The organism is Polynucleobacter sp. HIN9 (assembly GCF_030297635.1).
GTDB lineage: Bacteria > Pseudomonadota > Gammaproteobacteria > Burkholderiales > Burkholderiaceae > Polynucleobacter.
In genome coordinates this window covers 738,780-964,828 of sequence record NZ_AP028140.1, presented here as the reverse complement: position 1 = coordinate 964,828, position 226,049 = coordinate 738,780, and the positions used below count along the sequence as shown (strand labels likewise).

Genomic DNA, 226,049 nt, shown 5'->3' with positions numbered 1-226,049 from the left:
TTCTGCTCCACGGTGATGCAATGAGCATGCCCTTGCTCATGCAATGCTGTGTATGCATCCATGATCTCATGCGTAATCCAGGTACCATCTTGGCCTTGGCGCTCGGTGGTGGCGCAGGCGCGCATTACCCCCGGAAAATCATGATCGACTTGCAATGTCATACTTGGATCATCCAAGCATGCGCGGATTGTTTTGCGTAATGACTGACTAATTTTGAGATTCGCGGGCCTGAGAGTCATGCGCGGGTCAGGTGACCACCACAAGACGGGCTGATGATCGGAGTACCAGGGGAAAATACCGCTGCGGTAAGCACGCTCTAACTGTCCAGGATAGATTCGTTCACTCACTGCGAGCAATCCCGGCACCTCTGGGTCAGGATCAGGCTGGGTGAGTGGGTTAGGGAATGGATCGCTTGGGCCAAGCCACGGGATGGTACTCATGATCAGTGATGCAATTTACTCAATGCGCTCACCAGGCAAAATATCACGCGAGCGCGTTCGGCCTTGCAAGATCCCACCGCTACGGAGATCCTCAAAATACCATTGCAAGGTCTGCTTCACGGTCGGAAAGGCAAGCTCCGACCAGGGGATTTGTGCTTCGGTAAATAAGCCGACCTCTAAACTCTCGATACCCGCTTCAAAGTGGGGTGTGCGCATCTGCGCTAAATAAAAGAAGTGGACTTGCTCAACATGTGCCACATTTAGAAGTGAGAAGAGGGGGCCAATATCAACATGCGCACCTGCCTCCTCGAGGGTCTCGCGGGCAGCGCCGTGTTCAGTACTCTCACCAACCTCTAGAAAGCCTGCTGGCAGAGTCCAGTAACCATGTCGTGGTGCAATCGCACGTCGACATAGAAGGACTTGATTCTCCCAAATGGGAATGGTGCCAACTACATTGCGCGGATTACGATAATGGATCTCTCCGCATTGCGCGCAGACATGACGCATGCGAGTATCGTCAGGCGGTATTTGCAGGCGGACATTGGAGCCGCAGGAGGAGCAGTAGTTCATAAATGAGCCGGGATCATTCCGCGCAAAGCATTGCATAGCATTATTTCATTAGCATTAGCCACCTGGGTAATAGTCAGGTTGGCCTCGCGGGCATTCATACTAGGATCAGCCAAGATGACCGATCGCATCACACCCGGCAACACACCTGCCGATAGCGGTGGTGTGAGCCATGGACCATTGACATCTTCACGGATCAATACGCTAGTACGACCACCTTCGGTGACGTGCCCATGCTCATTGATAAATAGGGCATCAAAGCCACCCAGCTCAACTGCCTTGTGCCAGGCGGCATCGTAGATCACACGTTCACTAACCTTGTGACGCAATAAGGGGTTATGCGACTGCATGGTGAGTTGCTGTGGTGTGTAATCGCCTTGCAAAATCTCATGGGCCCAAAATAATTGAACAGGACCGGGGAGCTTCTCAATGATGGAATGCGACAGTGATAGTTGGCCTGTTGAACTTAAATCAATCCGTACCCGATGAATAGAATCGTGCGCCAAATCTGCTGCAGCTGCTTGCACCATATTCTGCAAGACTTCGTCATCAAATTGAATTCCTAAATTACGAGCTGAGCTCGATAGGCGCTCGAGATGCTTTGACCAATTTGCAATTCGGTTGAGATCGCAACCGCGATCAAAGCGGATGGTTTCAAAAATCCCTACACCGCTTGGCAGGCTCGTTAAGAATGATGCCTTGAGTTGACATTCTTGGTATTCCGTATCAGCATCAGAGTCTATGGTAATTCCGGCGCCAACACCCAAGACAAACGACGATGAGTCGGATTCTGAGTCGTGATCCATCTGCAGCGTGCGGATTGGCACACTCATCGCAAAGTCACCGTTGGGATCAAACCAGCCTAATGCCCCACAATACCAGCCGCGTGGTTGATCTTCTAGCGCTTGAATAATCTCCATACTGCGTTTTTTGGGAGCCCCAGTTACCGAGCCGCATGGGAATACAGCTCGCAACACATCCTCAATCCGAAGATTAGCTCGCGGCTTTGCTTGTACGGTTGAGGTCATTTGCAAGACCTGACCGTGTTGCTTGACCTCAAAGAGTGCGGGAACATGAACCGATCCGGTTTGTGCAATGCGCCCCAGATCATTACGCAGGAGATCCACAATCATGACGTTCTCCGCTTGATTCTTGGGATCATTGGCTAGCTCACTGGCCTGTGCCAAAGTTGCATCGGCCGTGCCCTTCATCGGTTCTGCTATTAAGGTGTCACCAGAGCGTCGAATAAATAGTTCGGGGGATTGCGATAAGACTACTTGATGGCCATCTTCAATGAACGCACCATAACGCCCCGGTTGCCGCTCTCGCAAGCGCGCATAGAGAGCAAGGGGTGAGCCATAGGCTTGGCCATACACCCGGTAGGAGTGATTAATTTGATAGGTATCGCCCGCTGCAATCCATGCTTGAATACGCTCAATATCCTCGGTAAAACGTGCGTGATTGATTGAGTCATGCCGATTGAGGATGCCACTGGGAGTTGACTCAATGACTAGGCGATCGTGTAAAAACGCATCGACCGCCTCTTTGGAGAGTTTACTGACCTCAGCAAAGGACCACGCTCTGAGTAAAGGCAGTGGTTCAGGGTGCTTACACGCAATGCCTTGCCAGTAATAACCAAGCTCATAGGCAAAGAGTGCAACCACATATTGACCCTGACCGAGAGCGGTCTCGATACTATCAAAACAAGTATCTAACTCATTAAATCGATTGACACACCACTCGTGTTGGACGTGTTGATAGAGTCGACTGGTGGGTTGCTCCCGACTACTCTCAACATCGTCTAACAATAGCATTGGCTTATTTGAGGATGGTGACTGACTCAATCACGACGGGCGTATTAGGCACATCGGCCATGCGACCGCGTGGGGTTGAAGCAACCCCGGTTGGGACTTGCTTAATCTTATCAATGGTTTGTGTCCCTGAAATCACTTTTCCGAAGACGGTATAACCGCTTCCCATCGCATTCGGAAAATCCAAGCCTGGATTATCTTTGACGTTGATGTAAAACTGCGCAGTTGCTGAATCGGGATCCGAGGTTCTTGCCATGGCAATGGTGTAGATCTGGTTCTTTAAACCATTTTGTGCTTCAGAGACCACCGGTGGCTGCGTTGGTTTTTGTACCAGCTCGGTGGTAAAGCCACCACCTTGCACCATAAAACCATTAATTACGCGATGGAACACGGTGCCGTTATAGAAACCGCTCTTTACATAGGTCAAAAAATTATTGACGGTCTTGGGGGCTTTATCGGAGTCAAGATCGACAACGAAGTTACCGAGATTGGTCTTAAATTCTACTTTGGGTCCTGCGTATGAGAACCCAGAGAGGGTAGCGATACCAATCGCGAGACCAAGCGAGAGCCAAAATTTGCGCATCATATTTCCTTTAATTGCAATGGTTATGGATGCTTCATTGTATTAGCGATTTGCGCATGCCTGCGCAAGTTCATGCCAGGCCGTGGTGTAGTTGGGGCTGCGCTGTGAAGAGCGCATGGTCCACTGCGGACGCAAACCAGCGGCTGCTAGGCGCAGGGTGTTGGAGCCGTACTCTTGATTGAGTCGATCCATCACTTGCATGAGTTGCGATGAGCGCTCACGTTGTGGCAGATTGCAAAAAAGATCGCCAAGATCCTGACCCGCTGGGTGCAGACCTAACAACATCACACCTGCTTTCTTATATGCAAAGCCAGGACGATAAATACGCTCAATACCTGCGCTAGCGTATTTGGCCAAGACGCGTGTGTCATCCGTGCCTACCAATAGGGGGATGGTCATGCTCTTGGCGTATTGGGGATCATGGGGTGCAAATGGATTCGTGCGCAGATAAACCAGAAGATGGGAGCACCACGAACCTTGTTGGCGCAATTTCTCGGCGGCGCGCGTGACATAACTCACTACTGCTTGGCGTAGCTCATCGAGTTGATGCACGGGCTTACCAAAACTTTTGCTCGAGATAATTTGGTGCTTACGCACTGCCTGATGGTCTTCGGTATCCTCTAAATCAAGGCAACTAATCCCATTGAGCTCATGCACGGTGCGCTCAAGCACTACACCAAAGCGTTTACGAATCAAACTAGTTGGGGCATATTTCAGGTCGCATACGCTCCGTATACCGCATTGCTCGAGTTTGATCTTTAGGCGTCGACCCACCCCCCATACTTCACCAATCTCAATATCGGCCATTAAGGCATCGGCCTCCAGGCGATTGCAATGCGACCAACTAAATACGCCTTGATAGCGCAAGCGTTTCTTGGCAATGTGGTTTGCTAATTTAGCTAAGGTCTTGCTCTGCCCAATCCCAACGCAGGTTGGTAGTCCTAGGTACTGCTTAATGCGCTTACGTATTTGGTGGGCATGGGCTACCAAGTCATTTGGGATACCAGTTAGATCTAAAAAGCATTCATCAATGGAGTAGATTTCTTGGTGAGGTGCAAACTCCCCTAACAAAGCCATCAGGCGAGCGCTCATATCGCCATAGAGGGTGTAGTTGGAGCTGAGCCAAATGAGGCCGTGTGAGCGAATCAGATGTTTGGCTTCAAAGAAGGGGGCTCCCATCCGAATGCCGAGTGCGCGTGCTTCTTGGCTGCGGGCAACGATGCAGCCATCATTATTGGATAACACCACAACGGGTTTGCCTTCGAGACGAGGGTTAAAGACCCGCTCACACGAGACATAAAAATTATTGCCATCCACCAGAGCAAAGACAGGGCGCATGGATAACTACACCTTATGGATCACGTGCGCGACCACCCCCCAAATTTGTAGCTCTTGCCCCTGACGAATCTCAATCGCAGGGTAATCGGGGTTATCAGCGCAGAGCAAAATCTTGCCGCGTTGTTGATGTAAGCGTTTCACGGTGAGCTCCCCATCGAGCGCGGCAATCACGACGCGACCGTGACTGGGTTCAAGCGAGCGATCCACCACCAATAAGTCCCCATCATGAATCCCCGCCCCAATCATTGAGTTGCCTTTCACTCGCAAGAAGAAGGTAGCCTCCGGATGCAAGACCAAGTGTTCGTTGAGATCAAGGCGCTTGTCGTAATGATCAGCGGCGGGTGACGGAAACCCGGCAGGTGCGCGCCCAGCAATCAGGGGTCGATAGCAAGATCCACGCCGGATGGGGGCGAAGCACGAAGACAGCAGAGGGTTTAAATCAGGGGATTTCATATACTGTATATTTATACAGTATATAGTAATTTTGTTAGTTCAGAAACGGGCCATACCTTACGTTTTATTGGCCTGCTCATCCAAACTGCGCAAGAAGGCCATGCGTTCTGCAATCTTACTTTCAAGGCCACGCTCAACCGGCTCATACCAGCGCGGCTCTGCCATCCCTTCGGGTAAATACGATTCTCCTGCAGCGTAGGCATGGGGTTCATCATGCGCATAGCGATAGGCATGACCATGCCCGAGGTCTTTCATGAGTTGGGTTGGGGCATTACGCAAATGCACCGGCACTTCACGACTGCGATCGGTGGCAACAAAAGCGCGAGCCGCATTAAATGCGTGATAGCTCGCATTACTCTTGGGCGCCACTGCTAAATAAACCACAGCTTGCCCTAAGGCTAGCTCGCCCTCGGGCGATCCCAAACGCTCATAAGTCTGCGCAGCATCATTGGCAAGTTGCATCGCCCGTGGATCGGCTAGACCAATGTCTTCCCACGCCATCCGAATAATCCGACGTGCGAGGTAACGCGGATCAGCACCGCCATCGAGCATGCGGCATAACCAATAGAGTGCAGCATCGGGGTGTGAGCCGCGCACCGATTTATGCAAGGCTGAGATCTGGTCATAAAACTGATCACCACCTTTATCAAAGCGTCGTGCATTGAGATTGAGGGTGTTCTCAATCAGAGTCCGATCCACAGAAGTAATACCCTGAGTGCGGACGGTTTGTTGCAATTGCTCGACCAAGTTCATTAAGCGCCGTGCATCTCCATCGGCATAGGCCACGATGGTTGTTCTCGCATCGTCACTAAGCGTAACGCTTGGCAAAGCATGGTCGCAGGCACGCACTAAGAGTTGTCTTAACTCATCCCCAGTGAGCGATTTGAGAACATAGACCTGAGCGCGCGAGAGAAGGGCAGCATTGACCTCAAAGGAAGGATTTTCGGTAGTTGCGCCAATCACGGTGAAGAGACCCGATTCCATATGCGGTAGCAACGCATCTTGCTGACTCTTATTAAACCGATGGATCTCATCAACAAATAAAATTGTTTGTCGACCAAACTGAGCCATGTCATGGTGCGCCTGTTCAATCGCTTCTCGGATTTCTTTAACACCTGCTAAGACAGCGGAGATCGCGATGAAGGAATGATGAAAGGCTTGCGCGGATAATCGAGCAATCGTAGTTTTACCGACTCCAGGCGGTCCCCACAAAATCATCGAATGCGGTTGACCACTTTCAAAGGCTAAGCGTAATGGTTTACCGGGCCCCAATAAGTGCGCTTGACCAATCACTTCATCGATGGTCTTGGGGCGCAAGGCCTCAGCCAATGGCGCAATCGGTTTGGAGTCAAATAGGCTAGGCATGGCCTTGATATTCTCACACTTTTAAGGAAGCCCCTGGCGTCATGGCCATGACACAAACTTCGTTAAAATCCTCGCCATGAGTGAAAACAAAGAATTTGTGTTCGAGAAAAAATTGCGCCCCTTGCCGCGCTGGATCTTTATGTCCCGCTGGTTGCAGGCCCCGCTTTATATTGGTCTCATCATTGCCCAAGGCGTCTACGTTTGGCAGTTCTGGTTAGAGTTGATTCATCTCATCACGATGATGGGTGCCAATGAGATGACCGAGACCGCACTGATGCTAATCGTCTTGGGACTGATTGATGTCGTGATGATCTCCAATCTCTTGGTGATGGTGATCGTGGGCGGTTGGGAGACCTTTGTGTCGCGTCTTGATTTGCAAGATCACCCCGATCAGCCCGAGTGGCTCTCACATGTCAATGCTGGGGTATTAAAGGTCAAGCTGGCTACCGCGATTATTGGGATCTCTTCGATTCATTTGCTAAAGACATTTATCAATGCCGCATCCTATGATGAGAAGACCTTGCTCTGGCAGACCCTAATTCATGTGACGTTTGTGTTGTCGGCATTAGCAATTGCGTATACCGAGAAAATTATTTCTGCTGCCCACCAGAAGCACTAGCATCAGAAAAACTCGATTAGTAATTACGAATCAAGCTAGCTAGACCCGCCCAGATCAAGCACACTGAAGCCACCACTGTTAAGTGAGTGCGCATGCGTAAGAACGCATTGGCCATTTGAGTGTTCTCAAAATAGTACGCGTAAGTGCGTTGATCAATCGCACGTTGTACGATCAAAGTGGCTGCGAGTAAGAGTAGTGCCAATGGTATAAAGATATGAATCGCCAACCACGCAATCAGTGCTGGCATGATGCCCCAAATCCAAACGCTATGATCAAGCCAGCGATTTTGGGTTGACTCGCCGATGGTCTTAAAGCAAGCGCCCCAGTGCAAGGCGCCCAAAAACGAGACAATCACTGCACCATAGGCAACCAATGACTCAAGAGCGATGAGGTCGTTGGGGCTATCCGCTAACTGGACCATGAACGCCAGCCCAATAAATGGGATGAGCCCCGCGTAACCGAGGATCCGCACAATCGTTGGCAACTCACTTTTTGTCGTAGACATACACTCCGCGTCCAGTCTTGCGTCCTAGATGACCCTTGGCAACTAAATCAATCAGTAAGGGTGATGGACGATATTTATCGTCCTTAAATTCTTGGTGATACACCTCCATGATTGCAAGGCAAGTATCAAGACCAATCAGGTCGGCCAATGCTAAGGGGCCAATGGGGTGGTTGCAACCAAGTTTCATACCGGTATCAATGTCTTCGGGGCTAGCAATTCCTTCATGTAAGACAAAGAAGGCTTCATTAATCATTGGCAAAAGGATGCGATTGACGACAAAGCCAGGTGAGCTTTGTACAGTGATAGGCTCTTTGCCCATACGAGCGGCCATCGCCAGGACTGCCTTTAGGGTCTCAGGACTGGTTTGCTTACCCATGATGACCTCGATGAGAGCCATGAGGGGTGGAGGATTGAAAAAATGAATCCCAATAAAACGCTCGGGCCTTGAGTTGAGTGAACCCAGATGCGTAATCGAGATGGACGAGGTATTGCTCGCAATAATCGTATCTTGACTAACCACCCGATCCACTTGCTGCAAGATCGATTCTTTAATGGTTTGGTTCTCAGTAGCTGCTTCAATCACCAAAGAAACTGATGCAAGCTCAGCGTATTGCGTAGTAGTTTTAATCCGCGCCAAGGTTTGAGACTTTTGCTCAGCACTGATGACCTCTTTTTTGATGAGGCGATCAAGGCTATTATTTAGTGCTGCTAAGCCTTTCTCGAGTGCTGCATCGCTAACATCCAGTAATACAACATCGTATCCAGCACTTGCGGCCACTTGCGCAATCCCATTGCCCATCGTGCCAGCGCCAATGATTCCAATCGAAGTGATGGTCATTTTGTTTGCTTCCTGCGTTGATATTGAGTTGCACCAAACAACTGTTCCTTTTCCTTTGGATCCATCTCGGGCTTACGCAGATTTGTTAGTACTTCAACACCGCGTTGCACTGCTGGTCTTGCACTAATCATTTCAAACCAGCGTTTGAAGTTTGGGTAGTCCTTGAGATCCATCCCTTGTTTATCCCAACGTCGTGTCCATGGATAGATTGCAATATCAGCAATCGTGTATTCATTACCAACGATGAACTGATGTTTCTTTAGGCGTTCATCCAACACACCATATAAGCGTTTTGCTTCATTGGTATAGCGCTCAATCGCGTAATCAATTTTTTGAGGTGCGTATAAGCGGAAATGATGATTCTGACCCAGCATCGGTCCTAAGCCACCCATCTGAAACATGAGCCATTCCATGGTCTCGTATTTACCCCGAATCGATTTCGGTAGGAAGCGCCCCGTTTTATTAGCAAGATAGAGCAAGATGGCGCCAGATTCAAATAGATGAATCGGTTTGCCATCAGGTCCATTGGGGTCTACGATCGCTGGGATCTTATTGTTAGGACTGATTTTCAGAAAAGCAGGTTTAAATTGATCCCCTTTGCCAATATCAATCGGAATGGCACGCCAATCGCGATCTAGGCGATAGCCGCATTCTTCCATCATGATATGGATCTTATGGCCATTGGGAGTAGCCCAGCTATATACATCGATCATCGATTTTTTCATCATGGTTCTCTTGTCGGTATTGATTAGGGTACTAAGGCTTGTAAACGAAGCAGTGCGGTTTTCAGTGTTGACTCTTGTTTGGCAAAACAAAAACGGATGACACCCGATTCCGTTTGATTGGCATAGAAGGCCGAGTTTGGAATGGCTGCAACGCCCAACTCCGTGGTTAACCAACGACAGAACTCTGCCTCTGGAAGACTGGCCTCTTTGCGTGGTAGAGCGGTGTAATCAACGCATTGAAAATAACTACCTGCACACGGTAATAACTTCAGTGGGGTGCTGGCAAGCCCCGCCCGGAAATAATCGCGCTTGGCTTGATAAAACGCTGGAAGTGCAAGATAAGGTTCGGGGTTTTTCATATATTGAGCAATGGCGTATTGCATGGGTGTATTCACTGAGAACACATTAAATTGGTGTACCTTGCGATATTCATGCATGAGTGCAGCGGGGGCAGCAATGAAGGCCAGTTTCCAGCCCGTGACATGAAAGGTCTTGCCAAAACTAGAAACCAAGAAGCTGCGCTCTGCGAGTGCCGCATGGCGCGCGATACTCTCGTGAGGTTTGCCATCAAACACCATGTGTTCATAGACCTCATCGCTAAGGATCAAGATCGAGGTATCTTTGACCAAGCTATATAAGCGTTCCAAATCGGCGGCTTCCCAAATGCTGGCCGTAGGATTATGTGGCGTATTGGTAATAATTAAACGGGTCTTTGAAGTAATGGCATTCGCTAGTGCTTCCCATGGCAAGGCATAGGCATCGACGAGTCCATTGTGATCGCGCACAATCTCCATCGCCACAGGAACCGCTTTGCCGCCAGCCAATTGAATGGCTGGTAAGTAACTATCAAAGGCGGGTTCAATCACAATCACTTCATCATTGGGGCCAACGCAAGCGGCAATTGCAGTAAAGATTGCTTGGGTTGCCCCAGCGGTCACCGTAATTTCAGAGTACGGATCGTAGTGATGGCCATACAAGCTTGCAATCTTCTGCCTAAGTGCCTCACGCAGTTCAAGAATGCCTGGCATGGGGGCATATTGGTTATGACCCAAACGCATGGCGTGGTTGACGGCATCGAGTAGGGCCGGATCGCAAGGAAAGTCCGGAAATCCTTGCCCTAAGTTGATGGCTTGGTGCTCAGCGGCCAAAGCCGACATGGTGGTGAAAATCGTGGTGCCAACTTGCGGTAGTTTGGAGGTAAACCAGCCCTCGGGCGCAAGACTATCGCTAGAATGTGGAGTTTGGAGAAGCGGTGATGGCATAACTAAATTGTGCCACGCTAACTCTAAGTACTTAGGATCATTCATAAATTGCGGTTCTCTTTGCCCTTTACCCGTTGGTTACCTGAATATCAGAAGCCGGGAGTGGTGCGTGCGGATCTTCTTGCTGGATTAACGGGTGCCATCGTGGTGTTGCCTCAAGGGATTGCATTTGCTCTGTTAGCAGGCATGCCCCCGCACTATGGTTTGTATGCTGCGATGGTCCCATGCATCATTGCTGCACTCTTTGGGTCAAGCCGTTTGATGGTGACCGGACCGGCCAATGCAATTTCGCTAACCACCATGGCATTGATTGCGCCGCTCGCGATTCCAGAGAGCGAGCATTACGTAGTGCTGGTACTCACGCTTAGTTTTCTAATTGGTGTAATTCAGATTGCATTGGGTTTGGGTGGGGCAGGAAAGTGGGTTGAGAAAGTGCCGCATTCGGTAATCGTGGGCTTTACTGCTGGCGCTGCTGTACTCATTATCAATAGTCAGGTCGGAACCTTATTGGGTATTGAGATCGCGCGTGGCACGAGTGTGCTCGATACCATCTTCCAAACCATGACTGCAATTTACCAAGGCCAGTGGCGACCACAGGTATTGGCTCTAGTACTGATTACTTTGGTGACCATGCGTTTGTGGAAACCGCTCAATCGTTGGATCCCCGCGATGCTGATTGCGGTGATTACGGGTAGTGTTGCCCTGCTGGTTCTGGAACAGTACTTCACCGAATTTTCTGGGATCCGCAAGGTGAGCGCGATTCCTGGGGCATTGCCACCACTCTCGTATCCAGCCCTCACGTTAGAGCATCTGCAACTCCTATTTGGGCCCGTCTTAGTAATGACTCTGTTGGCATCGACCGAGGCAATGGCAATTGCACGTGCTCTAGCCCTGAAACGCAATGACTCGTTTGATGCAAACCAAGAGTTCATTGGTCAGGGACTTGCGAATGTGGGCGGATCCTTCTTCTCTGCCTATCCTTCGAGCGGCTCTTTTAATCGCTCTGGCGTAAACCTAGCAGCTAATGCGCAAACGCCGCTGGCCGCGATTTGTGCCGCGGTCTTCTTAATAGTGATCTTGATTTTTGTTTCGCCTTTGGCAGAACATCTACCGTATGCCGTAATTGCTGCCTTACTCTTGGCGGTGGCTTGGAACCTGATTGATCTTAGGCAGATTCGCCATGAATTTCGCTCGGGGGCACAAGAATGGATTCCGATGGTCATTACTGGCGTTGGTACCGTAACCATCTCTTTGGAATGGGCCGTTCTGGCTGGTATTTGCAGCGCCGCGATTGCCAAGCGGATTAGCGTGTCTGCAAAATAATTGAAGGTGACTAGAATAGGGTACTAAGCACTATTAAACGAGCCATCATTTATGTTAATTGTTTTATCGCCCGCCAAATCCCTCGATTACGAATCACCGCTGAAAGTTAAAAAACACACCCTGCCTGATTTTGTGGGGGAGTCCGCTAAGCTGATAGCGGATCTCAAAAAACTTTCCCCCCAGCAAGTTGGAAAACTAATGGGAATCTCAGACCCATTAGCAGCACTGAATGTGGGACGTTATCGCGATTGGTCCAAAACATTCACGACCGAGAACAGTCGGCCAGCACTCCTCGCTTTTAATGGAGATGTGTACGAGGGCTTTGATGCAAAATCCTTGGATGCGAAGGCCCTAGACTTTGCGCAAGAGCATGTGCGGATTTTGTCTGGTCTGTACGGTGTGTTACGACCCTTGGACTTAATGCAACCCTATCGCCTGGAAATGGGTACTGCTTTGAAAAATGCCCGTGGTAAAGATTTGTATGCCTTTTGGGGTGATCGCATTACTAAAGCCCTTGAGAAAACACTGTCTCAACAGAAAAAACCATTTTTACTGAACTTAGCATCGGAAGAATATTTCAAAGTATTGCAAGCTGATGCCTTGGGGTGTCCAGTGATCTCACCGGTTTTTCAGGATGAGAAGGATGGCAAGTACAAAATCATCTCTTTTTATGCCAAGCGAGCACGAGGACTCATGGCGCGCTTTGTGGTGGAGAATCGCATCACCGATCCTGCAGAGCTCAAGCACTTTAAATCCGAAGGCTATCGCTACAGTGCTGCCCAATCGAAGCCGGATAAACCCGTATTTCGTCGTGCGGAACAAGCGAAGTAAATTCTGAAGTAAATTCATTTAGCAGGAGTGCTCATTCATTATGGCGGTTCATCGTTCCAAAACATCTCAACGGACCTCGCCCGAGACCGAGCGCTTAGTAGCCGATTCCATCTCGTTGGCGGCATCGGGTAGTCAGGTTGAAGATCGATTTTGGGAAGAGCGGTTACGAACCCGTCTTCTTAAGCTTTTGAAGAATCATCATCAATCAGTGATTGACGCGGCACTTGATCAAACCTTTCGGATCAATACGGTTGCCTTTGAGGTATTGGCCGATACCGCCGAGACCTTGGCCGAGTCCATGAGTTTTGAGCATGAGGGAACGCATTGGGATGCATTATTGATTGCCATGCCCATTGTGGCTCATACTCGTTATCAAATTCCTTCAGGACCCTTGCCCGTTTCCTTAATTGAAGCATCGGCGGGCGCATTACAACGAGCTGTAGCTGCCGAGGGCACCCAGTTTGCCATCGTGCCCTGGCTCTATAGCATTGATCAAATGCCCCATTCGCATACCCAAACTCGTACCTTACTTGAAACCCTAGCGAATGCCGCCGTATCCGGTGGCGAAATGAAACTCGAGCTGCGTGATATGTCAGAGACCATTGCTGTTCTGGCCGATCCTCGTTTCATTTTGGCGGTCATCATTGCGCCACATCAGCAACCGATCTTTCGGTGGCAAATGGATGGTCCTCAACGCCAAGAGCGCGGCGTGGCTTTAGCAGAATGGCAAAGCGCCATGTACGATCCCTTATGTCAGCTCTTGCCCGGTTGTGAGTTTGAACTCCTCTTGCCGGAGGCGTATTTCACGAACTGCCGCTTAGCAGATAAGCATGTGAGACCCTTGAGTATTCGTGCGGCAGTCAATTTCCTTGAATCTACCTTGGGCGTGCTACCTGCTGGCTTGTCATGTGTGGTTGGAGCCTTTGGTGAAGACCAGGCTGATGAGTACCGCATCTCATTTAGTCTCAAGGGTTCTTCAGAGATTATCTATGGCGTGATTTGGCCCCTATACGATCGTGAGAGTGTGGCAAGTGATGCACTCAATGATGTCTCGGACGAGGAAAGTCCGATAAAACGGATCTGCGATGCTTTGCATGACGCTGGTGTGGAAGACGTATTTCGACACGCCGTCTTATTTACACCCGAGTTATGTGATGATTGTGGAGTGCCGCTATTTCCCGATCGGCAGGGTGAGGTGGTTCACGCCGAGATGCCCGAAGATAGTCCTTCGCAGCAACCCTTATTTCATTGATAGGTATTGAATCAATTACTTCTCGAAGGCGAGAAGGTGGGCCTCTCGACCCTCTTTCATCGCCACGGTCTTGCACTCGTCTGCCAACCGAATTCCCGATTTGATATTAAATAGCATTGCTTTAGGACCAATCACCACTAAATCAAGACCACTGTCGTAGTTCTTAAATCGCATGCTACCTGGCAAGGACTGCTCTTTCTGCATAGCATAGGACTTAGAGCGCCATTGAACTTCAAGCTTCTCAACTGGACCGCTTGTAATGAAGCGTTCATTGTTACTACAGGTCCAGACATGGGGCACAGTCAATGCACTTTCTTGCGCACGAACTTCATGCGCAACACCAAGCGCCATACTCACGAGCAGTGCTGCAAGTAATGAGCTTGGTAATTTACGCATGCTATCTCCAAGAGTGAACTTCTTCAATAAATCAATCTTAACCCAAAAGATGCTTGACGCCTGCTTGTTCCTCGAGCAACTCATTTAAGGTTGCGGTCATGCGCTCGCGGGAGAACGCATCAATTTCTAAGCCCTTAACGAGGGTGTATTCACCGTTGGTGCAGGTCACGGGGAAGCCATAAATGATCTCAGCGGGGATCTCGTAATCACCAGCGGAGGGAATGCCCATCGTGACCCATTTACCATTGGTACCCAAGACCCAATCGCGCACATGATCAATCGCCGCATTCGCTGCAGAGGCGGCTGACGATAAGCCACGCGCTTCAATGATGGCAGCACCGCGCTTACCCACCGTTGGAATAAAGACATCTTTGTTCCAAGCAGGATCATTAATTAGATCTTTAACCGACTGACCATTGACCGTTGCAAAGCGATAGTCGGGGTACATGGTTGGGCTGTGATTGCCCCACACAATGAGCTTCTCAATATCTGCTACTGCCTTGTTGGTCTTGCTTGCCAATTGGGAGAGGGCGCGGTTGTGATCAAGGCGCAACATCGCAGTGAAGTTCTTGGCCGGTAGGCTAGGTGCAGACTTCATCGCAATGTAGGCATTGGTATTGGCAGGGTTGCCAACCACCAATACCTTGACGGTACGCTTGGCTACTTGATCGAGTGCTTTGCCTTGTGCTGTAAAAATTTGCGCGTTAGCGGAGAGCAAATCTTTGCGCTCCATACCTGGGCCACGTGGACGAGCGCCAACGAGCAGGGCTACATCAATGTCTTTAAAGGCGGTCATTGGATCGCTATGCGCACTCATCCCGGCTAATAGTGGGAATGCGCAGTCTTCCAGTTCCATCATGACCCCTTTGAGGGCCTTTTGTGGCTTTTCATCCGGGATTTCGAGTAACTGCAAAATGACGGGCTGATCTTTGCCCAACATATCGCCATTGGCAATACGAAACAGTAGGGAATAACCAATTTGACCTGCTGCACCAGTGACAGCGACACGCATAGGGGCTTTTGCCATTACAAACTCCGGATAAAGGGTTAATGATGAACTTGCTTACAAACCACTAGTTTACATTTACACTAGAGCCAAGTCTTTTATAAGATAAAAGAATCACGATTAGTCACGATGCGATCCATAGAGCAATCTGCCAACTTTAGCCCTCTGTATCAACAGATTAAAGAGCTCTTATTGAAGAGCTTACAAGCCGGTGAATGGCAACCTGGACAACCAATCCCCAGTGAAATGGACCTCGCCGAGCGCTACAAGGTCAGTCAAGGAACCGTGCGCAAGGCCATCGACGCGCTTGCAGCCGAGAATGTGGTGGTGCGACATCAGGGGAAGGGTACTTTTGTCGCCAGTCATCGCGAAGATGCCGTGCAATTTCGGTTTTTGCGTCTCGTTCCAGATGATGGCAAAGAGCTGATTCTAAAGAGTAGTTTTCTGAGCTGCGCGTCACGCCAGGCCGACGCACATATCGCTTCGCTTTTGGAGCTCAGGCCAAGCGACTCAGTGATCGAAGTCAAACGAATTCAGCGCTTTGGTGGGCAACCAACCGTATTTGAGACCATTTACCTTTTGCCAAAGCGTTTTGAGGGAATCAGCCTTGAGCGCTTGAGTACTTGGCATGGACCCTTATACGGCTTTTATGAAAGCGAATTCAATACTCATATGGTCTGGGCCGAGGAGCAAATCAAGGCTGTGAATGCGAGTGCCGAGTTAGCCAAATATCTCAATCTTGACCCTGGTGCTGCGCTTTTATCGGTTGAACGCCGCAGCTTCACGTACGGCAATAAGCCGGTTGAGGTCCGTATGGCGTATTACGAGACCACGAAGTTGCACTATGTGAACGAATTAAGCTAACCCATTAAGGATAAACACCTAAAGATAAATTAATAAAACTGCTTAAAATCAACAAGTTAGACCGGTTGATGTAAAAAAGTGTCCACTAAGTCTGACGTTTCTAATAGAATATGTTGCAATACAACAATTTAACAATTTGGCCCTTCATTACTCAGGATTACAACCAGCTATGAGTGACTCACACCAGGACTCAAATCCAGCCCAGCAGCGGCCAGTGTTCCGGAACATCGGGATTGCGCAACTTGCTCAATATCGACTTCCTTGGCCCGGTAAAGTTTCTATCCTCCACCGTATTTCTGGCGCCGCCTTATTTCTGTTTCTTCCCTTTATTCTCTTTTTGTTTGATAAAAGCCTAGCGTCTGAGGTCAGCTTTGCTTACTTCTCGAACTTGCTGGGTAACACGCTCGTCAAATTAATTTGCCTGGGCTTAATTTGGGGCTATTTGCACCATTTCTGCGCCGGAATTCGTTATCTATTTCTTGATCTCGAGATCGGGGTCGACAAGGCGGCCGCAAATCGTTCAGCAGTATCGGTCATGGTGATTAGTCTCACGCTGACAGCGATTTTGGGTCTGCGTTTATTTGGTCTCTTCTAGGTCACGCGCTATGTCAAAAAATAATATTGGTCCTAAGCGTCTGGTGGTTGGCGCCCATTATGGGCTTAAAGAATGGATTATTCAGCGCGTCACCGCGATTGTGATGGTCGCATTCACCATTGTTCTATTGATTGCTTATCTTCTGAATGGCAATCCCAGCTATGACGGTTGGGCAGGATTGTTTGCCAACCCTTTGATGAAGGTGCTGACCCTTCTCGCATTGTTAAGCCTTTTCTATCACGCCTGGATTGGTGTGCGTGATATTTGGATGGATTACGTCAAGCCCGTTGGCATTCGCTTGGGTTTACAAGTTATTACCGTTTTATGGCTCGTCGGCTGTGCTGCGTATGCCATTCAGATCTTATGGAAAGTCTAAGAAATGACAGCCATTAAAAAATCACTTCCCCGCAGGCGTTTTGATGCTGTGATCGTGGGGGCCGGCGGCTCTGGGATGCGTGCAGCCTTGCAGCTTTCAGAAGCAGGACTTAGCGTTGCAGTCTTATCAAAAGTATTCCCAACCCGATCGCATACCGTTGCTGCCCAAGGTGGTATTGGTGCATCGCTTGGCAATATGAGCGAGGACAACTGGCACTATCACTTCTACGATACGGTGAAGGGTTCTGATTGGTTGGGTGACCAAGACGCGATTGAGTTCATGTGCCGCGAGGCACCCAAGGTGGTCTATGAGCTTGAGCATTTCGGTATGCCATTTGATCGCAATGCCGATGGCACGATTTACCAACGCCCCTTTGGTGGCCACACCGCAAACTATGGCGAGAAGCCTGTGCAACGCGCTTGTGCAGCAGCTGACCGCACTGGACATGCCATGTTGCATACTTTGTATCAACGCAACGTCAGAGCAAAGACCCATTTCTTTGTTGAGTGGCTTGCGCTTGATTTAATTCGGGACGCAGAGGGTGATGTAGTTGGTGTTACCGCACTAGAAATGGAAACGGGCGAGGTTTATATCCTCGAAGCCAAGATTACTTTGATGGCTACAGGTGGAGCAGGGCGCATTTGGGCCGCCTCAACCAACGCATACATCAATACCGGTGACGGTATGGGTATGGCGGCGCGTGCCGGCTTGCCTCTAGAGGATATGGAGTTCTGGCAGTTCCATCCAACCGGTGTGGCAGGCGCAGGTGTTTTGCTGACCGAGGGCTGTCGTGGGGAAGGCGGGATTCTGCGTAACAAAAATGGTGAGCGTTTTATGGAACGCTATGCACCCACACTGAAAGATTTGGCCCCACGTGATTTTGTATCACGTTCGATGGATCAAGAAATCAAAGAAGGCCGCGGTTGTGGTCCAGATGGTGATTACGTGGTGTTGGATCTCACGCACATTGGTGCAGAGACCATCATGAAGCGCTTACCATCGGTCTACGAAATTGGTATGAACTTTGCGAACGTGGATGTGACCAAAGAACCCATTCCTGTGGTGCCAACGATTCATTATCAGATGGGCGGTATTCCCACGAATATTCATGGTCAAGTGGTGGTTCCCAAGAATGGCAATCCCAACACGATTGTGAACGGTCTCTACGCGATTGGTGAGTGCTCGTGTGTATCAGTACACGGCGCAAATCGTCTGGGTACCAACTCGCTCTTAGATCTACTGGTCTTTGGTCGCGCCGCAGGTAATCATGTCGTGCAGGCCAATCTGAAAGCGCGTGAGCACAAACCATTGCCTGCAGACGCAGGTGAGTTCACGCTTGAGCGCATTGCTAAGCTTGATAACAGCAGTTCGGGTGAATATGCGCAAGATCTTGCCAACGATATTCGTAAGACCATGCAAACCTACGCCGGCGTGTTCCGCAATCAAGAGTTGCTCGATGAGGGTGTGCGCAAAATGGCAGAGCTCACTGAGCGTGCTAAACACCTGTGGGTCAAAGATAAATCAAAGATCTTCAATACTGCGCGGATTGAGGCGCTAGAAATTGATAACTTAATTCAGACGGCAAACTCCACGATGATCTCGGCAGCCGCTCGCAAGGAGAGTCGTGGTGCTCATGCCCATGATGACTTCCCTAAACGGGATGATGCCAACTGGATGAAACATACCCTGTGGTACGAAGGCAATCAATTGGATTACAAGCCGGTGCAACTTAAACCCCTGACGGTGGAATCAGTTCCACCCAAAGAGCGTACGTTCTAATACTTGGATAAAGACTATGAGTGATACCCGTATCTTTGAAATTTATCGCTACGATCCAGACGTTGATAAAGCTCCTCGGATGCAACGCTATGAGTTAGAGCTCAAGGGTGAGCGTATGCTCTTAGATGCCCTGATCTCGCTGAAGAAACAAGATGAAAGTATTTCTTATCGTCGTTCCTGTCGTGAGGGCGTATGTGGCTCTGATGCGATGAACATCAATGGTAAGAATGGCCTTGCATGTCTGACCAATATGCGTTCCTTACCGCAGAAGATTACTTTGCGTCCATTACCAGGACTACCGGTGGTTCGCGATCTGATCGTCGACATGACTTTGTTCTTTAAGCAATACCTCTCGATCAAGCCTTACTTGATTAACGACATGCCGCCACCCGAGAAAGAGCGTTTGCAAAGTCCAGCAGAGCGTGAGGAGCTCGATGGTTTGTATGAGTGTATTCTGTGTGCGTCGTGCTCAACCTCATGCCCATCGTTTTGGTGGAATCCCGATAAGTTTGTTGGTCCGGCAGGCCTGCTTCAAGCCTATCGATTTATTGCCGATAGCCGTGATCAAGCAACCGCTGAGCGCTTAGATAATTTGGAAGATCCGTATCGCTTGTTCCGTTGCCATACCATCATGAACTGCGTTGATGTTTGTCCAAAGCATCTCAACCCAACTAAAGCGATTGGCAAGATTAAAGAATTGATGGTGCGTCGGGCAGTATGAGCCTTGACGCTAAGAAGATTTATCAGCTTCGCAGTGCAGCGCGACGCGGATTGTTGGAAAACGATTTAATTCTGGAGCGTTTCTTTCATCGATACGCTCATGAACTAAATGATGAGCAGGGCAGGGCGTTATCCACGCTCTTGGAATTGGATGACAATGATTTGCTGGATTTGTTGTTGGCTCGCAAAGAGTTAAATCCAGCGATGGATTCTGAGCCTGCTCGAGCGGTATTGGGTATGTTGCGTCAACGATAATGAATTGCATTGACTGATTGGGAATAAACCATGATTGAATCGAACATCAAAGCCAAACTTTCTTTCTCAGACGGTACGCCCGACATCGAGCTGCCAATCTATAAGGGTACCCAAGGTCCCGATGTGATTGATATTCGTAAGCTCTACGGTCAAACTGGAAAGTTCACTTACGACCCTGGTTTTTTATCGACCGCCTCATGTAGTTCAAAGATCACCTTCATTGATGGGGATAAAGGCGAATTACTCTATCGCGGTTATCCCATTGAAGATCTAGCCAAGAATTGTGACTTCCTAGAAGTTTGCCAACTCTTGATTAATGGTGAGTTACCGAATCAGAAGCAAAATCGTGAGTTTCAGGACATGGTGATGCATCACACCATGGTGCATGAGCAAATGCAGTTCTTCTTGCGGGGATTCCGGCGCGATGCGCATCCGATGGCCGTATTAACTGGCTTGGTCGGTGCCATGGCGGCCTTCTACCATGATGAGATTGATTATGGTGATGCGAAGGCGCGGGAGATTGCCCAAATTCGCTTGATTGCCAAGATGCCAACCTTGGTGGCCATGTCGTATAAGTACTCGATTGGCCAGCCGTTCATGTACCCAGACAACAGCCTGTCGTACACGGCAAATTTCATGCGCATGATGTTTGCAACGCCATGCGAGCCTTATAAAGTCAATCCGGTCTTAGTTCGTGCGCTCGATCGCATTTTCATCTTGCACGCCGATCATGAGCAAAATGCATCGACCTCCACCGTTCGCTTGGCTGGATCCTCAGGGACTAATCCGTTTGCCGCCATCTCTGCCGGTATTGCATGCCTTTGGGGCCCAGCCCACGGCGGTGCTAATGAAGCTTGCCTTGAAATGTTGAATGATATTCAAGCAAGTGGTGGTGTCGAGAAAATTGGTGAGTTTATTGCCCAAGTGAAAGATAAAAACTCCAATGTTCGCTTGATGGGCTTTGGCCATCGCGTCTACAAGAACTTTGATCCGCGCGCTAAGCTCATGCGTGAGACCTGTCATGAGGTTCTCAAAGAGCTTGGATTGGAGAACGATCCGCTCTTTAAGCTCGCGATGACCCTTGAGAAGATTGCGCTTGAGGACGATTACTTTGTAGGTCGCAAACTCTATCCAAACGTGGATTTCTACTCCGGCATCGTTCAACGAGCACTCGGCATCCCAACCGAGATGTTCACCTGCATCTTTGCGCTGGCCCGAACCGTTGGTTGGATTGCCCAGTGGGAAGAAATGATTACCGATCCTGAATACAAGATTGGTCGTCCACGTCAGTTGTTCATCGGCGCAACCCCACGAGCCATACCTCCTGTTTCTGAGCGAAAATAAGCGTTATATTGCTTCTTTTGCTTTAAAGGGAATTATGCGTACGCTTTATGACAAGTTGTGGGATGAACACGTCGTTCATTCGGAGGAAGATGGCACAGCAACCATCTATATCGATCGACAGTTACTTCATGAGGTGACCAGCCCGCAAGCTTTTGAGGGCCTAAGTCTCGCTGCACGCCCAGTCTGGCGTGTGTCAGCCAACCTCGCGGTCTCGGATCACAATGTCCCAACTACGGATCGTTCCGAAGGAATTGCCGATCCGGTATCGAAGTTGCAAGTGGATACCTTAGATCAAAATTGCGATCGCTTTGGTATTACCCAATACAAGATGAATGACCAACGGCAAGGCATCGTACACGTGATTGGCCCTGAGCAGGGCGCTACCTTGCCTGGGATGACCGTAGTGTGCGGGGATTCGCATACGAGCACGCATGGTGCATTTGGAGCATTGGCCTTTGGGATTGGTACATCCGAGGTTGAGCATGTGCTTGCAACCCAAACCTTGCTCATGAAAAAGAGCAAAAACATGTTGGTGCGGGTTGAGGGTCGCCTGCAACCAGGAAGCACTGCAAAAGACATTATCTTGGCTGTGATTGGCAAGATTGGTACCGCTGGTGGTACCGGTTACACCATTGAGTTTGCAGGTGAAGCCATTCGTCAGCTATCGATGGAAGGGCGCATGACCATTTGCAACATGGCCATTGAAGCCGGTGCGCGTGCTGGCCTCGTGGCGGTCGATGAAACTACCATTGAGTACATCCAAGGTCGCCCCTATGCCCCCAAAGGCGAGGCTTTACGCCAAGCCTTGCAATATTGGCGTACCTTGCATTCAGATCCTGGCGCCCATTTTGATCGCGTGGTTGAGTTGCGGGCTGAAGAGATCGCCCCCCAAGTCAGTTGGGGCACCTCCCCAGAAATGGTTCTGCCGATTGGTAGTCGCGTGCCTGATCCAGAGCGCGAGCGTGACCCTGTCAAGCGTCAAGCAATGGAGCGCGCCTTGCAATACATGGGGCTTGAACCCAATTTGCCGCTTGATACGATCTATGTCGATAAAGTATTCATTGGCTCATGCACTAATAGCCGTATTGAGGACTTGCGGGCTGCCGCAAAAGTAGTTGAGCGTTTAGGTAAGAAGGTAGCGGTCAATGTCAAGCAAGCCTTGGTCGTTCCCGGCTCTGGCTTAGTGAAAGCACAAGCAGAGCGCGAAGGTCTTGATCGCGTCTTTAAGGCCGCGGGCTTTGAGTGGCGCGAGCCTGGTTGCTCGATGTGTCTGGCCATGAATGCTGATCGTCTGGAACCTGAGGAGCGCTGTGCCTCAACCTCCAACCGTAATTTTGAGGGGCGTCAGGGGGCGGGTGGCCGAACCCATTTGGTGAGTCCTGCCATGGCAGCCGCAGCAGCAATTGAGGGGCATTTTGTGGATGTGCGCAAGATTGCCTGATCTTTTCTAGAATATGAATATGAACTCTTTGATGCGCTCTGGATTAATGTTTCTATCAGTGATCACGCTAGTGGCCTGCTCCAACACTTGGACAGGCGTTGGCAAGGATTTGCAGGAGATGGGCAAGAAAATGGATCCTCAGGCGAAGCCCGCTGAGACAGCACCTAATCCAGCAAGTACTCCAAGCACAAGTACCAATAACAAAGACGTTACAGTCACACCGGTCAAATAATCATGGATGCATTTACGGTTTACCAGGGACTAGTTGCCCCATTGGATCGCGAGAACGTCGATACCGACGCGATTATTCCTAAGCAGTTTCTGAAGTCAATTAAGAAGACCGGTTTTGGTCAGAACCTCTTTGATGAGTGGCGCTATTTGGATCAGGGTGAGCCTGGTCAAGACTGTTCGAAGCGCCCCCTAAATCCTGACTTTGTCCTAAATCAACCGCGCTACCAAGGTGCTGGAATTTTGCTGGCTCGTAAGAACTTTGGTTGCGGAAGCTCCCGTGAGCATGCGCCATGGGCCTTAGCGCAATACGGATTTCGAGCCATTATTGCCCCAAGTTTTGCCGATATCTTCTTCAATAACTGCTTTAAGAATGGCCTCTTACCCGTCGTTTTATCGGAGCAAGAGGTCGATCATCTATTTAATGAGACCAAGGCGTTCTCAGGCTATCAGCTCACCATTGACCTTGAGAGCCAAGAAGTGATTGCCCCAGATGGGCGTCGCTATCGCTTTGAGGTCACTCCATTTCGGAAGTATTGTTTGCTCAACGGTCTAGACGATATTGGTCTGACCTTACGGCATGCCGATAAAATAAAAGCTTTTGAGGCAGAACGCATATTGCGCATGCCATGGCTTGCGACCCAGCTCCCGTAGACTGACGCATTCCTGGCGCTCAATGGGCTAGCGCCATTACATAAAGGTTCATCATGAAAATTGCTGTTCTCCCGGGCGATGGCATTGGTCCGGAAATTGTTGCGCAAGCCGTAAAAGTTCTAGAAGCGCTCAAGTTGCCTCTCGAGATGGAAACTGCTCCAGTTGGCGGGGCCGCCTATGACGTGGCGGGACATCCCTTACCCCCAGCCACTCTCGATTTAGCCAAAGCAGCCGACGCCATCTTATTTGGAGCGGTGGGCGACTGGAAATACGACACTCTAGCGCGCGAGTTAAGACCCGAGCAAGCGATCTTGGGTTTGCGTAAGCATTTGAGCCTCTTTGCAAACTTCCGCCCAGCGATTTGCTACAAGGAGTTAACCGCCGCCTCGAGCCTAAAACCTGAAATTGTGGGTGGCCTCGATATCTTGATCGTGCGCGAACTCAACGGCGATATCTATTTTGGTTCCCCCAAGGGTATTCGTAATTCCCCTGATGGCCTCTTTACTGGGGCGCGCGAAGGTTTTGACACCATGCGCTATAGCGAACCCGAAATTGAGCGTATTGCACATGTAGCATTTGCAGCGGCACGCAAGCGCAATCGCAAAGTGTGTAGTGTGGATAAATCGAATGTGTTGGAGACCTCGCAATTATGGCGCGAGGTCATGATCCGCATTGCGAAGGAATACAGCGATATAGAGTTAAGTCACATGTATGTGGATAACGCTGCCATGCAATTAGTGCGAGCCCCCAAATCCTTCGACGTGATCGTAACCGGTAACTTGTTTGGAGACATTCTCTCCGATGAAGCTGCCATGCTCACGGGTTCGATTGGGATGTTGCCCTCGGCATCGCTCGATAAGAACAATAAAGGTTTGTATGAGCCCAGCCATGGTTCAGCCCCTGACATTGCTGGAAAGAATATTGCCAATCCCTTGGCAACCATTTTGTCAGCAGCGATGATGTTGCGCTTTTCTCTTAACTTAGCAAATGAAGCCGAGCGTATTGAGAAGGCTGTACAAACCGTTCTGGCTCAAGGCTATCGTACGGCTGATATTGATACCGCTGGAATGAAACGTGTATCTACCTCAGAGATGGGTGATGCCGTGGTTGCAGCTCTTAGTTAATAAATTCTTTAAAAGAACTTGAATATGGCATATACCCCTTTAATTAATCCTGTAGTTGGTTTGGTCGGCTGGCGTGGCATGGTTGGCAGTGTGCTGATGCAACGCATGCAAGACGAGAACGACTTTACTCATATCGAACCTGTCTTCTTTAGCACTAGTAATGCCGGTGGCGAGGTGCCATTGATCAATGGTCAACGCGTTACTAAAAGTGAGACTCGTTTGCAAGACGCCAATGATGTAAAGGCCTTAGCTCGCTGCGATGTGATTTTGACCTGTCAGGGCGGTGATTACACCAAAGCGATCTACCCCCAACTGCGCGCAGCGGGTTGGCAGGGGCATTGGATTGATGCAGCGAGTGCACTGCGGATGGAAAACGACGCAGTGATTGTGTTGGATCCCATTAATCGGCCTGTGATTAATAAGGCGCTGGACTCGGGCGGTAAGAACTGGATCGGTGGTAATTGCACGGTTAGCTTGATGATGCTGGCGATGGGCGGACTTCTCAAAAGCGGTCATGTGGAATGGATCAGTGCCATGACCTATCAAGCAGCATCTGGTGCTGGAGCTGCCAATATGCGCGAGCTTCTCGAACAAATGGGCACTTTGCATCATAGCGTTGCCAGCGAACTCGCTAATCCAGCCTCATGGATCTTGGATATTGATCGCAAGGTAGCGCAGACCATTCGTTCGGCAGAGTTCCCCAAAACCAACTTTCGGAACACTGCATTAGCTGGGAGCCTGATTCCTTGGATTGATGTGCCGGTTGAACACGGTCAGACCAAAGAAGAATGGAAAGCGGGAGCCGAGTGCAACAAGATTATGGGTAATCCGCCATTTCGGTCACCAGGCAGCATTCCCATTGATGGCATTTGTGTGCGTGTTGGCGCGATGCGTTGCCACTCACAGGGCTTAACCGTCAAGTTAAAGAAAGATATTCCGCTCGCTGAGATCGAGAAGATGTTGGCGGCCGATAATCAGTGGGTGAAAGTCGTTCCTAATGAGCGGGAGATCACCGAGCGTGAGCTATCGCCAGCAGCAGTCAGTGGCACCATGACGATTCCAATTGGGCGCTTGCATAAATTAGCCATGGGTCCCGAGTATCTCGGTGCATTCACGGTCGGCGATCAGTTGCTATGGGGTGCCGCTGAACCTCTGCGTCGCATGCTACGCATTCTGCTTGATACCTAAGACAAGATCTATGATGCCTTGGCGTTGCGTTCTGCAAACCCTTTTTAACTGGCTCGTACTGGCCATCGTGATCTTTTTCATGTGGCCGACCGCGCAGGCGGTGACCTTGGGATCGCCCATTATTTTGTCCAAACCTAAGGAGCCATTGCGTGCGGAGATTCCAGTGCGAACCGGTATTGAGGATCGACCCTATCTCGAGTCGCTAGCGATTGATCCGGTTGCCAAGGCTGACTATGAGCGCTTGGGGATCTCTACACGCGTTTTGGATTACAAGCCATCCATTACCCTCAAGCGCAATCAGCCCGAGCAATTTCTGATCGTGGTGCAAACCGAGAACCCCATTGAAACCGGGAAGGATCCATTTGTTGACATCATTTTGGGGCTCAAATGGACGAACGGTGGTATTGCCAAGACCTATAGCTTGATGGTCGGCGACGTTAGCCAGGTCACGGTGCGACCGGGCCAAAGTTTGAGTGAGATCGCTTCGCAGATCAGACCGCAATTGGGTAGCGCCGATATGGACGAAGCCTTGCTTGCTTTATACAAAGCCAATCCCGATGCATTTATTGGGGGTAGTATTCATCGCCTAAAAGCTGGCGCACAACTCAATAAGCCCGATGCCACCTTGTTGGGTTCCATTACTCCCGCACAAGCAAAAGAGTTTGCACAAGAGGCAAACCGCGCATGGCTGGAACAGGAGGGCGGATCAGGTCAAAGCGCTGCCTCAAGTCGTGTAGCGAATCAGGCCTTGAACCCGACACCGGGTGTTGGCGAGGATCGCTTGCGCATTGGCCCAGGCGCAGGTAGCGAGGCTGATACACGGCGTTATGCGGAGGAAATGGTTGCCCAAGAAAAGGCCTTGGCACAAAGCAAGGCACGCGTGGCAGAGCTTGAGAAAAATATTGCTGACCTCCAAAAGCTCTTAGAGGCTCGCAAAGAGGGCGTGAGCCCGAGTGATTCTGCTACACCGAAGTCAGGCATGGATCAATGGGGACCAGCCGTAGTAGGGGTTGGGTTCATTGGTATCACAGCTTTGCTGCTTTGGTCTCTAGCCCGCTACACCCGCCGTGCTGAATCGCATTCTCATGAATCATCCGTTGATGCCAAAGAGACCAAGCTAGCTTCGAGCCCCACAGCGATTCCACCCAAAGCGGCCGCTATTTTGTCGAGTCTTGACCTCAACTTAGACTCACCTAAGCAGCATGAGGCTGATGCCTTGCGGGTAAAGCTCAATTTGGTGAAGGCTTACATCACGATTGAAGACTTTGTCGCAGCGCGCAAAGCCTTGGAAGAGATTTTGCTGGTGAGTAGTCAGGTTGATCCGCAGATTACCATCGCCGCTCGTGGCATGATGGCACAGATTAATCAACGCAACGATCGTTAAATGACGCGGATTGCTCTAGGCGTGCAATATGACGGCCGCGCCTACTGCGGATGGCAAGTTCAGCCCAATCAACCGACCGTTCAAGCCACCCTTGAATCAGCGATTTGTCAGTTCGTTGGGGACGGACAAGCAGTGCGAGTCACCGCGGCAGGGCGAACCGATACGGGGGTGCATGCCCTTGGGCAAGTGGTGCACTTTGATGCGAAGGTAGAGCGTGAGGATTGGTCATGGGTGAGAGGCATCAATACTTTCTTGCCGCCCGATGTGGTGGTGAACTGGGCAAAGCCTGTCGCCGATGATTTCGATGCACGTTTTAGTGCACAAGAGCGCACCTATATTTATGCCTTACTGGCTGGACCAACACGCTCGCCCGTTTTGCATCAGCGCTACGGCTACCAGATGCTGCCAGCCGGTCAATGGTTTGATATTAAGCAAATGCAAACTGCTTCACAGCACTTAGTGGGTGAACATGATTTCTCATCATTTCGGGCGTCGGAGTGTCAGAGTAAAACCCCTGTGAAGCATCTTTATGAATGTGCTATCTTGGATCAACAACCCTTTGTGTATTTCAAGTTTAGGGCCAATGCCTTTTTACATCACATGGTGCGCAATATTGTTGGTAGTCTTTTGCATGTTGGCCAAGGGCGGCAACCCAGTCACTGGATGAAAACCATCCTTGATGGCAGAAATCGGGACTTAGCAGCGCCAACCTTTGCTCCGGATGGGCTGTACTTGGTAAGGGTGGCCTATCCAGACGAATTTGCCATCCCAGCACCGCATCTGCAAAATGCCAGTTTTCCAAAAGAGCTTATGCTCCAATCTTAACGATGGGCTTACTCACTTTTACCCCTAACCGAACTCGGATCAAGATCTGTGGCTTGCGCACACCCGCCGATATTGAGGCGGCGGTGGCGGCTCAGGTCGATGCGGTGGGTTTTGTCTTTTATCCCCAAAGCCCTAGAGCGATTAGCCCAGAAGATGCTGGCACCCTCATTACCCAATTACCTGCCTCAATGGATGCTGTAGGGTTGGTGGTTAATCCCACCCCCAATCAGATGGAGGAGATTCGGGCGAATGCTGCTATTACTCTATGGCAATTTCATGGGGACGAGACCCCTGAGCAGTGTCGGCGGCTTTCAGGGGGTCTACCCTGGATCAAAGCCGCCCGAATTGGCCAGTCCTTCAATTTCCCAGAATTTTCCCTACAATATGGGGATGCCGCCGGCTTTTTGCTAGATGCACTCGTCGATGGCTACGGCGGTAGTGGTACCGCCTTCAATTGGAACCTAATACCGGACACATGGGCAAACGTAAACGCGCATCGGGTCGTTTTGAGTGGTGGATTGAGCTCGCACAACGTTGGCGAGGCGATCGCTCGTCTGCGCCCCTGCGCGGTTGATATCTCGAGCGGAGTCGAGGTTCATAAAGGGGTAAAAGACCCGGTATTAATCAGGCAGTTTGCGGATGCAGTACGAAGCGCCGATCAAACAAATCCAAGCAGTTATTCCTAACGCTCAGGCGTTAAACCAAGTCGAGGTACCTATGTACGACAAACCAGATGAACGTGGTCACTTTGGCCCCTATGGTGGCATCTTTGTCTCTGAGACATTGATGTATGCCTTAAACGAGCTCAAAGAAGCCTACGCAAAATACCAACATGACCCAGCATTTATTGAGGAGTTTCATTACGAACTCAAACACTTTGTGGGTCGTCCGTCCCCGGTCTACCACGCTAAACGCTTAAGTGAGCAATTGGGTGGGGCGCAGATTTATCTCAAGCGCGAAGATCTGAACCATACCGGAGCTCATAAGATTAACAATGTGATTGGCCAAGCGATGTTGGCTAAGCGCATGGGTAAGCCTCGCATCATTGCCGAAACTGGTGCGGGTCAACACGGCGTGGCAACCGCTACCATTTGTGCTCGCTTTGGTCTGGACTGCACGGTTTATCAAGGCTCTGTCGATGTTGCGCGCCAAGCCCAAAATGTATATCGCATGAAGTTGCTCGGCGCCAAAGTGGTGCCAGTCGAGTCAGGTAGTAAAACGCTCAAAGATGCGCTCAATGAAGCCATGCGCGATTGGGTTACCAATGTGGAAAACACCTTCTACATCATTGGTACAGTCGCCGGCCCTCATCCTTATCCTATGATGGTGCGGGATTTTCAGAGTGTGATTGGAGAAGAGTGCAAAGTCCAAATGCCAGAGATGATTGGTCGCCAGCCCGACTATGTATTAGCGTGCGTGGGTGGTGGATCAAATGCCATGGGCATCTTCTATCCGTATATTGATGTGCCTAACGTACGTTTGGTTGGCGTTGAGGCTGCAGGTCGCGGCATGAATACCGGTGATCACTCCGCGGCACTGTGCGCCGGCAAACCGGGCGTACTTCATGGCAATCGTACCTATCTCTTGCAAGATGAGAACGGTCAGATTGCCGAGACCCATTCAGTGTCAGCTGGTATGGACTACCCCGGTGTTGGACCAGAGCATGCGTGGTTAAAAGATTCGGGTCGAGCAGAGTATGTGGCGATTTCGGATGAGGATGCGTTAAAGGCCTTCCATGACTGCTGCCGCATTGAGGGCATTATTCCTGCACTTGAGTCTTCTCATGCAGTGGCGTATGCCTGCAAATTGGCACCGACCTTAAGTAAAGATAAAGTGATCTTGATTAATCTCTCGGGTCGGGGCGATAAAGACATGCATACCGTTGCTCAAGCAACCGGTTCGGAAGGCTAATTCATGTCAAAGATTGCTGGCGTATTTGCAGATCTCAAGGCCAAAAATAAAAAAGGGCTGATCCCCTTTGTTACAGCGGGCGACCCGCATCCTGATTTAACCGTGGACGTCATGCATGCCTTGGTGAAGGGCGGGGCTGATGTCATTGAGTTGGGCGTTCCTTTCTCAGACCCAATGGCTGATGGCCCTGTGATTCAGCGTTCGTCCGAGCGCGCCCTTGCACAAGGCGTAACACTCAAGCAATGCTTAGCCAATGTGCAGCAGTTTCGACAAAAGAATCAAAACACTCCCGTGGTGTTAATGGGTTACGCCAATCCAGTTGAGCAGATGGGTCACGCGGTATTTGCAAAAGCTGCTAAAGCAGCTGGCGTTGATGGTGTATTGATTGTGGATTATCCACCTGAAGAATGCGAAGAGTTTGCTAAACAAATGCGCAGTGAGAGTATTGATCCAATCTTCTTGTTGGCACCCACCTCAAGTCAAGAACGTATTCATCATGCCGCACAAATTGCAGCGGGTTACATCTATTACGTATCGCTGCGTGGCGTCACCGGTGCAAGTAACTTAAATACGCAAGATGTAGCGAGTGTATTGCCCCTGATTCGGCAAGCGACCTCGATTCCGGTTGCCGTTGGGTTTGGGATTCGGGATGCGGCGAGTGCCAAAGCGGTTTCTAAAACAGCTGATGCAGTCGTGATTGGTAGTCGGATTGTTCAATTACTTGAAGAGGCAAAAAAGGGTGAAGAGTTGGTGGTGCTTGAGCGCTTTATCCACGAAATCCGCCAGGCTTTAGACCAGGATTGAAGGTCGTTACAATACCGCTATGAGCTGGATTGACAAAATACTTCCGCCCCAGATCCAACAAAGCGATCCGGCCAGTCGGAAGACCGTCCCCGAGGGTTTATGGGTCAAATGTGGCGGGTGCGATGCGGTTCTTTACAGCAGCGATATTGAAGCCAATCTTTCGGTTTGCCCAAAGTGCTCCCACCATATGCGCATCAATGCGCGCAAACGCCTTGATCATTTATTAGATCCTAAGCCTCGCGTTGAAATTGGTGAATCAGTGTATCCGGTTGATGCTCTCAAGTTCAAAGATAGTAAAAAATACCCAGATCGTTTAAAGCAAGCCAGTGACGCATCGGGTGAATCAGAAGCTTTGGTGGTAATTGCTGGCAAGATTGAATCCATTCCTGCAGTGGTGGCGTGCTTTGAGTTTGAGTACATGGGTGGCTCGATGGGCTCGGTAGTGGGTGAGCGCTTTGTGCGGGGTGTTCAAGAGGCCATCCAGAAAAAATGCGCCTTCATTTGTATTACTGCAACTGGCGGCGCACGCATGCAGGAGAGCTTGTTATCACTCTTGCAAATGGCCAAAACAAACTCGATGCTAACCAAGCTCTCGCAAGCAGGGTTGCCCTACATTAGCGTATTGACCGATCCCACGATGGGCGGCATCTCAGCCAGTTTTGCATTCATGGGCGATGTGGTGATGGCTGAACCAAAGGCCTTGATTGGCTTTGCCGGTCCGCGCGTGATTGAGCAAACCGTGCGCGAGAAATTGCCCGAAGGATTTCAGCGTTCCGAGTTTCTGATGCAAAAAGGCGGCATCGACATGATTGTTGACCGTCGTCAGATGCGCGCCGAACTCGCAAAATTACTCGCCTTATTGCAAAAGATCCCGGCTGAGAAGCTACCAAAGCAATTGCTGCAAACTAATAGTTTGAGCTAAGTCGTGCTTGAACCCCAGCAGAGCCAACCAATTCTATTTTCAAACCTAGACGAGTGGTTATCCCACTTGGAGACTGCACATCCAGTAGGAATCGATATGGGACTTGGCCGTATTACCCGGGTCAAGGAATCGCTGGGACTGAAGTTTCCATGCCCCGTGATTACGGTGGGCGGAACGAATGGCAAAGGCTCGACCTGTGCATTTCTAGAAAGTATCTTACTGGCGGCCGGATATAAGGTAGCTTGTCATACATCCCCACATCTCTTGCGATTTAACGAGCGCGCCAGAATTAATGGGGCTGATGTCGGTGATGCTGATTTACTAAACGCCTTTGAGCGAGTTGAACAGGCGCGTTGTCGATTGAGTGATCCACCAACCCTCACATATTTTGAGTTCACCACTTTAGCAATCATGGATCTATTTGCCAATGCGAAGGTTGATGCTGCGATCTTAGAGGTCGGGATGGGCGGGCGACTCGATGCGGTCAATATTGTCGATGCGGATTGCGCGATTGTGACCAGTATTGATTTAGATCACATGGCTTATTTAGGTAATACCCGTGAGGCGATCGCTTTTGAGAAAGCAGGTATCTTCCGACCCAAGGCGATTGCAATCTGCGGTGATCCGATGCCCCCCACGTCTTTGATCAATCACGCTAAGGAGATTGGTGCTGACCTCTACCTGATGGGCAAGGATTATTCATTTACGGGTGATCAACAGCAATGGGGTTGGTCGGGACGGGGTAAGCGCTTTAGTGGTCTTGGCTATCCTGCATTACGGGGCGCTAATCAACTTCTCAATGCTTCAGCAGTAATTGCTGCATTGATAGCCTTGCATGATCGATTACCGGTTAGCGCTCAAGATATTCGGAATGGCTTAGCACTGGTGGAGTTACCTGGACGCTTTCAGGTTCTGCCAGGCAGGCCCACCGTGGTATTGGATGTTGCCCATAATCCGCATGCGGCAGCCACCTTGGCTCAAAGTATTGAAGCTATGGCATATCACCCATACACCTATGCCGTGTTCGGGGCAATGGCCGATAAAGACATTGAAGGCGTACTCAAACCAATGTTAGATATCGTTGATTATTGGTATTGCACCGATTTACCAACGCCAAGAGCTGCCTCAGCGCACGATCTTGTAAAACGCTTGCAGGCTCTCAACAAAGAAGCCTTAGTGTTCCCAAATCCAGGAGCTGCCTATCAAGCGGCGTTGGATAAAGCAGGTGAGGGTGATAGAATTACAGTCTTCGGATCCTTCTATACCGTTGCAGGCGTAATGGCTTATCGAAATAACCAGGCACATTGATCCATGACCTTCTTATCGAATCTGTTTCGACGCAAGCCTGCCCCCCAAAAAATTGAGCCCCTGGCTCGTCGTACCCTCGCAAAGCGCGCAAAGTCTGCTGAAGATAATGGAGAAGACCTTGCGCTGACAGAGGATCCTGAAAAGCAACGTGCTCGTCACCGCTTAATCGGTGCGGCTACGCTGGTATTAATTGCAGTGATTGGCTTGCCGCAGATTTTGGATCAACAACCCAAACCAGTCGCTAATGACATCACGGTGCAAATTGTGAGTAACTTGCCTAATCCTGCAGCTGGTGTGCTCAATGCCGAACCTGATAAAAAACCACCAGTGGAAGTGAAAGCAGAACCAAAACCTGAACTTGCATCACCTGCTCCCGCGAGCCCTCTGGTGGCAGTGCCAAAACCAGCTAGCCCAGCCCCAGCAACTTCGAATGCCCCAAATAAAAGTTTAGGTTTAGCACCGGGTGAAGAATTGGTGAGCACCAGCAAAGAGCCTGCTGGCGCAGCTGATGTCAAGGTAGCAGCCAATGGCAAGTTTGTGATTCAGATTGGGGCCTTTGCTTCTGAGGAGCGTGCCAATGGTTGGGTTGCTAAGTTAAAAGAGAACAAGATTCCGTATTACGTTCTGACTCGCAATAACGCGGATGGCGTCAAGCTCTATTTGCTAAGAGCTGGCCCGTTTACTGAGCGCGAGGCGGCAGAGTCGGCCGAGAAACGAATCCGCTCCCTTGGCTTAAGCCCTCGCATCGTTGAGCTGAATAAGAGTTAATCATGCAGTCACTCGGCGCCATCCAACTAACAACCTTAGATTACTTTGCGATTGGCATCTTGATAGTTTCAGCAGTGATTGGCTTGTGGCGCGGATTTTTTCGGGAAATCATTGCGCTCGCATCTTGGTTTGCTGCTGCGTGGCTCGCTTATCATTTCTGTAATTATTTGGCGACCGAATGGCTCTCGGCATTTATCCCCAATGAGACCGCGCGCTTAGCTGCTGCTTTCCTACTCATCTTTGTTGCTGTCCTCATTGCCGCTGGGTTATTGGCTCGCGCCTTTCAGTCCTTACTCTCGAGCGCTGGGCTTACCTTGGTTGATCGTTTCTTTGGATTATTGTTTGGTTTTGTACGGGGCGCCTTAGTACTTGTTGTATTAAGCACGCTGGGGGCGCTCACTGGTGCACAGGACACCCAGGCATGGCAAGCTTCTGCGATTCGGCCAGTGCTTGAACGGGGAACGGGCCTAATCCGTTCATGGTTGCCTGAAAACTGGGCAAAGCAGTTAAATGCAATTTCAATGACCGATCGTTCCCGATCGGCAGGGGGCTAACTATGTGTGGTGTTGTCGGAACGATTTCGCATCGACCTGTAAATCAACTCTTATATGACGCCTTGCTCCTGCTGCAACATCGCGGCCAGGACGCAGCCGGGATTGCCACCATGAACGGTAATTCGTTTGCGATGCATAAGGCCAATGGCTTGGTGCGCGATGTATTCCGCACTCGCAATATGCGCAGTCTCGTAGGCAATGCAGGCATCGGCCAAGTGCGCTATCCCACTGCTGGTTCGGCTAGCAGTGAAGAGGAGGCACAACCGTTTTATGTCAGCGCACCCTTTGGCATTATCTTGGCGCACAACGGCAACCTAACCAATGCCCCTATGCTGCGGAGTGAAATGGCTTATCGTGATCGCCGCCATATTAATACTAGCTCCGATACCGAGGTCTTACTCAATGTCCTCGCTGATGAGTTACAAAAAGAGACCAACAGTGCTGCCTTGGATGATGACTCGATCTTTAAAGCCGTCGCAGGCCTTAACAAACGGGTGAAGGGATCCTACGCAGTGGTGTCTCTCATTGCTGGATTTGGTTTGTTAGCATTTCGGGATCCTTTTGGGATTCGTCCTTTATGCATCGGTAAGGTCGATACACCCGATGGGCCGGAATGGATGTTGGCTTCCGAGTCGGTTGCGCTGGAAGGATTGGGCTACACCTTCGTGCGGGATGTGGCGCCGGGTGAGGCGATCTACATTGATCTCGATGGAAACTTTCATACGCGGCAGTGCGCACCCAATGCTAGTCTTAATCCATGTATTTTTGAGTATGTCTACTTGGCTCGTCCCGATTCAACCATTGATGGCGTGACCGTGTACAACGTTCGCATGCGCATGGGTGACTACTTGGCCGAGAAGATTCGGGCGGAGACCGACGTTAGTAAGATCGATGTGGTGATGCCAATCCCTGACTCGAGTCGACCGGCTGCACTTCAAGTGGCAAAGCGCTTAGGCATCTCCTATCGTGAAGGATTTTTTAAGAATCGCTACATCGGTCGTACCTTCATCATGCCTGGTCAAGCGGTACGCAAAAAATCTGTGCGTCAGAAGTTAAATGCGATGCGGATTGAGTTTAAGGATAAGACCGTCTTAATTGTCGATGATTCGATTGTGCGCGGCACCACCTCGTATGAGATCGTGCAGATGGCGCGTGAGTCAGGAGCCAAGAAGGTGATCTTTGCATCTGCTGCACCGCCAGTGCGCTTTCCCAATGTCTACGGCATTGATATGCCAACCCGCAGTGAGCTGGTTGCGTATGGCCGCACCCATGACGAAATCAATGATCTCATCGGAGCCGATCAGCTGATTTATCAAAGCGTTGAGGATATGAAAAAAGCGGTTCAAGACATTAATCCCAATATCAAAAATTTTGAGGCATCGTGCTTTGATGGCCATTACATTACGGGCGATATCACCGAGGCTTATTTGGATGCACTCGAGGCAGCACGCAATATTGCAAACAAGGAAGAGGATCGTAAGAGCGACCCTAGTGACTTTGCGCGCTCACAACTGCATTTGCATCTAGCTAACGGAGACTAAACAACAGTCGTGGCATTTGCAGCATGCTCTGCGTGACAGCCCGTCATTTACCTGTCAAACTTGATCTGTTATGAAAAAATCCATACGGCCTAAACCTAATCTCAAAACCTTGGCACCTGAGACCCTAGCGGTTCGAGCTGGTACTCGTCGTTCAAGCGATTATCAGGAGCACTCGGAGGCGATGTTCTTGACCTCCAGCTTTTGTTTTAACTCAGCCGAAGAGGCAGAGCATGGCTTTGCCCATGCCGATCAAGGATTTATCTATTCACGGTTTACTAATCCAACGGTCAGCATGTTTCAGGACCGTCTCGCGGCACTCGAAGGTGGCGAGGCATGCATTGCCACATCCTCTGGAATGGCCGCCATTTTGACCACGGCGATGGCGCATCTGCAAGCAGGTGATCATGTCGTGTGCTCAAAATCCGTGTTTGGTGCAACCACCCAGCTGTTCTCATCAATTCTGAGTCGCTTTGGCATTACGACAAGCTATGTGGCAATTGCTGACCTGAAGGCTTGGCAAGCAGCGGTACAAAGCAATACCAAGCTCTTTTATCTAGAGACTCCCTCCAATCCCTTAACGGAGATTGCGGATATTGCGGGAATTGCGAAGATTGCTAAGAAAGCCAAGGCACTATTAGTGGTGGATAACTGTTTTTGTACCCCGGCCTTACAAAAACCTTTGGCGCTCGGTGCAGATGTGGTGATTCATTCGGCGACCAAGTATCTTGATGGGCAAGGGCGGGTCGTCGGCGGGGCAATTGTGGGCAGTCGTGATTTCGTCATGGGTAAAGTATTTCCTTTTGTTCGTACCGCGGGCCCCACACTCTCCGCGTTTAATGCCTGGATCTTTTTGAAAGGGCTCGAGACCTTAGAGCTGAGAATGCAAGCGCAAAGTGCGAATGCTCTAGCATTGGCGCAGTGGTTAGAGAAACAAATTGGAGTCGAGCGCGTGTATCACCCAGGTCTGAAGAGCCATCCGCAGCATGCCTTGGCAAAGCGCCAGCAAAAAGCAGGTGGCCCGATTGTGTCATTTGTTCTGAAGGGTGGCAAGAAAGCGGCGTATAAGCTCATTAATCAAACACGTTTATGCTCCATCACAGCAAACCTTGGCGATACGCGTACTACGATTACGCATCCAGCCAGTACGACCCATGCTCGTATTACACCGCAAGCACGTAAAGACGCCGGCATTGTTGATGGTCTAGTCCGGATTGCCGTTGGCCTTGAGAACATTGACGATCTCAAGCGCGACCTATCGGCTGGATTAAAGAAGTAATTAAGTAACACCAACAAAACGTCGCGGGTCGTTAATTGGGCGCAGCGGCATGATATGAATCAGCTTGCAATCGAGCTCGAGATACACCTGCGCATCTCGTTCCAAACCTAAACGCTTCACTTCTGCAGCAGAAGCTTCCCATGTTAAGAGTTCATTCAAACCATCGATCGAGAACTCAATGAGCGCAATCTGACCCAAAGCACTGATGGCGTTAACGCGACACGGAATGCGATGGCTGTCTGGGTTGATGTGAACACTGAGCCCCTCTTGAGGAATCACCCATGCTACTTGAGCATTGGGTGGAATGCGACCTTTATCAATCACTTGAAAGGTCCAGGGGCTTGAACCCCACGACAGAGTGCCACCATTAAACACCCCATGAAAGAGATTGGGGATGCCAACGAGCTGGGCAACACGTGCATTACGGGGCTTAGTAAATAAGGATTGTGGGTTCGCGGTTTGTAAACCCACACCGTGATCGAGCACGGTGATGCGGTCGGCTAATAAATGGGCCTCACGCAGATCGTGCGTGACCAAGATGATGGGGATGTTGAGTTGCTTGCGAAGCTCAGCCAGCGTTTGATACAGTTTCTGGCGAGTCGGTATATCGATTGCTGAGAAAGGCTCATCGAGCAAAAGCATCTTGGGTGAACGTGCTAAGGCGCGCGCCAGAGCAACACGTTGTTGCTGCCCACCCGATAACTGTTTGGGTAAGCGCTCTCCAAGTTCGCCAATATTGAGTTCATCGAGCCAACGCTGAGCTTCAGCCCTACGCTTTTGTGGATCGCTGATGGCGTTGTAAAGCGCCATACATACGTTATCGAGGGCGCTGAGATGGGGAAAAAGAGCGTATTGTTGGAATAAGAATCCGCATGAGCGTTGATTGGGTGGCAAGATGATCATAGGCCCACGGGCCGTATCACGATTAAGCCAGACCTGATGATCGCATTCAATGTAAGCAAACTCCGGATGGTGAAGGCCGGCAATGGAACGCAAGATACTGGTCTTGCCGCTGCCCGAGGGGCCCACTAAGGCATGAACTTCACCGGCATCAATCTCTAGCTGAATCGACAGGGGGTTGGGAAGCGTTTGCTGAAGATGAACCTTAAGCACGGCGCGCCCCAGCAGTATTGCGACCAAAGACTCCATAGGAAATAGCAATGGCAACAAGCGAGATCAACAACAGGATCACAGAAAGAGCACCGGCTCCTGCGCTATCAAACGTCTGCACCTTGTCGTAAATTGCGATCGATGCAGTTTTGGTTTCTCCAGGAATGGCGCCCCCCACCATAAGGACCACTCCAAACTCACCCAAGGTATGGGCAAAGGTCATCGCCGCACCACTAAGGATGCCTCGCCAGGCCAAGGGCAGCTCAATGAAGCGAAAGCGCTGCCAAGTACTAAGTCCACTGACCTTGGCTGCTTCCTTAATCTCTGTGGGGATCGCTTCGTAGGCCCGTTGGATGGGTTGGATTGCAAACGGTAGATTGACGATGATGGAGGCAATTAAGAGACCAGTGAATGAGAACACCAGGGGTTCCCCAAAGAGACTTTTGCCAGCAAACGCCACGATAAAGTAGTAACCCAAGACCGTGGGCGGCAAGACCAAGGGTAGGGCGAGTGCGGCTTCGGCCCAGGATTTCCAGGGGCCAGCTTGGGCTAACTGATAGCCAAGCCAGATCCCAATGGGGATTAAGACCACCAAGGTCCAAAAGGCTAACTGTAAGGACAGGAAAATTGCTTGGGTATCTAACAATTAATTATTTAAATCAGTTACTTATAAAATGTTTCTAGAATGAATCTGGGTATTGATGTCTACCAAGTCTCTATTCTAGTCGGATCGAATCAGGGTATCTCTGTATATTTATTTAGACAAATATTCGGTGTAATATGCGCAATTACGCATATTTATGTCAAGTCCATTACCTCAAACTAAAAACTCTGTAGCCCAGGGCTTTGCGGATGGCTTGTCTAAAAAACATTTATCCCCGGAACAAATGGAAACCCTTTTTAAAGAGGTCTCTGCGTTCTTTGCGGTTCTTGCTGAGCCATCCCGTCTGCGCATCATGTATGCATTATGCGAGGGTGAAAAATCCGTTAGTGAGGTGATTGAGTACTCGAAATCGAGTCAAGCGAATGTATCGCGACATTTAGGCACCCTCCATCAGGCTGGAATATTGGCGCGTCGTAAGGTTGGCACCACGGTTTATTACTCGATCTGCGACGACGCCACGCTTGAAATCTGTCAACGCGTTTGTGGCCGCGTCATGAATGAATTGTCTTGATTAAGTCTGATGAATTTTTGTTTAACCATCTAATCCTTAATGAATATGAGTGAACGAACCAAAACCATGCAATCCTTAGGTACCCCGAATCTCATTCGGAAGGCACCCGAGAACTTTCTGTCGCAAGAGACAATCGCTGAAATCAACCAACATGGCGCTGATGAGACCCGCCGCGGATTTCTGCGCAAGAGTTTCATGGCGGCCCTTGGTGGTGTAGGCGCTGCAGGAAGCGGCTTGGCCCTTGCTAATCCCCAGGGCGACCCAGCGATTCTGGAGAAGCAAATTTGGCAAACGACTCTCGGTAAGAATGTAGCTACCGAGCCCTATGGCACCCCATCCATTTATGAAAAGAACTTAATCCGTCGCGAGTCACCAGGATTAACCCGCGTATCGGCGGCATCCGTGGCGTTTACTCCACTGCAAGGGTTGTTTGGCATCATTACGCCCAACGGCTTGCACTTCGAGCGCCACCATCAGGGTTGGTACAACATTGATCCCAATAAGCATCGGTTGATGATTAATGGCCTCGTGAAGAATGAAAAAGTGTTCACGATGAACGACCTCTTACGATTGCCATCGGTATCACGCATTCACTTTATCGAGTGCGGTGCCAACACCGGTTTAGAGTGGGGCAATGTGGCTGTACCAACCGTGCAATATACCCATGGCATGCTCTCATGCTGCGAGTTCACGGGCGTACCACTATCAACGCTTCTGGATATCTGTGGCGCTGATCTAAAGAAGGGCAAGTACATTTTGGCCGAAGGTGGCGATGGCTCAGGTATGACCCGCACCATCTCCATGGAAATGGCGTTGGACGATGTCATCGTTGCTTGGGGCATGAATGGTGAGATGTTGCGCCCAGAAAATGGCTTCCCACTCCGCTTGGTCGTGCCAGGTGTGCAGGGCGTCAGTTGGGTGAAGTGGTTACGACGTCTTGAGGTGGGTGATATGAAATACGCCACCAAGGATGAGGCAATTCACTATATTGATTTGATGCCAGATGGCTTGCATCGTCAATACACTTCAATTCAGGAATGCAAATCCGTCATCACTACACCATCAGGTGGTCAGCAACTCTTTGATAAGGGTTACTACAACGTAAGTGGTTTGGCGTGGTCGGGTCGTGGCAAGATCAAGCGCGTGGATGTCTCGTTTGATGGTGGCAATAATTGGCGCACTGCACGACTTGAGACCCCTATCTTAACGAAGGCTCTTACGCGCTTTAACATCGATTGGGTTTGGGATGGCTCGCCCACCATCATGCAATCGCGTGCGATCGATGACACGGGTTATGTGCAACCCACGATTCGTCAATTACGAGCCGTGCGTGGTACGCGCTCCATCTATCACAACAATGCAATTCAATCGTGGAAGGTTGATACCAATGGCGAGGTCAGCAATGTTCAAGTCGGCTAATGTTTTAATGAAACCCATTTTTGCAAGCGCCCTAGTTGCTACTGTTATTTTCTCCAGCGGTGCAGCGCATGCGCAAACGGCTCAAGCCACTCCAGCAGTAAGCAAACCAAAGCCCTATATGAATATGGGCCGTAATGCGACCCCTGCAGAAGTAGCAGCCTGGGACATTGATGTGCGCCCTGACTTTAAGGGCTTACCACCTGGATCTGGCTCAGTATCCAAGGGGCAGGGTATTTGGGAGCAAAAATGTGCGAGCTGCCATGGCACATTCGGCGAATCCAACGAGGTCTTTACGCCAATTGCCGGTGGAACCACAAAGGATGATGTTAAAACCGGCCGTGTTGCTTCATTAACGAGTGAGAAGCAACCGCAGCGAACCACGATTATGAAGGTGGCCACGATTTCAACTTTGTGGGATTATGTTTATCGTGCCATGCCATGGAATGCGCCGCGCACACTGACGGTTGACGAGACCTATGCGCTAGTTGCTTTCATGCTCAACTTGAGTGAAGTGGTTCCGGATGACTTTGTACTATCGAACAAAAATATTGCGCAAGTGCAAGGCATGATGCCTAATCGCAATGGCATGACCCAGAAACACGGTTTATGGACCGTGAAGGGTACACCCGATGTGAAGAATACAGCTTGTATGAGCAATTGCGCCCAACACGTTGCGATTGGATCGGTCTTACCTGACTATGCTCGCAATGCGCACAATAACCTGGCAGAGCAAAACCGAGAGTATGGTCCGTATCGCGGAGTTGATACCACCAAACCACCTTTATCTGCTTTGCCAGCAGCCGGCATGATGATGGTATCGACTGCAAGTGCTGCGGCACCGAAAGCGGCGGGTCCTGCGGATTTATTCAAGAAAGAAAATTGCTCGGCTTGCCACGCACCTGCAGCGAAATTAGTAGGCCCATCGATTGCGGATGTTGCCAATAAGTACAAAGGCGTTGCGAATGCGCAAGCGATACTTGAGAAGAAGGTGAAGGCGGGTGGTGCGGGAGTCTGGGGTGCAATTCCAATGCCCGCTCAACCACAACTCTCGGATGCCGACAATAAGACTTTGGTGCAGTGGATGTTAAACGGCGGCAAATAAGATTAGTTAACACTTGAAATAAAGGAACAATATGAAAGTTCGTAATTTAGTTGGAAAAATGGCAGTGCTTAGTTCGGCGGCTCTATTCGCAGGTGCGGTCTATGCCTCCCCAGGAGAGCTCTTTAAAAAGAATGGCTGCGCCGCATGCCATGCTCCAGCTGCCAAAATGGTTGGCCCCTCATTGGCAGATATTGCTAATAAATACAAAGGTCAAGCCGACGCCCAAGCGAAGTTAGAGAAGAAGGTCAAGGCCGGAGGATCAGGTGTTTGGGGTCCAATTCCAATGCCTGCTCAAGCACAGTTATCGGATGCTGATAACAAAGCGATCGTGCAGTGGATCTTGAGTGGAGCAAAATAAGTATTTCGTAAGAAATTAGGGGTTATTACTAACGAAGGTAACACCCCATCGGCTTTATAGTTTTAGGTAAGCAACAACGAATGAGTAGCAGTTGATAACAAGGAGTTTTTATGGATATGCAACGACGTGATGTACTGAAATACTCAGCCATCTTTGGTTTGATGGCTTCAGCCGGTTTGATTACTCCCGCACAAGCGCAAGAGTGGAACAAAGCCGCCTTTGAAGGTAAAACTTTGGATGATGTGTTCAAAGTGCTAGGTGCTGGTAAGCCAGAGACCTCGGCAGCAATTACCATGATCGCACCCGATATTGCCGAGAACGGCGCCGTGGTTCCTGTTGGCATTAACACCACCCTCAAGGCCCAGCAAATGGCAATTTTGGTGGATAAGAACCCCAGCGCGCTTGCTGCTCAGTTCTTCATTCCAGCCGGTACCGAGCCATTTGTTACAACTCGTATCAAGATGGGTCAAACCTCCAATGTCTACGCTTTAGTAAAAGCCGATAACAAGTGGAGTGTGGCCGTGAAAGAAGTGAAAGTAACCCTCGGTGGTTGCGGCGGTTAATGATTAAGCCGAATAGTCGATTACTTATTTAACGAATTAGAGAGGAAGCAAAATGTCAGATCCGATGCGCGTACGAGCAACTGAGAGCGGCGGTGTGGTGGATGTCAAAATCCTAATGAAACATGATATGGAAACTGGTCAGCGCAAAGATGCGTCTGGCAAGGCGATTCCAGCATGGTTTATTAGCACCGTAACTGCCAAAGCCAATGGTAAAGATGTCTTTGTGGGCGAATTTGGCCCAGCAGTATCCAAAGACCCATTCTTGAACTTCAAGTACAAAGGCGCCAAAGGCGACAAAGTCACCGTTAGCTGGGTTGATAACAAAGGTGGTAAGCGCACCGATGAGGCAACCGTTTCGTAATTGATAGTTTGTACTTCACTGATTAATAACAAGAAGAGGGATATCATGAGACAACACTGGACTCGCGGGGCGCTTATTGTGTCATCGCTATTTGTTCTGCAAGCATGTACTACACCTGAGCCACCTAAGAAAGCGGCGGCTCCTGCTCCGGCGCCTCAAGCAGCCGCACCGGCTGGCGCACCAACGGCTGAGATTGAGAAGTACCGTGCAATGATTGCTGATGGTAATCCCTCTGATTTGTATGAAATGGCTGGCGAAGAGCTTTGGAAGAAAGCCATGGGCCCCAAGAATGCCACTCTAGAAAAGTGTGATCTTGGTTTGGGACCTGGTGTGGTGAAAGGCGTTTATGCCGTGTTACCCAAGTACTTCAAAGATACCAATAAAGTCCAAGACCTTGAGTCACGCATTGTGACCTGCATGGAACGCCTACAAGGTTTTGATGCAAAAGAAATCATTGCCGGTAGTTTTGGAAAAGGTAAGCGCAAAGACGTTGAGGCGATTGTGGCTTATGTGGTTGCTAACTCCAAAGGTGCAACCATTAATGTTTCCATGAAGCACCCCAAAGAGAAAGAAATGTACGAGCTTGGTAAGAAGTCATTCTTCTATCAAGCCGGTCCGATGGATTTCTCATGCGCTTCCTGCCATGCTGATCCTGGTAAGCGGATTCGCTTGCAAGATTTGCCTGATTTAACCCAACAAAAGGGCGCCGCGCTCGGTTGGGGTGCTTGGCCAGCGTATCGCGTATCAAGCGGTACCTTCTGGACCATGCAATACCGTTTGAACGATTGTTATCGTCAGCAACGTTTCCCAGAGCCGATCTATATATCCGATGACACGATTGCGGTATCGATGTATATGGCCGTCACGGCAAATGGCGGCAAGATGGCCGCTCCTGGTTTGAAACGCTAATCGCTGGAGAACAACATGAAGAATAAATATCTAATTACAGCAGCAACATTATTGGCGTTACCCATGGGGTCTGCCTTCGCCGATGCAAAGTTTGACAAGATGATGAAGGATAGTTTTCAAACGAAAGGCATTGCCTCGATTGATCGTCTGAAGCAAGACGCAGCACAAAAGTATTGCTCGGACCCTGCGGTATTAGCAGGTAAGGGCAACCCTAAGCAGGCTGAGTCGATTCAGAAGGCCAATATGGCAAGTATTAAGCAACCCGCTGATGGCAAATACATCGGCGACTGGAAGGCCGGTGAGCGAGTTGCGCAGAGTGGTCGCGGCGCGACCTGGAGTGATAAAGCGGATGCGGTGAATGGTGGTGGTTGCTATAACTGTCATCAAATTAATAAAGCAGAACTTTCCTACGGAAACATCGGCCCAAGCCTCTGGAACTACGGCAAGCTACGCGGTTACAGCAAAGAAGTTGTGACCTATACCTGGAATCGAATCTATAACTCCAAGGCTTATAACGTGTGCAGCAATATGCCGCGCTTTGGTCACTTCAATTTGTTGACCGAGAAACAAATGCAAGACGTGATGGCCTTGTTATTAGATCCGAACTCCCCCGTTAATCAGTAAACCAATTTCAAAGGAGTTGTATGTCTTTTAGTAGACGGGAGTTTCTGCAAGCCCTTGCAGTGGCATCGGCTGGTGGAATGAGCTTGCAGTCCAATTTTTCTCATGCTCAAAGTGCTGCACAGAAGTTTTATGACCTGCCAAAGTTTGGCAATGTGCACTTCTTGCATTTCACGGATTGCCATGCGCAATTGCTCCCAATCTACTTTCGTGAACCCAATGTCAATTTAGGCATTGGCGCACAAGAAGGCAAGCCACCCCATTTGGTGGGCGAGTATCTATTGAAGTTTTATGGAGTGAAGCCTGGCACGCGTGATGCCCATGCGTTTACCTATTTAGACTTCGCTTCTGCAGCGAAGACTTATGGCAAGGTCGGCGGCTTTGCTCATCTTGCTACTTTGGTAAAACAAATTAAGGCGAGCCGACCTGGCGCTTTATTGCTTGATGGGGGCGATACCTGGCAAGGCTCAGGAACGGCATTATGGACCAATGGTCAGGATATGGTAGATGCCTGTCTAGCGATGGGTGTCGATGTGATGACCCCCCATTGGGAAATGACCTTGGGTGAGAAACGCGTCATGGAGATTGTGGAGAAGGATTTCCGGGGCAAGGTCTCATTTGTCGCTCAAAACATTAAGACTGCCGACTTTGGTGATGCGGTCTTTGCACCCTATGCGATGAAGACCATGAATGGTATTCAGGTTGCCGTGGTTGGCCAGGCATTCCCATACACACCGATTGCGAACCCGCGTTATTTCACGCCCAACTGGACCTTTGGTATTCAAGAAGAGAATATGCAAAAGGTAGTGGATGAAGCCCGTGCGAAGGGCGCAAAAGTAGTTGTGGTGCTCTCACACAATGGTATGGATGTGGATTTAAAGATGGCCTCCCGCGTACGGGGCATTGATGCCATCATGGGTGGACACACGCACGATGGCGTTCCAGCCCCCGTGAAGGTGAAAAATCCAGGTGGCGTCACCTTAGTTACGAATGCTGGATCGAACGGTAAGTTCTTGGGCGTTTTGGATTTTGATGTGAAGGGGGGCAAAGTAAGCGACTTCCGCTACAAACTTCTACCGGTATTCTCCAACTTATTGCCCGCAGACGCAGGGATGAGTGCTTTGATTAAGAAGATTCGGGCACCGTATGAGTCTAAGCTTGCTGAGAAGCTCGCAGTGACCGATGGCCTCTTGTATCGCCGTGGTAACTTCAATGGTAGTTTTGATCAAGTGATCTTAGATGGTCTCTTAAAGCAAAAGAATGCGGAGATTTCATTCTCGCCCGGCTTCCGTTGGGGCACCTCCTTATTGCCTGGTGAGTCGATCACGATGGAGCATCTACTCGATCAGACCGCGATTACTTATCCCTACACCACGGTCACCAATATGAGTGGTGAGATGATCAAAACCGTATTGGAAGACGTCGCTGATAATTTATTCAACCCCGATCCCTACTACCAACAGGGTGGTGATATGGTGCGGGTCGGTGGCTTGCAATATACGATTGATCCAGCGGGTGGTGCTGGCAAACGCATTTCTGAGATGCGCTTAAATGGCAATCTGATTGAGGCAGGTAAGACCTATAAAGTAGCTGGCTGGGCGCCGGTTTCGGAAGAGGCAAAGAATGCCGGCGGCGAACCCATTTGGGATCTAATGGCACGTCACTTACGGGAGGTGAAGACCATTAAGGCCGTGAAGCTTAATGAGCCTGTCATTAAAGGTGTTAAAGGTAACCCTGGGATGGCCCCTATTTAGTCGTTCCTTTTTTAATTGGAGGATGGTATGAAAGCATTCGTTCGTGCAGTATTGATGGGCTTTCTAGCCATCGCTTTAACGATTGGCGCTAATTTAGCAAAAGCCGAATCAACCCGGGTGGTTTATCACATCGATGATGCGGCTACCCAAGGCTTAAAAGGCTTACGCAATATACGCAATCACCTCGATGTCTCACCACAGACCAAAATTATTGTGGTGACCCATGCCAACGGGGTCGATATTCTGATGGAGGGTGGCAAAGACAAGAATGGAACCGAATACGCTCCACTGGTTGCCGCCTTAAAGTCTCGTGGGGTACGTTTTGAAGTCTGCGAGATTACCCTGCGCAACCGCAACCTCAAGCGCGATCAATTTATCCTAGATGCTGAGTTCACCCCCTCTGGCGTGGTTCGGATTGCTGACCTGCAATTTAAGGATAAATACGCCTATATCCGGCCCTGATTACTCATTGCTTTATAACTTTTGCTTATATCAGCATTACGGAATAATCTTGATTTTAGCTTCTAAAACACTGATTTTGCTGTAGTTTTTTAATTCAGTCCGATAGAATCACATCTTCAGAAATTGATACATACAAATACTATGAAGACTTTATCGACCTTAGCAATTTTCATCGGTGTTTTAGGTGGATTAGCCGCGCAGCCTGTCGTGGCTGCGCCCAACCTTGCCAATGGCAAGAAGATTGAAGATACCAAGTGCTATCAATGCCATGCTGAGAAGTCTGGCTTGGGTGATGGCACTTTGATTTACACCCGTAAGGATCGTCGGGTGAAGGGCTTAGATCGCTTGAAAGTGATGGTCGCACGCTGTAATACCGAATTACGCCTAGATCTATTCCCAGAGGATGAAGCAGACGTCGTTGCTTACCTAAACCAACAATACTACAAATTTAAACCCTAGGAATCATTATGACTGATTTATCACCAGAGCAGATTCGCTCTCTGGGTAGTCAGGCTTTGCTGATTACCTTTGCGATTACCGCAGTGTTGGGCGCCATCATGCAGCGCACGAACTTTTGCACACTGGGTGCCGTATCCGATGGCCTCCTAATGGAAGATTGGTCTCGTATGCGCCAATGGTGCTTAGCGATTGGCATCGCAATACTCGGGGTTGCTACGATGTCCCACCTTGGATGGATTGATGTCACCAAATCCCTCTATACCGGTAACCGCGTGCTTTATCTATCGACCCTAATCGGTAGCGTTCTATTTGGGATCGGGATGGTTCTGGCATCCGGATGCGGTAGCAAAACCCTAGTTCGGATCGGCAGCGGCAATCTGAAATCCATCGTGGTATTTATTGTGTTGGGACTCGTTGCCTATATGACCATGCGTGGATTTTTAGGAGTTTTACGAACCAATTCGATCGACCAAGTGGCATTGAATCTCAAAACTTCACAAGATTTGCCAAGCGTTCTCTCAGCGAGTGTTGGTATGGGTAAAGAGCAATTGCGTTGGATTCTGTCCCTTGTGATTGGTGGCGCCTTTATTGCATACGCACTTTTAAAGAAATCGTTTTGGACTATTGATAATCTCTTAGCAGGAGTCGGGGTTGGCTTGGCGATCACCGCTATTTGGTGGGTATCCGGGCACTTTGCGCATCTTGAAGAGGACCCCAATACTTTGCAAGAAGCATTCTTGGTGACAAACTCGGGTCGGATGGAAAGCCTCTCATTTGTGGCGCCGTATGCCTATTCCTTGGATTGGTTAATGTTCACGAGTGATAAGTCTAAAGTGCTCACCATTGGAATTGTGGCGGTCTTGGGCATGATTGTTGGCTCGGCGATTAGCGCCATCATCAGTAAACGTTTTCGTTGGGAAGCATTTCGGGGAGTGGAGGATACCGCCAATCATCTCGTGGGTGCCGCGCTGATGGGATTTGGTGGAGTCACTGCGATGGGGTGTACGGTCGGGCAGGGCTTGAGTGGAATATCAACTTTAGCACTCAATGCATTTATTGCACTCCCTGGATTTTTCTTGGGAGGCTATTTGGGGCTTCAATACTTACAGTGGCGCATGAGTCCAAAACCCTGTTAAGTATTAAAATGATGTCATGACAATTGATTGGACATCCTTTACCCCGGGGCCCGCTCTAGTAGGCGGTATTTTGCTGGGAATTGCGGCTGCGCTATACGTTCTCATCAACGGTCGTATTCTCGGAATCAGTGGCATTTTGGGCGGCTTAATTGGCCCCAAGAAAAGCGATTGGTTATGGCGCGCCAGTTTCATATTGGGATTGTTAACCGCCCCTTTGTGGGGAAAGTATGTGTTTCAGATGAGTACAACCGCAGTCATTGATGCGGATTACATCACGCTCATCGTAGCTGGTTTATTAGTAGGCTTTGGTGCTCGCTATGGATCGGGCTGCACCAGTGGTCACGGCATTTGTGGTTTATCGCGCCTGTCTCCACGTTCCTTGCTGGCGACCCTCACATTTATGGGTTGTGGATTTTTAGTGGTGTATCTCGTGCGGCATTGGATCTAAGTCGATGAATCAAAATCAATCCTTCTTTTCAAACGGTAGCGAGTATCTCATCGGCGTTTTGTTTGGTCTTGGTTTAATGATTTCAGGTATGACCAATCCTGCCAAAATCTTGGCCTTCCTTGATCTGGCTGGCAACTGGGATCCATCTCTCATTTTTGTGATGGGCGGTGCTGTGCTTGTAGGGCTCATTGCTTTCTACTTAGCCAAGAAACGCACCCAGAGTTTTTTGGGTGGCGCAATGCATATCCCAACTCGGCGCGACATTGATCGTCCCTTAATTATTGGTAGTGCAATGTTTGGTGTGGGTTGGGGACTTGCTGGTTTTTGTCCGGGGCCTGCGCTGGTCTCTCTTGGTTCCGGTGAAACCAAAGCCTTAGTTTTTGTCGTCGCCATGGTTGCGGGTATGTGGTTGTTCGAGCGAACCCAGAAAAAGTCTGTTTAAATTCTTGATGAGATATTTGTAAGGATCCTATGAGCGTTCATATTTCATGTCACAACCCCAATTTTGGAACCGCTGGTCAAATTGAGCCGACCGATGTTGCTCAAATTGCACAGCAGGGTTACAAGAGCATTATTAATAATCGCCCAGATGGTGAAGAGGGCCCAGAGCAACCTAGCAATGCTTCCATCGCTGCCATGGCCAAAGAGCATGGCCTTGAATATGCCTACTTACCCGTGGTGAGCGGTGCAATTACTCCCGAGCAAGTGGTGGAGATGGCCAAGCTCCTTAAGGCAATGCCGCAACCGATCTTAGCCTTTTGCCGCTCGGGCGCGCGCTCAACCTTTTTGTATCAACTGGCCTTACAAAACTCTTAAGTATTGCCATGGCAAGCCTTCTCAGTGCAGACGAGCGCTTGGCCATTGCTACTGATCTAGCGCATTGGGCAATGGTTGCTAATCGAGATGCCATTACCCGTTCGTACCAGTTTAAGGATTTCAAGGAAGCTTTTGCATTCATGACACAGTGCGCACTCATGGCTGAGCAAATGAATCATCATCCCGAGTGGTTTAATGTCTGGAATCGGGTTGAAGTTACGCTCTCGACCCATGATGCTGGCGGTCTCACAAAACTTGATCTGGATTTGGCGCGATCCATGGATCAATACGCCAATGCTCTCTTAGCAAAATAATCCCCATGCGTACGTGGCACACGAAACGAAATTGTTCGTTCACGCCACGCCAGGTTGGTTATTTCTATTTATCGATGTTTCTGTTTTCATCGTTTATTGCCACGTACTTTTTGCTTCATGGCGTTTGGATGATTCTGATCTTCACCGTGATTGAGTTAACCGTATTAGGTATTGCGCTGATCGTCTACGCACGTCATGCGCTCGACTACGAATCAATTGCCATCGATGGCACGGCCCTAAAGATTGAGAAGAATATTGGCGGAAAGATTGAACGTCACGTATTTAATACCCGTTGGCTAACGCTCACACAAGAGGAGAGCGGTAAGCGTTTAATTCGGGTGGAGGAGAGAAGCAAGGAAATGCCGATCGGTATCTTCGTGCCTCTTGATGCAAGGCCTCAGTTCTACCGGGATCTGCGCGCCCAAATACGGATGGAAGCATAAGCCTAGAGGTAAACTAGCGCTTTGCTTTGTCATTTAGAACTCCTCAATCATGCGCATTGAAATTCCTGCCGATAAGAAATTTGTTCATGAAACGATCATCCCATTACGTTGGGGTGATATGGATGCATTTGGTCACGTGAACAATACACTTTACTTTCGGTACATGGAGCAAGGCCGTATTCATTGGATTGAGTCTTTTGGATTCGGTGCGCATCACGATGAAGGTGGTGCCTTAATTGCAAACGCATTTTGTAATTTCTATGCCCAAGTAAGTTACCCTGCTGATATTGTGGTGCGTACCTATATTGGTAAAGTGGGGCGTACCAGCGTGGATACCTATAACCTCATGTCGCTTGCTAGCAATCCAGAAGAACTATGTGCAGCCGGTGGCGCAACCTTGGTGTGGGTTAACCTCAAGACCAATCGTCCTGCACCGTGGCCAGAGCCAATTAAGCAAAATTTAGGGCTGCGTTGAGTTCCGCTTTACTCCCTCCTGAATTGTTGGGTCAGGATTTAGATCAGTTTGATTGCATCATTGATGCGCGTTCACCTGCTGAATATGCCTTAGATCATATTCCAGGCGCGATCAATTGCCCGGTATTAAACAATGAAGAGCGTGCTACTGTTGGCACACTGTATAAGCAAGAGTCTCCCTTTGCAGCCAAGAAATTAGGTGCTGCTCTGGTTGCTAAAAATATTGCCAGTCATTTGCAAGAACACTTTATTCAAAAGCCGCGTGAGTGGCGACCTTTGGTGTATTGCTGGCGGGGCGGGGAGCGAAGTGGTGCCTTTGCTCATATTCTGCAACGAATTGGTTGGAAGGCCCAGCAGCTGCAAGGTGGCTATCAAGGGTATCGGCGTCAGGTGGTTGCTGATCTTGAGCGATGGGCGCCACATGCAAAGTTCACCGTTATTTGTGGCATGACTGGCACCGGCAAAACTCGTTTATTACAAGCCTTAAATAGTCACGCTCAAGTTTTGGATCTCGAGGGTCTCGCGGCCCATCGTGGCTCAGTGCTGGGTGGCTTGCCTAATGAAGTGCAGCCCAGTCAGAAAATGTTTGAGAGTCGCCTATGGAATGCGTTACGGCAATTTACATTTGATCAAACCATTTATGTCGAGTCGGAGAGCAAGAAGGTGGGTTGCCTGCATATTCCAGATGCTCTGATGGATCAAATTCGGCAGGGGGATTGTGTTGAAATCAAAGCGGATCGCTCGGTGCGGGTCGATGTACTGATGGAAGAGTACGTCCATCTCTTAAGTGATCATGATGGGCTGCGGCATTTGCTGAGTCTGTTGACGCAACGTTATGGTAAGGAACAAATTACCAAATGGCAGCAACTGGCCGCTGAGGGGCGCTACCCAGTATTGGTTGAAGAATTACTGATTAAGCACTACGATCCAGCGTATCAAGATTCAATTGCTCGTAACTTCAGCCAATTTCAAAATGCTCGCACTCTCACGGTTCAAAGTGCGCAGCAGGCAAGCTATCTTGAATTAGCGCAGCAACTTTTGTAATCTAGCTAAACGCCTGAATTCCCGTTTGGGCTCGACCCAGAATGAGGGCATGAATATCGTGCGTGCCTTCATAGGTATTAACCACCTCAAGATTGAGCATGTGACGGATCACACCGTACTCATCCGAGATACCATTCCCGCCCAACATATCGCGTGCCATCCGTGCAATATCAAGCGATTTGCCACAGGAGTTGCGCTTCATGATGGAGGTGATCTCAGGGGCAGCGCTTCCTTCATCCTTCATGCGCCCCAATCGCAGAACGCCTTGCAGTGCCAAGGTAATCTCGGTTTGCATATCGGCTAATTTTTTCTGGATGAGTTGATTGGCTGCGAGGGGTCTGCCAAACTGTTTGCGATCTAAAGTGTATTGGCGCGCTGCGTGCCAACAAAATTCCGCGGCACCGAGTACTCCCCACGAGATGCCATAACGCGCTGAGTTTAGACAAGTGAAGGGGCCTTTCAGACCCGTAATTTCTGGGAACTCATTTTCAGCGGGCACAAATACTTCATCCATTACGATTTCACCGGTAATCGAGGTGCGCAGTCCTTGTTTGCCAGTGATTTTGGGGGCGCTTAAACCCTTCATGCCCTTTTCAAGGATGAAGCCCCGAATCTGATCATCATCGTTCTTTGCCCACACCACAAATACATCAGCAATCGGGGAGTTGGAGATCCACATCTTGGAGCCTGTGAGCGAGTATCCACCAGGAACTTTCTTAGCCCGCGTGATCATGCCACCGGCATCTGAGCCGTAATTGGGTTCTGTGAGACCAAAGCATCCGATCCATTCTCCAGTAGCTAATTTAGGAAGGTACTTTTGCTTTTGAGCCTCGCTACCGAATTCGTAAATGGGTACCATCACTAATGAGGATTGCACACTCATCATGGAGCGGTAGCCAGAGTCAACTCGTTCAATTTCACGGGCAATGAGGCCATAGGAGACGTAATTGAGGTTAGCGCCACCGTATTCCTCGGGAATGGTAATGCCAAGCAGGCCCAATTCACCCATTTCTCGAAAGATGGTGGGATCGGTTGTTTCAGAGCGATAGGCCTCATGCACCCGCGGGGCCAGCCTCCCCTGAGCATACTCACGGGCCGCGTCGGCAATCATGCGCTCCTCGGTGGTCAATTGGTCTTGTAAGAGGAGGGGGTCTTCCCAATGAAACTGCGGCTTACTCATTATTTACCTATTCTGTGAATTCATGCCAATACCGCTATTCTATGAAATATTTCCCCTTTTAACCGCCTCACCGAACCTATAAGGCCCTAACACCCCATGCGTCGCCAGTATCGCTATTACGACCTAATCCTGGGGGCATTCGTCGCGGTGCTGCTTTGCTCAAACTTCATTGGAGCCGGTAAGGCGGCGACGGTTGAGCTGCCATATTTTGGTTACGTCATCTTTGGCGCCGGGATTTTATTTTTCCCCATCTCATACTTCTTTAGCGACATTCTGACCGAGGTCTATGGCTATGCCTATGATCGTCGCGCGGTGTGGGCTGGATTTACGGCCCTTGGCTTTGCTGCCATCATGGCCTTGATCGTGATCGCGCTACCTGTAGCACCGGGATCCTATATGGCGAACTATCAGCATGGTCTAGAAACGGTCTTTGGTAATTCTTGGCGGATCGCATTGGCTTCCATGCTGGCATTTTGGTGCGGCAGTTTTACGAATAGTTATGTGCTGGCCAAGATGAAGATCTGGACCCAAGGGAAGTATTTATGGACACGCACAATCGGCTCAACGGCGGTTGGTGAGCTGGTGGATTCTTCATTATTCTATTTCTTGGCCTTTTATGCGATTTGGCCCACGAATGAGATTATTCAGGTAGCGATTGCACAATATATTCTCAAAACCTCGTGGGAGATTTTGGCAACCCCGCTGACCTATGCGGTGGTGGGATACTTGAAACGTAAAGAGAACGAGGATTATTACGACACCAATACTAATTTCACACCATTTCAATTAAAGGTAGATCGATGATATTTAAAGACCCAAGAATTCATCCCAGTCAAATCACTCCACGTGCGATTGTTGAGAACCGTCGTCAATGGTTAAAAACCATTGCCCTGGGAAGCGCAGCAGTGGGCATGGGATCCTGGCTTGAGCGCGATGCCTTTGCTAAAACAGCAGCGCCCCGCGAGAAGCTTCCAGCAAAGTTTAATGAACAGTACTCCACCCGCGAGACCCAAACCTCGTATGAGGATGCAACCACCTACAATAATTTCTATGAGTTTGGAATGGATAAGGATGATCCTGCCAAGTTTGCCGATCGTTTACAAACTAGACCCTGGACCGTATCAATCGAGGGGATGGTAAAAAAACCGGTCACACTCGATATTGATGCACTACTGAAGTTGGCACCCATGGAAGAGCGCGTTTATCGACTACGCTGCGTGGAAGGTTGGTCGATGGTGATTCCATGGAATGGCTATGCCTTATCGCACCTTCTCAATCGAGTGGAGCCCCTGGGCTCTGCCAAGTATGTCGAGTTTATTAGTCTGGCTGACCCTAAACAGATGCCTGGATTAAAGCGACCCGTACTCAATTGGCCTTATCGTGAGGGTCTGCGGATGGATGAGGCCATGAACCCATTAACTCTGCTCACATTTGGGATGTACGGTGAGTTATTACCCAAACAAAATGGCGCTCCCATTCGTTTGATCGTACCCTGGAAGTATGGCTTTAAGAGCTCCAAATCCTTAGTAACGATTCGCTTGACCGAGAAACAACCGCTCACGAGCTGGAGCGCATCCGCACCACGCGAATATGGTTTTTATTCAAACGTCAATCCAGCGGTGAGTCATCCACGTTGGAGTCAAGCCACGGAGCGTCGCATTGATGGTCGGGGGATCTTTGCACCCAAGATTAAAACTGAGCCCTTTAATGGCTATGGCGAGTATGTTGCCAAGCTCTATGCAGGGATGGATTTGCGTAAGTTTTACTAAAGCATGCTTGCAATTACGCAGATCAAGCGCTGGCTCTTTGTTGTAGCGCTGATTCCGCTTGCCCGTTTATTTGTTCTTGCCTATGCTGGACAGCTGGGTGCTAATCCTGTCGAGTTCATTACTCGTTCAACTGGTACCTGGACCATTACCATTTTGTGCATCACCTTGGCCATGAGTCCAATGCATTGGATAACGGCATGGTCTGGCTGGATCCAAATGCGTCGGATGATGGGGCTATTTACATTCTTCTATGCATTCTTACACTTCACGATTTGGTATTGGCTGGATCACAATCTTGATTTCCAAGAGATGTTTGCAGACGTGATTGAACGCCCATTCATTACAGTAGGGTTTGTTGCCTTTGTTTGTATGAGTCTATTAGCAATCACTTCGAACCGAGCAGCAATGCACTGGTTGGGGCGAAGCTGGAGGAGTCTGCATCGTCTCATTTATTTGATTGCCATTCTTGGAGTGCTGCATTACTTTTGGCATAAGGCCGGCAAAAACGATTTTCAGACCGTTTACATCTATGCTGGGATAATCTTGATATTGTTAGTAGTGCGGATTCCCGTTATCCGTGAACAACTTCGAAGAATAAAGACACGATCATGAGCTCACCGTTTAATTGGCACAACCCATATCCCACTGTACGGATGCCCGTTTTTGGCCGCAATATTTGCTCAACCTCCCATCCCTATGCCGCTCAAGCAGGATTAAAGATGATGCAGCAGGGGGGTAACGCAATTGACGCTGCCATTGCTGCCGCAGCGGCCTTAATGATCGTTGAGCCAGTTTCTAATGGCTTGGGCAGCGATTGTTTTGCTATCGTTTGGGATGGGCATGAACTACATGGTTTAAATGCCTCAGGGGTCTCACCAGCCGACTGGAGTCTTGACTACTTTGCCAAGAAGTATGGTCGTGATACACACGGCATGACCAATCGCCCCATGCGAGGGTGGGATAGTGTGACCGTGCCAGGCGCCATTGCTGGCTGGGAGGCGCTTCATCAGCGCTTTGGATCCTTGTCTTTGGCTGATATCCTGCAGCCCGCCATTGAGATTGCAGAGCGCGGGCATGCGGTTGCACCAATCGTGGCGCATAAGTGGGCTGCCGCTTTGAAGGAGCTTAGCCCCCAGCCAGGTTTTGCTAAGGCATTCATGCCAAATGGTCGAGCACCACTCACGGGTGAGATCTTTCATTTTCCAGCAGCTGCACGAGCGTTAAGGCAAATTGCTAACAAGGGTATCCGGGATTTTTATGAAGGTGAGATTGCCAAATCAATCGTTGAATTTGCTCAGGAGCACCAAGCGGCATTGAAGGCCAGTGATTTAGCCAACTATCAGCCAGACTGGGTTGGCACCATCTCCACTCGGGTGCAGGGCTATGACGTCCATGAGATACCCCCAAATGGCCAGGGGATTGGCGCCCTAATGGCGATGGGGATCTTAGAGAACCATAATCTATCAAAGTATCCAGTAGACGGTGTCGATAGCCAGCATTTGCAAATCGAGGCCATGAAATTAGCCTTTGCAGATATTTATCGCTATGTAGCGGATCCACGCTCGATGGAAGTCAGCTCCGAACAAATGCTTAATCCCAAATACCTTGCCAAGCGAGCAGGGGAAATTAATTTACAACGCGCCACCCAATTTACCTTTGGCATGCCCAATACGGGGGGTACTATCTATTTAAGTGCGGCTGATGAAAAGGGGCGCATGATCTCGTTTATTCAGAGTAATTACATGGGTTTTGGCTCTGGTGTAGTGGAACCGAATTGGGGAATTAGTTTTCAGAATCGGGGATATGGATTTTCATCAGACCCTCAATCACCCAATGTGGTGGCAGGCAATAAGCGACCATTTCATACGATCATTCCGGCATTCTTAACTAAAGAAGTGAATGGCAAAACCGTTCCCCAAATGAGTTTTGGAGTGATGGGAGGTGATATGCAACCGCAAGGGCATTTACAAACCCTCTTGCGCATGTTGGTCTATCAACAGCAGCCCCAAGCTGCGTGTGATGCACCGCGTTGGAAGATCAATCGAGATTTCAGTCTCGATGTCGAGGCCAATATGGATCCTCAAACGGTTAAGGGCCTCATCGAACGGGGGCATGTTCTGAAAAAGGTGGATGATCCCTATATGGATTTTGGTTCTGGCCAATTTATCTGGCGCCTATCTGATCAAATTGACGATGGCTATGTTGCAGCAAGCGATAGTCGCCGAGATGGGCTTGCTGCTGCGTATTAAGCATCACTGGCATGGAAGACCGTTAAAATAACGAGCTTTGCCAGCACGGCATCATTATTTAGAAAGTTCTTGTGTTAAACGCGTCTAATATCACCATGCAGTTTGGGGCAAAACCCCTGTTTGAAAACATCTCAGTCAAGTTTGGTGGCGGCAATCGCTACGGCTTAATTGGCGCCAATGGTTGTGGCAAATCAACCTTTATGAAAATCCTTGGCGGAGAGTTGGAGCCATCGGCTGGCAATGTCAGCCTTGAACCCAATATTCGTTTAGGAAAGTTGCGTCAAGATCAATTTGCGTACGAAGATATTCGGGTGCTCGATGTAGTGATGATGGGCCATGCCGAAATGTGGCAAGCGGCGGCAGAGCGCGATGCGATTTATGCCAACCCCGATGCCACTGACGAAGAATATATGCGTGCGGCTGAGCTCGAAGCCAAGTATGCCGAGTTTGGTGGCTATACCGCTGAAGCACGTGCTGGCGAGTTGCTGCTTGGGATTGGCATTCCACTAGAGCAACACAATGGCCCGATGAGCAATATTGCACCGGGCTGGAAATTGCGTGTCTTGCTTGCTCAGGCATTATTCTCGGATCCAGATGTGTTGCTGCTTGATGAGCCAACCAATAACTTAGATATTCATTCGATTCATTGGCTCGAAGAAATTCTGAATCAACGCAATAGCACCATGATCATCATCTCGCATGATCGCCACTTCCTAAATGAAGTGTGCACGCATATGGCCGATATGGATTACGGTACGCTGAAGGTCTATCCTGGCAACTACGATTCCTATATGTTGGCATCCACCCAGGCACGGGCCCAGCAAATGGCGGCTAATGCCAAGGCCAAAGAGAAGATGGCTGAACTTCAGGCATTCGTGAGTCGCTTCTCGGCCAATGCCTCAAAGGCTAGACAGGCGACCTCACGCCAGCGCCAACTCGAGAAGATTGAGCTGATTGATATTAAGCCCTCATCGCGCCAGAACCCATTTATACGGTTTGAAACTGAGAAGAAGTTACACAATATGGCAGTGGAGTGTAATGCGCTCACCAAACAGTTTGATCGGGTGATCTTTAAGAACTTCAAGATTGCGATTCGTCCGGGTGAGAAGATCGCGATTATTGGTCAGAATGGCGCAGGGAAGACCACCTTACTGAAAACCATTCTGAGTAAACGCTTTGATGGCATTGCTGCTGATACTGGGGATGTGAAGTGGGCTGAGAATGCCAATGTGGGTGTCATGCCGCAAGATACTAGCGAATGCTTTCCTAAAGATGAGAACCTCATTGAGTGGATGACCCAATGGCGCAAACCAGGTGATGACGATCAGGTCGTGCGCGGGATTCTGGGGCGCCTCTTATTCTCAGGCGATGAGATCAGTAAATCGGTGAAGGTGGTTTCGGGTGGCGAGAAGGGGCGCATGATTTGGGGTAAGTTGATGCTTCAAAAGCATAACGTGCTCGCAATGGATGAGCCAACCAATCATATGGATATGGAGTCAATTGAGAGTTTACAAATCGCCCTTGAGAAATTCGATGGCACTCTGATTTTTGTCTCCCATGACCGCGAGTTTGTTTCAGCCTTAGCAAATAGGATTCTGGAGATCAAACCTGATGGCACGATTAATGACTACTCCGGCACCTATGAGGAGTATTTGCGAAGCCAGGAACTTGCGGGTTAAGATTTTTGCTCGCGGGTAAAGCGCATGGCAGTACCTTCTGCCTGAATACGAACCCAGACCGATTGCTTCTCTTCGGGGCTCATGAAGACCCAGTTGCTGACTTCTAGGGCGGTGCGACCACAACCCTTGCAGATCTCGTCAAAGAGGGTGGAGCAGATCCCAATGCATGGGGAATCAGAATCGCTATCGCCGATTCCCAAAGAATTAGCACCGTTATTGATTGAGCTCATGCCTTACTTTAATGCATCAAGTTCAATCCTGCCGAGGCTGCTTGAATTAGAGTCTTGGCGCAAGGGGCTATGTTCAGCTAATTCATCAAGATATAGGCCAATCCCTTGACGTTCACGCTCCAGAAATCGTGCCACTGCAGCAGCAAAGCGTGGATCACTCAGATGGTGGTATGAGAAGACGCTGGTTGGCATAAACCCTCGCGCCATCTTATGCTCACCTTGCGCACCACCTTCCAGGGTTTGGATTCCCTCGCGGATGCAATACTCAATTGCTTGATAGAAGGCGGTATCAAAATGCAGACAGGGATGTTGCTCCACGCACCCCCAATACCGCCCATAGGCTTTACTTTGTTCACGATCAACGACCAATAGAGCGCTGGCAATTGCGCAGCCTTCACGCTTGGCCACGATCAAATGAAGATTACGGGGCATCTGCTGCGCCCACTCCTGAAAAAAGAGTTGATTTAGATAGGGAGTGGAGTAGTGGTTCTGATAGGTATTGCGATAACAGCGATAGAAGAACAGCACATCCTCCTCGGTGACTAACTCTCCGGGAAGGTGTTCAAAGGTAATCCCTGCACTTTGTACCTGCTTACGTTCACGCTTGATATTCTTGCGACGCTTCATGGTGAGGGTAGATAAAAAGGACTCAAAATCATGATAGCCATGGTTATGCCAATGAAACTGCACCGACTCCCGCTTTAAGAATCCCGCCTCACTAAGAAGCTTTGCCTCCTCTTCGACAGGAAAAAGAAGGTGGGCAGATGATAGATTTAGCTCGCCAACCAATTGTTTTAAACCGGTAATTAGGGCTTCTTGATGCTCAGTTGATCGGGCTAATAATCTCGAAGAGGTAACCGGAGTAAATGGGATGGCGCTCAGTGCTTTTGGAAAGTAGGGAAGCCCTGCTTGGGTATAGGCCTCTGCCCAGGACCAATCAAAGACATATTCTCCATAGGAGTGAGTTTTGAGATAGAGAGGCAATACGCCAAGAAGCGCGTCACTATCAGCTTCATAGAGCGCCAGATGCGATGGCTGCCATCCCGTTTCTGCAATCACGCAACCGGTTTTCTCTAAAAGACTCAGAAATGAATACTGCATGAAGGGGCCGGCAGTGGGCGGGAGGATTGAATCCCATGCCTGCTGTGGGACATCCGAAATTTGATTTAGAACCCGAACCTCATACTTAGCTTGCATATAAATCAGCCAAGTGCATCCAATCAGCGTTGAATCAGTTCGATCTTGTATCCATCGGGGTCGGTGATGAAGGCAATTAAGGTTTTGCCACCCTGAACTGGGCCGGCAGGACGAGTAATCGTGCCTCCAGCAGCAGCAATATCCTCACATGCCTTGTAAACATCGGGGAAAGCAATTGCGATATGACCGTATGCGCTACCGTGGTCATACGTACTCACGCCGTAGTTGTAGGTGAGCTCAATTTCTGCCTGCCCATCCTCATTACCACGCCCAAATCCCACAAAGGCTAGGGAGTACTTTTGCTCCTCGCGATTGGTCGTGCGCAATAAGTTCATACCTAATACCCGGGTGTAGAAATCAACCGAGCGGGCAATGTCGCCCACGCGCAGCATGGTGTGCAAAATCATCTTACTCAATCCGGGCTCTCTCGCGAATCTTCTTCATCATTTCAGAGAACTTAGCCTTTTGCCAGGCCTGATCTTGCATCAGCATTGTCTTTAACTGTTCCTTGATTTCAGCCATTGGGGGTATCTTCACATCACGTACGTCTTCGAGCTGAATAATATGCCAGCCAAATTGGGACTTCACTGGCTTATCGGTCATCTGACCTTTTTGTAAAGAGGTCATTGCCTTAGAAAACTCAGGAACGAGTGCCTTATCGCTTACCCAACCAAGCTCTCCACCCTCAGGAGCAGAGCCGGGATCTTTGGAGTTAGCCTTGGCCAGATCGCCAAACTTTGCACCGGCCTTGATCTTGGCAATAAGAGCTTTGGCATCCGCTTCTTTTTCTACCAAGATGTGTCGTACTTTGTATTCTTTGCCGCCAAATTGACTCTTAATGGAATCATATGCCGTTTTGTAATCTTCTTCGGTAATGCCGCCTTTATCAATGTAATCATCAAACAGGGCTGCTACTAATACTCCCAAACGAGCCTGCTCAATTTGATCTTTGACATCGTCCTTTTGACTCACGCCGCGCTTATCCGATTCTTGAATAATCAGTTCACGGGTAATGAGAAGTTCACGGCCTTGCTCACGAATTTTTGGATCGCTTGCAGATTGCCCTGAATTTTTAATGAGGCGATCAAGCTGCGCCTTGGGAATGGGCTTGCCGTTCACAATCGCTGCATTTTGAGCCATTACAGCGGTACTCATGAAGCCGATAGAGCAGACGAAGATGATTTTTTTGGTCAGACGCATATAGAGAATAAAGAGGCTAAAAGAGGAATTATGACTCATTTGGTGCAAGTGCATGGATGGCCAGTGCGTGGATCTCGTGCGGCATGAACCCTTTCAATGCACCATATACTAAGCGGTGACGTGCCACGCTGTTAAGACCCGTAAATGCCTGCGCAGTAATCCTGATCCGAAAGTGACCTGCGCCCCCAGCAGCACCCGCATGACCAGCATGCAAATGACTCTCGTCTTCAATGACTAGATGAGATGGCTGGAGTTGCTTTTGCAAACTAGACTGAAATGCGGCAATACGCTCTTGATTGGTCATCATGCTTCGTCCGTCTCCATATGACGACTTAACCACAGTCCTTGGGCAATGATGAAGAGAATAAGCAAACCAATGCCACCAAAGAGTTTGAAGTTCACCCACACATCCTCAGAAAAGGTATAGGCCACATAAAGGTTCAGAACACCCATGAAGAAGAAAAATGCCGCCCAGGCATGATTGAGCTTAATCCAGACTGAGCGTGGACTACCGGGTTTCAAGGTCACTTGCTTTCCCATGAGGCTCTCAATCCAATTTTTCTTAAAGAACTGGGCGCTAAAGAAGAGCACTGCTGCAAATAACCAATATAAGACGGTGGGCTTCCACTGGATAAAGGTTTTATCTTTTAAGAGTATGGTGAGACCACCAAAGACAACAATGAGCACTAAGCTCGCCCACTGCATGCCCTCAATTTTTTGCCGACGCAGATAAAGCCACACGATTTGGGCAATAGTTGCAATGATCGCCACGATGGTTGCTACATAGATATCGGCAAGCTTGAATGCAGCAAAAAAGAGAATGACCGGGAATAGGTCAAAGAGAAATTTTTTCATGAGGATTGCTTGAGGGTGGCGTTTTGACTTGGCTCAAAGCGCAATGACGCAGAATTAATGCAATAGCGCAGTCCAGTAGGCTCTGGACCGTCTTCAAAGACGTGTCCAAGATGGGCATCGCAGTTTGAGCAACGGACCTCGGTTCGGATCATGCCATGCGTCAAATCACGATGTTCGCTAATAACCTGAGGATTGGCGGGGCTGTGATAACTTGGCCAACCGCATCCGGCATCAAATTTGGTGCTTGATACAAATAATGGCGTGCCACAGCAGACACAACGGTAGAGACCATTTTCCCAATGATCCCAGTACCGACCTGAGAAGGGTGGTTCGGTTGCCGCTTGGCGCGTTACCCGATACTCAATCTCCGATAGCTCTTGACGGTATTGCTCATCACTTTTAGTCATAGATTGGATTGTAAAGAAGGATTAAGAGGAGCAGCTAAGGACAACATCCTCGAGCTCTTTGGGGGGAGGGGTAGCGTAAGCTTCATGCTCTGGCTGTTCTGCAAACGGATTTTCAAGGATCTGGAGGAGTTTTTGGACTTCCGAAAAATCATCCTGCTGGGCGAGTTCGATGGCGCGCTGTGCCATGTAATTACGCAAAATAAATTTCGGATTAGTATTGAGAATAGCACTCTGTCGATCAATATCAGACAGCCGTTCAAGTTTTAGTCGATCCAAGTAAGATTGCATCCATTGATCGAACCCTTGGCGGTCAATGAAGTGATCGCGCAATGGATTGGTTTGATCATCGGCTTGCGATTGAACCTGAGCAAAAAGACGGAATGTGTTTGTGAAATCCGCTCGATTCTGATGCATTAATTCCAGCAAGTTCTCAATTAATGCGAAATCATTGGCGTGCTCATTCATTAAACCCAGCTTTGCACGAAAGCACCGTAACCAAGCCTCACGGTATTGATTCGGAAATTGCTCGAGGGCGGTTTGTAATTTCTGCTGAGCCTCTTCGGTTGAATACCTCTTCTCCAATAAAGGCAATATGCCGCCTGCCAAACACGCCATATTCCAATGCATGATTTGTGGTTGGCGATGATAGGCATACCTTCCTTGCGAATCACTGTGGTTGCAGATGTGATCCATTTGAAAGCGATCCATCATTCCAAAGGGGCCGTAATCGATCGTAAGTCCCAAAACGCTGATGTTGTCACTATTGAGAACCCCATGGCAAAAGCCCAAGGATTGCCAATGTGCCACAAGCTCAGCAGTGCGACGACTAATCGCTGAGAATAATGAAAGATAAGGATCATCACCATCTCTGCACTCTTGGTAATGGCTATCGAGAAGATACTCGGCCAATTGCTGGAGATGCTCGGTTTGGCGCGCAGCCGCATAGTGCTCAAAATGACCTACGCGCAGAAAGCTGGGGGCTAAGCGCGTACAGACCGCTGCAGTTTCAAGGGTCTCACGCATGACTGGTTTTTTGGATCCCGTCACCGCTAAAGCTCGACTAGTTGGTACGCCAAGAGCATGCATGGCCTCACTAGCCAAAAACTCACGGATGGATGAACGCAATACGGCTCGGCCGTCCCCCATGCGCGAATAGCGGGTGATGCCCGAACCTTTTAATTGAATCTCATAAGGACCAATATCGCCCAAAAGGATAGCGCGACCATCGCCCAGTTGCCCAGCCCAGATACCAAATTGGTGACCGCTGTACGCTGTGGCGATTGGGTTAGAAAAAGCATGTTCTTTGGTAGCTAATGTATTACCACTTAAGACATCCAACCAAAGTGGGTCGGCAGGAAGACCAGATTCATTAAGGGCAATACCGAGCTCTTGTCCGAGTAAAGATGAGAATCCGACCCAATAGGGCTCTGGTAGGGGAGTGGGTGCAATTGATTGACAGGTATCGTCACCCTGTAAGGGAAAAGCCATTGCTACACCGAGTAATTAGCCCAAGCAGAGCCAATTAAATTTCCGGTAATTACATCGTGCGCAATCACGCCCTTGGCATCAAAGCGCCGCTCCACCATCTCATAGTTACCGTCGTTACGAACTCGCAATACTGTGCTTGAACGCGTGCCGTAATGTTCGGTCCGAATAAAAGCCGAGGAAAGCGCTTTCTCCCATTCCAAACTAACACCGGTGCTTGGAAGTTCACGTTCAGGTGCCTGATTGTCATCGGCTAATACATGGAGATAGGCATCGGCATTTTTTAAGCCGCCAGCATCCATGGCTAGAGTTTGAGCAAACGCAGCAATCCGGTGATTCACTTTGGGCCATGGAGTATCGAGCATGGCATTCGATAGCCCATAGACGCCTGGAGTTAGTGGCTGACTTGGAAATGTTTTGCGGGGGCGCACGGATTTACCCATCACCACGCGATTGCTCACCCAGTGCATTTGAGCATCGCTCGGATCACTCAGATCAGCCATCAATAGATTAAAACCGTTGTACTGATCAAAGCGCTTGCTGTGCTTCTCAATAAAGTGGCTGGGTTTATCTGGGTTCGTAAGATATAAAAAGGGTAGCTCACCTCGGGTTCTCGCATCAGGTTTTTTCTCACTGGGTGAGCGCACGTTCGTAAGTGCAGAAAAACGCCCCTGCCGATTGAGCCCTAACCAGGTGCCTGGACTACCAATCACATCAGCATGATCTCGACCGGCCAATACATCTGGATGCTCAGGCCACCAAGCAATGCCAGTGGTATTGCGCTCGTAGAACTCATCCCGATTGGCAGCTACCACCAATGGGTATTTTGGGTGCGATTTCCAGGCAAATAAAATGAGGCACATATCAATACTATGCCTGATTAAATCTCGATTAGGGAATAGGGTAGTTTTCCAAGCTCCAGACTGGGGCCGCTAGCGTCACCAAGATGAAGTTTGCCGCTTTGCGCAAGTTCTGATTTGCATTCAATTTGAAGATCCACCCAATCAGGGTTATTCGAATTAGGTGCTGAGAGCACGATCATTCCGGCCGGCTGACCTGGATCCTCTTCATGAAAAATCTCGGTCGCTGGCGGGCAGAACTCAGAAGGAATTTGTGCTTTAGCCAAATAGAGGCGACGCTTAATCGCCCCTCGATATTGGCTGCGAGCAACGACTTCTTGGCCTGGGTAGCACCCTTTCTTGAAATCGACCCCACCCACGGATTCCAGGTTCACCATTTGAGGAACAAATTGGTCCTGCGTAGCCGCCACAATTCGGGGAATGCCACTGGCTACTTCAGTTGTATTCCATTCACGTGAATTGAGTTGGGCGTCGACTGTCATTTGGGAGGCAAACACAATCCGCTTTATAGGATTTGTGTCACTGGGGGATTGCATCGCTAAGGCAATTGCATCGGCCGGAAGGCGAGGGAGAAGCCCCTCAATAGTCTCAAGAGAGCCATATACGAGCCAATCATCACTGACGTCACGAATCACGACCTTGGAACGCAAAACGAACATGCTCAGTCGTTTTGCAAATGCCGCAGCAAGATCGCGTGAGACAAATAAAGCATATTGCGTTACTGCTTGGGATGAATGCAAACTAATCCATGCAGAGGCGAGTAAGCGACCCTTTGCCGTGCAATATCCAGTCAATCGGGCGGCTGAACTTCCATGAGCAATTGCTCCGGTGGGGGTGGTGGTTAACCCGAGCACTGAATTCGTTAACTGACCTTGTAAAAATGAACTTGCATCAGATCCCTCAACCAGAATCAAGCCCCAGTCTGGTAAGCGGCAAATAGCAAGTGAGTTCATAGTGTTGCTTGATCGATGATGGTCATGTCAGTTCCTTAGCCTTTTATCATAGTGCTATGTGCAAAAACTTTCTAAATCATCGAATTCCTTATTTCTTGCCATGGCTCTAAGTAAACGGTTACTGGGCATTGGTCTTGTATCGCTCATGGGCATTATTTGCCTGTATTACCTTGCTTTATTCACATGGGGCGTGGTGCCACCCAAATCTGCTTTGTCCAGCCAGGCCAAGGTAGAAGATGCTGCCGTGCGGTTTAAGGTGTTACCGAAATCCGGGGTCTCAAAGATCGCAAGCCAGCTGCAAGACCAGGGAATTGAGGTGCCTGTTTTGGTCTTCCAAATTGGCGCCCGATCCCTTGGAGTCGCTTCATCATTAAAGCCCGGCACTTATGAGTTTCCGGCCAATGCAAGCTTGGGCAGCATACTGCTGCAAATGGCTCGGGGCGATCGAGTTCGGGAGGTTGTGAAGCTTATTCCTGGCATGACCATATGGCAGGTTCGGGCAGCAATTGATGCGCACCCAGCACTAACTCATCAAACGAATTCGCTCAGTGATGCAGAGCTCGCTAAGCTCTTAGGGCTAACACAGCCGAGTGCAGAAGGGTGGTTATTTCCAGACACCTATGTATTTGATCCCGATGATTTGGATTCGAGTATTTATCAACGTGCGTATGTGGGTATGCAAAAGCAATTAGCGAATGCATGGGATCTTTATCTGCAGGGCCAGCCGAATGATCGGGTCTTAAAGAGTCCGTATCAATTACTGATCCTCGCCTCGATTATTGAGAAGGAAACTGGCCAAGCGTCTGAGCGTGGATTAATTTCTGGGGTATTTCATAATCGGCTCAGAAAGGGCATGATGTTGCAAACTGATCCAACGGTCATCTATGGAATCGGCCCACGATTTGATGGCAATATCCGAAAAACCGATTTACGCCGCGATACTCCCTACAATACCTATATGCGCTATGGCTTACCTCCAACCCCAATTGCAATACCCTCTAAAGAATCGCTAATTGCCGCTGCGCAACCCGCCCCCACGAATGCACTGTATTTTGTTGCCAAGGGCAATGGCAGTAGTCATTTTTCCGCATCCTTGAAAGAACACGAGGCTGCGGTTGATCGCTATCAGCGCTTACCTGCGCAATCGTCAACCAAGTCGGTGAAGTAACTCCATGAATATCAATCGCCCCGGTTTTTTTATTAGCTTCGAGGGCATCGATGGTGCCGGGAAGAGTACGCACCTTGAAGCCTTTGCCAAGCATTTAGGGCACTGCTATCCCAATCATGAGGTTGTGCTCACCCGTGAGCCAGGCGGCACCCCTTTGGGTGAAAAACTCAGGCAGCTCTTATTGCAAGAGCCGATGCATATTGAGACTGAAGCCTTGCTCATGTTTGCTGCGAGGCGTGAGCACCTAGCTCAGGTCATCGAGCCCGCCTTACATGCTGGAAAGATTGTGATCTCCGACCGGTTTACCGATGCCAGCTTTGCGTACCAGGGTGGTGGAAGGGGCTTAAGTCTTGACACCTTGAACACGCTTGAGACTCTGGTGCAGGGTAGGGGAGTCGGATTGATACAGCCGGACCTCACGCTCTTATTTGATCTGCCTGGCGAGGTTGCGCAAGATCGCCGGTCCAAGGCCAGAACCCCCGATAAGTTTGAACGCTTGGACCTCCATTTTTTTGAGAACGTTCGCAATGAGTACTTGCGACGTGCTAAGGCCGATCCCGGCCGCTTTATGGTGATTGATGCACGGCAATCGCAAGAGCTGATCTGGAAGCAATTATCAGAAATTCAATTGAATTACTGATGCAAATTACTGATTTATATGAATAATTTCATGATAAGTTTTTTCTAAAATCCATGCCAATAGAAAATATTCATCATGAATCAGTGAAGCTATTGCCATGGTTTGATGCGCTTGGTAAAGCATTCAATTTGGAGGCAACCCCCCAGGCAATTTTGTTTCATGGGCAGCCGGGCATAGGTAAATTTGATTTTGCCCGCTGGCTTTCTAAGGCACTGCTGTGTGAGGCTGATTTGTTCTCAACAGGGCATAAGCCTTGCAATTCTTGCGAGGCATGCCGTTGGTTTGATACTGGAAATCATCCAGACTTTATTGCTTTACTACCGCAAAGCTTAAAAGGGCGCTTGGTCCAAGCTGAACTGGAAGGAAGCCCAAAAATCGACCCTGCGGCCTCTGAGAACCAAGACGATAGCGATGGAAAGAAAGAGAGTGCTTTCATCAAAATTGACGAGGTGAGAGGGGCGTTTGGGGGCATCAATATTGGTTCGCACCGGGGTGGCAAACGAATTATTTTAATTTATCCCTTAGAAAGTTTGCGAGAGGATGCATCCAACACCTTGCTCAAATCATTGGAGGAGCCCAATCCCGACACAATTTTTATTCTGGTGAGCGACCGCATTGATCGAGTGCTACCAACCATACGGTCACGTTGCCAACTGATTGCCTTACCAAAACCAAGTCGGGATGTGGCGCTTGATTGGTTGCAATCTGAGCTGAAATTATTGTTGACTGATACGGTTCGAACCGAGGAACTGGAAGCTACGATCGATGAGCATGCGGGTGCACCGCTAAGCGCAAAGGATCAGATTTTGGTAAGGCATCTCGGCGATGATAAGGATGGCATTGGTCTTGCCATCCATGCCACGAGAGTGTTGTTAGAGGCTTTAAGCAAAGGGCCTCAGATTGCTTACTTGGAATGCGCAGAGAAGGTTCAAAAAGCCCCGTATTCCGCTTTATTAATGTGTATGCAACGCTGGCTGTTTGATTTGCAATTATCTCGCCAGTTAGGGGACGTGCGCTACTACCGCCGGCACGCCCAACTCATCGGGCAACTAGCGTCCCAACTGCAATTGGCAAAAGCTCAGCGATTGTGGTCAACCCTAACGCTAGCTCGTCGTCACGAGAATCACCCCTTGTCCACACGGGTTCAAATGGAATCGATGCTCTTGCAATATCAACAGCTCTTTGCAGACTAAAATTAGCTGTTATGTTTATTGATTCGCACTGCCATCTCGACTTCCCAGAATACCAAGATCGCCTTCCCGAGGTTTTGGGGAATATGATGCGCGCCAATGTGAGTCATGCGCTTTGCATCTCCGTAGACATTCCAGATTTTCCCAAGGTGAAGCAACTCGCCCACACTTATCCAAATTTATTTGCTTCGGTTGGCGTTCACCCGGATTACGAGGAAACCCCGGAGCCAACGCTTGAGTTTTTAGTTGAGGAAGCCAAAGACGATAAAGTCATTGCGATTGGTGAGACCGGGCTTGATTACTACCGAATGGGTGATCGATCCTATGACTCAATGGAGTGGCAGCGCGAACGCTTTCGGACTCATATTCGCGCTGCCTTAGTAGCTAAAAAGCCTTTGATTATTCATACGCGTTCGGCCTCAGAAGATACCTTGCGAATCATGCGAGAGGAGGGCGCTGATGCGATTGGTGGTGTGATGCATTGCTTCACAGAGTCTTATGAAGTGGCCAAGGCAGCAATTGAACTTGGTTTTTATATCTCGTTTTCTGGAATCGTGACCTTCAAGAATGCCAAGGATCTTCAGGCAACCTGTAAGGCCTTGCCTTTAGACCGATTGCTCATTGAGACCGATTCACCCTATTTGGCTCCCGTACCGCACCGCGGCCAAACCAATGAACCTGCCTGGGTAGCGCATGTGGCGAGCTATATTGCTCAATTGCGTGGTGAATCAGTTGAGCGCATTGCCAAGCAAACTACAGATAATTTTTTTCAATGTTTTCAATTAAATAGAAGTTATTCATGATGCTACGTCGCAGTTTTATTGCTCTTACCGCCCTAAGCTTTATCTCAGGTTTTGCTATTGCCCAATCTCAAGAGCAGGCCGATCGAATGGCGCGCGCTGTCCAATTTGACGACCTTGCGCAAGTGAAAAGGCTCCTACAAGACGGCGTAAGCCCCAATTTGCTCGTTCGCGGCGGCAATCCGATCTCGGTTTACGCAGTGCGAGAGAACTCGCGTACCACCCTCGATTACCTTCTTACTCTTAAGAATTTGGATGTCGACCAACCGAACCTCTCGGGTGAAAACGTTCTAATGATGGCTTCGCTTTATGGGCTGCTACCTGAGGTTAAGACCCTGGTCGATAAGCGGGCCGCTACGATTAATAAATCGGGTTGGACGCCACTGCATTACGCCTGTACTAACGGTCATTTGCAAGTTGCGGAGTTTCTGTTGGATAAAGGTGCTCAAGTAAACGCCTTGTCTGATAGTGATACATCGCCACTGATGATGGCTGTGCGATCTGGAAATATTCAGCTAGTAAGACTATTGCTTGATCGTGGCGCCGATTTGCAAATCCGCAATCACCAAGGCTTTAGTGCCATTGATGTTGCAGACTTATTCAATCAAGAGGAGATTTCGAGAGGCCTGCGTTCGCGCTGGGAAAAGCTCTATAAAACCAAATATGAAGGGGGTCCAAAGCCAGTAGCCGTGGAATCCCAGCCTAAGGGCTAAATATCATATTTGCGTATAATCATTATTATGTCAAATAACATATAACATTCAATGGCGATGTCATCCCTTCCAAACTTCTTTACTCTGGCGCGGCAAGTTGGTGAAAGCTTCCCAGACCAGCTAACCGTAGTCTTTATGACCGCGATCGGTATGCTAGTTGCTCATGCACTACTGATTCTATTAATTGGCAAGATTTACCAAGTGCTGATTGATTGGGCGGATAAGCGCAATATCTTTTGGCTGTCGATCCCGTTTTATATGATTGCTGTTGGCCTGGTGTTAATGACCCATTTGGTCGATATTGTGGTGTGGTCCTACGCACTAATTGCACTGAAGATTTTTGAGGTCGATACCAACGCCTTTTACTTTGCTGGCGAGATGTACACCACGGTTGGGTATGGAAGCTTTCCATTACCGGATAACTGGAAAATTCTACCGATCGTTGTTGCCTTTAGCGGAATATTTGCTGCCTCGATGTCTGGGGCGGTCCTCTTTAATATGATTGGTCAGATTATCCGCAAGAAAACAGTCAAATAAGTTTTACTTGGGCAAATCTGCAATTGGGTCGACTTGCTTTAGAAATAGTTCAAAGGTTCGACCCTTTTCATTTTCCAGGCGCACCCTACCCGGTATCCAGCCAAAATCTTTCACTAACCATATGTCATTTCTGCGCTTGTGGTCCATCTCCTTGACAGGTAAGCGCTTGTAGTGCCGCAGGACCGTGGGTCCTAGAGTCGATACTGCATCCGATAATTCTTCACCTTGGCTTTGAAAGCGCCAGGTCTCCACTGTATCCAAATTAGCAATTGGAACTTCTCGCACGGTACCTTTTTCATCAATCTGATCATTGCCCGCTAGTAGTGATGCAAGCTGCATCATGAGACTGAAACGATCTTGGGTGCCAGGTGGAATATCTTTTAATTGATCTGGCTTTTGAGAGAAGAATAACTTCCCTCCCCCCTTATCATCGCGATCAAATCGGGTAAATCGTGCTGGCCGGCTCCCAAGGTGCTCCACATAAAAATCAGGGGCCAATCCGTAGGCATCAATCTTTCCTCGGGATTCAAAGATAAATGGCCCAACAAATGCATAGGGAATATTGATGAATAATCGATAGCCAAGTTTTGGATCAAATTGCCACTCGATTGAAGCCGTTTGCAAGTATTGGCCATCGAGATAGGCATCGTAGTAATAAATACCAGGATCGGGAACTCGAAAAGCCTGACCTTCTTGCTCCACTTGCCCTGCACCGTTCCCGCCATCGGACTCAATGATCGCGCCATCGCCCACTGCGTTTGAGCTTTGATCCCGCACGGTTGGCTCAGGTGCGGCCGGTTTACTTAACTGAACTTTTTTAACAGGCTCGACACGCAGCTCGGCGACGGTCACATCTTCTAATGGAGCCGCCTTAGAGAATAAAAAACTGGGAAACCCAACAAATATGTAAAGATGGACCAATACCGATATGGTGATTGCAAACAGCACAATCGTACGCGGTTTGAGTAAGCGCAAACCATTCATAAAAAGACTCAACGAACGATTGCTACTGCAATCAATTAGACCCAAAATGGGTCTTGCAAGATGCGGCTATCCTTCGGCAGATTGGCAGCCAGAAAATCCATCTGATCTGCCAAAATATTTCTGCCCTTCAAAATCATATCTTCGTACAAACTAGGCGTATAAGGGGCGTAGAGAAGGCTCATCCCCGCTCTCTCGGGCGTACGATTACCTTTGCGTTGATTGCAAGGACGGCATGAGACAACTAGGTTCATCCAGGTGTAGCTACCGCCTTTACTGTTGGGAACAATATGCTCTGCTTCAGCATCGTGCTCTGAGATTCGGCAGCCACAATAGGCGCATAGGCCGCGGTCACGTCGATAGAGCTTGCGTTTCGTGATGGCTGGAACCACATCAAACAAATTTATTTTTGCAGAGCCCTTAACAGCAATGATGGAGTGCAGCTCAATGATCGATTGTTGGCCGGTTAAACGAGAGATGCCACCACGCATGATGGCGACAGGTTCACCCAGCGTCCATGAAACGCTGTCATCCGCATAATGTCGGGTTGCATCCTCAGCATCTATCCAGCACTGGGGGATACCGCCCGCATCCAACTTCAAAATGCTGAGCACCACTCCTCCTCTCTGTCATGGTCTTAGCGCCATGGCACGCCTGATAACTCTTAATATAGTCTAAGTTTCCTATAAAAAGATGACGTTTTTCAAGCCCCCAGAGGATTTATGAGTAATTGCTGGAAAGAGCTTGGTTTCTACTCAAATCGTTTACAAACCCATTCTTTACGACCCCACTCCCCAGGACGCTCTGCGAATACCAACCAAACGATCCATTCCGATAGTTTTTTCATGACACTCTCCTTGTTTTGAGAGATCATTGTGGTTCATTAAAGGCTCATAAAATGAGCTTTACGGTAACTATCCAAGAATATCTTCAAATCATTGATTTCAATCATGAATTTATAAAACAAATGGTGCTGTAATACCTGTGAATTCACTGAAATGTCGCTACAATTCAGAGATAACTATAAGTCGCTGCATGTTCAAATTCCTATCCTCCCAACCAGTTCACGATCCGATTCATTCGCAAAACCCGGCGACTGAGGTAAAAACCACGACCTGCTATATGTGCGCTTGCCGCTGTGGCATCCGAGCGCATTTGCGGGATGGCGAACTGGTCTATATTGATGGCAATCCAAATCATCCGCTGAATCAGGGGGTCATTTGTGCCAAGGGTGCATCGGGCATCATGAAGCAGAAGTCCCCTGCGCGGATCACGAAGCCACTCTTACGTAAGCCAGGTTCAGAGCGCGGCCAATCGGAGTTTGAAGAAATCTCTTGGGAACGAGCCTTTAGTATTTTGGAAGATCGTTTACGAGGTATCCGAGAAACCGATCCCAAAAAATTTGCACTATTTACTGGACGCGATCAAATGCAAGCTCTTACAGGCTTATTTGCTCGTCAATTTGGCACTCCTAACTACGCAGCCCACGGAGGTTTTTGTTCGGTCAATATGGCCGCGGGCATGATTTACACCATTGGCGGTAGCTTTTGGGAGTTTGGCGGTCCTGATTTAGAGCGGGCCAAATTATTTGTGATGATTGGCACTGCGGAGGATCATCATAGCAATCCAATGAAGATTGCGTTGTCGAAGTTCAAGCGCAATGGTGGGCGATTCATTTCAATTAATCCCGTACGAACTGGTTATTCAGCGATCGCCGATGAATGGATTCCAATTAAACCGGGTACTGATGGCGCGCTATTCATGGCTTTGATGCATGAGTTAATTGCATCCAATCAAGTCGATCATCCATTCTTAAAGCGGTATACCAACTCATCGCAGTTGGTTTGTCTTGATGCGGGTCCTGAAGAAGGATTATTTTTATTTGATCCTGAGTCGGATCCAATTAATACCGACATTCCTCATAACAAATACATTTGGGACATCAAAAGCAATGCTGCAAAAGCCTGTTTTGCAAATGATGTCGACCCTGCCCTATCAGGCGAGTATGTCATGGGTCCCGGCCCCCATCAGGGCAAGCGGGTTGCGCCTGCATTTGAATTATTGCGTCGTCAAGTTAAGACTTGCACGCCCGAGTGGGCCGAGAAAATTACCTCGATTCCAGCGGCACGCATTCGCTTACTGGCCAAGGAAATGGCGCACACCGCATTTAAGCAATCATTTGAATTACCAATTGCTTGGACCGATTCCTTTGGTCAGCAGCATACATCGGTGACCGGACGGCCTGTGGCATTTCATGCGATGCGTGGCTTATCTGCACACTCCAACGGCTTTCAAACCACGCGTGCCTTAGCTGTATTAATGACTCTACTCGGCACCATTGATCGTCCAGGTGGGTTTCGTCATAAAGCCCCCTACCCTCGCCAGATTCCTCCGAACATCAAACCGCCCTCTTCTGAAAACGATATTCAAGCCAATACCCCATTAGCAAAAGCACCGCTTGGTTGGCCAACTCGCCCAGAAGATCTGGCACTTGATCAGGATGGTAAGCCTTTACGTATTGACAAGGCTTATACCTGGGAGCACCCTTTAGCCGCTCATGGATTGATGCATAACGTTATTACTAATGCTGTCAAAGGCGATCCCTATTCGATTGATACCTTAATGATTTTCATGGCCAATATGTCATGGAACTCCACGATGAACACCATGGAAGTTAGACAGCATCTCAATGCTAAAGATGAAAATGGACAGTTCAAGATTCCATTTCTTGTGATTTGTGATGCATTTCAATCGGAGATGGTGGCCTTTGCTGATCTCGTGCTTCCTGACACGACCTATCTTGAGCGCCACGATGCAATGAGTATGTTGGATCGCCCTATCTCTGAATTTGACGGGCCATGCGATTCAGTACGTATCCCAGTTTTGCCGCCGACCGGACAATGCAAACCTTTTCAAGATGTCTTAATTGAGCTTGCCTCCCGCTTAAAGTTCCCTGCGTTCACAACCGCGGATGGACAAAGAAAGTTCAAGGATTATCCCGACTTCATTACCAACTTCCAGACGGCACCCGATTCAGGTATTGGGTTCTTAATGGGTTGGCGCGGCAAGGATGGTGATAAAAGTATTCGTGGTGAACCGAATCCCAACCAATGGGAGCGGTACCAAGAAAATAATTGTGTTTTTCACTACAGCATGCCCCCCGAACATCAATACATGCGTAACTGGAACCAAGGCTATTTAGACTTTGCCAAAGCCAACGCCTTACGCCAAAAGAACGATCCGATTATTTTGGCGGTGTATTCAGATATCGTTCAACAGTTTCGACTGGCTGCCAAAGGCCAACGCCCCGGTCGCGTACCGCCGGATCACCTCAAAGAACGGATCATCCAATTTTTTGATCCGCTGCCCTTTTGGTATCCACCTTTGGAGGATGCGGTTACTAATTTAGACGAGTACTCCATCAACGCCATTACGCAACGGCCGATGGCGATGTATCACTCGTGGGACTCACAAAATGCCTGGTTACGACAAATCCACAGTCATAACTTCCTGTTTATTAATGCAGCTACGGCCATTGATCATGGTATTGAGGACGGCGCTTGGATTTGGGTGGAATCCCAATGGGGCAAAGTACGCTGCATGGCCCGTCATACCCAGGCTGTTGAAATGGGGACTGTTTGGACTTGGAATGCCATTGGTAAAGCAGAATCCGCATGGCATCTTGATCCTAATGCGGATGAGTCTAAGAAGGGCTTCCTGCTTAATCATTTAATTACCGAAGAGCTGCCCATGGGCACACGCGAGGGCAGCTTCCGTGTCAGCAATTCAGATCCGATTACTGGTCAAGCGGGATGGTACGATGTGCGCGTCAAGATATCCCCTGCTGGATCAAGTGAAAATTTAGACACTTGGCCAGCGGCACAAGCCAAAGAAGTTCCTGGCATGCTCAAACTATCATCGTACGAAATTAAGAAGCCGAATGAGTAAACAGTTAGCACTCGTAATTGATTTAAATGTGTGCGTGGGCTGCCATGCATGCGTTACCTCATGCAAAGAATGGAATACGCAGGGATCAGCTGGCCCGATGACCGATCAAGATCCTTACGGCGCTCATCCCAGCGGCACCTTTTTTAATCGGGTCCAAACGTATGAGGCTGGTGTATTTCCAAAAATGGAGACCGTGCATTTCCCGAAATCCTGTTTACATTGTGAGGATCCACCATGCGTGCCCGTTTGCCCAACCGGAGCTAGCTATAAGCGCAAAGAAGATGGCATTGTGCTGGTTGATTATGACAAGTGCATCGGTTGTAAGTATTGTGCTTGGGCTTGCCCGTATGGAGCTCGTGAGCTCGACGAGGACCGGCAGGTGATGACCAAATGCACCTTATGTGTCGATCGCATCTATAGCGAGACCCTACCAGAGTCAGAGCGTAAGCCAGCTTGCGTTTTAGCCTGTCCAACCAGCGCTCGGATCTTTGGTGATGTACATGATCCAGAGTCAGATGCCAGTAAGGTGATTGCCCAACGAGGCGGATACGGTTTAATGCCTGAATGGCAGACCCAACCAGCAAATCACTACTTGCCCCGTTCGATTACTGAAACCATTGCGGCTGTAAAGGCAGAAAACTAATGCATCCCGCTTTCTCACTCATCTTCTTTACCGGTATGGCCGGTATGGCTCAGGGTATGGTGATGAGTCTTCTCGTTTTGCATCTAGCAGGTGATCCATTACCCAGTCACTTCATGAACTACCTGGCTTTTCCAATCGTGCTATTGCTATTGGCTGGTGGATTGCTCGCCTCATTTTTTCATCTGGGGCACCCAGAGCGTGCATGGCGCGCCATTTTGATGTGGAGAACTTCCTGGCTCTCGCGTGAGGTGTTAGTTTTGCCAAGTTTCATCGCCCTCACAGTTCTAGCCTATATTTACTCCTGGCAAATGGGTGCGATTCCCAATTGGCTGTGGTTGTTACTCGGTATTTTTGCAGTTCTTCTATGGGTGTGCACTGCCATGATTTACCAATGCATTCGGTTTATTCAAGAGTGGGCCCATCCGATGACCATGGTTAATTTCATTGCACTTGGGTTTGCTTCAGGATGGTTTTTGCTAATGACCCTATTTACCATTTGGTCAGCATGGCTCCCTGAACAAGCTATCGTCACCTCTCAAAACATTGCTGGTGTGACTGGTTTTACCGGATTCTTATTGTTGCTATCACTCACTCTGAAACTTTGGATCTGGAAACGAAATCGCAGCCTTAAGCCAAAATCAACCTTGCAGTCGGCGACCGGAATCCAGCAAGGCCCCGTTCGACAAATTTCAATGGGGATGATGGGTGGTAGTTTTAATACGCGTGAGTTCTTTCATCAGCAATCGAATTTCTTTGTTGCCAATGTTCGCAAGCTGGCATTTTTTGGGGCTTATCTGCTTCCTGTCACCCTACTGGTATTTGCGGCAAGTCAAGCTAGCTTAAATTTAATTATCGTAGCGTTTTTAGTGCATCTGCTTGGTCTAATTGCAGAGCGCTGGCTATTTTTTGCTGAATCCAACCACCCACAAAATCTGTATTACCAGCGTATTGCTTAAGTCCCTAGTTCGCTGAAGTACTCGTAATGCTGGGTATTTAGGGTTGAGACTCGCCACTCAATCGGCTCGTCTTGCATTCCAATCGCTAGACGACGAATCACAATTACGGGGTCACCAGCCTTTAAGTGAAGCCATTCAGCATCTTGTTTACTTGCTGCACCGGCTCGTAATCGCTCACTGGTTCGCGCAACCACTTGTCCATATTGGGCCTGATATAACTGATAAATACTGCCCTCACGATGCTGAAAAGCACTTCGAGTCAAGGTTGGAAATCGCTCTTTGCTAAGCGTAAGTCGATCGACAATGACGCATTGACCATCTAGTGAGAGGCGATTAATAATCCGCCATACTGGCGAACCCTCTTTTAGTTGAAGCTTTTTTGCTTCTTCGCTATTTGCGCTTGCACTTTGGAACGAGACTAATTCAACCGTTGGATATTTTTTGTGGTCAGCGTCATGCTTAATCACATGAAAGAAGTAATACAGCAAGCGCTGTTCGTCATGCTCGGCAATAAAGGTGCCCTTCCCTTGCCGTCGAATCACAATACCTTCTGAGACAAGCTCATCCACTGCTTTGCGGAGCGTGCCAATTGATACCTTCAGCTCTTTTGCCAACTCCTTTTCAGCAGGCAGGGCCTCGCCCATAAAGTAACGACCACGGACGATATCGCCCGTGATCTTCTGTTTCACTTCTTGATACGCAGTAATTGCTTTCATACCAATCCGGGCCAGTCAGACGTCTGAATGGCCCATGGGACAAATTAGGCCGATTCGTATAAGCGAGTGAGAACAAACTCGCGATGACCCAAAATCTCAGCAGCGGTTAGCTCGCCATTCGCGGTTCGCAAGAGGCAATCTAATAATTTCTCTCCGGCGGTATCCATGTTTTCCTCGCGGCGCAAGATTCCAGAAACATCGACGTCAATGTGCTCAGACATCGTACGCACTGTTTTTGGATTCGCGCATAGCTTAATCACTGGAAGAATGGGGTTACCAATCACATTGCCCTGTCCGGTTGGGAAAAAATGGGCTGCATACCCGGCGGCTGCACATAGGGTCACCATCTCAGCAGCCGCTGATGAGGAGTCCATAAAGTACAAACCTTTACCAGTCGGGGTTTCGGCTTTATCCAATACGCCATCAATCATGCACTTTTTACCAATCTTTTGAATATTGCCTAGTGCTTTCTCTTCAATCGTCGTTAAACCACCGGCAATATTTCCTTTGGTTGGTTGTGAGTCAGAAAGGTCACTGGTTTTGTGACGCTCAATCACGTCCTGATAACGATCAAAGACTTGCTTGAACTTCGCTTTGATTTCAGGGGTACGGCAACGCGCTTCTACTAGATGCTCACCGCCGGTTAACTCAGTGGTTTCACCAAACACCAAAGTAGAGCCAATGTCATAGAGCTTATCGAAGGCATTGCCAACGGTCGGATTGGCACCGCAACCTGAGGTGGTGTCGGATTCACCGCATTTGGTAGAGACCCAGAGCTCAGACAAGGGTGCAGAGACACGCTGTAACTTCGATGCGTGCTTCATCATCTTGTAGGCAGCTTTACTTGCAGCAGCAATGGTCGCTGTATCACCATTGCCTTCAATCCAGAATCCTTCAACAGGCTTACCTGATTTCTTGATCCCCTCAACTACGGTATTGGTCCACTGTGGCTCAATTCCAATCACCACAACTGCAGCCACATTGGGATTGCAGCCAGTGCCGATCAGGGTACGGAAATGGAGTTCCAGATCAGCACCAAACTGCAAACGCCCATAAGGATGTGGGATTGCCATGGTGCCTTTGATATTGTTTGCTACCGCCTCACAGGCTGCATTCGACAAATCATCAAGGGGCAAAATAATTACGTGATTACGAATACCCATCCGTCCATTTTCACGACGATATCCCATAAAGGTCGCTTTTTTCAAATCAATCATTTGTTCTTTCTCTCAATCAAAAAATTAGTTAATCAGTTGGCTAATCGATTACCAGCGCTTTGTCTTAACGTTTTGAACGTGCAAATGTTCACCCTTTTTAATTGGGGCGACTACTTTGCCAATGTCAATTCCGTACTTGATCACGGTATCACCGACCTTTAAATCTTTTAATGAGATCTTGTGACCAATCGGAATATCGCTCTCGGATTTGATGTTCAGAGTGGTATCGCCGTCCATCACCCAACCTGTTAGGTCATTACCAGCTTTCACGCCCTCCACTACTACGACACCCACCACATCTCCGGGTTCATGTACGACAAAGTGAATCATGCTTTCTCTCCTTTAAAGATTGACTTATTAACTATTCCAACGGCTTTGAATGCCATTCTGAATCTCTTGCAATACTGCTTCATTGACCATAACCCCAGACTTCATTGCCTTTTGGCGTACGGCAAAGCGACGCTGTCCAGGTAATCGCACACCCATATCACTTGCAAAGGTGTTTAGTAAGTCAAGCATACGATTACGGTAGACACCCTTACCTGGCAGACCAGGATCAATCGTGATGATGAGCTGACCTAATCGTGGCTTATTACCCTTCATTGAAAAGAAGCTATCAGCTTCATACGAGTACTGACTTCCCGACAAACCAACTGCAAGTAGTTCGATGATGAGTGCCAATAACGCACCTTTATCACCACCGAGCGGAACCATTAAACCCTTAAGACCTTCATTCGGATCGGTGGTGGGCTGGCCGTCAGCAGTTAGAGCCCAACCCAATGGAATTGACTCCCCTTTTTTGGATGCCACTAATAATTTGCCTCGCGCCACTGCAGAGAGTGACATATCAATGACCAAAGGATCCTTGCCCTGAACTGGAAAGGCAGCAGCCAGTGGATTGGTTCCGAAGACCGCTTTGGTGCCGCCAGCCATCGGCATTGCCGCAGGGGTGTTACCGAGCAAAATCGAGATGTATCCAGCTCTAGCTGCGGCTTCTGTATAGTGACCCGCGACACCAAAATGATGGGTGTTCTTAATTGCCACCAAGCCAACGCCATGGCGATGTGCAAGATTGACTGAAAGATCTGTTGCGTACTTCAGCGCAGGAAATGCAAGACCATCTTGACCGTCAACTAATGCTGCCGCAGATTTATAGGGATGCGTCTTAATGACTGCTTGAGTATTAATTCGCTGATGTTTAGCATGCCCCGAATACTGTGCAACCCGTGCTAGGCCATGAGAGGCTAATCCATCAATCTCTGCTAAGGCTAAAAATAAGGCGGTATCTGCTGCTGCCTCATGTTTAACTCCAGCGGCACACAAGCCCTGATAAGCAAGTTGTACTAGCTCCTGAAATGAATGACTCACGTATTCTTCTCCAAAAATAGATTCACTTCTCGGGCAATCATGGTGCTCACACGATCATTGCTTTCTTCGGTGACGCCTGCTACATGTGGCGTAAGAATTAAATTCGGCACGCCAATAAAATGACTAAGGTCCTTTGCTGGCTCAAGCGCAAACACATCTAGCGCTGCTCCACCGAGCTTGCCGGATTTCAAAGACTGTGCGAGCGCAAGCTCATCTACAATGCCGCCACGAGCTGTATTAATTAGATAAGCGCCTTCTTGAATCTGGTTGAGCAAATCCTGATTGAATAGACCCTTAGTCTCAGGGAGTAATGGCAGATGCAGACTAACAATTTGGCTATTTGCAAGTACTTCCGATAGCGAGCGCATTACGACATCCCCACCCTTTATGGCAATAGAGGATTGTTTAATGAAAGGATCGTAGGCAATGCAGCGCATTCCCAGCGCGAGTGCTTTTTCAGCAACGACACGACCAATACTCCCAAATCCGACGATGCCAATTGTTTTACCAGCAATTTCGTGGCATTTGGAGTAAGTCGGTCTGGGCCATTTTCCTGCGAGAGTTTCTAACGTGGCCTCGCGATACGAGCGCATGAGTGCCATCGCAGTACCAAGCACATACTCGGCTACCGACTCAGCATTCGCACCGGTTGCCGGAATCACCCGAACCCCTCGCTCAGCACAGGCATGTAAATCAATATTCTCTAGACCAACGCCCAAGCGACCAACCACCTTCAATTGCTTGGCCCCATCGACCAAGTCCTTGGATACTTTGCTTAGATTTCGGACAATCCAGGCATCGGCGCTGACCAAGGAATCAGCCATTTGCTTTGGGTCTTGATAGGCATCTGGCTGATAAATAACTGTATGCCGAGCCTTAAGGGTTTCTAGGGCTTGACTCGTAATGAATTCCGAGATGAAAATATTAGACATATCCATATCATATAGATGACTTAGATCTCTTGCAAGAGGCGGCCGATCGAATATGTGATTAAATGGATCAGAAGATAGATAACCAAGGAGATCAGTATGTATAAAACCGTACTTAGTCGTATGAAGTTTGCCTTGGGTCTTGTGGCGGCCAGTTCGATCGCGTTCACAAGCCCTTCGATTCAGGCGCAAAGCTGGCCTGATAAGCCTGTAAAGCTTGTGATTCCCTTTGCTGCTGGTGGTACCACCGATATTTTGGGTCGTTTGTTGGCCCAGCAATTAAGCACCGAGTGGAAACAAAACGTGATTGTGGAGAACAAAGGCGGTGCGGGAGGCAATATCGCTGCGGATTTAGTAGCTAAGTCCCCTGCCGATGGATACACCATCATGCTGGCTTCAGGCAGTATGTTGACCGTAAATCCCTACCTTTATAAGAAGTTGCCAATCGATTACGACAAGGATTTCAAGGTTATAACCAATGTCGCAAGCGGCCCAATGCTTCTATCGGTGAACCCAAAGGTGCCTGTGAAGAACGTTAAGGAATTAATTGCATTGGCGAAAACCAAGAACCTCAACTTTGGTTCTGCAGGTATTGGTAGCCAAGTGCATATGGCGGGTGAAAACTTTACCTATGCTGCTGGCATCAATGCCACCCATGTTCCTTACAAGGGTGAATCTGCAGCATTAAACGACTTGGTTGCTGGTCAAATTGATTTTATGGTGGGTAACTTAACTGCTGCGACTGGCTTTGCAAAATCGGGGCAGATTCGTCCTCTAGGCGTTACCAGTGCGAAACGCGTTCCACAATTACCAGACGTACCTACCATTGCAGAAACAATTCCTGGTTTTGAAAACACGGGTTGGTTTGGTTTAGTGGTTCCTTCTGGCACACCCAACGCGATTGTCGACAAAATTTATCGATCAACTCTAGAAGCCTTTAAGAACCCTGAGTTCAAGGCACGCGTTGAAGGTGCTGGCTTAACCCCGGTTCTTAATACACCACAAGAATTCGCAGCTCAGATTAAAAAAGAAGGTGCAAACTGGGAAAAGATTGTGAAGGCTCGCAATTTAAGTCAATAACAATAAAACCCTTCATATCTCTTAAGCCCAGTTGATCTGGGCTTTTTTTATGCCTCCACCAAAATAGTTTCGCCTGGTTTGACCATGCTAAATATCACAGGTTTTTTATCGATCGTTAATTGATCGCCAACCATTTGCACAGTCGTATAGTAGGAAGTCTCCAGGTCGCCTTCTTCAGGGTAGTCCTCACGATAATGCGCCCCCCGAGAGTTCTCGCGAGCGATGGCAGCCCCTACAACTGTTTTGCTAACTAGCAATAGATTACGTAAATTCATCCAATCCTGCCATGTAAGATTAAATGCAGGGTTGGTATCACCCACACCCATGGTTTGCAACATTTGATCTAAGCGATCTAAGCGTTCCCGGGCCGCTTCTAAATCCTTGCGATTACGTAAGATACCCACCTGATCCCACATGCAATCAGCCAACTCATCGCGAATGAACTCAATATCCCCTTGGGCTTGTATTAGTGGTTTGCGATGTATCGCAATACTTTGTTCGATCATTACGGGATCAAATTCCAAGAACTCTCGATCGGATACATAGCGCGCCATCGTATCGCCGGCAATCCCACCAAATACTGTGGAGTTTGCAACACCATTGCCGCCCAATCGGTTCGCACCATGAACGCCACCGGTATCTTCACCAGCAGCAAATAGGCCAGGCAGATCCGTACTAGTGTCCGCGTGGAACACCACTCCACCCATCATGTAATGGGCGGTGGGAACAACTTCAACCAATCCTCCTGCCAAATCAAATCCCGAGTCGGCACAACGCTCGACCATTCCTTTGAACAGTTTACGAACATTGTCGGGCCCCAGATGATGCATCTGAATATAAACCCCACCATTTGGGCTAACCCGCCCAGCGCGCATTTCGGAGTAAATCGAGCGCGAGACAATATCACGTGTGGCGCGCTCATTGCGTGGGTCGTAGTTACCCATAAAGCGCTCTTGATTACCGTTTAGTAGGTAACCACCCGCTCCTCGCAAGCCCTCCTCCAAAACCGTTCCGGTCATACGCGTATCGGGGCCAGCCAACATTCCAGTTGGATGAAACTGCACCATTTCCATATCGCGCAGCGTCAATCCTGCTCGAAGGGCCATGGCCAATCCATCACAGCTTTTATCACCCGATGGGGTATGGTATTTATACATCGTGGGGCCGCCACCGGTTCCCAATAAGACTGCCTTTGCACGCACCATCACAAATTGACCAGTGCGCATATTGAGCATTAATACTCCAGCAATTGCTTTACCGTCGGTGCTTTTAATTAATTCGATCGCACGATGTTCCTCTAAGCGATGAATTCCACGAGCCCAAACTTGCTCTGCTAGGCGATTAATGATTTCAATTCCAGTGAGATCGCCCTTATGAACCGTACGATCGAAGGTTTGTCCAGCAAATGCTTTTTGATGAATCGTGCCATCAGGGTTGCGATCAAAGAAACAGCCCAATTCATTCTCGAGCTCATGAATTCGTTCAACCGATTTAGTCACCAAGGTCCAAGCGAGCTCTTGATCAGATAGCCATTTGCCACCCTCGATGGTGTCCATAAAGTGGCGTTCAACCGAATCACCCTCGGCCAGCGCAACGTTATAGCCGCCTTGAACCATGCGAGTGCAACCGCATTTGCCCAAAAGACCTTTTACTGCAATCGTAATATGCAAATTTGGGTTGGCTTGATGCGCATGCAAAGCTGCAAAGAGACCTGCCCCGCCGGAGCCTAGGACCAAGATATCAGTTTGAATGGTTTCAATCGATGGCATACCAACCTTCTCTTTCTTTAGACAATGCCTAAGCTTTTAAGTACCGCTTCTTTGTTACTTGCAACATCGGATTTCACTTCTTGATAGATGCTGCCCCCGTGGCTGTCCATCGCCACTAACAAAGGACCAAATTGATTAATTTTGAACTTCCAGAGTGATTCAGGATTTAGGTCATCGAGATCCACGTCCTCAATTTGGTCAATCCAGGTAGTCTCAAGAGCCGCAGTACCACCAATAATGGCAAGATAGACGCCACCGAACTGCTCAAACGCTTTTGCGGATGATTCTCGTAAGCCACCTTTACCCACAATCATGCGAACCCCGTATTCCCGCATGAGAGGTTCTGTAAACCGCTCCATTCGATCCGATGTGGTTGTGCCAATGCAAATCGGCTCATAACCCGCTGGGAACTCAGAACTAATAGGCACTTTACGAACATTGGGTGCTGTATGAATCACAGCATGCCCCTGAAGATCAAATTTAGTTTTTCGTCCCCGATCAAATAAATGAATTTGCGTTGCATCGCGGATACCAAATAAGGTCTGTTGTAAGGTAACGGTGTCATTAATCCTCAACTTGCGGATATCACCCTCACTGACTGGTGTTGCTAGGTTGTAGTGCGCCATGATCTTCCTTAAAAGCCGTATTCAATACCGTGTGATCCAATCGATGCCCGCGCGCGTCGCGCCGAGTGGCATTGCATATTGACTGCAACAGGGTTCATGGTGATATGCGTAGCCGCCAATTCCACATGCACTGCAAACGCTGTACCATCACCACCAAGTCCCTGGGGACCAATTCCGAGTTGATTGACTGCGGTACTTAGCTCCTTCTCCAACTTGGCGCCTTCCGCATCACTGCAAATAGTGCCAAGCGGCCGAGTAGCAGCGCGCTTTGCAAGTGCCACGCATTGGTCGGATGTGCCGCCCACCCCAACACCAACAATGGTCGGTGGACAGGTCTTACCGCCAGCGTTGACAACGCTCTCAATGACAAATGCTTTAACTCCTAAGATTCCTTCAGCTGGAATGGCCATCTTCAGAAACGAATTATTCTCCGAGCCACTACCCTTGGGAATCATTTCAATCTCAATCACGCCGGGCTTATCCATAAAATCAATATGAATTGCTGGCATGTCAATACCAGTGGAGGTGTGATTATTTTTTCGGGTGATGGGGTGCACAACGGATGAGCGTAAGGGGTATTCCGTTGTGGCCCGCTCACAGCCCTTTCGAATCGCCTGCTTCAGCTGGACTCCATCAAATTGAACATCTCGACCAATCCAAACGTTATAGATTGGCAATCCCGTATCTTGACAAAGCAGATTATCTTCACGTTCTGCCACGGCAATATTCGTGACCATCGTCCCCAGCACCACTTGAGCGCGAGCATCGCGCTCTTTCTGTTTGAGATCGTTAATTCCCTCTTTAATATCGTCAGGTAATAATTTCAGGGCCCGGATGTAAAGCTCTTTACATGCATCTTCAACGTGTTGCAGGTTCAGTTCCATAAATGATTCGCCTTAGCGAGAAAGAATTAAAAACAAGGCTCCACTAATTAAGGAGCCAATTAAGGTCACCTGCACCCAGGCCTTACGAAGGCCTTTCCAGATTCCAAACTCGATCACCAATAAACGGGTGCCGCCAATTAGATGAAGGGCTAACAAAGTCACCAGTCCCCATTCACCAAACTTGACCATGGGATGGTCGGTAAACTGCAGATACCGTCCCAGTTCCGCTTCTCCGTACAGGGAGCGCGAGAGGAAAAAAAAGTGCAGTGGCAAAAAGCACGCTAGCAAGAGTCCAGAGACGCGATGCAGGTAATAGGCAAAGTAAGACCAATGCGCCTTGGTTCGAAAGTCGAGTCGACGCCCCGCCTTGCTCATGGCGCACCCCACACTACGCCAATAACAGCAGCCGTTCCCAAGATCAGGATGAATGCCGCAAGCAATATTGGGAGCGCTCTAATCAGAAATGCGCTTTGGATGTTCTCACGCAGAATATTCGCTAAGCCAATGGGCGCATGAACAAAGCAAGCCAGAACAAAGATCTCATAGAAAAGAGCAAAGGCAAGATTACCTCGCGTACGCGCCAAGATTTCTCCAGCAGTCAGGCCATCCTGTATTGCGTAGTAGATGATCACCAGATGAATTGCAACGCATAGTGTAAGTACCATGGCGCTGATCCGTTGGTAGTACCAAAGTTTGGCTTGAAGAATCGCGCCGCTAGTCATTACAGTTTGCCCCATTTGCTACCCCTAACTGCTGCACGACCAACCATCTTTTTCAATCCTGCAATACCAGCGGTTGGCTCAATCTGTTTAGGGCAGCGCTCTGAGCAGGTACCTTGCGTATGGCATGAATGACATCCTGCATCCCCAGCGACCGCACGCAAGCGATCCAGTTGCTGGGTATCGCGTTCATCGTTCACTAGGGTCCAGGCACGATTGAGGGCGGCTGGACCTAAATAACTATCACGTGCGGAGACCACCTCACACGAGGCGTAGCAAACCCCACAACCAATGCACTCAATACCAGCATTCGCCAATTGACGCTCCTCTGAATCTGGTTTGACTTGCGCAAAATCATCAAATCGGGTTTTATCACCTTTAAAGTAACCCACCGCCTTACTCATCTTGTCAAAGAACTCGCGCATATCGGTGGCCAGGTCTTTGATGATGGGTAGATTATCGAGAGGCGCAATCTCAAGCGTATTTTGATCTGCAATTTTGGCAACATGAGTTCGGCAGGTCCAACGTGCTTTACCGTTGACGGTCATCGCACAGGAGCCGCACATTCCTACACGACATGCAAAACGATAGCTTAGAGTTGGGTCAATTTTGCGTTGGATGTAGGTAACTACGTCCAATACTGTTTGATTGGCGGCACGTGGCACGTCGTACTCTACGAACTCACCGTCATCGGTGCCCCGCCAGACTTTTACTTTGAGGATGCTTGGATTCATGTAAACATTATAGGGATAGACAATAAAAAATAAATCGAATAGTATTTTAATTGAGATAAAAAAATTATTTACTATTGAATCAATGACCAGCATCCGGGTACTTAAAAATTTCATTGCCATCACGCGTCACAACAGCGTGGCTGCTGCGGCCCGTGAAATTGGCTTGACCCCCGCTGCTGCAGGACAACAGCTTGCACAGCTCGAGGCCGAATTGGGTGTGACGCTATTTGATCGCAATAAACGCTCACTAATCCTCAATAATCAAGGCCGCGCTCTGATTGAGCCCATCCAAGATATTCTCTCCCGCTATGAATCCCTCGGAAGTCAATTTCGGACGGGACTTTCTGGCTCTCTTACCGTGGGCGCTTTGGTCTCAAGCCTAATGGGTCAGTTTGGTAAAACATTGGACCATTTGAAAGATGAGTATCCAGGTCTGGAATTAAAAATTAGTACCGGCCTATCGAGCGATTTTTTGCAACAAGTGATTGATGGCATGCTCGATGCAGCCATCGTTACTGAATCCCCTTACGCATTACCCAAAAGTGTTCGCTGGACCTTGCTGTATGAAGAGCCCATGATCTTGATATACCCCAAAGGCAAGGACCCTGCCAATCTCCCCTTCATTCGGTTTGAACCCAAAACCTGGACTGGGGAGCTAGTCGATCGCTTTATTCGGGTCAATGGTTTAGAGATACGCAACAGCATGGTGGTTAACTCGGTTGAGGCCATTATTGAATTAGTTCGCCAAGGCTTCGGCTATGCCGTAGTACCAAAATTAGCCAATGTTGAGTGGGATAAAGACAAACGAATTGTGATTGCAAATCCGCCCCGTAAAACGATTTATCGTCGGGTGGGCCTACTTGAACGAAAAAATCATGCCCGCACCAAAATCACCAAAGCGATTGAAGAACAATTTAGAACTGGGATTAATTCTAGTTCTTAGTCGAGATAACTGGCAAAGTGAACTACACGATCTAAATACAGAGGATACTCTGTGATGCCATGATCGCTCCCCTCAATTACGACATGGTTCGCATTGGGGTAAAAGTCAACCATCTCATGCCAGTCGAGTAACTCATCGCCTGTTGCTGCAACCAGTAAATAGCGCTCGGGATGGGTGATCGCTTCGACTTGCTGGGCACGCAACTGTTCGACATACTCGGCGCGCCAATCAAAAGGCTCATCGCTGTCATAGGCAGTCAGTTGCCCAACATAAGGTGCCAACTCTCGAGCAGCTCGCACTGCTGGATTCAGTAACACAGCACGCGCATTAGGAAATTGCTCGGCTAAATGAGTTGCATAGAAGCCACCAAGCGATGAGCCAATAAAACTAATCCGTTTGGGATTTACTGTTTCAATTTTTGCCTTGATCATCGCGATCGCCTCTGCGGGTGATGGGGGCAATTGAGGGCAATACCAGTCAATGGATTTGCCTTTTTCAACGAGGGATGCAATTGCATCCCTGGTCAGTTGTGCTTTGGAGGAGTTCGGTGAGGACCGAAATCCGTGCAAATAGACAATTAGCAGATCAGGATGATCGGGCATAGTGTCTTAGTTTGCTTTTTGTCCAATCTCAAAGTTGGCTAAGGTCTCGAGCGCCTTTACCATGGCTGAATGGTCCCAGGCCTTGCCACCGTGAGCTGCGCAGGAGTTAAATAACTCTTGGGCAGTCGCCGTATTGGGTAATGAAACGCCGAGTGCTTTGGCACTGCTAAGCGCCAAGTTCAAATCCTTTTGATGCAACTCAATCCGAAAGCCTGGATTAAAGGTGCGATTGACCATGCGCTCACCATGCACTTCCAAAATTTTCGAGCTTGCAAAGCCGCCCATCAAGGCTTGACGAACCTTAGCTGGATCAGCACCTGCTTTAGCAGCAAATAAGAGAGCCTCACCAACCGCCTCAATATTGAGAGCCACAATGATTTGATTAGCCACTTTTGCGGTTTGCCCCGCTCCATTACCGCCCACTAGGTTAATGTTTTTACCCATGAGCTCAAAGAGCGGCTTGACTTGATTAAATACCGCTACGTCTCCTCCAACCATAATCGAGAGCGTGGCGTTTTGTGCGCCTACTTGACCACCCGATACCGGGGCGTCGACATAGTTACACCCAAGATCGTTGAGCTTTTTAGCAAACTCTTTGGTCGCAATCGGTGAGATGGAACTCATATCCACCACAATCTTGCCTTTACTAATTCCGGACGCGATACCGTTCTCCCCAAACAGAACTTTTTCAACATCGGGTGTATCAGGAACCATTGTGAAGATGATGTCGGCATGTTGAGCCACTTCGGCAGGGGTCTTACAGGCAATCCCGCCGGCCTTGATGAGTTCCTCGGGTACTTGGCTACGGGTTGCTAAATAGACCGAATGACCACCCTTAATCAAATGACCAGCCATTGGTGAACCCATAATGCCTAATCCAACAAAACCCAATTTCTTTGCACTCATAGCAATCCCTTTGAAGAAAAATAACGAACTAAATTGATTTTAGGAGATCGACTTCAACCAACCCAAGCCGGCTTCCGTGGTGGTGGCTGGCTTATATTCGCAGCCGATCCAACCTTGATATCCCAATTGATCAATGAACTTGAACAAATAGGCGTAGTTAATTTCACCAGTCCCGGGCTCATTACGACCAGGGTTGTCTGCTAACTGCAGATGCGCAATACGACTGAGGTACTTCTTCATGGAATTGGCTAACTCCCCTTCCATGCGTTGGGCATGATAGATGTCGTATTGCAAGAAAGCGTTATCGGCACCCACCTCATCCAAGATTGCAATTCCTTGGGCGGTGGTAGACAAGAAGAAACCAGGGATATCAAATGTATTGATAGGTTCAATCAGTAATTTGAGCTGATGTTTTTTCAGTTCAGCCGCTGCGTACCGCAAATTACTCACAAATGTTGCGTGCAAGGTCTTATGATCAACGCCGTCTGGAACTTTGCCGGCCAAGCAATTGAGCTGACCAACCCCGAGAGCCTTGGCATATTCAATCGCCTTAGCAACACCAGACTTAAACTCCTCGACTCGATCGGGCAGGCACGCAATGCCACGTTCACCCGCCTCCCAATTACCAGCAGGCAAATTATGCAACACCAGTTTGAGTTGATTACGATCTAACGCTGCTTTAATCTCGCTCGCTGCAAACGGATATGGAAAGAGGAACTCGACTGCCTGAAAACCACAAGCGGCTGCACGATCAAAGCGCTCCATAAAGGGCACTTCATTAAACAACATGGTTAGATTTGCAGCAAACTTTGGCATTCCAGTTCCTCTATGTGAGTTTAAAAAAGATTTATTCTAAAAGACCGGCCGTTACCAAACCTTCAGTACCGGCTGGGTGACGGCAATCAATGTCCTCAAACTCGTTGACATTATTGATCTCGGTACCCATGGCGATATTGGTGACCTTCTCCAAAATGATTTCAACAACTACGGGGACTCGATACTCTTTGGCCATCTTCTGGGCCTCAATCAAAGCCTCCTGAATCTTGCCTGGATGGGTAACGCGCAAGGTTTTACAACCTAAGCCTTCAACCACCTTACCGTGATCAACGCCATAGCCCTTCAGGTTGTCATCGTGTACGTTGATATTGTCAAACGCGAGCTGTACACAGTAATCCATATCGAAGCCACGCTGCGCCTGACGGATGAGGCCAAGGTAGCTGTTGTTCACGAGAACCATGACGAGTGGCAACTTAAACTGAGCACCAACGGCCAATTCCTCAATCAAGAACTGGAAGTCATAATCACCTGCAAGACCAACGACGGTGCGAGTTGGGTCAGCAGCCAACACACCAAGTGCAGCTGGCACAGTCCAACCTAAGGGGCCTGCTTGACCGCAATTAATCCATTGACGTGCGCCATAGACATGCAAGAACTGGCCGCCAGCGATTTGTGAAAGACCAATGGTTGATACATAAACCGTATCGCGTTTAAACGCTTGGTTCATCTCTTGATAAACACGCTGAGGCTTGATGGGCACATTATCAAAGTTTGTTTTGCGTAACATGAGGCGCTTACGCTCTTGGCAACGCGAGACCCAATCGCTGTAATTTTTGAGCTTGCCTTTCGCCTTCCACTCTTTGGCTACTTCAACGAAGAGTTCGAGGGCAGCCTTCGCATCAGACACAATGCCGTAGTCAGGATTAAATACGCGACCAATCTGAGTTGGTTCAATATCGACGTGTACAAACTTACGGCCTTTGGTGTAGACCTCTAACGAACCAGTATGGCGATTGGCCCAACGATTACCGATTCCTAATACAAAGTCGCTGGCCAACATCGTGGCATTGCCATAACGATGCGAGGTTTGTAAACCCACCATGCCAGCCATCAAGGGATGATCATCTGGAATTGCACCCCAACCCATTAATGTTGGGATCACAGGAACACCAGTAATCTCGGCAAACTCCACTAAAAGATCTGCGGCATCTGCATTAATGATTCCGCCGCCCGCCACGATCAATGGCTTCTCGGCTGACATCAACATCTCCATGGCCTTCTCAATTTGCTTCTTATTGGCAAATGGTTTGTAAACCGGCAATGGCTCGTAGGTATCGATATCAAACTCGATCTCGGCTAACTGCACATCGATGGGCAAATCAATCAGTACAGGGCCAGGACGTCCTGAGCGCATTACATGAAAGGCTTGCTGAAATACGCGAGGTACCAAACCAGGCTCGCGCACGGTTACGGCCATTTTGGTCACTGGCTTGGCAATACTCTCGATATCAACCGCCTGGAAATCTTCTTTATAGAGACGGGCACGTGGTGCTTGGCCTGTAATACAAAGGATTGGAATTGAATCTGCGCTTGCTGAATACAAGCCAGTAATCATGTCCGTTCCAGCGGGGCCGGAGGTACCGATACAAACACCGATATTGCCAGCCTTGGCACGGGTGTAGCCCTCAGCCATGTGAGATGCGCCCTCGACGTGACGTGCAAGAATATGGGTGATGGATTGACGCTCGCGTAATTGTGCGTACAGGGGATTAATCGCGGCACCAGGAACGCCAAACGCGGTGGTGATGCCCTCTTTTTCCATTACCAAAACAGCTGCCATTGCGGCTTTCATGAGTGCCATTGTTGCCTCCTTTTGAATAAGATGAATGAATCATCCTTAAATTGAGGTATTCTGAGAAGTGTGATACCTTAATATCATCTATTCTATTTTGGAATATATTAGTTTTAATTCATTTAAATCAATAATTTATGGATCGAATTCAAGGCATTTCCTTATTCATACGAGTGGTCGAAACGGGATCATTTAGCAAAGCGGCGAGCAGTTTGGGAATAACTCAACCCACCGCCACCAAGCATGTCGCCGCCCTTGAAAAGCGCCTGGGATCCCTTCTGCTCCATCGCAGTACCCGCGGGGTAACGCCCACCGAAATCGGCAAGATTTATTATGAGAAGTGCAAAACAATTATTCATGAAGTTGAGGATGCCGAGAATCTAGCCGGCCTCTTACAAACCGAAGTACAAGGCAAACTCAATATCAGTAGCTCGGTCGCCTTCGGTCGTCGTGTACTGACTCCGCTGGTCCTAGAGTTCATGAGGGATCATCCACAGTTACAGGTAAGCCTCAACTTAGATGACCGCTACATTAATTTGGTTGAGGAAGGTGTTGATCTAGCGATTCGGATGGGGCGTCTATCCGATTCCAGTTTGGGTGCACGCTTTTTGGGTCTCAATCCCTGGGTCCTAGTCGCTACCCCTGAATACCTCATGCAAGCTGGCACGCCCTCCATACCCAGTGATTTAAGTCGTCATACCGCACTGATCTACAGCTCCGTTCAAGGAGACCATCGTTGGCAATTTACTGGTCGTGACGGCTCCAACAAATCAATTCAGGTGCAAGGACCCCTCTACTCTAATAATCTCTCAGCACTTCTATCTGCAACCAGGCAACATCTCGGAATTGCGGCCCTTCCCTGGTATGTAGCCTATACCTCCGTTCAAAGCCGACACCTTAAGCCCTTGTTAGAAGATTGGACCATGCCCGCTCAAGAGATCCATGCGGTCTATAGCTCACCACGACTGCTAACGAGTAAAGTTAGTAAATTAATCGATTGGCTCGCAGGTCAATTTAAGGGAAACTGGTGGGCCAGAGAAATCGGGTCATAATCATTTGGTGTTCAATCAACTATTGCTGAAAATCATGAATTCATCGTTATACATCTCAAAAAATCTTGCAATCCTCGCTATAGGCATTGGCCTCTCTTCTACTGGCTTTGCCCAAAACAAGCCGGCAATGGTTGACCCCAATAAGGCTCCGATCGCGGCTGCTGGGATTGATGAGGTCTATCAATTAGTCGATGCAGTAGTAACAAAGGTCGATAGCAAAACGCGCACGGTTACCCTAAAAGATAAAGACGGCACAGTGACCAATTTTGTTGCAGGGCCTGAGATCAAGAACTTCCCCCAAATTAAAGTGGGCGATCGTCTTACCGTCACGCATGAGTTAGCAGTTGTAATTGAATTGGCTAAGGTCAACAACCAGGGTATTCGCAGCGAAGTACAAACCACCAGCCAAACCTCTGCTCCACTTGGCAGCAAGCCCGCTTCAGTCATTTCTAATACCACCACGATTATTGCCACCGTGATTGGTATTGATCGCCAGAAGATGACCATCTCGGTTAAGGGTCCCAAAGGTAAGCCCGATACCTACCGCATCAAGAATGCGGCCCTACTTAAGGATATTGCCGTCAACGACGAGGTCAAGATTGTTTTATACGATGCAATGGCTGCATCCTTTACGGCTCCTACTGCTGCTACCCAGAAAAAATAAGAACGTCTAATTAAAATAAAGCAATTATTAAGGAGCAATCATGGCAGAACGGCTTGGTGCGCATTCATTGGTGGATGCCTTTAAGGCACAGGGTGTGAATTCAATATTTACCCTTTCTGGTAATCACATCATGCCCATTTTTGATGCGGTGATTGATCACCCGATTAAATTAATTCATACGCGTCATGAAGCGGCAACCGTTCATATGGCTGATGCATATGCTCGCTTGAGTGGCAAAGTGGGTATTGCAATGGTCACAGGTGGGCCAGGCCATGCCAATGCGGTATCCGCTTTATATACCGCGGCAATGGCCGAAGCTCCGGTGGTGCTGTTATCTGGTCATGCCCCCCTCAACCAATTGGGCAAAGGCGCCTTCCAAGAAATGTCCCAAGCTGATATTGCCGCGCCTTTATGCAAAGCATCCTGGACCTGTGCGGGCCCCCAATATTTAGCAGCCGATTTTGAGTTAGCCTGTGCAATTGCTCAATCGGGTCGGCCGGGCCCCGTTCATTTGAGCCTGCCATCCGATGCGCTTGAGAATCCATTAACAGCTGCATCTGCAACACCGAGTCCTAGTGCGCCCAAACTTGCATCAAACCCTCCCTTAAGTTCGGAGAATGCACAGTTGATCGTAAAGCAGTTACGTGCTGCGCAAAAGCCGGTGGTTTTAGTGGGTCCGCGTGGTTGCTACCAATACGCTAAGGAACTTCACCAATTAAGCGAAGCGCTTGGCGTGCCAGTGATTGCCACAGAAAGTCCTCGTGGCGTAGGCGATCCCAGTTTAGGCGCCTTTGCTGAGGTGCTAGCACAAAGTGATTGTGTCTTATTGCTTGAGAAACGACTGGACTTCACGCTCAAGTTTGGTAACTCACCAACTTTCAAAGCCGATGCGCGCTTTATGCAAATTGACTCAGAGGCGGATGAACTGCAGCGCTCTCAGAATGCACTCGGCTCGCGGTTGGAGTTGGCAGTACAAGCTGATTTACTTCCATCTATTGAGACCTTATTGCAAACTGCTAAGAGTGATCAAGCTAAATCTCAAGATACTAGTTGGTTGCCATGGGTCAAGGAGGCAATCGCTTATCGCCCCAATACTTGGTCAACCGCTACATCTAAGACACCCAAGCATGCGCACCCAGGCAGAGCAATGCTTGCCTTACAAGCCATCCTCGACTCCCATCCAGATTCAGTACTAGTAGCAGATGGTGGTGAAATTGGCCAATGGGCACAGGCTTGCCTGCATGCACCCAACCGAGTGATTAATGGTGTTGCTGGTTCGATAGGTGCAGCACTGCCCTTTGCGACTGCAGCTGCGTACACCAAGCCAGGCGTGCCAGTTGTTGCTGTGATGGGAGATGGCACCTTTGGCTTTCATTCGTCCGAGCTCGATACTGCCGTTCGCTATCAACTGCCATTCATTGGGGTCGTGGGCAATGATGCCTGCTGGAATGCCGAATATCAGATTCAGATACGGGAATATGGTCAAGAACGGGCGAAGGGATGTGAGCTTTTACCTTCCCGCTATGATCAGGTTGCAGAGGCGTTTGGTGGTGCTGGAGAGTTAGTAACTGATGCGGTTGATGTCTTAGCTGCTGCGCAGCGCTTACAGGCCAAAGGCTTACCAGCGATCTTGAACATCTTGATCGAGGGCTTACCTGCCCCCAATCTCAAGCGCAGTTAGTTAGGGTCATCCCCTGTTACGTATCAGGCGTTTAACGACCATGCACCTGATGTATCGCCCGCGTTTTATTCAAGCAGTTGTTGGTATTTTGGTAGCAAGCTGCCTTTTGGTAGCGTGCGCCAATACTAGCCGTCCTGGGGTTGTAGGCGTGCAACGCTCGCAGTTCATGATGATCTCCGCAGCGCAAATTGATCGGATGTCGGCGATTAGTTTTGAACAACAGGCGAAGGCGGCGCAGAAGAAAAAAATCCTCATTACCAGTGGCCCAGAATATGAGCGCCTCAAGACCATCGCCAATCGACTGATTCCACAGACCGCGGTATTTCGGGACGATACCCGCAATTGGAACTGGGGTCTACAGTTGATTGATTCCCCCATTGTGAATGCCACCTGCGCACCTGGTGGTCGGATTACTTTTTATACCGGGATCATTAATAAACTTAACCTCAATGATGATGAAATTGCAGCCATCATGGGTCATGAGATTGCTCATGCCGTACGAGAACATGGACGGGAGCAAGTTTCCCAGGCATTAGCCCAAAACATTATTAGTAATGTTGCGCTTGCTGCTGCTGGGGCGGGCTCGGCACAATCGATTGATGCAGCCAATCAAATCATGCAATACGTGATGGTACTTCCTAACTCTCGCCAGAATGAGCGCGAAGCTGATGCGATTGGCTTAGAGCTTGCGGCGCGTGGTGGCTATGATCCTCGCGCTGCGATAACGCTGTGGCAAAAGATGAGTAAAGAAAGTCAGGGCAAGAACCCACCTGAGTTTTTATCGACCCACCCCTCCAATGAGAATCGTATTAAAGAGCTTTCTGCATTGATACCGAAGGTCATGCCCTTATACGAGGCGGCAAAGCGAGAGAATGTGACCAAATAAAAACGGCCCCAGATTTTGGGGCCGTAGTTTTTAAGATATTTTGTTTATTTCTTAAGGTTCAGTTGTGTTCCAAGTTTGCTATAGAGCTCAAATTGCTCTCGGGCAAATTTCTCGGTATCTTGGGGTGACCGAATCGCTGGGATTGCACCAACGGTATCGTTTCCACGTAACCAAGCTGGGTCTTTGGCGACTTCCTTCAAAACAGCTTGCCATTTGTTCACAACCTCAGCAGGTAATCCTGGGGGCCCATACAAACCACTCCATCCCATGACTTGCTCTAGGTTGCCGATGCCCATTTCTTTGGCAGTTGGCACATCTGGGAAGTCCTTTAGGCGATTAGGGGTTGATGTAACCAGTGCGCGCATGGCACCGCCCTTAATTTGACCAACCATAGTGGTGAGATTGTTGCAGATGAATTGCACTTGACCACCTAATAATGCGGTAGTTGCCTCGCCGCCTCCTTTATACGGGATCATCATGGCAGCAGTAGATGGCAATCCAAGCTGACTGAGCATGACTTCCACTGCTAAATGTTGTGTTGTTCCAGGGCCAGCAGTTGCGTAATTGAGCTTACCGGGATTAGCGCGGATCGCATCAATTAAATCTTTCATGGTCTTATAGGGTGCGTCATTTTTGACCACACACACCACTGGATTGAAATCCAACAAGGAAATCATTGTGAAATCATTCCACTTATAAGGCGCCTTACTATCGAGAGCTGGCACAATGGCTTGCGAACCACCGCGCGACACCAATAAGGTATATCCATCGGGTGGCGCAGCGCTCACCTTTTGTGAGCCGATTGTGCCAGAGGCACCAACCACGTTCTGTACCACGATGGGCTGCCCAATCAATTTGCTTGCAACAGCGGCTAAATTGCGGCCTGAGAAATCACTATCACCCCCAGCTGCGTATGGGGCAATTAAGGTAATGGGTTTATTGGGATAGTTTTGCGCGATTGCTGGGCTGATACCAAGCGCACTTGCAACTAATCCCGCAAGAATCGATTTGCCGATTAGGCGTTTACTAGACTTCAACATAGTAGGTCTCCTCCACAATGGGATGTTTTTATAGGCACAACAACCCATACTACAAGTCGATTTTTGGGAAACCAATCAGGGTTAAAACTAGGTTTTTACTCTTTTAGGAGCTAAATACTCAATTCCACTGAGAGTTTGGTGCCCGGCACAATAATGCCGCCCCGATCCCCAGGGGTCGTATTGCCCCAACGAGATGCAAAGTAATCGGGCAAAGGTCGTCCAGATGGCGGGGCAATCCAGAGTCTTAGCAAATGACGATGACGCTCAGGTTCAGGCCAGTTCTCAAAATCATTTCTGGAATGCAGAATTTGATGATTATGCAAAAGCTGAATATCGCCAGGTTCAAATGCCATCTGCAGAGCAAATCCGGGCTCTTGCAAGATTGCATCGATCAAGTCCATGACCTCCACTTGTTCTTTGGTGAGGCGTGGCGCATTGGGAAAGCGTCGTTGCGCCTCTTCAATGTAATGGCGTAGATAAACGCACGATAGTTCACCGTGATACCAGTTAAAGATGGGGATCTCAAACCAAGGGTCACGTCCTTCGGGAACTTCGCCACGGCGATCGGTGGGATACGGAGTAAACATCGCAGGAATGAGATCGGGGCGGCGCCTCACAAGTTCGTTGTAAACAGCCATTGAGCTGGCGATGAAGGACTCACCACCCTGCTTTGCCTTTTGTAGACACAAGAGGCCCACAATGTCCGCGGAGTCAGTGTGGTAGTCCAGCTTCTTGTTGGTTTGGTAAAAACGCGCACCCGCCTCCACTTTGGCGCCTTGATCGCGCACATGACCCAAGAGATGTCCTTTGCCATTGGAGCTGCGCAAACTCCCCATGTGACGACCGATCCCCATGTAAATGGTGGCGGCTTTCTCAATCGACCAGTTTGCAATTGGCAACCCTCGTAGCATCACAAAGCCACGGCCATGCAAGAGCTCTTGCAGCTGCCCCTGAATAAATGGCTCTAGATTGTGAAGAGGAAAACTCGCGGGTGTGATGTTCTCAAGAGCAAGTCCGGTGCTAGCAAAGTGCTCCGCAGCGCGCTCGAGTTCGGCGACTTGTTCGGGAGTCCAGTGCACGATCCAATCCGATTTTTGAGCAAGGTCGGCGCCTAGCCATGCGCACGGTCCATCAATCGATTTGGGGATACTACCCACGGCATTAACTGCTTGACTTGTTCTCATCGTACGCCCCCGTTCGGATCTTTGCTTGGTAATCACTTCCTTATGAACTGAAATTAGTCTATTACAAAAATAGCCCAAATTTAAGCAAAAATAGAGCAAATCAGATCAATTAGTTTGGATGTGAATACTCTTTATATCTAAATTGAGTAGATGACTCTACATGACTTCGGGCTAATACTAATTTAGCGCTTGGGGTCGTCTTGTTTGGATTTGCGCAAAATTGACTGCAATAGAGGTGCAGGTTTGGCGTTTGATTTTGACTTTGTTTGCTTGTTTTGCAAATCAGCCTTGCTGGCATTTTTCAGGCGCAGCGCGATCTGAAGACCTTGGCGTTTTGCTAAATCGGTTTTCTTGAGGGTCATGATGAAAAAACCCGCCTAGTTCACACTAGACGGGTCTTCAATACGATATAAATTACTTCTTGGGAGCAGTTACTTCAATCGCAATGATTTCGGTAACAGTTGCTTCAACTTGTGTACCCACTTTAACGCCCTTGAGTACTTTTGGATCCTTCACTTTTAGATCCAATGTACGGGTAGCACCACGCAGAGTGATAGTACCTTTCTTTTCATCTACAGCGGTTACGTCAGCAACTACAGTGACTTGACGCTCGATCGCAGCAGCAGGCTTATCACCCAACTTTGCACGCGCTGCCTTTTCGGTTTCAACACGCTCACGGATTTCAACTTTGCTTGGCTTTTTAATGTCAGCCACGAGGATCTCAACATGAGTGAGCGTAACAATATCGCCCACTTTTATTTGATTAAAGTTTCTGACCTCATCACCCAACACGGTTTTGTACTCATTACCATTTGGGCCAACAATCACCACTTCACGGGTTTTTGGATCTACTGATTTGAATTTGCCTTGGAACTGAACACCTTCAGCTACTTTTAAGACGCCTGGAGCAGTTTCAACAGCAACCACTGCCTGTGGTTTATTTTGGGCCATGACAGCGGATGTGCCCATCATTAATACGGCTGCGCTTACAAGTGCAATTTTCTTCATGAAATTCCTCTATGGTTAATTAACAAAAATACCTCAAACGAGAATATTGTTGTAATGATAGTGGTTTTCATGACCAGGAAATGAAAAAACCACCCGAAGGTGGCTTTTGGAAATTGGCGGAGCGGACGGGACTCGAACCCGCGACCCTCGGCGTGACAGGCCGATATTCTAACCAACTGAACTACCGCTCCAGATACTGCATCATGCGCGTCACTGCATGACTGGCGTCCCCAGGGGGATTCGAACCCCCGTACTCACCGTGAAAGGGTGATGTCCTAGGCCTCTAGACGATGGGGACCTTGGACTACTTGTTTTGTTGGTGGAGATAAGCGGGATCGAACCGCTGACCTCTTGCATGCCATGCAAGCGCTCTCCCAGCTGAGCTATACCCCCTTATATTGGTGCACTTTCAAAACAATCCAAGATTTTAGCCTATTTTTGAGAGACGCTCGACAACTTCGTCCTTACCCATCACCGCAATCACCGCATCAAGCGCTGGCGTTTGGGTGGTGGCAAATAGCGCATACCGGATTGGCATTGCCAAGGCGGGCATCTTGAGTTGAAACTGAGTGAGCGTCGCTTTCAGCTGAGTGGCGACCTCTTCCTTAGTTTTGGGATTTGATGCTATTAGTCGCTCTCTAAAATCAGTAATGGCTGGGATCACAGCATTTGGAATATTTTGTGAAATTTGCTCATTACTGAGATTGGGTCGGCCCTGATAGAGAAGCTTGGCACCTTCGACGATCTCTAACAAAGTGTTCGCACGATCTTTAAGTAAGTTAACCACGGACTCAAAATCAGGGCCTTGCGAGAGATCAATTCCCTGCTGATGGATAAACGGCATGCACAACTGCGCAAGTCGTTTTGCATCGCCCTGCTGAATATAGTGGTGATTGAGCCAGAGTAGTTTCTCGGGATTATGTTGTGCGGGTGAGCGACCCAAGTGCTCCAAATCAAACCATTTCACAAACTGCTCTTGCGTAAAGATTTCAGCGTCGCCGTGCGACCAGCCTAAGCGCGCGAGATAGTTTAGGACCGCTTCAGGTAGATAGCCCATTTTTTGATAGTCGCGCACACTCAGAGCACCATTGCGCTTACTCATCTTCTCGCCACTCTCATCCAAGACCGTTGGTAGGTGCGCGTAGACCGGCGGCGTACCACCAAGCGCTTTCATAATATTGATTTGCCGTGGGGTATTGTTCACATGATCATCGCCCCGAATCACATGGGTAATTTGCATGTCGAGATCATCCACTACCACACAGAAGTTATAGGTAGGAGTGCCATCGGGACGGGCGATGATGAGATCATCTAACTCATCGTTACTAATTTCAATCATCCCCTTAACGGCATCTTTCCAAATGACTGAGCCGCCAATTGGGTTTTTAAAACGAATTACGGGTAAAGCATCTTTGGGGGGTTCTGGCAATGTCTTCCCAGGTTCGGGACGCCAAAAGCCGTTGTAGCGAGGCTTCTCTTTATTAGCCATTTGCTGGTCACGCAAACGATTGAGCTCATCTTCGCTCATATAACAATAGTATGCCGAGCCATCCGCTAGCATTTGCTTGAGAACTTCACGATAGCGGTCCATGCGTTGCATTTGATAGATGGGACCCTCATCGGGATCTAAGCCCAGCCAATGCATTCCCTCCAAGATCACCTCAACGGCCTCGAGGGAGGAGCGTTCTTGATCGGTATCTTCAATCCGCAAGATGAAGTCCCCGCCCTTGCTTCTCGCAAAGGCCCAGGGGTACAAGGCACTACGCAGATTACCTAAATGAATAAAGCCGGTTGGGCTTGGGGCAAAACGAGTTCGAATACGCATGGGCAGTATTATCTCAGGTCAGAACTGCTTAGGATATTTTTAGGATGAATCAGCTTTTGGTCTTTGTGTGTGACGGCGCCCCCGTGCGGGGTGAATTTGTTTCGATTGGTAGTGCGTGGCAGAACATCTTGGCCCTGCGCAATGACCCACCGGCGGTGCAAAAGGTGATGGGCGAGTTTATTGCAGCAGCTACGCTCTTAACGGCTAGCATCAAGCTCGATGGCACTTTAATTATTCAAGCCCAGAGTAAGGGGCCAATTCAGCTCTTGGTAGTTGAATGCACATCCCAACTTGAGATTCGGGCGAGTGTCACCCTCAATCCCGATTTTGGTCAAATTCCTGACAATGCCACTCTCGCTGAATTACTTGATGCAGAGGGCTCAGGGCGCTTAGCCATCACCCTCGATCCGATCGATCGCAAGCCATCCCAAACACCCTATCAAGGAATCGTGGCATTAAAACGACCATCCTCCACCCACCCCGGTTTGGACGAGCCGATTGAAACAGTCGCAGAGGCCATCATGCAATATATGCAACGCTCCGAACAAATTGATACCCGTATCTGGCTCGCCTCAAGTTCAAAATCCTTGGGCGGTTTTTTATTGCAACGCATGCCCGATGCCGGTGGCGCCTCTCAATATGACCCCAAGATGATGGCCGAGGGTTGGGAGCGCATTCAGATGCTAGGAAGCACCATTACCAATGAAGAGCTCTTAGACGTTGCGCCTGAAACCTTATTGCGTCGCTTATTTCTTGAAGAATCTGAGCGCTTTGGTGTGCGCAGCTTTCCAATACGCCTCGTTCGGTTTGCCTGCCGTTGCTCGCGTGAGCGAGTCGCAGATGTCATTCGAATGTTGGGTCAAGAAGAGGTCGATAGCATATTGGGCGAACTCGGTGCCGTAGAGACTCGCTGCGACTTTTGTGGAATGCAATATCGTTTTGATGCCGTTGATTGCAAACAAGCCTTTGCAAGCACGACGCTCAGCGATGCTGTGCGACCGCCATCCAAGGGGCATTAATTATTGCTTGGGTGCGGGCACCTGGGTAGTATTTGGGCTCTGAGGCGCGCCGTCTTTTGGTACGATCTGCACAAAATATTCGCCCTCTTTGAGCATCCCATGCTCTGATCGGGCCCGTTCTTCAATTGCACGTGTGCCCTCTTTTAAATCCTTTACATCGCCAGCCAGTTTATTATTCCGAATTTCTAAGGCTTTATTTTTCTGGATTTGCGCATCGAGCTGACGCTCTAGCTCATAGGCCTTGAGCCATCCGCCCTGACCAAACCAGAGCGGATACTGAATCACGATCAGCAACCCCAACATCGAGTAGATAATCAGGCGCATTACGCAAGCAGGCTTACTTTAAATTGTGCAGGTTGTAGAACGCAGCCTTACCGGGATAGCTCGCCACATCACCCAGATCCTCTTCAATACGCAGGAGCTGGTTGTACTTCGCGATCCGATCAGAGCGAGACAGGGAACCGGTTTTAATTTGACCAGCATTGGTACCCACTGCAATATCCGCAATGGTGCTATCTTCGGTCTCACCAGAGCGATGAGAGATCACTGCAGTGTAATTGGCGCGTTTAGCCATCTCGATCGCCGCAAAGGTCTCAGTGAGTGTGCCAATTTGGTTGATCTTGATCAGAATCGAGTTCGCAATGCCTTTGTCGATCCCCTCTTTGAGAATGCGAGTGTTGGTGACAAATAGATCGTCCCCAACCAACTGGATAGTTTGACCAAGCTTTTGAGTTAAGGTCGCCCAGCCATCCCAATCACTCTCATGCATCCCGTCTTCAATTGATACGATCGGGAACTGATTGGCTAAATTGCCGAGGTAATCCGCAAACTCGGTGGAACTCAGTTGCAAACCCTCGCCTAATAAATGGTACTTGCCATCTTTATAGAACTCACTCGCCGCACAATCTAAGGCCAGCAACACATCATCACCGGCGTGATAGCCCGCTTTCTCAATCGCACTCAGAATGGTTTCTAGGCACTCTTGATTGCTCTTGAAGTTGGGCGCAAAGCCACCTTCATCACCCACCGAGGTTGGCATATTTTTATCGTGCAATATTTTTTTGAGGGCATGAAAGATCTCGGCACCACAGCGCAACGCCTCCCGAAAACTATCCACACCCACTGGCATGATCATGAACTCTTGAATATCCAAGCTATTGTTAGCGTGGGCACCGCCATTGACGATGTTCATCATCGGTACTGGCAATTGCATGGCGCCCGAGCCACCAAAATAGCGATAGAGTGGCAAGCCGGCCTCTTCTGCAGCGGCGCGTGCTACGGCCATCGATACCGCTAAGGTAGCGTTTGCGCCAAGACCGGCTTTATTGTGGGTGCCGTCAAGATCATTCAAGGTGCGATCCAGAAATGCTTGCTCACTCGCATCTAGACCTAATACCGTTTCAGCAATTTTGGTATTGATGTTCTCAACGGCTTTTAGTACGCCTTTGCCAAGATAACGAGAGGCATCACCATCACGCAACTCCATCGCCTCGCGCGAGCCAGTCGATGCACCCGATGGAACCGCAGCGCGGGCCATGACACCCGATTCCAACAGAACGTCGCACTCGACGGTGGGATTACCACGCGAGTCCAGGATCTCACGACCAATAATGTCAACAATTGCGCTCATGCTCTCTCCTAAATATCTGTTCGGTGATGAAGGTCGATGATTGACTAAGGGTCAACCCACAAATCGGTCTTCTAAATACATATTGGCTTGTTTCACAACACGATCCAACTGTTGCAGCGTTGCTAATAGCTCTTTTAAGTGATTGAGCGGCACTGCATTGGGGCCATCCGATAAAGCCTTAGCTGGATCCGGATGGGTTTCCATGAAGAGACCGCTGATGCCGACTGCTACCGCTGCGCGCGCTAGCACCGGCACAAACTCACGCTGCCCACCACTACTGCTGCCTTGACCACCGGGCAATTGCACAGAATGGGTTGCATCAAACACTACGGGGGCTTGCGTCGCGCGCATGATGGCGAGGCTACGCATATCCGAGACTAAGTTGTTATAGCCAAAGCTGGCACCACGTTCGCACACCATAAACTGATCGGGAAGGTTTTTCTCACGCGCAGCAGCCCGCGCTTTATCGACTACATTACCCATCTCATACGGGGATAAGAATTGCCCCTTCTTAATATTGACTGGTTTGCCACTTTGAGCAACAGCAGCAATGAAGTCTGTCTGGCGACAGAGAAACGCTGGGGTTTGCAAGACATCAACTACGGAGGCTACCGCTGCCACATCGCTGATTTCATGTACGTCGGTCAGGACTGGTACGCCAATTTGTTTCTTGACCTTTTCTAAGATTGCCAAGCCCTTTTCCATTCCCAGTCCCCGAAACGAGGATCCTGAGGAACGATTGGCTTTATCAAAGGAGGACTTGTAAATGAAGGGGATGTTGAGATCGGCACAAATTGCTTTGATCTGACCAGCCGTGTCAATGGAAAACTGCTCCGACTCAATCACGCATGGGCCCGCAATCAAGAAGAAAGGTTTGTTTAAACCAATCTCGAAGCCACACAAATGATTAAACATAAAGATCCAATTACGCAGCGACTGCTGTTTTAGCAGTTTGACGCGCGAGCGCTGCGCGGATGTACGCCAAGAACAAGGGGTGCCCGGCTCTTGGGGTTGAGGTGAACTCGGGGTGGAACTGCACACCGAAGAACCATGGATGCATCGATTTAGGCAACTCCATCATCTCCGGCAGATCTTCATTGGGGGTACGCGCAGAAATAATCATGCCGGCCCTCTCAAGCTTTGGAGCGTAGATATTATTCACCTCATAGCGATGGCGGTGACGCTCATTTACTTCAGCACCATAAATGCTATGAGCAAGTGTATTGGGCTTCACTGGGCATTTTTGTGAACCCAAGCGCATTGTTCCGCCCATATCGGAGTCGGCTGCACGTTTTTCAATCTTGCCCTCACGATCGAGCCACTCGGTAATGAGTGCCACAACTGGATTGGGGGTCTCTGGATCAAACTCGGTGCTGTTAGCCGCCTCAATCTTAGCAACATGCCTAGCAAACTCGATCACAGCAAGTTGCATTCCCAAACAGATACCTAAATATGGCACGTCGTTCTCACGCGCATACTGAATGGCTTTGATTTTTCCTTCAGTGCCGCGCTTACCAAATCCACCGGGTACCAAAATAGCATCGAGATCATAGAGGCACTCGAGATTGCCCTGCTCAAGGCGCTCGGAGTCAATGTAGCGAATATTAATTTTGGTGTGATTGTGAATGCCAGCATGGCGTAGTGCTTCAATCAATGATTTATACGATTCGGTGAGGTCCACATATTTACCCACCATACCAATCGTGACCTCATATTGAGGATGTTCAAGCTCGTACACCAAGGAATCCCACATCGAGAGATCGGCAGGTTTGGCTTGAATATTGAGCTCCTTGCATAAGAGCTCATCCATCCCCTGCTCATGCAGCATCTTCGGAATCTTATAAATCGTATCGACATCCCACACTGAGATCACTGCTTCTTCACGCACATTCGAGAACAAAGAGATCTTGGCGCGCTCGTCATCGGGGATCTCGCGATCGGCACGGCACAATAAGACCGTTGGCAAAATCCCGATCTCGCGCAGTTTTTGCACCGAGTGTTGGGTGGGTTTGGTCTTCAACTCACCCGCACTCTGAATCCAGGGCACTAGGGTGAGATGGACAAATGCGCAATCACCTTTAGGAAGTCGCAAGCTCATTTGGCGGGCTGCTTCCAAGAACGGGAGTGATTCAATATCGCCGACGGTACCGCCAATCTCGCAAATGGCAATATCGGCATGGCCATCATGACTGGCTTTAGCACCCTTCTCCACAAAGGCCTGAATCTCATTGGTAATGTGGGGAATCACTTGAACTGTCTTGCCGAGATACTCACCACGGCGCTCTTTGCGAATCACCGACTCATAAATTTGGCCGGTGGTGAAATTATTGCTCTTGCGCATCTTGGCGCTGACAAAACGCTCATAATGACCCAAATCGAGATCGGTCTCAGCCCCGTCTTCGGTCACGAATACTTCTCCGTGCTGAAACGGACTCATCGTTCCGGGATCAACGTTGATGTAAGGGTCTAATTTTAGGAGGGTGACTTTCAGGCCGCGTGATTCAAGAATCGCGGCAAGCGAGGCGGCTGCAATTCCTTTTCCGAGAGAAGAAACTACACCACCAGTGACAAAAACGTATTTGGTCATCGCTTAACGTCTATTGGTAATACGTAATTATAACGATAGCTGGAGCGGATTGAAAAAAAGAGACTTCGGACTTGCCCTAAGTAAAATTAGGAATGCGTTTATTGTTCGCCATCCTCATCACCCTTCTATCCCTGTTTTACTTCCTCCCAGTAGCGATTGCGTTTTACCGCAAACGCGCCAATACCGGGGCTATTTTTGCCCTGAACCTCTTTTTAGGTTGGTCCTTAATTGGCTGGGTGATTGCCCTGGTTTGGGCTCTGAAGGACGAAGAGATCCTGTAAATATCAGGCGGATTAGGGGTATTTTCACTAGATCCGCTGTCAGTAAAGTTTTACAATATAGCCTGTTCTTTTGGCCCACTTCTGATCAGGAATCTTATGTTAGACGCATACCAATCCCATGTAGCCGAACGTGCTGCGCAAGGCATCCCCGCCCTCCCATTAACCAAGGATCAAACCGCTGAATTGGTCAAAATGCTGCAAAACCCTCCCAAGGGTTTAGAGGCACAACTCCTTGATTTAATTACCTATCGTGTGCCTGCTGGGGTGGATGAAGCCGCTAAGGTGAAAGCTGAGTTTTTGGATGCAGTTGCTAAAGGTAAGCTGCAGTCCCCCGTGATTTCTCGTGTCAAAGCGACCGAACTCTTGGGCACCATGCTTGGGGGCTACAACATCAAGCCATTAGTTGAATTGCTTGAGGATAAGGAGTGCGGGGCTGCCGCGACCGAAGCCCTCAAGAAAACCTTACTCATGTTTGATTACTTTAATGACGTCAATGACTTAGCAGAGAAAGGTAATGCAAATGCTAAGGCTGTTATTCAGAGCTGGGCGAATGCCGAGTGGTTTACCAGCCGCCCCGCCGTCCCTGAGTCCATGACCCTCACGGTTTTCAAGGTAACTGGTGAGACCAATACTGATGACCTCTCCCCGGCCCCCGATGCTTGGAGCCGTCCAGATATTCCGCTCCATGCGACCGTCATGCTCAAGAACCCCCGTCCGGGTATTGAGCCTGATGAGGCTGGAGTGCGTGGCCCCATGAAACAAATTGAGGCTCTTAAACAAAAGGGTCATCAAATTGCCTATGTGGGCGATGTCGTAGGTACCGGATCGTCTCGTAAATCGGCTACCAACTCTGTGCTTTGGTGGACTGGCCAAGACATTCCCTTCGTTCCCAATAAACGTTTTGGCGGCGTTTGCTTAGGTGGCAAGATTGCACCGATCTTCTTTAACACCATGGAAGATGCGGGTGCCCTGCCAATTGAGCTCGATGTCAATCAAATGAATATGGGCGATGTCATTGAACTTCGCCCCTATGAAGGCAAAGTGCTCAAAGATGGCAAAGTGATTGCGGAGTTCACCCTGAAGTCACCGGTGATTCTCGATGAGGTCCGCGCCGGTGGTCGCATCCCTCTCATCATTGGTCGCGGCTTAACTGCCAAGGCGCGTGCCTCACTGGGCTTACCTGCATCGACCGAGTTCCGAGTACCGATTAGCCCACCTGATAACAAGAAGGGCTTTAGCTTGGCGCAGAAGATGGTCGGTCGTGCCTGTGGCTTGCCCGAAGGTCAAGGCGTTCGTCCAGGAACCTATTGCGAGCCCCATATGACCACCGTTGGTTCGCAAGATACAACTGGCCCCATGACCCGCGATGAACTCAAAGATCTCGCCTGCCTTGGATTCTCAGCAGACTTAGTGATGCAGTCGTTCTGCCACACCTCGGCCTATCCAAAGCCAGTGGATATTCGTACCCATCATGAACTGCCATCATTTATGACCAATCGCGGTGGCGTCTCACTGCGCCCAGGCGATGGCGTGATCCACAGTTGGTTAAACCGTTTGTTACTGCCCGATACCTGTGGCACGGGTGGTGATAGCCATACTCGTTTCCCGATTGGCATCTCCTTCCCCGCTGGCTCGGGTCTGGTCGCATTCGCGGCTGCCACCGGTGTCATGCCTCTGGATATGCCCGAGTCTGTCTTAGTTCGCTTTAAAGGTCAAATGCAACCTGGCATTACCTTGCGCGACTTAGTGAATGCCATTCCCCTCTTTGCGATTAAGCGCGGCTTACTCACCGTTGAGAAAAAAGGCAAGAAGAATGTGTTCTCGGGTCGCATCCTCGAGATTGAGGGCCTGCCTGATCTTAAGGTTGAGCAAGCCTTTGAACTTTCCGATGCATCGGCCGAGCGCTCAGCCGGTGGTTGCACTGTGCATCTCAACAAAGAGCCCATCATTGAGTACATGCGCTCCAACATTACGCTCATGAAGTGGATGATCGCGAATGGCTATGAAGATAAGCGTACGCTCGCGCGTCGCATTAAGGCGATGGAGAACTGGATTGCCAATCCACAATTGCTTAAGGCCGATGAGAATGCAGATTACGCCGAGATCATTGAGATCGATATGAACGAGATCAAGGAACCCATCTTAGCTTGCCCCAACGATCCCGATGATGTCAAATATCTCTCGGAGGTTCAAGGTGACAAGATCGATGAGGTATTTATTGGTTCGTGCATGACCAATATCGGTCACTTCCGTGCCGCCGGCAAGATCCTCGAAGGTAAAACGGATATTCCAACGCGCTTATGGATTGCGCCACCCACCAAGATGGATGCAATGATTCTTACCGAGGAAGGTTATTACGGCATTTTGGGTCGCACGGGTGCACGCATGGAGTCGCCAGGTTGCTCGCTCTGCATGGGTAATCAAGCGCAGATGCGCAAGGGTGCCTCAGCGGTTTCTACATCGACACGTAACTTCCCTAATCGCTTAGGAATTGATACACGGGTGTATTTAGCCTCTGCGGAGCTGGCTGCGGTTGCCGCCCTCTTGGGTCGCATACCCACCATGGCGGAGTACTTGGAACAGTTCCAAGCGGTCAATGCCAAAGCCAATGATGTGTATCGCTACATGAACTTTGACAAGATCAAAGACTTTAGTGAAGTTGCGGATACCGTCAGCGTTTAAGTCTTTCCTTAAACGATTAAGCCCAAGGTTTTAGCCTTGGGCTTTTTTGTTTCAGTTTTCACTCTTCGGTGATGATTTAAATCTCAATGTAAGGCGACTGGCTTCGCTTGCTTTCTGCGTTTATGCATGATCCAAGCGCTGTGGACTCTGGTAACGACCATGATTGGCCAGAGTAATGCGCATAGCAGGACCCAAAAGGTGCGGGTCTCAAATGGGCTGTCATCCGAGCCCTTTGCCTTATGAGGACCCTCACTAAATAAGTGACGGTGTTCATAGGTGATAAACCCAAAACACGCGCCAAAGAGGATGAAAAGGCTAATAAAAGTAGTGTCGGTCATCGCTAATACCCCACAAAGGTTGTGTAAAGCGAATATTACACCTAAACATGTAAAAGAAAAGTGTTATTTAAATAACCAGTCGCTCTTCTTGGTGGGCATTCACAGCCCGTAAGCCATTTGCCCAAGACTTGGTTGGCAATCCCGTCGTTTTCTCAATGATTTTGGCGCGCTGCACAATACGCTCCCAATCAATTTTGATCATTGGTCCTTTGAAAGCGATCGCGACGGCATTGCAATCGTGCGATTCCGGGAATATCAGCACCCTACCCTGAAAGGCTTTACACATATGATTGAGATTAATGTCAAAGCTTTTGTGTTGTGAGAACAGATTAACGGTCATCACCCCAACTGTCTTTAAGGTTCGGTAACAGCCTTGATAAAACTCGAGCGAACTTAAGACGGGACCTTTGGCATCCGCATCATATAAATCCACTTGCAAGACGTCGAACTGCTGCTGATGCCGTTTGTTATTCACAAAGGCTAAGGCATCCTCCTGTAGAACTCGTAGCTTCGTATGGTCGTCGGGTAAAGTAAACATCGTTCTCGCCGCCAGGATGACTGCGGGGTTTAGCTCGACAACCGTATTCACAATATCGGGACAATGCTCTAAGGTGAACTTCGCGAGTGAGCCAGTACCCAAGCCCAATTGCGCGACCTGCATCTTGGGCTTACTCTGCAAAAAGAGTAACCATGCCATCATTTGCTGCGAGTACTCGAGATAGATCTCATTTGGATCGCGAATGCGCATCGCGCCTTGGATCCATGGAGTACCAAGATGGAGATAACGAATTCCGCCCGACTCCGAGAATGTCACAGGGGGAAATTTAGTTTTGTTACTGACCACCTAGTTCACCCAAACACGGGCATTACGGAACATGCGTAACCAAGGGCTTGCGCCATCGGCGTTTTGGTTCCATTCTTTGGGATACCAACTCATTTGCACATTTCTGAACACGCGCTCGGGGTGGGGCATCATCACGGTAAAGCGACCGTCAGCAGTCGTTACGCTGGTGAGCCCATGGGGTGAGCCATTGGGATTAAAGGGATAGCGTTCAGTTGGATTACCGTAGTGATCAATAAAACGCATGGCTGCTAAGTGATTGGATTCAATCTGCTGATAATTACCTTGGTGTTTAAAGTTGGCATACCCTTCACCATGCGCTACTGCGATGGGTAAATGACTGCCTTTCATCCCTTGAAAGAATAGCGATGGTGAATCCAATACTTCCACCATCACCAAACGCGCTTCGTATTGCTCCGATTGATTACGCGTGAACTTCGGCCACGCATCCGCCCCCGGAATGAGTTTCGATAAATTACTCATCATCTGACAGCCATTGCAAACACCCAAGGCAAAGCTGTCCGAGCGATTGAAAAATGCCTTGAACTGATCACTGAGCATCTGGTTAAACAAAATGGTCTTTGCCCAACCCTCACCCGCTCCCAATACATCGCCGTAGCTAAATCCACCGCAGGCTACTAAGCCTTGAAAGTCCTTCAGATGGGCTCTGCCAGCCAGTAAATCGCTCATATGTACATCATGCGTGGCAAAGCCCGCGAGATCCATCGCATACGCCATCTCCAGATGCGAGTTCACGCCTTGCTCGCGCAAGATTGCGATCTTTGGACGACTTACTTGTTGGAGATATGGCGCACTGATATTTTTACTGGGATCAAACGTGAGTTTCGGGCTCATACCCGGGTCCTTGGCGTCATCTAAGGCATTTAACTCACTATCGACGCATTCGGGGTTATCGCGCAGGCGAGCAATTTGATAGCTGGTGTTTTGCCAAAGTTTTTGCAAGGTGATGCGGCTCTCTGTATAGATACATTTGGCATCCCGCCAGATCTCTAGGGTGTCGTTTTGATTGGCTTTGCCAATCACATGGCTATAGGCACTGATGCCCTGCTCACGCAAGATAGCAAATACCTGATCGCGCTGGGACCGTTCAATCTGAATGACCACTCCAAGCTCTTCATTAAAGAGTGCCCGTATGGTTTGCTCGTGGCGTCGACCACTCACTTGGCTAGCCCAGTTCTTCGCATCACCATAATCTTGTTCGGTCCGCGCATCAATGCAAAGTAGATCAACATTGATCGAAATACCGCGGTGAGTAGCAAAGGCCATCTCGGCAATACAGGCGAGGAGTCCTCCGTCCGAACGGTCGTGATAGGCCAAGACCATTTGTTTGGAACGCAGTTGTGTAATCGCGTTGGCAAATCCTTTGAGGACCTCAGGTCTGTCAACGGAGGGTGCCTCAGAATCGGTTTGATCAAACACTTGGGTAAGAATGCTACCTGCCATGCGATTTTGATTGCACCCTAGATCAATCAGAATCAGCTCGGTATCTGCGATCTCGGTGTTGAGCTGCGGTGTGAGTGTTTTACGAACATCTTGCACTGGGGCAAACGCTGAGATGATTAGTGAGACCGGTGCAATCACTTGTTTGGTTTGATTCTGATCCTGCCAGGTCGTGGCCATTGATAAAGAATCTTTCCCCACTGGGATCGAGATTCCTAAGGCCGGACAAAGTTCCATACCGACCGCCTCGACTGAGGCAAAGAGTTTGGCATCCTCGCCCGCTTGACCACAGGCAGCCATCCAGTTCGCTGAGAGCTTAATGTCTTCAATTCCTCGGACATCTGCTGCCAGAATATTCGTGATGGCTTCACCTACTGCCATCTTGGCTGCTGCTGGCGCATTAAAGAGAGCCACGGGGGTGCGCTCACCCATACTCATCGCTTCTCCACGATAGCCCTGATAGTCCATGGTGGTGACCGCGCAATCAGCCACCGGTACTTGCCATGGACCCACAAATGGGTCCCGCGAGTTCAAGCCACCCACGGTGCGATCCCCGATCGTGATTAAGAATGATTTACTAGCTACCGTTGGTTGTTGTAATACCGCCTCAATCGCAGTTTTTAGATCAATCTCATTGCAATTGATGGGTGCAAACTGCTCATGCGTACTTTCTACATCACGGTGCATTTTGGGAGGCTTACCTAGGAGCACCTCCATGGGCATATCAATTGGATATTGTTGATCTGGGTTGGCGCTTTGCTGCTGATCGTGCAATTGCAGTTGACGCTCTTGCGTGGTGTGGCCCACGACGGCATAAGGGCAACGCTCCCGCTCGCAAAGACCGGCAAAGCGCTCAAGGTCTTTAGCGTGGATCGCAATCACATAGCGCTCTTGCGATTCATTGCACCAGATCTCGGCAGGACTCATACCACTCTCTTCCAGCGGAATCTTGCGTAGCTCAAATTGCGCACCGAGCTTGGCGCTATCGGCGAGCTCAGGAAATGCATTTGATAAGCCACCCGCCCCCACATCATGAATGGAAACAATGGGGTTGTTCTCCCCTAACGCTCGGCACTGATTAATCACCTCTTGCGCACGACGCTCAATCTCCGGGTTACCACGCTGCACGGAGTCAAAGTCAAGATCGGCGGTATTGGTACCGGTTGCCATGGAGCTTGCTGTCCCACCACCCATACCAATGCGCATGCCAGGACCACCCAACTGAATTAGTAGATCGCCATCTAGAATGGTTTTCTTATGGGTGTGAATGTCTTCAATCGCACCAATCCCGCCCGCGATCATGATGGGCTTGTGATAACCGCGGCGCTTGCCTGCAATCGTTTGCTCAAAGACCCTGAAATACCCTCCCAGATTAGGGCGACCAAACTCGTTATTAAAGGCGGCGCCACCCAATGGGCCATCGATCATGATTTGTAAGGGGGTCGCAATCCGCTCTGGTTTGCCATAGGGCTTTTGCTCCCAGGGCAAGTTCGTTCCAGGAATATGCAAGTTCGATACCGAAAACCCAGTAAGACCTGCTTTGGGTTTGCCACCAATCCCCGTTGCGCCCTCATCACGGATCTCTCCACCCGATCCTGTAGCCGCCCCCTGGAATGGAGCAATCGCAGTGGGATGGTTGTGGGTCTCAACCTTCATTAAGGTGTGTACTAAGGCTCGCTTTGTGCGGTATTGCCCTGCGGGGCCCGAGGAGCTCCATACATCCGCTTCGCACCCTTCCATAATGGCCGAGTTATCCGAGTAAGCCACTACTGTCCCTTTGGGTTGCAAGCGGTGCGTGTTCCGAATCATGGCAAAGAGTGAGTGTTCTTGCGCCTTTCCATCGATTGTCCAACTCGCATTAAAGATTTTGTGGCGGCAGTGTTCACTATTTGCCTGGGCAAACATGATCAACTCAACATCGCTAGGATTGCGACCTAAGCGCTTGAAGTTCTCTTCGAGATAAGCGATCTCATCGGTAGAGAGTGCTAAGCCGAGCGATTGGTTTGCATCATCCAGTGCCTTTTGACCCAAACCAATGACATCAATACGGGTGAATGGGCGATCGGGTAAGGTTTGATAGAGGGCGTTCGCCTCATCTGGGGAAGCAATGATGACCTCGGTCATGCGATCAAACAGGCTGGCGTGGAGAATACGTTCTTGTTCTGGGTTGAGCGTGCGTTTTGCGCTCCATTGGTAACGAATACCGCGTTCAATTCGAAGGACTTTTAATCCGCACTGATGGGCGATATCCGTCGCCTTACTTGCCCACGGAGAAACCGTGCCAAAACGTGGAATCACGATCGCACGATTAGGCGCTGCTTTTGCTTCAAATGGTTCACCATACTGCAGTAGTGCCTCGAGGGTCGCGAGCTCATCGCTTGTTAACTCATTGGTGGACCAAACAAAGTGGAGATACTGAGCCTGAATCGACTGAAGTTCAATCCCTTCCTGATGGAGGTGACTCAGAAGCCGTTGTTGACGGAATACAGAGAGGGCATCGGCCCCGGGCAGACAACGGAAAAAGGACATCATGTAATTATAAGATCCCAGCGACCCCAGTCCTTGTTTTAGACCAGACGACCACCTTGCAGCGTTAACTGACGGCTGCAGCGCCTTGCGAGTTGAGGGTCATGGGTTACTAGGATTAAGGTGGAGCCGTTCTCGCGGTTGAGCTCAAAAAGGAGTTCAATGACTTTGGAACCGCTAGCCTCATCCAAACTACCAGTGGGCTCATCGGCAAACAGAATGGATGGCTCGCTCACAAATGCACGGGCTAAGGCTACGCGTTGTTGTTCACCACCGGATAAGGTTTTTGGGTAATGCATTAAGCGTTGCGATAAACCGACGCGTGCGAGGCAATCGGCTGCGAGCTCACGTGCTTGAGAGAGGGGCGTACCGCGGATCTCCAAAGGCAGCATGACGTTCTCGAGGGCATTGAGATGCGGTACTAGCTGAAAGGACTGAAACACAAAGCCCACGAACTGACCCCTGAGCTTTGCTCGACCGTCTTCATCTAATCGACCAAGATCCTGTTGCATAAGCTCAATCGAGCCGCTCGTGGGTAGATCTAGGCCAGCCATCAATCCCAACAGTGTGCTCTTACCAGATCCCGATGCTCCCACGATGGCAACCGACTCTCCTGATCGAATCGTGAAATTAATGTCTTGCAAAATGGCAAGCAGCCCATCGCTGGTCTGAACCGTTTTACCCACACCTTTGGCCTGCAAGACTGGGGTAGATTCATGCACAATAGTCAATGTGAATCCTTTGTTTAAACAATTTATTGTTGGATTGGCCTCCATCTTACTCGTCAGTGCTGCACCCGTGCAGGCACAAACTGCTAAGACCCCAAGCGCGACTCCACAACTCCTCGTTCTGGGCGATAGCCTTTCTGCAGAGTACGGACTGCCACGCGGCACCGGTTGGGTGGGATTGCTCCAAAATCAATTACGTAAGGATGGCAGTATTTGGCAAGTTGCCAATGCCAGCATTAGCGGTGAGACCACCGCAGGTGGCTTAAGTCGTCTGCCAGATCTCTTAAAACGCATCAAACCTCGTTTAGTGATTATTGAGCTGGGCGCCAACGATGCCTTGCGAGGACTCTCGCTCGCGGCTACCCAGAAAAACCTCAAAGAGATGATCGTCATGAGTAAGAAAAGTGGTGCTGAGGTCTTGCTCGTGGGGATGCAAATCCCTCCCAACTATGGTCAGGAATACACCAAACAGTTTGCGCGGCTGTTTGTGACCCTATCGCAGTCGGAGCAAGTTCCCCTGCTGCCATTTTTTCTGGAGGGTGTCGCTACCCGGCCTGAGTTATTTCAGGCGGATCGGATCCATCCAAATGAACAGGCACAACCAATCTTATTTAACAACGTTTGGAAGGCTCTCGAACCATACCGAGAACTTCTCAAAACCAATTGATTATTACTTCAGAGGATTGATAACCTTCACATCTGCCAAGATGCGCATGTGATTGAGGAAGGCTGCAAACTCAGCTTGGGCTGCAAGAGCTTCCATTTGCTGTGCTTGTGCAGCTCTCATTTTAGGGTCTGCAGCTGGTGGTTGGCGCACTTGATCAATGCGATACAAAGTGATTCCGCCATCCGAGCCTTGAGCAGATACCACGACAGGTAGTTTGGCTGGATCAACCGCCATGACCGCATCGAGTTGTGGGCCAATCAGATCGATTGGCTTATTACGCGAGACCCATACTGGCTTACCAAAACCATTGGTGTCATTCGGGTTCTTTTGTAGGGCCTCAAAGCGCGTGCCCGCTGCTTCGGCTGCTAGTTTTTGGGCAGCCTTCAGACTGTATTGGCGGCGCACTTCAGCACTCACCTCTTTGTAGGGTAAAACTTTAGAGGGGTTGAACGTTACTACGCGCGCCGATACAAAGGTGCCAGGGGCAATTTGTACTGCTTCGATATTACGTTTGTTCTTGAGTGCTTCATCATTAAATAGCGCTTGCACCACGCGTCGGTCATTCATGGGATGATCTTTGGAAAGACTCGCTTGACCATTACGCCCCACCCCTTTGGCCGACTGAATGGAGAGCTTTAATTTATCCGCTGCTGGTTTAAGACTGTCTGCTTGATCATAGGTGATGTTGGCGAACTGATCAGCCTTGTCATTAAATACTTTAGCGTCTTCTTTCGGATCAGCTTTGAGAACCAGGAACTCCACATCAATGGTCTCAGGAGACTCAAAGAGTTTGGTATTAGCTTGGTAATACTCCTGCAGTTGAGCATCGGTTGGGTTCACTTTGTTTACAAACTCATTGGCTGTAAATCGTAAAGATTGAACCTGACGTTCGGTCTCATACATGGTTGAGATCATGCTCGCTAATTTTGGATTTGGTAACTCGGTACGCGCCACTGCGGTAACCAGTTGCTGAATCATGAGATCAAAGCGTTGAGCGTTCTCAAATTGATCAACGGTCATGCCCACATTGGCTAATAGTTGACGATAGCGGGCAGAGTCAAAACTACCATCGGGTTTGTACATGGCTTTGATCTCTGGGATCTGCGCTAAGCTTTGACTGAGGTAGGCATTGCTAATACTGAGTTTGAGGTCGCGCACGGCAAATGCCAAGAGACGCTGCTGGATCAACTCATCCAATACGGCTTGTCGGAAGGGCAAACTCTGCGCAATCTGAGTAGTCCCACCAAAACGCTCAGCTTGGCGCTTAGCATTGTTATCCACCTCTTGGGTGGTAATGGGTTTGCCATCGATCTTGACAAGATCTGTATCTTTGTCAAAGAAATCTGTATAGCTCGAGATACCAAAGAGCGCAAATGATGGGACGATAAAGATCAACAGAATGATCTGCGCTAGTTTTTGGTGTTTACGAACGGAGTCGAGCATGGATTAAAAAGAATGGTGGGTGCTAACGGGATCGAACCGCTGACATTCTGCGTGTAAGGCAGACGCTCTACCAGCTGAGCTAAGCACCCTTAAAACTGACAACCGAGATTGTAACTTAATGTTTGATGACGTCTCCACTCGCAGGGCTGCTGGTTTGCTTAGCAGCCTCGGCGGCCTTTTTAGCTAACTCCTCAGGGCTGGGATCGGGTAGAGGCTCGGCCTTGCGCTCTAAGGCAAGTTCCAAGACCTTATCAATCCAGCGAACTGGGACAATCTCGATCGCATTCTTCACATTATCCGGAATATCAATTAAATCTTTGACGTTCTCTTCCGGAATCAGGACCAACTTAATCCCGCCACGGTGTGCTGCCAAGAGTTTTTCTTTCAGGCCGCCAATTGGAAGGACCTCGCCTCGTAAGGTGATCTCACCAGTCATGGCAATGTCTGAACGTACAGGGATTCCGGTAAATACCGAGACCAGTGCGGTGGTGATTGCAATACCTGCCGATGGACCATCTTTGGGGGTGGCACCCTCCGGGAAGTGAATATGAATGTCCTTCTTCTCAAAGGCCTCATCCACAATACCGAGTCCCTTGGCGCGCGAGCGCACCACCGTTCTGGCAGCCTCGACGGATTCTTTCATCACATCACCAATGGAGCCAGTACGAGTGATCGTGCCTTTACCTGGCATCAGAGCTGCTTCAATCGTGAGCAAATCACCACCAACCTCTGTCCATGCCAGACCCGTAACCTGCCCAACTTGGTTCTCCTTTGCGGCGGAGCCAAAGTCAAACATGCGTACCGATAGGAATTTCTCGAGATTATCAGCATCGACTTTGATCGGTGCACTCTCTTTTTTGAGGAGCAACATCTTCACGGTCTTGCGGCAGATTTTGCTAATCTCACGCTCGAGTGCACGAACACCTGCCTCGCGCGTGTAATAACGAATGATGTTCCGAATTGCGCTCTCATCAATGGTGAGTTCACCGTCTTTCAAGCCATTGTTCTTATTTTGTTTTGGAATGAGGTAGTTCTTCGCAATACTGAGTTTCTCATCCTCGGTATAACCGGCTAGGCGGATTACTTCCATGCGATCGAGCAGGGGCCCCGGGATATTAAGTGAATTGGCAGTTGCCACAAACATCACATCCGAGAGATCAAAGTCCACTTCAACATAGTGATCTTGGAAGGTATGGTTTTGCTCTGGGTCCAGAACCTCAAGCAGAGCGCTCGCGGGATCGCCACGGAAATCCATACCCATCTTATCCACTTCATCAAGTAGGAACAATGGATTACGAACACCAACCTTAGTGAGACTACTCAGAATCTTGCCTGGCATTGAACCAATATAGGTACGACGATGCCCCCGAATCTCCGACTCATCCCGGACGCCACCCAAGGCCATGCGCACAAACTTACGGTTCGTTGCGCGTGCAACCGATTGTCCAAGTGAGGTCTTACCGACTCCGGGCGGTCCAACCAAACATAGAATGGGTGCTTTCACGCGATCTACCCGTTGCTGAACCGCAAGGTACTCCAGAATGCGCTCTTTGACTTTGTCGAGCCCATAATGGTCCTCGTTCAATACCTTTTCAGCATTACTCAAGTCGTTATTAATTTTGCTCTTCTTGCGCCATGGCAAGTTCACCAAGGTATCGATGAAGTTACGGATCACCGTTGCCTCTGCCGACATCGGTGACATGAGTTTTAATTTCTTGAGCTCAGACTCGGCCTTCTTCAAAGCCTCTTTGGGCATGCGTGCCGCTTTAATGCGCTTCTCCAGCTCTTCAAGGTCTGCGCCTTCTTCGCCCTCACCCAGTTCTTTCTGAATGGCTTTCACCTGCTCGTTGAGGTAGTACTCGCGCTGACTCTTTTCCATCTGGCGCTTCACGCGACCACGAATCCGCTTCTCAACTTGCAAGATATCGATTTCGCTCTCAAGATCTGTTAAGAGACTTTCTAAGCGTTGCATCACACCGTTCATTTCCAATAGGCGCTGCTTTTGCTCAAGTTTTACTGGCAGGTGTGCGCAAATGGTGTCGGCCAAGCGGCTGGGATCATCAATTCCTGCAAGCGATGCCAAGATCTCTTGGGGGATTTTTTTATTAAGTTTGACGTATTGATCAAACTGAGCCATGATCGCACGGCGCAGTGCTTCAGTCTCGTGCGCGTCGACCACTTCAATCTCTTTAGGAGTGGCTTCGCAACTGAAGTAGCCCAAGCTATCTTCAATCTGACTGACTTCAGCCCGTTGCGAGCCTTCAACGAGAACCTTCACGGTACCGTCCGGGAGTTTGAGCATTTGCAGGATGCTGGCAATGCAGCCCACCTCATACAGGTCCTCAACCGAGGGCTCATCTTTGGCGGCGGCTTTTTGTGCTACCAGCAAGACACTCTTGCCGGTCTCCATCGCGGCCTCAAGAGCCTTGATCGATTTTGGGCGACCCACAAACAATGGGATCACCATATGGGGAAAGACCACCACGTCCCTTAAGGGCAACAAAGGTAACTGGATGGGTTCAGAAGGAAGTAATAATTGTCCTGGCATTGCGTTGTTCTCCAGTTAGTTCATGACTAGCATACTACCTATGTGGGGAGTTCATCGAAAAACTCAATACCAATCATACAAAAAAGATCAAAAATACCCCAAATTAGGGTTCATTTTGCAAAAACGGCTTAATTTCAGAGAGTTTTATGACAAAGGCCTAAGCCTTTTTGCTTAGGGATGACTCCGCGTCATCGCCACCCTGCTTGTACACAATCAAAGGCTTAGCGCCAGATTGCACGGTACTGTCGTCAATCACAACTTTTTGGACATTCTTCATCGATGGAAGTTCGTACATCACATCCATCAGCACGCCTTCGAGCAGAGATCGCAGGCCTCGGGCACCAGTTTTACGAGCAATCGCCTTCTTCGCAATCGCACTTAAGGCCTCGGGGCGAACCTCTAACTCCACACCCTCCATCCCAAGCAAGGCTTGGTATTGCTTTACCAGTGCGTTTTTAGGTTCGGTCAAAATGGCGACCAGGGCGGTTTCATCAAGCTCCGCTAAGGTTGCAAGTACTGGCAAACGTCCAATTAACTCCGGAATCAAACCAAACTTGATGAGATCTTCGGGTTCTACTTCTGCCAAGAGCTGGCCAATACCTCGACTGTCTTTGGCAGCAACTTCTGCTCCAAAACCAATACCCGTCTTTTGGGTGCGCTGCGCAATGACTTTCTCTAGGCCATCAAAGGCGCCACCACAGATAAAGAGGATGTTGGTGGTATCGACTTGCAAGAAGTCTTGATTAGGGTGCTTGCGTCCACCTTGGGGTGGCACTGAGGCCATCGTGCCCTCAATCAACTTGAGTAGAGCCTGTTGCACACCCTCACCCGAGACATCGCGGGTAATCGATGGGTTATCCGATTTACGAGAGATCTTATCGATCTCATCGATATACACAATGCCGCGCTCGGCCTTCTCAATGTTGTAGTCGCAGTTTTGCAAGAGCTTCTGAATGATGTTCTCAACATCCTCGCCCACGTATCCAGCTTCGGTCAATGTAGTAGCGTCAGCCATCACAAACGGCACATCCAGCATGCGGGCCAAGGTCTGTGCCAACAAGGTTTTACCGGAACCGGTGGGGCCAATTAATAGAATATTGCTCTTGGCTAACTCCACACCGTCCACCAAAGGCTTGTTATTACCAGCTTGCGCGGCAGTTTTCTTGTTATCTTTAGGTGCTTCCGCTTTGTCGCCCTCTGCTTTTTTCACTTTCGGTGGGGGCAGATGCAATAAGCGCTTGTAATGGTTGTAAACAGCGACTGCTAAGGTTTTCTTGGCGAGATCTTGACCGATTACATATTGATCAAGGTTTAAGCGAATCTCTTGAGGGGATGGTAAGGCATCTCCTTTGTTAGCCAGCGGCTCTTTCGCAATTTCTTCTTGAATAATATCGGTGCATAGATCGATGCACTCGTCACAAATAAACACCGATGGGCCAGCAATTAGTTTTTTGACCTCATGCTGGCTTTTGCCACAGAAGGAACAGTAAAGCGTTTTATCCGTGGTGGTAGTTTCGCTCATCGCTTAATCTAGGTATTAGCTACCGCGCTGATCGATCACTTTATCAACCAGGCCATAATCACGTGCTTGCTCAGCTGACATGAAATTATCGCGATCGGTATCTTTAGCGATGGTCTCGATCGTTTGGCCTGTGCGTTGCGACAAGATCGTGTTCAAGCGTTCGCGCAAGTACAAGATCTCGCGAGCTTGGATCTCAATATCGGAGGCCTGACCGCGTGCACCACCTAATGGCTGATGAATCATCACGCGCGCATTGGGCAAGGCGTAGCGCTTGCCCTTTTCACCAGCGGCCAGCAAGAAGGCGCCCATGCTGGCAGCCATTCCCATGCACAAGGTACTCACATGGGGTTTGATAAATTGCATGGTGTCATAGATTGCTAAACCAGCAGAGACCGATCCACCAGGAGAATTGATATAAAGCGAGATCTCCTTGTCGGGGTTCTCGCTCTCCAGAAATAGTAATTGCGCAATCACTAAGTTGGCGGTTTGATCATTGACCTCACCCACCAGAAACACCACCCGCTCTTTTAATAGACGTGAGTAGATGTCGTAGGCACGCTCTCCTCGTCCGGAGGTTTCTACCACCATCGGGACTAAACCAAGGGCTTGGGTCTCAAGTGCGCTCATGCTCATTGACTTTCTAGATTGATCATTTGTACTAGATTAACTCATTTTGCTGAGCTCTTCGAAACTAACCGATTTGTCGGTTACCTTCGCGAGGCTACAAATGTGCTTCACCACGTTCTCCTCGAGAACCACTGCTTCGACCTCCTTGAGGCGGCTCGGATCACTGTAATACCAGCGCACCACCTCTTTGGGATCTTCATAAGTTGCAGCAGTCTCTTCGATAGACGCTTTAATTTGATCAGGGGTCGCGGTTAAGTTATGAAGCTTGACAAGATCCGACAGAATCAATCCAAGACGCACGCGCTTGTCAGCCTGCTCAGCAAACATCTCGGCAGGAATCGGCGCATCCTTTGCATTGGGGACGCCGCGTTGCATCAGGTCCTGACGCGCGCCTTCTACTAAGCGTTCTTGCTCGCTAGTAATTAGTGATTTAGGCACATCGAGTTGGCATTGCTTGATTAGCTCTTCCATGACCTGATTCTTAAGGAGAGCCTCGCTGCGCCGCTTCACCTCACGCTCCATATTGGCCTTAATCTCACTGCGCATCTTCTCGACGCCACCTTCGGTAATCCCAAGGGATTTGGCAAACTCATCGTCAACAGGAGGTAAATGAGGCCAGGCGACATCCTTGATGGTGATTGTGAACTGAGCTGTTTTACCTGCCACTTCTTTACCATGGTATTCCGCTGGGAAGCTTAAAGGGAAGGTTTTGCTCTCGCCCTTTTTAAGACCTAAGGCTGCGGCCTCAAACTCGGGCAACATCTGACCGGCACCGATTACGAATTTGAAGTCGTCGGCTTTACCGCCTGCAAACTCCACACCATCAATCGTGCCCACAAAATCAAGAGTGACTTGATCATCTTTTTGAGCACTCGTGTCAGCACCGCCGTCACCATGCTCGCCTGCCTCACCACGCGAGTGGTAATGCACGCGCTGTTTACGCAACACATCCAATGCGCGATCGATTTCTGGATCGTTCACATCGGTGGTGTAGCGGGTTAATTCGGAGCCACTGAAGTCCCCAATCTTCACTTCCGGCAAGACCTCAAAGAAAGCGTCGAAGACCACTTCGTCGGCACCAATCTCACTTTTGGGTTCTAAGCGGGGCTGGCTAGCTAATTTGATTCCTTCTTTTTTGCTGACCTCATAAAAGAGTTGCGAGGCTTTGTCGTACTGAACCTCAAAATCTACTTGCAGGCCATACTGCTGCTCCACCATTTTCTTGGGCACCTTACCTGGACGAAAGCCAGGCATCTTCATGGATTTACCAATCTTATTTAAACGTGCTTCGCGTGCTTGGTTCACATCAGCACGATTAAATTGGAGAGTAATTTTGCGGTCTAAGCTACCTAAGTTTTCGATTTGCACTGCAGCCTCTTTAATGAAGGTTAGATGTGAAGACTAAGCCAAGCAGCCGTGTGGTGCGAGGAGGGGGACTCGAACCCCCACACCATTTCTGGCGTCAGGACCTAAACCTGGTGCGTCTACCAATTTCGCCATCCTCGCTATTTCAGCGATGCAGACACGAACCGGCTCAGAATTCACGTAAAAGGTAGATTCTACAATGCCTTATAGAGGAGAGCCACGGCGTGGACTGCGATTCCCTCACCCCGACCCAGATGGCCTAGGGATTCATTGGTTTTGGCTTTCAAATTAATGTGGCTGTCGGTCACCTTCAGGTCACTCGCAATGTGGCGCACCATCTCCGGAATATACGGAGCTAATTTTGGTTTTTGACAGATGACAGTAGCATCGACATTGCCAACCTGATACCCCACAGCTTGGACCTTTTGTAAGGCTGCTCGCAGTAGCACTCGGCTATCCATGTCTTTGAAGCGCGCATCGTCATCGGGGAACATTTGCCCAATGTCATGCAGACCAGCGGCACCCAAGAGTGCATCAGTAATGGCGTGCAGGAGTGCGTCAGCATCCGAGTGGCCAAGTAGACCCTTTTCATAGGGAATGGTTACTCCCCCCAGAATCAATTTGCGATCGGGTACCAGAGCATGAATGTCATACCCCTGCCCGATCCGAAATGGAATGCTGCTTGTCATGGCACTATTTTACCGACGCTCACTGAGAACTAGCTCCATCAACTCCCAATCTGCAGGATGGGTTACCTTGAAGTTCCGGGTAGCGCCCTCGACCAAAAGAGGTTGCCCACCTAAGCGCTCAATCGCGCTCGCTTCATCGGTAATATTGGCCCCCGCTTCAATGGCCTGACTTAATGCATCATGGAGCACTTTGAGAGGAAACATCTGTGGGGTTTGTGCTTGCCACAGATGCGAGCGATCAATCGTCGTCTTGGCACGCATCGCATCGTGCGTGGTCTCTTTCATCGTATCGGCAACCGGCATTGCTAAGAGACCACCGGATTGCAATGTCTGATGGTGACTCTCAGTTTGCTCTTGAGCTTTGACTAAAGTGATGAGCCTGGCAATCAATTCAGGGGTGATTCCTGGGCGGGCTGCATCGTGCACTAATACCCAATCCTGCGGATCAACTCCTAGATCAAGCATTGCCGCAAGTGTATTTAAGACCGTTTGCTGCCGAGTGGGGCCACCTGTTTCCAGGAATTCAAAGCGTTTAACCGGATGAGGGTAACGTGATTTAAGGTCATGAATCAAAGAGTTTGAGCCAGGACTCATGCCGATCCAGACCGAGTTCACCTTAGGGCAGGCAAAGAAAGCATCCAAGGCATAAAGCAACATGGGCTTACCTGCCAAATGCCGAAACTGTTTAGGCTGATCGCCACCCAAGCGTACGCCCATGCCCGCAGAGGGCAATACGGCATGGCAAGGTTTAGTTAGTGTTGCCATGGCAGGTTCAGAATGGGATACATACCTGATTCTATAATGCTTCTAGATGTCGGATGCTGTCAATCCAGCGGCAGCGCCAAGGCCTGCTGCTTTACTTACACCCCCTATTCCCGTGCTACGGGCGGGGCAGCGCTTTACCTTCGATTCCATTGTTGGCTCAGCCGATGCCGCGCTTCTCGCACAAATGGCAGGCGCCTATCGCAGCAATTACAGCCAGTTTGTGGTGCTCTGCGCCAATGCGACCGATGCCCAGCGCTTACTGGAGGAGATTCCGAGCTTTGCTCCGCAATTGCGCATTCGCTTACTGCCAGATTGGGAGATCCTGCCCTACGATCATTTCTCACCGCATCAAGATTTAATCTCCGAACGCTTGGCCACTCTCTATGAAATGCAAAACGGCACGTGCGATCTGATCCTAATGCCAGTGACCACCGCATTGCAGCGGCTTGCCCCACCCGCATTTTTATCCGCTCATACTTTTTTCTTTTGCCAAGGCGAGCGCTTAAATGAAGAGGCTCTGCGTTTGCAATTGCAACAGGCAGGTTACGATCCCGTTAGTGCAGTGATGCGCCCTGGCGAGTACAGCATTCGGGGTGGCTTAATTGATCTGTTCCCAATGGGGTCATCCCTACCCTATCGCCTCGATCTCTTTGGCGATGAGATTGAACATATCCGTGCTTTCGATCCAGATACGCAACGCAGCTTGTATCCAGTGAAAGAAATCCGTTTATTGCCTGGTCATGAGTTTCCATTTGATGAGGCCTCACGCACTGCCTTTCGGGGGCGCTGGCGGGAGTATTTTGAGGGAGACCCAACGCGCTGCTCAATCTACAAGGATGTAAGTACTGGAATTCCGACGGCGGGGATTGAGTCTTACCTGCCGCTGTTTTTTGATGAGACCGCCACCGTCTTTGATTACTTTGTACGCAGCGATCAAGAGGATAGTCGCAGCGATATTTGTCTTGGCTATGTGGGTGATATTGAAACCAGTATCACGCAGTTCTGGAAAGATACCGAGCAACGCTATGCTTTTCTAAAGCACGATCTCGAGCGTCCTGTGCTAAAGCCTCAGGATTTGTTCTTGAGCTTAGAGCAGTTTTATACGATTGCGAAGTCCTATCCGCGCTTTGTGCTCCAAACGCAAGCCGCATTGGATTCAACGACGGAACCTGTCTTTACCCAATTACCAGATGTCGCCATTCATCGACGCGATGCCGATCCCCTCAAGCGCTTGCGGCAATTAGTTTCTCAAAATGAATGGCGCATCCTAATTTGTGCAGAGAGTGCAGGACGACTCGAGTCAATTCGGCAACTCATTGAAGAGAGTAATTTAGGGTCTTCTGAAGATGCAGCGTTTGCTTTACACCCACAGGGTGTAAACACCATCGCTGATTTTGTAAAAGGTGATGAGCGCTTTGGGTGTTGCGTATCTCCCCTCTTTAATGGCTTTGTATGGCAACCCCAGCAATTACTCATCATTACGGAGGCTGAGCTCTTCACGCAAACGGCGCGTCAGCGTCGGGGTAAGGAAACCAGCAATACCGATCCCGATACCCTCTTTAGGGATTTATCCGAGCTCAAGGTCGGCGACCCTGTGGTTCATGTCGAACATGGCATTGGTCGTTACCAGGGCTTGGTATTACTCAATATGGCGGGTCCTAAAGAAGCACCCGCCTTCGAGGAATTTTTGCATCTCATCTACGCGCACGATGCAACCTTGTATGTGCCAGTCCAACAACTGCATCAGGTCACGCGCTATGCGGGGGCCGATCCGGATTCAGCGCCCTTGCATCAATTGGGCTCTGGTCAGTGGGATAAAGCCAAGCGCAAGGCTGCTCAGCAAATACGAGATACGGCAGCAGAGCTTCTCAATCTCTATGCCGCACGAGCAATCCGCAAAGGTCATGCCTTCGAGTTCTCGGCACATGACTATGCCGCGTTTGCAGAGAGCTTTGGCTTTGAAGAAACGCCGGACCAAGCGAATGCGATTGCTGCAGTGATTGGCGATATGACTAGCGGCAAGCCGATGGATCGCTTGGTTTGTGGCGATGTGGGTTTTGGTAAAACCGAGGTGGCACTTCGCGCTAGCTTTGTGGCGGTGATGGGTGGTAAACAAGTGGCGATTCTGGCACCCACTACCCTACTGGCTGAGCAACACGCTGCCACCTGGAAAGATCGTTTTGCCGCCTGGCCAGTTCGGATTGTGGAGCTCTCACGTTTCAAGACTGCTAAAGAGATCAGTGCGGCATTAGCTGCGATTGCTGCCGGTGAGGCTGATATTGTGATTGGTACCCATAAGCTCCTCTCCAAAGAGACGCAATTTGCGCGCCTTGGTTTGGTAATTGTTGATGAAGAACATCGCTTTGGTGTGCGTCAGAAAGATGCCTTGAAGGCATTGCGTGCAGAGGTGGATATCCTCACACTCACTGCCACTCCAATACCGCGCACTTTAGGTATGGCGCTCGAGGGCTTGCGTGAGTTCTCGGTGATTGCGACTGCTCCTCAGAAACGTCTAGCCATTAAGACCTTTGTGCGACGTGAGAGTGATGGTGTGATTCGGGAAGCGGTCTTACGCGAGATCAAACGTGGTGGTCAGGTGTACTTCTTACACAACGAGGTGGAGACCATCCAGAATCGCAAGCAAGCCTTACAGATGCTCTTACCCGAAGCCCGAATTACCGTGGCGCATGGCCAAATGCACGAACGCGAGCTTGAAGCCGTGATGCGAGATTTTGTCACGCAGCGCAGTAATGTCTTGCTGTGTACCACCATCATTGAAACCGGGATTGACGTACCAACCGCCAATACCATCATCATGCATCGCGCTGATAAGTTTGGTTTGGCGCAGCTCCACCAATTGCGCGGTCGCGTGGGCCGCTCGCATCACCAAGCCTATGCTTATCTATTAGTACCTGATCCAGATGCACTCACGAAGCAAGCACGTTTACGCCTAGACGCGATCGTGGCGATGGAAGAACTCGGTTCTGGTTTTTATCTTGCTATGCACGATTTAGAGATCCGTGGGGCTGGTGAGGTATTGGGTGATAAGCAATCGGGTGAGATTCATGAAATTGGCTTTCAGCTGTATACCGAGATGCTCAATCGCGCAGTCAAGTCCTTACGCAGTGGTAAGGAGCCCGATCTCCTCTCACCCATGCAAGCGGTGACCGATGTTAATTTAGGGGCACCCGCTCTCCTGCCTGCGGATTATTGTCCCGATGTGCATGAACGCCTATCGCTCTACAAACGCTTTGCCAGCTGTGAAGCCTTTGATGAGTTGAGCCAGTTGCGTGAAGAACTTGTGGATCGCTTTGGTAACTTACCTGATCCTGCCAAAGCCTTTTACGAGACCCATCGGCTACGCCTTGAAATGGTTCTCTACGGCATTCAGAAAATGGATGCGAGTCCAAATGGCATCCAGGTAAGTTTTATTGCACACCCTCCATTGGATCCCGTGAAATTGATTCGTTTGGTGCAATCCAACCCTCAGGTGCAACTCAATGGCCAAGATCGCATTAAATACTTACCTACTAAGGGGTCCTCGTTTGATCAGCTTGAGCAGCGCATCGAAGCGATTCGACAGCTCATGAAACTCTTAAGCACGGCTCTGGTGGCCTCGGCACATCCTCTACCAACTCCTGCGCTCTCATCGATCGCTTAGGCATAATTGATTTATGGTGTTTTCATCGTCTCACCCCTTCCCCAGTTTGCAGATCTTAGGATCAAAAGCGACTGATCCCCAACTCGTTTCAGGCTTAGAACGTGCTATGCAAACCCTGGGGATTGATTTTCAGCATACTGCGGGGAGATTTTTATTAATGCGCGAGATTGAAGCATTCGAACGCAATGGTCTGCGCCAGTATTGTGCAGAGCGTGGTTGTGATTTGGCCATTCTACCTACTGGCTTTAATCCAAGCACACTGAAAGTCTTGGCCATGGATATGGACTCGACCTTAATCAATATTGAGTGCATTGATGAAATTGCTGACTTTACTGGCAAGAAAGCAGCGGTCGCAGAAATTACTGCGGCCACGATGCGTGGCGAGATCCCAAACTTTGCTGAGAGCTTGCGTCGCCGTGTTGCCCTATTAGAGGGTGCGTCCATCTCGGCTTTGCATTCGGTCTATGAGGAACGCTTACAACTCAATCCCGGAGCCGAGCCCTTGATCAGCGGTGCGCATGAACGTGATATGCACACCCTACTGGTTTCGGGTGGATTCACATTCTTTACCGATCGCATGCAAGAACGCCTTGCCTTATGCGAGACCCATTCCAATCAATTAGAGATTGTGAATCATCAGCTCACCGGTAAGGTCTTGGGTGAGATTGTGGATGGAGCGGCCAAGAATCGGTTTGTGGAAGCGGCGTGTGCACACTTTGATCTCGATAAGCGCGCTGCAATTGTGATTGGTGATGGCGCCAATGATCTATTGATGATGGCCGACTGCGGTTTGAGCGTCGCCTATCGCGCCAAGGCGATTGTTAAAGAAAAAGCCGACGTCGCTTTAGACAACGTCGGCTTGGATGCAGTCCTCGAACTGCTCTAAGGCTTAGAGTCGCTCAAATACCGCGGCAATACCTTGACCGCCACCAATACACATGGTGACTAAGCAATATTTACCGTTGGTGCGATGCAATTCATAAATGGCTTTAGTGGCGATCGCAGCACCGGTGCAACCTACCGGATGACCAAGGGCAACTGCACCACCGTTCACATTGGTCTTTGCTGGGTCCAAATCTAATCCCTTGGTGACAGCAATTGCCTGAGCAGCAAAGGCTTCATTGGACTCAATCACATCCATCTTGTCTAGAGTCAATCCAGCGCGTTGCAAAGCAATCTTGGTTGCGGGAATGGGGCCCTCACCCATGATGTGATTGGGTACACCAGCGACTGCATAAGAGACCAAACGTGCGATTGGCTTTTGTCCAGCTTTGGCAGCCACATCAGCCGCGGCCAAGACCATGAAGGCAGCGCCATCGTTAACACCCGATGCATTTCCTGCGGTGACTGTGCCACCCTCTTTTTTGAAGGCAGGCTTCATCTTCGCTAAGGTCTCCATGGTGGTATCCGGTTTGCAATGCTCATCGGTATCAAACACCACATCACCCTTTCGGGTCTTTAATGTAATCGGTACGATTTGGGATTTAAAGCGACCCTCTTTAATTGCTATTGCTGCACGGCGATGGGATTCAACAGCAAAGGCATCTTGATCCTCGCGTGTAATCTTCCATTTCTCAGCCAAGTTCTCGGCAGTGATGCCCATATGACCCACACCAAAAGGGTCTGTGAGAACGGCGACCATCAGGTCAATCATTTTGGTATCGCCCATGCGTGCACCATTGCGCATTGCAGTGGCTCCATACATTGCACGCGACATCACTTCAACGCCACCGCCCACACCATAGTCATAATCATTGAGCATGATGCCTTGCGCAGTGGTCACAATCGCTTGCAATCCAGAACTGCACAAACGATTCACTGCCATCGCGACCGAATCCATTGGCAGCCCCGCTTGAATTGCAGCCACGCGAGAGACATAAGCGTAGCGTGAGTCAGTTGGCATAGTATTACCGACCGTCACATAATTAATCTTGGCAGGATCGGCGCCAGAACGGGCAACGGCTTCTTTCATCACCACACCAGCCAACTCTGATGGCTCCATGCCACTGAGACTGCCGCCATAACTACCGATTGCAGAACGCGCTGCACTTAAGACCACGACTTCACGACTCATCATTGTTCCCTTCTTTACAGATTAGCCCAATAGCTAGTTTTAGCTCATTATCTACACTTGCACAATCAGATCATGCCCTTGCGTATCAAGGACGGTTGCCTTTACAAACTCCCCAACCCGATACCGCTTGGAAGGCTTGCTGGGTGCAAGAATTCGCACAATCCCATCAATTTCTGGGGCATCGGCCGCACTCCGACCAATCCCACCCTCTGGGGTCACATGATCAACCAATACCCGAATGCGTTGGTCGACTAATCGCCGTAAGCGCCGGCTCGATTGCTCCTCAGCAAGCGCCATAAAGCGAGAGCGCCGCTCCTCGCGAATGGGCTCTGGGACAGGGTTGTCGAGCGCATTCGCAGTAGCACCCTCCACCGGTGAATAAGCAAAACATCCGGCTCGATCGATTTGCGCCTCTTCCATAAATTGCAATAAGGCTGAAAACTCCTCTTCGGTCTCCCCGGGAAATCCAGCAATAAAGGTACTGCGGATCACCAGGTCAGGACAAATCGCACGCCATGACTGGATTCGGTCCAGATTTTTTTCACCACTGGCGGGTCGCTTCATGCGCTTGAGGACATCTGGGTGTGCATGCTGAAATGGAATATCAAGATACGGTAAGAGTCCAAATCCCGTATCCTTGAATTGAGCCATGATCGGCAAAATCTGATCAACATGCGGATAGGGGTACACGTAATGCATCCGCACCCAGGCTTGATGCGATATGGCGAGCTCATGAAGTGCAAGTGCCAAATCGTAAAGACGGGTCTTAATGGGTTTGCCATCCCAAAAACCGGTGCGGTACTGAATATCCACACCATAGGCACTCGTGTCTTGCGAAACCACCAAGAGCTCTTTAACTCCCGACTCAAAAAGTTTTTGTGCTTCTTGCAACACATCGCCGATGGGACGCGATACCAAATCGCCTCGCATGCTTGGAATGATGCAAAAGCTGCAACGATGATTACAACCCTCTGAAATTTTTAGGTAAGCGTAATGCTTTGGCGTTAGTTTGATCCCAGCCGGAGGCACAAGATCCAAAAATGGGTCATGCGGTTTGGGTAAATGGGTATGTACGGCTTGCAAGACTTCAGCGGTTGCATGTGGTCCAGTTACCGCTAATACTTTGGGATGGATGCTAGTAATCAGATCGCTACCATCGGCATTTTTCTTGGCACCTAGGCAACCGGTCACGATCACCTTGCCGTTCTCGGTGAGGGCTTCTCCAATCGCAGACAGACTTTCCTCCACTGCAGAGTCAATAAAGCCGCAGGTGTTGACGATCACCAGATCGGCCCCAGCATAGTCTTTTGCGGTCTCATAACCTTCGGCACTTAACTGCGTCAAGATGAGCTCAGAATCCACCAATGCTTTGGGACACCCCAATGAAACAAATCCTACTTTTGCAACCACGAATAATGCCCGATCTTAATGATGTAATGAAAGTCTCTAAGCCCCGTGCTTAGGAGTTGGAATCCGATGTGTCAGATTTGCCTTTGAATGGGAAGCCAGTAAAGAGTTGGTTCGAGCCTTGCATTTGTTCCTGCATTTTTAGGAATAAGTCCTTGCTCTGATCCATATAGTTGGTCATCAAATTTTGCATAAAAGGATTTTGCAAGTTCATCATTTGGGTCCAGGCTTCAGTACCACCACCGGTCATCGACTTGGATTGCTCCGCTAACTTTTGCTGCATATCCATAAAGGATTGCATGGTGCGCTCCAAATGGCTCCCCATCAACCCTTGCATCGAGTGACCATAAAAACGGATCATTTGCTGCAGCATCTGGGTCGTGAAGAGTGGCACCCCGCAGGCCTCTTCCTCAAGAATGATCTGCAAAAGTATGCTGCGGGTCAGATCCTCATCGGTTTTAGCATCGAGAACCTTAAAGCTCTCGGACGCCATAACCAACTGCTTAATGTCAGCAAGAGTTACATAGGTACTCGTCTGGGTATCGTAGAGACGCCGATTGGGGTACTTTTTGATTAGGCGCTCATCGCCAGCCCGTTTTGTTCGTGTAGCCATGGTGATTCCCTTGCTCGCTGTTGCAATGCAGAATTTACCTTAGTTTAGCCTGTATGGATCCCCCCATTGACCGAGAAGTCGGCGCCGGTTGAGAAGGCGCCGTCGTCTGAGGCAATCCAAGCGCAGATTGAGGCAATCTCGTCGGGGGTTCCCAGGCGCTTCACTGGGATTGTGCCGACAATCTTCTCAAGCACATCCTCCCGAATTGCCTTAACCATATCTGTCGCAATATAGCCTGGTGAAACGGTATTCACGGTCACCCCTTTGCTAGCAACCTCTTGGGCTAGCGCCATGGTGAAGCCATGCAAGCCTGCCTTGGCAGTGGAATAGTTAGTTTGACCAAACTGACCCTTCTGACCGTTGACCGAGGAGATATTAATGATCCGGCCCCAGCCGTTATCGATCATGCCATCAATCACTTGCTTGGTTACATTAAAGAGCGAGTTCAGATTGGTATCAATCACCGCCTTCCAATCCTCAGGGGTCATCTTCCGAAACACGCTATCCCGAGTGATGCCGGCATTGTTCACCAAGACATCAACCCGACCTACCTCGGCTTTGACCTTCTCAAAGGCTGCTTTGGTGCTCTCCCAATCGGATACATTACCCTCAGACGCAATGAACTCATAACCCAAGGCTTTTTGCTCACCAATCCAACGATCCTTGCGGGGCGAGTTTGGGCCGCAACCAGCAATCACCTTAAAGCCGCCTTTGGATAAACGCTGACAGATCGCCGTGCCGATTCCGCCCATCCCACCTGTTACGTATGCAATCCGTTGTGCCATCATCTTCTCCTTGTATTCAAATCAATCGATTAAACCTTTTGCGCCTTTTCTTTCACATAGGTGCCAGGTGCTGCAACTAATTTTTTGTACTTGCCATGCCCATAATTTTTCGGTGCAGGAATCTGTTTACCACCATATTGAGCGAGCCACTCGGTAAAGTCGGGCCACCAACTACCGGGCACTTCTTTGGCACCTTTGAGCCATGCATCCGCGGTTTTTGGTAAATCAGAATTAGTCCAATAATTGCGTTTCTTCTTATGCGGAGGATTAATTACACCCGCAATATGACCCGAGGCCCCCATCACAAACCGAATCGGCCCCTTCAAAATTTGAGTACTCTGATAACCCGAGTGCCATGGCACGATGTGATCATCACGTGATGCGTAGATGTAAGCAGGGACCTTGATCTTACTTAAATCAATCTTCTCCCCACAGACCTTGAGCTTGCCGGGTTTGGCTAGATCATTTTGCAAGTAAGTATGGCGTAGATACCAGCAATACATCGGGCCAGGCAAATTGGTGGAGTCCCCATTCCAGTAGAGCAAATCAAATGGCGGTGGCGAGTTACCTTTGAGGTAGTTATCCACCACATAGTTCCACACCAACTCGTTGGGTCGCAAGAAGGAGAAGGTATTGGCTAACTCCAAACCAGATAAGAGGCCATAACGCCCTTCAGCACCACCGATGGATTTCTCACGCAGATTGACCAAGGACTCATCAATAAAGACATCGAGGATGCCTGTGTCCGTGAAATCCAATAAGGTAGTCAAAAGCGTCAGGCTTTCAATAGGATCCTGTTTACGTGCAGCCAGCACTGCGAGTGCGGTGCTCACTAAAGTACCGCCCACACAGAAGCCCAAAATATTGATCTTGTCTTGTTGACTGATTTCCTGCGTAACCCGAATTGCTTCGAGCACGCCAGTACCCACATAGTCCTCCCAGGTAATGCGATTCATGCTGGCGTCTGGATTTTTCCAGGAGACCAAAAATACGGTGTGCCCTTGGCTCACCATATAACGCACTACAGAGTTATCAGGTTGCAAATCTAGAATGTAGTACTTGTTAATGCACGGGGGAACCATTAAGAATGGTCGCTCATAAACCTGATCAGTGAGAGGCTTGTACTGAATCAATTCAAAGAGCGAGTTCCGAAATACCACCGCACCTTCGGTCTGTGCCAAATTTTTACCCACCTCAAAGCCACTCTCATCGGTTTGGCTCACCTTTCCTTTGCCAAGATCACCCAATAAGTTCAAGATCCCCTTTTGAATCGATTGACCTTGGGTCTTGAGAATAGTCTCCAATGCCTCTGGGTTGGTGGCCAAGAAGTTTGAGGGCGATAAGGCATCAATCATTTGATTGGTCGCAAACTCAATACGCTGTCGAGTTTTGGTATCGGTCTGCACGGCTTGCACGAGCTCATTGAGATAACGTGCATTCAATAAATAGGTGGAGACTAGTGCTTTGCTCCAAGGGTTTTGCCAAGCCTCGCCCATAAAGCGTCGGTCTTTGAATTCCAATGCGCTGGGATCTTTACCCAATTTACCAAGGTCTTCGAGATATTTGGTTTGAATTTCGGAGAGCTTGTCTGGGGGAATCATGGCCATGTATTGCGGGGCTAAGCTTGGTGAATTACCCAAATTCATGATGATGGTGATCTTCTTAAAAGTGTCAATCAAACTAAACAGTACGTCTCTATTCTCAGGTGATTATGACGCAAGGGTTATAAGCACTAACCCTAGCATTTATCAGGATCGCTGGGCTGAGATGCGGCAATTACCTTGATTGCTAGGGCTTCGGATTGAACCAAATTAAGCTAGCAAAGCGTCCCGTGGGGGTTTCACGGCGATAGGAGTAAAGACGTTCAGGATCACTGAAGGTACATAAATCGCCGCCATAGACCGCACCAATACCCAAGGCTTGAAGTCGGGATTTGGCAATTCGTGGCAGATCGGCCCAATACTTCTCATGGCTTGAGGTCTGATTAGGAATAAAACATGCGTCGTCGAGTAGATAATCAAATTGCACTGCTGACTCCATAAACGCAGCACGCACTTCACCGCCCACTTCGTAATGTGCCACCGAGATGCTCGGACCAATCCATGCGAGCACATCGGATGCGGTGCTTGAGGACTCTTTGAGAAGTTTGGCTACCGTATTTTCCAGAATACCGGCACATAACCCACGCCAACCCGCATGTGCAGCAGCAACTGCTGTTCCTGATCGATTCGTGAAGAGCACTGGCATGCAATCAGCCGCCAAGATGCTCAACACGGTTTGCGGAGTCGTCGTCACACTCGCGTCCGCCTCAATGATGCAATCGCCGATACCCTCGTGCACACCTTTTGCTAAGACCACATCGGTACCATGCACTTGCTTAATCCAAAATGGTGCTTGCGGTAATAAGGCGTTGAGCAAGGCCCGATTTTGTTGCACAATTTTTAGATCCTCGCCAGCAAATGCCCCTAGATTGAATTGATCATATGGTGCTTGACTAAAGCCACCTTGCCGGGTGGTTGTAAAGGCATGCACATTAGTAGGTGCTGGCCAATCGGGTCTCAGAATACGAAGCGGGCTCATGAGGAGGAGTCATCAAATGGTTTGGGAAGATCTGCGGCATCCATATGCACTTGCGCATGCAGTTCTAAGAGATCATTTGGAATGGGAGCAAACCATCGCATCGGTTCGTGTGTGCTTGGATGCACAAACTCCAACGCAAACGCATGGAGGGCTTGGCGCTTTAGGAGCAATTGACTCGCAGCCGCTGGGATTCGTTTGCGATATACCGGGTCACCTAATAATGGATAAGACAAAGACTCAAGATGAACGCGAATTTGATGGGTTCGACCGGTCTCCAAGCGACACTCCAATAATGAGACCTTACTTTGTTGGTAGGCGCCCAGCGCTAAGCGTTTGTAATGGGTGCGTGCGGCTTTGGCATTGGCTACTCTAGAATCGGCAGGCACCACGGCAATCTTGAGTCGATCGCGCGGGTCGCGTGCCAAGGCAGCGTTAATCGTGCCATGTAATGGGGTGTCGCCCCATACCCAGGCTAGATAGCGCCGCTCCACCAAATGATCTTGCAATAGTCGTACGAGGGCGGTTTGGGCTAATGCTGTTCGGGCCACCACAAAGAGTCCTGAGGTGTCTTTATCGAGTCGATGCACAATCCCAGCACGAGGCAACTGGGCGAGCTCCGGGTAATGAAACAGAAGACCATTGAGTACCGTTCCAGTCCAATTACCAGCCGCGGGATGCATTACCATCCCAGCCGCTTTATTAAAGACCAAGAGATGATCATCTTCATAGATGCAATTGAGTGGAATATCTTCTGGCTCAAATGCATGTTGCTCCGGCATCTCTTGTGGAAAGACCCGAATCGCCTCACCGCCTCGCAAAATCTGGCGAGATTTAACGACCTTGCCGTCAACTAGGACCGCTCCTTGATTGGCCCATGCCTGTATCCGATTGCGGGAGTAGTCGGTTAAAAAATGGGCTAAGACTTTATCTAAACGCTCTCCCGCCCATGCATCCGGGATCTCAAGCGCAATGAAATCCTCATCATCGATATAATCAGAGGGATTCGGATCAGGAGTTTGCGGCAATGCCACGCTGGAAGGACCTTATTGTGTTATCTATTCCCCCTATGGGGCACCATCGTGCTAGTTTAAGGCTTGTTGCTCTTACTTCACTAGTTTCTTCTGTAATGCTTCTCACTTCATGCGCCAATACCAGTACCGATGAAACCTTGGGCTGGTCCGAAGCTAGGCTATATACCGAAGCGCGCGACAAGATGAATGAGAATGATTTTGATAAGTGCGGTCAGTACTTTGAGAAACTGGAGGCGCGCTTCCCCTTTGGTCCCTACTCCCAGCAAGCTCAGATTAATTCCGCGTATTGCTTTTGGAAAGCCCAGGAGCCTGCCCAAGCAATGGTCCAAATCGATCGCTTCATTAAGTTGCACCAAGGTAGCCCCAATTTAGATTACGCGTATTACCTCAAGGGTCTGATCACCTTTAATGACGATTTAGGATTTTTAGGAAAGTTCACGGGACAAGATCTGAGTGAACGTGATCCCAAAGCAGCCAAAGAGGCCTTTGAATCCTTCAAGGTCGTGGTGGAACGCTTCCCCAACAGTAAATACGCCCCCGACTCACTTGATCGCATGCGCTACATCGTCAACTCTTTAGCAGAGGCTGATGTGATTGTGGCGCGCTACTATTACGATCGAGGCGCATACTTAGCTGCTGCCAACCGTGCTCAACTCGTGATTCGGGATTACGATCGTGCGCCAGCGGTTGAGGAAGCACTCTTCATTTTGGTTCAGTCCTATCAAGCCTTGGGGATGTATGACTTAAGCTCTGATGCCATGCGGGTCTTTAAGCTCAATTTCCCTGATAGTCAGATCTTTAAAACGGGCAAGCGCGTTCAGAAAGAGCGCAAGTGGTGGCAGTTCTGGATCACTAAATAATTTCGAGCGGTACCCGAGGCGCAATCGCGCATACCAGTTCGTAGCCAATCGTTTGGGCGTGTGTTGCCACATCATCGACATGCAAGTTTTTACCCCACAACTCTACTTTGGTGCCGACGGTTGCCCAGGGCGCATGGGTGAGATCAATGGTTAGCATATCCATCGAGACCTGTCCCGCAATCGGGCAAAGCCGTGATTGGCTTGGATCATCCGCATAAACCCAGACGGGGGCGCCGTCTTTTGCATGACGGGGATAACCATCCGCATAGCCACAAGCAACCACACCAATTCGCATCCGCCCAGTTGCTCGGAATCGTGATCCATAACCCACTGCGTCGCCCGGCTCTAGATCTTGAATCGCAATGATGGAGCTTGATAGGGTCATCACCGCTTGCAAATTGGCATGGGCAATATCCGCAAACTGACCCGATGGAGAAATCCCATGCAACATAATCCCGGGACGGACCCAATCACCTAAGGCGTTACGATGCCATAAGACCGCTGCCGAGTTAGCCAGCGAGGTCTCACCCGCTAATCCATCGATCGTCTTGGTAAAGCACTCCATTTGAGCACCGACTGAGGGCTCGCGATCAACGTAGTCGGCATTTGCAAAGTGAGTCATATGGTTCATGCGGTGCCCGGCGGCATGAAGCCGATGGTAGGCTAATCGATACGCTTCTGGTCGAAATCCAAGACGATTCATTCCAGAGTTGAGTTTGAGAAAGATGGTGACGGGATGGGCTTGCTTTTCAAGCCAAGTCACTTGATTGGGGTTGTGGACCACCACATCGCAGTCCAGCTCAATCACTGACGGAATATCACCCTCTTGGAAAAGACCCTCTAACAGCAAAATGCGCTTGGTCCAGCCCTGCGACCGCAACCAGCGGGCATCATCGAGATCTAAGACCGCAAATCCATCGGTCTGCGAAAGTCCTGCCAACGCCGCCCTTAGGCTATGGCCATAGGCGCGGGCTTTAACCACAGACCATATGCGAGAATTACCCGCGAGTTCTCTGACCCGCCTTAAATTGTGGCCTAATGCAGCAGTGTCAATCGTTGCCAGAATCGGGCGTTCCAGAAATCTCCCCTTTCATGCTCTAATCTAGTAAATGAAGCAATTGTACGAATGAAACCAGGTTTTTACACCATTATGGCGGCGCAATTTTTTTCGTCGCTCGCCGATAACGCCCTGCTAATTGCGGCCATTGCCCTCTTAGCCCAACTCGCTGCCCCGGCGTGGATGACCCCGCTTCTCAAACTGTTCTTTGTGCTCTCCTATGTATTATTGGCTGCCTTTGTTGCAGCCTTTGCTGATTCCAGGCCCAAAGGTCAGGTGATGTTCATCACCAATACGATCAAAATTATTGGTTGTGCCGCGATGCTTTTTGGCGCTCACCCGTTAGCTTCATATGCGATTGTGGGTCTTGGAGCAGCTGCGTATTCACCAGCAAAATATGGCATTTTGACCGAGCTGCTCCCCCCTGAAAAACTCGTGGCCGCCAATGGCTGGATCGAGGGTTTGACCGTGGGCTCGATTATTGCGGGCACCGTCTTGGGTGGTGTGTTGATTAGCACCAAAGTTTCAGCTTCCCTCATGAGTTTTGATTTGCCTTTGTTTAACACGGGTGTTGATAGCCCTGCTGAATCCGCGATCTCGATCATTATGTTTATTTACCTGATCGCCGCACTCTTTAACTTAAAGATTCCGGATACGGGGGCACGCTACCCAGAGCAGCGCTTAGACCCTATTCAGTTGACCAAAGATTTTTTTGTCGGTTTTCATATTTTGTGGCGCGATCGCTTGGGCCAAATCTCCCTGGCAGTTACCACTCTTTTCTGGGGTGCGGGTGCAACCTTACAGTTCATCGTGCTGAAGTGGGCTGAGACCGCGCTGAATATGAACCTCTCGCAAGGGGCTATTTTGCAAGCAGTTTCTGCCATTGGTGTCGCCGGGGGTGCGGTTTGGGCAGCCTCACGTATTCCATTAAAGTCCGCTTTAAATGTCTTGCCGTATGGCGTCGTAATGGGCCTGCTGGTATGCATCATGGCCATCTACCATATTGAATACATCCCATCAATCGTGCTCTTTAAGATTGGCGCCTTGGAAGTCAACTTTAATCTTCTACCTGCTTATCTCCTTCTGATCACCGTTGGCTGGTTAGCAGGTTACTTCGTTGTTCCAATGAATGCCCTCTTACAGCACCGTGGTCACGTCCTACTTTCTGCAGGTCACTCTATTGCTGTTCAGAACTTCAATGAGAACCTCTCGGTTCTAATGATGCTCATGCTCTATGCCCTGCTGATTTGGTTAGACGTTCCAGTACCCATCGTGATTACCGGCTTTGGTTTAGGCGTTGCCCTCACCATGTGGCTAGTGATTAAGAAGCATCAAGCCAACCAGGCCGAGTATGACTCGCTGCATCTGATTGGCGAAGCCAAGCACTAATTAGAGCGATTGCAATACAGAGCGGGCTAGCAATAGATCTTGCCACAAGAGCGCTTTGTCCTTCGGTCGGCTGAGGCAGTGCGCCAGATCAACGCTGGCGATCAAGGGAATGTCTTGACCAGCAATCTCTAGGACTACATCCCGCAAGTGCGCGAGTGGCTCTTGCTCTCCACTTAAGGTCTGTGCTGCGTGCTCACCGAAGGCAAATGCCACACATGGCAAATGCGTATTCGGTGCTTGCGTATCGGTCGGTGAACGCCATTCCCATTCTTTGGGTAAGAGCCCGAGGGCCAAAATGATGTTCTGGAATAAGCGTTCTTGATCACCACCGGGCGCTTGACCATAAAACAGCCAATACACCTTAGGCTCCAAATTGGAGATGGCCTGATGAGGCTCAGCATTCGGAGACATGCTGGGTGGAGAGACTTCCGCAGCAGAACGCAAAGACCACTCGGTAATGCCCATTTCTTTTAAGTAACGTGAGCGATCGTCAATGTTCATAGGGTTTTGCAGGGCAATCGATGGCTTTGGTCATCACAATCGCGTCTTCACGCGTACTAGAAGAAGATTCTACTGGGTAATAGGCTTTGCGCCGCGCTAACTCTTCATATCCTGCCTTCTCATAGAGTGCGATTGCAGCACGATTACTGGGACGAACCTCAAGCAAAATCCGCGGGATTGATAAATTAGATGCGATCATTTGGATAGCACTCATGAGTCGCAGGCCTATGCCCTGTTTGCGCAGATCCGTATCCACCGTAATATTGAGAAGATGGAGATCATCGACTGCGGGTAGCAAGATGCAATAGGCCCAAATGCGCTTGTCAGGATCGCCTACCTCGCGCAGGCAATATGCCCAATGGCCCGCTTCGATCGAATCGCTAAAGTTTTTGCGCGACCATGGGTGCTGATGCGAAATTGCTTCAATTGCCATGACCGCATCCAGATCGGATTCGGTCATCAGCTCCAGAACCAGCTCAGCCAAGCAAATGACCGGTTGGGGTGCGGCTTGCTGCATCGAGACGTTCTTGGGTAGTGAGAGCCACTTTATTACGAATATAGAGGGGCTCAAGCTGCTCAACCGAAATCGTTTGGTCCGCTTGATAACGCACTTGCGCGAGATCTAAGATGCTAAATGCATTGGGCACTAGCTGCGAATCAATCTGTCGACCTACAAAATGATCCTTGAAATCATCGGCATACTCAGCAAGGGCATTACCGGCAATTAAATCTTGATGGTTATCCTCAATATACTCTGGGGCAGTTAGTTGTATTGGATGAATCGGTTTAGGCTGTGAGGCTTCTATTTGATAGCGAGTCCAATACACTTCACCCATACGGGCATCCAGAGCAATGGTGAATGTCGTGTTTTGAGGCATTTGATGGTGTTGCGCAAACTGCGATGCCATCGCATCAAGACTGGTCACCGGAATTACTGGCAATTGCGAGCCAACCGATAATCCCTGGGCAACTGCAACCGAGAGACGTACTCCAGTAAATGCTCCAGGACCCACACCTACCGCCAGGGCATCCAGATCGGAGAAACGTGCGCCACACTGCTGTAGTAGCTCGCTGCACCATGGCAAGAGATGCTGACTCGCTTTTGATCCAAGTAGCTCATGCCGATACAGAATCGGTTTGTCATCAAAACATAAGGCCACCGAACACCACGAGGTCGAAGTGTCGATGGCCAAGATGCGCATGCTAGATGTCCTGAGTTTAAAACTCTTCGTACAGCGGCAAGGTTAAGAACTCCACAAAATCATCATTGGCAACCAAGTCCTCAAAGATCTTAGCGGCACGATCAAACTGTCCAACAGCACCGGAGTCTTTGACCTTCGTGAGCTCTTCACCAATCAGTTGACGCACTAGCTCAAGGGTGACTTTACGACCGTCGTCGAGAACTCCTTTGGGCGACCGAATCCATTGCCATACTTGTGAGCGGCTGATCTCAGCAGTAGCGGCATCTTCCATCAGGTTATGGATGGGCACACAACCGTTACCAGCAAGCCAAGCACCCATGTAATGGATACCGACGTTAATGTTATAACGCAGCCCTGCTTCGGTGATTGGTCCCTCTGGAGCAAAGTTGAGTAAATCCGCAGCGGTGACCTGAACGTCCTCGCGTTGACGATCAAATTGATTGGGTTTGTCACCCAATACGGCTTTGAACTCATTCATGCACAACTCAACCAAACCTGGATGGGCAACCCAACTACCATCGTAGCCATCGGTAGCTTCACGACGCTTATCCGTTGATACAGCTGCGAGCGCAATCGCATTCTTCTCAGGATCATTCTTAATGGGAATGAAAGCGCTCATTCCACCCATTGCTGGGGCGCCGCGCTTATGGCAGGTCTTTAAAAGAAAGAGTGCATAGGCGCGCATAAAGGGTGAGGTCATGGTCACCTTCACACGATCGGCCAAACAGAAGTTTTTATCGAGCTTGAACTTTTTAATCGCGGAGAAGATGTAATCCCAACGACCAGCATTTAATCCCGAACTATGGTCACGCAACTCATAGAGGATCTCATCCATCTCAAAGGTGGCATTGATGGTCTCAACCAACACCGTTGCTTTGATGCTGCCGTGCTTCATGCCCAGCTCTTTCTCGGCCATAGTAAAGATGTCATTCCATAAGCGAGCCTCTAGATGGCTCTCAATCTTTGGCAAATAGAAAAATGGGCCTAAGCCTCTCGCTTCGAGATACTTACCACTATTAAAGGTGAAGATGGCGAAGTCAAAAATACCGCCTGAGACACGCTGACCATCAACCAAGACATGTTTCTCATCGAGATGCCAACCGCGAGGACGAACAATTAAGGTCGCGGTTTTTTCATTGAGCTTGTATTCCTTACCAAAGAGATTGAGCTCAATATCACGGCGCACGGCTTTCTTTAAATTGACATGCCCTTGCACAATGTTTTCCCAATAGGGGCTATTGGAATCCTCAAAGTCCGCCATATACGAATCTGCACCAGAGTTCAGCGCATTAATCACCATCTTGGCATCGACTGGACCAGTAAGCTCCACGCGGCGAGTTTCCAGTGCTTTGGGTACTGGAGCAATTTTCCAATCACCCTCACGAATGGATTTAGTTTCTGGCAAGAAATCAAGCTTTTGACCGGCGTCCAATTTTTTGGCTAGTTCAACCCGTTTTTTGAGAAGTTCCTGACGACGTGGTTCAAAGGCGCGATGCAATTTAGCAACGAACTCGAGAGCCTCAGGGGAAACAACGGTTGCAAAATCCGGATTGAGTTTGGCTTTGAGCTCAATGCCACTGGATTCGATGGTTGGGGCGCCAGACATGAATACTCCTAATCGGTTTTAAGGATTAAATGACAAATTGATGACTATTATGCCTGAATTGTTGCACTGCACACAAATTGGGGTTTATGCCAATGCGGCAATCACATCGGGTGGCGCTTGTACCAGTTCGATCAAAACCCCTTCGCCCGAGAACATGAACTCCTCGTTCGCTTTGGGATGAACAAAAATAATGTCGTGACCTGCTGCCCCCTTCCGAATCCCGCCGGGGGCAAATCGCAGACCCTGTTGCGTCAACCACTCCACCGCCTTGGGCAAATCATCAACCCACAAACCAATGTGATTGAGTGGGGTTTGATGCACAGCTGGCTTTTTATCGATATCGAATGGTTGCATCAAATCAATTTCAACCTCGTGCGGGCCACGACCGATGGCACAAATATCTTCATCGACGTTCTCGCGCTCGGATACGAAGGTATCTTTGTATTGCAGGCCAAGAAGATCAACCCACAGCGCTTTAAGCTTTTGCTTATCGGTACCACCGATGGCAATTTGCTGAACCCCCAGAATGTTGAATGGTCGACTCATAGTGATCACTTCGCAAACTGAATAATGATTTGATCGACTGCAAGACTCGATCCCTCAGTGGCACATATATCGTCCACCACCCCATCTTGCGAAGCGAATAAAGTGTTCTCCATTTTCATGGCCTCAATCACAACCAATTTCTGACCAGCAGTAACCTTATCACCCTTGGCTACATGTAATTTGGTTAATAGTCCGGGCATCGGCGACAGTAGTAACTTCGATGTGTCAGGAGGCGCCTTATATGGCATACGGCGTTGCAACTCTGCCCCAAATGGACTTAAGACCACGCAGTCAAAATGCACGCCATCTTGCATGAATACATAACCCAAGCCTGGGCGCTCCACTTGCGCACATGCCGTCGGTCCATCATTTAAACGATAGATCAAACGAATCGAACCGGGTTGCCAATCACTCTCCAAGAAATAATCCGTCATCGTGTTCTTGCCTTGATTGGCTTTGACGGATATTTGGTAACCGTGATCACGTTGCTCAATCTTGGTGTCGTAGGATGTGTCACCATGCATCACCACAAACTCTTGGGTAATCTTCATTTCGTGGCCTAAGAGCTGCCCTTCAAGTAATTTGGCACGCTCCAAATAACGACGGTGCACAAAGCTTGCTAAAGCTGGTAAGCGATTCAAGTCACTGGGCTCAACCGATCCTTTTAAAAATCCCTTGGGGAACTCCTCAGCAATAAATCCAGTATTGAACTGGCCCGAGAGAAATCGTGGGTGTTGTAGCAAAGCAGATTGGAACTGAATGTTCGAATGAATCCCCCGAATTACAAACTCATTGAGCGCCCCGCGCATTTTGCTCATTGCCTCCTCGCGGTTGGCACCATGCGTAATGAGTTTTGCAATCATTGAGTCGTAATACATCGGGATCTCGCCACCCTCATATACACCCGTATCAACTCGTACACCATCTTTGGATGCCGGAGGCTGATACTTCACCAAGCGTCCGGTCGATGGCAAGAAGTTTCGTAGAGGATCTTCGGCATTAATGCGGCACTCCATCGCCCAGCCATTGCGCGGAATTTGGTTTTGGGTAAATGCCAACTTCTCACCAGCAGCCACCCGGATCATTTGCTCGACAAGATCAAGTCCTGTGATGCATTCGGTGACCGGATGCTCAACCTGCAAGCGTGTGTTCATCTCTAAGAAGTAAAACGACTTGTCTTTACCAACCACAAACTCCACAGTACCTGCCGATTGGTAGTTAACGGCCTTGGCGAGCGCTACCGCTTGTTCGCCCATGGCCTTACGGGTGGCATCATCCAAGAATGGCGATGGCGCCTCTTCAATCACTTTTTGATGACGACGCTGAATCGAGCACTCACGCTCCCACAAATACACCACATTACCGTGCGCATCGCCTAATACCTGGATCTCAATATGCCGCGGTTCTTCTACAAACTTCTCAATGAAGACGCGGTCGTCACCAAAACTATTAAGTGCTTCATTCTTACAAGCCACAAAGCCTTCGGCCGTTTCTTGGTCGTTATACGCAACACGCAATCCCTTACCCCCACCACCAGCAGAGGCCTTGATCATCACTGGGTAGCCAATTCCCTGCGCAATTTTTACCGCAGCCTGAGGATCATCAATAGCGGCGTTATGGCCGGGGATGGTGTTAACCTTTGCCTCTAAAGCAAGTTTCTTAGACGCAATCTTGTCGCCCATTGCAGCAATCGATTGATATTTGGGGCCAATGAAGATAATGCCCTCTTCCTCAACGCGCTTAGCAAACTCTTCGTTCTCGGACAAAAAGCCATAACCCGGATGAACCGCTTGCGCACCCGTTTCTTTACACGCCGCAATAATGCGATCCATTTGCAAGTAGGACTCGCGCGATGGTGGCGGTCCAATGCAAACGGCCTCATCGGCAATCCGAACATGACGCGCCTCGGCATCCGCTTCGGAGTAGACCGCAACCGTTTGGATTCCCAAGCGTTTTGCAGTTAGCATCACTCGGCAAGCAATTTCACCGCGGTTCGCAATTAAGATTTTCTTAAACATAGTGATTGGTCAGTCGGTTAAATTAAAGAGGGATGTTGCCGTGTTTACGGGGAGGATTTTGCAAATCTTTGTCTTGCAACATCGCGAGTGATCGTGCAATCCGCTTGCGTGATTCGTGGGGCATGATGACATCATCAATGTAGCCACGCCGTCCTGCGACAAAGGGGTTTGCAAACTTCGCTTTGTACTCTGCTTCACGCTCGGCAATCTTTTGCGAATCATTTTTCTCTTCGCGGAAGATAATTTCAACAGCGCCCTTAGGCCCCATCACCGCAATCTCTGCCGAGGGCCAAGCAAAGTTCACATCGCCTCGCAAATGTTTTGATGCCATCACATCGTAGGCGCCGCCGTAGGCTTTGCGTGTAATCAAAGTGACTTTGGGAACAGTGCAATCGGCATAGGCATAGAGTAATTTAGCGCCGTGTTTAATGATGCCACCGTACTCTTGAGCGGTACCTGGCATAAAACCTGGCACGTCGACCAAGGTCACGACCGGGATATTAAAAGCATCACAAAAGCGCACAAACCGAGCGGCTTTAATCGATGATTTGATATCGAGACACCCTGCAAGCACCAAAGGTTGATTAGCAACGATACCGGCAGTCTGGCCGCCAATGCGTGCAAAGCCAATAATGATGTTCTTGGCATAGTCGGGCTGCAACTCAAAGAAGTCTTCATCATCCACAATCTTATGAATCAGCTCTTTCATGTCATACGGCTGATTGGGGTTGAGAGGCACCAATGTATCGAGCGAGTAATCGGGCTCATCCGACCAGACAAGACCGCCCAGAAAAGGGGCTTTTTCTTTATTTGAGAGCGGTAGATAACTGTAGAAACGGCGTAGCATCATGATCGCCTCAACATCGTTATTAAATGCCAAGTCACAGACTCCCGATACAGTGGAATGCGTGTTCGCACCACCCAAATCTTCTGCGGTGACATCTTCGTGGGTCACGGTTTTCACTACCTCGGGTCCAGTGACGAACATGTAAGAGGTGTCTTTCACCATGAAGATGAAATCCGTTAAAGCAGGTGAGTACACTGCACCACCGGCACAGGGACCCATAATCAAAGAGATTTGCGGGATCACACCCGAAGCAGATACATTCCGTTGGAAGATCTCTGCATAACCACCAAGCGAGGCAACCCCTTCCTGAATGCGTGCACCACCAGAGTCATTGAGTCCAATTACGGGCGCACCCACTTTCATGGCCTGATCCATGATCTTGCAGATTTTCTCAGCATGGGCTTCCGATAAAGATCCGCCCAGAACTGTGAAATCTTGCGAGAACACAAACACCAAGCGCCCATTAATCATTCCATAACCGGTGACGACACCATCGCTAGGCACCGTTTGATCGGCCATCCCAAAATCCGTGCAGCGATGCTCCACAAACATATCCCACTCTTCAAAGGAGTCTTCGTCGAGCAGTAACTCGATCCGCTCGCGTGCAGTGAGTTTGCCCTTGGCATGCTGAGCAGCAATGCGCTTTTGACCGCCACCAAGACGTGCTAACTCGCGCTTGGATTCCAATTGAGAAATAATGTCTTGCATAAAAACTCCTATTGAATATCGGGTGTTTGCATCGCGTCTAGTAAGCGACGCGCTGCCACAGAAGGTGCGATCGTGCCCTCATTCACAGCGGCACTGAGTTCGGGTAACAACTGCTGTACTCCAGGATGGTTCTTAAAATTACTTTTGAGAGCGCTATCGATGCGCTCCCACATCCAAGCAGTGGCTTGCTGACGACGACGCTTTTGTAGATGGCCATTCTTCGATTCGAGGGACTGAAAGCGAGTGATCTCATCCCACAATTGCGCTACACCTTGATTGAGAAGTGCGCTCATTTGCATCACCACGGGATGCCATTGCTCAGCATCATGAGCGGCGTGGTCTGGGTTCCCCTGAAATCCCATTAAGCGCAAGGAACTTGTAATAAATGCTTGGGCTCGGGTGGCTGCATCCGGATCTAGATCCGCTTTATTAATCACGATGAGATCCGCGATCTCCATCACACCCTTTTTAATGGCTTGCAGATCATCACCGGCATTGGGGAGTTGCAACAACATAAAGAGATCGGTCATCCCAGCCACCGCAATCTCGCTTTGCCCTACCCCAACGGTCTCCACAATCACGACATCATGTCCCGCGGCTTCGGCTAAGAGCATCACCTCTCGGGTGCGCTCGGCAACACCACCCAAGGTTCCCGAGGATGGACTTGGGCGAATGAAGGCATTCTCATTGACTGACAGCAGTTCCATGCGGGTCTTATCACCCAAGATCGATCCACCAGACAAGCTTGAGGATGGATCAATTGCCAGGACAGCAACCCGATGGCCTTTGGAAATTAAGTAAAGACCTAAGTTCTCAATTAAAGTGGATTTACCAACCCCGGGCACTCCTGAGATTCCGAGACGAAAGGATCGCCCCGTGTGCGGCAAGATGGTGTTGAGTAATTGATCGGCGCGCGCGCGATGATCAAGGCGCGTTGACTCTAATAAAGTAATGGCTTTGGCTAATGCCCGACGTTGCTCCGCACAGGGCTTGCCGAGCAAGGCTGCCACTAACTGCTCATTGCTTGGAGCTTTCGACATTGTGAGGGCTTAGCGCAGGTTGTTCCGAATTTGCTCGAGCACATCTTTTGCAGAGGCGGGGATCGGCGTACCAGGTCCGTAGATGCCCTTCACGCCTGCCTCATACAAAAACTCGTAATCCTGTCGCGGAATGACGCCACCCACAAACACAATAATGTCATCGGCGCCTTGTTTTTTGAGTTCCGCCACAATCGCAGGAACCAAAGTTTTGTGCCCAGCGGCTAAGGTAGAGATCCCCAAAGCATGCACATCGTTTTCAATGGCTTGGCGCGCACACTCCTCCGGTGTCTGGAATAAAGGTCCCATATCCACATCAAAGCCCAGATCAGCATAGGCGGTAGCAACCACTTTGGCGCCGCGATCGTGTCCATCCTGACCAAGTTTTGCGATCATGACGCGCGGACGACGTCCGTACTCTTTGGCAAACTCAGCGATCTCGACTTTAAGTTTTTCCCAACCTTCGGCTGAATCATATGCAGCTGCGTACACTCCGGTCACCTTTTGTGTATCGGCTCGGTGGCGCCCATAAACTTTCTCCAAAGCATCCGACACCTCGCCCACCGTTGCGCGTAAACGAATTGCTTTGACCGCTAAATCTAATAAATTACCTGTATTGTTCTCGGCTGCTGTTGTCAGATCCGCCAAGGCTTGATTCACCTGCGCTTGATTGCGTTTAGCCTTGATGTCCTTTAAGCGAGCGATTTGATTATTACGAACCATATCGTTATCGATGACTAAGACATCCACCAAACTCTCTTCTTCCAGTTTGTATTTATTCACACCCACAATGACATCCGATCCGGAGTCGATCTTGGCTTGCTTTTGTGCAGCAGCCGCCTCAATTTTTAACTTGGCCCAACCACTCTCAACAGCCTTGGTCATGCCACCCATCTGATCCACTTCCAAAATAATTTCCCAGGCGGCATCTGCCATCTCTTGAGTTAATTTCTCCATCATGAACGATCCTGCCCAAGGATCAACTACGCTCGTGATATGGGTCTCTTCTTGCAAAATTAATTGGGTGTTGCGGGCAATTCGGGAGGACATCTCTGAAGGCAAGGCAATTGCTTCATCAAATGAGTTGGTGTGCAGTGATTGCGTTCCGCCAAAGACCGCAGCCATAGCCTCAATCGTGGTGCGCACCACATTGTTATAGGGATCTTGCTCGGTGAGCGACCAGCCTGAGGTTTGGCAATGGGTACGCAACATCGATGACTTGGGATTCTTGGGATTGAACTCTTTCATAATGCGCCACCACAAGATGCGAGCAGCGCGCAGTTTGGCAACTTCCAGATAGAAGTTCATACCGATCGCAAAGAAGAAGGACAGACGGCCGGCAAACTCATCCACATCAAGACCTTTGGCCAAGGCAGTTTTGACGTACTCCTTGCCATCGGCCAGTGTAAATGCGAGCTCTAGGGCTTGATTTGCTCCAGCCTCTTGCATGTGATAGCCCGAGATCGAGATCGAGTTGAACTTGGGCATATTCTTTGCGGTGTACTCAATGATGTCACCGACAATGCGCATCGAGGGTCCGGGTGGGTAGATATAGGTATTGCGCACCATGAACTCTTTGAGAATGTCGTTCTGAATCGTGCCACTCAGTTGCTCTTGCTTCACGCCCTGCTCTTCACCGGCCACGATATAACCTGCCAAGACTGGTAGTACGGCACCATTCATGGTCATCGAGACCGAGATTTTGTCCAAGGGGATGCCATCAAAGAGGATCTTCATATCCTCCACCGAATCGATCGCAACCCCCGCTTTACCCACATCACCCACCACCCGAGGATGGTCCGAGTCGTAGCCCCGATGCGTAGCCAGATCAAATGCCACTGAGACCCCTTGACCACCTCCTTCAAGGGCTTTGCGGTAGAAACGATTGGACTCTTCGGCCGTTGAGAATCCGGCGTATTGACGAATGGTCCAAGGGCGCACCGTATACATCGTCGCTTGTGGTCCGCGCAGATAGGGCTCAAACCCAGGGAGTGAGTTCACATAAGGCAACCCCTGAAGATCATTTTGGGTGTAGAGGGCTTTTAGATGGATGCCGTCGGGGGTATCCCACCCTAAAGCATCCGGGTTGCCATTGGGCGCCGATTTACTGGCTGCTTTTTGCCATTGCTCAAGGGATTGATCGGCTGCAGCTGGCCATTGCCCGCTGGGTTGTGATGCGTTCTTGGTCATAAGCGCCCCATGTGTGCATGAATGTGCATTGATATTTTCATCATTTTGCTTGACTTTTATAGTTTTGTCCATAGAATTGGATACATAATTATGAATTCATAAATGTATTTTAATTAATTAAAATCATAAATAAACAATGACTTACAGAAATAATGAGTAAATTACTTTCAACTCGCCCGCTCTATGAAGAGGTTGCAGATCAACTGCGTAGCCGTATTTTTGCGCATGAACTAGCCCCCGGTGCTTGGATCGATGAACAAAGCCTTGCCAAGGAATTTGGGATTAGCCGCACTCCCATGCGCGAGGCCATTAAGGTGTTGGCGGCTGAGGGCCTCATCACCATGAAACTACGCCGCGGCGCTTATGTCACCGAAGTCAATCGTGGCGATCTTGAGCAAATCTTTACGGTTCTCTCCTTACTGGAAGGTGAAGCTGCCAAAGAAGCTGCCACGAAGGCAAAAGAAAGCGATCTCAATGCCTTGGATGATTTGCACTTGCGTCTTGAGAAAGCAGCCGCTGATCGCAACCTCGATTTATTCTTTGAAATCAATGTTCGCTTTCATGAGCGCATCATCGCGATTGCCGCCAATCCCTGGATGAGCAGCGTGATTGACGATCTTCGTAAGGTTCTAAAACTGCAACGCAAGGACTCGTTATCGCGCACGGGGCGCTTGCAACAATCTTTGAGTGAACACCGCGAGATCCTAAAGGCCCTGCTTAAGCGCGATCCGGTTGCTGCTGAACAAGCGATGCGCACTCACCTGGCCCATGGCTTGGAGGCCGCCAAATAAAAAAGCCCCCAGTTTTAAGTGGAGGCTTTTGAGCTTAAGCGGTGATTTATTTTTTGACGATCAGATCACCAGGAATCGATGCAATATAGGCAGCCATATCTTTTAGATCTTTATCGCTAAATTGCTTCACTTGCGATTGCATGATGGCATTATTACGGCCCACCAGAGAATTACCATCCACTTGGTAGGACTTCAGTGCGTAATACAAATAGTCTTGGTATTGACCCGCAATTTTCGGATAAGCGGGGGCCACTGGGGCTTTGAGGCCAGCGCCATGGCAGGCAGCACAATTGTTCTTTTCAACCAGTTCTTTACCCTTGGCAACATTACCAGCGTGAGCAAACCCAATGGAGGCACTTAACAAGGAGAGGATCAGAGCGGATTTCATCATGTTCTCGATTCCAATTACTTTAAGGGGTTACGGGGAGAGGTTGGCGTTTGAGTCGAGTAGTAGGCAGCTAAGTCAGCCATATCTTGATCGTTCAGACTTCCCGCAATCGCTCGCATGGTTGGATGCTTGCGCTCACCCGATTTATACGCTTTGAGAGAGGCAATAATGTAGTCAGCATTCTGGCCACCAATCTTGGGAACGCGATAAACCTGGGGCCAGTCAGCCCGGTAATCATTAATGGCATGACAGCCTGCGCAAAGCCAGACTTTGGCCTCTCCTGCTTTTGCAGAACCTTTAACGTCTTGGGCTTGGGCAGTGATTGAAAACAGACCGGCGAATACTGCAGCGCCGAGCGAAGTAACGATGGCTTTGTTCATATGCGTGATCGTGTTGCAAAATGGTTAATATTTTGTAGGCTGAAGTATAGCGGACAGCGAATATTGTCAGTTATTTTTGTCATCTACCTATACTAGGGGCTTGTTCGGTGATTTCGTGTTTAACCCCGTTGCTTGAAGGAGTTTCATGAGCGTAATTTCCCAAAAACTGAATGACCTAGGAATTACCCTAGTAAGTCCTGGGGCACCCGCGGCCGCCTACGTCATGGCAGTGACCACCGGTGATCAGGTATTTTTATCAGGCCATATTGCCAAACGCGATGGCAAGCCATGGGTTGGTAAATTGGGGCTAGACATGGATACTGCTACCGGTCAGTTAGCCGCTCGGAGTATCGCGATTGATTTACTCTCAACCCTCAATGCCCACCTCGGCTCACTTGATCGCGTACGTCGAGTGGTCAAAGTCATGGGCCTCGTGAACTCCACCCCCGAGTTTACCGAGCAACATTTGGTCATGAATGGCTGCTCTGAACTCCTCGTCGAGGTATTTGGTGAAATTGGTAAGCATGCTCGCAGCGCCTTTGGGGTTGCGCAAATCCCCTTGGGGGCTTGTGTCGAAATTGAAATGATCGTTGAGATCTAAGTTAGCAAATCGGTGCTGTGGCCCTGCCCATCAATCAGCAGACTGCGCACGCTTTTGTCTGGAAATAGTCGTCGCACAGCCTGACAGTAGCCCTCAAGCTGCAGTTGATATTGAGAATAAAGAGGATCGGTTTTCTCAGGGATGCTGAGTTTGTAATCCAAGACAACAAGCTCGTTTTCAAACTCTACTAAGCGGTCAATCCGCAAGCACCGCTCCTCACTCACGACATCAAGTTCATTCCAAGCATTGAGATAGACCGCCGGGTCAAAGAATGGGAGCAAATCGGAACTGTTAAAAACGGTTCTCACTCGTTCAATGGTGCGCTGTGCATCTGCGACATCGATACCAAGTCGGCTAGCCAAGGATTTCTCGTCTGGCAAGGTCTCAGCCGCTCGGTACTGTTGAGGCGTGGTTCGCTCTAGTACCCAATGAAACCACTCACCCTCTTGCATGCGCCGTTGCTCATCGACACTGTGCGTCTTGGGTCTGGGAGTTAAGCTTGGTTCACCCTGCCAGGTCAAGACCAAATCAGGGTATTCAAATCGTTCATCGCTGTGTGATGGTTGGGGCTGACTTGTATGACGCTGGTCGATGTGTGCCTCATCAAGATCAGTGAATACTGGTACTTGACCTTCACAAGCTCGCTCATACCAACTGTCAGGTACTAAACCGCCCTGCTGGCGATTGCGGGTGCTTTCCACCCCACTTAACCAAAGTCCCTGCTTGGCACGGGTGAGTGCCACATAGAAAAGGTTCCAGTTCTCATGCAAGGCAATACCTTTCTCTTGCGCAAGTAAATCTTCACGCGCCTTGGATAAGCTGAGCTTGGTGAACATTGACAAATGATCTGGTGCTTGCTGATCGGGATCCCAATCAAGTAATACGCCGCGTCCTGGGTTGGTGATCGCTGTATGGTTGCAATCCAGAATAATCACAAATGGAGCCTCAAGTCCCTTCGCCCCATGAATGGTCATTAAGCGAATGCGCTGTTGACGGTGTGAAAGTGAGTGAGTATTTAGATCAAAATCCCCATCCGCTAGATCATCGCTCTCATCCTCTAAGGGAACCTCACCGCGCATCTCACCTTCATCCGGTGTCTCATCTTGATCGCCACGCCGCATTTGTTTGAGTTGTGTAATAAATCGTCCCAAGCTGGGGTAGCGGCCACCATCTAAATTTAAGGCAAGCTCCAGAAAAGCATCCAAATTAGCTAAGACCTGATCTCGGTCGCGCGCTTGGCATACGCTCGCGTATTTGCAACGAATATCGCCCGAGAAATACACGTGATCAAGGAGATCATGCACTGGCAAGTGTTTGGCTAACTCCGTCCACTCCATGAGTTGCCTAGCAATCCCCAAAAAGGTCTCGGCATAGGGATGATCATCGGCATGCGTAAGCGCTTCCCACCAATTGCGATAGCCACGATTACTTTGCACCAACTCTGAGAGCGTTTGCATCTGCGCCTCAGTGAGGCCATATAAAGGACTGCGCAAGACCTGCGCAAGAGCAAGATCATGATTGGGGTTACTCAGAATCGTGAGTAAAGCAATCAGGTCATCAACTTCCAATGTTTCGAGTAAGCCGCCTAAGCGCGGACTCTCAAATAGCAAATTGGCATGCCGCAATGCTTCCTCATACTCGGGCAGGTATTGACGGCGCTTGACGAGCACTAAGAAATCACCCAGGCGCGCTGGTCGCCAGATTTTATGACGCTGCTGATGATTGCTTGGGTCAATCATTTCATCGAGCACCAAACGAGTTCGTAGTACCTCGTGGATTAATTGCGCTAGACGCTGTCCTTCCAACAAACGTTGCTGTTTGGCGCCAGTATCGCGGGTATCGGTGAATGGCATGACCAAGGCGTTCTCGCGGGCAATGGCCTGTGGCTCATCGATGATCGAGATTAATGGCAGACGATAAGCCTCGCCTTTGGCGAATTTTGAATGGCCTGGTATGTCGGGAGCGGTCCAGAGAGTTGCCTGTACCTGAAATGGATAGTTACTGGGGACTCGGCTGGTCGTAAAGATGCGGTTAACCGCCGCCACAATCTCAGGCGCATTCCGCCTTGTGGTGTTTTGTTGTTCACGGTGAGCCTGATCGTGCGCTTGCAAAAAGCGGGTTGCTGCTCCAAATAGACGGGGGTCGGCACGACGAAAGCGATAAATAGATTGCTTGGGGTCACCCACAATAAATACCTTGGGCTTATCCTGATCATCGCCATAGGCTGCAAGCCAAGCTCGCAGAATTTGCCACTGCAAAGGATTGGTATCCTGAAACTCGTCAATCAGAATATGTCGATAACGTGCATCCAAACGTGCTTGCCAATACGCCGCAACACGAGGATCCGAAATCAGTTGCGCCACACCAAGTTCTAGATCATCAAAGTCACGCACGCGCATGCGTTCTTTACTACGCTCGATATGTTCGAGCATGGCCGCACCGATACTAAACCAGGCTTGATTAAGCGCAAGCGCCTCCTGCTGAGCCTGCCACTCAATGAATTGCTCACATGCGATTGCCCAAGCTTGCCGAGTCGCAATGAATCGATTGGTATCTTGATTCTGCGCCTCTAAATACGATTGAATCGCTTTCGAAGCACTGTCATTGTCCTTGCGATAGCTTGGGAGTTCATCACGCGTCATAAACACGGGGATCAATAAGCGTATCGCGGTATCAAATTGTTTTTCCTTTAAGGCTTCAAGCGCTGCGCCTAATTCTGCGAGACCCTGCTGATCACGCACGCCGCCATGAGACAACACCTCATACAACATAGAGAGTTCATGGGGCGCTGCACTCTCTTCTAGTTTGATGAGTAAGGGATTAGGTTGAGAAAGCGCGTTACAGCATCTGCGTAAGGCCTCGGTTACGGGTTCACCACGGGCCTCGCAGGCTTTCTTGAAAAATACCCAGGCGCCCTTTTGCTGCACTAGGCCATTGGCCCCCAATAAAAACTGATGGGCTTGTGCTGAACCCAGTTGCTCAAGCAAATACTCATAGGCAGACAGCACATCGAGTGGCATCGATGCCCACCAATCCTCTAAGCACTCCTGTTGCAGCCGTTTGGCGTCCTCGCGCAAGGTAAATCCAGATTGAGCTCCCATTGAGACCGGCGCCCCAGCAAGTAAGCGTCCGAACCAGCCATGAAAGGTGTCAATCGAAACGGTATGCGGATTCGATAACAGGCGATCATAGAGCGTACGTGCAGACTGAAGATGCACTTGTGCTGCTTCGGGATCGAGTCCTCGCTCTACCAGGGCATGCATCAGCTCGGCATCACTCATCGTGGTCCAGGATTGCAAGAGTTGATAGAGGCGTTCACGCATCTCTTGCGCAGCCTTACGTGTGAAGGTCAGAGCCAAGATAGATCGGGGTGACTCACCGGTAAGCAATATGCGGACTAGACGTGCGACTAGTAACCATGTTTTCCCGCTACCGGCGCAAGCGGACACCACCACCGAGCGCTGCGGGTCACAGACGATTGCGATATTAAGAGCTTGCATGCTACTCACCACATCCCTTTACGGCAAATACCCCGGGCATCGCAATAAAGACAAGTACTCTCGGGTGCAAAGGCCTGCATGGCGTCTCCAGACCACACGCTCCTTAAATCATTTTGCAACTGCGCATCAAGCTGTTGCATCGCGAGCGGTATCTCTGAAATCCCAACGGAGCGTTGGTTTGCACCTTTTTTCTTGAGGTTCATTTTTAGAGAAACCCAATCCAATTGCTCGATCGGACCTTGTGTGGATAGCGCTTTGGCATATAGCAGTAACTGGGGGTCATCCATCAGTTGCGTGCCACGCTCCAACACCTTCTCGCGGCTCTGGTGCTTATAGTCCAGGATCGCGAGTGATGATGTATTGGGCTTAACATCAATCCGGTCAGCGTAGCCCTCAATCTGAATTTGATGGAATTGCCCATGCTTGTCCAAGAAATTGAACTCAAAGCCAAGTTTGCGTTCGGCATCATGAAAACGCCAACCCTGTGACTCCCGTTCCAGTTGCCATTCCACAAAACTGGGAATTTGTTTTTGCCAATCCCGCAAATGCCCTAAGACCCGCTGATCACCCTCCAGTAAGCGACTAAAACCTTGCTCAGAAGCGCGCATCAGGCGCGTGATCATCCAATCTTTACGGAACTGCAAATCATCGTTGATCTGGGCGTCGCGAGCCTCGGTACTTTTGAGTTCCTGGAAAAAATTACGCAGTATTTGATGCAAGGTTTGACCAATCACCGATGCATCGAGCTCGTCATCAAGATCCTTGCGTTTACGAAGACCTAAGAGACTACGCACATAGTACTGATACGGGCAAGCCCGCAGTGCCCGATACGCACTCGGGCTCATGCGCGTTGGCATGGGTAGTCCATCGAGTCGATTTGCCTGCGCCATGGTCATCGGTGTTCCTACAGCGGATCGTGCAAAGCGACTAGATTCACGGGTTGCAAGTTGCGGAAGATCTTCTTGTAAGCGTACGATCCAAGGGGATGCGCGCAAGGGCTCACCACTAGCACCCTCGCTTAGCCATAACAGATCAATATAGGAATATGAGGCAAAGAGTTGTGAGAGATCCCGCGCCTGTTGACGATATTGCCGAGCAATATCGGTACCACCGAGAGTCTGACTTAGACTCTCCGAGAAAAATAGTGGGGTCTCGCCATAACTTGGCAGTTGGCGTTCATCGCAACCAACCATCACCACGGCATCAAAGCGGCGCAATCGAGTTGCACTGAGTGGCAAGATGGTCACGCGTGCCGATGCATCACTGCCCTGCTCGCGGTACACCTCTTCTTCCATTCGGGTCTTTAAAAAGATAATCCATTCGGCCAGGGGCATTCGTAGCGTTGGAAGCTGAGCTTGCTCTAAGCCCAGTTTGTCGAGCATGGCAAGTAACTGTAAGCCAGCAGCATCATCCTCAAATTGCTGACGCATTCCAAAGTAGGACAAATCATCTCGCAGTTGTGCAAGGGCTCTCGCAGACGGCAGATTTTGCATCTTGGGGTTCTGCCAAATACTTACCCGCTCTCGAATGGACTGTAATAGGTGATGTAAGCGTGGGTCAAACTCGGAGCTTGCTCCCGCTTCGATTGCTAAATAGAAACTAACCCACGAAGCTCTCGCCTGCTTGAGCAACAACATGCTCTCGAGTTCACTAATGAGTAATCCGATTTCCTCAGGCGTAGCGTTCAGCAAGCCACTGAGATTGAGAAATGGGTTTTTGAGGAACTCCAGTAAGGTGATCGCGCTCGGCCCTTGAGGTGGACAACGCAATAACTCAAGCCAAGCATGAAGCGCTGCGGCTGCGCGCGTGGTCGAGAGTTTCCAACCTGTTTCGTCGTCGATGGATAAACCAGGACCAAGACGTGCCAGCAAAGCGCGGGTGCGGCGTGCCAATAGTCGGTCTTGTGCCACGAGAGCAATTTGAGTACGTCCTGCCTGTAAATGGCCCTCAATACAATGCGTTGCCTCCCACGCAAGGTCCTCAAAGCGTTTTGCGCTTTGGCAGGTAATGTGTTTTTGATTGAGCGCTGACCGATTGATTTGCAGTTGCCCGTCGAGCGATGAATCAAACTCCATGGTCTCGGGCCATAGGCCAACCTCAGTCCAATCCATCACAAATCGGTGCACCGGGATGAACGCTTCACAATGATCAAGAAACACCTGATGCGCGCGGGCTTGCGCATCATTCTCTTCGATGGTCTCAATCCAAATCAAGGGTCGACGTGTCTTTGGGTTGATTTGCCATTGCTGCAGATGGGATACCAGTGCGAGATGCTGGGTGATGACGGGATCACGCACGGAGCTGAGATAACGCCAGAATGCCAAAAGAACTGCGGACTCTTTGCTTACAAGCTCTTGGGCTAGTTGTGGATAGGCGTCTGCTATTGCTTGGCTTAGCTTGATTTGTACCTGCTCAATCCCGTGTTCGAGCTCCAAATGATCGATGCTCCAGGCCAATTGCGGAACGACGCTTTGCGATAGCAGATCACAGGCACTAACAATGGCATTGGCCAAGCTCCAAGCGCCCCCCTCTCCTTCGGCAGTAAACCACTCGCGCAGATTGGGATAGGTCTCAATCGAGGCATAGGTTTGCAAGACTCGTTCCGTGTTCGACTGTGGCTGTGGTAGGCGCAATCCATCTGGAGTCAGCGCAAGCCAATCAGCCAAACTATGTACCTCGGGTAATAGCATGGTGTTTGAGGGACGACTGCTCTCCAACGCCAAGCGCAAACTGAGATTGGGTCCAGCTGTGGGCAAAATGACCTGGGGGCGCGCATCGCTTGCCGCTGCAATTGCCCAGATTTGCTTCGCGATTTGCGCTAACGCATCTTGGTTCGGAGTGATCGAATACGTTTGCATAACAACGGGTTCACTTAGGGGCAGGAGCAAGTTTTGGCATGAATCGTGGCTTATTGATAATATAGGGTTTGGAATGACCGTTTGCTGAGTTATTCCATCCATTTAAACCATAAGGAATTTTCATGAGTGCCGGCATTAAACAAGTAAGTGATGCATCGTTTGAACAGGATGTTCTCAAGTCTGATAAACCCGTTCTCCTCGACTTTTGGGCCGAGTGGTGCGGTCCTTGCAAGATGATTGGGCCCATTTTGGAAGAGCTCTCGACTGAATACGGTGATCGCATCCAAATTGCCAAGATGAACGTGGACGAGAACCAAGGCGTTCCAGCCCAGTTCAATATTCGGGGAATCCCGACACTCATTTTGTTTAAAAATGGCACGGTCGCAGCTCAAAAAGTCGGTGCTCTCGCCAAGTCGCAACTCACGGCATTCATTGATAGCAATCTGTAATTGAAGTGGTTTTAGTATGGCTGGGGTCAGGCTCACAATTCGAGCTAGACCCTTTCCGTCTTTGAGGAGTGGCAAAAATTACGTGTTTTGCCATTTTTTAGTGTAGTATCTAGTTTCAATAAAGGTCTCTTTAAGGCCATCCCCAAATTTAATCCCATTTCAAACGACTAATTCACCGTAACGCTTTTTTCCGTTGATCGTTTTTCTCGCCTGATCGGCACCCTCCACTTTTATCTTATTTTTTTCTTTTCTAGTTTTATCCTAAGCACACATCATGCAATTAACTGAACTCAAAGTACTCCACGTCTCTCAACTCCTCGAAATGGCAGCAAGCCTCGAGATTGAAAATACCCAACGGATGCGCAAACAAGAGCTGATGTTTGCCATTCTGAAGAAGCGGGCTAAGGCCGGCGAACAAGTTTTTGGCGATGGCGTCTTAGAAGTATTACCCGATGGCTTTGGATTCTTGCGCTCCCCCGAGTCGTCTTATATGGCGTCTCCCGATGATATTTATATCTCCCCTGCACAGATCCGTCGTTTTAACTTACACACGGGTGACAGTATCGAGGGTGAAGTGCGCACCCCCAAAGAGGGTGAGCGTTACTTTGCTTTGGTGAAGGTCGACAAGATCAATGGCATGGCGCCTGAGGATCTCAAAAATCGCATCATGTTTGAGAACCTCACGCCGCTTCACCCCAATCGTAATATCGCCCTTGAGCGCGATATCAAGGCCGAAGAGAATCTCACCGGTCGCATTATCGATATGATCTCGCCGATTGGTTTTGGTCAGCGTGGCCTGATCGTGGCATCTCCCAAGTCTGGTAAGACCGTGATGATGCAGCATGTGGCTCATGCGATCTCTCAAAATTATCCCGATGCGATCTTGATTGTTCTCTTGGTCGATGAGCGTCCTGAGGAAGTGACTGAGATGCAGCGCTCCGTCCGCGGCGAAGTAGTTGCTTCCACCTTTGATGAGCCAGCCGTTCGTCACGTTCAGGTTGCTGAAATGGTGATCGAGAAAGCCAAGCGTCTGGTGGAAATGAAAAAGGATGTGATTATTTTGTTGGACTCGATTACACGTTTAGCGCGTGCGTACAACACCGTAGTACCCTCCTCAGGCAAAGTGCTCTCTGGTGGTGTTGATGCGAACGCCTTGCAACGTCCTAAGCGTTTCTTTGGTGCCGCTCGTAATATCGAAGAAGGTGGATCGCTCACCATTTTGGCAACTGCGCTGATTGAAACCGGTAGCCGCATGGACGATTTGATTTACGAAGAGTTCAAGGGCACTGGCAATATGGAGGTCCATTTAGAGCGTCGCTTAGCCGAGCGCCGTGTCTACCCCGCTATTAACCTCAATAAGTCAGGCACTCGTCGCGAGGAACTCCTCGTCAAGCCCGAAAACCTCCAGAAAATCTGGGTCTTACGTAAGCTTCTGGCCGATATGGATGAGATTGAGGCTATGAACTTCATTGTCGACAAGCTCAAGTCCACCAAGAATAATGCCGAGTTCTTTGAGTTGATGCGCCGAGGCGGCTAGACATTGGAGCTTAAGCGTTGATTTTGTGGCATAATCTCGCTTTTGCTGTACTAAACCCTGGGCAAGTATTGTGGGATCATGCGTGACGCACAACGGCTACCCGTTCCAAGGATATTGATTATGAAACAAGGCATTCACCCTGATTACCGCGAAGTTGTTTTTTTAGATGTTTCCAACAACTTCAGCTTCAAAACCCGCTCCACCATCATCACCAAAGAGACGATTAAGTGGGAAGACGGTCAAGAGTATCCATTAGCAAAGATTGAGACCTCCTCGGAGTCGCATCCTTTCTTTACAGGTACCCAGAAGATTATTGACACTGCTGGTCGTGTTGAGAAGTTCCGTCAGAAGTTTGGTGGCAAAGCGGCTGCCAAGGCAACCGGTGATGGCGCTGCCAAGACCGCTGAGAAGCGTGCTGCTGCCGCTGAGGCGAAAAAAGCAGAGCCTGCTGCAAAGAAAGTGGCCAGCAAGAAAGCGAAGTAATCACCTTAGGTGGTTTGTGTTACCGAAGGCAGCAGACGCTGCCTTTGTTATTTCTGGGAATGTGGATCAAGATAGTATTCAGGGATACGATGAACTAGTATGGTCAAACTGACTGCCGCTGCCACAGCATCCATTCCTCGGATTGTGATCTTTGCACTCACCATCGTCTACGGCTTGGCCGGGCTTTTTGGTCGTGATCCCTGGAAAAACGAAGACTCGATTGGGTTTGGTGTGATGTGGCATCTGCATACCAGCTCTTGGCAGGATTGGCTAATCCCCTCTCTCGCTGGACGTGAGCAATCGATGGGGGCACCACTACCCTACTGGCTGGGTGCGAGCTTGATGGATTTGTTTGGCTCATGGATTGGTGATAGCAATGCGGCACGTCTTTACTCAGCACTGTGCTTCTTCGTGACCGCAATTGCCATTTGGTATGCGTGTTATCTCTTAGGGCGTCGTAAAGAAGTACAACCCATGAGTTTTGCGCTGGGTGGTCAGCCCAATACCCGTGATTACGGGATGACCTTAGCCGATGGGGCGCTCCTCATTTTCTTGGCATGTGTGGGCCTGGCCCAGCGAACTCACGAGACCACGCCGATGATGGCGCAACTCATGGGTTTATCAATTGTGATGTATGGCACTATCCGTGGCCTTGATAAACCTTGGCAAGGTGGCGCATGGACTGGCCTCGGATTAGTCATTTTGGGTCTCTCGAGTAACTGGGCTTTAACTACATTGATTGCGATAGCAACCGCACTGGCTGTTTTCTTCTGTCAGATAAAACTACGATTTCGGTGGACACTGAGTTCGCTGGTCATTGCGATTGTGGGGATTGGTATTTGGCCACTCTTATGGCAAGTCTTTGCCGTTTCTCCAGCAGTACAAGAAGCGGCACTCCAAGCCTGGGCGCAAACACCGCCCATGCATCGCTACATTGCATGGAACTCATTACAGTTTATGGGAGTCAACTTTTGGGCATACGCATGGCCGGTCTGGCCGCTGGCCTTAGTCGCCCTCGTGCACTGGGTGCGACATGAGGATGCTGGCGCGTGGCGCGCGCCCCATTTATGCATTCCCTTAGGTTTGTTACTCGCTGGACTTATCTATGTGCTATTTCGGGTGGAAGCGAATGAGCATGATTTAATCATCCTCATTCCACCAATGGCCATCTTGGCTGCCTTTAGCCTTCCCATTTTGCGACGTAGTGTCATTAGTTTTATTGACTGGTTTGCAATGCTGAGCTTTACGATTATTGCAATCGCCATTTGGTTGATTTGGTTTGCTAAGACCACGGGCTTTCCAGCTAGCACTGCTGATAATGTGGCACGTTATATTCCTGGTTTTGAGGTTCAATTTAGTTGGGTCACCCTCCTCATTGCACTTGGCATTACCGGTCTTTGGCTGTGGGTCGTGCAGTGGCGTACCTCACGTGCTCCCAAGGTGATTTGGCGCTGCTTGATTATCTCGGCATCTGGTACGACTCTCATGTGGGTGCTGCTCATGACTCTGTGGTTACCCACCATCAACTATGCTAAGACCTATCGTTTTGTTGCTGAGCGGCTAGTACAGGCTGCGCCAGCCAATGCTAGTTGTATCGATACAAGTAATTTAGGAGCGGCACAATTAGCATCATTCAGTTACTTCACTCGCTTACCCTTGGCCGACAATCCTGCCTGCCCTTATGTACTAACCCACAATGCCAGCACGGCAACGGCATTCTCCGCACTGCATGACAAGAAGCTCAAACTGCTTTGGGAAGACCGACGCGCTGCCGATCGCGATGAGCGTTTGCGCTTGTATGAAGTAATCCCCGAGTAAGACCACGCATGACATTTTTTCGGGTCTCGCGCTTACGAGACGATGTTCCTGAACTCCTGAAATTAGCCGGTCCACTATTGGTGGGCCAGTTAGCGGTGATTGCCTTTGGTGTGTTAGACACCGCCATGACGGCGCGCTACTCCTCTGAGGATCTTGCAGCTCTGGCCATGGCCTCAGCGATCTACATCAGTATTTATGTTGGACTCACAGGGGTGATTGCCGCCCTAACCCCAATTGCGGGGCAATTATTTGGTGCAAAACGGTTTGGTGAGATTGGTGAAGAGGTTCGTCAAGCGGGTTGGCTTGCTGTAGGCTTAACCGTGGTCGGCACATTAATCCTTTTGAATGCCGATCTTTTACTTGGGATCTCACAGGTTGAGCAGGATCTCGAGAGTAAAGCACGCCTCTACCTAGAGATCTTGGCCCTTGGTTTACCAGCCAGCATGGGCATGCGGGTTTTGATGTCCTTTCATAATGCAGTTTCTAGGCCAGGGATTATTACGATTGTGCAATTGGTGGGCTTGGGTCTCAAGTTTCCGCTCAATGCCTTGTTTATTTATGGTGGCTTTGGTGTTGCTGCGATGGGTGGCCCCGGTTGCGCAGTTGCTACGGTGATCATTAACTGGCTGTGGTTTTTTGCGACCCTCATTATTGTGCTCTCGGGTCGGTTTTATAAGCCGTTTCATCTCTTTGCGCAATTTAGTTGGCCCGATTGGCATCGGATCTGGACGCTTTTACGCTTAGGTGCGCCAATTGGTCTAAGTTACTTTATTGAGGTGACCTCGTTTACCTTTATGTCCTTGTTCATTGCGCGCTTTGGCACCACCACGCTTGCAGGTCATCAAATCGTTGCTAATCTCGGTACGGTCATTTATATGGTGCCACTAGCACTGTCAATTGCAACCATGACCCTGGTCTCGCAGTCCATTGGCGCAGGTCGTCAGCAACGCGCCGAGGAGATTGGTTGGTCGTCGGTGATCTTCACCAGTAGCCTATGCATTGTGATTGGATTGTTTGTATGGGTATTTCGGTTCCAGTTACTTGATCTCTATGACCCGACACCGGATGTCAAATTATTAGCTGCGCCGCTCTTCTTATTTATTTGCTTCTATCAATTAGTTGACTCGGTACAAGTGGTTGCGGCATTTATCTTGCGCGCGTATCGCATCTCGTTTTTGCCCATGTTGGTTTATGCAGGATCACTGTGGTGCGTGGGCCTTGGAGGCGGCTACCTATTGGGCTTCAATGTGCTGGGCAATACACCCCAGATTTTGCAGGGGGTCAATGGATTTTGGATTGCCAACAGCGTGAGCCTAGCGATTGCGGCGGCACTACTACTATTGATTTTTAGAAAGACTGCGGCGTATTATAAAAAGACCAACCCGCCGGTGACGGTCTAAGCTTATTTTGTTTTGACCAATAGCATGCCCAGCTCTTTATAGAGTTTGAGGGCTTTCTCAGTTGGAACTAATTTCTTCACGCGCGCATCCTTGGTGCAGGATTTGTTCTCAATTAGTTTCTTTTCAATTAGAGATTTGAGGGCGGCATGCGATGTTGCTGGTGAAGCAATCGACTTCATTTGAATCACATCCGACACAGTGAGCTTATGCCCTTCATGAAAGGCGCTGGTGATCATGCGCAAGATAATGCACTCGCGGTGAGTGACCTTGTACTTGGCATGTATTTTGTCCCGACTACTTGCGAACTCAAAGTAATTGGCTAAGACGTCCATATTCTTGTCCCCACAAGTAATCGTTGTAATGGAAGACTTTCTTTATTTCCCAAGGTAAGTTTAATCGCTTTTGGTCTAATTACTAGATAGATTCCACCCCCCCCCCGAGATTAGTTGTCAAGAGGTGAAAATCCGTATTCACCAATATGTATATATTTTCTATAAACTTATGAGTTTTATAAATTTATATGCTTGATAAATTATTTCCTCTCTCCGAACACTTTTCGATTAAAGCGATCGATCATCAAAGCAAATTAGTCATTGTTGAAGATAAGGAACTGGGCTTAGAGCTTTCGTTGAGTTGGGGTAGTAAAGAGTTAAAGAGTGCCGAGATAGTGGGTCAATATGAGTTGCGCTTTCTTTATCAAGATGGAAGCGAGCGCATTGTCCAGATTCTTAGTTGAGCAATCTTATTACTACTGAATCTTTTTAAACTCACCAATCGGTTTAAAACCGGGTACTTGATTGCCCTTGGTATACATGCACTGTTGGTACGCGGTGTTGTATTGGGTTTGGGCCTGCGATTCTTTACTGGCAGCGCCCATGGCCCCGACTGCAGCGCCACCAACCATACCAATGGCTGCACCAGTTCCAACATTCGTACTGCTTCCGCCTTGGTACAGGGCTCCGGCTGCAGCACCAATGGCGGCACCCATGGCCGCACTAATGGCCCCCTCCTTTAGGGCTGCGGTATTGCCTTCTTTGACGGACTGAGATGCGAAGGCTCTGCACTCCTCATCATCCTTTTTAAATTCTTCAAAGGATTTTCCTTCGCGCGGCATGATGGTGATCGTGGGACCAGTGGGTGCGGATACACAAGCAGTGAGTACTGCGATACCAATACTGCTAATAACAATTGTTTTGAAGGCCTGAAGTCGCATGGAGTGCTCCGGTTGATCTTTCTATGTATTTAACGCTTCTGGAGTGGGTTTGGCAGACATCATTCTGCCTTTGCTCCAGATTGCTGGACAATTTTGCGCCATTTATTGGATTCGAGTTGGATATAACGGGCTAAATCCTCGGGGCTGCCAGGATTAGGCTCGAGTCCACCGTTCATCAGCTTGGCTCTGACCTCTGGCTTCGATAGGGTTTGCTGGGTCAATTGATTCAACCGCATCTGAATATCGCGAGGCAACTTGGCTGGGCCCATCAGAGAGAACCAGGATATCGCTTCAAACCCTTTGAGTCCTTGCTCGGCGAGGGTTGGGATCTCTGGGGCTGATGGGGAACGCTTAATTGTGGTGACTCCCAGCGCAACCACTTCATTGGCTTTAATTAAGGGTAATGCAGACGCTAAATTATCAAAGAGCATGGAGATTCGGCCGCTTACAAGGTCGGGCAGGGATTGCGCTCTGCCCTTATATGGAATGTGCCGAATCTGCACGCCCGCCATCTCTTTAAAGAGCTCTCCTGACATATGAATCGATGTACCCGTTCCCGATGATCCAAACGTCAGTTCATTCGGTTTTGCTTTGGCTAGAGCAATTAGGTCCTTGAGTGACTGCACGCCAAGTTGCTTACTCACAATTAGTACGTTTGGGGTGCTTGCCAAGAAAGTAATTGGGGTGAAATCAGCAACGGGATCGTAAGAGAGTTTTTCATAAAGGGCGCCATTAATCGCATGAATCCCTACGGTACCAATCAGCAAGGTATAGCCGTCGGGCGCACTCTTAGCTACCTGATCGGCTCCAATATTACCGCCGTGTCCAGGACGGTTTTCGACAACGATTGCTACGTTCAAGGTTTTTTGCCAATCCTCTGCCAGAACGCGTGCCAAGGTATCGGGTGCACCGCCTGGAGGAAAACTCACCACGATACGAATGGTATCGCGTGGCCAGATGCGTTCCGCCTGCGCTGCAGAACATAGCCCAAATACAAGTGCGCCGATGATAAAGAGTCGTTTCAAAGCAACTTACTTCGTGAGCCACTGGCGCAGCTGCGTAATACCGTCATAGTGCAATGGGTTGTCTGCGCAAGCACCTAAACCGCAAATGGATAAGGTCGAGATTACATTACCCACTAATAAAAGGATGAACCACAAACAGATAAACTGCGCAAACCAATGGCGGCTGCGGGTGCCACGATCCGGAATGATTAACAGAATTGCAATACTAATCATCAAGGAGACAAATCCAACAAAGGCCCAGGTGTAAAAATGCAGACGAAAGAAGGTGTCGCCATAACCCAGATCATCAGGGGCAACATGCAGAAGTATTTGGCGCAGGGAGACTGACAACCCCAAGATCGCAAACAGAATGGCAAATCCGTAATGCGCAGGCTGCGCACCTGAACGGATATTGAGCAAGAACATCAGTCCAATTAAGATAAAGCCCATGCGCTGCAGAATGCATAGTGGGCATGGCAGATCATGATTGATGAATTGATCCAAAAATGCCAGAGTAAGTACCAAATTAATGACCCCTAAGAGAACAATGTTCCCCAGGCCACTAAGCGATGGTAAGGTTAGCTTACTCATAGGCTAATATTGAGTTTGTCGGAGGCATGATGCAAGAACCATGCGACCGTGATCACAGCGCTAGCGAATGCAAACAGCAATCCAAGTACGCGCTTCTCAAACCAAATGAAGATGGCGGCTAGTAATGCAATCACAAAAGGTAAAAACATATACATACTCATAATTTTAATAGACGGATGTGCACAAACAAAAAATGGTTTTGTGTTTAGAATGCCATGATGAATTCCTCTACATCCCAAACTAATCGTCCTCTACCCCTCGCCGGTGTTAAGGTTCTTGATGTGAGTCAAGTCATGGCGGGCCCCTACTGCTGTATGTTGCTCGCCGATATGGGCGCCGATGTCATCAAGGTCGAGCCACCAGGCTCAGGTGACCAAACCCGTGGTGCCATGGGTTTTAAGATGAAAGGCCCCGATAGCATGGGCTTTTTGAACATGAATCGCAATAAACGTAGCATTGCGATTAATCTGAAGTCCGATGCTGGCAAAGAGATTTTGTTTGAGTTGGCCAAGGACGCTGATATTTTGGTGGAGAACTATCGCCCGGGGGTCATGAAACGACTGGGTGTTGGTTACGAGGCAATGCGCAACATCAATCCCGCACTGGTATACGTCAGCATCTCGGGTTTTGGCCAAAGTGGTCCATGGGCAGAGCGTCCTGGTTTTGATTTAATGGCTCAAGCGATGTCCGGAGTAATGAGTGTGACCGGCCATGGCGATGGCAAACCCGTCAAAGCCGGTGTTCCCGTTGCTGATATTGGCTGCGCACTCTTTGCGGTCTATGCGGCTCTGTCAGCGTATATTGGAGCCAAGAGCACGGGCCAGGGTCAATACATTGATGCATCCTTATTTGATTCAGCACTGGCGTTCTCGATTTGGGATACCTCCGAGTACTGGGGCACCGGTCAACCTCCTATTGCACTGGGTACGGCCAACCGTATGACTGCGCCTTATCAAGCTGTGAAAGCAAAAGATGGTTACTTCGTGATGGGTGCCACGAATAACAAGCTTTGGCAAAAACTCTGTGACATCTTGATGCGCCCAGATCTGTTACAGAACCCTGATTACCAAACGATTGCTGGTCGACTCGGTCATCGCCAAGCACTAATCACTGAACTTGAAAAATCCTTTGCTAATAAAGATGCAAGTGAGTGGATTGATCTGATGTTGGCTGAGGGAATTCCGGCTGGGCCAATCTTAGATTATCCGCAGGCTTTTGAGAGCGAGCATGGTAAGCATCGCCAAATGAAGATTGAGATTGATCATCCGCTGGAGGGCAAAGTTCCTAACATCGGCTTTGCGGTCAAGATGCAAGGCACCCCGCAGCAAATTCGTCGTCATCCTCCCCTATTGGGCGAGCATACCCAAGAGGTTTTAGAGCAGGCTGGATTTACCTCGGATCAAATTGAATCACTACGCGCACAGGGTGCATTTGCTGCATGAGTGATGCAATCAATGCTCGGGTGTATTGCGAGATTAAGGACTCGATCGCACATCTCTTTTTTGATCATCCCCAAGCGCGCAATGCGATGACGCAGGCGATGTATGAGCAATTGCGCACGATTTGTTTAGAGCTTGCACAAAATCCTTCTGTGCGAGTCGCTATTTTGCGAGGAATTGGTGGTAAATCCTTTGTCTCGGGTAGTGATATTGCCCAGTTTCAATCCTTTCAAGGTGGTGCCGATGGGGTTCAGTATGAGCGCATGATTGATCACTATTTGGGGCCTCTTCAACAACTACCCATACCAACGATTGCAGTTATTGATGGACTCGCAGTTGGTGGTGGCTTAGCAATTGCGGCTTTGTGTGATTTTCGGATAGCGACTCCAACTGCAAAATTTGGAGTACCAATTGCACGCACACTTGGCAATACCCTCTCGCCGAGCAATATCGCCTGGTTAACGGCCCATCTTGGGGTTGCAATCACAAAACGCATGCTCTTACTTGCTGAGTTAATCTCGGCGCAAGAGCTTTTGACACAGGGATTTATCTACCAAACTGGTGAATCAGAGGATCTTGAGCGGATGAGTATGGATCTTGCAAAGCAATTAGCTGCTCTAGCACCAATTACTCAAAAGGCATCCAAACTCATCATGGCGCGCGTGATCGGACATTCATTACCGAATTGCGATGATTTAATTACCGAGGTGTACGGCAGCGCAGACTTTAAAGAGGGTGTAACGGCATTTTTAAGTGGTCGCCCTCCCAATTGGCAAGGGAAGTAAGGAGAACAAATGCCTGAGATTGTGCGTAATGTCTTTGGTGAGCCACTCGTACCCTGCTCGTTTGATCCGCTCACTGGTTTCTTTCGGGATGGTTGCTGCAAGACCAATGACGAGGATGTTGGCTTGCATTTAGTATGCGCAATCATGAGCGATGAATTTCTGGAGTTTAGTCATCAGCGGGGCAATGATCTGATTACCCCGAGACCAGAGTGGAACTTTCCGGGGCTTAAAGCGGGCGATCAATGGTGTTTGTGCATTACTCGCTGGCAAGAGGCTCTAGCGAATGGCTGTGCACCACTCCTTAAACTAGAGAGTACCCACATCAATGCACTTGACCATGTGGATTTTGATACTCTCAAATTATTTGCGCTCGAGAACCAGTCTGAGCTCTAAAGCCTTACACAATTTTGGTTTGGAGAGTCGGTAAGCCATCTACATGGCCTTCCAATACATCACCGCGTTGGACCGCAGCGACTCCTGCAGGGGTTCCTGAGAAGATTAAATCGCCTGGCATTAGGGTAAAGAGCGTGGACAAGTAGGCAATCGTCTCCGGTACATTCCAAATCATCATCGCAAGATCACCGTCTTGCTTCACTTGACCGTTCACCGTCAGGTAAATACGACCCTTGGATAAATGTCCGCATTGACTTACTGGCACCAAGGCCGAGCATGGTGCGGACTGATCAAAGGCTTTACCAGTATCCCAAGGACGACCCATTTTTTTGGCTTCGCCTTGCAAATCACGACGGGTCATGTCGAGTCCCAAACCATAGCCCCACACATGATCTAAGGCTTGGTCTACAGGAATATTCGCTCCACCTTTACCCAAAGCGACAACCATTTCTAACTCGTGGTGAACATCGTTGGATAAAGCCGGATAAGCCATGTCATGACCATCGGTCACAACCGCGGTCGCGGGCTTCATAAAAAAGAATGGTGGCTCGCGGTCGGGGTCATGGCCCATCTCACGGGCGTGATCAGCGTAATTGCGCCCAACGCAGTAGATGCGATTGACGGGAAAGCGCTTGCTATCACCCACAACGGGCAAAGATGGAGTAACTGGGGCTGGAATAACAAATGATGTGCTCACGAATCGTCCTAATCGGGTTTTGTACAGTCCTCTGAAATCGCGAGGTCTGGATTTTTTTGTCCAAGATAAACAGCAATGATTCTAACGGACTGATTACCCAGGGGCTTACCAAAGTGGCACCAGTTGATGGCTTCCACAAACGAGGTGCCAGATCGCATAATCTTTTTGCCCTTGCTGCCGTAATCAAGCTCCAGGTCTCCGCTGGCGATATAGGCAAAGAGTGGTATGGCATGGCGATGCAATGTGGTTTGCTGACCCGGAGGAATCTCAATCTCAAAGACCTGAATCTGGGGCGTTCCACTGGGGTAACGAAAGTCTTGACCAATAATGGTCTTTGCGCTTTCCATCGGAATTGGCTTGACGCGTATCGTTTTGGAAACCTCAGCGGTTTCTTCGTTTGCCCATCCATTTCCATGAAGAAATAGTCCTGCTGTTAGCAAGAGAATGGGTCGATTGAGCATGGGTCCGATCAAGATAGTAACTGTTTGAGCTCTTCCAAGAATAGCTCTTCCCCATGGTTTATTTTCTCGTGCCACTGCTCACTTGCCTGATCATCGGCGGCATCACTGATAAATTTATATGAGCGCCAAGGGATTTGGTGCTGATGGGCGATTGCCGCAATGGCAAATAACTCCATATCCACCACATCAACCTTCTGCTCGATCAACCAAGGGTCCGTGCTGGTTACGAAGCTATCTCCAGTGCCACAGGTATATTTACCCGACTCAGATAGATATTCGGCGGGCTTGGTGCAAAACGGGGTGATACCACGAGGTGCCAGGGGCTGCGCATTCATATCGCGCTGAATCACACGTCCGATCGTTACTAACTCACTGAGCTTGGGATTCAATCCTCCGGCAGTTCCAAAGTTAATGATCAAACTGGGTTGATAATGAATAATCGCACTTTGAGTAACCGTAGCCGCATTGATTTTGCCGATTCCGGTGTATGCCACTGCAATGTTTTTTGGAATGGTAATAGCCTCAAGTTCATTCTTAAGAGCAACTACTAGTAAGATGGGGTGTTCGATAGTCATGATTGGATTCTAAACGGATGAAGCTTGAAGACTACTTGCCTGGCATTTTGGACTTTCCGAAGCCTGGGATCGTATTTCGGGACATTGCTCCCCTACTCGCCAATGCGGATGCCTTTGCTTATACCGTTCAATCGCTAGGTAAGCTTAGCACTGAGTACTCCTTTGACTATATTTTGGGGATTGAGTCCCGGGGCTTTATTTTTGCCTCGGCACTTGCCACTCATCTTCATAAAGGGTTCGTGATGGTCCGCAAGCCCAACAAATTACCGCCCGATATCCATCAAGAATCCTATGGCTTAGAGTACGGATCAGATACTCTTGAGATCAGTAAACATATTTTGCAGCCCGGGGCTTTGGTGCTGATCGTTGATGACGTTTTAGCGACTGGCGGTACTATCGCCGCAGCTGCGCGTCTTGTTCAGAAAACCGGAGCGCAAGTTGCTGCAGCGGTTTGCGTTCTTGAGATTGCTGGTTTGAATGGTTCTCAGGTTTTAAGCCAAGTGGGGATTGCTAATCGCTGCGTGATCGCTTTGTAATTAAAGCTTCACCCCTTTTTTGATGAGTAGCTCATCAACCCATGGTGCCGCATAAGTTCCGGCTTCGATCGTTTTGAGAATCTCTTGTTCTTGCTTGATCTTTTCTTGGCCAAGACGGGCTGCTTCTGCAGCAAGAGTTGGGGGAACAGCAATCACGCCGTCGCGATCACCCAAGATAATGTCTCCAGGATTCACAATCATCCCGCCGATGGAGACGGGTATATTAATTGCGCCTGGTCCATCCTTTAAGGGGCCACGCAAACTAATACCACGTGCCCAGCATGGGAAGGCTAACTCCTCGAGCGCATCGACATCGCGCACTGCACCATCGACAACGATACCGACGACGCCGCGACTTTTAGCAACGCGCGTCAAGATCTCACCAATCACCGCGCAACCGGTATCGCCCTCGGCATCAATCACCATCACATCCCCTGGACGCACCATTTGTAATGCTTTGTGAACCATGAGGTTATCTGCCGTATGAACTTTGATGGTGAAGGCATTACCGCAGACAGACATTGGCGCGCGATGAATCGGCAGAATATCCTTGGCAACCAGGGTGCGTCCCAACATATCGCTTATCACGGTGGATGGCATACCACGCAGCGCATGAATGCCTAATTCGGCAGGTTCGTGCCGTGGGTTAATTTGAATTCCGTGAATCATGAGCTACCCTCCAAAATGAATACCGTCATTGTATTCATTAGAAGTGCTGGGATTTAGATCACGCCATTGGCGCAATCACGCAGAGCTTCCGCAAAGAGCTCTGGGGATTGTGCACCCTGAATAATGAATTGATTGTTCAGAATGATCGAGGGTACCGAGTGCACGCCAAGCTGATGGTATTTTTGCTCTTGGTCTTTCACATCCTTTGCGAACTCATCAGAGGCGAGAACTTCTCGAGCGCGCCCGGCTGGTAACTGAGCACGCTCAACTGCTTCTAGCAGCTGTTCGTGCTGATCCATATCAACTGCTAAGGTGAAGTAACTCTTGAGAAGCTCTTTTTTGAGACGATGCTGGGCATCGAGATCAAATTCCACCATGGCCCAATGTAATAGACGATGGGCATTGAAGGTGTTGTAGACCCGCTTGCGACCTTCGGGATGAAATGGAAATCCTAGTTCAGCAGCACGCTGATAGATTTTCTCTTGATTGGACTTGACCTGAGTAATGGTCGTGCCGTACTTCTCGGTGAGATGCTCAAAGACATCTTGCCCGCCTGGGGGCATATGAGGGTTTAATTCAAAGGGTTGAAACTGGATCTCCGTACTGACTTCACTTCCGACTTCTTTTAACGCCTGTTCTAGGGATGCTAATCCAACGGCACACCAAGGACAGGCGATATCGGATACAAAGTCAATACGGACAGGTTTCAATTATTCCCAACCGCCACCTAAGATGGCACGTTTTTTATATTCCACTCTGGACTCTTCCCAGGCCTTGCCAAGCATGCGCAAGCTTTTAAGGATTGTTGCCAAGATACCAGAATTTGATCCGGCGCTTGCTCCAATTGAACCGGCAGCCAAATTGGGTTTGATAGTCGTTGTAGTCATTTTCTTCTCCTAAGGGTTTATACCTAATAGTATACCCTAAATTCTATTGCGCTGCAACAGACGGAATAGAAAAAAAGTGCTTACGAAACAGGGCTTAAGGGAAGATTAAATAAGAGGTTCTGGGGCTTGATCTTAATCTGAGACTGATCGTTCATTGCCAGACCCAAATACACGGGTTTGCCTCGAACCTGGCTAAGCACTGGGCTCAGGTCCTTGAATTCGAGCTTAAAGAGGCAAATTAAGCGGTTAAGGACACTTTCATCAAGACTCTGCTCTTGGTACAAACCATTCAGAATCTCGGTCGCAGCAGCATCTAAGCCAACATGCCAAACCCATTTGGAGTCGGCGATCTCCTTCAACGGGGTAATCACTGTATCGATCCCTAAAAAATGCTTGATCCATTTTTCTAGAAGACGCGCCAAGGCAGGTAATGCAGGCTGATCGAAATTGAGCTGGACTGCGAAATCATAGAACTCATCACGACCCCAATAGGACTTGGCATTATCGGGATGCAATACATCCAAGTCGATCGTACGGGCAGCCAGTGATTGATTCTTCAAAAGATCAACAATATTTCCAAAGTCAGAAGCCTGTGCATTTCGCTCGATCGTTTCGTGATCAGCCGCCATCAAAACGCCGCCCTCTAGAATGCTGACCTTTTGGGTGCGAAAGAAGAACTCTGCCATTCTTAGTTCGTAAGGGTCTGGGTTCTCACCCAATATATGCCGAAGGAAAATTTGAGTGAGCTGACTCACAAATAAAGGTGGGACATCGACTCCCTTCCCCTGAAACAGACTCATGTAAAAGTGCTCAAGGGAGCTTGCGGCTAATAATTTAGCTCGGTAGCGAAACCAAATTTCATAGTTAGCCTGCACATCGTGATCGGCGATTTTCTGAATCTCAGCTTGGCTAATTTCTTCGCGTGGTGAATTCAATAGACGCTCATGGACCGCTCGTTCTTGAGCGCACGACTGTGGAATGAGACTCAGCTCCGGGCGAGCAAGATAGGTTCTAAGAAAGTCATCGGTCACCACCAGATGGTGATCTGCATTCACTTTCAATGTATCAAAACCGCTGGTGGACCAATAGTTAGGCATTGCTCTTAGGGCTGTGAGTGCATCATTAATAAGGTCATTCCAGCATTACCCTCTTTAAACAATTTGAAGTGCTTCTTTAAACCAGGTCGGCGCTTAATTACGTCACGATATAAGTCCGATTGATGCCGAAGATCCTCACCGTGATAATACTCGCTCACACGATCCGCAAAATAATTATGCTCTAAAGCCTCACGAACCTTTTTGCGGATATTGCCACCCTTCCCACTCGAGCCATAACCATGAATTACAACCAAAGCCCGAATGTGAGCCTCACTGGCAGCCCGAATGTAATGCGTTAGTTGATCAAGGGCTTCATCGCTCGAAGGGCTATCCAGCTCAAGGTTAATGACGTCAGTATCGGAGTGTGCAAGCGGTGCAATTGATGTATTACAAAATGGGCATTCGCCAGTGACGGGACGGGCGTTCCCACAAACCGAGCATTCGTAGGAATAGCTCATGCTTACTTAACGGCTTTATAGACGCCCATCTCTTCTAGCAGTTCATGAATCAGATCCAACCGAAGACGAGGACTCTCTTGTTCTAAGAAAAATTGCTTCTGGCCAGGGCTTAATTGCAAGAGCTCGCACCAGCGATTGGCGACCCAGCCGCATTCGTTAAAGCGATAGGGTTTACTAAAGGGCAGCTCTTTCCCAAGGGCTGCGCCCTGCTCTTTAAAAGACTGAATCACTTTACCCAATACGGTAGAGGCAATTTTGAGATCCTCTGGAACCTCCATGAAAGCATCGTCTTCGATGAAATCAACCTCGGCAACAATCAGGCCATTGCGTTTGGTTTCACTGGATTTGACACGAAAGCGCTGCTCCCCTTGGCATTGAATCATGAAGAGACTAGGTTGTACCGAATCAAATTCTTTAATCCGGGCAAAGGTTCCTACTGAATTAAATCCAATCTCTTGACCTGGCATGCGCACCTCGTCCCCACTGTTTAGAGTAACCACACCAAAGCCAGAACCCTCGCGCACACACTGTTTGACCATATCGAGGTAGCGCACTTCAAAGATTTTGAGCAGCATCACTCCATCAGGGAATAAGGTGGTTCCCAGTGGAAATAGTGGAATGGTTTGGGTATGAGTGTGAATCGACATTGGATTAGGTCGCTAGGTATGACTAGCGCAGACATTGATAAATATAAATCATTGGAAATTTGTCATTGTGGGTGGTGCGGGCCTCTGAAATACGGGCGACGGATTTTCCATTCTTTTTACACTCTTTAGTTGCCAGCTCTTGTGCCTCGATCTCTTTAGCGCCCTTCACAGCCTGCACACCAATCATGCCGTCGGAACGTTGAACCACCCGAAAGCCACTCTCTGGGGTTCCGCAGGCTGATAGGCCTACTGCCATGATCAGAATTCCGGGAATCAAACGAATGTTCATGCCTATTACTATACTGCTGTTTAGTAAATTACTAAGGAGACAGTCATGAATCGTGATGCTTTTGAAAAAGGATTAAAAACCCGTCGTGAGGTACTCGGTGCCGAGTACGTGGATCAAGCGATTCGCAATGCCGATTCGTTCAACTTACCGCTCCAAGAGCTGGTAACTGAATACTGCTGGAATGAAATCTGGAATCGGCCTGGCCTTGATCGCAAAACCCGCAGCATTGTTAATTTAGCAATGCTGACTGCACTCAATCGGCCCCATGAACTCAAACTGCATGTTAAGGGTGCAATCAATAATGGTTTGACCAAAGATGAGATTGCAGAGATCTTTTTACAATCGGCAATCTATTGCGGCGTTCCGGCAGCCATTGATAGCTTTCGTACCGCCAAAGACGTCTTTAAAGAAATGGGGCTTTAAGAATTAATATACGCCTCAAGTTGCGCAATCGTAGCAGCTTGTTCTGCGAGCGCAGCTTTGAGCAAATCCCCAATCGATAGCATGCCAATCAAGCGGCCGCCATCCAATACTGGGAGATGGCGAATGCGCTTTTCTGTCACGAGTTGCATACAGTAGTCCAGGGTATCTGCTGGTTTTACTGTAATCAGTTTGGTACTCATGACATCTCGCACCAAGGTATTTTGTGAGCTTTTGCCCTGCAGAACTAATTTACGGGCGTAATCACGCTCAGTGAAAATGCCGACTAGGTTACCAAACTCAATTACCAACAGCGAGCCAATGTCTTTCTCCAACATGAGTTTTAGGGCATCAAACACATGTACATTGGGAGCAATAGTTTCGATTCGGTGATGTTTCTCTGCGAGCAGCTGGCTAACGGTTTTCATCTTGGTGCACCTTCTTGATCGATTAAGATTGATTGTGAATAGGCTTTTTACTTCCTCCTATTAGGGTTTCCATGTAAAACAATGATGCGCTCCGATCTTCTATTTGTTTATGGAACCTTAATGAGCCCCTTTAGTCATCCCAATGCAATGCAATTTCATGCGGGTGCTGAGCACTTGGGTGCAGCGCAGATGCCTGGTCTGCTCTATCGAATATCCTGGTATCCCGGCGCTACGGATCGACCCAGCGAGTCAATCCAGTTTGCAGAATCTTGGGTTTATGGAGAGCTCTGGCGCCTAAACGACATGCAATTACTGGATGTGATTGATCGATATGAAGAATGCTCGCCCGACGATCCAAGCCCCCATGAATATCAACGCGTATTGCGCTCCATCCATCTCATTGGAACATCGGAATGGCAAATCGCTTGGGTTTATCTCTATCAACTTGATCCACGGGGCTTAGAAAGCATTAAAGGTGGGCGGTTTAGGGCTTGATCACGCAATCCTTGACGATCCCCATCGCCTTTGATTTAATGATTTAGGAGGCAATTACTTGAAAGTTCATCAAGCAAGCAAGATCTATCTCATTCCCCTAACAGCAGTGGTACTGGCTGCCTGTGCTGGCGCTGATGTGCGCCCAATAGTGGACATGAAAGGTGTCAACGAAGCGCGCTATGAAAAAGATCTTGCCGAATGTCAAAACTATGCCAAGGAAGCAAGTGGTATGGGTGGTACCGCTGCGAAGGGTGCAGGCGCGGGTGCTGTCGTGGGGGGTTTGCTAGGACTTGTTACCGGCGGTAATCGCACGGAGATTGTTCAGGCTGCAGGAGCCGGTGCGGTGATCGGAGCTGCTGGTGGCGCTTATAAGGGAAATGAATCCCAAGAGGCCATTGTCAAGAAATGCCTAGTGGGTCGTGGCTATAAGGTTCTCAATTGATCTAATTCTCGCATCATGAAGAAGCGCTTGATTAACCCTTTATTGTGCGTGATGCTACTTCTATCAAGTTCCTTATTACAGGCAAGCTGGTTTGACCGTAAAGATGATCCAGTTGATTTGATCCTCAATCAAAAAGATTGTATTTATATGAAGACCTACCGCGGCAAACTGGTTAAGGGCGACTTCATTCGACCCGACCGCTGGACGGGCTCTAAATTTAGTATCGGTGAACCGACCACGATTGCAAGCTTAAAACGGATTGACAGTAAGACCGCACTCTTTACCAATGTCAACAATATTGGCGACGGCAAAGGAGTGAAGGTGTATGTATCAAAGACCGATCAGTATGTGCAGGCAAGCTTGCAAGATGGATATCCCATCATGCAATGCGAGTTACAAAAATAATTAGAGCTTGATGTCGGGATTAGCGGAAGTAATTTCTTCTCGGCCACACAGACGCATGGACCAGTTTGCAAAGCGCCTAGAATTGATACGCTTCATACCGAGCGATACTACATTGGAATGACGTGGATCACGCTGGATAGCCTCCCAAAGCAATTCCACATCCTTGGGCTTACCCTCCAATATTTGACCAAAGCGACCATTGTCAAAGGATAAAACGCCAGTGATGTTTAAGCTCTTATTGCGACGTGATGCCTTATCTACTAGCTGCATCAATGCCAAAATGCCAAACTCTTCGGTTGCATCACTGACGTAGGACAGACTGACCAAATCGAGTTCGGTGTAGCTCTCTTCAGGGAAGTATTTTGTGGCTGGTTTTGGCACAATAAGTTCATCTTAGTGTAATTCTAAGTTTTAGCAAGTATTTGAGATGATGTCTATCGATGCAGTGCAATATGCTTAGGATTTATCCTCTTCCCTCTTTTTTTGATCCTTCTCGCGTTCTTTCTTGAGATCGCGCAATTGCCACCATGCAAAGAGTAGCACCCCTCCAAATACGAGGATGACCTCAATCAGAATAATCGGTCCAAAACTTTCCATTTCATAACCCTATTCAATCACCTATTCTGAAGTAGTAAGGCTTTAATCGAGTGTAAATTTTTGTACTCCAATACCGCTTCACTCATCGATTGAATACTCGCACAGATTTGAGTGCGTTGTTCTGGGTTTTGCCAAAACACCATCAATGGGCAAACCTCAACCTTCACAAGAAATAGACTGGCTCTTCCCTTAGAGGTGTTGATTGGCATAGTGGTTTGAGTTTCTAAGCGGTAATACAGATCATCGATCCTTTGTGGTGTTGTATTTGACTTTCGTGATGGATGTTGACTGAGTTCGGGACTATTGCTAATCGTCCAGACAAAACGCCGAAAGGATCCTTGCTGAGGATCGCTCATGACATGGGCGATCTTTGGACTGGCCTGCACCAGTCGCTCCCCATCCGCAACCGGATGATGAATTTGTGCGAGTGGCATGCCAAGACGTTTAGCAGGTATCCAACTACTGGGAAAGCAAAAGCAAATGGCCGTGAGGATATCGTTCTCCAAAAGCGCAACGTCTTCATTGAGTCGTAATGCCAAATCCTCAATCTTCCGAATAGTTCTGGCTTCTGGCAAATTGAGATCTGATGCCGCTTTAGCAATCAGTTCCTGAGTTTGTTCAGCGTCTTGCTGGGCACATAACTCAGACCCAAGAAGAGCAAGCTCATGGTTCTTAGCTTCTAAATAACGAGGGTCCGGATGAGCATCAATTAATGGGCCTGCATACCGACTCATCTTTGGCGAGGTGGTATAGGGCACCTCAACTACGAAGGCAGGATGCTTAGCGGATGCGTTCAATTTTGATGCGGTTGATACTAAATAAGGAACCGATGATGGCGTTCAGAATGGCAATAAAGATGCTGGCAAAGAAGGCGGTCCAAAATCCGGAGAGGACAAAACCGTTGACCACCTGAGCAACCAGCATCAGTACCAAGGCATTAATCACCAGTAAGAAGAATCCAAGACTAAGGATGGTAAGCGGTAAGGTAAACAGGATCAATAAAGGACGAACGATGGCGTTAGCAAGGCCCAAAACAAGAGCAGAAATAATTAATGCTCCAGAATCATTAAATTGCAAGCCATCAAATACATAGGTCGCCGCCCATAGGGATAAGGACGTAATTGCCCAGGTCAGCATGAATAAGGTCATGGTTTTCTCTTCATAGGAATGATTAGAATCGAGTATAAGGAATAATCATGATCTCTCCCGATAAGCTGCAAAAACGCCCTCTCTCGCATAAAAAATTATTACTTACGAAGTGGACGGCGGTCATCCCGCAACATCGAGAGAAGCATTTTCTAGTGAGCCGGGTCCATGATCCGCAATTGCCGAGTGACCAAACGATTCCGAAAAACTATGTCGAGCTCGAGGCAGTTCTAACGAAGCGGCGCTATCTTCTGCTCTGGACTGACCTGAAGGATTTAGATCGTTGGCTGCACGGATGGCAATAACAACTCTGGTTCTTGACACCAATATCGTGCTTGATCTGCTGGTGTTTCAAGATTCACGTGCCGATTGGATTCGTGATGGCATTGCTCGGGGACAGTTTGAGCTTATTTACAGCTCCGAGATGCTCCTTGAGCTCACCGACGTCATCGCCCGTCCACAATTTGCTCAGAACTCAAATGATCAATCGACTTTGCTGAGCTCCTGGACTCAGATGGCGATTCATAAACCCACGCCACCGCGCTGCTCGTATCGCTGCGATGATCCAGATGATCAACCCTTTATTGATTTGGCATATCACTACCGCCCTAGTCAATTAATGACTAAGGATCGAAAGATTTTGCAGATGCAACGGGTCTTGAGTACGCACGATGTTTGGGTTCAAAGTTACCCTGCTTAGTTGAGGATATTGATCGCGCTCCTCATCATTTGCTTCGTTGCAATAAAAGAGTAAAAACATTGGCTTATACCGATTTGCTTAAATCGATTATTGATAAATAAATTTCATGATTGGTTTGCTTGACAGCACTTGGTGACGCCCCTAAGATGAAATCGTGGTGTCGCAGTCATTGTGTGACCCGCCTGGTAGCAATACCAGCTTTAATGGGTACATTCTTGTGCCCTTCTCAATACGGGACAGCAAACTCCCGTAGCGACGATAACCATTCAGAAGAGTGGTACGGCCCGGCGGCATACCCGTCGGGCTTTTTGCTAAGGGCAATTCAGTTTCAGCGTTGAGGCGCGCTGATTGGCGCTCTCTGCCATCATCTCAAAACGCTTACTCATTTGGTTCTTAATAAAGTACTCAATAATGAAATTTGGTACGATGGAATCGAGCTCGACATTGGCTCGAAACTGGAAACGGGTTGAATTACCTTCGGGCTCAATGCGCCACGTTCCTTGATATAACTTGGCGTCACCACTAATTTGTTCAAAGTCGATGATTTGATCTGAGAGCTCTTTGTACTGCACGGTGGAACGTAACTCAATTGGGATTAAGAGGATGCGGTCCTCTACCACGCGCTCTACGATGACTTGGTTTCCACTGCGCTTCACAATCTTGGATTCTTTAATTCCTGGTATCGACTTCGCACCCTCGTAGTCCTTCAGGTATAGCAAGGCCTGGCATGGGGTCAAGGCAACTTTGTAATTGGCAATGATCTGAAACCGATCTCCTTTGGGGTAGACCTGAAGATTGAGATCATAGGAATTAGATGAGGGCCATGCCAGGGAACAAGATGCCCAAAGCAAAATACTGCAAAGCGTTCTAAACAACATTGGTAACGCGGATTAATTAAATGGGATGGTGATTAATCCCTCGCGTGGGTTCATGGGCTGCGCTGAATTATCTTCTAAGGACTTCACTTCCGCTTCACCACGCGTGTCGCTTTGATAATTGGGGCCAATAATGATGCCTTGCGGAGGAGTCTCTGGTGGTAATGGCTTAGGTTTGCCCATGACCCCTTGTGGGGGCACTAAAGGTTGCTCGTTAATAGCTTTTAGCTCGTTGGGCTGTAGCGGTGATACTTGCGCAAGCGCTAGATTAGCGGTGGCGGCTGATATCAGAAAACTGGAGAGGGAAATAGATAGGCGCATCCCCGTATTAAACCACTCTTTGGGCTCACCTAAAATGATTGATTAAATTAATTAGGATTCATTTGTATGCCAGCTACCCGAGATGAAATTGCTGCCTTCTTTAAGAAGGATTTTCCACAAACTAAGTGTCAGATTCTGGAAGTGGGTAACCGTGCGGCATTAGTTACTCATCCGGTAGGTCACGGTGAGCTACGCCCAGGAGGAACGGTTTCAGGACCCACCATGATGGCGCTCGCTGATGTTGCACTTTATGTGGCGATTCTGGGTGAAATTGGTATCGTGCCACTTACTGTCACTACTAGCTTGAATATCAATTTCTTAAGACGACCCCAAGCCAGCCCTGAAATTCGTGCTCAGTCTCGACTTCTAAAATTGGGTAAGAGCCTGGTGGTTGGGGAGGTCTTCATTTACTCAGGAACTGATCCCGATCCAATTGCCCATGCGACTGCAACCTACTCGATACCCCCGCAATCCTGAACTTATTCTTTGCGTTTAAAGATACCGATCACAGTAGCCAAGATTTTTGGTGAAAGTGACAATGCAAAGAGGACATCCACAATAAAGAACCATGATCCCCGGCTTAGCTCAATGATCGCGAGGACCACAAAGATTGCCATCATCACGCGGCGCAGTGTATCGGCTGGGAAATAGCCCATGGTTCTTCCTTTTGTTAAATAGTTCTCAGTTTAGAGGATTTGGGCAACGTCCCCAAAGGCTAAACGAGGCCCTCGTGGGTAAATTCCGCTCGGATTGGCGACACCAATGTTCATTAAGAAATTAGCGTGATAGCGCCCATCCGGAAAAAATGCTTGATTGACTTTAGCCGGATCAAATCCCGACATCGGCCCACAATCCCAACCTAAGCTACGCGCAGCGAATAGCAAGTAAGCGCCTTGCAAGGAGCTATTACGCAGAGCAGCTACTTCGGTTACCGCTGGCTTTCCCTCAAAGATGGATTTAGCGTCCATGGCCGGATATAGGCTTGGTAAGTGTTCATAAAATTGTGTGTTGTAGGCAATGATGACAGTTGCCGATGCACTTTTCACTTGAGCAACGTTTCCCGGGCTTAACGCTGGCAATAAGCGCTCTTTTGCCGCTTCACTTCGCAAAAAGACATAGCGTCCGGGCTGCGCATTAAACGCGGTCGGCCCCCATTTCATCAACTCATACAACTGGCCAATTTGTTCGTCACTGATGGGGTGTGATTCAAAGGCGTGCACGGTTCTTGCCTCAGTAAAGAGCTGCTCTTGGACAGAAGTCGGTATGGGCTTGGTCATTTTGTTTTGGTGTCACTCAAAGGATCTAAAATGGAGAATTCTGATCATAATCCAAGCATCCGCCATGAGCTCATCCAAACCCTTGACCGCCACCCTCATCCCCGGAGATGGAATCGGCCCCGAGATCGTCGAGTCCACCATCCAGATCTTTGAAACTCTAGGCAGCCCGTTTGCCTGGGATGTTCAGCAAGCTGGGGTTGCGGGCGTTGAGGCGCTGGGTGATCCTTTGCCTGCCCAAACCCTCGAGAGTATTCGTAAGAATCATCTGGCCTTAAAGGGTCCCCTGACTACGCCAGTTGGTGGCGGCTTTCGCTCCTCCAATGTGCGCTTGCGTGAGGAGTTTGAGTTGTATGCCAACGTGCGCCCAGCTAAAACAATGATCCCGGGTCGCTATGAAGACATCGATATCGTTCTAATTCGAGAGAACTTGGGCGGCTTTTATGTAGCCCATGAATACTTAATACCAGTTGGTGACAATCCTAAAGCCGTAGCTGTATCAACCGGCATGAACACCTATGAAGGTAGTAAACGGATTGCGCGCTTTGCTTTTGAGTATGCACTCAAGAATGGTCGCAAGAAGATTACCGTCGTGCATAAAGCCAATATTCTGAAGCTCCTTACTGGTATCTTTCTGGATGCTGCACGAGATGTATCTAAAGAGTATGAAGGTCGAGTTGAGATGGACGACATGATTGTGGACGCATGCGCCATGCAGCTGGTCATGAATCCCTGGCGCTTTGATATGTTGTTATGTACCAATCTCTTTGGCGACATTTTGTCCGATCAAATTGCAGGCTTAGTGGGCGGTCTTGGAATGGCGCCTGGGGGAAATATTGGCACAAATACGGCAATCTTTGAAGCCGTGCACGGCTCAGCTCCCGATATTGCGGGCAAAGGGATTGCTAATCCGATCTCCATTCTGTTGGCATCGGCCATGATGCTTGATCATGTGGGCAAACAGGATTTAGCAACGCGTTTGCGTACTGCCATTATCGATACACTCAATGTTGACCAGATCCGCACTGGGGATCTCAAGGGTAAGGCAACGACTAAGGAGTTTACCGACGCAGTCTGTAAGCGTCTCGTTAATTAGTTATTTGCCTTTTTTACGACAGGCCTCAGAGCAGTACAACACACTCTCCCAGTTTTTGGCCCAAGACTTACGCCAAGTCATAGTGCGACCACATACAGCACAAGGCTTACTGGGTAAATAGCTTTTATTGCCTTTAAAAGATTGATTCACGGCTTCGTAGTACTTACTTTTTTAACCCAATTCAACACTTGCGGAGCAGCTTCCTCTGGGGTTGTGGCGTGGTCAGCGCTAACTACCACATAGGTATTATTGGGGTTTGGTGGCACACGATCAAATGCATAGGCAGATCCTGATGGATACAGAGGGTCTAAACGCCCGATGACCCACATAAAAGGCGTGCTTTTCTTGAATTGTGAAGCGGTTAAGGTCATGTTACCAAGTCCATTAGGATTAAAGTAACTCCAAAATACATCAGCCCGAATTTTAAAATCTCTCTGTCGACCTTGATTCAGATCGGTAAATGAAATTAAGGCATCTGGTTTTCCATCGGCAATAGCCTTTTGAGCACACTCCAAGTCGGATCCGGTCATGCCACGCTCATACATCAAACTTGGGGAGTGTCCAGGCGCTAAAGCAATAATGGCATCGGCATCACCAATATAGGCCTGATATGCCATGGCAGCATTTGCCCCAAAACTCTGTCCGCCGATAAAAACTAGGCGATAACCTTTTGTTCGATACCCTTTAACACTTCCTGCTAATTGATTGAGGGCACTCTCGTAGGTTTCATCGTAGTTACGGTTTCGAGACCATGGCATTTCGCGAAGCTCAACCTCGCATACTGTACTTACTTGCTTGGCTAATTCCTTAAGATAGGGAGATTGCGGGCCGCCCCACTTGCCATGCATCAAAACAAATACACAGTCCTTAGTGGCGGACTGAGCAAAGCTTGTGAAGCAAAGAAGAATCGAGGCTAAAGCGAGCCGACAAATAAGAGGAAGTTGCATTGAATTCTTCCTTCCAGTGATTGGCGGAGACGAGAGGATTCGAACCTCCGATCCGTGTTTTAGCACAGATGCTCCCTTAGCAGGGGAGTGCCTTCGACCAGCTCGGCCACGTCTCCGTATTACTTCAATACCACTAGTTTACTTCTGATCCAATTCAAAGGCTTTATGGAGAGCTCTGACTGCGAGTTCCATGTATTTCTCATCAATCACGACTGAGATCTTAATCTCACTGGTTGAGATCATCAAAATATTGATGCCCTCCTCCGATAAGGTTCTGAACATCTTGCTGGCTACACCAACGTGGGAACGCATTCCAACGCCCACTACGGATACTTTCGATACCTTGGGATCGCCAATAATGTCTTTGGCGCCAATATGCGCTTGCACACTCTTTTTCAGCAGATCGAGGGCTTTTTGATAATCAGCACGCGGCACTGTAAAAGTGAAATCGGTCTTACCCTCAACCGATTGATTCTGAATAATCATGTCCACATCAATATTGGCTTCAGCAATGGGGCCCAAGATTTGATAGGCGATACCAGGGCGATCTGGTACATCAATCACAGTGATCTTGGCCTCATCGCGTGCAAATGCGATTCCTGAGATAACGGCGGCTTCCATGGTGGTGTCCTCTTCAAAGGTAATTAAAGTACCCGACTTCATTTCTTGATCAAGGGGAATTAGTGGATCAGTCAGCGATGACAACACACGGGTCTTCACTTTGTACTTACCAGCAAACTCCACTGAGCGTATTTGCAAGACCTTGGAGCCAAGGCTTGCCATTTCCAGCATCTCTTCAAAGGTAATCTGATCGAGGCGACGCGCGTCCTCACAAACACGAGGGTCAGTGGTATATACACCATCCACATCGGTATAGATTAAACACTCATCAGCTTTTAGAGCAGCGGCAACAGCAACTGCTGAGGTATCTGAACCGCCACGACCTAGTGTGGTCACGTTACCATGAGGATCAACCCCTTGAAATCCGGTAATGACCACGGCCCTGCCAGCATCTAAATCTTTTTTGATCTTGGCATCGTCAATGCCCATGATGCGAGCCTTAGTGTAGGCCGAATCGGTATGAACCGTGACCTGCCAACCTGAGTAACTAATCGCATCAATTCCTTGCTCTTGGAGAGCGATCGCAAGCAGACCGGAGCTGACCTGCTCACCGGTTGCGGCAATTTGATCGAGTTCTCTAGGGTTTGGGGAAGTGCTTAGTTCTTTTGCGAGCCCCAAAAGACGATTGGTCTCACCTGACATGGCCGATGGCACCACCACCACCTGGTGACCAGCCCGCATCCATTTCGCAACCCGTTTGGCCACATTTTGGATGCGCTCGATGGATCCCATCGAAGTGCCGCCGTACTTATGAACTATTAAAGACATATCCGTTTAACTGAATTGCAAAATCGATGATTTTACAGGGTTTTGTTTTTCTTAATCCAAATAGGACCACTCGGGCCAAACGCGCGGGCCCTTGGTCGTTAAGTGGGTAATGCTGACCCCTAAACCCTCGGCCGCAATGAGGGTGCCATCGATAAATAAGAGCGGGATTTGGCGCTGCCAAGGGGGAACCCCAGCTTCTTGATACAAGTTTTTCAGACTTTTGCTGGGGGTATTGGGCTTGATCTTTAAGCGCTCACCTCCCATACGCGGTCTACTTTCAATCAATTTGGCTTGTTGACAGTATTCCCATGATAGGCCCGCTTGAGTGGAGCGTTCGGGGATTGGCACAAAAATCCATTGGCCACGCTTGGATCTTTGCGCAGATTCAATCCGCAAGGTATTGCGCCATGCTCGGATGGAATGCCGATCATGCAACCACTCTAATTTCGCACCAGTTCGCAAGGACTGTAGGTCACGCCACCAGGATTGCAAACGCTCTGCTGAGGGCATCGATAGTTGATTACGCTTGAGCCAATAACGCATCACATTGGTCGCACGCGCAGGGTCTTGGCGATAGAGCGTCATCAATCGCGCAATGCTGAGTTGATTGCGATCGATCCAGGTATGCGCATCGTGCTGCGCCAGTTGGTCCATGAGGACTTGCGACTGGGCAAGCCATTGCGCACTACGCGCTAGATTGGCAATTGCCCCACCCTGAATCTGTTCTAACTCTGGCAGAATTTTTTTACGGATCGCATTGCGGCGATAGCGCGTGTTTTGATTACTAGGATCCTCCACCCAAGACAATTTGTGTTGCTTGGCATAGGTTTGTAATTGGGTGCGGTCTTGCTCTAGTAATGGTCGCCATAATTGCACCGTTCTGCCATTAGGGCTTTTTAGCTCTTTATGGGCAGGCATTCCTGCAAGGCCTGCGGGTCCTGCACCGCGCAAGAGTTGCAAGAGCACGGTCTCGGCTTGATCGTGCTGATGGTGAGCAAACAATAAATGATCGAGTTGATGTTGATCACAAAGCTGCAGTAATGCCTCATAGCGCGCTTGGCGAGCATGGGCTTCAATGTTTGCAGTGATTGGCAAATGCAGTAGTCGGAAGTCAAAGGCAATCTTGTAGTGTTTGGCTAGGCGCTCACAGAACAGCAACCACTCATCTGCCTGAGCTTGGAGCCCATGATGCACATGGAGCGCATACACCACATCGTTGGGATAGGCCTTACTGACAGCATCGAGCAATACGACTGAATCGAGGCCCCCACTGAAGGCCACACCAATTCGTTTAGCTTGGGTCTTTGGCTTTGACTTCTTTGAACTGGCCATAACTCATAAACCGTTGATGCCGGCGCTCGAGCAGTTCCTTTTCGGATAGGTCCTCGACCTCCGAAAGAGCGCGGGCAAGTGCTTTATTCATATTGGCCATCATGGCTTCGTAATCTCGATGAGCGGCACCGACAGGTTCTGGCACGATCGTATCAATCAATTGAAGGTCTTTTAAACGCTGTGCAGTAAGCGCTAATTGCTCGGCTGCATCAGGGGCCTTCTCAGCAGTCTTCCATAAGATCGAAGCACAGCCTTCCGGCGAGATAACGGAATACGTTGAGAATTGCAACATCATCACCACATCACCCATGGCAATGGCGAGCGCGCCGCCCGAACCACCCTCACCAATAATGGTGGTGATGATGGGCACTTTGAGTTCGGCCTGGGTATAGAGATTATGACCAATCGCTTCAGATTGGTTACGCTCCTCGGCATCAATCCCTGGGAATGCGCCAGGGGTATCCACGAAGGTAAAAACCGGTAAGCCAAACTTCTCAGCTAAGCGCATGAGACGCATCGCCTTGCGATACCCCTCTGGGCGACTCATTCCAAAATTACGCATGGCACGCTCTTTCGTGTCCCGACCCTTTTGGTGACCGATCACCATGCAAGGCTTGCCATTGAAGCGCGCAAGGCCACCAATAATCGATTGATCATCAGCAAAGACTCGATCGCCATGCAACTCATGAAAGTCGGTGAATAAGGCTTGAATGTAATCGAGCGTATAGGGGCGCTGTGGATGACGGGCGACTTGAGAGACCTGCCAAGGCGTTAATTTTTCGTAGATCTCTTTGGTGAGCTGTTGGCTTTTTTCTGAAAGTGTCTTGATCTCGCTTGAGATATCCACCGAAGACTCGTCTTGCACATAGCGGAGTTCTTCGATTTTGGTCTCAAGCTCAGCTACCGCTTGCTCAAAGTCTAGGAAGGTGGTCTTCATGGCCTAATTTTATGTGCTTTTTGGGTTTACCCCAAAATTAGTACTCGACAGGAATGGGGTCAATGCTACGCCACATATACCAAGTGGCTACGGTGCGCCACGGCGCCCAATTGGCTGCCACCTCGCGGGCCTCATGACGGGTGACGGGCTCGCCACTGAAATAATTAATCGAGATCGCCCGAATCAGCCCAATATCGTCAAGCGGCAATACATTGGGACGCATTAAATTAAAGATCAGAAACATCTCGGCGGTCCAGCGTCCAATCCCCCGAATCGCACTCAACTCCTTAATGAGCTCCTCATCGTCCATTTTGGGCCAGCGCTCGGTTTGTAGTCGCCCATGATGAAAGTGATCGGCTAGATCGCGGATGTACTCCACCTTGCGCATGGATAAACCGGAAGCTCGTAGGGCATCATGTTTGGTATCGAGTACGCGCTTCGGTGTTACCTCGTGACTTAAGGTCTCCAAAGTTCGATTCCACACCGATTGCGCAGCAGCCACTGAAATTTGCTGGCCAACGATCGAGCGTGCCAGAGTCGTGAATGCATCGCCCCGACTTCCCAACATTCCATCACCGTACTTGGGAATCAGTTTGCGCAGGATCCGATCTTGCTTCATCAGCTCCGCACAGGCGTCTTGCCAATAGCTTGGCTTTTTGGTGCGTGGTTTTGGCATTAGGCTCGTCGCCAGATGGTTTGACCACCAGGCTTATCTTCCAAAATGACTCCCTCGTCCAGCAACTGCTGGCGAATCGCATCCGCGCTGGCAAAGTCCTTCGCCTGCTTGGCCGCTTGGCGGGCCGCAATCCGCTCTTCAATCTGCTTCTGGCTTAAGCCAGCTTTAGGCGTACCGCTTTGCAAGAACTGTTGCGGTGACTGATACAAAAGTCCGATCGTGTTTCCTAAGTGATGAAGTGTGTTGAGAAGTTCTTGCTTACGCTCGATAGCCTGCGTCTTATGACTCTCAGTCACCAACTCAAATAACACTGCTATGGCCTCAGGGGTGTTGAAATCATCGTCCATTGCTTGCGCAAAGCGGTCTCTCCAGATCGGATCAAGCTTGCTGCTTGGAATAGCTGCTTGTTCACTGAGGGCGGTATACAAACGGGTTAATCCAGTGCGCGCTTCTTCAAGCTGATGATCCGAGTAATTAATGGGGCTGCGATAGTGAGCCTTGAGCATAAAGAAGCGCACTACCTCGGGATCAAACTGAGCCAACACATCTTTGATCAAGAAAAAATTACCCAAGGATTTTGACATCTTCTCGTGGTTCACACGGATATGGCCGTTGTGCATCCAGTAACGCACAAAGGGTTGATCAACACTGCCAGATCCGTAGATCGCGCCTTCACTTTGCGCGATCTCGTTCTCATGATGAGGAAACTGCAAATCGGCCCCACCACCATGAATATCAAAATGCTGTCCCAATAACTCACAGGACATCGCCGAGCACTCAATATGCCAACCTGGGCGTCCCTCGCCCCATGGAGAAGCCCAGCGGGTATCAGCAGGCTCCTCAAGCTTGGCGGATTTCCAGAGCACAAAATCCAGTGGGTCGCGCTTACCACCGCCAATGGCAACCCGTTCACCGGCCTGGAGTTCGTCAATCGATTTGCCAGATAACTTGCCATAGCTGGGAAACTGGCGAACGGCATAGTTCACATCACCATCATCGCCTTGATAAGCCATCTCACGCTCAATTAAACGACCAATTAATCCTTGCATCTGAGTAATGTAGTGAGTAGCCCGGGGCTCATGATCGGGTGATAGTAGATTGAGGGTTTTAGCATCCGCATGCATTGCATCAATGAAACGCTGAGTGAGTGCTGCAATCGGTTCTTGGTTCTCAAGCGCTCGTGTAATGATCTTGTCATCAATATCGGTGATGTTGCGAACGTAGTTCACTTCATAGCCGCTGGCCCGCAACCAGCGTACTACCATGTCAAACACAATCATCACCCGTGCATGGCCTAAATGGCAAAAGTCATACACGGTCATGCCGCATACATACATTTTTACCTTACCGGGCTCAATCGGCTTAAAGACCTCTTTGGTTCTCGATAGGGTGTTGTAAATCGACAGCATGATTAGCAGTTGGGGATGACGGGGCTTAAATGGTGTTGAGTGAACGGCACACGAATTTGTTAGACTGATGAGTATATCGAATGACGCGCCTTCTGAGTGATCTTCTTGCCATGACAGCCCAGCACCCAAACCACAGTTCCATTGCTTGGATCTCACGATTTTTTGGGGTGTCATTTTGCGCTCTTGTAATTGGCTGCAGCACCACCCCGCCACCCACTACTTCGGGTAATGCGCCTGCGCCCTACCTTGGTGGCTATGGTCCAACAGACCCACCACGCATGAGCACCAACCCCAATCCAGAAACCGGCAATAACCAACTCTCGGAGTCCATTGCGGTGCCGTTTCTCTCTTTTTTGATTATCGAGCCCGATCCGGTCATGAAAAATGCGATTCCTACGCATATTGAGAAATTGATCAAGGAACGCAAATATCCAGAGGCGATCAAAGCGATTGACGATGCCTTAGTGAAAACCCCTCGCAATGTACAACTGCGCTTTATCAAGGCTCGACTACAAGTGGAATTACGTGATGTCAATGCAGCCCGTGCCACCTGGATCGAGATTACTCAGCAATTTCCGGAGTTACCTGAACCTTATAACAATCTAGCCGCATTAGCAGCCAATCAAGGGCAATGGATTGAGGCCCGCGATTATTTAGAGCTCGCCCTTAAATTAAGGCCTGACTATGCCTTAGCCCAGGGCAATCTAGCGGATGTGTACTTGCGCCTAGCCGATCGCTATTACTCCAGTGCGAGTAAACTGCAACCCAGTCAACGTGAGTATGGGCAACGCGCTCGGGCCATTAAAGAGATCTTGAACCCACCGCCGCCCAAACCCAGTAACCGACCCAATCCCCCGATTTCTAAACCATAAGAGAGTTATTTATGCCAAGCGTTCTTCTAAAAACCAATCACGGTGATATCACCCTCGAGCTTGATGCTGCCAAAGCACCAAAATCCGTTGCAAACTTTTTGGCCTATGTAAAAAGTGGTCATTACGATGGCACGATTTTTCATCGGGTGATTGATAACTTCATGATTCAAGGTGGCGGCATGACCGCGGGCATGAAGCAGAAGTCAACCCTGGATCAAATTGAGAATGAGGCCAATAACGGCTTAAAGAATGATCGGGGCACGATTGCGATGGCACGTACTAGCGATCCCCATTCAGCTACCGCCCAGTTTTTTATTAACGTCAATGACAATGATTTTCTCAATCACACCGCTCCCACTCCACAGGGTTGGGGCTATGCCGTGTTTGGCAAAGTGACCAACGGCATGGATGTGGTTGATAAGATCAAGAAAGTTAAGACTGGCAATGCTGGGTACCACCAGGATGTTCCGACTGAAGATGTGGTGATTGAGAAAGCCTCGGTCATTGCTGATTAATCCCTTGATTTAAGCATGCAAGAGCACGCCAGCGCCCTGCTGATTTCCGATCTTCATCTTACGCCGTCGATGCCCTTAACGGCGCAGCGTTTCTTTGACTTTATTGAAAAAGAAACGAACGATGTCGAGTCGGTATTTATTTTGGGTGATCTCTTCGAATACTGGGTAGGCGATGATGCTGGCGCGCGTTCACCATTTCAGCAAGAGGTCCTGCGCGCGCTCTTTGCTTTATCCAGCAAGACCAAAACCTATTACATCCATGGCAACCGTGACTTTTTAATCGGCCCAGACTTTCTCAAGAAATCTGGGATGCATTTGCTGCCCGATCCATCGAAGGTCATGATTGCTGGAGATGAATGGGTTATTAGTCATGGTGATGCACTGTGCACCAATGATCTGAGTTATCAGGTTTTTCGTAGATGGGTTCGTAAGCCCTGGCTCCAGAAATTATTTTTGCGACTCCCTCTGGAGTGGCGACGTGGGATTGCTCGAACCTTGCGTAGCAACAGCACCGCAAAGTATGAGCAAGCAGCGCGTTATACCCCGGATGTCGCTCGCTACAAGAGCGATGTCACTTTGGTGGCGTGCGCCAACCTGATGGGAGCCTTCGGGTCCGAACGCTTGATTCATGGGCATACCCACTTACCGGCACGGCACCATGAAAGTATGGGTAATAAAGAATGGCAACGCTATGTACTCTCCGACTGGGATCTAGATCATCCTGAGACCGTGTTACCAAAAGCAAGTGCCTTGCGCATTGACCTCAATGGCGTGCGCTACATTGATTTAGTGAAGTCTACGTAGCCGTTCTGGAGTACTTACTAAGAATATTTGCCATTTGGGCAAAGATCCTTGGGTTCGCAGCCATAATCTCACCGCTGTCCATAAAGCCTTCTTCACCGCGGTAGTTTCCGACTAGGCCACCGGCCTCGGTCACAATCAAAGCCCCTGCTGCCATATCCCATGGCTTGAGTTCACTCTCAAAGAATCCGTCATAGCGGCCCGCTGCTACATAGACAAGATCTATGGAGGCTGCACCAGGACGTCGTAGACCCGCGCATTGGCGAGTCATGTCAGCAAAGATTTTCAGGTAGAGATCCACATCTTGATCGTGTCGATACGGAAATCCCGTACCCAGCAATGCATTCTCTAATTTGGTTTGCTCGGCCACTCGAAGGCGACGGCGATCCACGTAGGCTCCACCGCCCTTGGTGGCAGTGAACAGCTCATCACGATTGGGGTCATAGACCACGCCTTGAGTTACAACACCGTTGACCGACAGAGCAATCGATACCGCGTATTGTGGAAATCCATGAATAAAGTTGGTGGTCCCATCCAATGGGTCAATGATCCAAATGTGATCGGAGCCATTCGTGGCCTCGCCCGTTTCCTCTGCCAAAAAACCATGGCCCGGATAGGCTTCGCTTAGGGTCTCGATAATCGCCTCTTCGGCAGCTTTGTCCACTTCGGTTACATAATCATTATGTTGCTTGCGATCGATTTGCAAACGCTCTAAATTGAGTGATGCACGATTAATAATCGTTGCGGCACGGCGAGCGGCTTTCACAGCCACGTTTAACATGGGGTGCATAATGAGTGGACAAATTAAATAAGAACAAACTAGTCGACAAGGTCTCTAGCGCAATAGCAATATTCTAAACGAATTCATTCATGGCTCAGACTCCCTTTACTCAATACAGCGACCAGGTCCGCTGGATCATGGTGGAAACCAGTCATGCGGGTAATATTGGTTCAGCAGCGCGCGCCCTTAAAACCATGGGGTTTGATGCGCTTCATCTGGTGCGGCCCCGCGAACTGGCCATGCATACCCACCCCGATGCGATGGCATTAGCCAGTGGTGCTAGTGATGTATTGGCTCAGTCGAATACTCACGATATGCTCTCTTCCAGTATTCAAGGGTGTGCTGTGGTACTGGGCCTAACCAGTCGCGATCGAGAGTTTGGTCCGCCTCCACTATCTTGGGCAGATGGTCTGCATTTGCTCACCGATGCATTGCAATCGAACCGCTCGGTTGCATTGGTATTTGGTCCTGAGCGGACTGGGCTCGAGAACGAAGATCTTGCCTATTGCACGCATCGGGTCTTTTTACCCGCCAATCCCGCCTATCCCTCATTAAACCTGGCCCAGGCCATCATGGTCTGTGCGTTTGGCTTACGCCAAGCCCTTCTGAAAGATCCATCGCCATCGGTGGTAAATGAGGAGCTCTCAGAACTTGCAGATCCAGCAGCAGTTGCTGCCATGCTCGACCATTGGCAAGCGGGCTTAGAGGCGATTGGTTATTTGGACCCCAAAAATCCCAAGAAACTCATGCCGCGTCTGCAAGCGCTGTTTGCTAGAACTCGCTTACGCAAAGAGGAGATTGATCTCTTGCGTGGCATTGCCAAACAGATGCTCCTGAGAAAATAAGGCGCACGGATTACACTATCTCTATGTTGAGTTCTCTATTGGAAGATGTAGACGCCATTATTGCGCGCGATCCTGCTGCCCGACACCGGTTAGAGGTAATTACCTGCTATCCAGGTTTACATGCGATTTGGCTGCATCGTCTCAATCATGCCCTATGGAATCTCGGTCTTAAATGGCCTGCCCGCTTTCTGGCGTCGCTCGCGCGTTTTTTGACCAATATTGAGATTCATCCGGGCGCACAGATCGGGCGTCGGGTATTTTTAGATCATGGCCTTGGGATTGTGATTGGCGAGACCGCAGAGATTGGTGATGACACCACGATTTATCAAGGGGTGACCTTGGGAGGTACCTCGCTCTACAAAGGGGTCAAACGCCATCCCACACTTGGCAAAGGCGTGGTTGTGAGTGCGGGCGCCAAGGTCTTGGGTGGATTTACTGTGGGTGATGGTGCTCGAATTGGATCCAATGCAGTGGTCCTCAAAGAGATTCCTGCGGGCGCAACGGCAGTCGGTGTGCCAGCCCGCATCCTGCATCCCGATCTACCCAAACATGCAAGCGATGCCAGTAAAGCGAGTTTCTCGGCCTATGGCATTACACCGAATGCAGATGACCCTGTTTCGTTGGCATTGAAAAGTTTGATCGACGCTACCATCGAACAAGAACATAAGATCAAAGCCCTTGAAGAGGCTCTGGCGAAGTTAGGTGGAAAAGCTAGCGACACGCAAGCGCATGAGGAAACTCAGCGTGAGCTCGATGCCATCAAAAATCTTCTAAGAGAATAAAGCGCTTCTTTGGGGGTGTACCCATTAATGCAGGGTTCGTGGACCTTGGTCGCGTTGCCCCGTTGCTGATAAATCAAGATCATCCAGATCATCATCTGCTAGGTCCATCCCAAAGCCGTCTTCACTTTGTGGATGCTGATTGGCAATCTCATCTTCCGTAGCCTGACGAACATCCTCAACCTGCAACCAGAACCGCAGCGCCATTCCAGCAAGTGGATGATTACCATCGAGTACGACTTGTTGATCAGCCAGGTCGGTCACGGTATAGATCAACGTATCTGATTCTTGATCATCCTCATCATCGTCGATCTCGTCCACATCGGCAGCCTCGATCTCTTCAGGACTTTGCTCTTCAGGTACGCCCTCAAACTGCATACCGATCTCTAGCGGCTCGGGAAAGCGCTCACGCGGTTCTATTTTGAGAAGATTGGGATCGTATTCTCCAAAGGCATCATGAGGTTCAAGTTGAACCGTGGTCTCAAAGCCAATATCCTTGCCATCCAATACACTCTCAATTTTTGGGAAGGTTCCTGCGTATCCCCCGTGCAGATAAACCATCGGGGTATCGGGTTCTTCGATAATATTGTTTTGAGCATCGCTAAGTTTGTAACGAAGAGATACGATGGTATTTTTTTCAATCTTCATAGCGATGTGTTTCCTTAATGAGGCCATTTTACTTGACTAAGACTCGCGCTCGCTACGAACCCCCCAAAGCCCCAGCCACACTGCCGCTTGATCGGCCGTGGCCGCTTTTGGGCAATCTGAGCCCCCAAACATTTATGCAACGGTATTGGCATAAATGCCCACTCCTGGTCCGCCAAGCCATTCCCGCCTTTGCACTGAGCAAAGAGGCTGGCTTGCCTCTATTAAGCCCAATCCCAGATAAAACCCTGTTTGGATACGCATGCGATGGCCTTAGCGAGGCGCGTTTGGTTGAAGCCAAACCTTGGCGACTGCAACATGGCCCTTTTCGGAAAAAAGAGATTCCTTCAAGCAGCGCTCGAGATTGGACGCTATTGATCCAAGGGATGGAGGCACGGCATCCGACTGCTGCCCATGTTCTATCCTGGTTTCGGTTTATCCCAGATGCACGCCTCGATGACCTAATGATTAGCATCGCGGGTATTGGGGGTGGCGTAGGGCCGCATGTCGACTCCTACGATGTATTTTTAATCCAGATGGAAGGTCGACGCCGCTGGAGGATTTCTGGGCAGACTGATCTGAGCTTGCGCCCTGATTTACCACTCAAGATCCTTGCACGTTTTAAGCCGGAGCAAGAATGGGTCTTAGAACCCGGTGATTTACTCTATCTGCCGCCCAATATTGCCCACGAGGGAGTGGCGCTCGATGCGGGCTGCCAAACCTGGTCGGTGGGCTTTCGGTCACCTTCGTACCGTGAGCTCATTAGTGAAGGTTTATGGCGTCTTGCTGAATCCCTAGAGTCCGATCCTTCCCTTGGGGCGATTTATGCAGATCCTAAGCAGAAAGCTTCCTCTGATCCTGCGCGTCTACCCGCACAACTCGAAGATGAAATCCGCCAACACATTGCAGCCCTGGACCTAAATCAGTCCCCAGTGTTGATTAATGGCATTACTGCTTACCTGAGCGAGCCAAAACCGCAAGCGATCTTTACTTCACCCGACCCCGTCTTGAGTCCCAGCGCACTTCGAGCCGGTCTTCAGAAAATGGCCTTGGTACCTCACCCCCAAACCCGCCTATTGATCCGAGGTGAGACCGTTTTTTGCAATGGGGATGCAGTGACTGATGGGCAGGATCTTGCCACCATCAAAGCATGGCAAATACTAGCGCAGCAGCATTTCCTCACCCAAGGGCGAATACAAAAATCCAGTAAAAATAAGGGTTTATCAAGAGCGAATTCGAAGAAGATCGATCGGGAATTGAGTCTCCCGTCTTTAACGAAAAATAACTCGCTGTATGAAGCCTATTCTGACGGTTGGCTCTTGCTTGAGTAGGCAGCAATTTAGCCCAATGGCGTTGAGCAAATGATGGTGCAATTGCTATAATTATTAGTGGATCTGAGTTGTATTGCATCCGCAATATGCACTCAAGGTCTTACAACAATTACCGGTAATTGATGTAAATCGTCTTAAATTTAAAGGAAATAAATCAATGAAGAAGTCACTCCTCTTGGCCGCAATGTTGGCCGTTGCTTTGTCTGCTTGCGGTAAGAAAGAAGAAGCTAAGCCAGCTGCTGCTCCAGCCGCTCCTGCTGCTGCTCCTGCCGCTGATGCAAAACCAGCTGACGGCGCTGCTCCAGCTGCTGCACCTGCCGGCGCTGCTCCAGCCGCTCCTGCTGCTGCTCCTGCTGCTCCAGCTGCACCTGCTGCTCCAGCCAAGAAGTAATTCTGAAGCTGTATGAAGAAAGGCGCTCATTGAGCGCCTTTTTTCTTTGGAAGAGTGCTGTGATTATTTAATGAGCTGTCGATCTAGCGTGGTGAGTAACTGATTGCCAGTGGCGGTGTTCTCAGGCTTACCTTCGGAGTCTTGCACCAAAATCACGACTTGATTCTCGCCTCGTGCTTGAACCACGACGCGATAGAGTTTTGCTTTCTTATCTGAATCATTGCTTCTACCAAAGGTACGGCCAAACCAACTGCGTCCATCACCCAAATCTTTTGGATTGACGTAACGTACAAAGTAAATCCCCCGTGAGCGATCGCGGTCTTCCACCGTAAAGTTAGAGCGATCTAAGGCAAGGCCAACATCGCGCCAAGCACGATCAAAGCTGGAGCTCATTTCGATACGGGTAGCGGGCCCCTCTTCCACCAACTTTGCTCTTGGGGTCTTGGGAGCCGTCGCAGTTGCCGCAACTTGGGCCCTCGCCTGGTCTTGGGTCATACCAAGACGCTCCATCAAGCGTGTCAAGAAAATGGCTTCCAACTCAGGGTCGGTTGGTCGCACAGTCCATTGGGTGGTAATCATGGCGCCTGAGCTATCTTTTACTGGAGTCTCGATTGCCCCTTTGTGAGTAATGTAGATCTCAGTGACATCGGGTTTTTGCACCTCAAGACGAGTTCTGTATTTATCCCGCTCCCCAGAATCATAAGCAGAATCCAACACACGCCCTAAGGTTCTTCGAATAATATCTTGCGGAATCTTGGCACGATTTTCTGCCCAGTCGGTTTCCATAATCCCAGTTGATGGTGAATCAATTACTAGTAAGAAACCATTCTCTTGCCAAAAATCTTTTACTTGAGGGTAAAGCTCAGTTGCAGACTTATCGACCACCAACCAACGCCGATCCCCGTCACGCTCAATCTTCATCCCCGGAATACCGGTCAACACATTCGAGCGCGTTTGAGAGGACTTCTTGACCGCCTGGTTGTACTCCGACATGGTCGCCGTGCCATCCTGTACTACATAGCGACGATCCGCTTGAGCCGTGATTAAATCCGGGGGTAATGCCAGATTGGGGCCGCGTACATCTCCGGATTTTTTGTAGTCCACCTTATCACTGGCGGTCATACTGCTAAAGCTACTGCATGCAGTAAGCGTAACAATTGCACAGGTCAACGAGATGGTGTGAAGAACTGAACGCATTCGATCCTAAAGAAATTACAGCAAGCCGGCTTGGCCTAGTGCCTGACGCAATGGCTCACGCAATGGCTCGCTAAGTGGCGTCAATGGTAACCGAATTCCGGCTGGAATCTTACCCATCTGATGCAAGGCCCATTTCACGGGTATGGGATTAGCCTCGATAAACATCATCTTGTGAACTGCCAACAATTGATACTGAATCTCTCGCGCGCGCTTGGCATCCCCTGCGATCGCTGCTTTGCAGAGTTCGCTCATCAAACGAGGTGCCACATTGGCAGTGACCGAGATATTGCCATGCCCACCCATCAGCATTAAGAATATCGCGGTTAGATCATCCCCAGAATAAACCGCAAACTGGTTCAGTTGTTTACTTTTAAGCTCGGCCAGTAGGAGGGAGCCGCGCTCTAGATTACCTGTCGCATCTTTAATCCCAATCACGCCCGGCACTTGTGCCAACCGTACGGTGGTCTCGTTGGCAAGATCAGCGACCGTGCGTCCAGGAACGTTATACAAAATGACCGGCAGATCGACGCGCTCGGCGATCGTTTTAAAGTGGGCGTACATTCCCTCTTGCGTAGGCTTGTTGTAATACGGCACCACTTGCAAGCTAGCATCCGCACCCACCTTCTTTGCGAATTCGGTTAATTCAATCGCTTCTCGGGTGGAATTGCCGCCAGTTCCAGCAATGACTGCGATACGCCCATTGATATGTTCAACAGTAATCCGGATCAACTCACAGTGTTCTTCAACCGAGACCGTAGGTGACTCACCACTGGTGCCAACGATCACAATCGCATCGGTACCCTCGCTCACATGCCAGTCGAGCAAGGAGCGCAATGCGGGGTAATCAAGACTACCGTCTTCGTGCATTGGGGTTGCAATTGCAACCATACTTCCGGTCATCATGGCTGATTTCATAGGGCTTTATGGATTAAGCGACTGTCGCATTGAATTGTAACGGATGGCGTATTTTGGGCAGTCCCCGACTAGCGCATAGGCTTTGAACCATGGCTGGCTTGGGCATCTCACGATAGCCATCCTGATAGGCGACCACATGCAGATCATGTCGCCTGGCGAGATCCAATAATTCGCCATGCTGGAGTAAAAAGTTTGGGTTTGAGGGTTTGCCAAATTCTTCATTACCAATTGCAAAGGTCTCATAAAGCAAGATGCCGCCCTCTTCCAAAAGATGTGGCAATTGATCCAAGTAAGGACGGAAGAGATAGTTACTTACCACGATGGCATTCCATTTACCAAACTCGGATTCGGGCAAAGGCCATGCCTCCCCTTCAAGATCCATTGGCTGGGTCATTACAAAATCATGTCGAATACGCGCTAGAGACTCCTGATCACGATCAACTGCGAACACCATGAAGCCACGATTGGCGAGGAAGATCGCATGACGTCCGCCACCACAGGCAAGATCCAAGACCTTACCCCCAGGAACAATCAGGTCAGCGTACTGAGCAATCCAAGGGGAAGCAGTTTCTAGAGTGGCGTGCACGTGATTCGTGATCAATCAACGTCTAGTCCCATGGCCTCACGCACATCCCGCATGGTTTCTTGGGCAACCTTACGCGCCTTGTCCGAACCATCGGCAATGATGGAGCGCAATAGGCTAGGATCGTCTAGATATTGCTGTGCTCGTTCAAACATGGGTTGTTGCTCTCGCAAAATGGCATCAATCACGGGTTGTTTACAGTCTAGGCAGCCAATGCTTGCGGATTGACAGCCCTTCTGAGCCCAGTCTTTCGTCGTTTGGTCCGAATACACCTGATGAAACTGCCATAGGGGGCAATTGGCTGGGTTACCGGGGTCAGTGCGTCTTACCCTAGCAGGATCAGTTGGCATGGTCCGCACCAAGCGGATCACCTCCTCAGGCGCCTCCCGAATGGCAATCGTATTGGCGTAGGACTTCGACATCTTTTGCCCATCAAGACCTGGCATCCGCGCCGCCTCCGTTAACAAAGCCTGGGGCTCGACCAAAATGATCTTGCGCGCACCCTCGAGGTATCCAAATAAACGCTCACGGTCACCCATCGAAAGACTTTGCGCCTCTTGCAAGAGCGCTTGGGCTTGCATGAGTGCCTCATCTTCACCTCGCTCCTGATAGGCATTACGCAGCTCTAGGTAGAGTTTGGCGCGCTTGCTGCCTAATTTCTTGACCGCCTCAAGGGCTTTCTCTTCAAAGCCTGGTTCTCGACCATACAAATGGTTAAAGCGCCGCGCGACTTCACGGGTCATCTCCACATGAGGAACTTGATCCTCGCCCACTGGAACGTAGAGTGCTCGATAGATCAAGATATCAGCTGCTTGCAGCAAGGGATAGCCCAGAAAGCCATAGGTCTGTAAATCTTTTTCTTTGAGTTTCTCGATCTGGTCTTTGTAGGTGGGCACCCGTTCTAACCAGCCCAAGGGTGTGCCCATCGCTAGCAGTAGAAATAACTCTGAATGCTCTGGGACCCGACTCTGAATAAATAATGTGGCTTGATTGGGATCTACGCCCGCTGCTAACCAATCGATCACCATCTCCCAGACCGACTCCTGAATCACCTCGGGGGTCTCATAATGGGTTGTCAATGCGTGCCAATCAGCGACAAAGAAGAAACAGGGGTATTCAGCCTGAAGGCGAACCCAATTTTTAAGGACGCCATGGTAATGACCTAAATGCAAGGCGCCCGTGGGACGCATGCCGGATAAAACGCGTTCTGCAAACATAAAGTGGATTGTCGCTTATTTAATGAAAGGCCGACCAAATGGGCTTGAGGTGCTCAGGAAGATGAGGAAGATTCCCCAAATCAATATCGCTCTCCTGTGGATCATGAAAATCAGAGCCACGTGAGGCCATAAAGCCATAGCGCTCGGCAACCTTCGCATAGGTTTGGTATTGATTGGGGCTATGGCTACCGGTCACCACTTCAATACCAGCGCCCCCAAGATCCTTAAAGCGGGCATAGAGCTCATCCATTTGCATCGCATTTAGGCGATAGCGACCGGGGTGTGCAATAACCGCTTCGCCACCAGCACCCCTAATCCACTCGACCGCCTGATCCAAGCTTGCCCAACGATGCGAGACATAACCGGGTTTACCGGCGACTAGGTATTTTCTGAATACCTCATCCATATCACGACAGACATTTTGCTCTACCAAAAAGCGTGCAAAGTGGGTGCGGGCAATAAGCTCTGGGTTGCCTGCAAACTTGAGGGCGCCCTCATAGCTATTTTCAATCCCAATTTGCGCAAGTTGGGCTGCCATTTGACGAGCTCGCTCTTCTCGACCATCGCGCGTAGCACGCAAGCCCTCCTGCAAGATTGAATTACTGGCATCAAATCCCAAGCCAACAATATGGACGGTTTGCCCCATCCAACTAATGGAGATCTCGACTCCCGATAAATAGTCCATACCCAAATTAAGAGCGGCTTGACGCGCACGCTCCTGACCACCCAGGACATCATGATCGGTCAATGACCACAGGTGAACCCCATTTTGATGGGCACGCAAGGCCAATTCCTCTGGCGTTAAAGTGCCATCGGAGACCACCGAGTGGCAATGCAAATCGGCATTAATAGGAATTGGCATACTCATGACCCTATTTTAGGTCAGTTGAGCATTAATCAGGCGACGCGGTGCCTCAATGTATTCCCGAGACTGCATCTCCATTAAACGCGATACGGTTCGGGCAAATTCACTGGCAACCTGCCCCTCGGTGTAGAGCTGATCGGGGGGCACCTCAGCAGACATAATTAATTTCACCCGATGGTCATACAGCACATCAATCAACCAAATAAAGCGTCTGGCCTCATTAGTTAAACGCGGGGGCATATACGGCACCTCAGAGACCATCACCGTGTGAAACGTATTGGCAATCTCCAGATAATCATTTTGAGACCGCGGGCCCGCGCAGAGGGTTTGGAAGTCAAACCAAACGACGCCTTCAGCCAAATGCAAAGCTCGGATCTCGCGGGACTCAATTTTGAGGGTGCGGTTGGTGGCCTCGATTTGTTTGCCGATTAGCTCATGAAAATAATCTTCCATCTGCCGATGGGTTGTTTCATTTAAAGGGGTTAAGTAAGCCTGAATCCGCGTCATCTGAATTTGTCGGTAATCACTGCCTGCATCGACATTCAAGATATCCAGTTTTTCCTCCAAGAGCTTAATGGCGGGTAATAGTCGATCACGGTGCAGACCATTGGGATAGAGCTGATCCGGTCGATAGTTGGAGGTCATGATGAACTGCACTCGATCAATGAATAAAGCCTTTAAGAGACGATACATGATCATGGCATCGGCAATATCGTTAATATGAAACTCATCAAAGCAAATTAAGCGATATCGATCGGAGATGCGTTTGGCTAACTCATCGAGAGGATCGGCTAATCCTGAAAGCTCATGAAGTTCACGGTGCACTTCGCGCATGAACTCATGAAAATGAATCCGGATTTTCTTTTGAACGGGAGATGCCTCGTAGAAACAATCCATCAAAAAGGATTTACCGCGGCCCACCCCGCCCCATAAGTAAACCCCACGAGGTAACTCGGGGTGAAAGAGTTTTTTGGTGAGCGCGTTACTCCGAATCTCTTTATAAGCGACCCACTGATCTTCGCATTGCTGCAACCGAGCAATGGCTCGCTCCTGCGCAGGATCTGGCTGATAACCGCGCGCTTTACACTCTTGGTAGTAAAAGTCAGCGACTTTCAACTTACATATTGAGTGCGCGTTGATCCGTTGCTAAAGCTGCTTCGCGCATAACCTCCGATAAGCTAGGATGTGGATGGCAAACACGAGCAATGTCTTCAGCGGCCGCTTTAAACTCCATCGCAAGCGCGGCTTCTGCAATCAGATCCGAAGCATTGGGGCCAATAATATGTACCCCCAGAACCTCATCCGTTTTGGCATCCGCTAGGATTTTGACGAAGCCATCAGCACGATCCATCCCAAGTGCACGGCCATTGGCCATGAACGGGAACTGGCCCGCCTTATAGGGACGTCCTTCGGCTTTGAGTTGTTGCTCAGTTTTACCAACCCATGCAATCTCTGGGTCGGTGTAAATCACCCATGGAATACAGTTGTAATCAATATGTGGTTTTTGACCAGCCAGCAACTCGGCCACAAGCACCCCTTCATCCTCGGCCTTATGAGCAAGCATTGGTCCACGGACCACGTCACCAATCGCATAGACCCCAGGTGCTGTAGTAGCACAGGTATGGTCATTGATGGGGATAAATCCCCGCTCATCCGTTTTGACCTGGATGGCCTCTAGATTGAGTCCTTCAGTATTGGGCACACGGCCGACTGAAACAATCAAGCGATCGCATTCCAGTTTTTGGGGTTTACCTGTGCTGTCCTGATAGGAAACCACCACGCCCTTCTTGTCGGCCTTCACGCCATCAATCTTGACGCCCATATGAATATCAAGACCTTGCTTAGTGAAAATCTTTTTAGCTTCTTTTGCAATTCCGTCATCACAAGCGCCCAAGAAGCTTGGCAAGGCTTCGAGGACCGTGACCTGGGAGCCAACGCGGCGCCACACTGAACCAAGCTCAAGACCAATCACACCAGCGCCAATCACGCCCAAGCGTTTGGGTAGAGAGTCAAATTTAAGCGCACCCTCGTTATCGCAAACCAGTACGTTATCCACTGGGATGTTGGGAAGATGTCTGGCCTTTGAGCCCGTCGCAATAATGACATTCTTAGCGCTAATGGTTCCGGCGTCTTTACCAGTAATCTTAATTTGATAACCATCTGCGGTTTTACCAACAAAGGAAGCGTGCCCTTTGATACTGGTGACTTTATTTTTGCGAAACAGAAAACTAATGCCGCCGGTCATTTTGTTGACGATCTCATCCTTGCGGGCCAGCATTTTTTTGATATCAATGCTCACGCTACCCACTTGGATACCGTGATTAGCCACATGATGGCCAATCTTCTCAAACTCTTCAGAGGATGCTAACAAGGCTTTCGAAGGAATACAGCCTACGTTCAAACAAGTGCCACCCAGTCGAGGCTCCCCTTTGGGATCTGCGTATGGGTTCGACTCTGCACACGCCACCTTAAAACCCAACTGCGCAGCCCGAATCGCCGCGATGTAACCACCGGGGCCAGCTCCAATTACTAGCACATCAAATACTTGGCTCATGGTTTACTCCTTACAGATCAAGTAGTAAACGAGCTGGGTCTTCTAATAGCTCCTTCATTGCCACTAGACCGAGAACTGCCTCGCGACCATCAATAATCCGATGGTCATACGAGAGGGCCAGATAGTTAATCGGACGAATCACAATTTGTCCGTCCTCCACTACCGCACGCTCCTTGGTGGCGTGGATTCCGAGAATAGCCGATTGTGGTGGATTAATAATGGGGGTTGAGAGCATCGAACCAAATACGCCGCCATTGGAGATAGAGAAAGTTCCACCGGTAAGCTCTTCAATGCTTAACTTACCCTCGCGCGCTTTATTGCCATACTCCGCAATTTGCTTTTCAATCTCAGCTAAGGTCATTTGATCAACATTACGCAAGATGGGCACCACGAGACCTCGTGGCGAGCTTACCGCAATGCCAATATCAAAGTAACCGTGGTAGACGATGTCATTGCCATCAACCGATGCATTCAGAATCGGGTACTTCTTCAACGCATAGGTAGCAGCTTTCACAAAGAAAGACATAAACCCTAACTTCACACCATGAGTTTTTTCAAAGACGTCTTTGTAGCGGGAGCGCATGGCAATCACAGGAGCCATATTGACCTCATTGAAGGTGGTCAAGATCGCATTATTGGCTTGCGATTCGAGGAGGCGCTCGGCAATGCGCGCACGCAGACGAGTCATCGGCACTCGCTCTTCAGTCCGCTCGCCTAATGAGACACTCGACATCGGCAATGGTGCAGCACTCGTTGCGGGCTTAGCACCGCCTGCGATCACATTTTGTACATCACCCTTCGTTACACGACCATCACGACCGGTACCAGCAACTTGATTGGCCGTTAGATTATTTTCAGCCATGAGTTTGGCTGCAGAGGGTGCCGCGATTGAGCCCTTGTCTGCAGAAGCTGCAGCGGCTGGGGCTTTAGCGGGAGCTGCTGCTGTGGCTGGTGCGGGTGCTGCAGTCGCCCTGCCTTCGCTATCAATCTTGGCGATCACCTGATCTGCCACCACGGTTCCACCATCGGCAACCAAAATCTCAGCCATCACGCCTACGGATGGGGCAGGGACTTCGAGCACCACCTTGTCAGTTTCGATCTCAATCAAGATCTCGTCTTGGGCTACGGCATCGCCCGGTTTTTTCTTCCACTGCAAGAGAGTTGCTTCAGCAACAGATTCAGAGAGTTGTGGAACCTTTACGTCAAATAAAGCCATGATATGTCCTATGAATAAGTTAGATTAAATCGCTGTTCTGTACGTACCACCTATTTGGTGGCCACAAACCCTTTGAGCTTGGCAAACGCTGCAGTGAGTAATGCCTTTTGCTGACTCTGGTGTAAATGGGCATAACCAACCGCTGGAGAGGCCGATGCGGGTCGACCGGCGTAACCAAGGCGCATACCCTCACCCATGTTCTCGAGCAAGTTGTGTTGCACAAAGAACCAGGCTCCCTGATTTTGTGGCTCGTCTTGACACCACACCAGCTCAGTAAGATTGGGGTAAGACTTGATGATATTTGCAACCGCCTTATGGGGGAATGGATACAGCTGCTCAATGCGAACAATCGCCACGTTATCAATCTTCTTATCGGTGCGCTGCTTGACCAAGTCGTAATAAACCTTACCCGAACAAACGATCAAACGCTCCACCTTTTTGGGATCGAGCGAATCGTCTTGCTCTGGAATCACTGTCTGAAACTCACCTTTGGTGAACTCAATGAGCGGTGAGGCAGCATCTTTATGACGCAGTAAGGATTTAGGCGTCATGATGATCAGTGGCTTTCTAAATTGCCGAATCATCTGACGACGCAAGAGGTGGAAGATTTGCGATGCGGTCGTGGGTTGAACCACTTGCATATTGGTATCAGCGCACAACTGCATAAAGCGCTCCAGACGCGCCGAGGAGTGCTCTGGGCCCTGACCTTCGTAACCATGTGGCAACATCATCACCAAGCCGTTCACTCGACCCCATTTCACCTCACCAGAAGCAATGAACTGATCGATAACCACCTGGGCGCCATTCACAAAGTCACCGAACTGGGCTTCCCAGATCGTGAGTGTATTGGGCTCAGCTGCTGCATAACCGTACTCAAAGCCTAACACCGCCTCTTCAGAGAGGATGGAATCAATGACTGTAAAGGGTGCCTGGTCCTTACTGACATGTTGCAAGGGGATATACGTGCCGGTATCCCACTTCTCGCGATTTTGATCATGCAATACGGAATGACGATGGCTAAAGGTACCGCGACCGCTGTCTTCACCCGATAAACGAATTGGATAACCACTCGCAAGCAAAGAAGCAAAGGCCATCGCCTCGCCCATCCCCCAGTCCACATTGATTTCACCGCGACCCATCGCAGCTCGGTCTGCATAGACCTTTTGAACCAAGGGGTGCGCCTTAAAGTCTTCAGGAATGGTGGAGAGTTTTTCAGCTAAGCGCTTCCACTCGGTGAGTGGAATAGCAGTATCTGCTTGATCAGTCCACTTCTTATTTAAGAACGGTGACCAATCAACCGCAAACTTTCCTTTGAAATTGCTCAATACTGGATCAAGCGTTTGCTTGCCCGCATCCATTGCGGCACGATAGGCTTTCACCATCTCGTCACCAGCTCCAGGAGCAATCACACCTTGCGCTTCAAGCCGGTCTGCATACAACTTACGCGTTCCAGGATGCTTCGCAATAATGCTGTACATCAGGGGCTGGGTCATCGCTGGCGTATCTTGCTCATTGTGGCCTAATTTACGGAAGCAAATAATGTCGACCGCTACGTCTTTCCTAAACTGGGTTCTAAACTCAAGCGCAAGTTGAGTCGCCAATACCACCGCCTCCGGATCATCACCATTGACATGCAATACCGGTGCGTCAATTGTTTTCATGATGTCGGTGCAATACAGACTCGAGCGTAAATCACGCGGGTCGGAGGTTGTAAAACCAATTTGGTTATTAATCACGATATGCACCGTGCCGCCCGTGGAATAACCGCGCACTTCCGATAGGGCTAAAGTCTCTTGCATCACACCCTGACCTGCAATCGCAGCGTCGCCATGAACCAGGACCGGCAAAACTTGACTGCCGGAGAGATCATTGCGGCGCTCCATTCGTGCACGGGCTGAACCCTCTACCACAGGGTTCACAATTTCTAAGTGGGATGGATTAAAGGCGAGCGATAGATGCACTGGACCGCCAGGGGTCGAGATATCGCTTGAGAATCCTTGGTGATACTTCACATCACCTGCTGGCAAATCCTCCGGAGCCGTGTGATCGAATTCAGCGAAGAGATCTTTGGGAGATTTACCTAGAACGTTGACCAGCACATTTAAGCGGCCACGATGGGCCATACCGATCACTATCTCTTGCACACCTCGTTTCCCTGCCCCTTGAATCAACTCATCCATGGAGGGAATAAAACTGTCACCACCCTCGAGTGAGAAACGCTTTTGACCTACATACTTTGCTTGTAGATAACGCTCCAGTCCCTCAGCAGCAGTTAAGCGATCCAAGATCTGACGACGTTGCTCATTGGTGAACTTTGGCGTTGAGCGGATCGACTCTAATTTCTCTTGCCACCATTTTTTGATCTTTTGATCCGCGATGTACATAAACTCAGCACCCAAAGTGCCGCAATAGGTCTCACGCAAGGCTTGCAGCAAATCGCGCAAGGTCATTTGGTTTTTACCAAAGAAGGTATTGCTGGTATTGAAGACGATATCCATATCGCCATCGGTAAATCCATAAAACGATGGATTGAGTTCCGGAATATCGGGGCGCTCGGTGCGCTTTAGGGGATCTAAATTTGCCCAGCGATTACCGACGTTACGATAAGCAGCAATGAGCTGCTGAACTGCCACCCGTTTACGACCCATCTCGGAATCGGCTGAATCCTGAATGGTTTTGATGGGGCCCTGCTTAGCGCGTTCGGCAAATGACGCCACGATTGGGGCGTGCGCAATATCGCGTCCATTGGAACCATCAACGGCTGGAACTTGAACGACATTATCAAAGTAATCGCGCCAATGCTGCGCTACGGATGTGGGATCTAATAAATATGACTCGTAGAGTTCTTCTACGTAGGGGGCATTACCCCCGAAGAGGTATGAGGAACCTCTATAGGACTGCATCATGATGCTCACCTTTCATCGGGTAACCCGAAAAAAACTGTGGTTTTAACCATCCGCGACACGGCTTGACCGATTAGCAGAACGCAAAGCAAATGCCTTATGTTTCGTAAGGATAGCATGGCTTAGAGGAAAAAACACCCCAAGATCAATGAATTAGTGAAAGTCCTAGGGGATTACTCACTAGGTAACTTACCTATCCCTACCCCTTTATAGGAAATTTCCTACCCACATTTCATCCCTGCCTGACAGATCTCTATCGAATTGATTTTTATGCTCTTTCTATCCCAATTTACAAAAGGAGAAAGCATGAAACCCATTAATCTGAATCAGCCCTACTTGAGCACTCGACAGAGTGCCAAGGTTCTACAGGTCTCGTTAGGAACCGTTCAAAAAATGGTGGAGCTTGGTGAATTAACAGCCTGGAAAACTCGGGGTGGGCACCGCCGTATTCTCACGAGCTCACTCAATCAGCAGCTACGCCGCCGAAAAGTAGGAATGCAGCAGCGCGCTAAACATCATCAACATATCGCCCTGGGGGTCTTTAAGCGTCAAGAGAATCTTGATGAAATGCAAAAAGCGATTCAAAAGTGGGGCATCCCCTTTCAATTAATCCATTCCCTCGATAGTCTTGAGGGCCTGATGCAGGCCGTGTCGCATTATCCCGATGTAATTTATTTAGATTCTTTAATCCCGCCAGTCGAACAATTGCATTTAATTCATTATCTGAGTAAGAATATTCAGACACGTCGCATTCCCCTATTGGTGGACGAAGCCTTTGTACAACTTCATCCTGGCGTATTAGAAATGGCCAAAGAGAATGGAGTTCATTTAAAACCGCAAACGAGCGATACGGAAGCACTTAGCCAGGAACTCAATGCCTTACCTGAAAAGACGAATGTCATGACCTATAGTGCGAGTAGCGATAAAGAGCCCTATCAGGAATTAGAGAAATTATTTATCGAAGCAGTCAATACCGTGTTTGAGTAAAGAAAAAGCCAGTTCAATGAACTGGCTTTTTAGTGCAAATGATCAGGATTACTTAATCGCAAATTTACTGCGATCCTTCCCTGCGATCCATTTAGGGGCCTTACCGCGTCCGGTCCAAGTTTCTCCAGTTGCTGGATTTTTATACTTGGGGGCGACCTTACCGCGCTTTTTACCTACCCGCTTTTTAGCGGCTGCTTTTTTGGCTGGACGTCCACGCTTGCCGGCACCGGCAGCCTTGCGACCAAATAAGTCACTCACAGTTAAGCCAAATTCATCAATGATCTTTTTGGCCTTTGCAATTCCTTCAGACTTTTCACGCTGCATCAGGCTCTGGATCTGACTGTCCAACTTCTCACGCTGCGCAAGTAACTCTTTATACGATGACATATTAAATAATTCCCTTGAATTTTAAAATAATGGTGAGGGGTAATAAATAAAAAATTTAGAAGGAATAAATCATTTATTGATTAGTCTTTTTTAATTATTCATTATTACTACGAATCGATTATATATGAATCAAGAAATAATTCATTTTGGATTATTCACCCTAGAGTGAATAATAAATTCGTGATTTAAATTGACTATTTATTATAATAATCAGTTACTTATGATTATTAAGTACTAAAAAATATAATAATTAATTGAATAATTAATTTAACTAATTTGATTTAACTGGCTTGATTTTTAGCTCGGCGCAGCATGAAACTGCCTGTGGATTTAGCGGTCAATTGGCCGGCTTCATTAAAAATACTGCCCTCACAATAGTTGACGGTGCTACCAACTTTTAAGACTTTGCCTTCTGCAATGAGCATGCCTTTTGAGGGTCTCAAGAAACTGGTGGTCATATCAATCGTGATGACGCCAAGAATGTGCTCATGCGAACTACGTGCGGCAGCGGCCATTGCAAAATCCAAGATGCTCATCACCACCCCGCCATGGGCCACATGAAAACTATTTAATAGCTCGGGTCGAAGATTTAAGCGAATCCGGGAATGACCATCCTTGGCAAACTCTGGCTCGACGCCTAAGACATCCAAGAATGGGATGGTTAAACCAAAATAATCTTGACTCATTATTTAGCAAACAAGCGATCAGGATGCGCCATCGCCTTAAACTCAATCGCATTCCCTGAGGGGTCTAGGAAAAACATGGTGGCCTGCTCACCGACTTCACCCTTAAACCGAATATAAGGCTCAATCACAAACTCAATACCAGCCTTTTTTAATTTATCGGCCATCGCTTCCCACTCAGGCATGGACAGCACAATACCAAAATGGCGAACAGGTACTTTTTTACCATCCACATCGGAGTGCGCATCGTTTTTTGCTTCACCGTTAGCCAAGTGCGCCACAATTTGATGCCCAAATAAATTGAAGTCAATCCATTCATCCGAACTTCGCCCTTCAGGACAACCGAGTAAGCCGCCATAAAATGCGCGAGCATCTTGTAAGTTATCAACCGGGAAAGCTAAGTGAAATGGATGCATGGTTTTTTCCTCAACGCAGATGGTCGGGGCGAGAGGATTTGAACCTCCGACCACTTGCACCCCATGCAAGTACGCTACCAGGCTGCGCTACGCCCCGACGAAACGAATATTGTATCTCAGCGGCTTAAGACCTGAAGGACCTCTTGGAGCTCCTCGCGTAATCGCAAGGTCGATTTACTCTCGTCTAAACGGTTTTTTGCACCGCTGATCGTAAATCCCTCTTCGTACAATAGCGTACGAATTTGACGGATTAAGACCACCTCATGATGCTGGTAGTAGCGGCGATTACCACGACGCTTTTGCGGTCGCAGTTGAACGAATTCTTGCTCCCAATAACGCAATACATGGGGCTTTACCCCGCACAACTCCCCCACTTCGCCAATCGTGAAATACCGCTTACTCGGGATTGGGGGAAGCAGCGAAACCGTATTCGCTTTGGAATCAAGCTCTGTTTTGGTTCTGAGCATGGGACTCGACCGCGTCCTTTAGCTTCTGACTGGCATGAAAAGTGACGACACGTCGCGCCGCAATCGGGATCATCTCACCCGTCTTTGGATTACGCCCTGGGCGCGCAGTTTTATTGCGCAACTGAAAATTACCAAACCCTGAGATCTTGACCTCAACCCCAGATTCCAGAGTCTCGCCAATTCGATTAAAAAAGGCGTCAATCATGTCTTTTGCTTCGCGCTTATTGAGACCAACTTGATCAAATAAGGCTTCCGAGAGTTCATTTTTGGTCACGGTTTGATTATTTGCAGTCATAGCGACACTCTTTTCTGATTCTAATAAATTGGTTTTCAGTAACTAATATAGCAAATCCGGATTGCCGCTAGCGCAATCGCGCTTTGCAGTGATTTTTTAAGGCGTCCAATAAGGCGGTCATGCAGGTTTCCACTTCTTTATCTTGCAGTGTATCTTGATCATTCACTAAGGTGATCCGAAACGCAAGGCTTTTCTCATGAAGCGCCATCGAGCTGCTCTCTTTTTGAGGACGAAACTCATCAAAGAGCTCGATTTTGTGAACGAATGGTTGGCGTTGTGCCAGCATCACATCAAGTAAGGACTGCGCTGGAACTGATTGATCTACCACAACAGCCAGATCACGTTGCACTGCAGGAAACTTACTAATCTCCGTCGGTGCTGGTAAGCCCACATCACAAATTGAATCCCAATTAAGAGAAAACAATACTGGGGCCGAACTCAGCTCATAGGTTTGCTGTAAAGCTGGATGCAACTCACCAATCCAACCAATTACATGATCGCCCAAATAAATATGGGCGCTGCGGCCCGGATGCAAAGCGGGATGGGTTTCTTTGTCAGCTTTGGTCTCGATCTGTAATGGGCTTAGTAAGCGCTGCAGATCACCCTTCACATCAAAGAAATCCACCAAACGATTGGGCGATGCCCATTGCTCAGGGTTTACATAACCATAGGCCAAGCCGCCCACTTGTTTGGTTTGGATAAAACCTGCGACGATGCCAGGAGCCTCTGGTTGACTCGCATCCCTAGTAAATACTCGACCGATCTCAAAAATACGAACCCGTCCGGCACCGCGATTCAGATTGCTGCGCAGGTTCTGTAAGAGGCCGCCCCATAAATTGCTGCGCATCACACCATACTGGCTCGCTATCGGATTGAGTACGGTGATAGGACTGTTCTGTCCCATCTGCAGTTCGGATTGGGGATCAATAAATCCAAAGTTCAAGACCTCTTGATAACCCTCATGTGCTAAGCGATGGCGCAACGCGTGCACCGGTCGTTGGCGCTCCTGCGGGGCACTCATCTTCAGCTCGGCTTTTGGTGGAGAATCGGGAATGTTCTCGAATCCATATAAACGCGCTACTTCTTCGATGAGATCTTCCTCGATATCGAGATCAAAGCGATAACTTGGGGCCTTAACAGTAAATACACTAGCCTCGCCCTGCCCTGAAACAGTGAACTCGAGACCCAAGCGTTTGAATACATCACTCACTTGCTCGATGCTTAATGGAATACCAATCACACGTTGAGCTCGCTCGAGGCGCATCGCTACTGCTTTGCGTTCTGGCAATTGTGTAATTTGATCATCGATCGGCCCCAATTGACCGCCACAGATCTCCACAATGAGCTGACTAAGGTAGTCCAATGCAGAAATGGTTAATTGTGGATCAACACCCCGCTCAAAGCGGTGCCCCGCATCGGTTGTAAAGTGATAGCGTCGGGCGCGACCTGCTATTGCAGCAGGCCACCAAAAGGCTGCCTCAACATAAATGTTCTGAGTTGCATCACTCACTGCGGTACGATCCCCGCCCATGATGCCAGCAAGACTGATGGGGCCTTCTTGATCCGCAACCACTCCAACGCGTAGTCCTTCTAAATGCGCTTCCACGGTTTGATCATTGAGCAACTTCAATGACTCGCCGGGCTTACCCCAGCGGACTTCAATCGGATCCTTGAGTTGATCAAGATCGAATATGTGATTAGGCTGACCGATCTCGAGCATCACATAATTGGAGATATCTACCAATGGCGAAATACTACGCTGACCCGCGCTCGCTAGGCGGTCTTTAATCCAAGCTGGCGTCTCTACCCTGACGTTCACTCCACGGATCACGCGACCGGCAAAGCGACCGCATAGATCTGAATCCATTATTTTGACCGACACACGGTCGTTAATTGTTGACGCAAGTGACTCGCGCTTTGGAACACAAAGAGCAGCGCCTGTAATCGCAGCAACTTCTCTCGCAATCCCGATGATGGATAAACAGTCGGCCTTATTGGGAGTTAATTTGATCGTAAAGAGTTGATCATCTAGGTGCAAATAGGTTCGCAGATCTTGCCCGATCGGCGCATCACTGGGCAGCTCCAAAATCCCGGCATGATCTTCGCCGAGACCCAACTCGCGTCCCGAACATAACATGCCATTACTTTCCACACCACGTAACTTGCCAACCTTGATCTGAAATGGTTTTCCACCAACTTCACTCGGCGGCAACTCAGCCCCAACCAAGGCGCAGGGAATTTTGATGCCAGCACGTGCATTCGGTGCGCCACACACAATTTGCAAGTTGGGATGATCGGGTCCTGCATTCACGCGGCATACCCGTAAGCGATCAGCATCGGGGTGCTGTTCTGCTGAAATAATTTCAGCAACCACGATCTTAGTGAATGGCGGTGCTAGTGAGCGTCGCTCCTCAACCTCAAGACCGGCCATAGTCAGAGCATGCGACAGTGCCTCACTATCAATGGGTGGATTAACGAACTGGCGTAACCAGGATTCAGAAAATTGCATGATGGGAACTAGGCCGGAAATTGCGCAAGAAAGCGCAGATCGTTATCAAAGAAAAGACGCAGATCGTCGATACCATAACGTAACATAGTTAGACGCTCGAGCCCCGATCCAAAGGCAAAGCCCATATACCGCTCAGGATCGATGCCCATATTACGCAATACATTGGGATGAACTTGGCCCGCCCCCGAAATCTCCAACCATCGACCCGCTAATTTACCGCTCGCAAAGGCCATATCAATCTCAGCTGAGGGCTCGGTAAATGGAAAATACGATGGCCGAAAGCGTACTTGCAAGGCATCGGTTTCAAAAAAGGTCCGCAAGAAATCGGTGTAAACGCCTTTGAGATCAGCAAAGGAAACATCCTTCGCAATCCATAAACCCTCCACCTGATGGAACATGGGTGAATGAGTTGCGTCACTATCGACGCGGTAGGTGCGGCCCGGCGCAATCACTTTGATTGGCGGCATATTGTCTTGACCATAACGCTTTACGTGCTCACTTGCATAACGCACTTGAATCGGACTGGTATGCGTTCTGAGCAAAAGCGGTTTGCCTTGCGCATCCTTGCCGTCAACATAAAAGGTGTCTTGCATGGAACGTGCAGGGTGATTCTCAGGGCTATTGAGGGCCGTGAAATTAAACCAATCGGTTTCAATCTCTGGGCCATCGGCGACATCAAAACCAATCGAATGAAAGATGGTTTCAACTCGTTCCCAGGTTCGCATCACAGGATGCAAACTACCGAACGTCTGCCCACGACCTGGCAATGAGACATCAATTGCTTCGGCGGCAAGTCGGGCTTGTAATACTTGATCAGCTAAGGCTTGACGACGGGCGTTTAAGGCGTCCTCAACGGCTGTTTTGGCTCGGTTAATCTCCGCGCCTGCGCTTTTGCGCTCTTCAGGCGACATTCCACCGAGCGCCTTTAAGCGCTCAGTTAAAAGTCCTGATTTACCGAGATACCGAGCTTTTGCATCCTCCAAAGCAGCAGAGTCGCTGGCTTTGGAGAAATCGCGTTTGGCATCCTCGACAAGTTGGTCGAGAGAAACCATGGCTGCAGGAACTTAAGCGTGTGCTACGGCTGATTTGACACGTGTGACCAAGGCAGCAAACGCGTCCTTGTCAAACACAGCCATATCCGATAGAACTTTACGATCGAGTTCGATCGACGCTTTCTTCATGCCATTCATGAATACGCTATAGGTCATATCGTGTTCACGCACAGCAGCGTTGATCCTGGCAATCCATAAAGCACGGAATACGCGCTTCTTGTTACGACGATCGCGATAGGCGTATTGCCCAGCGCGCATAACCGCTTCTTTAGCGATTCGGAATACGTTTTTACGACGTCCACGATAGCCGGTTGCGGCATCGGTGACTTTCTTATGACGGGCTCTCGCTGTAACCCCACGTTTTACTCTTGGCATTGTGCTCTCCTAAGATTTATGCGTAAGGCATCATGGCGCGAATCGACTTAACATCCGATTTCGCGACCGGAGCGGAACCCCGCAACTGACGCTTGTTCTTGGTGGTTTTCTTGGTGAGGATGTGACGCTTAAACGCCTGTCCTCGCTTGATCGATCCGCTCGCGCGGACCTTGAAGCGCTTGGCTGCGCCACTTTTGGTCTTCATTTTGGGCATGACTGCTCCCTTTTCTTCTCTGTGCGATTACGGTGGCAACCGACGGCTGCTCTTCCTGTACCGATGATTCGCTACTTAGTACTACCTACTGCAACTACAAACTCTTACTTCTTCTTGGCGGGCGCTAAGACCATCACCATTTGTCGGCCTTCCATCTTGGGAAACTGCTCGACTTGACCATAAGGCTCTAAATCCACCTTCAGTCGATCCAACATCTTTGCACCGATTTCTTGATGGGCCATTTCGCGACCCCGAAACCGAAGCGTAATTTTTGTTTTATCGCCGTCTTCTAAAAAGCGAATCAGATTCCGTAGCTTCACACCATAATCACCATCATCGGTACCAGGCCGGAATTTCACTTCCTTTACCTGAATCACCTTTTGCTTCAGCTTAGCTTCGTGCTGACGCTTGGCTTCTTGGTATTTGAACTTACCAAAGTCCATCACTCGGACTACAGGTGGATCAGCATTCGGAGCAATCTCGACTAAGTCGGTATCTTCTTCCTCAGCTAACCGTAAGGCTTCGTTCAACTTAACTACACCGACCACATTGCCGTCGGATCCGATCAAACGCACTACAGGGGCAGTAATTTCCTGATTGATGCGTTGCAATTTTTCAGTAGCGATCTTCTAATTCCTCTCTCAAAAACAATCAAAAGCCATCACACCCCCTAGCTAGGCTCGGGTCCGACTTTCTGGGCAATATCCTGCTGGAGTCGGGTGACGAAGGCATCTACGGGCATAACCCCTAAATCAATTCCGCCACGGGCACGAACGGCCACCGTATTACTTTCACGCTCTTTATCGCCAACGACAAGCAAATAAGGCAGTTTTTGTAATGCGTGCTCGCGTATTTTATACGTAATTTTCTCATTTCGCAAATCAGATTCCACCCTAAACCCTTGTTTTTTCAGCATTTGCTGGATTTTTTGGGCATATTCGGCCGAATTTTCAGAAATATTCAACACAATTGCCTGGGTTGGAGCGAGCCAAACCGGCATGGCGCCGGCATGATTTTCTATCAAAATCCCGATAAAACGCTCCAAGGAGCCCACTATCGCTCGGTGCAGCATGACTGGGACCTTACGGCTATTATCTTCGGCTACATACTCAGCCCCTAGGCGGGCTGGCATAGAAAAGTCGACCTGCATCGTGCCGCACTGCCAAGAACGCCCAATCGAATCCTTGAGGTGGTACTCAATCTTGGGCCCGTAGAAAGCACCCTCACCAGGCAGCTCTTCCCAGGTTTGACCGGAGGCTTTGAGAGCCCCTCTTAGCGCAGCCTCGGCTTTATCCCAAATGGCATCATCCCCTACGCGCTTACCAGGACGCAGGGCTAATTTCACAGCCACTTCTGTAAAGCCAAAATCGCGATAGACCGCTCGAACTGCTTGGTCAAATGCGGCAACTTCTGCCTGAATCTGATCTTCGGTACAAAAAATGTGACCATCGTCTTGGGTAAATCCGCGTACCCGCATCAATCCGTGAAGTGCGCCTGAGGGTTCATTGCGATGGCATTGTCCAAACTCACCAAAGCGCAGCGGTAACTCACGATAACTATGCAAGCCTGAATTAAAGATTTGCACATGGCCTGGGCAGTTCATGGGCTTTAATGCATAGGCCCGGTTTTCCGACTCGGTCGTGAACATGTTCTCTTTGTAGTTGTCCCAGTGACCTGATTTTTCCCAAAGACCGCGATCCAGAATTTGTGGAGCCTTGACCTCTTGATAACCCTCGTTCTGATAAACGCGGCGCATGTACTGCTCCACCTCTTGCCAAATGGCCCAACCTTTGGGGTGCCAGAACACGAGGCCTGGCGCCTCATCCTGGAAATGAAATAAATCAAGCTGTTTGCCTAGGCGGCGATGATCGCGCTTCTCAGCCTCTTCCAACATATGTAAGTAGGCGTCTTGATCTTCCTTCTTGGTCCAAGCGGTGCCATAAATCCGTTGCAACATCTCATTCTTGCTATCACCGCGCCAATATGCACCGGCGAGCTTCATGAGTTTGAATACCTTGAGTTTTCCAGTCGAGGGCACGTGAGGGCCGCGGCAGAGGTCGGTAAATTTGCCCTCGGTGTAAAGCGAGACCTCTTCATTTTGCGGAATGCTCGCAATGATCTCGGCTTTATAAATTTCGCCTTGCTTTTTGAAGAACTCAACCGCTTGATCTCGGGGCATCACTTGACGAACGACTGGCTCATCCTTCTTGGCTAACTCCAGCATTTTTTTCTCAAGCGCAGCGAGATCATCTGGAGTGAAAGGTCGGTGATACGAAAAGTCGTAATAGAAACCGTTCTCAATGACTGGGCCAATCGTGACCTGCGCATCGGGGAACAATTCTTTAACAGCATATGCAAGTAGATGGGCAGTGGAATGACGAATGATGTCCAAGCCTTCGGGGTTTTTATCGGTAATGATGGCCAAGTGCACATCATGGTCGATCGTGTGACTCAGGTCCACTAGACGGCCATCCACAGAGCCGGCGAGCGCAGCTTTGGCTAAACCGCTCCCAATCGATTGCGCAACTTCAGCAATGGTCACCGGCGCAGCAAACTCGCGCTTCGAACCATCAGGAAGAGTAACCGCAACCATACACACTCCATGCATAAAAGAGAATGCGCGTTCGTCCCAAACACCATGAACACAACGCGCATCCGATCTGTTTCGTTGGTAGGCTCGATTGGACTCGAACCAACGACCCCCACCATGTCAAGGTGGTGCTCTAACCAGCTGAGCTACGAGCCTATATTTATCAAGAGTTTATCACCGCCGGCGTACTTCGGTGACGCCGCGCAATCCCTCAAGCCCCGTTTGTACTAAACGGAGTGCCTCCGCATTCGAGATTTCAACGGTTAATTGAATATGCGCCACGCCTTTGCGAACCGATTTTTTGAGATCAATCACATGGACGCCAATCTTGGAAGTAATCTCAAAGAGTTCCCGCATCAGCTCAGGTCGATCAAGAGCAATGATTGATAAATCGGCAGGGAAAACTCGTTCTTTATTACTGCCCTGCTCTGGATCTAACTTGGCACTCCACGCCGTTTGGATCACACGCTCTGGTGCGCGCTCTAGGAGCCCTCGAAAAGTTCTGCAACTGCGTCGATGAATCGATACCCCACGGCCTTGGGTCACAAATCCAGCGATTGGATCGGGGGGAACCGGTCGACAGCATTTGGCCAATTGCGTCAGTAAAGAATCCACTCCCACAACCAATACATCTCCGCGCTGATTGGCTGCACTCGCGCGCGTGCGAATCTGAATCTCTTCCTTCTTATCAAGTGACTTATCAGCACTCTTATCGAGCTTGCTATCACTTACCTTACTCGGAGCTTGACTCGCCTCATCATCAAGTGCATTGAACCACGCACGCACCCGCGCCCGCGCACGCTGCGAACGCAAATAGCCACGCTCGGGGTTGAGCCAATCTCGTGAGGGCCCACCTTGCTTCACCGAAATGATTTCTACGGTCTGGCCATTGAGTAAGGGGGTATCGAGCGGCACCATAGCTCCATCAATCCGAGCACCACGACAGCGATGGCCAAGATCGGTATGCACTGCATAGGCAAAGTCGATCGGTGATGAACCCTTCTCCAAAGCGATCACTTTTCCTAATGGAGTGAGCACATAAATATGATCATCAATCTCATGATGCTTGAGCTGCTCCCAGGCATCCTCTTTCCATGAGATTAATTGCCGCGCCCAGGCAATTTGGCGCTCATAAGCTACTGCGGCACTATGGGTTCCGAGATCTTTTGCTTGCGCGGCATACGCGCCCTCCTTATAGCGCCAATGTGCTGCTAAGCCATACTCCGCCTGACGATGCATTTCTTGCGTGCGAATCTGAATTTCAAATGCAATCCCATTCTCATCAATCACAACAGTATGCAGGGATTGATAACCGTTTGGTTTGGGCCTAGCAATATAGTCATCAAACTCTTTTGGCACCGGTTGCCAAATGTTGTGCACTAAGCCCAGAGTCGCATAACAGGCCTTGACATCATTAACCAACACCCGAAATGCCCGCACATCATAGAGATTGGCAAACTCCAATGATTTGCCCTGCATTTTTTTCCAAATGCTGTAGATGTGCTTGGGTCTTCCTTGGACATCAGCTGTAATCTGGGCAAGCGATAGCTCGTGATTGAGGCGCTTGATAACATCGGCAATGAATTGCTCACGCTCTACGCGTTTGGCATCCAATAGGCCCGCAATTTCTTTATAGGTATCAGACGCAACAACCCGAAACGCCAGATCCTCCATCTCCCACTTCATTTGCCAGATACCCAGGCGATTAGCTAAGCTTGCATCGATATCTAAAATCTCTTGAGCCCAAGACGTGTTTACTTTGATGCGATGCTTTGCAATCCATCGCAGGGTCTGTAAGCGTGATGCTAAATAAATAAGTACCACGCGTAGATCGTTACCGAATGCCAACAGCATTTTGCGCAAGATCTCTTCTTGGCCTGCTACCCGCAACTTTCCGTCGTGCTTAGTGAGCTTTGCTTGAGCCTGACGCAGACCTCGGTAACCAATCAATAATGTGGCGGCATCTTGTCCGAGTTGCTTGACTAGAGCTTCTTTGCCTAAGGTGCTGTGTAAATGATGCGCAGCAATGATGCTTGCCTCATCCAGACGTAGCGTTTGCAAAATCTCTGCGACAGCATGAGAGTGAGCTTCCTCAGGCTCACCAAACCAGGCGTCGCCCTCTGGCGCTTGGATGAGATTTGTCGACAGCGGCAATACTGACTCGTTTGGACTCACAGCAATCAATCCTGATTAGCGGATAAGCCACTATAGAAAGAATTGGCGCGCAATGTCAATTTGCTCTTTTTTGATAAAGGCCGGGGCATGTCCGGTATTCGGGATCTCAATACTCTTTGCATGCGGATTTAATTGGCACATCTCATCGACCGTTTGCCGAGAAAGTAAATCCGAATCCGCACCCCGCACAATCAAAATGGGGCATTCGATTTGCTGAAAACTTTGCCACATCGCTAGCTCACCAGCTTGAGCTAGGGCCGGCGTCACTGAGGCAAATGGCACCGAGATGGCTGGGTCATAGTGCAAGACCCACTGCTGATCTTTATGAATCAGCATCGGTCCATTGAGAAGCTCCCATTCGGCATCTGTGTGTTTTCCGAAGGGAGCGCAAATCGATTTGAGTTTATCCATCGCTACATCACGATTGACATAAGAAAACGGTTTACCAACATAACTCGCCAACCGAATCAATGCGGCCGGCTCGATTCGTGGTCCGACATCATTGAGTAATAGTCGCTTAACGCCATTACCAGGAATAGCTGCATACACCATGCCAATTAAGCCGCCCATCGAGGTTCCAAACCAATTGGCCGTTTGAACTTTCAATTTGGCGCTTAGGGCGGTCATATCAGTCACATATTGAGGGACTGTGTAGAACATCGGATTACTTAAGTAGTCAGAATCTCCTCGCCCAACGATGTCTGGGCAAACCACAAAATGGCGATTGCACAAGGCCTCAGCCATTGCCCGAAAATCACTACCCCGGCGCGATAGGCCATGGACGCAATACAGCACGCTCGGATTTTGTGGATCCCCCCAAGTATGAAACGCCATCCGATGGGTTCCGGCCGGACTCGTACATTGCACATAATCCGTGTGGCCATGATGGTCACGATTGAGTAAAGCGGTATGACGCGCCTGCTCAACGCTGACTGGAGGCGATTCAAGTTCTTGTTTGCCAGCTTCTTCCGGTTGTAGCGTAATGTGGTCAATACCGTATGACTCTCGCAACATGGTGGTCAAGTTTGCGAGGATCCGCGGCCATTGCTTGAATTGTTTGATCTCCACATGGGCGATTAATGCAGGGTGACCAGGGCTCATCTCCCATACATGCAGATCATGAATTGCCATAACCCCTTCAATACGGGATAAGTCTTCACCGACCTTTACATAGTCAATATGCAGCGGCACACCCTCCATCAAGAAGTGATACGACTCTTTGAGAATGGCAACGGTGGATTTTAGGATCAAGAGCGCTACAAAGATCGATAAGATGGGATCAATCGGCATCCACCCTGTGAGCTGAATCACGACCCCAGATACCAAAGCAGCAATCGATCCCAAGAGATCGCCCATCACATGCACCAGTGCGGCGCGGGTATTGACGCTCTTTTGATCGCGTGACAGCACCCAAGCAACGATCAGATTTACAGCAAGACCCAGAGCAGCCACAATCGTCACGGTCATCCCAGCCACTGGGTGCGGATCCTGAATGCGACTCACGGCCTCAATCACAATCCATATGACTAGACCAACCATCACCAAGCTGTTCACAAAAGCTGCAAGTGCTTCAGCACGACCAAATCCAAAGGAATGCTTGGCAGATGGCGGACGTCTGGCAATGTATTGCGCCAGAATAGCAAGACCCAGTGCAGCAGAGTCAGTCACCATATGTCCGGCATCGGACATCAGTGCTAAGGAACCTGAAATTAGACCAGCAAAGAACTCAACGCATGCAAATCCAAGTGTAAAAAGCATAGCAATCCACAAAAAGGATTGCTTTCGATCAGCTACCGCGTGGGCATGGCTTGCATCCCCACGTTTATGAGCATGTAATGGGGCGCTATTCAATGAACCGCACTAGTATCAATAGGGGCGCCGGTCTTCGCCTGAATCTCTTCTTTGGTTACACCAGGCGCTAATTCCACCAACTTCAATCCTTTGGGTGTGATGTCGAGCACACCCAAATCGGTGATGATGCGATCAATCACACCTAATCCGGTTAATGGCAAGGTGCACTTGGGCAGAATTTTGATTTCTTCGGTACCGTCTTTTTTCTTGGCCACGTGCTCCATCAGCACCACGACATGTTTCACGCCGGCAACCAAGTCCATGGCACCACCCATGCCCTTCACCATTTTTCCAGGGATCATCCAGTTGGCTAAATCGCCATGCTCGCTGACCTGCATTGCGCCCAAGATCGCAATATTGATCTTGCCACCCCGAATCATTCCAAAGGAGTCCGCCGATGAAAAAATGGCTGATCCTGGCAAAGTGGTCACGGTTTGCTTGCCGGCATTAATCATATCGGCATCCACTTGTGCTTCGGTGGGAAATGGTCCAATCCCCAACAAGCCATTCTCAGACTGCAACCAAACCTCCATCCCAGCGGGAACATGGTTTGCCACCAAGGTGGGCATGCCAATACCTAAATTGACGTAGTAACCATCTTTTAACTCTTTTGCAGCACGGGCTGCCATTTCATCACGATTCCAAGGCATTGCAATTTCCTCTGTGTAATCTTTTCAAATAAATGCTTATTTAGATAGCGTGCGTTGCTCAATCCGTTTTTCCGGTT

At 49.3% G+C, this 226,049-nt stretch carries 243 protein-coding genes and 8 tRNA genes (2 of these 251 cut by a window edge); 102 read left to right on the top strand and 149 right to left on the bottom strand.

Translation table 11 applies throughout. The features are described from left to right. The 7 genes in view from aat to QUE62_RS05095 are tightly spaced (at most 57 nt apart) and all read right to left on the bottom strand, a layout consistent with a single transcriptional unit that may run on beyond the window. A protein-coding gene (gene aat, locus QUE62_RS05125; RefSeq protein ID WP_286260955.1) for a leucyl/phenylalanyl-tRNA--protein transferase crosses the window boundary here: on the bottom strand, window positions 1-440 show its 5' portion. It extends 298 nt beyond the left edge of the window; only the first 440 of its 738 coding nucleotides appear in the window; its start codon is at window positions 438-440; its stop codon lies beyond the left edge, outside the window. A 15-nt stretch (window positions 441-455) separates the two neighbouring features. After that, complete coding sequence (locus tag QUE62_RS05120) at window positions 456-1,010, bottom strand: NUDIX hydrolase (protein WP_286260954.1); 555 nt, start codon at window positions 1,008-1,010, stop codon at window positions 456-458. Further along, a complete protein-coding gene (locus QUE62_RS05115) occupies window positions 1,007-2,821 on the bottom strand; it encodes a bifunctional chorismate-binding protein/class IV aminotransferase (protein WP_286260953.1) in 1,815 nt (604 codons plus the stop codon). Before QUE62_RS05115 ends, QUE62_RS05120 begins: the two co-directional genes overlap by 4 nt. Window positions 2,822-2,825: 4 nt before the next feature. Beyond that, window positions 2,826-3,404 carry a peptidylprolyl isomerase gene (locus tag QUE62_RS05110; protein WP_286224838.1) on the bottom strand — a complete coding sequence of 193 codons (579 nt, stop codon included), beginning with the start codon at window positions 3,402-3,404 and terminating at the stop codon, window positions 2,826-2,828. 39 nt (window positions 3,405-3,443) lie between these two features. Beyond that, window positions 3,444-4,739, bottom strand: coding sequence for a Y-family DNA polymerase (locus QUE62_RS05105; RefSeq protein ID WP_286260952.1), 1,296 nt, complete (start codon window positions 4,737-4,739; stop codon window positions 3,444-3,446). A gap of 6 nt (window positions 4,740-4,745) precedes the next feature. After that, window positions 4,746-5,192, bottom strand: coding sequence for a LexA family protein (locus QUE62_RS05100; RefSeq protein WP_286223017.1), 447 nt, complete (start codon window positions 5,190-5,192; stop codon window positions 4,746-4,748). 57 nt (window positions 5,193-5,249) lie between these two features. Further along, window positions 5,250-6,557, bottom strand: a complete 1,308-nt coding sequence (locus QUE62_RS05095; protein WP_286260951.1) for a replication-associated recombination protein A — start codon at window positions 6,555-6,557, stop codon at window positions 5,250-5,252. 76 nt (window positions 6,558-6,633) lie between these two features. Between QUE62_RS05095 and QUE62_RS05090 the strand changes: the two genes are divergently transcribed. Further along, window positions 6,634-7,176 carry a TIGR00645 family protein gene (locus QUE62_RS05090; protein ID WP_286223015.1) on the top strand — a complete coding sequence of 181 codons (543 nt, stop codon included), beginning with the start codon at window positions 6,634-6,636 and terminating at the stop codon, window positions 7,174-7,176. Window positions 7,177-7,192: 16 nt separating this feature from the next. On the opposite strand, the gene QUE62_RS05085 is transcribed toward QUE62_RS05090, so the two are convergent. From QUE62_RS05085 to QUE62_RS05070, 4 genes are read right to left on the bottom strand one after another with little or no spacing between them, the layout of a single operon-like run. After that, window positions 7,193-7,681, bottom strand: a complete 489-nt coding sequence (locus QUE62_RS05085) for a DUF3429 domain-containing protein (RefSeq protein ID WP_286224835.1) — start codon at window positions 7,679-7,681, stop codon at window positions 7,193-7,195. Continuing rightward, window positions 7,662-8,519 carry a 3-hydroxybutyryl-CoA dehydrogenase gene (locus QUE62_RS05080; RefSeq protein ID WP_286223013.1) on the bottom strand — a complete coding sequence of 286 codons (858 nt, stop codon included), beginning with the start codon at window positions 8,517-8,519 and terminating at the stop codon, window positions 7,662-7,664. Before QUE62_RS05080 ends, QUE62_RS05085 begins: the two co-directional genes overlap by 20 nt. Further along, window positions 8,516-9,232 carry a glutathione binding-like protein gene (locus tag QUE62_RS05075; protein WP_286224738.1) on the bottom strand — a complete coding sequence of 239 codons (717 nt, stop codon included), beginning with the start codon at window positions 9,230-9,232 and terminating at the stop codon, window positions 8,516-8,518. The genes QUE62_RS05080 and QUE62_RS05075 overlap by 4 nt, the downstream gene beginning before the upstream one ends. A gap of 35 nt (window positions 9,233-9,267) precedes the next feature. Then, window positions 9,268-10,506, bottom strand: coding sequence for a pyridoxal phosphate-dependent aminotransferase (locus QUE62_RS05070; RefSeq protein ID WP_286260950.1), 1,239 nt, complete (start codon window positions 10,504-10,506; stop codon window positions 9,268-9,270). 60 nt (window positions 10,507-10,566) lie between these two features. Between QUE62_RS05070 and QUE62_RS05065 the strand changes: the two genes are divergently transcribed. Genes QUE62_RS05065 through QUE62_RS05055 form a run of 3 tightly spaced genes read left to right on the top strand, consistent with a single transcriptional unit; the run spans window position 10,567 to window position 13,912 of the window. After that, window positions 10,567-11,829 carry a SulP family inorganic anion transporter gene (locus QUE62_RS05065; RefSeq protein WP_286260949.1) on the top strand — a complete coding sequence of 421 codons (1,263 nt, stop codon included), beginning with the start codon at window positions 10,567-10,569 and terminating at the stop codon, window positions 11,827-11,829. A gap of 51 nt (window positions 11,830-11,880) precedes the next feature. Next, window positions 11,881-12,660, top strand: a complete 780-nt coding sequence (yaaA, locus tag QUE62_RS05060; RefSeq protein WP_286260948.1) for a peroxide stress protein YaaA — start codon at window positions 11,881-11,883, stop codon at window positions 12,658-12,660. A gap of 40 nt (window positions 12,661-12,700) precedes the next feature. After that, a complete protein-coding gene (locus tag QUE62_RS05055) occupies window positions 12,701-13,912 on the top strand; it encodes a DUF2863 family protein (RefSeq protein WP_286260947.1) in 1,212 nt (403 codons plus the stop codon). A gap of 15 nt (window positions 13,913-13,927) precedes the next feature. Here QUE62_RS05055 and QUE62_RS05050 read toward each other — a convergent pair whose 3' ends face one another. After that, a complete protein-coding gene (locus tag QUE62_RS05050; RefSeq protein ID WP_286223009.1) occupies window positions 13,928-14,308 on the bottom strand; it encodes a hypothetical protein in 381 nt (126 codons plus the stop codon). A gap of 37 nt (window positions 14,309-14,345) precedes the next feature. Then, entirely contained in the window at window positions 14,346-15,335 is a 990-nt protein-coding gene (locus QUE62_RS05045) for a malate dehydrogenase (protein WP_286260946.1), read from the bottom strand. 108 nt (window positions 15,336-15,443) lie between these two features. Here QUE62_RS05045 and QUE62_RS05040 point away from each other — a divergent pair, with 108 nt between their 5' ends. The 23 genes from QUE62_RS05040 to QUE62_RS04930 all read left to right on the top strand — a co-directional run bounded on the left by QUE62_RS05040 (window position 15,444) and on the right by QUE62_RS04930 (window position 37,175). Then, window positions 15,444-16,178, top strand: a complete 735-nt coding sequence (locus QUE62_RS05040) for a GntR family transcriptional regulator (RefSeq protein WP_286260945.1) — start codon at window positions 15,444-15,446, stop codon at window positions 16,176-16,178. Window positions 16,179-16,347: 169 nt separating this feature from the next. Beyond that, a complete protein-coding gene (sdhC, locus tag QUE62_RS05035; protein WP_286260944.1) occupies window positions 16,348-16,773 on the top strand; it encodes a succinate dehydrogenase, cytochrome b556 subunit in 426 nt (141 codons plus the stop codon). Window positions 16,774-16,783: 10 nt separating this feature from the next. After that, window positions 16,784-17,149, top strand: coding sequence for a succinate dehydrogenase, hydrophobic membrane anchor protein (sdhD, locus tag QUE62_RS05030; protein WP_286260943.1), 366 nt, complete (start codon window positions 16,784-16,786; stop codon window positions 17,147-17,149). A gap of 3 nt (window positions 17,150-17,152) precedes the next feature. Further along, window positions 17,153-18,928 carry a succinate dehydrogenase flavoprotein subunit gene (gene sdhA / locus QUE62_RS05025; RefSeq protein WP_286223004.1) on the top strand — a complete coding sequence of 592 codons (1,776 nt, stop codon included), beginning with the start codon at window positions 17,153-17,155 and terminating at the stop codon, window positions 18,926-18,928. Between the two features lie 16 nt (window positions 18,929-18,944). Next, window positions 18,945-19,649, top strand: coding sequence for a succinate dehydrogenase iron-sulfur subunit (locus QUE62_RS05020; RefSeq protein WP_286224825.1), 705 nt, complete (start codon window positions 18,945-18,947; stop codon window positions 19,647-19,649). Beyond that, the gene (locus QUE62_RS05015; RefSeq protein ID WP_286223002.1) at window positions 19,646-19,903 is read left to right on the top strand and encodes a succinate dehydrogenase assembly factor 2; all 258 of its coding nucleotides are present in this window, start codon (window positions 19,646-19,648) and stop codon (window positions 19,901-19,903) included. The genes QUE62_RS05020 and QUE62_RS05015 overlap by 4 nt, the downstream gene beginning before the upstream one ends. A 30-nt stretch (window positions 19,904-19,933) precedes the next feature. Then, entirely contained in the window at window positions 19,934-21,247 is a 1,314-nt protein-coding gene (gene gltA / locus QUE62_RS05010; RefSeq protein WP_286260942.1) for a citrate synthase, read from the top strand. 31 nt (window positions 21,248-21,278) lie between these two features. Continuing rightward, complete coding sequence (gene leuC / locus QUE62_RS05005) at window positions 21,279-22,688, top strand: 3-isopropylmalate dehydratase large subunit (RefSeq protein ID WP_286262569.1); 1,410 nt, start codon at window positions 21,279-21,281, stop codon at window positions 22,686-22,688. A gap of 19 nt (window positions 22,689-22,707) precedes the next feature. Then, complete coding sequence (locus QUE62_RS05000; protein WP_286223000.1) at window positions 22,708-22,920, top strand: hypothetical protein; 213 nt, start codon at window positions 22,708-22,710, stop codon at window positions 22,918-22,920. 2 nt (window positions 22,921-22,922) lie between these two features. Beyond that, on the top strand, window positions 22,923-23,570 hold the full coding sequence (gene leuD, locus QUE62_RS04995) for a 3-isopropylmalate dehydratase small subunit (RefSeq protein ID WP_286222999.1): 648 nt from the start codon (window positions 22,923-22,925) through the stop codon (window positions 23,568-23,570). 53 nt (window positions 23,571-23,623) lie between these two features. Beyond that, complete coding sequence (leuB, locus tag QUE62_RS04990; protein WP_286260941.1) at window positions 23,624-24,694, top strand: 3-isopropylmalate dehydrogenase; 1,071 nt, start codon at window positions 23,624-23,626, stop codon at window positions 24,692-24,694. Between the two features lie 24 nt (window positions 24,695-24,718). Beyond that, a complete protein-coding gene (asd, locus tag QUE62_RS04985; protein ID WP_286260940.1) occupies window positions 24,719-25,882 on the top strand; it encodes an aspartate-semialdehyde dehydrogenase in 1,164 nt (387 codons plus the stop codon). Between the two features lie 10 nt (window positions 25,883-25,892). Then, window positions 25,893-27,266, top strand: a complete 1,374-nt coding sequence (locus QUE62_RS04980) for a FimV/HubP family polar landmark protein (RefSeq protein WP_286260939.1) — start codon at window positions 25,893-25,895, stop codon at window positions 27,264-27,266. Further along, entirely contained in the window at window positions 27,267-28,091 is an 825-nt protein-coding gene (gene truA / locus QUE62_RS04975; protein WP_286260938.1) for a tRNA pseudouridine(38-40) synthase TruA, read from the top strand. A 2-nt stretch (window positions 28,092-28,093) separates the two neighbouring features. Continuing rightward, window positions 28,094-28,777 carry a phosphoribosylanthranilate isomerase gene (locus tag QUE62_RS04970; protein WP_286260937.1) on the top strand — a complete coding sequence of 228 codons (684 nt, stop codon included), beginning with the start codon at window positions 28,094-28,096 and terminating at the stop codon, window positions 28,775-28,777. 31 nt (window positions 28,778-28,808) lie between these two features. After that, window positions 28,809-30,002, top strand: coding sequence for a tryptophan synthase subunit beta (trpB, locus tag QUE62_RS04965; RefSeq protein ID WP_108508454.1), 1,194 nt, complete (start codon window positions 28,809-28,811; stop codon window positions 30,000-30,002). Window positions 30,003-30,005: 3 nt separating this feature from the next. Next, complete coding sequence (gene trpA, locus QUE62_RS04960) at window positions 30,006-30,806, top strand: tryptophan synthase subunit alpha (RefSeq protein ID WP_286260936.1); 801 nt, start codon at window positions 30,006-30,008, stop codon at window positions 30,804-30,806. Between the two features lie 19 nt (window positions 30,807-30,825). Continuing rightward, window positions 30,826-31,728, top strand: coding sequence for an acetyl-CoA carboxylase, carboxyltransferase subunit beta (gene accD, locus QUE62_RS04955; protein ID WP_286260935.1), 903 nt, complete (start codon window positions 30,826-30,828; stop codon window positions 31,726-31,728). Window positions 31,729-31,758: 30 nt separating this feature from the next. Beyond that, window positions 31,759-33,036: a bifunctional tetrahydrofolate synthase/dihydrofolate synthase gene (gene folC / locus QUE62_RS04950; RefSeq protein WP_458574834.1), complete on the top strand. Its 1,278-nt coding sequence runs from the start codon at window positions 31,759-31,761 to the stop codon at window positions 33,034-33,036. A 3-nt stretch (window positions 33,037-33,039) separates the two neighbouring features. Then, a complete protein-coding gene (locus QUE62_RS04945; protein WP_286260933.1) occupies window positions 33,040-33,804 on the top strand; it encodes an SPOR domain-containing protein in 765 nt (254 codons plus the stop codon). A 2-nt stretch (window positions 33,805-33,806) separates the two neighbouring features. After that, window positions 33,807-34,358, top strand: coding sequence for a CvpA family protein (locus tag QUE62_RS04940; protein ID WP_286260932.1), 552 nt, complete (start codon window positions 33,807-33,809; stop codon window positions 34,356-34,358). 2 nt (window positions 34,359-34,360) lie between these two features. Next, entirely contained in the window at window positions 34,361-35,899 is a 1,539-nt protein-coding gene (purF, locus tag QUE62_RS04935; protein ID WP_286224816.1) for an amidophosphoribosyltransferase, read from the top strand. A gap of 70 nt (window positions 35,900-35,969) precedes the next feature. Next, window positions 35,970-37,175, top strand: a complete 1,206-nt coding sequence (locus QUE62_RS04930) for an O-succinylhomoserine sulfhydrylase (protein ID WP_286260931.1) — start codon at window positions 35,970-35,972, stop codon at window positions 37,173-37,175. Here QUE62_RS04930 and QUE62_RS04925 read toward each other — a convergent pair whose 3' ends face one another. Together QUE62_RS04925 and modB are read right to left on the bottom strand one after the other, a co-directional pair. After that, window positions 37,176-38,324, bottom strand: a complete 1,149-nt coding sequence (locus tag QUE62_RS04925; RefSeq protein ID WP_286260930.1) for an ABC transporter ATP-binding protein — start codon at window positions 38,322-38,324, stop codon at window positions 37,176-37,178. Next, window positions 38,281-38,931: a molybdate ABC transporter permease subunit gene (gene modB / locus QUE62_RS04920; protein WP_286260929.1), complete on the bottom strand. Its 651-nt coding sequence runs from the start codon at window positions 38,929-38,931 to the stop codon at window positions 38,281-38,283. The genes QUE62_RS04925 and modB overlap by 44 nt, the downstream gene beginning before the upstream one ends. Window positions 38,932-39,085: 154 nt before the next feature. On the opposite strand from modB, the gene QUE62_RS04915 reads away from it, so the two are divergent. From QUE62_RS04915 to mnmH, 19 genes are all read left to right on the top strand, one after another. Next, on the top strand, window positions 39,086-39,460 hold the full coding sequence (locus QUE62_RS04915) for an ArsR/SmtB family transcription factor (RefSeq protein ID WP_286260928.1): 375 nt from the start codon (window positions 39,086-39,088) through the stop codon (window positions 39,458-39,460). Window positions 39,461-39,505: 45 nt separating this feature from the next. Continuing rightward, window positions 39,506-40,879, top strand: a complete 1,374-nt coding sequence (gene soxC / locus QUE62_RS04910; protein WP_286260927.1) for a sulfite dehydrogenase — start codon at window positions 39,506-39,508, stop codon at window positions 40,877-40,879. Between the two features lie 7 nt (window positions 40,880-40,886). Next, on the top strand, window positions 40,887-41,981 hold the full coding sequence (locus QUE62_RS04905; protein ID WP_286260926.1) for a c-type cytochrome: 1,095 nt from the start codon (window positions 40,887-40,889) through the stop codon (window positions 41,979-41,981). Between the two features lie 31 nt (window positions 41,982-42,012). Further along, window positions 42,013-42,339, top strand: coding sequence for a c-type cytochrome (locus QUE62_RS04900; protein ID WP_286222980.1), 327 nt, complete (start codon window positions 42,013-42,015; stop codon window positions 42,337-42,339). 110 nt (window positions 42,340-42,449) lie between these two features. Next, window positions 42,450-42,902: a thiosulfate oxidation carrier protein SoxY gene (gene soxY, locus QUE62_RS04895; RefSeq protein ID WP_108508443.1), complete on the top strand. Its 453-nt coding sequence runs from the start codon at window positions 42,450-42,452 to the stop codon at window positions 42,900-42,902. A gap of 52 nt (window positions 42,903-42,954) precedes the next feature. Then, window positions 42,955-43,263, top strand: a complete 309-nt coding sequence (gene soxZ, locus QUE62_RS04890) for a thiosulfate oxidation carrier complex protein SoxZ (protein ID WP_286222979.1) — start codon at window positions 42,955-42,957, stop codon at window positions 43,261-43,263. 45 nt (window positions 43,264-43,308) lie between these two features. After that, window positions 43,309-44,172, top strand: coding sequence for a sulfur oxidation c-type cytochrome SoxA (soxA, locus tag QUE62_RS04885; protein ID WP_458574816.1), 864 nt, complete (start codon window positions 43,309-43,311; stop codon window positions 44,170-44,172). Between the two features lie 15 nt (window positions 44,173-44,187). Further along, the gene (gene soxX, locus QUE62_RS04880) at window positions 44,188-44,796 is read left to right on the top strand and encodes a sulfur oxidation c-type cytochrome SoxX (RefSeq protein WP_458574799.1); all 609 of its coding nucleotides are present in this window, start codon (window positions 44,188-44,190) and stop codon (window positions 44,794-44,796) included. Between the two features lie 20 nt (window positions 44,797-44,816). Next, complete coding sequence (soxB, locus tag QUE62_RS04875; RefSeq protein WP_286260925.1) at window positions 44,817-46,547, top strand: thiosulfohydrolase SoxB; 1,731 nt, start codon at window positions 44,817-44,819, stop codon at window positions 46,545-46,547. 27 nt (window positions 46,548-46,574) lie between these two features. After that, on the top strand, window positions 46,575-47,009 hold the full coding sequence (locus QUE62_RS04870; protein ID WP_286260924.1) for a DsrE family protein: 435 nt from the start codon (window positions 46,575-46,577) through the stop codon (window positions 47,007-47,009). A gap of 141 nt (window positions 47,010-47,150) precedes the next feature. Next, complete coding sequence (locus tag QUE62_RS04865) at window positions 47,151-47,468, top strand: hypothetical protein (RefSeq protein ID WP_286224809.1); 318 nt, start codon at window positions 47,151-47,153, stop codon at window positions 47,466-47,468. 8 nt (window positions 47,469-47,476) lie between these two features. Beyond that, a complete protein-coding gene (locus tag QUE62_RS04860; protein WP_286224808.1) occupies window positions 47,477-48,604 on the top strand; it encodes a YeeE/YedE family protein in 1,128 nt (375 codons plus the stop codon). 16 nt (window positions 48,605-48,620) lie between these two features. Next, on the top strand, window positions 48,621-49,052 hold the full coding sequence (locus tag QUE62_RS04855) for a YeeE/YedE family protein (protein ID WP_286260923.1): 432 nt from the start codon (window positions 48,621-48,623) through the stop codon (window positions 49,050-49,052). A gap of 4 nt (window positions 49,053-49,056) precedes the next feature. Beyond that, a complete protein-coding gene (locus QUE62_RS04850) occupies window positions 49,057-49,494 on the top strand; it encodes a YeeE/YedE family protein (protein WP_286222973.1) in 438 nt (145 codons plus the stop codon). Window positions 49,495-49,523: 29 nt separating this feature from the next. Further along, on the top strand, window positions 49,524-49,868 hold the full coding sequence (locus QUE62_RS04845; RefSeq protein ID WP_286222972.1) for a protein tyrosine phosphatase family protein: 345 nt from the start codon (window positions 49,524-49,526) through the stop codon (window positions 49,866-49,868). A gap of 8 nt (window positions 49,869-49,876) precedes the next feature. After that, window positions 49,877-50,182 (top strand): 4a-hydroxytetrahydrobiopterin dehydratase, encoded by a 306-nt coding sequence (locus QUE62_RS04840; protein WP_286224805.1) that lies wholly within the window; start codon window positions 49,877-49,879, stop codon window positions 50,180-50,182. 5 nt (window positions 50,183-50,187) lie between these two features. Beyond that, on the top strand, window positions 50,188-50,625 hold the full coding sequence (locus QUE62_RS04835; protein WP_286227431.1) for a DUF2244 domain-containing protein: 438 nt from the start codon (window positions 50,188-50,190) through the stop codon (window positions 50,623-50,625). A 49-nt stretch (window positions 50,626-50,674) separates the two neighbouring features. After that, window positions 50,675-51,100 (top strand): acyl-CoA thioesterase, encoded by a 426-nt coding sequence (locus tag QUE62_RS04830; RefSeq protein WP_286222969.1) that lies wholly within the window; start codon window positions 50,675-50,677, stop codon window positions 51,098-51,100. Continuing rightward, window positions 51,097-52,143 carry a tRNA 2-selenouridine(34) synthase MnmH gene (mnmH, locus tag QUE62_RS04825; RefSeq protein ID WP_286260922.1) on the top strand — a complete coding sequence of 349 codons (1,047 nt, stop codon included), beginning with the start codon at window positions 51,097-51,099 and terminating at the stop codon, window positions 52,141-52,143. The genes QUE62_RS04830 and mnmH overlap by 4 nt, the downstream gene beginning before the upstream one ends. 1 nt (window position 52,144) lies before the next feature. Here the strand turns inward: mnmH and QUE62_RS04820 are convergent, their stop codons facing one another. Further along, entirely contained in the window at window positions 52,145-53,323 is a 1,179-nt protein-coding gene (locus QUE62_RS04820) for an acyl-CoA dehydrogenase (protein WP_286260921.1), read from the bottom strand. Between the two features lie 96 nt (window positions 53,324-53,419). On the opposite strand from QUE62_RS04820, the gene QUE62_RS04815 reads away from it, so the two are divergent. The 5 genes from QUE62_RS04815 (at window position 53,420) to QUE62_RS04795 (ending at window position 59,020) form a co-directional block, all read left to right on the top strand. Further along, complete coding sequence (locus tag QUE62_RS04815; protein ID WP_286222966.1) at window positions 53,420-54,127, top strand: queuosine precursor transporter; 708 nt, start codon at window positions 53,420-53,422, stop codon at window positions 54,125-54,127. Then, window positions 54,124-55,092: a protein-methionine-sulfoxide reductase catalytic subunit MsrP gene (gene msrP / locus QUE62_RS04810; RefSeq protein WP_286260920.1), complete on the top strand. Its 969-nt coding sequence runs from the start codon at window positions 54,124-54,126 to the stop codon at window positions 55,090-55,092. Before QUE62_RS04815 ends, msrP begins: the two co-directional genes overlap by 4 nt. A 3-nt stretch (window positions 55,093-55,095) precedes the next feature. Continuing rightward, entirely contained in the window at window positions 55,096-55,704 is a 609-nt protein-coding gene (locus QUE62_RS04805; protein WP_286260919.1) for a protein-methionine-sulfoxide reductase heme-binding subunit MsrQ, read from the top strand. After that, a complete protein-coding gene (locus QUE62_RS04800; protein ID WP_286227425.1) occupies window positions 55,701-57,341 on the top strand; it encodes a gamma-glutamyltransferase family protein in 1,641 nt (546 codons plus the stop codon). The genes QUE62_RS04805 and QUE62_RS04800 overlap by 4 nt, the downstream gene beginning before the upstream one ends. Window positions 57,342-57,412: 71 nt before the next feature. Further along, a complete protein-coding gene (locus QUE62_RS04795) occupies window positions 57,413-59,020 on the top strand; it encodes an ABC-F family ATPase (RefSeq protein ID WP_286227423.1) in 1,608 nt (535 codons plus the stop codon). Here the strand turns inward: QUE62_RS04795 and QUE62_RS04790 are convergent. The 10 genes from QUE62_RS04790 to ygfZ are packed head-to-tail and all read right to left on the bottom strand — an operon-like array spanning window position 59,017 to window position 66,207. Then, a complete protein-coding gene (locus QUE62_RS04790; protein WP_286222961.1) occupies window positions 59,017-59,250 on the bottom strand; it encodes a DUF1289 domain-containing protein in 234 nt (77 codons plus the stop codon). The genes QUE62_RS04795 and QUE62_RS04790 overlap by 4 nt on opposite strands. A gap of 3 nt (window positions 59,251-59,253) precedes the next feature. After that, window positions 59,254-60,447: a GNAT family N-acetyltransferase gene (locus tag QUE62_RS04785; protein ID WP_286262515.1), complete on the bottom strand. Its 1,194-nt coding sequence runs from the start codon at window positions 60,445-60,447 to the stop codon at window positions 59,254-59,256. 23 nt (window positions 60,448-60,470) lie between these two features. Next, entirely contained in the window at window positions 60,471-60,854 is a 384-nt protein-coding gene (gene gloA / locus QUE62_RS04780) for a lactoylglutathione lyase (RefSeq protein ID WP_286262568.1), read from the bottom strand. Between the two features lies 1 nt (window position 60,855). Beyond that, entirely contained in the window at window positions 60,856-61,647 is a 792-nt protein-coding gene (locus QUE62_RS04775; protein ID WP_286222959.1) for a peptidylprolyl isomerase, read from the bottom strand. A 28-nt stretch (window positions 61,648-61,675) separates the two neighbouring features. Next, window positions 61,676-61,954, bottom strand: coding sequence for a BolA family protein (locus tag QUE62_RS04770; protein WP_286227420.1), 279 nt, complete (start codon window positions 61,952-61,954; stop codon window positions 61,676-61,678). Continuing rightward, complete coding sequence (locus QUE62_RS04765) at window positions 61,951-62,502, bottom strand: septation protein A (RefSeq protein WP_286224794.1); 552 nt, start codon at window positions 62,500-62,502, stop codon at window positions 61,951-61,953. Before QUE62_RS04765 ends, QUE62_RS04770 begins: the two co-directional genes overlap by 4 nt. After that, the gene (gene msrB / locus QUE62_RS04760; RefSeq protein ID WP_286224793.1) at window positions 62,499-62,909 is read right to left on the bottom strand and encodes a peptide-methionine (R)-S-oxide reductase MsrB; all 411 of its coding nucleotides are present in this window, start codon (window positions 62,907-62,909) and stop codon (window positions 62,499-62,501) included. Before msrB ends, QUE62_RS04765 begins: the two co-directional genes overlap by 4 nt. Window positions 62,910-62,930: 21 nt before the next feature. After that, window positions 62,931-64,397, bottom strand: coding sequence for a protein adenylyltransferase SelO (locus tag QUE62_RS04755; protein WP_286262513.1), 1,467 nt, complete (start codon window positions 64,395-64,397; stop codon window positions 62,931-62,933). A 2-nt stretch (window positions 64,398-64,399) separates the two neighbouring features. Next, complete coding sequence (locus QUE62_RS04750) at window positions 64,400-65,257, bottom strand: NRDE family protein (protein WP_286262511.1); 858 nt, start codon at window positions 65,255-65,257, stop codon at window positions 64,400-64,402. A 17-nt stretch (window positions 65,258-65,274) separates the two neighbouring features. After that, the gene (ygfZ, locus tag QUE62_RS04745; protein WP_286262509.1) at window positions 65,275-66,207 is read right to left on the bottom strand and encodes a CAF17-like 4Fe-4S cluster assembly/insertion protein YgfZ; all 933 of its coding nucleotides are present in this window, start codon (window positions 66,205-66,207) and stop codon (window positions 65,275-65,277) included. Window positions 66,208-66,265: 58 nt separating this feature from the next. Here ygfZ and mltG point away from each other — a divergent pair, with 58 nt between their 5' ends. The 6 genes from mltG to QUE62_RS04715 are packed head-to-tail and all read left to right on the top strand — an operon-like array spanning window position 66,266 to window position 71,255. Beyond that, window positions 66,266-67,375 (top strand): endolytic transglycosylase MltG, encoded by a 1,110-nt coding sequence (gene mltG, locus QUE62_RS04740; RefSeq protein WP_286262507.1) that lies wholly within the window; start codon window positions 66,266-66,268, stop codon window positions 67,373-67,375. A gap of 4 nt (window positions 67,376-67,379) precedes the next feature. Then, the gene (gene tmk / locus QUE62_RS04735) at window positions 67,380-68,015 is read left to right on the top strand and encodes a dTMP kinase (protein ID WP_286262505.1); all 636 of its coding nucleotides are present in this window, start codon (window positions 67,380-67,382) and stop codon (window positions 68,013-68,015) included. Window positions 68,016-68,068: 53 nt separating this feature from the next. Further along, window positions 68,069-69,208, top strand: coding sequence for a DNA polymerase III subunit delta' (locus QUE62_RS04730; protein ID WP_286262504.1), 1,140 nt, complete (start codon window positions 68,069-68,071; stop codon window positions 69,206-69,208). An 11-nt stretch (window positions 69,209-69,219) separates the two neighbouring features. After that, window positions 69,220-70,008, top strand: a complete 789-nt coding sequence (locus tag QUE62_RS04725; RefSeq protein ID WP_286262502.1) for a TatD family hydrolase — start codon at window positions 69,220-69,222, stop codon at window positions 70,006-70,008. After that, window positions 70,005-70,718: an ankyrin repeat domain-containing protein gene (locus tag QUE62_RS04720; RefSeq protein ID WP_286262500.1), complete on the top strand. Its 714-nt coding sequence runs from the start codon at window positions 70,005-70,007 to the stop codon at window positions 70,716-70,718. The genes QUE62_RS04725 and QUE62_RS04720 overlap by 4 nt, the downstream gene beginning before the upstream one ends. A gap of 57 nt (window positions 70,719-70,775) precedes the next feature. Then, window positions 70,776-71,255, top strand: coding sequence for an ion channel (locus QUE62_RS04715; protein WP_286262499.1), 480 nt, complete (start codon window positions 70,776-70,778; stop codon window positions 71,253-71,255). A gap of 3 nt (window positions 71,256-71,258) precedes the next feature. Here QUE62_RS04715 and QUE62_RS04710 read toward each other — a convergent pair whose 3' ends face one another. Together QUE62_RS04710 and QUE62_RS04705 are read right to left on the bottom strand one after the other, a co-directional pair. Beyond that, window positions 71,259-72,239: a DUF3108 domain-containing protein gene (locus QUE62_RS04710; protein WP_286224682.1), complete on the bottom strand. Its 981-nt coding sequence runs from the start codon at window positions 72,237-72,239 to the stop codon at window positions 71,259-71,261. Window positions 72,240-72,274: 35 nt separating this feature from the next. Beyond that, a complete protein-coding gene (locus QUE62_RS04705) occupies window positions 72,275-72,850 on the bottom strand; it encodes an HNH endonuclease (protein ID WP_286224681.1) in 576 nt (191 codons plus the stop codon). Window positions 72,851-73,271: 421 nt separating this feature from the next. On the opposite strand from QUE62_RS04705, the gene QUE62_RS04700 reads away from it, so the two are divergent. Genes QUE62_RS04700 through QUE62_RS04690 form a run of 3 tightly spaced genes read left to right on the top strand, consistent with a single transcriptional unit; the run spans window position 73,272 to window position 77,783 of the window. Beyond that, window positions 73,272-76,184, top strand: coding sequence for a molybdopterin oxidoreductase family protein (locus QUE62_RS04700; RefSeq protein WP_286227411.1), 2,913 nt, complete (start codon window positions 73,272-73,274; stop codon window positions 76,182-76,184). Continuing rightward, on the top strand, window positions 76,177-76,827 hold the full coding sequence (locus tag QUE62_RS04695) for a 4Fe-4S dicluster domain-containing protein (protein ID WP_286227410.1): 651 nt from the start codon (window positions 76,177-76,179) through the stop codon (window positions 76,825-76,827). Before QUE62_RS04700 ends, QUE62_RS04695 begins: the two co-directional genes overlap by 8 nt. After that, entirely contained in the window at window positions 76,827-77,783 is a 957-nt protein-coding gene (locus QUE62_RS04690) for a dimethyl sulfoxide reductase anchor subunit family protein (RefSeq protein WP_286224678.1), read from the top strand. The genes QUE62_RS04695 and QUE62_RS04690 overlap by 1 nt, the downstream gene beginning before the upstream one ends. On the opposite strand, the gene QUE62_RS04685 is transcribed toward QUE62_RS04690, so the two are convergent. From QUE62_RS04685 to QUE62_RS04665, 5 genes are read right to left on the bottom strand one after another with little or no spacing between them, the layout of a single operon-like run. Continuing rightward, window positions 77,780-78,499: a GntR family transcriptional regulator gene (locus tag QUE62_RS04685; protein WP_286227409.1), complete on the bottom strand. Its 720-nt coding sequence runs from the start codon at window positions 78,497-78,499 to the stop codon at window positions 77,780-77,782. The two genes, QUE62_RS04690 and QUE62_RS04685, sit on opposite strands and share 4 nt — an antisense overlap. A 44-nt stretch (window positions 78,500-78,543) precedes the next feature. Further along, the gene (locus QUE62_RS04680) at window positions 78,544-79,716 is read right to left on the bottom strand and encodes a UxaA family hydrolase (RefSeq protein ID WP_286224676.1); all 1,173 of its coding nucleotides are present in this window, start codon (window positions 79,714-79,716) and stop codon (window positions 78,544-78,546) included. Between the two features lie 48 nt (window positions 79,717-79,764). Further along, window positions 79,765-80,046 (bottom strand): SAF domain-containing protein, encoded by a 282-nt coding sequence (locus QUE62_RS04675; protein ID WP_108508403.1) that lies wholly within the window; start codon window positions 80,044-80,046, stop codon window positions 79,765-79,767. A gap of 27 nt (window positions 80,047-80,073) precedes the next feature. Further along, window positions 80,074-81,084, bottom strand: coding sequence for an Ldh family oxidoreductase (locus QUE62_RS04670; protein ID WP_286262498.1), 1,011 nt, complete (start codon window positions 81,082-81,084; stop codon window positions 80,074-80,076). Further along, window positions 81,081-82,016 carry a hydroxyacid dehydrogenase gene (locus tag QUE62_RS04665; RefSeq protein WP_286262496.1) on the bottom strand — a complete coding sequence of 312 codons (936 nt, stop codon included), beginning with the start codon at window positions 82,014-82,016 and terminating at the stop codon, window positions 81,081-81,083. The genes QUE62_RS04670 and QUE62_RS04665 overlap by 4 nt, the downstream gene beginning before the upstream one ends. 96 nt (window positions 82,017-82,112) lie before the next feature. On the opposite strand from QUE62_RS04665, the gene QUE62_RS04660 reads away from it, so the two are divergent. Then, the gene (locus tag QUE62_RS04660) at window positions 82,113-83,093 is read left to right on the top strand and encodes a Bug family tripartite tricarboxylate transporter substrate binding protein (protein ID WP_286262494.1); all 981 of its coding nucleotides are present in this window, start codon (window positions 82,113-82,115) and stop codon (window positions 83,091-83,093) included. A gap of 47 nt (window positions 83,094-83,140) precedes the next feature. Here QUE62_RS04660 and QUE62_RS04655 read toward each other — a convergent pair whose 3' ends face one another. From QUE62_RS04655 to QUE62_RS04630, 6 genes are read right to left on the bottom strand one after another with little or no spacing between them, the layout of a single operon-like run. Then, complete coding sequence (locus QUE62_RS04655; protein ID WP_286262492.1) at window positions 83,141-84,862, bottom strand: L-aspartate oxidase; 1,722 nt, start codon at window positions 84,860-84,862, stop codon at window positions 83,141-83,143. 17 nt (window positions 84,863-84,879) lie between these two features. Continuing rightward, a complete protein-coding gene (locus tag QUE62_RS04650; RefSeq protein ID WP_286224671.1) occupies window positions 84,880-85,488 on the bottom strand; it encodes a fumarate hydratase C-terminal domain-containing protein in 609 nt (202 codons plus the stop codon). A gap of 8 nt (window positions 85,489-85,496) precedes the next feature. Beyond that, entirely contained in the window at window positions 85,497-86,372 is an 876-nt protein-coding gene (locus QUE62_RS04645) for a fumarate hydratase (RefSeq protein WP_286227405.1), read from the bottom strand. 12 nt (window positions 86,373-86,384) lie between these two features. After that, window positions 86,385-86,747: a succinate dehydrogenase, cytochrome b556 subunit gene (sdhC, locus tag QUE62_RS04640; protein ID WP_286224669.1), complete on the bottom strand. Its 363-nt coding sequence runs from the start codon at window positions 86,745-86,747 to the stop codon at window positions 86,385-86,387. Continuing rightward, window positions 86,744-87,109, bottom strand: a complete 366-nt coding sequence (locus QUE62_RS04635) for a succinate dehydrogenase (protein ID WP_286224668.1) — start codon at window positions 87,107-87,109, stop codon at window positions 86,744-86,746. Before QUE62_RS04635 ends, sdhC (QUE62_RS04640) begins: the two co-directional genes overlap by 4 nt. Further along, window positions 87,094-87,825: a succinate dehydrogenase/fumarate reductase iron-sulfur subunit gene (locus tag QUE62_RS04630; RefSeq protein ID WP_108508394.1), complete on the bottom strand. Its 732-nt coding sequence runs from the start codon at window positions 87,823-87,825 to the stop codon at window positions 87,094-87,096. The genes QUE62_RS04635 and QUE62_RS04630 overlap by 16 nt, the downstream gene beginning before the upstream one ends. An 82-nt stretch (window positions 87,826-87,907) precedes the next feature. Here QUE62_RS04630 and QUE62_RS04625 point away from each other — a divergent pair, with 82 nt between their 5' ends. Continuing rightward, entirely contained in the window at window positions 87,908-88,768 is an 861-nt protein-coding gene (locus QUE62_RS04625; protein ID WP_286224666.1) for a LysR family transcriptional regulator, read from the top strand. On the opposite strand, the gene QUE62_RS04620 is transcribed toward QUE62_RS04625, so the two are convergent. Genes QUE62_RS04620 through gcl form a run of 4 tightly spaced genes read right to left on the bottom strand, consistent with a single transcriptional unit; the run spans window position 88,765 to window position 92,914 of the window. Then, window positions 88,765-89,370, bottom strand: a complete 606-nt coding sequence (locus QUE62_RS04620; RefSeq protein WP_286224665.1) for a YqiA/YcfP family alpha/beta fold hydrolase — start codon at window positions 89,368-89,370, stop codon at window positions 88,765-88,767. The two genes, QUE62_RS04625 and QUE62_RS04620, sit on opposite strands and share 4 nt — an antisense overlap. 6 nt (window positions 89,371-89,376) lie before the next feature. Further along, window positions 89,377-90,282: a 2-hydroxy-3-oxopropionate reductase gene (gene glxR / locus QUE62_RS04615; protein WP_286262565.1), complete on the bottom strand. Its 906-nt coding sequence runs from the start codon at window positions 90,280-90,282 to the stop codon at window positions 89,377-89,379. A gap of 33 nt (window positions 90,283-90,315) precedes the next feature. After that, window positions 90,316-91,092 carry a hydroxypyruvate isomerase gene (gene hyi, locus QUE62_RS04610; protein ID WP_286224664.1) on the bottom strand — a complete coding sequence of 259 codons (777 nt, stop codon included), beginning with the start codon at window positions 91,090-91,092 and terminating at the stop codon, window positions 90,316-90,318. Between the two features lie 31 nt (window positions 91,093-91,123). Next, window positions 91,124-92,914: a glyoxylate carboligase gene (gcl, locus tag QUE62_RS04605; RefSeq protein WP_286224663.1), complete on the bottom strand. Its 1,791-nt coding sequence runs from the start codon at window positions 92,912-92,914 to the stop codon at window positions 91,124-91,126. Window positions 92,915-93,042: 128 nt separating this feature from the next. On the opposite strand from gcl, the gene QUE62_RS04600 reads away from it, so the two are divergent. Genes QUE62_RS04600 through QUE62_RS04585 form a run of 4 tightly spaced genes read left to right on the top strand, consistent with a single transcriptional unit; the run spans window position 93,043 to window position 97,188 of the window. Then, the gene (locus QUE62_RS04600) at window positions 93,043-93,957 is read left to right on the top strand and encodes a LysR family transcriptional regulator (protein WP_286224662.1); all 915 of its coding nucleotides are present in this window, start codon (window positions 93,043-93,045) and stop codon (window positions 93,955-93,957) included. A gap of 34 nt (window positions 93,958-93,991) precedes the next feature. Continuing rightward, window positions 93,992-94,621 carry a hypothetical protein gene (locus tag QUE62_RS04595; protein WP_286224661.1) on the top strand — a complete coding sequence of 210 codons (630 nt, stop codon included), beginning with the start codon at window positions 93,992-93,994 and terminating at the stop codon, window positions 94,619-94,621. A 40-nt stretch (window positions 94,622-94,661) separates the two neighbouring features. Then, a complete protein-coding gene (locus QUE62_RS04590; protein WP_286262490.1) occupies window positions 94,662-96,302 on the top strand; it encodes a thiamine pyrophosphate-binding protein in 1,641 nt (546 codons plus the stop codon). A gap of 40 nt (window positions 96,303-96,342) precedes the next feature. Further along, window positions 96,343-97,188 carry a M48 family metallopeptidase gene (locus QUE62_RS04585; RefSeq protein ID WP_286226105.1) on the top strand — a complete coding sequence of 282 codons (846 nt, stop codon included), beginning with the start codon at window positions 96,343-96,345 and terminating at the stop codon, window positions 97,186-97,188. A gap of 44 nt (window positions 97,189-97,232) precedes the next feature. Here QUE62_RS04585 and QUE62_RS04580 read toward each other — a convergent pair whose 3' ends face one another. The 8 genes from QUE62_RS04580 to gltX all read right to left on the bottom strand — a co-directional run bounded on the left by QUE62_RS04580 (window position 97,233) and on the right by gltX (window position 102,251). Further along, window positions 97,233-98,228, bottom strand: a complete 996-nt coding sequence (locus QUE62_RS04580) for a Bug family tripartite tricarboxylate transporter substrate binding protein (RefSeq protein WP_286226104.1) — start codon at window positions 98,226-98,228, stop codon at window positions 97,233-97,235. A gap of 110 nt (window positions 98,229-98,338) precedes the next feature. Then, entirely contained in the window at window positions 98,339-99,412 is a 1,074-nt protein-coding gene (locus QUE62_RS04575; protein ID WP_286262488.1) for a TauD/TfdA family dioxygenase, read from the bottom strand. A 182-nt stretch (window positions 99,413-99,594) separates the two neighbouring features. Then, window positions 99,595-99,774: a hypothetical protein gene (locus QUE62_RS04570; protein ID WP_286224656.1), complete on the bottom strand. Its 180-nt coding sequence runs from the start codon at window positions 99,772-99,774 to the stop codon at window positions 99,595-99,597. Window positions 99,775-99,826: 52 nt separating this feature from the next. Next, window positions 99,827-100,420: a hypothetical protein gene (locus tag QUE62_RS04565; RefSeq protein ID WP_286224655.1), complete on the bottom strand. Its 594-nt coding sequence runs from the start codon at window positions 100,418-100,420 to the stop codon at window positions 99,827-99,829. Between the two features lie 114 nt (window positions 100,421-100,534). Continuing rightward, a tRNA-Asp gene (locus tag QUE62_RS04560) sits at window positions 100,535-100,611 on the bottom strand. Between the two features lie 31 nt (window positions 100,612-100,642). After that, window positions 100,643-100,718, bottom strand: a tRNA-Glu gene (locus QUE62_RS04555). 19 nt (window positions 100,719-100,737) lie between these two features. Further along, window positions 100,738-100,813 (bottom strand) — tRNA-Ala (locus tag QUE62_RS04550). Window positions 100,814-100,847: 34 nt separating this feature from the next. Then, window positions 100,848-102,251, bottom strand: a complete 1,404-nt coding sequence (gene gltX / locus QUE62_RS04545; protein WP_286262563.1) for a glutamate--tRNA ligase — start codon at window positions 102,249-102,251, stop codon at window positions 100,848-100,850. 38 nt (window positions 102,252-102,289) lie between these two features. On the opposite strand from gltX, the gene hslO reads away from it, so the two are divergent. Continuing rightward, on the top strand, window positions 102,290-103,264 hold the full coding sequence (gene hslO, locus QUE62_RS04540) for an Hsp33 family molecular chaperone HslO (protein WP_286262486.1): 975 nt from the start codon (window positions 102,290-102,292) through the stop codon (window positions 103,262-103,264). On the opposite strand, the gene ftsB is transcribed toward hslO, so the two are convergent. Genes ftsB through QUE62_RS04520 form a run of 4 tightly spaced genes read right to left on the bottom strand, consistent with a single transcriptional unit; the run spans window position 103,265 to window position 107,481 of the window. Continuing rightward, entirely contained in the window at window positions 103,265-103,588 is a 324-nt protein-coding gene (gene ftsB / locus QUE62_RS04535; protein ID WP_286262484.1) for a cell division protein FtsB, read from the bottom strand. It lies immediately after the preceding gene. A gap of 13 nt (window positions 103,589-103,601) precedes the next feature. Next, window positions 103,602-104,894 carry a phosphopyruvate hydratase gene (eno, locus tag QUE62_RS04530; RefSeq protein ID WP_286262482.1) on the bottom strand — a complete coding sequence of 431 codons (1,293 nt, stop codon included), beginning with the start codon at window positions 104,892-104,894 and terminating at the stop codon, window positions 103,602-103,604. Window positions 104,895-104,945: 51 nt separating this feature from the next. Beyond that, window positions 104,946-105,809 (bottom strand): 3-deoxy-8-phosphooctulonate synthase, encoded by an 864-nt coding sequence (gene kdsA, locus QUE62_RS04525; RefSeq protein WP_286226097.1) that lies wholly within the window; start codon window positions 105,807-105,809, stop codon window positions 104,946-104,948. Window positions 105,810-105,819: 10 nt separating this feature from the next. Beyond that, window positions 105,820-107,481 carry a CTP synthase gene (locus tag QUE62_RS04520; RefSeq protein ID WP_286262480.1) on the bottom strand — a complete coding sequence of 554 codons (1,662 nt, stop codon included), beginning with the start codon at window positions 107,479-107,481 and terminating at the stop codon, window positions 105,820-105,822. 92 nt (window positions 107,482-107,573) lie between these two features. Here QUE62_RS04520 and QUE62_RS04515 point away from each other — a divergent pair, with 92 nt between their 5' ends. Both QUE62_RS04515 and acnB read left to right on the top strand, forming a co-directional pair. Then, complete coding sequence (locus QUE62_RS04515) at window positions 107,574-107,762, top strand: superinfection immunity protein (protein WP_286227396.1); 189 nt, start codon at window positions 107,574-107,576, stop codon at window positions 107,760-107,762. 96 nt (window positions 107,763-107,858) lie between these two features. Continuing rightward, window positions 107,859-110,444, top strand: coding sequence for a bifunctional aconitate hydratase 2/2-methylisocitrate dehydratase (gene acnB / locus QUE62_RS04510; protein WP_286227395.1), 2,586 nt, complete (start codon window positions 107,859-107,861; stop codon window positions 110,442-110,444). A gap of 83 nt (window positions 110,445-110,527) precedes the next feature. Here acnB and QUE62_RS04505 read toward each other — a convergent pair whose 3' ends face one another. From QUE62_RS04505 to QUE62_RS04490, 4 genes are all read right to left on the bottom strand, one after another. Continuing rightward, complete coding sequence (locus QUE62_RS04505; protein ID WP_286262478.1) at window positions 110,528-110,782, bottom strand: hypothetical protein; 255 nt, start codon at window positions 110,780-110,782, stop codon at window positions 110,528-110,530. A 67-nt stretch (window positions 110,783-110,849) separates the two neighbouring features. Next, window positions 110,850-111,626 carry a spermine/spermidine synthase domain-containing protein gene (locus QUE62_RS04500; protein WP_286262476.1) on the bottom strand — a complete coding sequence of 259 codons (777 nt, stop codon included), beginning with the start codon at window positions 111,624-111,626 and terminating at the stop codon, window positions 110,850-110,852. After that, entirely contained in the window at window positions 111,627-115,613 is a 3,987-nt protein-coding gene (purL, locus tag QUE62_RS04495; RefSeq protein ID WP_286262562.1) for a phosphoribosylformylglycinamidine synthase, read from the bottom strand. It lies immediately after the preceding gene. Between the two features lie 38 nt (window positions 115,614-115,651). Next, complete coding sequence (locus QUE62_RS04490) at window positions 115,652-116,341, bottom strand: ABC transporter ATP-binding protein (RefSeq protein WP_286262474.1); 690 nt, start codon at window positions 116,339-116,341, stop codon at window positions 115,652-115,654. Between the two features lies 1 nt (window position 116,342). Here QUE62_RS04490 and QUE62_RS04485 point away from each other — a divergent pair, with 1 nt between their 5' ends. Continuing rightward, the gene (locus QUE62_RS04485; protein ID WP_458574798.1) at window positions 116,343-117,005 is read left to right on the top strand and encodes an arylesterase; all 663 of its coding nucleotides are present in this window, start codon (window positions 116,343-116,345) and stop codon (window positions 117,003-117,005) included. A 3-nt stretch (window positions 117,006-117,008) separates the two neighbouring features. Here the strand turns inward: QUE62_RS04485 and QUE62_RS04480 are convergent, their stop codons facing one another. The 9 genes from QUE62_RS04480 to ispD all read right to left on the bottom strand — a co-directional run bounded on the left by QUE62_RS04480 (window position 117,009) and on the right by ispD (window position 125,964). Further along, window positions 117,009-118,448, bottom strand: a complete 1,440-nt coding sequence (locus QUE62_RS04480) for a peptidylprolyl isomerase (RefSeq protein WP_286227391.1) — start codon at window positions 118,446-118,448, stop codon at window positions 117,009-117,011. A gap of 13 nt (window positions 118,449-118,461) precedes the next feature. Next, window positions 118,462-118,537 (bottom strand) — tRNA-Val (locus tag QUE62_RS04475). Window positions 118,538-118,563: 26 nt separating this feature from the next. Continuing rightward, window positions 118,564-120,996 carry an endopeptidase La gene (gene lon / locus QUE62_RS04470; protein ID WP_108508368.1) on the bottom strand — a complete coding sequence of 811 codons (2,433 nt, stop codon included), beginning with the start codon at window positions 120,994-120,996 and terminating at the stop codon, window positions 118,564-118,566. 157 nt (window positions 120,997-121,153) lie between these two features. Beyond that, window positions 121,154-122,518, bottom strand: coding sequence for an ATP-dependent Clp protease ATP-binding subunit ClpX (clpX, locus tag QUE62_RS04465; RefSeq protein WP_286227390.1), 1,365 nt, complete (start codon window positions 122,516-122,518; stop codon window positions 121,154-121,156). 15 nt (window positions 122,519-122,533) lie between these two features. Then, window positions 122,534-123,151 (bottom strand): ATP-dependent Clp endopeptidase proteolytic subunit ClpP, encoded by a 618-nt coding sequence (gene clpP, locus QUE62_RS04460; protein WP_108508366.1) that lies wholly within the window; start codon window positions 123,149-123,151, stop codon window positions 122,534-122,536. A 30-nt stretch (window positions 123,152-123,181) separates the two neighbouring features. After that, window positions 123,182-124,513, bottom strand: a complete 1,332-nt coding sequence (gene tig, locus QUE62_RS04455) for a trigger factor (protein WP_286227389.1) — start codon at window positions 124,511-124,513, stop codon at window positions 123,182-123,184. A 51-nt stretch (window positions 124,514-124,564) separates the two neighbouring features. Further along, a tRNA-Leu gene (locus QUE62_RS04450) sits at window positions 124,565-124,651 on the bottom strand. 53 nt (window positions 124,652-124,704) lie between these two features. Next, window positions 124,705-125,199, bottom strand: a complete 495-nt coding sequence (gene ispF / locus QUE62_RS04445) for a 2-C-methyl-D-erythritol 2,4-cyclodiphosphate synthase (protein ID WP_286224640.1) — start codon at window positions 125,197-125,199, stop codon at window positions 124,705-124,707. Window positions 125,200-125,208: 9 nt separating this feature from the next. Beyond that, the gene (ispD, locus tag QUE62_RS04440) at window positions 125,209-125,964 is read right to left on the bottom strand and encodes a 2-C-methyl-D-erythritol 4-phosphate cytidylyltransferase (RefSeq protein WP_286227388.1); all 756 of its coding nucleotides are present in this window, start codon (window positions 125,962-125,964) and stop codon (window positions 125,209-125,211) included. A 46-nt stretch (window positions 125,965-126,010) separates the two neighbouring features. Between ispD and mfd the strand changes: the two genes are divergently transcribed. After that, window positions 126,011-129,625 (top strand): transcription-repair coupling factor, encoded by a 3,615-nt coding sequence (gene mfd, locus QUE62_RS04435; RefSeq protein ID WP_286227387.1) that lies wholly within the window; start codon window positions 126,011-126,013, stop codon window positions 129,623-129,625. Window positions 129,626-129,638: 13 nt separating this feature from the next. Further along, a complete protein-coding gene (serB, locus tag QUE62_RS04430; RefSeq protein ID WP_286262472.1) occupies window positions 129,639-130,511 on the top strand; it encodes a phosphoserine phosphatase SerB in 873 nt (290 codons plus the stop codon). Between the two features lie 3 nt (window positions 130,512-130,514). On the opposite strand, the gene QUE62_RS04425 is transcribed toward serB, so the two are convergent. The 7 genes from QUE62_RS04425 to QUE62_RS04395 all read right to left on the bottom strand — a co-directional run bounded on the left by QUE62_RS04425 (window position 130,515) and on the right by QUE62_RS04395 (window position 138,115). After that, window positions 130,515-131,699 carry an acetyl-CoA C-acyltransferase family protein gene (locus QUE62_RS04425; protein ID WP_286262561.1) on the bottom strand — a complete coding sequence of 395 codons (1,185 nt, stop codon included), beginning with the start codon at window positions 131,697-131,699 and terminating at the stop codon, window positions 130,515-130,517. A 51-nt stretch (window positions 131,700-131,750) separates the two neighbouring features. Then, a complete protein-coding gene (gene rimO / locus QUE62_RS04420) occupies window positions 131,751-133,109 on the bottom strand; it encodes a 30S ribosomal protein S12 methylthiotransferase RimO (protein WP_286262471.1) in 1,359 nt (452 codons plus the stop codon). Between the two features lie 49 nt (window positions 133,110-133,158). Next, on the bottom strand, window positions 133,159-133,719 hold the full coding sequence (phaR, locus tag QUE62_RS04415; RefSeq protein ID WP_286224634.1) for a polyhydroxyalkanoate synthesis repressor PhaR: 561 nt from the start codon (window positions 133,717-133,719) through the stop codon (window positions 133,159-133,161). A gap of 44 nt (window positions 133,720-133,763) precedes the next feature. Continuing rightward, on the bottom strand, window positions 133,764-134,504 hold the full coding sequence (locus tag QUE62_RS04410) for a 3-ketoacyl-ACP reductase (protein ID WP_286224633.1): 741 nt from the start codon (window positions 134,502-134,504) through the stop codon (window positions 133,764-133,766). A gap of 29 nt (window positions 134,505-134,533) precedes the next feature. Next, window positions 134,534-136,150 carry a class I poly(R)-hydroxyalkanoic acid synthase gene (gene phaC / locus QUE62_RS04405; protein ID WP_286262559.1) on the bottom strand — a complete coding sequence of 539 codons (1,617 nt, stop codon included), beginning with the start codon at window positions 136,148-136,150 and terminating at the stop codon, window positions 134,534-134,536. A 142-nt stretch (window positions 136,151-136,292) separates the two neighbouring features. Further along, a complete protein-coding gene (gene pgeF, locus QUE62_RS04400; RefSeq protein WP_286262469.1) occupies window positions 136,293-137,084 on the bottom strand; it encodes a peptidoglycan editing factor PgeF in 792 nt (263 codons plus the stop codon). Further along, on the bottom strand, window positions 137,081-138,115 hold the full coding sequence (locus tag QUE62_RS04395; protein ID WP_286262467.1) for an RluA family pseudouridine synthase: 1,035 nt from the start codon (window positions 138,113-138,115) through the stop codon (window positions 137,081-137,083). The genes pgeF and QUE62_RS04395 overlap by 4 nt, the downstream gene beginning before the upstream one ends. A 35-nt stretch (window positions 138,116-138,150) precedes the next feature. Here QUE62_RS04395 and QUE62_RS04390 point away from each other — a divergent pair, with 35 nt between their 5' ends. Beyond that, window positions 138,151-138,975, top strand: coding sequence for an outer membrane protein assembly factor BamD (locus QUE62_RS04390; protein ID WP_286262556.1), 825 nt, complete (start codon window positions 138,151-138,153; stop codon window positions 138,973-138,975). Here the strand turns inward: QUE62_RS04390 and alr are convergent. Then, complete coding sequence (gene alr, locus QUE62_RS04385) at window positions 138,968-140,053, bottom strand: alanine racemase (RefSeq protein ID WP_286224727.1); 1,086 nt, start codon at window positions 140,051-140,053, stop codon at window positions 138,968-138,970. The genes QUE62_RS04390 and alr overlap by 8 nt on opposite strands. Window positions 140,054-140,101: 48 nt before the next feature. On the opposite strand from alr, the gene lplT reads away from it, so the two are divergent. Beyond that, window positions 140,102-141,421, top strand: coding sequence for a lysophospholipid transporter LplT (gene lplT / locus QUE62_RS04380; RefSeq protein WP_286262466.1), 1,320 nt, complete (start codon window positions 140,102-140,104; stop codon window positions 141,419-141,421). On the opposite strand, the gene QUE62_RS04375 is transcribed toward lplT, so the two are convergent. The 9 genes from QUE62_RS04375 to scpA form a co-directional block, all read right to left on the bottom strand. Further along, window positions 141,422-141,922, bottom strand: a complete 501-nt coding sequence (locus QUE62_RS04375) for a DNA polymerase III subunit psi (protein ID WP_286262463.1) — start codon at window positions 141,920-141,922, stop codon at window positions 141,422-141,424. Beyond that, on the bottom strand, window positions 141,912-142,439 hold the full coding sequence (gene rimI / locus QUE62_RS04370; RefSeq protein ID WP_286227381.1) for a ribosomal protein S18-alanine N-acetyltransferase: 528 nt from the start codon (window positions 142,437-142,439) through the stop codon (window positions 141,912-141,914). The genes QUE62_RS04375 and rimI overlap by 11 nt, the downstream gene beginning before the upstream one ends. After that, window positions 142,399-143,124 (bottom strand): tRNA (adenosine(37)-N6)-threonylcarbamoyltransferase complex dimerization subunit type 1 TsaB, encoded by a 726-nt coding sequence (gene tsaB / locus QUE62_RS04365; protein ID WP_286262461.1) that lies wholly within the window; start codon window positions 143,122-143,124, stop codon window positions 142,399-142,401. Before tsaB ends, rimI begins: the two co-directional genes overlap by 41 nt. A gap of 16 nt (window positions 143,125-143,140) precedes the next feature. Beyond that, entirely contained in the window at window positions 143,141-144,730 is a 1,590-nt protein-coding gene (gene aceB, locus QUE62_RS04360) for a malate synthase A (RefSeq protein ID WP_286224626.1), read from the bottom strand. 84 nt (window positions 144,731-144,814) lie between these two features. Next, window positions 144,815-145,276, bottom strand: coding sequence for a VOC family protein (locus tag QUE62_RS04355; protein ID WP_286262459.1), 462 nt, complete (start codon window positions 145,274-145,276; stop codon window positions 144,815-144,817). 5 nt (window positions 145,277-145,281) lie between these two features. Continuing rightward, on the bottom strand, window positions 145,282-147,294 hold the full coding sequence (gene accC, locus QUE62_RS04350) for an acetyl-CoA carboxylase biotin carboxylase subunit (protein WP_286224624.1): 2,013 nt from the start codon (window positions 147,292-147,294) through the stop codon (window positions 145,282-145,284). Window positions 147,295-147,316: 22 nt separating this feature from the next. Then, on the bottom strand, window positions 147,317-148,849 hold the full coding sequence (locus tag QUE62_RS04345; protein ID WP_108508348.1) for an acyl-CoA carboxylase subunit beta: 1,533 nt from the start codon (window positions 148,847-148,849) through the stop codon (window positions 147,317-147,319). An 8-nt stretch (window positions 148,850-148,857) separates the two neighbouring features. Continuing rightward, the gene (gene meaB / locus QUE62_RS04340; RefSeq protein WP_286224623.1) at window positions 148,858-149,889 is read right to left on the bottom strand and encodes a methylmalonyl Co-A mutase-associated GTPase MeaB; all 1,032 of its coding nucleotides are present in this window, start codon (window positions 149,887-149,889) and stop codon (window positions 148,858-148,860) included. 9 nt (window positions 149,890-149,898) lie between these two features. Continuing rightward, window positions 149,899-152,076 (bottom strand): methylmalonyl-CoA mutase, encoded by a 2,178-nt coding sequence (scpA, locus tag QUE62_RS04335; RefSeq protein ID WP_286224622.1) that lies wholly within the window; start codon window positions 152,074-152,076, stop codon window positions 149,899-149,901. A gap of 152 nt (window positions 152,077-152,228) precedes the next feature. Here scpA and QUE62_RS04330 point away from each other — a divergent pair, with 152 nt between their 5' ends. Continuing rightward, entirely contained in the window at window positions 152,229-152,867 is a 639-nt protein-coding gene (locus tag QUE62_RS04330; RefSeq protein WP_286224621.1) for a GntR family transcriptional regulator, read from the top strand. A 46-nt stretch (window positions 152,868-152,913) separates the two neighbouring features. Here the strand turns inward: QUE62_RS04330 and QUE62_RS04325 are convergent, their stop codons facing one another. After that, the gene (locus tag QUE62_RS04325) at window positions 152,914-153,255 is read right to left on the bottom strand and encodes a c-type cytochrome (RefSeq protein ID WP_286224726.1); all 342 of its coding nucleotides are present in this window, start codon (window positions 153,253-153,255) and stop codon (window positions 152,914-152,916) included. A gap of 17 nt (window positions 153,256-153,272) precedes the next feature. Continuing rightward, complete coding sequence (locus QUE62_RS04320) at window positions 153,273-153,635, bottom strand: c-type cytochrome (RefSeq protein ID WP_286224620.1); 363 nt, start codon at window positions 153,633-153,635, stop codon at window positions 153,273-153,275. A 145-nt stretch (window positions 153,636-153,780) separates the two neighbouring features. On the opposite strand from QUE62_RS04320, the gene QUE62_RS04315 reads away from it, so the two are divergent. Continuing rightward, window positions 153,781-154,236, top strand: a complete 456-nt coding sequence (locus QUE62_RS04315) for a RidA family protein (RefSeq protein WP_286224619.1) — start codon at window positions 153,781-153,783, stop codon at window positions 154,234-154,236. On the opposite strand, the gene QUE62_RS04310 is transcribed toward QUE62_RS04315, so the two are convergent. Together QUE62_RS04310 and QUE62_RS04305 are read right to left on the bottom strand one after the other, a co-directional pair. Further along, entirely contained in the window at window positions 154,233-157,736 is a 3,504-nt protein-coding gene (locus tag QUE62_RS04310; RefSeq protein ID WP_286262457.1) for a UvrD-helicase domain-containing protein, read from the bottom strand. The genes QUE62_RS04315 and QUE62_RS04310 overlap by 4 nt on opposite strands. 5 nt (window positions 157,737-157,741) lie before the next feature. Continuing rightward, the gene (locus tag QUE62_RS04305; protein ID WP_286262455.1) at window positions 157,742-160,594 is read right to left on the bottom strand and encodes a PD-(D/E)XK nuclease family protein; all 2,853 of its coding nucleotides are present in this window, start codon (window positions 160,592-160,594) and stop codon (window positions 157,742-157,744) included. Window positions 160,595-160,716: 122 nt separating this feature from the next. Here QUE62_RS04305 and trxA point away from each other — a divergent pair, with 122 nt between their 5' ends. From trxA to QUE62_RS04280, 5 genes are all read left to right on the top strand, one after another. After that, complete coding sequence (gene trxA / locus QUE62_RS04300; protein ID WP_286224617.1) at window positions 160,717-161,043, top strand: thioredoxin TrxA; 327 nt, start codon at window positions 160,717-160,719, stop codon at window positions 161,041-161,043. 274 nt (window positions 161,044-161,317) lie between these two features. After that, window positions 161,318-162,580 (top strand): transcription termination factor Rho, encoded by a 1,263-nt coding sequence (gene rho, locus QUE62_RS04295; protein ID WP_108508340.1) that lies wholly within the window; start codon window positions 161,318-161,320, stop codon window positions 162,578-162,580. A 120-nt stretch (window positions 162,581-162,700) separates the two neighbouring features. Further along, window positions 162,701-163,063: a type B 50S ribosomal protein L31 gene (locus tag QUE62_RS04290; RefSeq protein WP_286224616.1), complete on the top strand. Its 363-nt coding sequence runs from the start codon at window positions 162,701-162,703 to the stop codon at window positions 163,061-163,063. A gap of 99 nt (window positions 163,064-163,162) precedes the next feature. After that, window positions 163,163-164,881 carry an ArnT family glycosyltransferase gene (locus QUE62_RS04285; protein WP_286262454.1) on the top strand — a complete coding sequence of 573 codons (1,719 nt, stop codon included), beginning with the start codon at window positions 163,163-163,165 and terminating at the stop codon, window positions 164,879-164,881. An 8-nt stretch (window positions 164,882-164,889) separates the two neighbouring features. Beyond that, window positions 164,890-166,281, top strand: a complete 1,392-nt coding sequence (locus QUE62_RS04280) for an MATE family efflux transporter (RefSeq protein WP_286227370.1) — start codon at window positions 164,890-164,892, stop codon at window positions 166,279-166,281. A 2-nt stretch (window positions 166,282-166,283) separates the two neighbouring features. On the opposite strand, the gene QUE62_RS04275 is transcribed toward QUE62_RS04280, so the two are convergent. Next, window positions 166,284-166,613: a winged helix DNA-binding protein gene (locus QUE62_RS04275; protein WP_286227369.1), complete on the bottom strand. Its 330-nt coding sequence runs from the start codon at window positions 166,611-166,613 to the stop codon at window positions 166,284-166,286. Window positions 166,614-166,801: 188 nt separating this feature from the next. On the opposite strand from QUE62_RS04275, the gene QUE62_RS04270 reads away from it, so the two are divergent. Continuing rightward, the gene (locus tag QUE62_RS04270) at window positions 166,802-167,017 is read left to right on the top strand and encodes a hypothetical protein (protein ID WP_286227368.1); all 216 of its coding nucleotides are present in this window, start codon (window positions 166,802-166,804) and stop codon (window positions 167,015-167,017) included. Window positions 167,018-167,029: 12 nt separating this feature from the next. On the opposite strand, the gene QUE62_RS04265 is transcribed toward QUE62_RS04270, so the two are convergent. From QUE62_RS04265 to QUE62_RS04250, 4 genes are read right to left on the bottom strand one after another with little or no spacing between them, the layout of a single operon-like run. After that, window positions 167,030-167,494, bottom strand: coding sequence for a glycine zipper family protein (locus QUE62_RS04265; RefSeq protein WP_286262453.1), 465 nt, complete (start codon window positions 167,492-167,494; stop codon window positions 167,030-167,032). 59 nt (window positions 167,495-167,553) lie between these two features. Further along, on the bottom strand, window positions 167,554-168,519 hold the full coding sequence (locus QUE62_RS04260; RefSeq protein ID WP_286227367.1) for a Bug family tripartite tricarboxylate transporter substrate binding protein: 966 nt from the start codon (window positions 168,517-168,519) through the stop codon (window positions 167,554-167,556). A gap of 6 nt (window positions 168,520-168,525) precedes the next feature. Next, window positions 168,526-169,089, bottom strand: coding sequence for a disulfide bond formation protein B (locus QUE62_RS04255; protein WP_286227366.1), 564 nt, complete (start codon window positions 169,087-169,089; stop codon window positions 168,526-168,528). Further along, a complete protein-coding gene (locus QUE62_RS04250) occupies window positions 169,086-169,238 on the bottom strand; it encodes a DUF5993 family protein (protein ID WP_286226057.1) in 153 nt (50 codons plus the stop codon). The genes QUE62_RS04255 and QUE62_RS04250 overlap by 4 nt, the downstream gene beginning before the upstream one ends. 66 nt (window positions 169,239-169,304) lie before the next feature. Between QUE62_RS04250 and QUE62_RS04245 the strand changes: the two genes are divergently transcribed. The 3 genes from QUE62_RS04245 to QUE62_RS04235 are packed head-to-tail and all read left to right on the top strand — an operon-like array spanning window position 169,305 to window position 171,706. Next, the gene (locus QUE62_RS04245) at window positions 169,305-170,531 is read left to right on the top strand and encodes a CaiB/BaiF CoA transferase family protein (RefSeq protein ID WP_286227365.1); all 1,227 of its coding nucleotides are present in this window, start codon (window positions 169,305-169,307) and stop codon (window positions 170,529-170,531) included. After that, window positions 170,528-171,313: an enoyl-CoA hydratase/isomerase family protein gene (locus QUE62_RS04240; protein ID WP_286227364.1), complete on the top strand. Its 786-nt coding sequence runs from the start codon at window positions 170,528-170,530 to the stop codon at window positions 171,311-171,313. The genes QUE62_RS04245 and QUE62_RS04240 overlap by 4 nt, the downstream gene beginning before the upstream one ends. A 9-nt stretch (window positions 171,314-171,322) precedes the next feature. Next, the gene (locus QUE62_RS04235; RefSeq protein WP_286224605.1) at window positions 171,323-171,706 is read left to right on the top strand and encodes a DUF2237 family protein; all 384 of its coding nucleotides are present in this window, start codon (window positions 171,323-171,325) and stop codon (window positions 171,704-171,706) included. A gap of 4 nt (window positions 171,707-171,710) precedes the next feature. Here QUE62_RS04235 and QUE62_RS04230 read toward each other — a convergent pair whose 3' ends face one another. Genes QUE62_RS04230 through QUE62_RS04220 form a run of 3 tightly spaced genes read right to left on the bottom strand, consistent with a single transcriptional unit; the run spans window position 171,711 to window position 173,439 of the window. Beyond that, window positions 171,711-172,403, bottom strand: a complete 693-nt coding sequence (locus QUE62_RS04230; protein WP_286227363.1) for a fumarylacetoacetate hydrolase family protein — start codon at window positions 172,401-172,403, stop codon at window positions 171,711-171,713. 8 nt (window positions 172,404-172,411) lie between these two features. Next, window positions 172,412-172,864 (bottom strand): cupin domain-containing protein, encoded by a 453-nt coding sequence (locus QUE62_RS04225; protein ID WP_286262451.1) that lies wholly within the window; start codon window positions 172,862-172,864, stop codon window positions 172,412-172,414. Window positions 172,865-172,872: 8 nt separating this feature from the next. Further along, window positions 172,873-173,439 (bottom strand): 5'-methylthioadenosine/S-adenosylhomocysteine nucleosidase family protein, encoded by a 567-nt coding sequence (locus QUE62_RS04220; RefSeq protein ID WP_286262449.1) that lies wholly within the window; start codon window positions 173,437-173,439, stop codon window positions 172,873-172,875. A 17-nt stretch (window positions 173,440-173,456) separates the two neighbouring features. On the opposite strand from QUE62_RS04220, the gene QUE62_RS04215 reads away from it, so the two are divergent. After that, window positions 173,457-173,975: an adenine phosphoribosyltransferase gene (locus QUE62_RS04215; RefSeq protein WP_286262448.1), complete on the top strand. Its 519-nt coding sequence runs from the start codon at window positions 173,457-173,459 to the stop codon at window positions 173,973-173,975. Here the strand turns inward: QUE62_RS04215 and QUE62_RS04210 are convergent, their stop codons facing one another. The 7 genes from QUE62_RS04210 to QUE62_RS04180 form a co-directional block, all read right to left on the bottom strand. Next, a complete protein-coding gene (locus QUE62_RS04210) occupies window positions 173,976-174,644 on the bottom strand; it encodes an RraA family protein (RefSeq protein WP_286262447.1) in 669 nt (222 codons plus the stop codon). A gap of 53 nt (window positions 174,645-174,697) precedes the next feature. Beyond that, window positions 174,698-175,354, bottom strand: coding sequence for a DsbA family oxidoreductase (locus QUE62_RS04205; RefSeq protein ID WP_286262446.1), 657 nt, complete (start codon window positions 175,352-175,354; stop codon window positions 174,698-174,700). Beyond that, window positions 175,355-175,531 (bottom strand): hypothetical protein, encoded by a 177-nt coding sequence (locus QUE62_RS04200; RefSeq protein ID WP_286262444.1) that lies wholly within the window; start codon window positions 175,529-175,531, stop codon window positions 175,355-175,357. It lies immediately after the preceding gene. Between the two features lie 80 nt (window positions 175,532-175,611). Beyond that, the gene (locus tag QUE62_RS04195; protein ID WP_286262443.1) at window positions 175,612-176,628 is read right to left on the bottom strand and encodes a DUF6352 family protein; all 1,017 of its coding nucleotides are present in this window, start codon (window positions 176,626-176,628) and stop codon (window positions 175,612-175,614) included. Between the two features lie 5 nt (window positions 176,629-176,633). Next, complete coding sequence (locus tag QUE62_RS04190) at window positions 176,634-177,086, bottom strand: Smr/MutS family protein (protein WP_286262441.1); 453 nt, start codon at window positions 177,084-177,086, stop codon at window positions 176,634-176,636. A 2-nt stretch (window positions 177,087-177,088) separates the two neighbouring features. Next, a complete protein-coding gene (locus tag QUE62_RS04185) occupies window positions 177,089-177,733 on the bottom strand; it encodes an LON peptidase substrate-binding domain-containing protein (RefSeq protein WP_286262437.1) in 645 nt (214 codons plus the stop codon). 22 nt (window positions 177,734-177,755) lie between these two features. Next, window positions 177,756-178,022 carry a hypothetical protein gene (locus QUE62_RS04180; protein WP_286224594.1) on the bottom strand — a complete coding sequence of 89 codons (267 nt, stop codon included), beginning with the start codon at window positions 178,020-178,022 and terminating at the stop codon, window positions 177,756-177,758. A gap of 45 nt (window positions 178,023-178,067) precedes the next feature. Here QUE62_RS04180 and QUE62_RS04175 point away from each other — a divergent pair, with 45 nt between their 5' ends. Beyond that, the gene (locus QUE62_RS04175; protein ID WP_108508318.1) at window positions 178,068-178,445 is read left to right on the top strand and encodes a carboxymuconolactone decarboxylase family protein; all 378 of its coding nucleotides are present in this window, start codon (window positions 178,068-178,070) and stop codon (window positions 178,443-178,445) included. Here QUE62_RS04175 and QUE62_RS04170 read toward each other — a convergent pair. Then, window positions 178,442-178,870 (bottom strand): CBS domain-containing protein, encoded by a 429-nt coding sequence (locus QUE62_RS04170; RefSeq protein ID WP_286224592.1) that lies wholly within the window; start codon window positions 178,868-178,870, stop codon window positions 178,442-178,444. The two genes, QUE62_RS04175 and QUE62_RS04170, sit on opposite strands and share 4 nt — an antisense overlap. An 81-nt stretch (window positions 178,871-178,951) precedes the next feature. Here QUE62_RS04170 and QUE62_RS04165 point away from each other — a divergent pair, with 81 nt between their 5' ends. From QUE62_RS04165 to QUE62_RS04155, 3 genes are read left to right on the top strand one after another with little or no spacing between them, the layout of a single operon-like run. After that, on the top strand, window positions 178,952-179,365 hold the full coding sequence (locus QUE62_RS04165; RefSeq protein WP_286262434.1) for a gamma-glutamylcyclotransferase family protein: 414 nt from the start codon (window positions 178,952-178,954) through the stop codon (window positions 179,363-179,365). Window positions 179,366-179,423: 58 nt separating this feature from the next. Continuing rightward, a complete protein-coding gene (locus QUE62_RS04160; RefSeq protein ID WP_286227353.1) occupies window positions 179,424-179,807 on the top strand; it encodes a glycine zipper family protein in 384 nt (127 codons plus the stop codon). Between the two features lie 15 nt (window positions 179,808-179,822). Then, complete coding sequence (locus tag QUE62_RS04155) at window positions 179,823-180,212, top strand: hypothetical protein (RefSeq protein WP_286224589.1); 390 nt, start codon at window positions 179,823-179,825, stop codon at window positions 180,210-180,212. Here QUE62_RS04155 and QUE62_RS04150 read toward each other — a convergent pair whose 3' ends face one another. From QUE62_RS04150 to QUE62_RS04135, 4 genes are all read right to left on the bottom strand, one after another. Further along, the gene (locus tag QUE62_RS04150; protein ID WP_286224588.1) at window positions 180,213-180,593 is read right to left on the bottom strand and encodes a BLUF domain-containing protein; all 381 of its coding nucleotides are present in this window, start codon (window positions 180,591-180,593) and stop codon (window positions 180,213-180,215) included. It abuts the gene before it with no gap. A gap of 75 nt (window positions 180,594-180,668) precedes the next feature. Beyond that, on the bottom strand, window positions 180,669-180,809 hold the full coding sequence (locus tag QUE62_RS04145; protein ID WP_286224587.1) for a hypothetical protein: 141 nt from the start codon (window positions 180,807-180,809) through the stop codon (window positions 180,669-180,671). A 17-nt stretch (window positions 180,810-180,826) separates the two neighbouring features. Further along, window positions 180,827-181,606 carry a heme-dependent oxidative N-demethylase subunit alpha family protein gene (locus QUE62_RS04140; RefSeq protein WP_286262432.1) on the bottom strand — a complete coding sequence of 260 codons (780 nt, stop codon included), beginning with the start codon at window positions 181,604-181,606 and terminating at the stop codon, window positions 180,827-180,829. Further along, window positions 181,590-181,958 carry a phage holin family protein gene (locus QUE62_RS04135; protein ID WP_108508312.1) on the bottom strand — a complete coding sequence of 123 codons (369 nt, stop codon included), beginning with the start codon at window positions 181,956-181,958 and terminating at the stop codon, window positions 181,590-181,592. The genes QUE62_RS04140 and QUE62_RS04135 overlap by 17 nt, the downstream gene beginning before the upstream one ends. Before the next feature lie 47 nt (window positions 181,959-182,005). Here QUE62_RS04135 and QUE62_RS04130 point away from each other — a divergent pair, with 47 nt between their 5' ends. Together QUE62_RS04130 and QUE62_RS04125 are read left to right on the top strand one after the other, a co-directional pair. After that, window positions 182,006-182,260, top strand: a complete 255-nt coding sequence (locus QUE62_RS04130; RefSeq protein WP_286262430.1) for a TIGR02450 family Trp-rich protein — start codon at window positions 182,006-182,008, stop codon at window positions 182,258-182,260. Then, window positions 182,251-182,655: a PIN domain-containing protein gene (locus QUE62_RS04125; protein ID WP_286262428.1), complete on the top strand. Its 405-nt coding sequence runs from the start codon at window positions 182,251-182,253 to the stop codon at window positions 182,653-182,655. Before QUE62_RS04130 ends, QUE62_RS04125 begins: the two co-directional genes overlap by 10 nt. Window positions 182,656-182,966: 311 nt before the next feature. Here QUE62_RS04125 and QUE62_RS04120 read toward each other — a convergent pair whose 3' ends face one another. Both QUE62_RS04120 and QUE62_RS04115 read right to left on the bottom strand, forming a co-directional pair. Further along, window positions 182,967-183,533: an SRPBCC family protein gene (locus QUE62_RS04120; protein WP_286262427.1), complete on the bottom strand. Its 567-nt coding sequence runs from the start codon at window positions 183,531-183,533 to the stop codon at window positions 182,967-182,969. Between the two features lie 12 nt (window positions 183,534-183,545). Next, window positions 183,546-183,851: a hypothetical protein gene (locus tag QUE62_RS04115; protein WP_286262426.1), complete on the bottom strand. Its 306-nt coding sequence runs from the start codon at window positions 183,849-183,851 to the stop codon at window positions 183,546-183,548. 66 nt (window positions 183,852-183,917) lie between these two features. On the opposite strand from QUE62_RS04115, the gene QUE62_RS04110 reads away from it, so the two are divergent. Next, window positions 183,918-184,328: a PaaI family thioesterase gene (locus tag QUE62_RS04110; RefSeq protein WP_286262424.1), complete on the top strand. Its 411-nt coding sequence runs from the start codon at window positions 183,918-183,920 to the stop codon at window positions 184,326-184,328. A 2-nt stretch (window positions 184,329-184,330) separates the two neighbouring features. On the opposite strand, the gene QUE62_RS04105 is transcribed toward QUE62_RS04110, so the two are convergent. Further along, a complete protein-coding gene (locus tag QUE62_RS04105; RefSeq protein WP_286224580.1) occupies window positions 184,331-184,507 on the bottom strand; it encodes a hypothetical protein in 177 nt (58 codons plus the stop codon). 30 nt (window positions 184,508-184,537) lie between these two features. Further along, a complete protein-coding gene (locus tag QUE62_RS04100) occupies window positions 184,538-185,128 on the bottom strand; it encodes a malonic semialdehyde reductase (RefSeq protein WP_286262421.1) in 591 nt (196 codons plus the stop codon). A 64-nt stretch (window positions 185,129-185,192) separates the two neighbouring features. Here QUE62_RS04100 and QUE62_RS04095 point away from each other — a divergent pair, with 64 nt between their 5' ends. Next, window positions 185,193-186,221: an isocitrate/isopropylmalate dehydrogenase family protein gene (locus tag QUE62_RS04095; RefSeq protein ID WP_286224578.1), complete on the top strand. Its 1,029-nt coding sequence runs from the start codon at window positions 185,193-185,195 to the stop codon at window positions 186,219-186,221. Here the strand turns inward: QUE62_RS04095 and QUE62_RS04090 are convergent, their stop codons facing one another. The 8 genes from QUE62_RS04090 to cysS form a co-directional block, all read right to left on the bottom strand. Beyond that, the gene (locus tag QUE62_RS04090; protein ID WP_286262419.1) at window positions 186,222-186,371 is read right to left on the bottom strand and encodes a DUF2256 domain-containing protein; all 150 of its coding nucleotides are present in this window, start codon (window positions 186,369-186,371) and stop codon (window positions 186,222-186,224) included. After that, window positions 186,368-187,168, bottom strand: coding sequence for an alpha/beta hydrolase (locus QUE62_RS04085; RefSeq protein ID WP_286262417.1), 801 nt, complete (start codon window positions 187,166-187,168; stop codon window positions 186,368-186,370). The genes QUE62_RS04090 and QUE62_RS04085 overlap by 4 nt, the downstream gene beginning before the upstream one ends. 21 nt (window positions 187,169-187,189) lie before the next feature. Continuing rightward, window positions 187,190-187,284: transfer RNA gene (locus tag QUE62_RS04080), tRNA-Ser, on the bottom strand. A gap of 22 nt (window positions 187,285-187,306) precedes the next feature. Beyond that, window positions 187,307-188,557, bottom strand: a complete 1,251-nt coding sequence (locus QUE62_RS04075) for an aspartate kinase (RefSeq protein ID WP_286262416.1) — start codon at window positions 188,555-188,557, stop codon at window positions 187,307-187,309. Window positions 188,558-188,608: 51 nt separating this feature from the next. After that, window positions 188,609-189,889, bottom strand: a complete 1,281-nt coding sequence (tilS, locus tag QUE62_RS04070; RefSeq protein ID WP_286262415.1) for a tRNA lysidine(34) synthetase TilS — start codon at window positions 189,887-189,889, stop codon at window positions 188,609-188,611. Continuing rightward, a complete protein-coding gene (locus QUE62_RS04065) occupies window positions 189,849-190,826 on the bottom strand; it encodes an acetyl-CoA carboxylase carboxyltransferase subunit alpha (RefSeq protein ID WP_286262413.1) in 978 nt (325 codons plus the stop codon). Before QUE62_RS04065 ends, tilS begins: the two co-directional genes overlap by 41 nt. A 37-nt stretch (window positions 190,827-190,863) precedes the next feature. Further along, entirely contained in the window at window positions 190,864-191,502 is a 639-nt protein-coding gene (locus QUE62_RS04060) for a DNA-3-methyladenine glycosylase family protein (protein WP_108508298.1), read from the bottom strand. Continuing rightward, complete coding sequence (gene cysS, locus QUE62_RS04055; RefSeq protein WP_286262411.1) at window positions 191,502-192,911, bottom strand: cysteine--tRNA ligase; 1,410 nt, start codon at window positions 192,909-192,911, stop codon at window positions 191,502-191,504. The genes QUE62_RS04060 and cysS overlap by 1 nt, the downstream gene beginning before the upstream one ends. A gap of 80 nt (window positions 192,912-192,991) precedes the next feature. Here cysS and QUE62_RS04050 point away from each other — a divergent pair, with 80 nt between their 5' ends. Genes QUE62_RS04050 through QUE62_RS04040 form a run of 3 tightly spaced genes read left to right on the top strand, consistent with a single transcriptional unit; the run spans window position 192,992 to window position 195,102 of the window. Beyond that, the gene (locus QUE62_RS04050; protein WP_286224553.1) at window positions 192,992-193,783 is read left to right on the top strand and encodes a tetratricopeptide repeat protein; all 792 of its coding nucleotides are present in this window, start codon (window positions 192,992-192,994) and stop codon (window positions 193,781-193,783) included. 11 nt (window positions 193,784-193,794) lie between these two features. Then, window positions 193,795-194,298, top strand: coding sequence for a peptidylprolyl isomerase (locus tag QUE62_RS04045; protein WP_286224552.1), 504 nt, complete (start codon window positions 193,795-193,797; stop codon window positions 194,296-194,298). 15 nt (window positions 194,299-194,313) lie between these two features. Beyond that, window positions 194,314-195,102: a UDP-2,3-diacylglucosamine diphosphatase gene (locus QUE62_RS04040; RefSeq protein ID WP_286262409.1), complete on the top strand. Its 789-nt coding sequence runs from the start codon at window positions 194,314-194,316 to the stop codon at window positions 195,100-195,102. On the opposite strand, the gene QUE62_RS04035 is transcribed toward QUE62_RS04040, so the two are convergent. Beyond that, complete coding sequence (locus QUE62_RS04035) at window positions 195,095-195,889, bottom strand: inositol monophosphatase family protein (RefSeq protein WP_286262407.1); 795 nt, start codon at window positions 195,887-195,889, stop codon at window positions 195,095-195,097. The genes QUE62_RS04040 and QUE62_RS04035 overlap by 8 nt on opposite strands. Before the next feature lie 80 nt (window positions 195,890-195,969). Here QUE62_RS04035 and QUE62_RS04030 point away from each other — a divergent pair, with 80 nt between their 5' ends. Both QUE62_RS04030 and cysE read left to right on the top strand, forming a co-directional pair. Next, window positions 195,970-196,725: an RNA methyltransferase gene (locus tag QUE62_RS04030; protein ID WP_286227340.1), complete on the top strand. Its 756-nt coding sequence runs from the start codon at window positions 195,970-195,972 to the stop codon at window positions 196,723-196,725. 23 nt (window positions 196,726-196,748) lie between these two features. Further along, a complete protein-coding gene (gene cysE / locus QUE62_RS04025; protein ID WP_286227339.1) occupies window positions 196,749-197,507 on the top strand; it encodes a serine O-acetyltransferase in 759 nt (252 codons plus the stop codon). A gap of 24 nt (window positions 197,508-197,531) precedes the next feature. Here the strand turns inward: cysE and QUE62_RS04020 are convergent, their stop codons facing one another. Beyond that, a complete protein-coding gene (locus QUE62_RS04020) occupies window positions 197,532-198,152 on the bottom strand; it encodes an FKBP-type peptidyl-prolyl cis-trans isomerase (protein ID WP_286224546.1) in 621 nt (206 codons plus the stop codon). A gap of 32 nt (window positions 198,153-198,184) precedes the next feature. On the opposite strand from QUE62_RS04020, the gene QUE62_RS04015 reads away from it, so the two are divergent. Both QUE62_RS04015 and QUE62_RS04010 read left to right on the top strand, forming a co-directional pair. Continuing rightward, window positions 198,185-199,480, top strand: a complete 1,296-nt coding sequence (locus QUE62_RS04015; RefSeq protein ID WP_286262406.1) for a cupin domain-containing protein — start codon at window positions 198,185-198,187, stop codon at window positions 199,478-199,480. Window positions 199,481-199,637: 157 nt separating this feature from the next. After that, window positions 199,638-199,871, top strand: a complete 234-nt coding sequence (locus QUE62_RS04010; protein ID WP_108508288.1) for a hypothetical protein — start codon at window positions 199,638-199,640, stop codon at window positions 199,869-199,871. A gap of 63 nt (window positions 199,872-199,934) precedes the next feature. Here the strand turns inward: QUE62_RS04010 and bamC are convergent, their stop codons facing one another. The 9 genes from bamC to QUE62_RS03965 are packed head-to-tail and all read right to left on the bottom strand — an operon-like array spanning window position 199,935 to window position 211,324. Next, window positions 199,935-201,068: an outer membrane protein assembly factor BamC gene (bamC, locus tag QUE62_RS04005; RefSeq protein WP_286227337.1), complete on the bottom strand. Its 1,134-nt coding sequence runs from the start codon at window positions 201,066-201,068 to the stop codon at window positions 199,935-199,937. Between the two features lie 15 nt (window positions 201,069-201,083). Continuing rightward, window positions 201,084-201,971: a 4-hydroxy-tetrahydrodipicolinate synthase gene (gene dapA, locus QUE62_RS04000; protein WP_286227336.1), complete on the bottom strand. Its 888-nt coding sequence runs from the start codon at window positions 201,969-201,971 to the stop codon at window positions 201,084-201,086. A gap of 25 nt (window positions 201,972-201,996) precedes the next feature. Further along, on the bottom strand, window positions 201,997-202,584 hold the full coding sequence (locus QUE62_RS03995; RefSeq protein WP_286227335.1) for a class I SAM-dependent methyltransferase: 588 nt from the start codon (window positions 202,582-202,584) through the stop codon (window positions 201,997-201,999). Beyond that, complete coding sequence (locus tag QUE62_RS03990) at window positions 202,581-203,783, bottom strand: tryptophan--tRNA ligase (RefSeq protein WP_108508285.1); 1,203 nt, start codon at window positions 203,781-203,783, stop codon at window positions 202,581-202,583. The genes QUE62_RS03995 and QUE62_RS03990 overlap by 4 nt, the downstream gene beginning before the upstream one ends. A 19-nt stretch (window positions 203,784-203,802) precedes the next feature. Beyond that, on the bottom strand, window positions 203,803-204,645 hold the full coding sequence (locus QUE62_RS03985; RefSeq protein WP_286226159.1) for a 3',5'-nucleoside bisphosphate phosphatase: 843 nt from the start codon (window positions 204,643-204,645) through the stop codon (window positions 203,803-203,805). Window positions 204,646-204,660: 15 nt separating this feature from the next. Continuing rightward, window positions 204,661-205,764, bottom strand: coding sequence for a cell division protein ZapE (gene zapE, locus QUE62_RS03980; protein ID WP_286224541.1), 1,104 nt, complete (start codon window positions 205,762-205,764; stop codon window positions 204,661-204,663). 1 nt (window position 205,765) lies between these two features. Further along, window positions 205,766-207,202 (bottom strand): dihydrolipoyl dehydrogenase, encoded by a 1,437-nt coding sequence (gene lpdA, locus QUE62_RS03975; RefSeq protein ID WP_286224540.1) that lies wholly within the window; start codon window positions 207,200-207,202, stop codon window positions 205,766-205,768. Window positions 207,203-207,212: 10 nt separating this feature from the next. Further along, window positions 207,213-208,418 (bottom strand): 2-oxoglutarate dehydrogenase complex dihydrolipoyllysine-residue succinyltransferase, encoded by a 1,206-nt coding sequence (gene odhB / locus QUE62_RS03970; RefSeq protein WP_286262404.1) that lies wholly within the window; start codon window positions 208,416-208,418, stop codon window positions 207,213-207,215. Between the two features lie 50 nt (window positions 208,419-208,468). Then, window positions 208,469-211,324, bottom strand: a complete 2,856-nt coding sequence (locus QUE62_RS03965) for a 2-oxoglutarate dehydrogenase E1 component (protein WP_286262402.1) — start codon at window positions 211,322-211,324, stop codon at window positions 208,469-208,471. Between the two features lie 303 nt (window positions 211,325-211,627). Here QUE62_RS03965 and QUE62_RS03960 point away from each other — a divergent pair, with 303 nt between their 5' ends. Next, on the top strand, window positions 211,628-212,308 hold the full coding sequence (locus QUE62_RS03960) for a helix-turn-helix domain-containing protein (protein WP_286224537.1): 681 nt from the start codon (window positions 211,628-211,630) through the stop codon (window positions 212,306-212,308). Window positions 212,309-212,356: 48 nt separating this feature from the next. Here the strand turns inward: QUE62_RS03960 and QUE62_RS03955 are convergent, their stop codons facing one another. The 17 genes from QUE62_RS03955 to QUE62_RS03875 form a co-directional block, all read right to left on the bottom strand. Continuing rightward, window positions 212,357-212,695, bottom strand: a complete 339-nt coding sequence (locus tag QUE62_RS03955) for an H-NS histone family protein (RefSeq protein WP_286262400.1) — start codon at window positions 212,693-212,695, stop codon at window positions 212,357-212,359. A gap of 281 nt (window positions 212,696-212,976) precedes the next feature. Beyond that, on the bottom strand, window positions 212,977-213,381 hold the full coding sequence (locus QUE62_RS03950) for a PaaI family thioesterase (protein WP_286224535.1): 405 nt from the start codon (window positions 213,379-213,381) through the stop codon (window positions 212,977-212,979). Then, entirely contained in the window at window positions 213,381-213,794 is a 414-nt protein-coding gene (locus QUE62_RS03945; RefSeq protein WP_286224534.1) for a VOC family protein, read from the bottom strand. The genes QUE62_RS03950 and QUE62_RS03945 overlap by 1 nt, the downstream gene beginning before the upstream one ends. Window positions 213,795-213,814: 20 nt before the next feature. Continuing rightward, window positions 213,815-213,891, bottom strand: a tRNA-Pro gene (locus QUE62_RS03940). Between the two features lie 19 nt (window positions 213,892-213,910). Next, window positions 213,911-214,261 (bottom strand): MerR family transcriptional regulator, encoded by a 351-nt coding sequence (locus tag QUE62_RS03935; RefSeq protein WP_108508275.1) that lies wholly within the window; start codon window positions 214,259-214,261, stop codon window positions 213,911-213,913. Next, complete coding sequence (locus tag QUE62_RS03930) at window positions 214,236-214,556, bottom strand: integration host factor subunit alpha (RefSeq protein WP_108508274.1); 321 nt, start codon at window positions 214,554-214,556, stop codon at window positions 214,236-214,238. Before QUE62_RS03930 ends, QUE62_RS03935 begins: the two co-directional genes overlap by 26 nt. A 67-nt stretch (window positions 214,557-214,623) precedes the next feature. Further along, window positions 214,624-217,065, bottom strand: a complete 2,442-nt coding sequence (gene pheT / locus QUE62_RS03925; RefSeq protein WP_286262398.1) for a phenylalanine--tRNA ligase subunit beta — start codon at window positions 217,063-217,065, stop codon at window positions 214,624-214,626. Between the two features lie 8 nt (window positions 217,066-217,073). Then, the gene (pheS, locus tag QUE62_RS03920) at window positions 217,074-218,117 is read right to left on the bottom strand and encodes a phenylalanine--tRNA ligase subunit alpha (RefSeq protein WP_286262397.1); all 1,044 of its coding nucleotides are present in this window, start codon (window positions 218,115-218,117) and stop codon (window positions 217,074-217,076) included. Between the two features lie 12 nt (window positions 218,118-218,129). Further along, the gene (rplT, locus tag QUE62_RS03915) at window positions 218,130-218,492 is read right to left on the bottom strand and encodes a 50S ribosomal protein L20 (protein WP_108508272.1); all 363 of its coding nucleotides are present in this window, start codon (window positions 218,490-218,492) and stop codon (window positions 218,130-218,132) included. 16 nt (window positions 218,493-218,508) lie between these two features. After that, a complete protein-coding gene (rpmI, locus tag QUE62_RS03910) occupies window positions 218,509-218,706 on the bottom strand; it encodes a 50S ribosomal protein L35 (RefSeq protein ID WP_108508271.1) in 198 nt (65 codons plus the stop codon). 104 nt (window positions 218,707-218,810) lie between these two features. Further along, window positions 218,811-219,332, bottom strand: a complete 522-nt coding sequence (gene infC, locus QUE62_RS03905) for a translation initiation factor IF-3 (protein WP_215372542.1) — start codon at window positions 219,330-219,332, stop codon at window positions 218,811-218,813. Window positions 219,333-219,376: 44 nt separating this feature from the next. Further along, entirely contained in the window at window positions 219,377-221,299 is a 1,923-nt protein-coding gene (gene thrS, locus QUE62_RS03900; protein WP_286262395.1) for a threonine--tRNA ligase, read from the bottom strand. A 76-nt stretch (window positions 221,300-221,375) separates the two neighbouring features. Continuing rightward, window positions 221,376-221,452, bottom strand: a tRNA-Val gene (locus tag QUE62_RS03895). 18 nt (window positions 221,453-221,470) lie between these two features. Next, entirely contained in the window at window positions 221,471-223,471 is a 2,001-nt protein-coding gene (locus tag QUE62_RS03890) for a RelA/SpoT family protein (protein WP_286262393.1), read from the bottom strand. A 30-nt stretch (window positions 223,472-223,501) separates the two neighbouring features. Further along, entirely contained in the window at window positions 223,502-225,322 is a 1,821-nt protein-coding gene (locus tag QUE62_RS03885; RefSeq protein ID WP_286262391.1) for an alpha/beta fold hydrolase, read from the bottom strand. After that, on the bottom strand, window positions 225,319-225,972 hold the full coding sequence (locus QUE62_RS03880; RefSeq protein WP_108508268.1) for a CoA transferase subunit B: 654 nt from the start codon (window positions 225,970-225,972) through the stop codon (window positions 225,319-225,321). Before QUE62_RS03880 ends, QUE62_RS03885 begins: the two co-directional genes overlap by 4 nt. Window positions 225,973-226,008: 36 nt before the next feature. Next, a protein-coding gene (locus QUE62_RS03875; RefSeq protein ID WP_286224528.1) for a CoA transferase subunit A crosses the window boundary here: on the bottom strand, window positions 226,009-226,049 show its 3' portion. Its footprint extends 655 nt past the window's final position; 41 of the gene's 696 nt are visible here — the last part of the coding sequence; its start codon lies beyond the right edge, outside the window — the gene reads right to left on this strand; it ends in the stop codon at window positions 226,009-226,011.

What these genes read in the sequence shown, in the direction of transcription:
- QUE62_RS05120 (WP_286260954.1), bottom strand. Translation starts at nt 1,010, where the DNA reads ATGAACTACTGCTCCTCCTGCGGCTCCAATGTCCGCCTGCAAATACCG.
- QUE62_RS05115 (WP_286260953.1), bottom strand. Translation starts at nt 2,821, where the DNA reads ATGCTATTGTTAGACGATGTTGAGAGTAGTCGGGAGCAACCCACCAGT.
- QUE62_RS05110 (WP_286224838.1), bottom strand. Translation starts at nt 3,404, where the DNA reads ATGATGCGCAAATTTTGGCTCTCGCTTGGTCTCGCGATTGGTATCGCT.
- QUE62_RS05105 (WP_286260952.1), bottom strand. Translation starts at nt 4,739, where the DNA reads ATGCGCCCTGTCTTTGCTCTGGTGGATGGCAATAATTTTTATGTCTCG.
- QUE62_RS05100 (WP_286223017.1), bottom strand. Translation starts at nt 5,192, where the DNA reads ATGAAATCCCCTGATTTAAACCCTCTGCTGTCTTCGTGCTTCGCCCCC.
- QUE62_RS05095 (WP_286260951.1), bottom strand. Translation starts at nt 6,557, where the DNA reads ATGCCTAGCCTATTTGACTCCAAACCGATTGCGCCATTGGCTGAGGCC.
- QUE62_RS05090 (WP_286223015.1), top strand. Translation starts at nt 6,634, where the DNA reads ATGAGTGAAAACAAAGAATTTGTGTTCGAGAAAAAATTGCGCCCCTTG.
- QUE62_RS05085 (WP_286224835.1), bottom strand. Translation starts at nt 7,681, where the DNA reads ATGTCTACGACAAAAAGTGAGTTGCCAACGATTGTGCGGATCCTCGGT.
- QUE62_RS05080 (WP_286223013.1), bottom strand. Translation starts at nt 8,519, where the DNA reads ATGACCATCACTTCGATTGGAATCATTGGCGCTGGCACGATGGGCAAT.
- QUE62_RS05075 (WP_286224738.1), bottom strand. Translation starts at nt 9,232, where the DNA reads ATGATCGATGTATATAGCTGGGCTACTCCCAATGGCCATAAGATCCAT.
- QUE62_RS05070 (WP_286260950.1), bottom strand. Translation starts at nt 10,506, where the DNA reads ATGCCATCACCGCTTCTCCAAACTCCACATTCTAGCGATAGTCTTGCG.
- yaaA (WP_286260948.1), top strand. Translation starts at nt 11,881, where the DNA reads ATGTTAATTGTTTTATCGCCCGCCAAATCCCTCGATTACGAATCACCG.
- QUE62_RS05055 (WP_286260947.1), top strand. Translation starts at nt 12,701, where the DNA reads ATGGCGGTTCATCGTTCCAAAACATCTCAACGGACCTCGCCCGAGACC.
- QUE62_RS05050 (WP_286223009.1), bottom strand. Translation starts at nt 14,308, where the DNA reads ATGCGTAAATTACCAAGCTCATTACTTGCAGCACTGCTCGTGAGTATG.
- QUE62_RS05045 (WP_286260946.1), bottom strand. Translation starts at nt 15,335, where the DNA reads ATGGCAAAAGCCCCTATGCGTGTCGCTGTCACTGGTGCAGCAGGTCAA.
- QUE62_RS05040 (WP_286260945.1), top strand. Translation starts at nt 15,444, where the DNA reads ATGCGATCCATAGAGCAATCTGCCAACTTTAGCCCTCTGTATCAACAG.
- sdhC (WP_286260944.1), top strand. Translation starts at nt 16,348, where the DNA reads ATGAGTGACTCACACCAGGACTCAAATCCAGCCCAGCAGCGGCCAGTG.
- sdhD (WP_286260943.1), top strand. Translation starts at nt 16,784, where the DNA reads ATGTCAAAAAATAATATTGGTCCTAAGCGTCTGGTGGTTGGCGCCCAT.
- sdhA (WP_286223004.1), top strand. Translation starts at nt 17,153, where the DNA reads ATGACAGCCATTAAAAAATCACTTCCCCGCAGGCGTTTTGATGCTGTG.
- QUE62_RS05020 (WP_286224825.1), top strand. Translation starts at nt 18,945, where the DNA reads ATGAGTGATACCCGTATCTTTGAAATTTATCGCTACGATCCAGACGTT.
- QUE62_RS05015 (WP_286223002.1), top strand. Translation starts at nt 19,646, where the DNA reads ATGAGCCTTGACGCTAAGAAGATTTATCAGCTTCGCAGTGCAGCGCGA.
- gltA (WP_286260942.1), top strand. Translation starts at nt 19,934, where the DNA reads ATGATTGAATCGAACATCAAAGCCAAACTTTCTTTCTCAGACGGTACG.
- QUE62_RS05000 (WP_286223000.1), top strand. Translation starts at nt 22,708, where the DNA reads ATGAACTCTTTGATGCGCTCTGGATTAATGTTTCTATCAGTGATCACG.
- leuD (WP_286222999.1), top strand. Translation starts at nt 22,923, where the DNA reads ATGGATGCATTTACGGTTTACCAGGGACTAGTTGCCCCATTGGATCGC.
- leuB (WP_286260941.1), top strand. Translation starts at nt 23,624, where the DNA reads ATGAAAATTGCTGTTCTCCCGGGCGATGGCATTGGTCCGGAAATTGTT.
- asd (WP_286260940.1), top strand. Translation starts at nt 24,719, where the DNA reads ATGGCATATACCCCTTTAATTAATCCTGTAGTTGGTTTGGTCGGCTGG.
- QUE62_RS04980 (WP_286260939.1), top strand. Translation starts at nt 25,893, where the DNA reads ATGATGCCTTGGCGTTGCGTTCTGCAAACCCTTTTTAACTGGCTCGTA.
- truA (WP_286260938.1), top strand. Translation starts at nt 27,267, where the DNA reads ATGACGCGGATTGCTCTAGGCGTGCAATATGACGGCCGCGCCTACTGC.
- QUE62_RS04970 (WP_286260937.1), top strand. Translation starts at nt 28,094, where the DNA reads ATGGGCTTACTCACTTTTACCCCTAACCGAACTCGGATCAAGATCTGT.
- trpB (WP_108508454.1), top strand. Translation starts at nt 28,809, where the DNA reads ATGTACGACAAACCAGATGAACGTGGTCACTTTGGCCCCTATGGTGGC.
- trpA (WP_286260936.1), top strand. Translation starts at nt 30,006, where the DNA reads ATGTCAAAGATTGCTGGCGTATTTGCAGATCTCAAGGCCAAAAATAAA.
- accD (WP_286260935.1), top strand. Translation starts at nt 30,826, where the DNA reads ATGAGCTGGATTGACAAAATACTTCCGCCCCAGATCCAACAAAGCGAT.
- QUE62_RS04945 (WP_286260933.1), top strand. Translation starts at nt 33,040, where the DNA reads ATGACCTTCTTATCGAATCTGTTTCGACGCAAGCCTGCCCCCCAAAAA.
- QUE62_RS04940 (WP_286260932.1), top strand. Translation starts at nt 33,807, where the DNA reads ATGCAGTCACTCGGCGCCATCCAACTAACAACCTTAGATTACTTTGCG.
- purF (WP_286224816.1), top strand. Translation starts at nt 34,361, where the DNA reads ATGTGTGGTGTTGTCGGAACGATTTCGCATCGACCTGTAAATCAACTC.
- QUE62_RS04930 (WP_286260931.1), top strand. Translation starts at nt 35,970, where the DNA reads ATGAAAAAATCCATACGGCCTAAACCTAATCTCAAAACCTTGGCACCT.
- QUE62_RS04925 (WP_286260930.1), bottom strand. Translation starts at nt 38,324, where the DNA reads ATGGAGTCTTTGGTCGCAATACTGCTGGGGCGCGCCGTGCTTAAGGTT.
- QUE62_RS04915 (WP_286260928.1), top strand. Translation starts at nt 39,086, where the DNA reads ATGTCAAGTCCATTACCTCAAACTAAAAACTCTGTAGCCCAGGGCTTT.
- soxC (WP_286260927.1), top strand. Translation starts at nt 39,506, where the DNA reads ATGAGTGAACGAACCAAAACCATGCAATCCTTAGGTACCCCGAATCTC.
- QUE62_RS04905 (WP_286260926.1), top strand. Translation starts at nt 40,887, where the DNA reads ATGAAACCCATTTTTGCAAGCGCCCTAGTTGCTACTGTTATTTTCTCC.
- QUE62_RS04900 (WP_286222980.1), top strand. Translation starts at nt 42,013, where the DNA reads ATGAAAGTTCGTAATTTAGTTGGAAAAATGGCAGTGCTTAGTTCGGCG.
- soxY (WP_108508443.1), top strand. Translation starts at nt 42,450, where the DNA reads ATGGATATGCAACGACGTGATGTACTGAAATACTCAGCCATCTTTGGT.
- soxZ (WP_286222979.1), top strand. Translation starts at nt 42,955, where the DNA reads ATGTCAGATCCGATGCGCGTACGAGCAACTGAGAGCGGCGGTGTGGTG.
- soxA (WP_458574816.1), top strand. Translation starts at nt 43,309, where the DNA reads ATGAGACAACACTGGACTCGCGGGGCGCTTATTGTGTCATCGCTATTT.
- soxX (WP_458574799.1), top strand. Translation starts at nt 44,188, where the DNA reads ATGAAGAATAAATATCTAATTACAGCAGCAACATTATTGGCGTTACCC.
- soxB (WP_286260925.1), top strand. Translation starts at nt 44,817, where the DNA reads ATGTCTTTTAGTAGACGGGAGTTTCTGCAAGCCCTTGCAGTGGCATCG.
- QUE62_RS04870 (WP_286260924.1), top strand. Translation starts at nt 46,575, where the DNA reads ATGAAAGCATTCGTTCGTGCAGTATTGATGGGCTTTCTAGCCATCGCT.
- QUE62_RS04865 (WP_286224809.1), top strand. Translation starts at nt 47,151, where the DNA reads ATGAAGACTTTATCGACCTTAGCAATTTTCATCGGTGTTTTAGGTGGA.
- QUE62_RS04860 (WP_286224808.1), top strand. Translation starts at nt 47,477, where the DNA reads ATGACTGATTTATCACCAGAGCAGATTCGCTCTCTGGGTAGTCAGGCT.
- QUE62_RS04855 (WP_286260923.1), top strand. Translation starts at nt 48,621, where the DNA reads ATGACAATTGATTGGACATCCTTTACCCCGGGGCCCGCTCTAGTAGGC.
- QUE62_RS04850 (WP_286222973.1), top strand. Translation starts at nt 49,057, where the DNA reads ATGAATCAAAATCAATCCTTCTTTTCAAACGGTAGCGAGTATCTCATC.
- QUE62_RS04845 (WP_286222972.1), top strand. Translation starts at nt 49,524, where the DNA reads ATGAGCGTTCATATTTCATGTCACAACCCCAATTTTGGAACCGCTGGT.
- QUE62_RS04840 (WP_286224805.1), top strand. Translation starts at nt 49,877, where the DNA reads ATGGCAAGCCTTCTCAGTGCAGACGAGCGCTTGGCCATTGCTACTGAT.
- QUE62_RS04835 (WP_286227431.1), top strand. Translation starts at nt 50,188, where the DNA reads ATGCGTACGTGGCACACGAAACGAAATTGTTCGTTCACGCCACGCCAG.
- QUE62_RS04830 (WP_286222969.1), top strand. Translation starts at nt 50,675, where the DNA reads ATGCGCATTGAAATTCCTGCCGATAAGAAATTTGTTCATGAAACGATC.
- QUE62_RS04820 (WP_286260921.1), bottom strand. Translation starts at nt 53,323, where the DNA reads ATGAGTAAGCCGCAGTTTCATTGGGAAGACCCCCTCCTCTTACAAGAC.
- QUE62_RS04815 (WP_286222966.1), top strand. Translation starts at nt 53,420, where the DNA reads ATGCGTCGCCAGTATCGCTATTACGACCTAATCCTGGGGGCATTCGTC.
- msrP (WP_286260920.1), top strand. Translation starts at nt 54,124, where the DNA reads ATGATATTTAAAGACCCAAGAATTCATCCCAGTCAAATCACTCCACGT.
- QUE62_RS04805 (WP_286260919.1), top strand. Translation starts at nt 55,096, where the DNA reads ATGCTTGCAATTACGCAGATCAAGCGCTGGCTCTTTGTTGTAGCGCTG.
- QUE62_RS04800 (WP_286227425.1), top strand. Translation starts at nt 55,701, where the DNA reads ATGAGCTCACCGTTTAATTGGCACAACCCATATCCCACTGTACGGATG.
- QUE62_RS04790 (WP_286222961.1), bottom strand. Translation starts at nt 59,250, where the DNA reads ATGAGCTCAATCAATAACGGTGCTAATTCTTTGGGAATCGGCGATAGC.
- QUE62_RS04785 (WP_286262515.1), bottom strand. Translation starts at nt 60,447, where the DNA reads ATGCAAGCTAAGTATGAGGTTCGGGTTCTAAATCAAATTTCGGATGTC.
- gloA (WP_286262568.1), bottom strand. Translation starts at nt 60,854, where the DNA reads ATGATTTTGCACACCATGCTGCGCGTGGGCGACATTGCCCGCTCGGTT.
- QUE62_RS04775 (WP_286222959.1), bottom strand. Translation starts at nt 61,647, where the DNA reads ATGCGTCTGACCAAAAAAATCATCTTCGTCTGCTCTATCGGCTTCATG.
- QUE62_RS04770 (WP_286227420.1), bottom strand. Translation starts at nt 61,954, where the DNA reads ATGATGACCAATCAAGAGCGTATTGCCGCATTTCAGTCTAGTTTGCAA.
- QUE62_RS04765 (WP_286224794.1), bottom strand. Translation starts at nt 62,502, where the DNA reads ATGAAAAAATTTCTCTTTGACCTATTCCCGGTCATTCTCTTTTTTGCT.
- msrB (WP_286224793.1), bottom strand. Translation starts at nt 62,909, where the DNA reads ATGACTAAAAGTGATGAGCAATACCGTCAAGAGCTATCGGAGATTGAG.
- QUE62_RS04755 (WP_286262513.1), bottom strand. Translation starts at nt 64,397, where the DNA reads ATGGCTTTTCCCTTACAGGGTGACGATACCTGTCAATCAATTGCACCC.
- QUE62_RS04750 (WP_286262511.1), bottom strand. Translation starts at nt 65,257, where the DNA reads ATGTGCCTCATTTTATTTGCCTGGAAATCGCACCCAAAATACCCATTG.
- ygfZ (WP_286262509.1), bottom strand. Translation starts at nt 66,207, where the DNA reads ATGAACTCACTTGCTATTTGCCGCTTACCAGACTGGGGCTTGATTCTG.
- tmk (WP_286262505.1), top strand. Translation starts at nt 67,380, where the DNA reads ATGAATATCAATCGCCCCGGTTTTTTTATTAGCTTCGAGGGCATCGAT.
- QUE62_RS04730 (WP_286262504.1), top strand. Translation starts at nt 68,069, where the DNA reads ATGCCAATAGAAAATATTCATCATGAATCAGTGAAGCTATTGCCATGG.
- QUE62_RS04725 (WP_286262502.1), top strand. Translation starts at nt 69,220, where the DNA reads ATGTTTATTGATTCGCACTGCCATCTCGACTTCCCAGAATACCAAGAT.
- QUE62_RS04720 (WP_286262500.1), top strand. Translation starts at nt 70,005, where the DNA reads ATGATGCTACGTCGCAGTTTTATTGCTCTTACCGCCCTAAGCTTTATC.
- QUE62_RS04715 (WP_286262499.1), top strand. Translation starts at nt 70,776, where the DNA reads ATGTCATCCCTTCCAAACTTCTTTACTCTGGCGCGGCAAGTTGGTGAA.
- QUE62_RS04710 (WP_286224682.1), bottom strand. Translation starts at nt 72,239, where the DNA reads ATGAATGGTTTGCGCTTACTCAAACCGCGTACGATTGTGCTGTTTGCA.
- QUE62_RS04700 (WP_286227411.1), top strand. Translation starts at nt 73,272, where the DNA reads ATGTTCAAATTCCTATCCTCCCAACCAGTTCACGATCCGATTCATTCG.
- QUE62_RS04695 (WP_286227410.1), top strand. Translation starts at nt 76,177, where the DNA reads ATGAGTAAACAGTTAGCACTCGTAATTGATTTAAATGTGTGCGTGGGC.
- QUE62_RS04690 (WP_286224678.1), top strand. Translation starts at nt 76,827, where the DNA reads ATGCATCCCGCTTTCTCACTCATCTTCTTTACCGGTATGGCCGGTATG.
- QUE62_RS04685 (WP_286227409.1), bottom strand. Translation starts at nt 78,499, where the DNA reads ATGAAAGCAATTACTGCGTATCAAGAAGTGAAACAGAAGATCACGGGC.
- QUE62_RS04680 (WP_286224676.1), bottom strand. Translation starts at nt 79,716, where the DNA reads ATGATTGATTTGAAAAAAGCGACCTTTATGGGATATCGTCGTGAAAAT.
- QUE62_RS04675 (WP_108508403.1), bottom strand. Translation starts at nt 80,046, where the DNA reads ATGATTCACTTTGTCGTACATGAACCCGGAGATGTGGTGGGTGTCGTA.
- QUE62_RS04665 (WP_286262496.1), bottom strand. Translation starts at nt 82,016, where the DNA reads ATGTCTAATATTTTCATCTCGGAATTCATTACGAGTCAAGCCCTAGAA.
- QUE62_RS04660 (WP_286262494.1), top strand. Translation starts at nt 82,113, where the DNA reads ATGTATAAAACCGTACTTAGTCGTATGAAGTTTGCCTTGGGTCTTGTG.
- QUE62_RS04655 (WP_286262492.1), bottom strand. Translation starts at nt 84,862, where the DNA reads ATGCCATCGATTGAAACCATTCAAACTGATATCTTGGTCCTAGGCTCC.
- QUE62_RS04650 (WP_286224671.1), bottom strand. Translation starts at nt 85,488, where the DNA reads ATGGCGCACTACAACCTAGCAACACCAGTCAGTGAGGGTGATATCCGC.
- QUE62_RS04645 (WP_286227405.1), bottom strand. Translation starts at nt 86,372, where the DNA reads ATGGAACTGAACCTGCAACACGTTGAAGATGCATGTAAAGAGCTTTAC.
- sdhC (WP_286224669.1), bottom strand. Translation starts at nt 86,747, where the DNA reads ATGAGCAAGGCGGGGCGTCGACTCGACTTTCGAACCAAGGCGCATTGG.
- QUE62_RS04635 (WP_286224668.1), bottom strand. Translation starts at nt 87,109, where the DNA reads ATGGGGCAAACTGTAATGACTAGCGGCGCGATTCTTCAAGCCAAACTT.
- QUE62_RS04630 (WP_108508394.1), bottom strand. Translation starts at nt 87,825, where the DNA reads ATGAATCCAAGCATCCTCAAAGTAAAAGTCTGGCGGGGCACCGATGAC.
- QUE62_RS04625 (WP_286224666.1), top strand. Translation starts at nt 87,908, where the DNA reads ATGACCAGCATCCGGGTACTTAAAAATTTCATTGCCATCACGCGTCAC.
- QUE62_RS04620 (WP_286224665.1), bottom strand. Translation starts at nt 89,370, where the DNA reads ATGCCCGATCATCCTGATCTGCTAATTGTCTATTTGCACGGATTTCGG.
- hyi (WP_286224664.1), bottom strand. Translation starts at nt 91,092, where the DNA reads ATGCCAAAGTTTGCTGCAAATCTAACCATGTTGTTTAATGAAGTGCCC.
- gcl (WP_286224663.1), bottom strand. Translation starts at nt 92,914, where the DNA reads ATGGCACTCATGAAAGCCGCAATGGCAGCTGTTTTGGTAATGGAAAAA.
- QUE62_RS04600 (WP_286224662.1), top strand. Translation starts at nt 93,043, where the DNA reads ATGGATCGAATTCAAGGCATTTCCTTATTCATACGAGTGGTCGAAACG.
- QUE62_RS04595 (WP_286224661.1), top strand. Translation starts at nt 93,992, where the DNA reads ATGAATTCATCGTTATACATCTCAAAAAATCTTGCAATCCTCGCTATA.
- QUE62_RS04590 (WP_286262490.1), top strand. Translation starts at nt 94,662, where the DNA reads ATGGCAGAACGGCTTGGTGCGCATTCATTGGTGGATGCCTTTAAGGCA.
- QUE62_RS04585 (WP_286226105.1), top strand. Translation starts at nt 96,343, where the DNA reads ATGCACCTGATGTATCGCCCGCGTTTTATTCAAGCAGTTGTTGGTATT.
- QUE62_RS04580 (WP_286226104.1), bottom strand. Translation starts at nt 98,228, where the DNA reads ATGTTGAAGTCTAGTAAACGCCTAATCGGCAAATCGATTCTTGCGGGA.
- QUE62_RS04575 (WP_286262488.1), bottom strand. Translation starts at nt 99,412, where the DNA reads ATGAGAACAAGTCAAGCAGTTAATGCCGTGGGTAGTATCCCCAAATCG.
- QUE62_RS04570 (WP_286224656.1), bottom strand. Translation starts at nt 99,774, where the DNA reads ATGACCCTCAAGAAAACCGATTTAGCAAAACGCCAAGGTCTTCAGATC.
- QUE62_RS04565 (WP_286224655.1), bottom strand. Translation starts at nt 100,420, where the DNA reads ATGAAGAAAATTGCACTTGTAAGCGCAGCCGTATTAATGATGGGCACA.
- hslO (WP_286262486.1), top strand. Translation starts at nt 102,290, where the DNA reads ATGAATCAGCTTTTGGTCTTTGTGTGTGACGGCGCCCCCGTGCGGGGT.
- ftsB (WP_286262484.1), bottom strand. Translation starts at nt 103,588, where the DNA reads ATGCGCCTGATTATCTACTCGATGTTGGGGTTGCTGATCGTGATTCAG.
- eno (WP_286262482.1), bottom strand. Translation starts at nt 104,894, where the DNA reads ATGAGCGCAATTGTTGACATTATTGGTCGTGAGATCCTGGACTCGCGT.
- kdsA (WP_286226097.1), bottom strand. Translation starts at nt 105,809, where the DNA reads ATGTTTAATCATTTGTGTGGCTTCGAGATTGGTTTAAACAAACCTTTC.
- QUE62_RS04520 (WP_286262480.1), bottom strand. Translation starts at nt 107,481, where the DNA reads ATGACCAAATACGTTTTTGTCACTGGTGGTGTAGTTTCTTCTCTCGGA.
- QUE62_RS04515 (WP_286227396.1), top strand. Translation starts at nt 107,574, where the DNA reads ATGCGTTTATTGTTCGCCATCCTCATCACCCTTCTATCCCTGTTTTAC.
- acnB (WP_286227395.1), top strand. Translation starts at nt 107,859, where the DNA reads ATGTTAGACGCATACCAATCCCATGTAGCCGAACGTGCTGCGCAAGGC.
- QUE62_RS04505 (WP_286262478.1), bottom strand. Translation starts at nt 110,782, where the DNA reads ATGACCGACACTACTTTTATTAGCCTTTTCATCCTCTTTGGCGCGTGT.
- purL (WP_286262562.1), bottom strand. Translation starts at nt 115,613, where the DNA reads ATGTCCTTTTTCCGTTGTCTGCCCGGGGCCGATGCCCTCTCTGTATTC.
- QUE62_RS04480 (WP_286227391.1), bottom strand. Translation starts at nt 118,448, where the DNA reads ATGCTCGACTCCGTTCGTAAACACCAAAAACTAGCGCAGATCATTCTG.
- lon (WP_108508368.1), bottom strand. Translation starts at nt 120,996, where the DNA reads ATGCCAGGACAATTATTACTTCCTTCTGAACCCATCCAGTTACCTTTG.
- clpX (WP_286227390.1), bottom strand. Translation starts at nt 122,518, where the DNA reads ATGAGCGAAACTACCACCACGGATAAAACGCTTTACTGTTCCTTCTGT.
- clpP (WP_108508366.1), bottom strand. Translation starts at nt 123,151, where the DNA reads ATGAGCATGAGCGCACTTGAGACCCAAGCCCTTGGTTTAGTCCCGATG.
- ispF (WP_286224640.1), bottom strand. Translation starts at nt 125,199, where the DNA reads ATGACAAGCAGCATTCCATTTCGGATCGGGCAGGGGTATGACATTCAT.
- ispD (WP_286227388.1), bottom strand. Translation starts at nt 125,964, where the DNA reads ATGGCAACACTAACTAAACCTTGCCATGCCGTATTGCCCTCTGCGGGC.
- mfd (WP_286227387.1), top strand. Translation starts at nt 126,011, where the DNA reads ATGTCGGATGCTGTCAATCCAGCGGCAGCGCCAAGGCCTGCTGCTTTA.
- serB (WP_286262472.1), top strand. Translation starts at nt 129,639, where the DNA reads ATGGTGTTTTCATCGTCTCACCCCTTCCCCAGTTTGCAGATCTTAGGA.
- QUE62_RS04425 (WP_286262561.1), bottom strand. Translation starts at nt 131,699, where the DNA reads ATGAGTCGTGAAGTCGTGGTCTTAAGTGCAGCGCGTTCTGCAATCGGT.
- phaR (WP_286224634.1), bottom strand. Translation starts at nt 133,719, where the DNA reads ATGGCTACACGAACAAAACGGGCTGGCGATGAGCGCCTAATCAAAAAG.
- QUE62_RS04410 (WP_286224633.1), bottom strand. Translation starts at nt 134,504, where the DNA reads ATGGCACAACGGATTGCATACGTAACAGGTGGGATGGGCGGAATCGGC.
- phaC (WP_286262559.1), bottom strand. Translation starts at nt 136,150, where the DNA reads ATGAATTTGGGTAATTCACCAAGCTTAGCCCCGCAATACATGGCCATG.
- pgeF (WP_286262469.1), bottom strand. Translation starts at nt 137,084, where the DNA reads ATGAGCCCGCTTCGTATTCTGAGACCCGATTGGCCAGCACCTACTAAT.
- QUE62_RS04390 (WP_286262556.1), top strand. Translation starts at nt 138,151, where the DNA reads ATGGGGCACCATCGTGCTAGTTTAAGGCTTGTTGCTCTTACTTCACTA.
- lplT (WP_286262466.1), top strand. Translation starts at nt 140,102, where the DNA reads ATGAAACCAGGTTTTTACACCATTATGGCGGCGCAATTTTTTTCGTCG.
- QUE62_RS04375 (WP_286262463.1), bottom strand. Translation starts at nt 141,922, where the DNA reads ATGAACATTGACGATCGCTCACGTTACTTAAAAGAAATGGGCATTACC.
- rimI (WP_286227381.1), bottom strand. Translation starts at nt 142,439, where the DNA reads ATGCAGCAAGCCGCACCCCAACCGGTCATTTGCTTGGCTGAGCTGGTT.
- tsaB (WP_286262461.1), bottom strand. Translation starts at nt 143,124, where the DNA reads ATGCGCATCTTGGCCATCGACACTTCGACCTCGTGGTGTTCGGTGGCC.
- aceB (WP_286224626.1), bottom strand. Translation starts at nt 144,730, where the DNA reads ATGTCTGGCGCCCCAACCATCGAATCCAGTGGCATTGAGCTCAAAGCC.
- QUE62_RS04355 (WP_286262459.1), bottom strand. Translation starts at nt 145,276, where the DNA reads ATGAGTCGACCATTCAACATTCTGGGGGTTCAGCAAATTGCCATCGGT.
- accC (WP_286224624.1), bottom strand. Translation starts at nt 147,294, where the DNA reads ATGTTTAAGAAAATCTTAATTGCGAACCGCGGTGAAATTGCTTGCCGA.
- QUE62_RS04345 (WP_108508348.1), bottom strand. Translation starts at nt 148,849, where the DNA reads ATGCAAGACATTATTTCTCAATTGGAATCCAAGCGCGAGTTAGCACGT.
- meaB (WP_286224623.1), bottom strand. Translation starts at nt 149,889, where the DNA reads ATGTCGAAAGCTCCAAGCAATGAGCAGTTAGTGGCAGCCTTGCTCGGC.
- scpA (WP_286224622.1), bottom strand. Translation starts at nt 152,076, where the DNA reads ATGACCAAGAACGCATCACAACCCAGCGGGCAATGGCCAGCTGCAGCC.
- QUE62_RS04330 (WP_286224621.1), top strand. Translation starts at nt 152,229, where the DNA reads ATGAGTAAATTACTTTCAACTCGCCCGCTCTATGAAGAGGTTGCAGAT.
- QUE62_RS04325 (WP_286224726.1), bottom strand. Translation starts at nt 153,255, where the DNA reads ATGAAATCCGCTCTGATCCTCTCCTTGTTAAGTGCCTCCATTGGGTTT.
- QUE62_RS04320 (WP_286224620.1), bottom strand. Translation starts at nt 153,635, where the DNA reads ATGAACAAAGCCATCGTTACTTCGCTCGGCGCTGCAGTATTCGCCGGT.
- QUE62_RS04315 (WP_286224619.1), top strand. Translation starts at nt 153,781, where the DNA reads ATGAGCGTAATTTCCCAAAAACTGAATGACCTAGGAATTACCCTAGTA.
- QUE62_RS04310 (WP_286262457.1), bottom strand. Translation starts at nt 157,736, where the DNA reads ATGCAAGCTCTTAATATCGCAATCGTCTGTGACCCGCAGCGCTCGGTG.
- QUE62_RS04305 (WP_286262455.1), bottom strand. Translation starts at nt 160,594, where the DNA reads ATGCAAACGTATTCGATCACTCCGAACCAAGATGCGTTAGCGCAAATC.
- trxA (WP_286224617.1), top strand. Translation starts at nt 160,717, where the DNA reads ATGAGTGCCGGCATTAAACAAGTAAGTGATGCATCGTTTGAACAGGAT.
- rho (WP_108508340.1), top strand. Translation starts at nt 161,318, where the DNA reads ATGCAATTAACTGAACTCAAAGTACTCCACGTCTCTCAACTCCTCGAA.
- QUE62_RS04290 (WP_286224616.1), top strand. Translation starts at nt 162,701, where the DNA reads ATGAAACAAGGCATTCACCCTGATTACCGCGAAGTTGTTTTTTTAGAT.
- QUE62_RS04285 (WP_286262454.1), top strand. Translation starts at nt 163,163, where the DNA reads ATGGTCAAACTGACTGCCGCTGCCACAGCATCCATTCCTCGGATTGTG.
- QUE62_RS04280 (WP_286227370.1), top strand. Translation starts at nt 164,890, where the DNA reads ATGACATTTTTTCGGGTCTCGCGCTTACGAGACGATGTTCCTGAACTC.
- QUE62_RS04275 (WP_286227369.1), bottom strand. Translation starts at nt 166,613, where the DNA reads ATGGACGTCTTAGCCAATTACTTTGAGTTCGCAAGTAGTCGGGACAAA.
- QUE62_RS04270 (WP_286227368.1), top strand. Translation starts at nt 166,802, where the DNA reads ATGCTTGATAAATTATTTCCTCTCTCCGAACACTTTTCGATTAAAGCG.
- QUE62_RS04265 (WP_286262453.1), bottom strand. Translation starts at nt 167,494, where the DNA reads ATGCGACTTCAGGCCTTCAAAACAATTGTTATTAGCAGTATTGGTATC.
- QUE62_RS04255 (WP_286227366.1), bottom strand. Translation starts at nt 169,089, where the DNA reads ATGAGTAAGCTAACCTTACCATCGCTTAGTGGCCTGGGGAACATTGTT.
- QUE62_RS04250 (WP_286226057.1), bottom strand. Translation starts at nt 169,238, where the DNA reads ATGTTTTTACCTTTTGTGATTGCATTACTAGCCGCCATCTTCATTTGG.
- QUE62_RS04245 (WP_286227365.1), top strand. Translation starts at nt 169,305, where the DNA reads ATGATGAATTCCTCTACATCCCAAACTAATCGTCCTCTACCCCTCGCC.
- QUE62_RS04240 (WP_286227364.1), top strand. Translation starts at nt 170,528, where the DNA reads ATGAGTGATGCAATCAATGCTCGGGTGTATTGCGAGATTAAGGACTCG.
- QUE62_RS04235 (WP_286224605.1), top strand. Translation starts at nt 171,323, where the DNA reads ATGCCTGAGATTGTGCGTAATGTCTTTGGTGAGCCACTCGTACCCTGC.
- QUE62_RS04225 (WP_286262451.1), bottom strand. Translation starts at nt 172,864, where the DNA reads ATGCTCAATCGACCCATTCTCTTGCTAACAGCAGGACTATTTCTTCAT.
- QUE62_RS04220 (WP_286262449.1), bottom strand. Translation starts at nt 173,439, where the DNA reads ATGACTATCGAACACCCCATCTTACTAGTAGTTGCTCTTAAGAATGAA.
- QUE62_RS04215 (WP_286262448.1), top strand. Translation starts at nt 173,457, where the DNA reads ATGAAGCTTGAAGACTACTTGCCTGGCATTTTGGACTTTCCGAAGCCT.
- QUE62_RS04210 (WP_286262447.1), bottom strand. Translation starts at nt 174,644, where the DNA reads ATGATTCACGGAATTCAAATTAACCCACGGCACGAACCTGCCGAATTA.
- QUE62_RS04200 (WP_286262444.1), bottom strand. Translation starts at nt 175,531, where the DNA reads ATGACTACAACGACTATCAAACCCAATTTGGCTGCCGGTTCAATTGGA.
- QUE62_RS04195 (WP_286262443.1), bottom strand. Translation starts at nt 176,628, where the DNA reads ATGCCTAACTATTGGTCCACCAGCGGTTTTGATACATTGAAAGTGAAT.
- QUE62_RS04190 (WP_286262441.1), bottom strand. Translation starts at nt 177,086, where the DNA reads ATGAGCTATTCCTACGAATGCTCGGTTTGTGGGAACGCCCGTCCCGTC.
- QUE62_RS04185 (WP_286262437.1), bottom strand. Translation starts at nt 177,733, where the DNA reads ATGTCGATTCACACTCATACCCAAACCATTCCACTATTTCCACTGGGA.
- QUE62_RS04180 (WP_286224594.1), bottom strand. Translation starts at nt 178,022, where the DNA reads ATGAACATTCGTTTGATTCCCGGAATTCTGATCATGGCAGTAGGCCTA.
- QUE62_RS04175 (WP_108508318.1), top strand. Translation starts at nt 178,068, where the DNA reads ATGAATCGTGATGCTTTTGAAAAAGGATTAAAAACCCGTCGTGAGGTA.
- QUE62_RS04170 (WP_286224592.1), bottom strand. Translation starts at nt 178,870, where the DNA reads ATGAAAACCGTTAGCCAGCTGCTCGCAGAGAAACATCACCGAATCGAA.
- QUE62_RS04165 (WP_286262434.1), top strand. Translation starts at nt 178,952, where the DNA reads ATGATGCGCTCCGATCTTCTATTTGTTTATGGAACCTTAATGAGCCCC.
- QUE62_RS04155 (WP_286224589.1), top strand. Translation starts at nt 179,823, where the DNA reads ATGAAGAAGCGCTTGATTAACCCTTTATTGTGCGTGATGCTACTTCTA.
- QUE62_RS04145 (WP_286224587.1), bottom strand. Translation starts at nt 180,809, where the DNA reads ATGGAAAGTTTTGGACCGATTATTCTGATTGAGGTCATCCTCGTATTT.
- QUE62_RS04135 (WP_108508312.1), bottom strand. Translation starts at nt 181,958, where the DNA reads ATGACCTTATTCATGCTGACCTGGGCAATTACGTCCTTATCCCTATGG.
- QUE62_RS04130 (WP_286262430.1), top strand. Translation starts at nt 182,006, where the DNA reads ATGATCTCTCCCGATAAGCTGCAAAAACGCCCTCTCTCGCATAAAAAA.
- QUE62_RS04125 (WP_286262428.1), top strand. Translation starts at nt 182,251, where the DNA reads ATGGCAATAACAACTCTGGTTCTTGACACCAATATCGTGCTTGATCTG.
- QUE62_RS04120 (WP_286262427.1), bottom strand. Translation starts at nt 183,533, where the DNA reads ATGTTGTTTAGAACGCTTTGCAGTATTTTGCTTTGGGCATCTTGTTCC.
- QUE62_RS04115 (WP_286262426.1), bottom strand. Translation starts at nt 183,851, where the DNA reads ATGCGCCTATCTATTTCCCTCTCCAGTTTTCTGATATCAGCCGCCACC.
- QUE62_RS04110 (WP_286262424.1), top strand. Translation starts at nt 183,918, where the DNA reads ATGCCAGCTACCCGAGATGAAATTGCTGCCTTCTTTAAGAAGGATTTT.
- QUE62_RS04105 (WP_286224580.1), bottom strand. Translation starts at nt 184,507, where the DNA reads ATGGGCTATTTCCCAGCCGATACACTGCGCCGCGTGATGATGGCAATC.
- QUE62_RS04100 (WP_286262421.1), bottom strand. Translation starts at nt 185,128, where the DNA reads ATGACCAAGCCCATACCGACTTCTGTCCAAGAGCAGCTCTTTACTGAG.
- QUE62_RS04095 (WP_286224578.1), top strand. Translation starts at nt 185,193, where the DNA reads ATGAGCTCATCCAAACCCTTGACCGCCACCCTCATCCCCGGAGATGGA.
- QUE62_RS04085 (WP_286262417.1), bottom strand. Translation starts at nt 187,168, where the DNA reads ATGCAACTTCCTCTTATTTGTCGGCTCGCTTTAGCCTCGATTCTTCTT.
- QUE62_RS04075 (WP_286262416.1), bottom strand. Translation starts at nt 188,557, where the DNA reads ATGTCTTTAATAGTTCATAAGTACGGCGGCACTTCGATGGGATCCATC.
- tilS (WP_286262415.1), bottom strand. Translation starts at nt 189,889, where the DNA reads ATGGCCAGTTCAAAGAAGTCAAAGCCAAAGACCCAAGCTAAACGAATT.
- QUE62_RS04065 (WP_286262413.1), bottom strand. Translation starts at nt 190,826, where the DNA reads ATGAAGACCACCTTCCTAGACTTTGAGCAAGCGGTAGCTGAGCTTGAG.
- QUE62_RS04060 (WP_108508298.1), bottom strand. Translation starts at nt 191,502, where the DNA reads ATGCCAAAACCACGCACCAAAAAGCCAAGCTATTGGCAAGACGCCTGT.
- cysS (WP_286262411.1), bottom strand. Translation starts at nt 192,911, where the DNA reads ATGCTGTCGATTTACAACACCCTATCGAGAACCAAAGAGGTCTTTAAG.
- QUE62_RS04050 (WP_286224553.1), top strand. Translation starts at nt 192,992, where the DNA reads ATGACGCGCCTTCTGAGTGATCTTCTTGCCATGACAGCCCAGCACCCA.
- QUE62_RS04045 (WP_286224552.1), top strand. Translation starts at nt 193,795, where the DNA reads ATGCCAAGCGTTCTTCTAAAAACCAATCACGGTGATATCACCCTCGAG.
- QUE62_RS04040 (WP_286262409.1), top strand. Translation starts at nt 194,314, where the DNA reads ATGCAAGAGCACGCCAGCGCCCTGCTGATTTCCGATCTTCATCTTACG.
- QUE62_RS04035 (WP_286262407.1), bottom strand. Translation starts at nt 195,889, where the DNA reads ATGCACCCCATGTTAAACGTGGCTGTGAAAGCCGCTCGCCGTGCCGCA.
- QUE62_RS04030 (WP_286227340.1), top strand. Translation starts at nt 195,970, where the DNA reads ATGGCTCAGACTCCCTTTACTCAATACAGCGACCAGGTCCGCTGGATC.
- cysE (WP_286227339.1), top strand. Translation starts at nt 196,749, where the DNA reads ATGTTGAGTTCTCTATTGGAAGATGTAGACGCCATTATTGCGCGCGAT.
- QUE62_RS04020 (WP_286224546.1), bottom strand. Translation starts at nt 198,152, where the DNA reads ATGAAGATTGAAAAAAATACCATCGTATCTCTTCGTTACAAACTTAGC.
- QUE62_RS04010 (WP_108508288.1), top strand. Translation starts at nt 199,638, where the DNA reads ATGAAGAAGTCACTCCTCTTGGCCGCAATGTTGGCCGTTGCTTTGTCT.
- bamC (WP_286227337.1), bottom strand. Translation starts at nt 201,068, where the DNA reads ATGCGTTCAGTTCTTCACACCATCTCGTTGACCTGTGCAATTGTTACG.
- dapA (WP_286227336.1), bottom strand. Translation starts at nt 201,971, where the DNA reads ATGATGACCGGAAGTATGGTTGCAATTGCAACCCCAATGCACGAAGAC.
- QUE62_RS03990 (WP_108508285.1), bottom strand. Translation starts at nt 203,783, where the DNA reads ATGTTTGCAGAACGCGTTTTATCCGGCATGCGTCCCACGGGCGCCTTG.
- QUE62_RS03985 (WP_286226159.1), bottom strand. Translation starts at nt 204,645, where the DNA reads ATGCCAATTCCTATTAATGCCGATTTGCATTGCCACTCGGTGGTCTCC.
- lpdA (WP_286224540.1), bottom strand. Translation starts at nt 207,202, where the DNA reads ATGAGCCAAGTATTTGATGTGCTAGTAATTGGAGCTGGCCCCGGTGGT.
- odhB (WP_286262404.1), bottom strand. Translation starts at nt 208,418, where the DNA reads ATGGCTTTATTTGACGTAAAGGTTCCACAACTCTCTGAATCTGTTGCT.
- QUE62_RS03965 (WP_286262402.1), bottom strand. Translation starts at nt 211,324, where the DNA reads ATGATGCAGTCCTATAGAGGTTCCTCATACCTCTTCGGGGGTAATGCC.
- QUE62_RS03960 (WP_286224537.1), top strand. Translation starts at nt 211,628, where the DNA reads ATGAAACCCATTAATCTGAATCAGCCCTACTTGAGCACTCGACAGAGT.
- QUE62_RS03955 (WP_286262400.1), bottom strand. Translation starts at nt 212,695, where the DNA reads ATGTCATCGTATAAAGAGTTACTTGCGCAGCGTGAGAAGTTGGACAGT.
- QUE62_RS03950 (WP_286224535.1), bottom strand. Translation starts at nt 213,381, where the DNA reads ATGAGTCAAGATTATTTTGGTTTAACCATCCCATTCTTGGATGTCTTA.
- QUE62_RS03945 (WP_286224534.1), bottom strand. Translation starts at nt 213,794, where the DNA reads ATGCATCCATTTCACTTAGCTTTCCCGGTTGATAACTTACAAGATGCT.
- QUE62_RS03935 (WP_108508275.1), bottom strand. Translation starts at nt 214,261, where the DNA reads ATGCTCAGAACCAAAACAGAGCTTGATTCCAAAGCGAATACGGTTTCG.
- QUE62_RS03930 (WP_108508274.1), bottom strand. Translation starts at nt 214,556, where the DNA reads ATGACTGCAAATAATCAAACCGTGACCAAAAATGAACTCTCGGAAGCC.
- pheT (WP_286262398.1), bottom strand. Translation starts at nt 217,065, where the DNA reads ATGCAATTTTCTGAATCCTGGTTACGCCAGTTCGTTAATCCACCCATT.
- pheS (WP_286262397.1), bottom strand. Translation starts at nt 218,117, where the DNA reads ATGGTTTCTCTCGACCAACTTGTCGAGGATGCCAAACGCGATTTCTCC.
- rplT (WP_108508272.1), bottom strand. Translation starts at nt 218,492, where the DNA reads ATGCCAAGAGTAAAACGTGGGGTTACAGCGAGAGCCCGTCATAAGAAA.
- rpmI (WP_108508271.1), bottom strand. Translation starts at nt 218,706, where the DNA reads ATGCCCAAAATGAAGACCAAAAGTGGCGCAGCCAAGCGCTTCAAGGTC.
- thrS (WP_286262395.1), bottom strand. Translation starts at nt 221,299, where the DNA reads ATGGTTGCGGTTACTCTTCCTGATGGTTCGAAGCGCGAGTTTGCTGCG.
- QUE62_RS03880 (WP_108508268.1), bottom strand. Translation starts at nt 225,972, where the DNA reads ATGCCTTGGAATCGTGATGAAATGGCAGCCCGTGCTGCAAAAGAGTTA.